The sequence below is a fragment of the Trichormus variabilis 0441 genome, assembly GCF_009856605.1.
Lineage (GTDB): Bacteria > Cyanobacteriota > Cyanobacteriia > Cyanobacteriales > Nostocaceae > Trichormus > Trichormus variabilis.
On the sequence record NZ_CP047242.1, the window covers coordinates 2,415,344 to 2,646,029 of the forward strand.

General features: G+C 41.5%; 187 protein-coding genes, 2 tRNA genes, 1 pseudogene and 1 CRISPR repeat array (1 of these 191 only partly in view). Of the genes and pseudogenes, 94 read left to right on the plus strand and 96 right to left on the minus strand.

The genetic code is table 11. The features are described 5' to 3' along the window. Window positions 1-11: 11 nt before the first annotated feature. Window positions 12-386 carry an SHOCT domain-containing protein gene (locus GSQ19_RS09885; RefSeq protein ID WP_011317783.1) on the plus strand — a complete coding sequence of 125 codons (375 nt, stop codon included), beginning with the start codon at window positions 12-14 and terminating at the stop codon, window positions 384-386. Window positions 387-493: 107 nt separating this feature from the next. Next, the gene (locus GSQ19_RS09890) at window positions 494-1,027 is read left to right on the plus strand and encodes a ComEA family DNA-binding protein (RefSeq protein WP_011317784.1); all 534 of its coding nucleotides are present in this window, start codon (window positions 494-496) and stop codon (window positions 1,025-1,027) included. Window positions 1,028-1,178: 151 nt separating this feature from the next. Here GSQ19_RS09890 and lepB read toward each other — a convergent pair whose 3' ends face one another. From lepB to GSQ19_RS09910, 4 genes are all read right to left on the minus strand, one after another. Further along, the gene (lepB, locus tag GSQ19_RS09895) at window positions 1,179-1,751 is read right to left on the minus strand and encodes a signal peptidase I (protein ID WP_011317785.1); all 573 of its coding nucleotides are present in this window, start codon (window positions 1,749-1,751) and stop codon (window positions 1,179-1,181) included. Between the two features lie 131 nt (window positions 1,752-1,882). Then, the gene (locus tag GSQ19_RS09900; protein ID WP_011317786.1) at window positions 1,883-2,500 is read right to left on the minus strand and encodes a hypothetical protein; all 618 of its coding nucleotides are present in this window, start codon (window positions 2,498-2,500) and stop codon (window positions 1,883-1,885) included. A gap of 45 nt (window positions 2,501-2,545) precedes the next feature. Next, a complete protein-coding gene (locus tag GSQ19_RS09905; protein ID WP_011317787.1) occupies window positions 2,546-3,574 on the minus strand; it encodes a glucokinase in 1,029 nt (342 codons plus the stop codon). 43 nt (window positions 3,575-3,617) lie between these two features. Further along, the gene (locus GSQ19_RS09910) at window positions 3,618-4,265 is read right to left on the minus strand and encodes a histidine phosphatase family protein (RefSeq protein WP_011317788.1); all 648 of its coding nucleotides are present in this window, start codon (window positions 4,263-4,265) and stop codon (window positions 3,618-3,620) included. A gap of 311 nt (window positions 4,266-4,576) precedes the next feature. Between GSQ19_RS09910 and GSQ19_RS09915 the strand changes: the two genes are divergently transcribed. The 3 genes from GSQ19_RS09915 to GSQ19_RS09925 all read left to right on the plus strand — a co-directional run bounded on the left by GSQ19_RS09915 (window position 4,577) and on the right by GSQ19_RS09925 (window position 8,619). Then, complete coding sequence (locus GSQ19_RS09915; RefSeq protein ID WP_011317789.1) at window positions 4,577-4,894, plus strand: hypothetical protein; 318 nt, start codon at window positions 4,577-4,579, stop codon at window positions 4,892-4,894. A gap of 138 nt (window positions 4,895-5,032) precedes the next feature. Next, window positions 5,033-6,760 carry a succinate dehydrogenase/fumarate reductase flavoprotein subunit gene (locus GSQ19_RS09920; protein ID WP_041456623.1) on the plus strand — a complete coding sequence of 576 codons (1,728 nt, stop codon included), beginning with the start codon at window positions 5,033-5,035 and terminating at the stop codon, window positions 6,758-6,760. 203 nt (window positions 6,761-6,963) lie between these two features. Continuing rightward, window positions 6,964-8,619 (plus strand): hypothetical protein, encoded by a 1,656-nt coding sequence (locus GSQ19_RS09925; RefSeq protein WP_011317791.1) that lies wholly within the window; start codon window positions 6,964-6,966, stop codon window positions 8,617-8,619. A gap of 492 nt (window positions 8,620-9,111) precedes the next feature. On the opposite strand, the gene nifV is transcribed toward GSQ19_RS09925, so the two are convergent. The 3 genes from nifV to GSQ19_RS09940 form a co-directional block, all read right to left on the minus strand. Beyond that, window positions 9,112-10,242: a homocitrate synthase gene (gene nifV, locus GSQ19_RS09930; protein ID WP_041456624.1), complete on the minus strand. Its 1,131-nt coding sequence runs from the start codon at window positions 10,240-10,242 to the stop codon at window positions 9,112-9,114. A 455-nt stretch (window positions 10,243-10,697) separates the two neighbouring features. Further along, window positions 10,698-11,114: a DNA polymerase gene (locus tag GSQ19_RS09935; RefSeq protein WP_011317793.1), complete on the minus strand. Its 417-nt coding sequence runs from the start codon at window positions 11,112-11,114 to the stop codon at window positions 10,698-10,700. Between the two features lie 62 nt (window positions 11,115-11,176). Then, entirely contained in the window at window positions 11,177-12,013 is an 837-nt protein-coding gene (locus GSQ19_RS09940; protein ID WP_011317794.1) for an FAD-binding domain-containing protein, read from the minus strand. Between the two features lie 220 nt (window positions 12,014-12,233). On the opposite strand from GSQ19_RS09940, the gene GSQ19_RS09945 reads away from it, so the two are divergent. The 3 genes from GSQ19_RS09945 (at window position 12,234) to GSQ19_RS09955 (ending at window position 15,341) form a co-directional block, all read left to right on the plus strand. Further along, a complete protein-coding gene (locus tag GSQ19_RS09945; RefSeq protein WP_011317795.1) occupies window positions 12,234-12,722 on the plus strand; it encodes a hypothetical protein in 489 nt (162 codons plus the stop codon). A 272-nt stretch (window positions 12,723-12,994) separates the two neighbouring features. After that, window positions 12,995-14,323, plus strand: a complete 1,329-nt coding sequence (locus tag GSQ19_RS09950; RefSeq protein ID WP_224311623.1) for an NAD(P)/FAD-dependent oxidoreductase — start codon at window positions 12,995-12,997, stop codon at window positions 14,321-14,323. Window positions 14,324-14,522: 199 nt separating this feature from the next. Next, window positions 14,523-15,341, plus strand: coding sequence for an SDR family NAD(P)-dependent oxidoreductase (locus tag GSQ19_RS09955; protein ID WP_197992837.1), 819 nt, complete (start codon window positions 14,523-14,525; stop codon window positions 15,339-15,341). Window positions 15,342-15,400: 59 nt separating this feature from the next. Here GSQ19_RS09955 and GSQ19_RS09960 read toward each other — a convergent pair whose 3' ends face one another. From GSQ19_RS09960 to folK, 6 genes are all read right to left on the minus strand, one after another. After that, on the minus strand, window positions 15,401-16,270 hold the full coding sequence (locus GSQ19_RS09960) for a DUF4435 domain-containing protein (protein ID WP_011317798.1): 870 nt from the start codon (window positions 16,268-16,270) through the stop codon (window positions 15,401-15,403). Further along, window positions 16,267-17,613 carry an AAA family ATPase gene (locus tag GSQ19_RS09965; protein ID WP_011317799.1) on the minus strand — a complete coding sequence of 449 codons (1,347 nt, stop codon included), beginning with the start codon at window positions 17,611-17,613 and terminating at the stop codon, window positions 16,267-16,269. The genes GSQ19_RS09960 and GSQ19_RS09965 overlap by 4 nt, the downstream gene beginning before the upstream one ends. Then, a complete protein-coding gene (locus tag GSQ19_RS09970) occupies window positions 17,603-17,830 on the minus strand; it encodes a DUF433 domain-containing protein (RefSeq protein WP_011317800.1) in 228 nt (75 codons plus the stop codon). Before GSQ19_RS09970 ends, GSQ19_RS09965 begins: the two co-directional genes overlap by 11 nt. Window positions 17,831-17,865: 35 nt before the next feature. Next, window positions 17,866-19,413 carry a bifunctional ADP-dependent NAD(P)H-hydrate dehydratase/NAD(P)H-hydrate epimerase gene (locus tag GSQ19_RS09975; RefSeq protein WP_011317801.1) on the minus strand — a complete coding sequence of 516 codons (1,548 nt, stop codon included), beginning with the start codon at window positions 19,411-19,413 and terminating at the stop codon, window positions 17,866-17,868. Between the two features lie 162 nt (window positions 19,414-19,575). Then, entirely contained in the window at window positions 19,576-20,124 is a 549-nt protein-coding gene (locus GSQ19_RS09980) for an NUDIX hydrolase (RefSeq protein WP_011317802.1), read from the minus strand. An 85-nt stretch (window positions 20,125-20,209) separates the two neighbouring features. Beyond that, a complete protein-coding gene (folK, locus tag GSQ19_RS09985) occupies window positions 20,210-20,731 on the minus strand; it encodes a 2-amino-4-hydroxy-6-hydroxymethyldihydropteridine diphosphokinase (protein WP_104010010.1) in 522 nt (173 codons plus the stop codon). 506 nt (window positions 20,732-21,237) lie between these two features. On the opposite strand from folK, the gene GSQ19_RS09990 reads away from it, so the two are divergent. The 3 genes from GSQ19_RS09990 (at window position 21,238) to GSQ19_RS10000 (ending at window position 26,543) form a co-directional block, all read left to right on the plus strand. After that, the gene (locus GSQ19_RS09990) at window positions 21,238-23,568 is read left to right on the plus strand and encodes a transglycosylase domain-containing protein (RefSeq protein WP_011317804.1); all 2,331 of its coding nucleotides are present in this window, start codon (window positions 21,238-21,240) and stop codon (window positions 23,566-23,568) included. A 271-nt stretch (window positions 23,569-23,839) separates the two neighbouring features. Further along, window positions 23,840-25,393 (plus strand): DEAD/DEAH box helicase family protein, encoded by a 1,554-nt coding sequence (locus tag GSQ19_RS09995; protein ID WP_011317805.1) that lies wholly within the window; start codon window positions 23,840-23,842, stop codon window positions 25,391-25,393. Further along, a complete protein-coding gene (locus GSQ19_RS10000; RefSeq protein ID WP_011317806.1) occupies window positions 25,323-26,543 on the plus strand; it encodes a DUF790 family protein in 1,221 nt (406 codons plus the stop codon). The genes GSQ19_RS09995 and GSQ19_RS10000 overlap by 71 nt, the downstream gene beginning before the upstream one ends. Window positions 26,544-27,038: 495 nt before the next feature. Here the strand turns inward: GSQ19_RS10000 and GSQ19_RS10005 are convergent, their stop codons facing one another. The 7 genes from GSQ19_RS10005 to GSQ19_RS10035 form a co-directional block, all read right to left on the minus strand. Beyond that, window positions 27,039-29,186, minus strand: a complete 2,148-nt coding sequence (locus GSQ19_RS10005; protein ID WP_199312888.1) for a pentapeptide repeat-containing protein — start codon at window positions 29,184-29,186, stop codon at window positions 27,039-27,041. A 60-nt stretch (window positions 29,187-29,246) separates the two neighbouring features. Continuing rightward, a complete protein-coding gene (locus tag GSQ19_RS10010; RefSeq protein WP_041456011.1) occupies window positions 29,247-30,254 on the minus strand; it encodes a zinc-dependent alcohol dehydrogenase family protein in 1,008 nt (335 codons plus the stop codon). 257 nt (window positions 30,255-30,511) lie between these two features. Then, on the minus strand, window positions 30,512-30,943 hold the full coding sequence (locus GSQ19_RS10015) for a DUF6006 family protein (RefSeq protein ID WP_011317809.1): 432 nt from the start codon (window positions 30,941-30,943) through the stop codon (window positions 30,512-30,514). A 562-nt stretch (window positions 30,944-31,505) separates the two neighbouring features. Then, window positions 31,506-32,609, minus strand: a complete 1,104-nt coding sequence (locus tag GSQ19_RS10020) for an AI-2E family transporter (RefSeq protein ID WP_011317810.1) — start codon at window positions 32,607-32,609, stop codon at window positions 31,506-31,508. 411 nt (window positions 32,610-33,020) lie between these two features. Further along, window positions 33,021-34,454: a bifunctional orotidine-5'-phosphate decarboxylase/orotate phosphoribosyltransferase gene (locus tag GSQ19_RS10025; protein ID WP_011317811.1), complete on the minus strand. Its 1,434-nt coding sequence runs from the start codon at window positions 34,452-34,454 to the stop codon at window positions 33,021-33,023. Between the two features lie 180 nt (window positions 34,455-34,634). Then, on the minus strand, window positions 34,635-35,357 hold the full coding sequence (locus GSQ19_RS10030; protein WP_011317812.1) for a molybdopterin-binding protein: 723 nt from the start codon (window positions 35,355-35,357) through the stop codon (window positions 34,635-34,637). Window positions 35,358-35,382: 25 nt separating this feature from the next. Continuing rightward, window positions 35,383-35,982 carry a cytochrome b/b6 domain-containing protein gene (locus GSQ19_RS10035; RefSeq protein ID WP_011317813.1) on the minus strand — a complete coding sequence of 200 codons (600 nt, stop codon included), beginning with the start codon at window positions 35,980-35,982 and terminating at the stop codon, window positions 35,383-35,385. A gap of 388 nt (window positions 35,983-36,370) precedes the next feature. On the opposite strand from GSQ19_RS10035, the gene GSQ19_RS10040 reads away from it, so the two are divergent. After that, window positions 36,371-38,098, plus strand: a complete 1,728-nt coding sequence (locus GSQ19_RS10040; protein ID WP_011317814.1) for a peptidoglycan-binding protein — start codon at window positions 36,371-36,373, stop codon at window positions 38,096-38,098. Between the two features lie 266 nt (window positions 38,099-38,364). Here GSQ19_RS10040 and GSQ19_RS10045 read toward each other — a convergent pair whose 3' ends face one another. The 5 genes from GSQ19_RS10045 to GSQ19_RS10065 form a co-directional block, all read right to left on the minus strand. Then, window positions 38,365-39,051 (minus strand): PHP domain-containing protein, encoded by a 687-nt coding sequence (locus tag GSQ19_RS10045; protein WP_011317815.1) that lies wholly within the window; start codon window positions 39,049-39,051, stop codon window positions 38,365-38,367. Window positions 39,052-39,634: 583 nt separating this feature from the next. After that, window positions 39,635-39,841, minus strand: a complete 207-nt coding sequence (locus tag GSQ19_RS10050; RefSeq protein ID WP_011317816.1) for a hypothetical protein — start codon at window positions 39,839-39,841, stop codon at window positions 39,635-39,637. Window positions 39,842-40,154: 313 nt separating this feature from the next. Next, window positions 40,155-40,757, minus strand: a complete 603-nt coding sequence (sodB, locus tag GSQ19_RS10055; protein WP_011317817.1) for a superoxide dismutase [Fe] — start codon at window positions 40,755-40,757, stop codon at window positions 40,155-40,157. A gap of 501 nt (window positions 40,758-41,258) precedes the next feature. Beyond that, the gene (locus tag GSQ19_RS10060) at window positions 41,259-42,863 is read right to left on the minus strand and encodes a bifunctional pantoate--beta-alanine ligase/(d)CMP kinase (RefSeq protein ID WP_011317818.1); all 1,605 of its coding nucleotides are present in this window, start codon (window positions 42,861-42,863) and stop codon (window positions 41,259-41,261) included. 162 nt (window positions 42,864-43,025) lie between these two features. Next, window positions 43,026-44,141, minus strand: coding sequence for a septal ring lytic transglycosylase RlpA family protein (locus tag GSQ19_RS10065; RefSeq protein WP_011317819.1), 1,116 nt, complete (start codon window positions 44,139-44,141; stop codon window positions 43,026-43,028). Between the two features lie 825 nt (window positions 44,142-44,966). On the opposite strand from GSQ19_RS10065, the gene glsA reads away from it, so the two are divergent. Beyond that, window positions 44,967-45,971 (plus strand): glutaminase A, encoded by a 1,005-nt coding sequence (gene glsA / locus GSQ19_RS10070; protein WP_011317820.1) that lies wholly within the window; start codon window positions 44,967-44,969, stop codon window positions 45,969-45,971. Window positions 45,972-45,999: 28 nt separating this feature from the next. Here the strand turns inward: glsA and mltA are convergent, their stop codons facing one another. The 4 genes from mltA to GSQ19_RS10090 all read right to left on the minus strand — a co-directional run bounded on the left by mltA (window position 46,000) and on the right by GSQ19_RS10090 (window position 50,330). Continuing rightward, complete coding sequence (mltA, locus tag GSQ19_RS10075; protein ID WP_011317821.1) at window positions 46,000-47,235, minus strand: murein transglycosylase A; 1,236 nt, start codon at window positions 47,233-47,235, stop codon at window positions 46,000-46,002. Continuing rightward, window positions 47,236-47,490, minus strand: coding sequence for a hypothetical protein (locus GSQ19_RS10080; protein WP_010997083.1), 255 nt, complete (start codon window positions 47,488-47,490; stop codon window positions 47,236-47,238). Window positions 47,491-47,778: 288 nt separating this feature from the next. After that, complete coding sequence (locus GSQ19_RS10085) at window positions 47,779-49,725, minus strand: APC family permease (protein WP_011317822.1); 1,947 nt, start codon at window positions 49,723-49,725, stop codon at window positions 47,779-47,781. Window positions 49,726-49,853: 128 nt separating this feature from the next. After that, a complete protein-coding gene (locus GSQ19_RS10090) occupies window positions 49,854-50,330 on the minus strand; it encodes a DUF4385 domain-containing protein (protein WP_011317823.1) in 477 nt (158 codons plus the stop codon). Window positions 50,331-50,406: 76 nt separating this feature from the next. Here GSQ19_RS10090 and GSQ19_RS10095 point away from each other — a divergent pair, with 76 nt between their 5' ends. The 4 genes from GSQ19_RS10095 (at window position 50,407) to rbp (ending at window position 53,070) form a co-directional block, all read left to right on the plus strand. After that, window positions 50,407-50,871: a VOC family protein gene (locus tag GSQ19_RS10095; RefSeq protein ID WP_011317824.1), complete on the plus strand. Its 465-nt coding sequence runs from the start codon at window positions 50,407-50,409 to the stop codon at window positions 50,869-50,871. 523 nt (window positions 50,872-51,394) lie between these two features. Next, the gene (locus GSQ19_RS10100) at window positions 51,395-51,763 is read left to right on the plus strand and encodes a Crp/Fnr family transcriptional regulator (protein ID WP_011317825.1); all 369 of its coding nucleotides are present in this window, start codon (window positions 51,395-51,397) and stop codon (window positions 51,761-51,763) included. 28 nt (window positions 51,764-51,791) lie between these two features. Further along, complete coding sequence (locus GSQ19_RS10105) at window positions 51,792-52,586, plus strand: carbonic anhydrase (RefSeq protein ID WP_011317826.1); 795 nt, start codon at window positions 51,792-51,794, stop codon at window positions 52,584-52,586. Between the two features lie 172 nt (window positions 52,587-52,758). Beyond that, window positions 52,759-53,070, plus strand: coding sequence for an RNA-binding regulator (gene rbp, locus GSQ19_RS10110; protein ID WP_010997079.1), 312 nt, complete (start codon window positions 52,759-52,761; stop codon window positions 53,068-53,070). Window positions 53,071-53,276: 206 nt separating this feature from the next. Here the strand turns inward: rbp and GSQ19_RS10115 are convergent, their stop codons facing one another. The 7 genes from GSQ19_RS10115 to GSQ19_RS10145 form a co-directional block, all read right to left on the minus strand. Beyond that, complete coding sequence (locus tag GSQ19_RS10115; RefSeq protein WP_242462739.1) at window positions 53,277-53,675, minus strand: PPC domain-containing protein; 399 nt, start codon at window positions 53,673-53,675, stop codon at window positions 53,277-53,279. A gap of 128 nt (window positions 53,676-53,803) precedes the next feature. After that, the gene (locus GSQ19_RS10120; protein ID WP_011317828.1) at window positions 53,804-54,493 is read right to left on the minus strand and encodes a ComF family protein; all 690 of its coding nucleotides are present in this window, start codon (window positions 54,491-54,493) and stop codon (window positions 53,804-53,806) included. Window positions 54,494-54,499: 6 nt separating this feature from the next. After that, on the minus strand, window positions 54,500-54,982 hold the full coding sequence (locus GSQ19_RS10125; protein WP_011317829.1) for a GNAT family N-acetyltransferase: 483 nt from the start codon (window positions 54,980-54,982) through the stop codon (window positions 54,500-54,502). A gap of 249 nt (window positions 54,983-55,231) precedes the next feature. Beyond that, the gene (locus GSQ19_RS10130; protein WP_011317830.1) at window positions 55,232-55,639 is read right to left on the minus strand and encodes a VOC family protein; all 408 of its coding nucleotides are present in this window, start codon (window positions 55,637-55,639) and stop codon (window positions 55,232-55,234) included. A gap of 17 nt (window positions 55,640-55,656) precedes the next feature. Next, complete coding sequence (locus tag GSQ19_RS10135; protein ID WP_011317831.1) at window positions 55,657-56,256, minus strand: MiaE family protein; 600 nt, start codon at window positions 56,254-56,256, stop codon at window positions 55,657-55,659. A 488-nt stretch (window positions 56,257-56,744) separates the two neighbouring features. Then, a complete protein-coding gene (locus tag GSQ19_RS10140; RefSeq protein WP_011317832.1) occupies window positions 56,745-57,461 on the minus strand; it encodes an SDR family oxidoreductase in 717 nt (238 codons plus the stop codon). A 476-nt stretch (window positions 57,462-57,937) separates the two neighbouring features. After that, window positions 57,938-58,024 (minus strand) — tRNA-Ser (locus GSQ19_RS10145). Window positions 58,025-58,130: 106 nt separating this feature from the next. On the opposite strand from GSQ19_RS10145, the gene GSQ19_RS10150 reads away from it, so the two are divergent. The 14 genes from GSQ19_RS10150 to moeB all read left to right on the plus strand — a co-directional run bounded on the left by GSQ19_RS10150 (window position 58,131) and on the right by moeB (window position 73,268). Further along, on the plus strand, window positions 58,131-58,499 hold the full coding sequence (locus tag GSQ19_RS10150; protein ID WP_011317833.1) for a 2Fe-2S iron-sulfur cluster-binding protein: 369 nt from the start codon (window positions 58,131-58,133) through the stop codon (window positions 58,497-58,499). Between the two features lie 235 nt (window positions 58,500-58,734). Further along, the gene (locus GSQ19_RS10155) at window positions 58,735-59,238 is read left to right on the plus strand and encodes a thermonuclease family protein (RefSeq protein WP_153228346.1); all 504 of its coding nucleotides are present in this window, start codon (window positions 58,735-58,737) and stop codon (window positions 59,236-59,238) included. Window positions 59,239-59,317: 79 nt separating this feature from the next. Continuing rightward, entirely contained in the window at window positions 59,318-60,130 is an 813-nt protein-coding gene (locus GSQ19_RS10160; RefSeq protein ID WP_011317835.1) for an inositol monophosphatase family protein, read from the plus strand. Between the two features lie 256 nt (window positions 60,131-60,386). Next, window positions 60,387-61,337 carry a J domain-containing protein gene (locus GSQ19_RS10165; protein WP_011317836.1) on the plus strand — a complete coding sequence of 317 codons (951 nt, stop codon included), beginning with the start codon at window positions 60,387-60,389 and terminating at the stop codon, window positions 61,335-61,337. Between the two features lie 184 nt (window positions 61,338-61,521). Beyond that, complete coding sequence (locus tag GSQ19_RS10170) at window positions 61,522-62,736, plus strand: ATP phosphoribosyltransferase regulatory subunit (RefSeq protein ID WP_011317837.1); 1,215 nt, start codon at window positions 61,522-61,524, stop codon at window positions 62,734-62,736. Between the two features lie 181 nt (window positions 62,737-62,917). Beyond that, window positions 62,918-63,142, plus strand: coding sequence for a ferredoxin family protein (locus tag GSQ19_RS10175; RefSeq protein ID WP_010997065.1), 225 nt, complete (start codon window positions 62,918-62,920; stop codon window positions 63,140-63,142). A gap of 241 nt (window positions 63,143-63,383) precedes the next feature. Next, entirely contained in the window at window positions 63,384-64,169 is a 786-nt protein-coding gene (locus GSQ19_RS10180) for a PEP-CTERM sorting domain-containing protein (RefSeq protein ID WP_011317838.1), read from the plus strand. 80 nt (window positions 64,170-64,249) lie between these two features. Further along, on the plus strand, window positions 64,250-64,993 hold the full coding sequence (locus tag GSQ19_RS10185) for an ABC transporter ATP-binding protein (protein WP_011317839.1): 744 nt from the start codon (window positions 64,250-64,252) through the stop codon (window positions 64,991-64,993). 76 nt (window positions 64,994-65,069) lie between these two features. Beyond that, on the plus strand, window positions 65,070-66,227 hold the full coding sequence (locus GSQ19_RS10190) for a transporter substrate-binding domain-containing protein (protein WP_011317840.1): 1,158 nt from the start codon (window positions 65,070-65,072) through the stop codon (window positions 66,225-66,227). 640 nt (window positions 66,228-66,867) lie between these two features. Then, on the plus strand, window positions 66,868-67,599 hold the full coding sequence (locus GSQ19_RS10195) for a carbonic anhydrase (protein ID WP_011317841.1): 732 nt from the start codon (window positions 66,868-66,870) through the stop codon (window positions 67,597-67,599). Between the two features lie 374 nt (window positions 67,600-67,973). Beyond that, window positions 67,974-68,708 (plus strand): carbonic anhydrase, encoded by a 735-nt coding sequence (locus tag GSQ19_RS10200; protein ID WP_011317842.1) that lies wholly within the window; start codon window positions 67,974-67,976, stop codon window positions 68,706-68,708. 395 nt (window positions 68,709-69,103) lie between these two features. Continuing rightward, on the plus strand, window positions 69,104-71,317 hold the full coding sequence (locus GSQ19_RS10205; RefSeq protein ID WP_011317843.1) for a heavy metal translocating P-type ATPase: 2,214 nt from the start codon (window positions 69,104-69,106) through the stop codon (window positions 71,315-71,317). 217 nt (window positions 71,318-71,534) lie between these two features. Further along, window positions 71,535-72,032: a M67 family metallopeptidase gene (locus tag GSQ19_RS10210; protein WP_011317844.1), complete on the plus strand. Its 498-nt coding sequence runs from the start codon at window positions 71,535-71,537 to the stop codon at window positions 72,030-72,032. A gap of 63 nt (window positions 72,033-72,095) precedes the next feature. Next, window positions 72,096-73,268, plus strand: coding sequence for a molybdopterin-synthase adenylyltransferase MoeB (gene moeB / locus GSQ19_RS10215; protein ID WP_011317845.1), 1,173 nt, complete (start codon window positions 72,096-72,098; stop codon window positions 73,266-73,268). A gap of 316 nt (window positions 73,269-73,584) precedes the next feature. On the opposite strand, the gene GSQ19_RS10220 is transcribed toward moeB, so the two are convergent. After that, window positions 73,585-75,240: an IS5-like element ISAva5 family transposase gene (locus tag GSQ19_RS10220; protein WP_041455935.1), complete on the minus strand. Its 1,656-nt coding sequence runs from the start codon at window positions 75,238-75,240 to the stop codon at window positions 73,585-73,587. Window positions 75,241-75,387: 147 nt separating this feature from the next. Then, on the minus strand, window positions 75,388-78,720 hold the full coding sequence (locus tag GSQ19_RS10225; protein WP_011317847.1) for a HEAT repeat domain-containing protein: 3,333 nt from the start codon (window positions 78,718-78,720) through the stop codon (window positions 75,388-75,390). A gap of 751 nt (window positions 78,721-79,471) precedes the next feature. On the opposite strand from GSQ19_RS10225, the gene GSQ19_RS10230 reads away from it, so the two are divergent. From GSQ19_RS10230 to GSQ19_RS10240, 3 genes are all read left to right on the plus strand, one after another. After that, window positions 79,472-81,127, plus strand: coding sequence for an IS5-like element ISAva5 family transposase (locus GSQ19_RS10230; RefSeq protein ID WP_041455935.1), 1,656 nt, complete (start codon window positions 79,472-79,474; stop codon window positions 81,125-81,127). 125 nt (window positions 81,128-81,252) lie between these two features. After that, window positions 81,253-81,822, plus strand: a complete 570-nt coding sequence (locus GSQ19_RS10235; protein WP_011317848.1) for a Uma2 family endonuclease — start codon at window positions 81,253-81,255, stop codon at window positions 81,820-81,822. A gap of 215 nt (window positions 81,823-82,037) precedes the next feature. Further along, complete coding sequence (locus GSQ19_RS10240) at window positions 82,038-83,210, plus strand: MFS transporter (protein WP_011317849.1); 1,173 nt, start codon at window positions 82,038-82,040, stop codon at window positions 83,208-83,210. 9 nt (window positions 83,211-83,219) lie between these two features. Here the strand turns inward: GSQ19_RS10240 and GSQ19_RS10245 are convergent, their stop codons facing one another. The 3 genes from GSQ19_RS10245 to GSQ19_RS10255 all read right to left on the minus strand — a co-directional run bounded on the left by GSQ19_RS10245 (window position 83,220) and on the right by GSQ19_RS10255 (window position 85,583). Further along, complete coding sequence (locus tag GSQ19_RS10245; protein ID WP_011317850.1) at window positions 83,220-84,038, minus strand: SDR family oxidoreductase; 819 nt, start codon at window positions 84,036-84,038, stop codon at window positions 83,220-83,222. Window positions 84,039-84,621: 583 nt separating this feature from the next. Beyond that, the gene (locus GSQ19_RS10250; protein ID WP_011317851.1) at window positions 84,622-85,032 is read right to left on the minus strand and encodes a HetP family heterocyst commitment protein; all 411 of its coding nucleotides are present in this window, start codon (window positions 85,030-85,032) and stop codon (window positions 84,622-84,624) included. Window positions 85,033-85,430: 398 nt separating this feature from the next. Then, the gene (locus GSQ19_RS10255; protein ID WP_153228503.1) at window positions 85,431-85,583 is read right to left on the minus strand and encodes a hypothetical protein; all 153 of its coding nucleotides are present in this window, start codon (window positions 85,581-85,583) and stop codon (window positions 85,431-85,433) included. Between the two features lie 557 nt (window positions 85,584-86,140). Here GSQ19_RS10255 and cdf31 point away from each other — a divergent pair. From cdf31 to GSQ19_RS10275, 4 genes are all read left to right on the plus strand, one after another. Next, window positions 86,141-87,043, plus strand: coding sequence for a CDF family zinc efflux transporter Cdf31 (gene cdf31 / locus GSQ19_RS10260; RefSeq protein ID WP_011317852.1), 903 nt, complete (start codon window positions 86,141-86,143; stop codon window positions 87,041-87,043). Between the two features lie 339 nt (window positions 87,044-87,382). Next, window positions 87,383-89,638: a sensor histidine kinase gene (locus GSQ19_RS10265; protein ID WP_011317853.1), complete on the plus strand. Its 2,256-nt coding sequence runs from the start codon at window positions 87,383-87,385 to the stop codon at window positions 89,636-89,638. A gap of 82 nt (window positions 89,639-89,720) precedes the next feature. Next, window positions 89,721-90,176, plus strand: a complete 456-nt coding sequence (locus GSQ19_RS10270; protein WP_011317854.1) for a response regulator — start codon at window positions 89,721-89,723, stop codon at window positions 90,174-90,176. Window positions 90,177-90,178: 2 nt separating this feature from the next. Continuing rightward, on the plus strand, window positions 90,179-92,119 hold the full coding sequence (locus GSQ19_RS10275; protein WP_011317855.1) for a hybrid sensor histidine kinase/response regulator: 1,941 nt from the start codon (window positions 90,179-90,181) through the stop codon (window positions 92,117-92,119). A 155-nt stretch (window positions 92,120-92,274) separates the two neighbouring features. Here the strand turns inward: GSQ19_RS10275 and GSQ19_RS10280 are convergent, their stop codons facing one another. Both GSQ19_RS10280 and hisF read right to left on the minus strand, forming a co-directional pair. Beyond that, a complete protein-coding gene (locus GSQ19_RS10280) occupies window positions 92,275-92,466 on the minus strand; it encodes a hypothetical protein (RefSeq protein WP_011317856.1) in 192 nt (63 codons plus the stop codon). Window positions 92,467-92,571: 105 nt separating this feature from the next. Continuing rightward, the gene (gene hisF, locus GSQ19_RS10285) at window positions 92,572-93,345 is read right to left on the minus strand and encodes an imidazole glycerol phosphate synthase subunit HisF (protein WP_011317857.1); all 774 of its coding nucleotides are present in this window, start codon (window positions 93,343-93,345) and stop codon (window positions 92,572-92,574) included. Between the two features lie 153 nt (window positions 93,346-93,498). Between hisF and ruvB the strand changes: the two genes are divergently transcribed. Then, window positions 93,499-94,599: a Holliday junction branch migration DNA helicase RuvB gene (ruvB, locus tag GSQ19_RS10290; protein ID WP_011317858.1), complete on the plus strand. Its 1,101-nt coding sequence runs from the start codon at window positions 93,499-93,501 to the stop codon at window positions 94,597-94,599. A gap of 56 nt (window positions 94,600-94,655) precedes the next feature. Here ruvB and GSQ19_RS29700 read toward each other — a convergent pair whose 3' ends face one another. Next, window positions 94,656-94,832, minus strand: a complete 177-nt coding sequence (locus tag GSQ19_RS29700) for a hypothetical protein (protein WP_162470532.1) — start codon at window positions 94,830-94,832, stop codon at window positions 94,656-94,658. Here GSQ19_RS29700 and GSQ19_RS10295 point away from each other — a divergent pair. Continuing rightward, on the plus strand, window positions 94,768-95,574 hold the full coding sequence (locus tag GSQ19_RS10295) for a tetratricopeptide repeat protein (RefSeq protein WP_041456630.1): 807 nt from the start codon (window positions 94,768-94,770) through the stop codon (window positions 95,572-95,574). The genes GSQ19_RS29700 and GSQ19_RS10295 overlap by 65 nt on opposite strands. Before the next feature lie 15 nt (window positions 95,575-95,589). Here the strand turns inward: GSQ19_RS10295 and GSQ19_RS10300 are convergent. Then, window positions 95,590-95,663, minus strand: a tRNA-Val gene (locus GSQ19_RS10300). A gap of 51 nt (window positions 95,664-95,714) precedes the next feature. Next, window positions 95,715-97,211 (minus strand): hypothetical protein, encoded by a 1,497-nt coding sequence (locus GSQ19_RS10305; RefSeq protein ID WP_011317860.1) that lies wholly within the window; start codon window positions 97,209-97,211, stop codon window positions 95,715-95,717. A 184-nt stretch (window positions 97,212-97,395) separates the two neighbouring features. Here GSQ19_RS10305 and GSQ19_RS10310 point away from each other — a divergent pair, with 184 nt between their 5' ends. Then, complete coding sequence (locus GSQ19_RS10310) at window positions 97,396-98,172, plus strand: SDR family NAD(P)-dependent oxidoreductase (RefSeq protein WP_011317861.1); 777 nt, start codon at window positions 97,396-97,398, stop codon at window positions 98,170-98,172. A gap of 235 nt (window positions 98,173-98,407) precedes the next feature. Here the strand turns inward: GSQ19_RS10310 and GSQ19_RS10315 are convergent, their stop codons facing one another. The 7 genes from GSQ19_RS10315 to GSQ19_RS10350 form a co-directional block, all read right to left on the minus strand. Continuing rightward, window positions 98,408-99,187: a photosystem II electron transport protein, Sll1252 family gene (locus GSQ19_RS10315; protein WP_011317862.1), complete on the minus strand. Its 780-nt coding sequence runs from the start codon at window positions 99,185-99,187 to the stop codon at window positions 98,408-98,410. 78 nt (window positions 99,188-99,265) lie between these two features. Further along, window positions 99,266-99,772 carry a hypothetical protein gene (locus GSQ19_RS10320; RefSeq protein ID WP_011317863.1) on the minus strand — a complete coding sequence of 169 codons (507 nt, stop codon included), beginning with the start codon at window positions 99,770-99,772 and terminating at the stop codon, window positions 99,266-99,268. A 260-nt stretch (window positions 99,773-100,032) separates the two neighbouring features. Next, window positions 100,033-100,410, minus strand: coding sequence for a hypothetical protein (locus tag GSQ19_RS10330; protein WP_011317864.1), 378 nt, complete (start codon window positions 100,408-100,410; stop codon window positions 100,033-100,035). Window positions 100,411-100,477: 67 nt separating this feature from the next. Further along, window positions 100,478-102,673, minus strand: coding sequence for a TolC family protein (locus GSQ19_RS10335; RefSeq protein ID WP_011317865.1), 2,196 nt, complete (start codon window positions 102,671-102,673; stop codon window positions 100,478-100,480). Window positions 102,674-102,777: 104 nt separating this feature from the next. Further along, complete coding sequence (kaiC, locus tag GSQ19_RS10340; protein WP_011317866.1) at window positions 102,778-104,337, minus strand: circadian clock protein KaiC; 1,560 nt, start codon at window positions 104,335-104,337, stop codon at window positions 102,778-102,780. A gap of 74 nt (window positions 104,338-104,411) precedes the next feature. Further along, window positions 104,412-104,738 carry a circadian clock protein KaiB gene (gene kaiB, locus GSQ19_RS10345; RefSeq protein ID WP_011317867.1) on the minus strand — a complete coding sequence of 109 codons (327 nt, stop codon included), beginning with the start codon at window positions 104,736-104,738 and terminating at the stop codon, window positions 104,412-104,414. A 105-nt stretch (window positions 104,739-104,843) separates the two neighbouring features. After that, the gene (locus tag GSQ19_RS10350; RefSeq protein ID WP_153228496.1) at window positions 104,844-105,152 is read right to left on the minus strand and encodes a circadian clock protein KaiA; all 309 of its coding nucleotides are present in this window, start codon (window positions 105,150-105,152) and stop codon (window positions 104,844-104,846) included. Between the two features lie 925 nt (window positions 105,153-106,077). On the opposite strand from GSQ19_RS10350, the gene GSQ19_RS10355 reads away from it, so the two are divergent. Beyond that, window positions 106,078-109,389, plus strand: coding sequence for a hybrid sensor histidine kinase/response regulator (locus GSQ19_RS10355; protein ID WP_041456631.1), 3,312 nt, complete (start codon window positions 106,078-106,080; stop codon window positions 109,387-109,389). Window positions 109,390-109,656: 267 nt separating this feature from the next. Beyond that, a CRISPR array of direct repeats spans window positions 109,657-112,283; the repeat unit is 37 nt; unit sequence GTTTTAATTAACAAAAATCCCTATCAGGGATTGAAAC. Between the two features lie 303 nt (window positions 112,284-112,586). Here GSQ19_RS10355 and GSQ19_RS10360 read toward each other — a convergent pair. From GSQ19_RS10360 to GSQ19_RS10385, 6 genes are all read right to left on the minus strand, one after another. Then, window positions 112,587-113,219: an exopolysaccharide biosynthesis protein gene (locus GSQ19_RS10360; RefSeq protein ID WP_011317870.1), complete on the minus strand. Its 633-nt coding sequence runs from the start codon at window positions 113,217-113,219 to the stop codon at window positions 112,587-112,589. Window positions 113,220-113,340: 121 nt separating this feature from the next. Beyond that, window positions 113,341-114,216, minus strand: coding sequence for a lipid kinase (locus GSQ19_RS10365; protein WP_011317871.1), 876 nt, complete (start codon window positions 114,214-114,216; stop codon window positions 113,341-113,343). A gap of 419 nt (window positions 114,217-114,635) precedes the next feature. Then, a complete protein-coding gene (locus GSQ19_RS10370) occupies window positions 114,636-115,502 on the minus strand; it encodes a nitrate ABC transporter ATP-binding protein (RefSeq protein WP_011317872.1) in 867 nt (288 codons plus the stop codon). Window positions 115,503-115,636: 134 nt separating this feature from the next. Continuing rightward, window positions 115,637-117,640, minus strand: a complete 2,004-nt coding sequence (locus tag GSQ19_RS10375) for an ABC transporter ATP-binding/substrate-binding protein (RefSeq protein WP_011317873.1) — start codon at window positions 117,638-117,640, stop codon at window positions 115,637-115,639. 81 nt (window positions 117,641-117,721) lie between these two features. Then, entirely contained in the window at window positions 117,722-118,561 is an 840-nt protein-coding gene (ntrB, locus tag GSQ19_RS10380; protein ID WP_011317874.1) for a nitrate ABC transporter permease, read from the minus strand. Window positions 118,562-118,674: 113 nt separating this feature from the next. After that, window positions 118,675-120,051, minus strand: coding sequence for a CmpA/NrtA family ABC transporter substrate-binding protein (locus tag GSQ19_RS10385; protein WP_011317875.1), 1,377 nt, complete (start codon window positions 120,049-120,051; stop codon window positions 118,675-118,677). Between the two features lie 579 nt (window positions 120,052-120,630). Between GSQ19_RS10385 and GSQ19_RS10390 the strand changes: the two genes are divergently transcribed. The 3 genes from GSQ19_RS10390 (at window position 120,631) to GSQ19_RS10400 (ending at window position 129,332) form a co-directional block, all read left to right on the plus strand. Next, on the plus strand, window positions 120,631-122,088 hold the full coding sequence (locus GSQ19_RS10390; protein ID WP_011317876.1) for a protein adenylyltransferase SelO: 1,458 nt from the start codon (window positions 120,631-120,633) through the stop codon (window positions 122,086-122,088). Window positions 122,089-122,880: 792 nt separating this feature from the next. Next, a complete protein-coding gene (locus GSQ19_RS10395; protein WP_011317877.1) occupies window positions 122,881-128,343 on the plus strand; it encodes a PAS domain S-box protein in 5,463 nt (1,820 codons plus the stop codon). Next, entirely contained in the window at window positions 128,340-129,332 is a 993-nt protein-coding gene (locus tag GSQ19_RS10400) for a response regulator (RefSeq protein ID WP_011317878.1), read from the plus strand. The genes GSQ19_RS10395 and GSQ19_RS10400 overlap by 4 nt, the downstream gene beginning before the upstream one ends. A 43-nt stretch (window positions 129,333-129,375) precedes the next feature. On the opposite strand, the gene GSQ19_RS10405 is transcribed toward GSQ19_RS10400, so the two are convergent. Next, window positions 129,376-130,380 carry a glycerate kinase gene (locus GSQ19_RS10405; protein WP_011317879.1) on the minus strand — a complete coding sequence of 335 codons (1,005 nt, stop codon included), beginning with the start codon at window positions 130,378-130,380 and terminating at the stop codon, window positions 129,376-129,378. A gap of 29 nt (window positions 130,381-130,409) precedes the next feature. After that, entirely contained in the window at window positions 130,410-130,742 is a 333-nt protein-coding gene (locus tag GSQ19_RS10410) for a DUF565 domain-containing protein (RefSeq protein WP_011317880.1), read from the minus strand. 777 nt (window positions 130,743-131,519) lie between these two features. Here GSQ19_RS10410 and GSQ19_RS10415 point away from each other — a divergent pair. The 5 genes from GSQ19_RS10415 to GSQ19_RS10435 all read left to right on the plus strand — a co-directional run bounded on the left by GSQ19_RS10415 (window position 131,520) and on the right by GSQ19_RS10435 (window position 137,553). Further along, window positions 131,520-132,131, plus strand: coding sequence for a hypothetical protein (locus tag GSQ19_RS10415; protein ID WP_011317881.1), 612 nt, complete (start codon window positions 131,520-131,522; stop codon window positions 132,129-132,131). A 418-nt stretch (window positions 132,132-132,549) separates the two neighbouring features. Further along, window positions 132,550-134,445: an ArnT family glycosyltransferase gene (locus GSQ19_RS10420; protein ID WP_011317882.1), complete on the plus strand. Its 1,896-nt coding sequence runs from the start codon at window positions 132,550-132,552 to the stop codon at window positions 134,443-134,445. 320 nt (window positions 134,446-134,765) lie between these two features. Then, the gene (locus GSQ19_RS10425) at window positions 134,766-136,070 is read left to right on the plus strand and encodes a hypothetical protein (protein ID WP_011317883.1); all 1,305 of its coding nucleotides are present in this window, start codon (window positions 134,766-134,768) and stop codon (window positions 136,068-136,070) included. 135 nt (window positions 136,071-136,205) lie between these two features. Further along, on the plus strand, window positions 136,206-136,895 hold the full coding sequence (locus tag GSQ19_RS10430) for a hypothetical protein (RefSeq protein ID WP_199312836.1): 690 nt from the start codon (window positions 136,206-136,208) through the stop codon (window positions 136,893-136,895). Between the two features lie 91 nt (window positions 136,896-136,986). Next, a complete protein-coding gene (locus tag GSQ19_RS10435) occupies window positions 136,987-137,553 on the plus strand; it encodes a YdcF family protein (protein WP_011317885.1) in 567 nt (188 codons plus the stop codon). 10 nt (window positions 137,554-137,563) lie between these two features. On the opposite strand, the gene GSQ19_RS10440 is transcribed toward GSQ19_RS10435, so the two are convergent. From GSQ19_RS10440 to GSQ19_RS10475, 9 genes and pseudogenes are all read right to left on the minus strand, one after another. Beyond that, window positions 137,564-138,631 carry a glycosyltransferase family 2 protein gene (locus GSQ19_RS10440; RefSeq protein ID WP_011317886.1) on the minus strand — a complete coding sequence of 356 codons (1,068 nt, stop codon included), beginning with the start codon at window positions 138,629-138,631 and terminating at the stop codon, window positions 137,564-137,566. Continuing rightward, on the minus strand, window positions 138,628-139,413 hold the full coding sequence (locus GSQ19_RS10445; RefSeq protein WP_011317887.1) for a glycosyltransferase family 2 protein: 786 nt from the start codon (window positions 139,411-139,413) through the stop codon (window positions 138,628-138,630). The genes GSQ19_RS10440 and GSQ19_RS10445 overlap by 4 nt, the downstream gene beginning before the upstream one ends. A gap of 60 nt (window positions 139,414-139,473) precedes the next feature. Then, entirely contained in the window at window positions 139,474-140,790 is a 1,317-nt protein-coding gene (locus tag GSQ19_RS10450) for a hypothetical protein (RefSeq protein ID WP_011317888.1), read from the minus strand. 4 nt (window positions 140,791-140,794) lie between these two features. Continuing rightward, entirely contained in the window at window positions 140,795-142,057 is a 1,263-nt protein-coding gene (locus tag GSQ19_RS10455; protein WP_011317889.1) for a glycosyltransferase family 4 protein, read from the minus strand. Between the two features lie 95 nt (window positions 142,058-142,152). After that, window positions 142,153-142,875 carry an FkbM family methyltransferase gene (locus GSQ19_RS29985; RefSeq protein ID WP_185479034.1) on the minus strand — a complete coding sequence of 241 codons (723 nt, stop codon included), beginning with the start codon at window positions 142,873-142,875 and terminating at the stop codon, window positions 142,153-142,155. 81 nt (window positions 142,876-142,956) lie between these two features. Beyond that, window positions 142,957-143,805, minus strand: a pseudogene (locus GSQ19_RS29990) (glycosyltransferase family 2 protein); the annotation flags it as partial. Window position 143,806: 1 nt separating this feature from the next. Beyond that, complete coding sequence (locus GSQ19_RS10465; RefSeq protein WP_011317891.1) at window positions 143,807-144,511, minus strand: FkbM family methyltransferase; 705 nt, start codon at window positions 144,509-144,511, stop codon at window positions 143,807-143,809. A 20-nt stretch (window positions 144,512-144,531) separates the two neighbouring features. Beyond that, window positions 144,532-145,854 (minus strand): flippase, encoded by a 1,323-nt coding sequence (locus tag GSQ19_RS10470; protein WP_011317892.1) that lies wholly within the window; start codon window positions 145,852-145,854, stop codon window positions 144,532-144,534. Window positions 145,855-146,248: 394 nt separating this feature from the next. Beyond that, window positions 146,249-148,459 (minus strand): GumC family protein, encoded by a 2,211-nt coding sequence (locus GSQ19_RS10475; protein ID WP_011317893.1) that lies wholly within the window; start codon window positions 148,457-148,459, stop codon window positions 146,249-146,251. A gap of 1,492 nt (window positions 148,460-149,951) precedes the next feature. Between GSQ19_RS10475 and GSQ19_RS10480 the strand changes: the two genes are divergently transcribed. From GSQ19_RS10480 to GSQ19_RS10490, 3 genes are all read left to right on the plus strand, one after another. After that, the gene (locus GSQ19_RS10480) at window positions 149,952-151,361 is read left to right on the plus strand and encodes a sugar transferase (RefSeq protein ID WP_011317894.1); all 1,410 of its coding nucleotides are present in this window, start codon (window positions 149,952-149,954) and stop codon (window positions 151,359-151,361) included. Further along, on the plus strand, window positions 151,358-152,368 hold the full coding sequence (gene galE / locus GSQ19_RS10485; protein WP_011317895.1) for a UDP-glucose 4-epimerase GalE: 1,011 nt from the start codon (window positions 151,358-151,360) through the stop codon (window positions 152,366-152,368). Before GSQ19_RS10480 ends, galE begins: the two co-directional genes overlap by 4 nt. 314 nt (window positions 152,369-152,682) lie before the next feature. Continuing rightward, window positions 152,683-153,792 (plus strand): metallophosphoesterase family protein, encoded by a 1,110-nt coding sequence (locus GSQ19_RS10490; protein WP_153228447.1) that lies wholly within the window; start codon window positions 152,683-152,685, stop codon window positions 153,790-153,792. Between the two features lie 94 nt (window positions 153,793-153,886). On the opposite strand, the gene GSQ19_RS10495 is transcribed toward GSQ19_RS10490, so the two are convergent. Beyond that, window positions 153,887-155,107: an FIST signal transduction protein gene (locus tag GSQ19_RS10495; protein WP_011317897.1), complete on the minus strand. Its 1,221-nt coding sequence runs from the start codon at window positions 155,105-155,107 to the stop codon at window positions 153,887-153,889. A 343-nt stretch (window positions 155,108-155,450) separates the two neighbouring features. Here GSQ19_RS10495 and GSQ19_RS10500 point away from each other — a divergent pair, with 343 nt between their 5' ends. The 5 genes from GSQ19_RS10500 to guaA all read left to right on the plus strand — a co-directional run bounded on the left by GSQ19_RS10500 (window position 155,451) and on the right by guaA (window position 160,062). After that, window positions 155,451-155,687, plus strand: coding sequence for a Calvin cycle protein CP12 (locus tag GSQ19_RS10500; RefSeq protein ID WP_011317898.1), 237 nt, complete (start codon window positions 155,451-155,453; stop codon window positions 155,685-155,687). Window positions 155,688-156,137: 450 nt separating this feature from the next. Continuing rightward, window positions 156,138-156,731: a DUF3177 family protein gene (locus GSQ19_RS10505; RefSeq protein WP_011317899.1), complete on the plus strand. Its 594-nt coding sequence runs from the start codon at window positions 156,138-156,140 to the stop codon at window positions 156,729-156,731. Between the two features lie 40 nt (window positions 156,732-156,771). Beyond that, window positions 156,772-157,068, plus strand: coding sequence for a DUF7734 family protein (locus GSQ19_RS10510; protein ID WP_011317900.1), 297 nt, complete (start codon window positions 156,772-156,774; stop codon window positions 157,066-157,068). Between the two features lie 29 nt (window positions 157,069-157,097). After that, window positions 157,098-158,210: a cobalt-precorrin-5B (C(1))-methyltransferase CbiD gene (gene cbiD, locus GSQ19_RS10515; protein ID WP_011317901.1), complete on the plus strand. Its 1,113-nt coding sequence runs from the start codon at window positions 157,098-157,100 to the stop codon at window positions 158,208-158,210. 229 nt (window positions 158,211-158,439) lie between these two features. Beyond that, window positions 158,440-160,062, plus strand: a complete 1,623-nt coding sequence (gene guaA, locus GSQ19_RS10520; protein WP_011317902.1) for a glutamine-hydrolyzing GMP synthase — start codon at window positions 158,440-158,442, stop codon at window positions 160,060-160,062. A gap of 179 nt (window positions 160,063-160,241) precedes the next feature. Here the strand turns inward: guaA and GSQ19_RS10525 are convergent, their stop codons facing one another. The 8 genes from GSQ19_RS10525 to GSQ19_RS10555 form a co-directional block, all read right to left on the minus strand. Continuing rightward, on the minus strand, window positions 160,242-160,928 hold the full coding sequence (locus GSQ19_RS10525; protein ID WP_011317903.1) for an alternative oxidase: 687 nt from the start codon (window positions 160,926-160,928) through the stop codon (window positions 160,242-160,244). 152 nt (window positions 160,929-161,080) lie between these two features. Continuing rightward, a complete protein-coding gene (locus GSQ19_RS10530; protein ID WP_011317904.1) occupies window positions 161,081-162,580 on the minus strand; it encodes an aromatic ring-hydroxylating dioxygenase subunit alpha in 1,500 nt (499 codons plus the stop codon). A 203-nt stretch (window positions 162,581-162,783) separates the two neighbouring features. After that, window positions 162,784-163,161, minus strand: coding sequence for a sulfite exporter TauE/SafE family protein (locus tag GSQ19_RS10535; RefSeq protein WP_011317905.1), 378 nt, complete (start codon window positions 163,159-163,161; stop codon window positions 162,784-162,786). A gap of 253 nt (window positions 163,162-163,414) precedes the next feature. Further along, entirely contained in the window at window positions 163,415-164,185 is a 771-nt protein-coding gene (locus GSQ19_RS10540) for a hypothetical protein (RefSeq protein WP_011317906.1), read from the minus strand. A 103-nt stretch (window positions 164,186-164,288) separates the two neighbouring features. After that, window positions 164,289-164,417 (minus strand): hypothetical protein, encoded by a 129-nt coding sequence (locus GSQ19_RS30530; protein ID WP_306660013.1) that lies wholly within the window; start codon window positions 164,415-164,417, stop codon window positions 164,289-164,291. A gap of 33 nt (window positions 164,418-164,450) precedes the next feature. Then, the gene (locus tag GSQ19_RS30535) at window positions 164,451-164,543 is read right to left on the minus strand and encodes a type II toxin-antitoxin system prevent-host-death family antitoxin (protein ID WP_306660012.1); all 93 of its coding nucleotides are present in this window, start codon (window positions 164,541-164,543) and stop codon (window positions 164,451-164,453) included. 96 nt (window positions 164,544-164,639) lie between these two features. Continuing rightward, window positions 164,640-165,818 (minus strand): M20 family metallopeptidase, encoded by a 1,179-nt coding sequence (locus GSQ19_RS10550; protein ID WP_011317907.1) that lies wholly within the window; start codon window positions 165,816-165,818, stop codon window positions 164,640-164,642. Window positions 165,819-165,997: 179 nt separating this feature from the next. Continuing rightward, window positions 165,998-166,591 carry a Uma2 family endonuclease gene (locus tag GSQ19_RS10555; protein ID WP_011317908.1) on the minus strand — a complete coding sequence of 198 codons (594 nt, stop codon included), beginning with the start codon at window positions 166,589-166,591 and terminating at the stop codon, window positions 165,998-166,000. 232 nt (window positions 166,592-166,823) lie between these two features. Here GSQ19_RS10555 and GSQ19_RS10560 point away from each other — a divergent pair, with 232 nt between their 5' ends. Continuing rightward, a complete protein-coding gene (locus tag GSQ19_RS10560) occupies window positions 166,824-168,413 on the plus strand; it encodes a B12-binding domain-containing radical SAM protein (protein WP_011317909.1) in 1,590 nt (529 codons plus the stop codon). A 23-nt stretch (window positions 168,414-168,436) separates the two neighbouring features. Here GSQ19_RS10560 and GSQ19_RS10565 read toward each other — a convergent pair whose 3' ends face one another. Together GSQ19_RS10565 and GSQ19_RS10570 are read right to left on the minus strand one after the other, a co-directional pair. Beyond that, complete coding sequence (locus GSQ19_RS10565) at window positions 168,437-168,643, minus strand: hypothetical protein (RefSeq protein WP_041456022.1); 207 nt, start codon at window positions 168,641-168,643, stop codon at window positions 168,437-168,439. Window positions 168,644-168,794: 151 nt separating this feature from the next. Then, the gene (locus GSQ19_RS10570) at window positions 168,795-169,418 is read right to left on the minus strand and encodes an FMN-dependent NADH-azoreductase (RefSeq protein ID WP_011317910.1); all 624 of its coding nucleotides are present in this window, start codon (window positions 169,416-169,418) and stop codon (window positions 168,795-168,797) included. A 230-nt stretch (window positions 169,419-169,648) separates the two neighbouring features. On the opposite strand from GSQ19_RS10570, the gene GSQ19_RS10575 reads away from it, so the two are divergent. Then, window positions 169,649-169,981 carry a winged helix-turn-helix transcriptional regulator gene (locus tag GSQ19_RS10575; RefSeq protein ID WP_011317911.1) on the plus strand — a complete coding sequence of 111 codons (333 nt, stop codon included), beginning with the start codon at window positions 169,649-169,651 and terminating at the stop codon, window positions 169,979-169,981. Between the two features lie 24 nt (window positions 169,982-170,005). Here GSQ19_RS10575 and GSQ19_RS10580 read toward each other — a convergent pair whose 3' ends face one another. The 3 genes from GSQ19_RS10580 to GSQ19_RS10590 are packed head-to-tail and all read right to left on the minus strand — an operon-like array spanning window position 170,006 to window position 171,621. Then, a complete protein-coding gene (locus GSQ19_RS10580) occupies window positions 170,006-170,386 on the minus strand; it encodes a salt stress protein, Slr1339 family (RefSeq protein ID WP_011317912.1) in 381 nt (126 codons plus the stop codon). 2 nt (window positions 170,387-170,388) lie between these two features. Then, window positions 170,389-170,994: a vWA domain-containing protein gene (locus tag GSQ19_RS10585; protein WP_011317913.1), complete on the minus strand. Its 606-nt coding sequence runs from the start codon at window positions 170,992-170,994 to the stop codon at window positions 170,389-170,391. 21 nt (window positions 170,995-171,015) lie between these two features. Continuing rightward, complete coding sequence (locus GSQ19_RS10590) at window positions 171,016-171,621, minus strand: vWA domain-containing protein (RefSeq protein ID WP_011317914.1); 606 nt, start codon at window positions 171,619-171,621, stop codon at window positions 171,016-171,018. A 191-nt stretch (window positions 171,622-171,812) separates the two neighbouring features. Here GSQ19_RS10590 and GSQ19_RS10595 point away from each other — a divergent pair, with 191 nt between their 5' ends. Next, window positions 171,813-172,490 carry a potassium channel family protein gene (locus tag GSQ19_RS10595; protein ID WP_011317915.1) on the plus strand — a complete coding sequence of 226 codons (678 nt, stop codon included), beginning with the start codon at window positions 171,813-171,815 and terminating at the stop codon, window positions 172,488-172,490. A gap of 4 nt (window positions 172,491-172,494) precedes the next feature. Continuing rightward, window positions 172,495-173,046, plus strand: coding sequence for a DUF3124 domain-containing protein (locus GSQ19_RS10600; protein WP_011317916.1), 552 nt, complete (start codon window positions 172,495-172,497; stop codon window positions 173,044-173,046). 3 nt (window positions 173,047-173,049) lie between these two features. On the opposite strand, the gene GSQ19_RS10605 is transcribed toward GSQ19_RS10600, so the two are convergent. Continuing rightward, window positions 173,050-174,603 carry a cation:proton antiporter gene (locus GSQ19_RS10605; RefSeq protein WP_011317917.1) on the minus strand — a complete coding sequence of 518 codons (1,554 nt, stop codon included), beginning with the start codon at window positions 174,601-174,603 and terminating at the stop codon, window positions 173,050-173,052. A gap of 183 nt (window positions 174,604-174,786) precedes the next feature. Here GSQ19_RS10605 and GSQ19_RS30250 point away from each other — a divergent pair, with 183 nt between their 5' ends. Beyond that, complete coding sequence (locus GSQ19_RS30250; protein ID WP_255449089.1) at window positions 174,787-174,918, plus strand: hypothetical protein; 132 nt, start codon at window positions 174,787-174,789, stop codon at window positions 174,916-174,918. Window positions 174,919-174,953: 35 nt separating this feature from the next. Further along, complete coding sequence (locus tag GSQ19_RS10610; protein WP_011317918.1) at window positions 174,954-176,435, plus strand: site-2 protease family protein; 1,482 nt, start codon at window positions 174,954-174,956, stop codon at window positions 176,433-176,435. Window positions 176,436-176,495: 60 nt separating this feature from the next. On the opposite strand, the gene GSQ19_RS10615 is transcribed toward GSQ19_RS10610, so the two are convergent. Next, complete coding sequence (locus GSQ19_RS10615) at window positions 176,496-177,380, minus strand: Rpn family recombination-promoting nuclease/putative transposase (protein WP_011317919.1); 885 nt, start codon at window positions 177,378-177,380, stop codon at window positions 176,496-176,498. Between the two features lie 122 nt (window positions 177,381-177,502). Then, the gene (locus tag GSQ19_RS10620) at window positions 177,503-178,753 is read right to left on the minus strand and encodes a glycoside hydrolase family 10-like protein (RefSeq protein WP_011317920.1); all 1,251 of its coding nucleotides are present in this window, start codon (window positions 178,751-178,753) and stop codon (window positions 177,503-177,505) included. A gap of 535 nt (window positions 178,754-179,288) precedes the next feature. Between GSQ19_RS10620 and GSQ19_RS10625 the strand changes: the two genes are divergently transcribed. The 5 genes from GSQ19_RS10625 to GSQ19_RS10645 all read left to right on the plus strand — a co-directional run bounded on the left by GSQ19_RS10625 (window position 179,289) and on the right by GSQ19_RS10645 (window position 184,640). Further along, window positions 179,289-179,786, plus strand: coding sequence for a hypothetical protein (locus tag GSQ19_RS10625; RefSeq protein ID WP_011317921.1), 498 nt, complete (start codon window positions 179,289-179,291; stop codon window positions 179,784-179,786). A gap of 587 nt (window positions 179,787-180,373) precedes the next feature. After that, window positions 180,374-182,185: a hypothetical protein gene (locus tag GSQ19_RS10630; RefSeq protein WP_011317922.1), complete on the plus strand. Its 1,812-nt coding sequence runs from the start codon at window positions 180,374-180,376 to the stop codon at window positions 182,183-182,185. A gap of 119 nt (window positions 182,186-182,304) precedes the next feature. Next, window positions 182,305-182,925 (plus strand): FeoB small GTPase domain-containing protein, encoded by a 621-nt coding sequence (locus GSQ19_RS10635; protein WP_011317923.1) that lies wholly within the window; start codon window positions 182,305-182,307, stop codon window positions 182,923-182,925. 25 nt (window positions 182,926-182,950) lie between these two features. Next, window positions 182,951-184,414, plus strand: a complete 1,464-nt coding sequence (locus GSQ19_RS10640; RefSeq protein ID WP_011317924.1) for a ferrous iron transporter B — start codon at window positions 182,951-182,953, stop codon at window positions 184,412-184,414. Between the two features lies 1 nt (window position 184,415). Further along, entirely contained in the window at window positions 184,416-184,640 is a 225-nt protein-coding gene (locus GSQ19_RS10645) for a FeoA family protein (protein WP_010996278.1), read from the plus strand. Here the strand turns inward: GSQ19_RS10645 and GSQ19_RS10650 are convergent, their stop codons facing one another. Next, the gene (locus GSQ19_RS10650) at window positions 184,641-185,633 is read right to left on the minus strand and encodes a methyltransferase domain-containing protein (protein WP_011317925.1); all 993 of its coding nucleotides are present in this window, start codon (window positions 185,631-185,633) and stop codon (window positions 184,641-184,643) included. 384 nt (window positions 185,634-186,017) lie between these two features. Between GSQ19_RS10650 and GSQ19_RS10655 the strand changes: the two genes are divergently transcribed. The 6 genes from GSQ19_RS10655 to GSQ19_RS10680 all read left to right on the plus strand — a co-directional run bounded on the left by GSQ19_RS10655 (window position 186,018) and on the right by GSQ19_RS10680 (window position 191,895). Further along, window positions 186,018-186,461 (plus strand): YidH family protein, encoded by a 444-nt coding sequence (locus GSQ19_RS10655; protein ID WP_011317926.1) that lies wholly within the window; start codon window positions 186,018-186,020, stop codon window positions 186,459-186,461. 424 nt (window positions 186,462-186,885) lie between these two features. Next, on the plus strand, window positions 186,886-190,458 hold the full coding sequence (nifJ, locus tag GSQ19_RS10660; protein ID WP_011317927.1) for a pyruvate:ferredoxin (flavodoxin) oxidoreductase: 3,573 nt from the start codon (window positions 186,886-186,888) through the stop codon (window positions 190,456-190,458). Between the two features lie 123 nt (window positions 190,459-190,581). Further along, on the plus strand, window positions 190,582-190,965 hold the full coding sequence (locus GSQ19_RS10665) for a papain fold toxin domain-containing protein (protein WP_011317928.1): 384 nt from the start codon (window positions 190,582-190,584) through the stop codon (window positions 190,963-190,965). A 14-nt stretch (window positions 190,966-190,979) separates the two neighbouring features. Beyond that, the gene (locus GSQ19_RS10670; RefSeq protein ID WP_011317929.1) at window positions 190,980-191,354 is read left to right on the plus strand and encodes a hypothetical protein; all 375 of its coding nucleotides are present in this window, start codon (window positions 190,980-190,982) and stop codon (window positions 191,352-191,354) included. Window positions 191,355-191,462: 108 nt separating this feature from the next. Further along, the gene (locus tag GSQ19_RS10675; RefSeq protein WP_011317930.1) at window positions 191,463-191,717 is read left to right on the plus strand and encodes a UPF0175 family protein; all 255 of its coding nucleotides are present in this window, start codon (window positions 191,463-191,465) and stop codon (window positions 191,715-191,717) included. Continuing rightward, window positions 191,707-191,895, plus strand: a complete 189-nt coding sequence (locus tag GSQ19_RS10680) for a PIN domain-containing protein (protein ID WP_224311940.1) — start codon at window positions 191,707-191,709, stop codon at window positions 191,893-191,895. The genes GSQ19_RS10675 and GSQ19_RS10680 overlap by 11 nt, the downstream gene beginning before the upstream one ends. Window positions 191,896-192,059: 164 nt before the next feature. On the opposite strand, the gene glgP is transcribed toward GSQ19_RS10680, so the two are convergent. Further along, a complete protein-coding gene (gene glgP, locus GSQ19_RS10685) occupies window positions 192,060-194,273 on the minus strand; it encodes an alpha-glucan family phosphorylase (RefSeq protein WP_011317931.1) in 2,214 nt (737 codons plus the stop codon). A gap of 545 nt (window positions 194,274-194,818) precedes the next feature. Here glgP and GSQ19_RS10690 point away from each other — a divergent pair. After that, window positions 194,819-195,235 carry a hypothetical protein gene (locus GSQ19_RS10690; RefSeq protein ID WP_011317932.1) on the plus strand — a complete coding sequence of 139 codons (417 nt, stop codon included), beginning with the start codon at window positions 194,819-194,821 and terminating at the stop codon, window positions 195,233-195,235. Window positions 195,236-195,425: 190 nt separating this feature from the next. On the opposite strand, the gene GSQ19_RS10695 is transcribed toward GSQ19_RS10690, so the two are convergent. Both GSQ19_RS10695 and fghA read right to left on the minus strand, forming a co-directional pair. Continuing rightward, entirely contained in the window at window positions 195,426-199,778 is a 4,353-nt protein-coding gene (locus GSQ19_RS10695) for an ATP-binding protein (RefSeq protein WP_412104734.1), read from the minus strand. Between the two features lie 342 nt (window positions 199,779-200,120). After that, window positions 200,121-200,957, minus strand: a complete 837-nt coding sequence (gene fghA / locus GSQ19_RS10700) for an S-formylglutathione hydrolase (protein ID WP_011317934.1) — start codon at window positions 200,955-200,957, stop codon at window positions 200,121-200,123. 174 nt (window positions 200,958-201,131) lie between these two features. On the opposite strand from fghA, the gene GSQ19_RS10705 reads away from it, so the two are divergent. Continuing rightward, on the plus strand, window positions 201,132-201,761 hold the full coding sequence (locus tag GSQ19_RS10705; protein WP_011317935.1) for a Uma2 family endonuclease: 630 nt from the start codon (window positions 201,132-201,134) through the stop codon (window positions 201,759-201,761). A 64-nt stretch (window positions 201,762-201,825) separates the two neighbouring features. On the opposite strand, the gene GSQ19_RS10710 is transcribed toward GSQ19_RS10705, so the two are convergent. After that, window positions 201,826-202,935: an S-(hydroxymethyl)glutathione dehydrogenase/class III alcohol dehydrogenase gene (locus GSQ19_RS10710; RefSeq protein ID WP_011317936.1), complete on the minus strand. Its 1,110-nt coding sequence runs from the start codon at window positions 202,933-202,935 to the stop codon at window positions 201,826-201,828. Window positions 202,936-203,213: 278 nt separating this feature from the next. Between GSQ19_RS10710 and GSQ19_RS10715 the strand changes: the two genes are divergently transcribed. Then, entirely contained in the window at window positions 203,214-204,497 is a 1,284-nt protein-coding gene (locus GSQ19_RS10715; protein WP_011317937.1) for a valine--pyruvate transaminase, read from the plus strand. 3 nt (window positions 204,498-204,500) lie between these two features. Continuing rightward, window positions 204,501-205,202 carry a ribosome maturation factor RimM gene (gene rimM / locus GSQ19_RS10720; RefSeq protein ID WP_011317938.1) on the plus strand — a complete coding sequence of 234 codons (702 nt, stop codon included), beginning with the start codon at window positions 204,501-204,503 and terminating at the stop codon, window positions 205,200-205,202. Window positions 205,203-205,312: 110 nt separating this feature from the next. On the opposite strand, the gene GSQ19_RS10725 is transcribed toward rimM, so the two are convergent. Then, the gene (locus GSQ19_RS10725) at window positions 205,313-205,966 is read right to left on the minus strand and encodes a TetR/AcrR family transcriptional regulator (RefSeq protein WP_011317940.1); all 654 of its coding nucleotides are present in this window, start codon (window positions 205,964-205,966) and stop codon (window positions 205,313-205,315) included. 100 nt (window positions 205,967-206,066) lie between these two features. Between GSQ19_RS10725 and GSQ19_RS10730 the strand changes: the two genes are divergently transcribed. The 5 genes from GSQ19_RS10730 (at window position 206,067) to GSQ19_RS10750 (ending at window position 215,265) form a co-directional block, all read left to right on the plus strand. After that, window positions 206,067-206,765 carry a Coq4 family protein gene (locus GSQ19_RS10730; RefSeq protein ID WP_011317941.1) on the plus strand — a complete coding sequence of 233 codons (699 nt, stop codon included), beginning with the start codon at window positions 206,067-206,069 and terminating at the stop codon, window positions 206,763-206,765. Between the two features lie 32 nt (window positions 206,766-206,797). Further along, a complete protein-coding gene (locus GSQ19_RS10735; RefSeq protein ID WP_011317942.1) occupies window positions 206,798-207,031 on the plus strand; it encodes a hypothetical protein in 234 nt (77 codons plus the stop codon). A 118-nt stretch (window positions 207,032-207,149) separates the two neighbouring features. Continuing rightward, window positions 207,150-209,564, plus strand: a complete 2,415-nt coding sequence (locus tag GSQ19_RS10740) for a GH116 family glycosyl hydrolase (protein ID WP_011317943.1) — start codon at window positions 207,150-207,152, stop codon at window positions 209,562-209,564. 1,062 nt (window positions 209,565-210,626) lie between these two features. Next, window positions 210,627-213,755 carry a cysteine peptidase family C39 domain-containing protein gene (locus tag GSQ19_RS10745; protein WP_011317944.1) on the plus strand — a complete coding sequence of 1,043 codons (3,129 nt, stop codon included), beginning with the start codon at window positions 210,627-210,629 and terminating at the stop codon, window positions 213,753-213,755. Between the two features lie 1,030 nt (window positions 213,756-214,785). Further along, complete coding sequence (locus GSQ19_RS10750; protein WP_011317945.1) at window positions 214,786-215,265, plus strand: HetP family heterocyst commitment protein; 480 nt, start codon at window positions 214,786-214,788, stop codon at window positions 215,263-215,265. 23 nt (window positions 215,266-215,288) lie between these two features. Here GSQ19_RS10750 and GSQ19_RS10755 read toward each other — a convergent pair whose 3' ends face one another. After that, on the minus strand, window positions 215,289-215,846 hold the full coding sequence (locus GSQ19_RS10755; RefSeq protein WP_011317946.1) for an HdeD family acid-resistance protein: 558 nt from the start codon (window positions 215,844-215,846) through the stop codon (window positions 215,289-215,291). A 109-nt stretch (window positions 215,847-215,955) separates the two neighbouring features. Next, window positions 215,956-217,050 (minus strand): AOC03_06830 family ribosome hibernation factor, encoded by a 1,095-nt coding sequence (locus GSQ19_RS10760; RefSeq protein WP_011317947.1) that lies wholly within the window; start codon window positions 217,048-217,050, stop codon window positions 215,956-215,958. 498 nt (window positions 217,051-217,548) lie between these two features. Here GSQ19_RS10760 and GSQ19_RS10765 point away from each other — a divergent pair, with 498 nt between their 5' ends. Continuing rightward, entirely contained in the window at window positions 217,549-218,187 is a 639-nt protein-coding gene (locus GSQ19_RS10765) for a hypothetical protein (RefSeq protein ID WP_011317948.1), read from the plus strand. 148 nt (window positions 218,188-218,335) lie between these two features. Here GSQ19_RS10765 and GSQ19_RS10770 read toward each other — a convergent pair whose 3' ends face one another. Beyond that, window positions 218,336-219,709 (minus strand): response regulator, encoded by a 1,374-nt coding sequence (locus tag GSQ19_RS10770; protein WP_011317949.1) that lies wholly within the window; start codon window positions 219,707-219,709, stop codon window positions 218,336-218,338. Window positions 219,710-220,314: 605 nt separating this feature from the next. Between GSQ19_RS10770 and GSQ19_RS10775 the strand changes: the two genes are divergently transcribed. From GSQ19_RS10775 to GSQ19_RS10815, 9 genes are all read left to right on the plus strand, one after another. After that, a complete protein-coding gene (locus GSQ19_RS10775) occupies window positions 220,315-220,989 on the plus strand; it encodes a vWA domain-containing protein (protein WP_011317950.1) in 675 nt (224 codons plus the stop codon). A gap of 42 nt (window positions 220,990-221,031) precedes the next feature. Beyond that, on the plus strand, window positions 221,032-221,814 hold the full coding sequence (locus GSQ19_RS10780; protein WP_011317951.1) for a PP2C family serine/threonine-protein phosphatase: 783 nt from the start codon (window positions 221,032-221,034) through the stop codon (window positions 221,812-221,814). Window positions 221,815-221,916: 102 nt separating this feature from the next. Next, complete coding sequence (locus GSQ19_RS10785; RefSeq protein ID WP_011317952.1) at window positions 221,917-224,115, plus strand: tetratricopeptide repeat protein; 2,199 nt, start codon at window positions 221,917-221,919, stop codon at window positions 224,113-224,115. Between the two features lie 561 nt (window positions 224,116-224,676). Further along, the gene (gene rfbF / locus GSQ19_RS10790; protein WP_011317953.1) at window positions 224,677-225,450 is read left to right on the plus strand and encodes a glucose-1-phosphate cytidylyltransferase; all 774 of its coding nucleotides are present in this window, start codon (window positions 224,677-224,679) and stop codon (window positions 225,448-225,450) included. A gap of 111 nt (window positions 225,451-225,561) precedes the next feature. Beyond that, complete coding sequence (gene lhgO, locus GSQ19_RS10795; RefSeq protein WP_011317954.1) at window positions 225,562-226,776, plus strand: L-2-hydroxyglutarate oxidase; 1,215 nt, start codon at window positions 225,562-225,564, stop codon at window positions 226,774-226,776. Window positions 226,777-226,851: 75 nt separating this feature from the next. Beyond that, window positions 226,852-227,880 carry an NAD-dependent epimerase/dehydratase family protein gene (locus tag GSQ19_RS10800; RefSeq protein ID WP_011317955.1) on the plus strand — a complete coding sequence of 343 codons (1,029 nt, stop codon included), beginning with the start codon at window positions 226,852-226,854 and terminating at the stop codon, window positions 227,878-227,880. Between the two features lie 227 nt (window positions 227,881-228,107). Then, a complete protein-coding gene (locus tag GSQ19_RS10805) occupies window positions 228,108-229,145 on the plus strand; it encodes a glycosyltransferase family 2 protein (RefSeq protein ID WP_011317956.1) in 1,038 nt (345 codons plus the stop codon). A gap of 14 nt (window positions 229,146-229,159) precedes the next feature. Beyond that, entirely contained in the window at window positions 229,160-230,002 is an 843-nt protein-coding gene (locus tag GSQ19_RS10810; RefSeq protein ID WP_011317957.1) for a phytanoyl-CoA dioxygenase family protein, read from the plus strand. Window positions 230,003-230,094: 92 nt separating this feature from the next. Next, window positions 230,095-230,686, plus strand: partial view of a glycosyltransferase family 2 protein gene (locus tag GSQ19_RS10815; RefSeq protein ID WP_011317958.1) — the 5' portion only. Its footprint extends 422 nt past the window's final position; the window shows 592 of its 1,014 coding nt (coding positions 1-592); the start codon lies at window positions 230,095-230,097; the stop codon falls past the right edge of the window.

Here is a 230,686-nt window from a genome sequence, read left to right on the forward strand (position 1 = left end):
TAATAGGGGATATGTTAACTAAGCGTAAAAGTCGAAGCATTGCCGCTATTTTAGCTTTTGCTGGGACAGTGAGCATCTCTGGATTACATAAGTTCTATCTAGGACAGCCACTTTGGGGGTTGTTGTATGTTTTACTTTCTTGGACACCTATTCCTAAGGTAGCTAGTGCTATTGAAGGGGTTTGGTATTTAGCCCAAGATGAAGAAGCTTTTGACAGAAATTTTAATTTGGGTAAACCCGCAGTCAAGCAATCCCCATATGTAGTCAATCAGGTGGGGGCGATCGCTGATGCCTTACGTGAATTAGATAACCTACGTCAAGATGGCTTGATTTCTGAGTACGAATTTGAACAAAAGCGCCGTCAGTTGCTAGATCAGATTTCTTGATGGGGATTGGGGATTGGAGATTGGGGATTGGGGATTGGGGACTAGGGATTTGGGAAGAATGACAACTGACAACTGACAACTGACAACTGACAACTGACAACCGGCTAATGACTAAATGGCTTCCTTGGAATTCTAAGTTACAAAAACTTCGTGCCAAGCTGCTCAATGACCCATACTATCGACTACAGTCTGGGGAAGAGATTCAGATTGCAGCAGAACTGGGAATTCGTATTGATACTAATCAAGCAACTGTTGATGACTGGTTGCGGCTACCGGGTTTGTCGATTCACCAAGCGCGATCGCTTGTGGAGCTTTCCCATTCTGGTGTTAAATTTTACTGTATTGAAGATATTGCTGCGGCTTTGGGGCTACCAGCACCAAGACTGGAACCGTTAAAGCCTTTATTGACTTTTAGTTATTATGATCATGAATCAATAGTTGGTTTTACGCAATTAGTTAATCCCAATACCGCCTCAGTTGAACAGTTAGTCCAAATACCATACATGGATATGTCTTTAGCCCAGGCTGTGGTAGAAAATCGAGCTTCGGCGGGAGCTTATCGTAATTTAGCTGATTTCCAACGAAGATTACAACTTCCTGGTGAGGCGATCGCCCAGTTAATGTATTTTCTGAGGTTTTAATTCTTTAGGACTTACGCACCCAGATTTTCTGTTGAGGCTGGGTGTAAGGGTATAGGGGTATAAGGGTTGCAAACATTTATACCCCTATACCCCTGTACTCATACACCCCTTTCCAAACCCTTGATTTTTTGTTTTCATGGGTAAGTCCTATTTAAATTATTCCTAAACGATCCAGGGGCCAAAAGCGAAATACTGCCCTACCAATAATATTCTCCTTGGGTAAAAAGCCCCAGTAGCGGGAGTCATTACTGTTGTTGCGGTTGTCTCCCATAACGAAGAACTGGTTATCTGGGACTTTGACTGGTGGAAATGGTTGATTAGGTGGTTCTGCAATGTAGTCTTCTGGTAATGCTTTGCCATTTAAGTAGACCTTGCCATTGTTAACGCTGATGATTTCTCCTGGTGTAGCAATCACACGTTTGATAAAAGCTTGATCTTTGGGGTATCCCCGGCGTTGTAGTTCTGCGGGTGGCTGAAAAACGACAATATCCCCAGTTGTTGGTTGTTGAAAATTGTAAGAGACTTTTTCCACTACTAGGCGATCGCCTTCATATAAAGTAGGAACCATTGATTCTGAAGGTATGTAGCGGGGTTCGGCGATGAATGTCCGAATTAATAGGGCTAAACATAAAGCGATCGCTATCAGCGTTAAATTTTCTTGCCAACCTCGCCATGCTTTCGATGGTGTAGAGGCTTGTTTCGTATCACTTTCCTGAGGATTCATAGAAGTTTTTGGCCAGTTGAATTAGGTAAAACAAATACTTTGATTATTCTATTAGGACTTATGCAGCCAAATTCTTTATTTTAGGAGTGTTTAAGGGTGTCAGGATTATATCCTCACACCCTGATCTTTTTTTACTTTTTCAGAACTAAGTGAAAAGAATTGAGATACCCCGTAATGGTTTTAGCTAAATTCTGCTGCTGTTTTTTAGTAGTTATAGCCATTACTTGATACAAGCGTCCTTCAGCTAAGTAAATTCTACTTCTGGTAATTTTGCCACCAGAATTAATGTACGCAATTTCCTTACCTGGATGACCATTAGAACTGCGAATATTGCGCTGATTCAACAAATTACTTTGGGTAGTCTTCAGCGCCATATCCCGAACGTTATTCAATATTTCTTGGGGGTCTGTTATTTTCCCATAACTATGGGGAAATTCATTGTATACCACTAAATAGGCTACTTCCTGTTTTGGTGGTTGGGCTAAAAATACCTCTAGGTTAATTTCCCCCATGTAAGTTTTTTGGGTTTGAGAATCCTGTTTAGGTATTCCTGGCATCAATACAGAAAAGCGTCCATCTGGGGCAGTAAATAACTTCCATTCTGATGGGACTGGTTGAGCAGGTTTCTTTTGAGACACTGCTGTTTTGGCAGGCACAGAAGTAGGTTGCGGCTGGCGTGCTTCTACAATCATGGAACCGCTAGAAACTAAGGTGGCGGCGATGAATGGTAAGACAAATTTTGGTGTCATGGTTTTAGCATTCGCAGATGCTGATATCACTGATGATGCTAGCTGTTATAACCTAGCAGCACACAAAGCAGCACCTATGAGTCCCACTTGTGGGTTAAGAATGATATGCACGGGTATTTCTTCTAGCAGAGGACGCATTCTGCCTTTTTGGCTGAAATTAAGCAAGAAATTGCTATTTTCAATCAATGGCAAGACTTTAGGCGCAATCCCACCCGCAATGTACAAACCGCCGTATGGTAGGAGTTTGAGGGCAAGATTTCCCGCTTCTGCGCCATAGGCATCAATAAATAATTGTAGGGTTTGTTCGGAAAGGCGATCGCTTCCTTGGACTGCGGCTTTACCAATAGCTGCACCAGGATCAACGGTTTTTTCAGCCTGTCCTGCTTGTTGTTCCCAAGTGCGGACAACTTGGGCAATTTCTGGGGATTCTATCGCTAATTTGCGGTCGCGTAAAAATTGATAAATGGCGACAACCCCCTGTCCAGAAACCACCCGTTCCACAGAAACACGCTGGATATCATGTTTATCCAGCAGATATTTCAATAACTGAAACTCTAACTCGTTGCGGGGGGCAAAGTCAGCGTGTCCACCTTCCGATGGGAAAACTTGATACTGGTTTCCCTGTTTAATTAAAAATCCTTGTCCTAATCCAGTACCAGCACCAATAATAGCAATAGGCGCTTCAGTTTGATGTTTACCAGCTTGTAAGGTGAACAAATCTTGTTTACTTAACCCAAAAATCCCATAGCCAACAGCAGCAAAATCATTAATGAGGGAAATGAAGGGGATACTTAATTCTTGTGCTAGCCGTTCAGTATCCAAAAACCAGACTAAGTTGGTCAGCTTGGCAGTATTATTCACCACTGGGCCGGCGATCGCAAAGCAAGCCTTTTCGGGATGACTAGGTATATTAGCCTTGACTAAAAATTGCTGCACCATCGGCACTAAATCGGGAAAATCCCCACTCTGGTAACTTTCCTCATAAATATTGTGCAGTTCCGACGAATTTGATACTTCTACCAATCGCAAAATAGTTTTCGTCCCGCCGATATCTCCTGCTAACAATAAGGTCATAAAAATTATCAGTAAATTTAGTTAGTGGTCAACAGTCAACAGCTTATGCAAATCGGATAACTTCTTCTACCTGAGTCAAATGAGAAGTGTCTCCTTTTAGTTCTAGCAACCAATCCGGGCCATAACGCACAACTTTGACTAAGGAACATAAGGAAGCTTTAACTTCAGTTTTGGCAATTTCTCCTACTAGCCCCATAGCCGCCCCCAGCACAGAAGCCCCATGTGCTACCAACAAAATATTATCTGGAAAACATTCAGTTACTAAACATCGGGCTGTTTGTCCCGAACGCGCCCTGACTTCTTCATGGGTTTCGGGATAGTTGGCTGCAATGCGTGCTGTGTAACCGAGATCAATTCGGGGAAATAATTCTGCTAAGGCTGGAGTTGATAGTTTTTCTGGTTCTTCAGTCATCCAAGCAGGATTAAGCCATTCACTCAAACCCGTTTCTAGATTTATGGGCAAATCCAAAACCTCTGCTACGGCGTTAGCTGTTTGTACTGTTCGCAGAAAAGGAGAAGCAAAAATATGAGTGATCTTTTCCTCTCGTAAACGTTGAGCAAGCTGTTTAGCTTGTACCATCCCATCATCAGACAAGGGTGGATCATAACGTCTTTCTGCGGTGAGAAACCAGTCGGGGTTAACAAAGTCGAGGCGGTTGGCGTGTCTTGCGATCCAGACTATTTGACTCATGGGTTTATTTATTCAGGCGAATTTTATTCGCTGCACACAAAAATAGACACCCATCAAGACGGGTGCAAAACCAATATATGACAAATTTTGTAATCTTTTGTAATGAGTCCTGAGCTAGTTGTCAGTTGTCAGTTGTGATTGGTCAATAGTTCATAGTATTCTTCTTTGCTCCTCTACTCCTCTGCTCCCCTGCTCCCCACTTAGATCATGTGAAGTGATATTACAAACCTTGGAAAAATATTGAGAAATTGTCTGCCTGTCAAACATGGTTTTAACGTAGAACCTATAGGAGAGACTTGAGGCAGAAATAAATGAGCAAAAATAATAATCAAAAATATCGTTTTATCTGTACTTTGACCTTTGGTGATATCTACGGTCAAATAATTGTCTGGTTAATTACTGTTACCCTCAGTTTGGCATCAGCTTTAGCACTAATGGGCGCGAGAAGACCAGTGTATGCTTTAGCAACCGTAGGTCTGGTCGTGCTTTTATCTTTACCTTTCTTGTTGTTTGCTTTTGTAACAACATTATTAAATCATATTGAAGTTATGGCGGTAGAACCAGGAACAAAGACCGAACCTATTCCTGGCAATGTTTCCCAACAACAACCTGTACAAGCCACAAGTTGATATTATTAACTAATGTTGAATTTTGAATTTTGTAAGTTCCCTGTCTACTGGCAGGGAATTTTTTTGTAAAAATGCAAAACTGCTGAGTGAATCACCTCTCTACAATAGAACAGCAGTCTTTTGCAGTCGATGGTTAATATGCTAGAGCATGATGTGATTATTGTCGGGGGTGGGCTGGCGGGATGTCGGGCGGCTGTGGAAATTGCCCGTACTGACCCTAGTTTAAATGTGGCGGTGGTTGCCAAAACTCACCCCATTCGTTCCCACTCTGTTGCAGCTCAAGGTGGTATGGCTGCATCACTGAAGAATGTCGATTCTTCTGATACTTGGGAAGCTCACGCTTTTGATACTGTCAAAGGTTCTGATTATTTAGCAGACCAAGATGCTGTGGCAATTCTGACTCAGGAAGCCCCAGATGTAGTGATAGACCTGGAACATATGGGGGTTTTGTTCTCACGTCTCCCTGATGGCCGCATTGCTCAACGGGCTTTTGGTGGACACTCCCACGATCGCACCTGTTACGCAGCTGATAAGACTGGTCACGCTATTCTACATGAGTTGGTAAATAATTTGCGGCGTTATGGTGTGCATATTTATCAAGAGTGGTACGTGATGCGCCTGATTTTAGAAGAAAATGAGGCGAAGGGTTTAGTCATGTACAGCCTGTTAGACGGGCATATTGAGGTTGTCCGGGCTAAGGCGGTGATGTTTGCCACCGGGGGTTATGGTCGCGTTTATAACACTACTTCTAACGATTATGCCTCTACTGGTGATGGCTTGGCGATGAGTGCGATCGCTGGGTTACCTCTGGAAGACATGGAGTTTGTCCAATTCCATCCCACGGGTTTGTATCCAGTTGGTGTCTTGATTTCCGAGGCTGTGCGGGGAGAAGGGGCGTATTTAATTAATAGTGAAGGCGATCGCTTTATGGCGACTTATGCACCCAGTCGTATGGAACTAGCACCCCGCGATATTACCTCACGGGCGATCGCTTATGAAATTCGGGCTGGACGTGGTGTCAATTTGGATGGCAGCCCTGGTGGCCCCTTTGTCTATCTGGATTTACGCCACATGGGCAAGGAAAAAATTATGAGTCGCGTCCCCTTCTGTTGGGAAGAAGCCCACCGCCTAGTCGGTGTGGATGCAGTCACTCAACCAATGCCAGTCCGGCCGACAATTCACTATTGTATGGGTGGTATCCCTGTAAATACCGATGGTAGAGTCCGCAGCAGTGGCGATGGCCTGGTTGAAGGGTTTTTTGCGGCTGGTGAAACATCTTGTGTATCTGTCCACGGGGCAAATCGTCTCGGTAGTAATTCTTTATTAGAATGTGTAGTTTATGGTAAACGAACTGGGGCGGCGATCGCTCAATATGTACAGAACCGTAAATTACCTGCCATAGATGAACAACGTTACGTCAAACAAGCCCAGCAAGAAATTCAAGCTTTACTGGAACAGCCAGGAGAGTATCGAATCAATCAAGTCCGTCAAGCTTTTCAAGACGCAATGACAGATTACTGTGGCGTTTTCCGCACTCAAGATTTAATGAGTCAAGGTTGGCAAAAAATCACAGAAATACAACAAAAATACAGTCAAATATACTTAGATGATAAAGGCAGTTGTTGGAATACTGAACTAGTAGAAGCTTTAGAGTTGCGGAGTTTAATGATAGTCGGACAGATGATTTTAGCCTCAGCTTTAAATCGTCAAGAAAGTCGTGGCGCACACTTCCGCGAAGATTACCCACAGCGAGATGATACCAAGTTCCTGCAACACACAATGGCTTACTATTCACCTGCGGGGATTGACATTCAATATCGCCCAGTGACAATTACCATGTTTCAGCCACAGGAGAGGAAGTATTAGATACATCTAGTAAATTGAGACGAGAAACGCAAAACTAATACGCTTCTCGTCCCACCCAATAAGCTTAATTTTCTAAGTATCTTTATGGATACATAGCAATAAAAAAACAAAAATTTATAAACTCGTGATGTATGATACTGGAAATAAATGCTTAAACAGTAAGTATTCAAGTTCCTATCATCATTATTCATCACATAACTATCATGTTTAAACTTAGCTCAGAGTTAAAGCATCTTAGTAAGATTACGCTTATAGGATACAGTCTGATATTTTTAGCGATCGCTGTAGGTTTTATCACCAGAATTATTGCCGTTTTTCAATATGTTTCATTTGATATCGGTCAAGATTCTGATCAAGTTAGAGATGCCTTTGCCGTTATTAATATGTGGAAAGGAGAATGGCCGACCCTCGGTCCTCAAGTCACTACTGTAGGTAGACATCATATCCTACCTCTTTATTATTATCTGTTCTTTCCATTTACGATTTTAGGAGCAGATCCAGTTTTTCAAGCATTACCGAACGCTTTATTTTCTTTTTTATCTATTCCCCTATTAATTTATTTAGTTTATCAATTGCTAGAAAATCTTCAAACACAAACGAGAATTTTCTTGAGTGGTTTAGCAGGCTTTTGGTATAGCACTCTTTATGGAGAAATATTTATCAGCAATTTTCAATGGAATCCTAGCTCAATTCCTTTTTTTCTACTGGCTTTTACATTACTGTATTATTGGCAAATGGAGGAAAAATTTTCTTTTTTAGTTCAGACTATACTATGGGCTGGGTATGGATTAGTTTTAGCAATATTAATTAGTTTACATTCTTCAACACTATTTATTATGCCAATAGTGTTTACCATTAGTTGCTTAATTTTTATATATAAAATTACGAAAAGAAAGCGTTACTCATTAATAAGCCTACCTATCATCAGCATTCTGTCGGCTATCCTCGCTTTATTTCCATATTGGGTCGGTGAATTTGGTCGTGGTTTTCGCAATACAAAAATTATTCTTAAAACTGTTATTGGGGCTAAATCATCATCAGACAATTCCGCGTTAATGAGTTTGGGTAAAAGACTGAGCAATATATTTATAAATTATTATAAATTATTACAAGAAGCCTATCTTTGGAATCCGTCATGGATTTATTTAGCCATATCGGTTGTTTTTCTATCTCTAGTTACATACTTAGGAATTACAAAATTTAAGGGAAACAAATATATTTGGTTGATTTGGTGTTCCACATGGGCTATTTATCTTTATGCTGCTTCAAATCTTGATTCAGAAATAACTGTTTTTCACTACAAGATACTTATTTTATTTGCGCCTATTGTTTTAACAATTACATCTCTTGCATATATTGATTTTTCTAACCGTGTAAAACGGATTTTTTATATATGTACTGGCATCATTATTTTCATATCGTGCTTTACTAATTTATTTTATGATTATCAGTTTATGCTAAGTAAATATGGTAATAATCGGGTAATAAACACAGCAGATATAACCCAAATAATCAATCAGTTACCGCCTCGTGCAGTTCTTTGCGACCCTAGAGTTAAAAACCGAAGAAAAGTTAATAACCAGTACAATTACATTGATACTAATATCACGCGGAAAAATATTGAAGTTGTAAATATTTGTACATCTGGTAATTATGTTATTCATCCCAAAAGATTACTTTTTATAGACGGTACTTTCCTGAATGATACAAATTATGAAAAACCATACTATGTAAAATTTACGCCATCAGATTTGCAGAAACTATGGCCAATCTTTAAAATTTCTGATAATGGGATAATTACCAGACCATCACAGCTTTTTTTAGAAACAGATACAGCCAGAGTTTATCTTTTAAATTAAATCAACGGTTGACGGTTGACAGACTTGAAAGCCCTCTGTTTTCCTCATCTAACGTGAACTCGACGAATTTAAAAAACCCCTCTCCAAACCTCTCACGCCAGTTGCTACCCTTCGGGAACGCTGCGCGAACAAGTCGGCAAAGCCGCCCAACGCACTGGCTCCCCTGCAAGAAGAGAGGCTTCAAAACCCTAATTTTTCGTTGAACTTTCAGGATATTTAAGCCCCTCTCCGCGTCGGAGCGAAAAGTCTGAGCGGAGGTTTCCTCCGATGGCTTCGCCAACGCTAAGAGCGAACAGAACTTTTCAAGAGAGAGGGGTTTGGGGAGAGGTCATCGAACTGACGTTAATCTATCTGGCTACGGCTATATCTATCCAGAAATAAAAAGTTTGTTAGGCAATTTGAATTAAAAATTAACGTGAGTCTTCAACAAGGGCGCACGTTAATTTTATTTATAGAGATTTATAGGGAAAGGCAGAGGACAAAGAACCTCATTCAACAGGCACGAAAATGTTGTTTTGTCTGCACTAAATGTAAAAGTTCTTGAGGTGTGAGGCTGCGTTTTTTTTCTACTGATTCTTGTCTAACTGCATCTAAGACAGATTGGGTTTCTTCGTGATTGAGAATAATGTCGTGTTGCTGCAAAATACTGGACAGTAAATGTCTACCAGAATGTTTACCCACAACTAAACGGCGCTCTCTCCCTACTTCTTCTGGTGCAAATGGTTCGTAGGTCTGGGGATTTTGCAGTACACCATGAGCATGAATCCCGGATTCGTGAGCAAAAGTATTTTCACCAACAATTGCTTTCCAAGGTGGTACAGGATGACCTGATGCTGATACTACGAGTTGAGATATTTCCAGTAAACGCCGCGTATCAATTCCTAAATCATGGTGATACAAGTGCTTGAGAGCCATAACCACCTCTTCTAAAGCAGCATTCCCAGCTCGTTCACCCAATCCATTCACAGTAGTATTTACCGATAAAGCGCCTGCTTTGATACCTGCGAGAGCGTTAGCTGTTGCCAAACCAAAATCATTGTGGGTGTGCATTTCTACAGGTATTGTCAAAGATGCCACCAATTGTTTTATTTTGGCGTGGGTAGTAAATGGGTCAAGAATACCTACTGTGTCACAAAAGCGAAACCGTGAGGCACCCCATTCTTGAGCAGCCAGTACTACATCAAGGAGGAAGCTTTCTTCGGCTCTTGATGAGTCTTCACCACCGATGGATACAAATAAACCTTGGTCAACAGCAAAGCTAATACTGTCGTGGAGTTTTTGTAAAACTACTTGCCATTGTCCGTGAAATTTGGCGGCGATTTGGATTGCAGAAACGGGAATAGAGATATGTACTCGCTGTAAACCACAAGCGATGGAAGCCTGAATATCAGAAATCACGGCGCGGTTCCAACCAAGTAGATTGGCGGACAAATTCAACTTCACAATATTAGCGATCGCCTCTTGTTCTGCTTTACCCATTGCGGGTATTCCCACTTCGATTTCATCCACACCGATCGCATCCAGAAATTTGGCGATCGCGATTTTTTCCTCTACGCTAAAAGCAACACCCGCCGCTTGCTCTCCATCGCGTAGTGTAGTGTCATTAATTAGAACTTTATTCATTTGCATAGTGTCTCCGAGGAAACAAAGGTAGATTCTTCGCCTACGTCTGGATAGTACCGTTTCTTAATGAAGATGCACTTTATTCTGTACTGTAGAGACGTTACATACAACGTCTCTACATCATTTATTTGGCGCAAATTCTGGAGAATTGGTATAAGTGCCAAGGTAATCTGACAAAGGATACTCTAAAAGTAAAGGAATTGCTAACCTACATTCAGCAAAAATTTTCAGTACTGCGACAAAACACTCAATTGTTTAAGCCACAGCATTTAGTACTACAAATTAGTCAATGATTTATACAAGCTCTGATTTTTGTGAATAGATGTATGTCTTAACATATCACTCCAATTCATTTATGCACACTGTGGACATAATCATTTGATTGGTGATTTTTGCTAGCTGATGAAACTCACTGTATCTTTGCGTCTCTGTGTGATACGAATTAATAAAATTAACTATTCAAATACATACTTTTCTGCTACTTTCCAATAGCGAGAGAATCGCTTTAAATCTATGTAACCGTCGTAGTCAAAAAACGGTTCTACTTCCCAAACCTCTAATTTTAAAGAACGCTCTATTTCATCACAGATATTATCGAATCTGGGGCTGGGACTATTGGCTGTCGCTACTAAATCAGCATGATGTTCTTTGGCAAAACCTATAATTTCTTGTGCCACATTACCACGGCGAATTTCCACAGGTAACTCTAGCAAGCATTCATAAATAAAAGTGATGCGTTTTAGGCTTAATTGCCATTCTTCTATTAAAGCATCGTCCCAAACCCAAATAGCCGGGGCATCCGGGTATTCTTGTAAGGCTGGGTTGAGGGGACTGAGACAATCACCATGTATCCACACAATTGGTTTATTCATATTAGAAATGGCGAGGATAAATTAGGAAATGGGCAAATGAATAAATGACTAATTATCAATAACTACTTTTTCTTCCCACGTTGCCAACTTTGACTGTTGGGTTGTCTGGTAAATTTTCCTTTGGGAAAAAGTTGCTGTTCTAATTCTTCGTAGCTACCTTCAAAATTGCAATGACCATATAAAGGGCATTTTTGACAATAAATACTTTTGGTATAGCGTTCTAGGTTCTCGCGGTTGAAAAAATATGGTTTTTGACTAAAGGTGCTGGCTACCCATTGCCAGGACATATTATTACTAGCAGGATCACCATCTAAGAGGTGTTCTAGGAACCATTTGGCTCCCTCTTGCCAGCGAATACGCCGCCAATGGACGATGTAGGCAGCTAGCCACATTCTCATATGGTTGTGTAAGTAGCCAGTTTCCCGTAATTCGCGGCTGAAGCTGTCGATACAAACTAATCCTGTTTTGCCTTCTTTGATATCCGTAGCTAAATCAGATGCGTATTCTGCGGGAGTGTAACCAGTCTTATATTCTTCCTGGTCTTCCCAGATACCATTGCCTAGCTTGACATACAATCGCTGCCAATAATCGCGCCAACCTAATTCATTAATGAGTTTTGTAGCATCATCAGAGTGTTTGACGTTATCTAATACATAATCTCGTATTTCTCTCAGGCTCAAAACTCCATAGCGGATGTAGGGTGAGAGTCTGGTTACATCACCAGTCAAAAAGTTACGTGTTTTTGCGTAGGTAGCAGGGTTAACTTTTTGTAGAGCTTTCTGGGCGGCTTGCCTTCCACCCTTGGTATCACTAATATTATCACTTCTTTCTGTGGCTTGGGGAAATTGTTCACGCAGGTAAGCTATTAATTCGTCTCGACTAGCAAATTCACGTAACATAAGCTGATTTAATATACATTAATACAGGTGGCAATATATAGCTAACGGGTTAGATAGTTCCTATACCCTTGTCCAAACCCTTGATTTTTCGTTTTCATAGCCATTCAGATATACCAGATAGCCTCCCAGAATTTTTAATCACTGCATAAAAAGTTGCGAACGGATCTAGTGAGTAAGTGAAGACGTTAATTACAAAAACTTACTGACGGAGTGAATCGATATGCAGGTCTCTACTAAATCTTTGACATTGGCAACTTTGGTAACAACAACTATTATTAGCAACATCTCATTTTTGAGTAGTAACAATCAAGTTTCGGCAAACGTTCCCATATTAAAACAAGGTAATCATCAAATTAATAAGGTGTTTAGTCCTGCACCTTCTATTGTAGGCAATTGGAAAGGATCAATAGGCAGCAAGGGTGATGATGTTAGAACAGTTGTAGAAATAGATGTTTCATCTCAACCTGGAGCTATTAAACAAGGAAGTTGGAAATTTTGGGGTTCTGATGTTAAGACCAACAAAGATATAGTTTTACAAAGTGGTACATTAGTCGCCACAGTTAACAATAATAATACGGTCACTTTATTATTCAAACAGGATGGCAAAAAATTCCTCACATTTAATACTCAGTTGAAAAATGTGAAACAGCTATCTGGTGAGTTAGTTGACAAAACTAATATTCAAATCTATTTGGAGAAAAATAAATAGGTATTGTGGGTTTCTGCAACGAGTCTCTTTGATTTGACGGGGTATAAGGATGTGATGGTTTTCAAAACTTACATCCTCATACCCTTTATTTTTATTTTTGGATGTAAATATTCTGTGAAGGAATCGAGAATATATACATCCTAGAGTGAACGATGAGAATGTTGGCTAGGGTGTGTTTTTTCTGACAACTTATTTATAATTGCTATATTATCAATTTATTACATTTTCTTAATATTCAATAGTTATTGCCAGCCAACTCAATCAAGAGGGGAATGATGAGGAATCGCCGCGTTGTTATTGTTGGTGCTGGATTTGGTGGTTTACAAGCTGCCCAATCTTTAGCTAATTCTGGTGCAGATGTATTACTAATCGATCGCCATAATTATCATACTTTTGTTCCGTTACTTTATCAGGTAGCCACCGGGCAAATAGAACCAGAATATATTGCTTACCCCATCCGGACGATTTTGCGTCGTTTCTCTTTTAACTATAGAAGGCAACATCAAAAGCCTCAAGTTCAGTTTCTCATGGCTGAGGTTGAGCAGATTGATTTTTCTGGGCAGATTGTCAAAACAGCTAAGGGTGCAATTGATTATGACTTTTTGGTGCTGGCGACTGGTAGTCGGACTCAGTTTTGGGGAGTTAGCGGCGCTGAAGAATACGCTTTTCCCATGAGAAGTTTAGAAGAAGCTGTTGCCCTACGCAATCATATTTTTTCCTGTTTTGAACAAGCTATTCAAGAATCTGATGCAGCAAAACGGCGACAATTACTAACTTTTACCATTGTAGGTGGTGGTGCAACTGGGGTGGAGATGGCCGGTGCTTTGGTAGAGATGCTGCGCGGCTGCTTGCGTCGGGATTATCCCACCATAGGTTTTGGGGAAGTGAAAATAATTCTAGTGCAATCGGGCGATCGCTTATTAGTGGAATTTCCCAAAAAGTTAGGAAACTACACTTACAAAAAATTGCATCAGCTAGGAGTTGAAGTTTATCTGCAAACGAGAGTCAGCCAACTTACACAAGGATTTGTCCACCTAGAAAACGCGGAAATTATTCCCTCCGCCAGCGTGATTTGGACTGCGGGTTTAGAAGCCAACCTCCCTGGAGTCTTAGAGGAGTTACCTGTGGCGCATAAGGGCAAAATTGTAGTTCATCCCACTTTACAAGCGTTGGAACATCCCAATGTATATGCAATTGGGGATTTGGCTTATGTGGAAAAGAACGGTAAGTCATTATCTGGAGTTGCACCGGAGGCGCTTCAGCAAGGTGTGGCGGTAGCACGCAATATTCAGCAGCAAATACGAGGAAAATCACCAAAGCCTTTTAACTATTTCAATAAAGGTAGATTGGCAATTATTGGCTGTTATTCGGGTGTGGGGAAAATTGGTGCGTTTGCTTTTACAGGTTTCTTGGCTTGGTTGATGTGGCTGGGAGTTCATCTAGTTTATCTTCCCGGCTACCGCAGTCGTTTGCTAGTGTTACTCACTTGGGTACATACTTATTTAGGGAGCGATCGCCACGTTCGTGTAATTTTGTCTAGTAAGACCATGAGTGTGCAGCATCGTCTAGCAGATTTGCCTTACCTCCAAGAATCTCGTTAATACCAATCTCTGCAATAGCATTTAAACGCCTATGGTGTACACCCATCTGTGTACTCGGATAAAAGGTGGCTTTGTGGCTCATCAATCAAGAAAATACACACATAGAAAGAGACATTAAAGACTCAGATGATATTTCATGGACTTGTATTCAAGCATTTTCAGGTGTTTCTGTATTGTAGAAGCTCAAGTCAACAGTTATATGACTAATACAGTAATTATCACAGGCGCATCTCAAGGTATTGGCAAAGCCACAGCATTATTATTTGCCCGTCAAAATTATAATGTTGTGCTGGCAGCTCGCCAACCTGATCGTTTAGAAGCGATCGCCACCGAGATACGGGAACTGGGACAAGAAGCGATCGCCATTCCTACCGATGTCAAAGATGCTACACAAGTTAATAACATGATACAAAAGGCGATCGCTCATTTTGGTCAAGTAGATGTATTAATTAATAATGCAGGTATCTTTTGCTTGGGTTCTGTAGAAAATTTCAGCTTAGAAGATCGGCATCAAATTATTGACACTAATTTGTGGGGTTATATTCATACCATTTATGCCATATTGCCCTATTTTCTCCAGCGTTGTGCAGGAACTATTGTGAATGTCAGTTCTATTGGTGGTTTAGAACCTATTCCTTACCATGTGCCTTACACAGCCAGCAAATACGCCATAACAGGGTTGACAAAATCCCTACACGCAGAATTATCACCTAAAGGCATTCACGTTAGCGGCATTTATCCCAGCTTCATCAGCACCCAACTTATGGAACGAGCAATTTTCCGTGGTAAAGATGAAGAAATAGCGCAAGCACGGACTGAATTAGTAGGTAAGGCGATTCAAATGCCTGTACTAGAAAAACCAGAAGATGTAGCCAAAGCAATTTGGAGTGCAGTCAAAAACAAGCGTTCTGATGTCGTCGTAGGTTCAGCTAACTTTTGGAAGGCGGCTTATCAATTGACTCCTAGTTTGATACAGTCTCTTGTCCGGCGCGTCTTTGGCATGGAAGAACGCAAATAAGTTGATGCTCATCATGCCTGGTTGTTATTTTGGTGTGGAAAAAATGCTGATAAAGACTGCTACTGCATAGTATTCCGTAAAATCTGAAATGGCTGATTTTTATTTTCCCATACACGAATATCTGAATATATTTGTGTCTCACGAAAATAAACATCTTCATAAGCCAGCCGCAAAATACGCTCAAGACTTTTTGGTTCAATGTCGCTAGGTTTGTTGCTTCCTAAAACTTTGCGTAAACTAAGAGACAGAATTTCTACTAAATCATGACCACAACATACTTGCCAGGGATCATAATTATTGCTTTTCTGGTTTAATAGTTTTTGTTGTAAGTCTTCATCCTTCAAAGAAAAAGCCTGAGATTTATTTTTTACTTCCTTAATCAATTTAAGTTCATCAATTAGCAGAGTTTGTTCATCAATAAATTTACTAAATGTAATCCCATCAAATGTTAAATTTAGTTCATTACTTAAAGAAATGAAAAGTAAATATCCTACTACAATAGCAGCTTCAAGTAATGCTAATCTGATATCTCGCCGAAACTGATTAATTTTCTCTTCAGAACCAAACTCAGCAATTAATTTATCTAATGCTGGTGATTTAATCAGCATAGTTTCTAAATCATGGGTGTCGGTGCGAATCAAATTAGGACTGCTATATGAGAAAGTTGTCAAACGCTCAAAATCTGCATCGACAATTGCTAACACTCCTGGAAAATCTGATTGTTCCAAAATTTTCAGCACTGCAATAACACGTTGCTTGCTAGAAGGCTTTCCCGAAACTGTATGTACTTGACAGGTTAATTTGTCAGTAAATCGCTCATAAAATATTTTATCAGAACCACCTTCTACTAGTAAAAAAGTGCCTGTATAAGTACTTCTTAGTAATCTTATTTTATTAGCATCGCGGTCAACAGAAAGAAAATCCCTCACTTTTCTGGCCTTTTTAATTCAACCGTCAAATCCCACCGATCTTGAATAATATCTGGCGAATGTGTAGCCATAAGAATATCTAAGTCTGCAAGCTTGGTGATTTCTTGCAAATCTTTTAAAAACTGAACTTGCCACCCCACATGAAGTGATATTTCTGGCTCATCAATTAAGACTAGAGAATTAGGTTGGACTTTAAATAATAGTTCATAAAGTAGGACTAATTCATGTTGTTCACCAGATGATAAATCTGTAGGTGAGAGATTTTTGGAATTAGATGACGATGAATTGTAAAGCGTCGTAAAAATAAAACCTTTTTCTTTACTAAAGTTTATTTCTTTATAAGAATAGGCAAATTTATTATTAATTATTTTTTTTAATAAATCTATTTTACTTGCTATATCATCAAAAACACTCAGTTTTTTTTCCACATCTTCAATATATACTGATAAAGCATTTTTAGTACTTTCATCTATATCTTGTGGCTGGATTTGAAATTCGGAATCTTCATCGTTATCTAAAAGTCCCACTTCTATCAGACGAGAGCGAGTTGCTTCAAGCTCATTTAAATTTTGACGCAGTTGGTTATCCGTTATATCTGCTGATGGCTGTTGCTTCACTACTCTAATAGGAAAAGTTCTATCAAGAGACTGAGATACTTTACCGTATTCCTGAAATTTATCCTGCATCAATTTAGCGAGTTCATCAGAATAAGCAGAAACTGTTGATATCATTGAATATTTGTTAGATGAACCATTAGGAGATAAGTTCAACAAGCGTTGTGATTCAATAAGTCGAATACGAATATATTTTTTTATATTTTCTAACCATTTAGGTTCTTCTTGAGATTTTAATTTTGGGTTTGGGGGAACATCTATTAAATTATATTTGACTCTTTCTAAAGAAGTAGTTCCTTCATTAGAAACCTGGAAAGTTCTTACCAATGCTTCTAGTTCTTCTATGTCAAACCGAGCGGAACGAAAAGTATTTACTGCTTTATAAGTATTATAAGGATACAATGGCTTCAAAGAGACAGAAACTGGCTTTGAATCGTTTTCATAAAACTTGAGAATAATATCACTGTCGTCTACATTCTCTAACTCTTTCGTATATTTTATTATTTCGATACTACTGTTATTATTAAATTCAAGCCTGAATATATTAAATGGAATATCGATTAATTCTGAATATCTAGAGTTAAAAAAACTATTTAAAATTCTTAATATCGCTGTTTTACCAAAACCATTTGGCCCATGAATAATAGTGATTCGCTCATCCATATTTAATGGAATCACATGATCAAAAATGCCAAACAAGCCACTGACGGAAATTTGCTTAATTCGCATACTCATCAAGTCCTTTAGACTCACTGTCAGCAAAAAATTCTAAACAAGCTTGAATGTCTTCTGCTGTTAATTCGGGAAAGTCTTCTAAAATGTCTGCATGGAACATACCAGCAGCCAACCACCCCAAAACATCGTACACTGTAATTCGCATTCGTCGAATACAGGGCTTACCACCTCTTTTATCTGGTTCAATAGCGATAATATTGCGATCGCTCATAGTCTTTTTAGTATTATTCTTAAGTCTAGAGCAGCCTAAGAGCGACCAACAATCACTTTCAACAAATACTGTGACAACGTAAATGCGTCCACGCCTAACTCTGTACGCTCACTGGCGGCTAAAATACCTGCTTGTCCGTGCCACCATGCAGCCGTAGCCACAATATCCTCTACAGGTATTGCTTTATTTACCGCTTGTGCCAACAATCCACCCAATAACCCCGTTAACACATCGCCACTACCACCACGAGCTAAAGCTGGTGTACTTTCAGGATTAATCCATACTGAACCTTGAGGATTGGCTATGGCAGTTCTCGCTCCTTTTAACAATACCACTGCACCGCTTTGGGCTGCTGCTTCCTGCACGGCTTTGACTCTATCGCCTTTAGCATCAGCAATATCAGGAAACAATCGGTGAAATTCGCCTGTATGGGGTGTGAGTACTGTTGCAGCTTGGCGCTGTTGTAATGTGAGGATTGTTCCCAACTGTGCCAAAATATTTAAACCATCAGCATCGAGAACTAAAGGGCGATCGCTTGCTAATACTTCCTGCACAATAGATATAGCATCTTTCGTTAAACCAGGGCCGCAGGCGATCGCACTAAAGGAACTTAAGTTAGTATTCTCTGGTAATTGTAGTTGAGCGATGGCTCCAGTTTCCGTCTCTGGACAACCAATCACTAAAGCTTCTGGCAAATGTGATACCAACAGCTGCTTGAGAGATTCGGGTACAGCAATTGATAACATCCCGACACCGCTACCCCTAGCACCCAAAGCCGTCAAAATTGCCCCACCTGCATAACGGCGAGAACCACAAATCAATAGTAAATGCCCTTCTTTATACTTGTGCGTCACTGGTGGACGAGGTAAAGGCAAAGTAGATAAGGCTGTTGTTGGTGTAATGCGTTTGACTTTGGGTACATCACCCAATACAGCTTGCACATCAGCCCAGGGAATATCAAAATCAATTAACTCAGCTTTGCCAATATAATCTAAAGCCTGATCCTGCAACAAACCTTGTTTCCATAAACCTAAGCACAAGGTATAGTTGGCGCGAATCGCCGTCCCTAAAACCTCGCCTGTATCAGTGTGCAAACCCGAAGGTAAATCAATACTGATAATTGGCTTGTTCCATTCATTCAACTGATTAATTACTGAAGCGATGGGATCAGTAATTTCTCTTTCTAAACCAAACCCAAACAACCCATCAACCAAAAAATCACAATCTGGTAATTGCTCAATTTCTTGATAACAAGGTATACCTAAACTCTGAGCGTATTGTAAATGTTGTGATGTTAACTCCTTCAGCTTATCAAAAGGCAAATAAATCCAAACATCATAACCCCTAAAATGCAGTTCCCTTGCCACAACCAACCCATCACCGCCGTTATGTCCTGGCCCTGTGAGGATTCCTACATGATTAGATGGTTCCCAAATCTCTTGAATGCGTTTGGCAATTAATCCCGCTACTTTTTCCATCAAAGCAGATACAGGCATTCCGGCTGCAAATATACGCGCTTCTATATCTCGCATTTGTGCAGCAGTAACTACAACTTGGGAAATGTGTTTGTTTCTATTGAGCATTTCACCCTGCTATTCATTATTTGACCTGTTTTTCGACAGTTGCAATAGCCCCAGCTTGCCAAAATTGATCGCTTCCACCAATAAGAATACAAATAATTTAGTAGGGGCGCACAAATAACTGTACGCCCCCACTAAAAATCTATCTATATCAGCCAGCCGACTTTAAACTAAAAACGGCCGTGCTAAGAAAAAGCTAGTAATTGACTTCGCGTCTATGGGTTCCCCGTCCAGAATGGCTCTTTCCAGTTCTTCTGGTGTTAACAGTACAGTCTCAATATCTTCGTCATCATCTTGTTTTGGCGGTGTATCGAGCTTTTCCAAATCTCGTGCCAGGAAAGCGTAGATAATTTCGTCGGAATAGCCGGGTGCGAGGAAAAATTCGCCTAATTTATCCCACTTTTGGGCGCTATAACCAGTCTCTTCTTCTATTTCGCGCTTGACTGTTGTTAAGGGATCTTCTGTCGTTTCTAAAGTTCCTGCGGGAAATTCGAGTATCCGTCCTTGCACAGCAAAACGATATTGGCGGACGAGTACAAGTTTACCTTCTGGCGTTACAGGCACAGCTAAAGCGCCGCCGGGGTGACGAATGCACTCCCATTCTCCTTCAGCTTTGTTAGGTAAACGCAAGCGATTAACTTCAAAATCAAACTTGCGCCCTTTATAGAACAAGCGCTGTTTTAATAGCTGTGGTAATTCTCTACCTAATGGCATAATTTAAGCTTGTTTTGTCTTAAATAGCACAGATAAACACTGGAATTGATTGTTCTATCAGCGTTTTCTGCTCTGGGTAATGATTTTAACTGCCCTTTAACAAATGTACATCAGAACAGTCTACCTTTTTTACCAGCTCTCTAATTACATATCCGGAAATTGGTTCTAACCAGTCGGGCGCAATCTCCGCTAGAGGTACTAAAACAAAGGCTCGCTCTTGCATTCGCGGATGGGGTATTTGGAGAGTTGGTGTATCAATAATTAAGTCATCATACAATAACAAATCCAAGTCTAGCGATCGCGGCCCCCAGCGTTCTTGACGCACCCGCCCAAATTTCTGTTCTATTGCTAGTAATGTTTCTAGCAATTCTAGCGGACTCATCTGTACTTGTAAGCTGATGCAACCATTGATGTAGTCTGGTTGTGGCGGCCCCACGGCTTTAGTTATATACCAACTGGATTTTGCTGTTAGTTGAATACCTGCAATCGCCGCTAACTCTGCTGTAGCAGCTTCTAATATTGCTAAAGAATCACCGATATTACTACCAAGAGCGATCGCACTTGCCTGTATCTTTGGTTTAAACTCTGCATCGTGCTTTGTGAATATTTCTGGGCTATTTTTTTTGTTCTCAACAGACAATATGATTTAATTTGTTGTTATTTTACAAACATTGATTACTTAAATACTATAGCACTCATGCCTATCTGACGATGGCTTCTAGCTAAAGATCCCCAACTTCTCTAAAAAATTGGGGATCATGTTGCTCAAAAATAATTGAAAACAGCTTCAAAGACTTAAAAACGGCTATTATATCAGGGTTTGACGTTATAAGAAAACAAAATTAATTAGGTCTTTATTAATTTCCTGAGGTAATTACAAGTTGAAATGTTGCTTGTTTAACATTTACTTTAAAAACATTTTTCTGTAGCAATGAATTCAGTTAATTGTTTATAGGATATTATACTAACACGAACGTCTTGCACGAAACTCTAATCTATCCCTTAAGAGTTAGTGCAGAATATTCTGCACCGAACTAATGTGGAGAAACTTAACCTCCAGGTTCAAGCAATCAGCAAATAAATTTGAGTGACTCTGACAAGGGGGAACCGCGCTTGCCACCTAGTAATCGTTACGAGCAAGAGGAAACCACAAACGAGAACTTACCGCCAACGCAGGTGGTAAGACAAAGAAAATTATTAAACCAGATAAGTGGTATAACATCTGGGATTGTTACTAGGTTTACAAGCCGTGAACGCCCAATTTATCGCCGTGTATGGTTTTGGGCGGGCTTAAGTGTAGGCGGTGGCATCATTGCCTTCAACTACTTATTAGGGGAAATTGATAAAACTTTACCTGATAAAGCGGAATTGCAAGCTGTCGTCCGTGAGCAAACAATTACCATCAAAGCTGTTGATGGCACTATATTACAACAGCAAGGCGAAGCAACCAGAGAAAAAGTCAATCTGGAGAAGATGCCTGAGATCCTCAAAAAAGCTTTTATTGCCTCCGAAGACAGCAGATTCAGTCAGCACCAAGGTATTGACCCCCAAGGGATTGTCAGAGCAGCCGTCAATAATTTGCGATCGCAAAATGTGGTAGAAGGTGGTAGCACGATTACTCAACAGTTATCACGGATTCTTTTCCTCAAACAAGAGCGTACAGTTTGGCGCAAACTCAAGGAAGTACGCCTTGCCCAAAAGCTAGAACAAGAATTAACCAAAGACCAGATTTTAGAGCGTTATTTAAATTTGGTATATTTAGGTGCAGGGGCTTACGGTGTAGCAGATGCAGCCTGGGTTTACTTTAGTAAACCAGTAGACCAACTTACCCTCCCGGAAGCGGCAACAATCGCGGGAATGCCCCCTGCACCGAGCTTATTTTCACCAGACAAAAACCCAGAAGCAGCCAAACAACGACGAAATTTGGTATTGCAACGGATGGAAAAAGAGGGCTTTATTACACCAGCCCAAAGGCAAGAAGCCACTCAAGCAGCAATTACCCTCAAACCTAGTTTACCCAAGCGGTTACAAGTAGAATCCCCCTACTTCACCAGCTATATTCAGCAAGAATTACCCAAGTATGTTTCCCCCCAAGTGTTAGCAAATGGGGGTTTAACTGTGGAAACTAGCTTAAACCCAACTTGGCAGCAAGCCGCAGAAGCAGCCGTTGCTAAAACTTTACGCAATCAAGGACGATGGCAAAACTTCAAACAAGCAGCTTTAGTCGCCATTGACCCCCGTAATGGGGAAATTAAGGCAATGGTTGGGGGTCAGGACTTTGGTAAAAACCAATTTAACCGTGTTACCCAAGCACAACGTCAGCCAGGTTCTACATTTAAAGGTTTTGTCTATGCGACTGCGATCGCCACTGGCAAAAACCCCTACGATACTTATGTAGATGCTCCCTTGGTAGTCGATGGTTACGAACCGAAAAACTACGGGGAAACCTTCCGAGGCACAATGAATATGCGCGATGCCCTCACCCGTTCGGTGAATGTGGTAGCGTTGAAAGTCATGCTAGATGTAGGATTTGAGCCAACAATTCAACTAGCCAAGAACATGGGGATTAAATCAAAACTCAATCCTCATTATTCTCTAGCCCTTGGTTCTAATGAAGTCAATCTCTTAGAGTTAACCAGTGCTTACGGCAGTTTTGCCACCCAAGGTTTACACTCGGAACCTCATGGCATCCGTCGTATCCTCAACCGCAAAGGCGAGGTCATCTGGTCAGCAAAATTTGACTCGAAGCGAGTGCTTGATCCTACTAGTGCCGCTATTATGACCTGGATGTTGCGTAACGTGGTCGAAGCAGGCACAGGTGCAGCCGCCCAACTGCCTAATAGACCCGTTGCTGGTAAGACAGGCACATCTGATGAAGCCCGCGATTTATGGTTTATTGGCTATATTCCCCAAGTAGTTACAGGGGTTTGGTTAGGTAACGATAATAATCGTCCTACTTATGGTAGTAGTGGCAGTGCTGCTTACACTTGGCATGAATTTATGGAAAAAGCTGTAGAGGGAATGCCAATAGCAAAATTTCCCGAAAGACCAAAACTGGAAGGTCGCAAAGGCAGTATTAAAGCAAAACCCATCAAAGCCAAACAAATTCTCAATCGTCCTCTGACACCTAATGAAGAATCAGTGCAAGAGACTGGTTCATCAACCAGACGCAGAAGACGCTCCCAACGATTAGAAGAAACCACTCCCACTGATTCACCTAGAAGACGTAGACGATATCGTAGCCAAGAATCAGTTTCTAGTGGTAGTGAAGAATCACCCCGTAGAAGACGGCGCAGAGCAGTTGTAGAATCAGATACTTCAGAACCAACCCGCAGGTCTCGACGGTCTTCATCCACAGTAGATAATAGTTCTGGCTCAGCAAGTTCTGCACCAACACCTTCCTGGCGGGAAAGACTTAGACCTAAGTCATCTTCTTCTAACTAACTTAGGTTTTTAGCTATTATGGCTGGGGACTGGGGACTGGGGACTGGGTGAAAAGTCTTGTTGTGTCTAGGTTGTATCATCTGTATGATGTCCTAACACTACTGGCGACAGCTATAATTAATGGGTTATTGGGCAAGGTTGATCAGACTTGTGTGTGTAGACGGTAGCCTAGCAGGGGAGGGGTTCTTCTTGGAACACGGAATTGGTATTCTAGTACCAGTTCCCATCACCCCTTATTCTGAAAGAGGTTCCCAAACTCCCCAATTTCCCAATGGCTCGTACTCCCACCTTAACCTACGATCGCGGTACACTAATTCTGCATCCACCACCACGGGGCAAAGCCTGGATGGATTATGCTACGTGGGATGATAGGGTAGAAAAATTTCGGATTCCGGCGATGAGATACCGCGCTGTGGTGGAAGCATTGCAAGCCGAAGATGTGTTTTTTGTCGATGAAGCCAAGCAATTTTACCCCATCGATTTGGTTCCCAGTTTAGAAATGGAACCCTATCCCCATCAGAGTGAGGCTCTAGCAGCTTGGAAACTGGCGGGAAGACAGGGGGTCGTGGTGCTACCCACGGCGGCGGGAAAGACTTATTTGGCGCAGTTGGCGATGCAGGCCACACCACGGACAACCTTAATTGTGGTGCCGACTTTAGATTTGATGCACCAATGGTATGCTCATTTGGTGGCGGCGTTCCCCGATGCTGAAGTGGGTTTACTAGGGGGTGGTTCACGGGACAAATCACCCATCTTGGTTGCAACTTACGATAGTGCAGCCATTCACGCCGAAGCCTTGGGGAATCAGTATGCTTTGATTGTGTTTGATGAGTGCCATCATTTACCTACAGATTTTAGCAAGGTGATTGCCGAATATGCGATCGCTCCCTACCGTCTGGGATTATCAGCCACCCCAGAACGCACCGATGGTAAACACGCCGATTTAAATATTCTCATTGGACAGGAAGTTTATCGCAAACGTGCTGAGGATTTGGCGGGGAAGGCGTTGGCTGAACACGAAATTGTGCAGATTAAAGTGAAGTTATCTCAGCAGGAACGGGAAAGATACAACAATTTAATTCAAATTCGCAACGATTTCTTACGCCAATCAAAGGTTTCTTTGGGTAGTATACAAGGCTGGCAGATGTTTGTGCAGATGAGTGCGCGATCGCAATCTGGACGTAGAGCCATGTTAGCCCACCGCGAAGCTAAAGAAATCGCCTTGGGGACTGATAGCAAGTTGAGAGTTTTAGCCAATTTACTCACCAAGCATTATCCAGAACGGGTGTTAATTTTCACAGCTGATAATGCTACCGTTTATAAAATATCTCAAGATTTACTGATTCCCGCCATCACTCATCAAACACCAGTCAAAGAACGCCACGAAATATTAACTAAATTTCGAGAAGGTGAATATAATACTTTAGTTGCTTCCCATGTATTGAATGAAGGTGTTGATGTGCCGGCTGCTTCTATCGCCATTATTTTATCTGGGACAGGCTCAACTAGAGAATATATTCAACGTTTAGGTAGGATTTTACGTAAGGGAAATATTCAAAATAAACAGGCGATTTTATATGAAGTGATAGCGGAAGATACCAGCGAGGAAAATACTTCTGCACGGCGACGAGGGGAAGAAAGACAAGGAAATTTGCAGGTTATTTATGGTAGTGGTAAGGGAACAACTGCTAAAGCTGCCGAGCAAATAGAAATTAATTATGTAGTCGATAATTCATCAGCCAACAACCAGGGAAATGCTACCAACGGAACTCCTAAGCCATCGCCTAAACGGCGAAGAAATAATACCAAAAAGACTGAAGATTGATCAGAAAACAATTGATTTAACCAATGAATTAATCAGTTGTTTTCAAGCAGCACAAGGTAAGACTCAAGGCTTTTTGGAAAATCAACTTTTGGATTTAGAAGGAGACGCTACAGATTATCGAGTTAAGCGGGGTTTAGCTTACATTATCAAAAGCAATTTCTGCACCTTTGAAGTAGTGAGTCCTCTAGAACCACCAATATTGAGAGAAAGAGTGTTTTCCTTGGCTGCGAAATCCGCACCTAGTCGGGAATCAACACAACTGACATTGAGCAAAATTGCTGATGAATTAACTCAAGAATTAGAACGGGAAATTTTACTAGAACAAGTCCGTGATGGACTTTATGCTGATTTGTCTGAAAATAAGATTTTGACAAACTTTGATGTTCCCACACCAGTAGATATATTAAATCGCTATAACTTGTCCCAGGTGCAGGGAATATTCTATAAAGCGAGTAAGTTAATTTTAAATGCTCATCGCAATGTTCCAGGGGAATATAAACTCTTATTCCGCTATCTCAAGCTATTTCAACTCATGGCTTACATTGAAGGTGATGCTGACCACGGGTTTACAATTACCGTTGACGGGCCGACCAGCTTATTTAATTCTAGTACACGCTATGGGTTAGCGATCGCCAAACTTATCCCCGCCTTACTTCATGTCACCAAATGGAGTCTAGCAGCCACATTACAAACCCGTGATGTCTACACAGATACATGGAAAACAGGCAGATTTACCCTTAATTCCGAATGCGGTTTAGTCTCTCATTACTCCAAAGGTAAACCCTACGATAGTATGCTAGAAGCATCCTTTGCTGATAAATGGGATGCCTTAAAAACAGCATGGGCATTAGAAAGAGAAGTAGATTTAATTCCCATTCCTGGGAGTGTGATGATTCCCGACTTTCGCTTAGTTCATCCTGATGGTAGAGAATTTTTATTAGAAATAGTTGGTTATTGGCGACCAGAATATTTACAAAAAAAGTTTTCTCAAGTCCGGCGTTCTGGTTGCGATAATTTAATCTTGGCAATCTCGGAAAGATTGAATTTGGAAAAAGCCGGAGTTAAGTTAGATAATGTGCCGGCAAAAATCATTTGGTTTAAAGATAAATTATTACCAAAATCTGTTTTAGCCGTGTTGGATGAAACCTAGTACTTAGACCATTTCTTGATAAAGATGCACTTTATTCTGTATTTTAGAGACGTTGCATAGATGTAACACCATTTCACTAAAATTCTGATACAAATCCGAACCCAGAAACCTCTGCAAAATATAGGTTTCTTAATTTTGAATTTTGAATTGGTATAAGGGTTTTGAAGCAGAGTTAGTATTATTTAACATGAGTTCGATAAATTTGGAAGAACCCCTCTCCAAACCTCTCTCCGACGCGGGGCTACTGTGTACACACAAATCCTCTGATCCCCCTAAATCCCCCTTAAAAAGGGGGACTTAAAGAAAAATTCCCCCTTTTTTAAGGGGGGCTAGGGGGGATCAAAATGCTACTAGGCAACTTTATCAGACTTGTGTGTACACCGTAGCGACGCGGGGAGAGGCTTAAAACCCTAATTATTTGGTACTCAGTTATAGATTTTCAGCCCCTTCCCTACAAGGGAAGGGGTTGGGGTTAGGTTCCGTCGAATTCACGTATTACTTAAGATAAATTAATAGATTCAACCCTGGGATAGTGCGGGATAGTGTCCACAGAACCAGGGTGATGTAGAGTACGCCTAAACTCCATTGATACCAAGCCAGGGTAGCGATAATTCCCGGTAAATGTTCGTCTCTGAGGCGAATATCGTTAAATCCCAACCTGACTAAATTATTGAGGCTAAAGTCATAATAATTGAGCCAGTTCCAATGGCGATCGCTTAATAATGGCATATATCTTTCCCGAAAGGTGGGATTTCGGGGAATGACTGGTAAACGTCCAATCAGTAACCGCAGTTGTCTAAAGGTTCCGTCTTCTGTGAAGTAAGAAACATTGATTAAATCGTGATAACGACCTTGTTGATAAAGGCGCATCAATAAAGTTACAGGTACGGGAACGATAATAATCAAAATACAGCCGAGTGTGAGCAAAGGCTGTTCCGCATTCTGAAAAATAGCTAATAAACTAAAAAACTCTAAACAGCTAAAACTAATCAGGACAGAAACGGTTTCGTAGTAGGTGGGAATAATTGGTACAGGACGCAGACGACGGGCGCGATCTACTAACCAAAAAACTAACCCAAAATAAGCGATCGCTACTCCCCCCACCCCAAACACTAACCAAAAGTTTGTACCGTAGCCACTCAACAACAGCAATACACTCAAAGCTAACCACAGCCAAGCTTCCAGCAACCAGCTTCCCAAGGAGAGAGGTTCCGCAACTACTAGGCGATCGCTCAGTTTATTGTATATTTCTAAATCGATGTCTGCTAAAGTCAATAACTCACTACTATTGCGAAATGCTTTGATTTGCCGACGTTGGTCAATGACATTTGCTTGTGTAGGAGAAAAACCCAACTTAACTAAATTTACTACAGAAGCACTATTAATATTTGTGCCGATTAAACGTTTACTTAACTCTTTGAGGCGTAATTGTTGTTTAGTATATTCTAATTGATTTGCATCAGCAACTTGCTGTTGCTGACGGAAATTCTGCCCCAAATTTCGCAAAACATTTTGATTACCTTGCAATGTGGGAATATCAAACATTTGCCCAATCTGCCCAGGATTACCTAAAATTTTGGCTTGATTAGAATTAAAAGTTAATCCAGGGACATTTAAAAATGATGATGATGAGAATATGGCATCACTAAAATCTGCTTGATTGAGAATACTTGCACCACGTAAATCTACAGGTTGATTAAATAATGCTTCTCGAAAAATGACTGCTTGCTCAAAAGTTGTTTCTACTAAAGATAGTGACTGATTAAAATTAGCTCTGGTAAATTGTGCTTGATTGGCAAACCTCACCCCAGAGAAATCGGCATTATCTTGCCACTGGACACCACTAAATTTAGCCAATTGCTTAAACTGGGCTTCATTGAAATTAACCACACTTTCAAAAGTGATTCTTTGAAAATTAGCCGTCTCCTGAAATTGAGTTTGTTTAAAATTAGCTTTGTCAAAGAAAACACTGTCTTGAAAATCGCTGGCTTGTCTAAAACTGGCATTATTAAAGTTTACCCCACGGCTAAATCTACTTTCATGCCAGTGAGTTGGCTGGAGAAAAGTAGCATTTTTAGCATTGACAGATTGCAGAAAAAACGTGTTGACAAAGGTGACTTCTCCGTTAAATCGGGTTTGTTCCAGAGTTAAAGCACCGCGAAAAACAGTCACATCACTTGATACTGTTGACTGAGTTCCTAGAAGCGATCGACAATCTTTAGAATTAGGTAAACTTGCAGCCAATGATTGCAAACAAACCAGGCGCAAGCGTTCCAATTGTTCTTGTTCAGTTTTGGTAAAAATAGGAGCGATCGCCTGAGCATACAAAGGTGTTCTTAAACCCAAATCACTACCCACAAAATCCCCTTGAATCAGAGAATAACTCAAGTCTAAACCTAAAGGTTTCGCACCAGTTTTTTGCAATTCTTTACGCAACAATTGATAAAATCCATCTCGAAACACGGAGTTTTCTGGACGCAAATCAATTACCAATTGCCGCAAATCTACAGTTAAATTTCCTTCCCGTAGAGTTGGTGCGCGTAATCGCTCTTGTAATAATTCCAGGGTTAATGGAGTGCGTTCTGGTTGTGTTGGTGCAGCCCAAACTGGCGAAGGGAGCAGTAATACTAACAACGCACACAAAATTATAAAAAATTTAGCTTTTCGCCAGCAAGTCAACAAATTATGCAATAGGATTCTCTATCATTCATCGCTAATCAGCAGAACAATTTTACCCGCAATACTGCCAGATTCAAGTAACTGATGAGCTTTAGCTGCATCTTGCAAAGGAAACTTATGACTAACGTGAATTTTTAACTTACCTTGATCAATCCAATCAGCACATTCTGTCAAAATTTCTGCCTGGTGTTGCTGGGCTTCTACTAAATTTAAAAACATCGGTGTCAGCATTAATTCCAAACCAATACGTAAATTGCGGTTTCTAGCAACTTTCCAAACTGTATTTGCATCTGGTTCCAAAATCGTCACAATATCGCCATAGATACGCACGGCGGGAAAGGTTTTGTGAAAAGTGTCGCCGCCAACAGTATCAAAAGCTAAATCTACACCTTCGCCGTTCGTCCAATTTAAAGCAGCTTGGGCAAAATCTGTATTTTTATAGAAAATCACATGATCCGCACCCAGTTGTTTTACAAAATGCGCCTTATCTTCCGAACCAACCGTAGTGGCGACAGTTGCACCTTTCAGTTTTGCTAATTGAATGGCTACATGACCCACACCACCCGCACCCGCATGAATTAAAACTTTCTCTCCAGGTTCTAATCTTCCCCGTTCATATAAAGCCTCCCAAGCGGTGATTAGTACCAACGGTGCGGCGGCGGCTTCAGCAAAGGTCAGAGAAGCTGGCTTACGGGCAACAAAACGTTCATCAACAACAGTATATTCAGCGTAATTGCCTTGATGTCCCCCTAAACCACCATTGCAAAAATACACTGCATCCCCCGCACCAAAACTCTGGACACCAGCGCCCACCGCTTCCACAATACCCGCACCATCACATCCTAAAATGGCAGGCATTTTCTCAGGGTAAAAAGTTCCACGCTTGCGTAGTTTAGTATCAATGGGGTTAATACCAGCAGCTACCAAACGAACTAAAAGTTCTGTACTACCCACAGGAAGACTAGGATTGGGTACTTCCTGCAATTGCAGTACTTCAGGATTCCCCTGTGTGGTCATGAGAACAGCTTTCACAATTGTTTCCTCCAGCCTGAAGTTAGATGCACACTTATACCAATTCAAAATTCCCTGCGGGAACGCCAAGGGCGAACAAAATTCAAAATCAATACAGAACAAGCGTTTGGGGCTATATATCTGTCCCCTTCTTTTTTCAAATTGGTATTAGATGCACACTTATTATAGGCAGTCCCCATGAAACAAGTTTCATAGTCATAGATGAAAGATATCTTTCCCCTACACCCTTACACCCTTACACCCTTACACCCCTAAACTCATCTGCGATTGCGACATTGTAGCGGATAACGATTACCCCGCCATGTTGTCCAACCATCTGCAATCTTAGTACGACTGTTGTATCTAAGATACCAATCATCTTGCTCTGCACCTAAATAGCGAATCCCTAAATCCTGTCTTTGTCTGCTGGAAAAACGTTTTCCTAAAGGAACCCACGCACTACCATTATCACTAAACCGTCCGATGAGACGGACACCAGAAGTAGTAGAGCAAATATTACCATCACAAGTAGTTTGTGGGTCATCTACTACTTTCCATTGCATTTGGGCTGGTCTACCGTCAATATTACAGTCCCATAAACCAAAGAACCACTCACCAGCAACTTGACTAGCTTGGGTATGACTAGATATTAATACCAAACTTGCAGGAGCGATCGCCAAGCCTAAAAGCCATTTTGTGATGCTTTTCATGATACTTCACCAATACCTAAAGTTAAGCTGTACTTTCCATTAACTCATATGTATTAGCGTTGCTGTTTATGCAGGTAATCGATTACCCAGCTACCACTAACAGCACTAAGTCATTCCCTCTCCTGTATATCAATAGGACTTACGCATGAAAACGAAAGATCAAGGGTGTGAGGGTATAGGGGTAACTTGAAACCCCTTACACCCCTATACCCTCACACCCTTACACCCAGTCTCAACAGACAACCTGTGTGCGTAAGTCTCATATCAAATAAAAAGCCCCCGGAAAATCCCAGGGGTGTTTAAGTATGCCATCAACTCTATTCCTAAATATAGAGAATGCCATTGACTGGACTTTAGCGCATCCGCATAAATGCAATAATTGCATAATTTTAATGCTTGTTTGGAAACTAAGTGGAATTTTGGTCAGAGAAAATGTATATTTACGATACTTTTGCGACCATTATGCAGCAGCAAATTGGGTGAAAACTCAAGAAAACGTGAATTAGGTGATCGCGGAACCCCTAGCTTTGCTAATCACCTATATAAAAATAGTTACATCACCTCATGATGACGTTGATTCTGGACTCAAGGCTTCTGTCGTGGTTTCTGTCGATAAAACATTCTCAATACCAGTAGTTAAGGATGGGAAACCATCGACTGCATCCTTGATTAAACCAGCAACAGGGACAGCAATCAGCAATCCTAGCAAACCGCCGATGTATGTTCCCACAAGCAAAGAAACTAACACCCAAATTGGTCGTAAGCCTGTAAAACTACCTAAAAGACGGGGTGCGATCGCCTGATCAATAATTTGGTCAATGACCACGGCTACTGCTAAAATCTTCAACGCTAACCAAAAGTCATGGGTAGCCACAATCAACGTAATCACAATCAAGCTAACAACATCACCGAAAGGAATTAAGCTTAAAAACCCAACTCCTAAGCCAAACAGTAACCCAAACTGCACTTGAAAAGCTAAAAACAAAAGAGTTTGAGAAGTTCCCATCAGTAAAGCTAAAGTCCCTTGTCCAATCAAATAATTTTGAAAGTTCTTCTGAATAGATTGGTTTAATTTTTGAGCCAAAGATATAGGTAACTTTTTAAATATTCCTTCCCAAATTCTTTGCCCATCTACTAGCAAGTAAAAAGTGATAACTACTGTAACTATAGCTTCAGAGATACTATCTACTGTTTCTACAATAATCTTAAAAGTTTGATTAGAAACAGACTCTAATTCATCAGGGATTTTATCAATAATTCGTGTTAATATTTGCCCTATATTCAACTTAAAATGTTGACCAACAGCCCAATCATTTAAGTTCTGTAGTTTTTCTTGGCTAGAATCAATCCATAGGGGTAAAACTTTGGCAATTTCATGAAATTGCTCTATTGCTATAGGTAATAAAGTGACACCTGAAGCAATTAAGATAATCACAGTCAGAACAAAAACTAATCCTACTGCATTACCACGTTTAATACCCCGTTTCTGAAGAGAAGAAACAGGGTAGTTTAAAACAAATGCCAGTAATATTGCCAGGACGAATATTGTTACTAACGGTTTAAAATACTGGAAAAATGCGAAAACTAACCAACCATTTAAACAAACTAGAGGAAACAGTAGGGTTATTATTAACCATTTAAGCAACTGATTGAGTGAAATATTCATATATAAATCAGATTTGATTTTTGAAAAATATAAGTATGTGTAGGGTGGGTAATGCCCACCCTATCTTATTTTTGTTGAGCATTGCTAAATACATTTTATAAATTAAGTATGAATCTTATAGTTAATGTCAGTTGTTTTTATAGGAATCCGATTTGATTTCTGTTGGCGTAGCCTGCGCTTGCGCATAAAATTCTCATTATCTGTAGGGTGGGCATTGCCCACAGGCTCATGGTTTTGGTGGGCAATGCCCACCCTACGTATATTTCAAAAATCAAGTATGAGTCCTATATATATAGTTAATTTCAGTTGTTTTTCTATCTACTTTAAATCCTTATCCTGGCATAACCTGCATTAAAAATTCTTGACCACTGACCACTGACTACTGACTACTAACAACTGACAAATTAAGTTTTATTCAGCAGTTAGAGCCAAAAACTGCTCATCATTTATCCGCCCTGCTTGGTGTAAAACACTAGTAATTTCCGAAATAGTTAAAACTGCATGACCCCGATAACCATTTGCTTGTAACTTATCTTTCACACCTTGCTCGTGGTCAATAAACACTACAATATCATGAACATTTAACCCTGCTGATTTTAACTTATCTGCTCCTTCCATCACACTCTTACCACTGATAAGAATATCATCAACTACAACCACTAATTCACCAGGATGAAAATTACCTTCTATTAACCTGCGAGTTCCGTGGGCTTTCACTTCTTTACGCGGAAAAATCATTGGACAATTGAGACGTAAAGCTAAACCGGTTGCTGTTGGTAAAGAACCATAAGGAATACCTGCCAATCTATCGAAAGTGAGATTTTTAACGATATTTTCATAGCCACTGAGGACTTGATTAAATACCTGAGGATTAGAAATAATTTTACGTAAGTCTATATAGTAAGGAAAAACTGCACCAGATGCTTGAACAAAATTGCCAAACATAATGCAATCAATATCGTATAGTTGCAAAATTAAATCATGTAAAGGGTGTTGATTAACAGTAGAAACATCAGGTAGCCATACAGAACAGCTAGAAACATCACGAACAGTTATATCCCTTACCTGATTAATTTCTGCACGTAGAGATTGAATCTCCTTCGATAAATTTGCACTGGCTAACATATCTTGGGGGACAGGAATTAACAAACCATTCCCATCAGTATCTAAACCAACTTCTAAAATGCGGTTTAAATTGCCTCCTTCAGCCCAAATACTGCGTGCCATAATTATTCTTTCCGGCGCAACTTGGCGAATTCTTGCCAAGACTTCAGCATTTGTAGTACCAACTTCTAGTCCTAATTGTTCTGGAGTCCCCCAATTTTTTGACTCTTGTACAACTTGTAAATAAAGGGGTGATTCTCTTGTCGGATATTGCTGTAAAGCCTCTGCGCCAGGGTTAGATGTAGAACATAGAATAAACACAGCCTTATCGGGATAAACTAAAAATGGAGCTACATGATCTTGTCCTGTATATGGGCTGAGAGTAATTGCATCTACTCCCCATTCAGTGAATACAGTTTTGGCAAAAATAGTACTTGTATTTAAATCGCTATGTTTAGCATCTAAAATTATGGGAATATGGCTAGGAATAGCGCCTAAGGTTTTCTGTAATAGTTCTAAGCCGGGAACACCCAAGGCTTCATAAAAACCTAATGTTGGCTTATAAGCACAAACAAAATCAGCAGTTTCAGCAATAATAAATTGCAACCAATTCCATAATCCATCTATGATATCTTCAGAGCTATAGCGTCCGGGCATCATTTCAGGATTTGGATCAAGTCCAACAAAAAGTAAACTTTGATTTTGTGATATCTTCTGATGTAGTTTGTCGGAAAAAATCATTTTATTTGTTAGGTAATAGGTAATATAGGAAACCGATTTAATTTCTGTTATCGTAGCCTGCAATTGTACATAACATTCTCAGTATCTGTAGGGTGGGCAATGCCCACCAAAACCATGAGCCTGTGGGCATTGCCCACCCTACCTAAATTTCAAAAATAAAGTATGAGTGCAATATACAATTTAAATTCCTGCAAACCATTCATAACCCTGGTCTTCCCAATAACCTTTAAATATTGATAAATGACTAGCCAGAGTAATCTGAGTTACCCATTTACTCTGCTTATAACCAAGTTTAATTGGTGCAGCCAAACGTAAAGGCGCACCATTATCAATGGGTAAAGATTCACCATTTTTTTCATAAGCTAATAGTGTTTGGGGGTGCAAAGCAGAAGCAATATCCCAACTTTCATAGTAACCATCGGCAGATTTGAAATAGACATACTGTACATTTTCTTTGGGTTGCGCGAGGGCAATAATTTCTCTTAGCTGTACACCACCCCACTGTACGATCGCCGCCCAACCTTCCACACAAATATGGCGTATAATCATGGAAGTCAAGGGCAAGTTTTGGATTTCTGCCATACTCATGTTTAAAGGATGATTAACTTCCCCGTCCACAATTAAACGATATTTATCGACATCAATAATCGGTGTAGAACGAAAGCTATTAACTATTAATGCTTCTGGTTGTATTTCATTTGGGGAAAATTCTGGTACTAATTTTTGAGGATTAAATATTAACTTTTCTAACTTTTGGTTCAATGGTTGAGAAACTGTACCCACCAAATCTTCTAAAGCTGGTGTACCACAGCCACCTAATAGCAGACTTACACTTGATATCCCAGAAAGATGCAAAAACTGTCGGCGCGTTAATTGTGGACGACGTATGTGAATTAAACCCATATTTTCAATACCAATTAATTAGACTTTACCAGAACATAGACTCTGTTAATTCCTCACCACCGGCTTTACGTCCTAAGAAAGAGTGAATTATGACAAATATAATTACCATAGGTACTGAGGCAAAATGAACGACTCGTAGACTTTGCCAATTACCAAACATATCGACAATCCAGGGAAATTGAGCGGGTTTATACATACCCATACCAGTCAGCAGAGCTAGCAGCAATATGGGAATTATCGATGTGTAGATAATGCGATGCCAGGCGTATATTAAACGTTTATTATTTTGGCTTTTTTGCAATGCTTTGATATCATTAGCACCGACAAATCGATGTCGCCAGCGTTGAGTAAATAATATATAAAATCCGTACCACAAAAGATTTAAAGAGAATAACCACATGGCAGCAAAATGCCAATGTCTACCTCCAGCTAACCACCCGCCTAAGGTAAATATTGGCGGAATGTGTAAGCCGGCGCGTCCACCAAAAACGGGATTGGCGTTGTAAATTTGCAGTCCACTGGTGAGCATGAGGAATAAGCTAACGATATTAACAGAGTGGAAAATCTTAGCACCTATAGCTTGGGTAGGTAATTTGCGTTTTTTGGGAGGAATTGTCACAGTCATAAATAATGAGAATAAAAAATCTATGCCCCACCAGGCTCTGGAAGCTGAAGATTCAGTTCATTATTCTGAAGCTATTGATTGACTAGAACTGACTGCAACTAATAGTGGCGATCGCACTCATCCTACTTATCCACAGCAATTTATACATAGCATATCAGCAAATTGGTCATCAGAAAGTCGGAGTTTTGTCAGTTTGGTAGGGTGCGTCAGTGTGAATAGTTTCTGAGTATGGTTAGGTTATGTCGAACTGACGCACCCTACGTTTTGGATATTTTTTATCCGGAAGCCCCAAATTGGTCATCAGAAAGTCGGAGTTTTGTCAGTACAATTAATACAATGAGTTATAATTTTTACTAAATTTACCAGAGTCTTAGTGATTCCCTGAATTATGGACACACTTGCTTATTTGCATTTGGCTGAGACTTATGAAACATCTACCACGGATGAATCTTCCCCGGAAATACCTTGGACAAAGAACCAGAGTGGCGCTTTAATGTTGGTGGCTTCTTTTGCAATGGGTTCTTTAAATTGGTGTCTTCCTGCTGCGGCTGCTTTAAAAAAAGGTCACAGAAATCCTCAGGTAGCATCGCTCCAGCAAAAGTTGCGAGCAAGCGGATATTTTTCGCAAGCCGCTACAGGATATTTTGGTTCTGTCACTGAAGCAGCTGTGAAGAGATTTCAAGAAGCTAATGGTTTAAAGGCTGATGGAATTGTTGGGGCAGCAACCTTGGCAGCTTTAGAATCTACTATGGGTGTATCAGAATCTAGTATCACCACTCCCCCAATAGCTGCGTCTAAATCTTCTCTCAAACGGGGTGATATTAGCGATAGGGTGATGTCTTTGCAAGAAAAACTACAAGCAGATGGATACTATCAAGGGGCGATTACTGGAAATTTTGACACTGCCACCCAAGCAGCTGTAATTCAATTCCAACAAGCTAATCGGCTCGTCGCTGATGGAATTGTCGGGCCAAAAACATCATCAGTTTTAGCGTCAAGTACCAGAAAATTAGCGGCTTCGTTACCTCAAAAAACTACCCTCGAACCTTTTTTAACAGAGCAGCCACAAAAGCCACAAAATCAGGTAAAGATAGCACCCCAATCAGCCGCACCTCCCAGTCCCTCACAAAAAATGCGGCTCATCAAAACTATTTCTGGGAAAATTTCCCCTAAATCAGTGGTTTATTCGGGTAATGGTTTATTCTTTGCCCAAAATATGATGTATAACCACACAATTACTGTATATGACCGCAACTATGAATTAGTTAAAGTTATCCCTGACGAAGTAGACTTATCTAAATATGGTCATTCTCGCTTCAAGGGTAAGTATAGAGGCGCTCCAGTTGAAGCTAGTTTTTCCCATAATGGCAAGTATGCTTGGATATCTAACTATCAAATGTACGGGCCTGGTTTTAATAACCCCGGTAGTGATAAATGTCATCCATCCCAAAAAACTGACAAGAGTTTTTTATATCGCATTAATACAGAAACCCTCAAGATAGACAGAGTTATTCCAGTTGGTTCTGTACCGAAATTTGTGGCTACTTCTACCGATGAAAACCTAATACTAGTAAGCAACTGGTGTTCTTGGGATTTGAGTGTGGTAGATATTAATCAAAATCAAGAAATCAAACGGATTAAATTAGGCCCTTATCCTCGCGGAATTGTTGTTGATGCAGCTTCTGAAACAGCCTACGTCGCTGTTATGGGGTCTTACAACATTGCTAAAGTTAACCTGAGGGATTTTTCTGTACAGTGGCTGCGAAACATTGGTAGTTCACCGCGTCACTTAAATATTGATCCTGAGGGTAAATATCTTTATGCTTCTTTAAATGGTGAAGGCAAAATTGCTAAAATCAGCTTGCCTCAAGGTAATTTAGTCAAGAAAATCGCTACAGGTAATGCTCCCCGTAGTATGGTTTTATCAGCTAATGGTCAAACACTTTATGTTGTGAACTACGGTGAAGATACAGTTAGCAAGGTTCGGACTAGTGACATGAAGGTATTACAAAAAGTCAAAGTTGAACCTGATCCTATCGGCATTACTTACGATCCACAAACTAGAGAAGTTTGGGTAGCTTGTTATTCGGGCAATATCATGATTTTTCAAGATTAGGAAGTTTGTCGTCCCTAAGATGCTATTTACAGCAACTTTTATCAGTATGAGGTACAGCGTGACGTAAATAAATCTACCAATGAAACGTTAACGCTGTATTAATTTGGAATTTTCTGATGCTTGCGTTTGCTGTCGAGTATTTGAGCAACGCGGTATCTTAGATATAGCGATCGCATTCATCAGTCACTTGAATATTCACCATCCCACTTGTGATTAGTCGCCCCTGGCTGTTGACACCAGGAGTTTTCTGCAAGCGGAACGCATCTTTATAACCGTTGGAGTAAGCTTAAACCGTGGGTATCAGTACCGCAAGTATTGAAAATGCCATACTCTTGGGCTAGATTTTGTATTTGCTCCGATTCAATCACACTGGGCTTCCAAGGGTTGGGGTTGTTGTAGGCGTAATATGTTTCTACACCATCAATCCCATATTCCGCCGCCGCCGGAATCAAATCAAAGTGAGATTTTCGATAACGTGCTGGATGCGCCAATACCGCTATCCCTCCGGCTGCATGAATAGCCTCAATTACGTTACCTGCTTGATATTCTCTATCGGTTGTTATCTTTCTTTGCAGATAAGGTTTCAGACTAGAATGTTCTGGCTGGAAAGCATAACCCAAAATGTGAACTTCTACATCCAACAAGTTGGCATTAATTTCTACACCACTCCACAGGTGAGGAGTTGTTACACCAGGATTGTTCCATTTCCAGTTTTCTAACCAAGCTTGCGCTGCTTCATACCCACCTACAGTATGATGATCAGTGATTGCAAAACCTTGTAGTCCAATAGCGATCGCCTGCTCCATCAACACACTTGGCTGTAATCTGCCATCCGAATAAACAGTGTGCATATGAAAGTTAAATAACTTCGGACAACTTTGAGCATCAATTGTCTGAAATACTTGCTTTAATAGTTCGGTGGAAGCAGATGTTCGAGCAAAATTTATAACCATAACCCCCTCTGAATAAAAATACTCGATTTCTCACAGACCAGCACACCACACTTAAATAAAAGAGAAATACTTAGCACGTTAGATTAGTGCCAATTAGCAGAAATTTTTCAATATGTTAAGACTACGTTAGCAAATCTCAATGCTTCTGGTCATGAGTATTTCCAATCGCCTTCATAAGTAGCAGTGACGAATATTGCTATCACCACTATTTGCGTACTTAGGTAAATATTCAGATAAATAATCGTTAAATAAGCTATTTTATAGAGCGATCGTAGCTTTTTCACACATGAGTTACTTTTGAAAACCGTATAAAATGCAACTCAATTTTTACTATATTTTCAATCTACAGAAAGCTGAAATATATTGTGATTCCTGGAGTAGTCAACAGCAAAAGTTTACTAAATTTATAGTAAGCACTTTAGTACTCAAACATTTAAGCACTAAAGTGCTTACTAATAACACGCTTATTTGTAAATACTCCCGTGGCAGAATACTAGTACAGCGTGATCAAACTCAAAAAACCATTCTTACTATCCTGCAAAACCTGAAAGGATATTTTCCTCTCCCTCACAGGGTTGACTCATCAAAAAACCTCATCTTCAACACCACGCCACCATTCACCCAAATTCATTAAATCTTGGTGAATATCTGCTAATTCCTCAGCATAGACATTTTCGGGAATAGTATCCCGGTGTTCTTGTAATTTTTTCAAGCGTAGTTGCACCAATAGCCAAGGTTTAGCAATGCTATCAGTGGATTCCATGTATTGAGCCAGTTGTTTACTATCCATATATTTCTGGTGTTGATTTTCCCACTACTTTTAGGATATGTAATACTAATTGAAAATTCAAAATCTACTCCTACAGAAAATACAGCAGCTTGCGAGTAAGTGAGGAACAGAAGACAAAAAATCAACTCAAGCATCCTAGTGTTTATCTCCTGCTTTGTCTGGGACACACTCTGCAAACTTCCTCCTGTAGGAACTAGCAAATAACTAGAGAGCAAAACAGCCACGATTCCATCGTGACTGCTTGTTTTGTTGAAGAAAAGATTAATTATTGCTGCTGGAGAAATTCACCAACAGCCCTCATGTTACTGGACAACTAAGCTTTAGCATAATTCGCAGCAGCAAAGTCCCAGTTAACCAAGTTATCTAAGTAGTTCTTGATAAAAGCTGGGCGAGCATTTCTGAAGTCGATGTAGTAAGCGTGTTCCCAAACATCCAAGGTTAAGAGTGCTTTTTGTCCATGAGCCAGGGGATTTTCGGCGTTTGGAGTTTTAGTGACTTTCAGTGTACCGTTATCATCAATTAGCCAAGCCCATCCGCTACCGAACTGAGTTGCAGCAGCGTTGGAAAATTCTTCTTTGAATTTGTCGAAGCTACCAAAGTCTTGGTTGATTTTGGCTGCAAATTCACCTGTAGGTGCGCCACCACCTGCGGGCTTTAAAGAATTCCAGAAGAAAGTGTGGTTCCACACTTGAGCAGCGTTGTTAAAGATTCCAGCTTTAGAGGGATCCTTAAAGGCAATTTGGATGACTTCTTCTAAGGACTTATCAGCCAATTCTGTACCATCGGTAAGCTTGTTCAGGTTATCTACATAAGCTTTGTGATGTTTGCCGTAGTGATACTCGAAGGTCTCACCTTTCATGCCATACTGCTCTAAAGCATTAAAGTCGTAGGGTAGTGGTTCCTGTACAAATGCCATTTTGTGAATTCCTCTCTTTAGCAGTTTCCATTTAAAAGCTATTGCAGCAGCCTGGGAAATTACAGGTTTGGTGCTGACTGGTTTTATATCCTTAAATCCTGGGATATAAAACTTAACATCGTCATTCTACTACCAAAGTGAAGATTCAGACAAAGTAGTTTTTTAATAAGTCAAAATCCGGTAAATCAAATTTCCGAAACTTCCATCTTTAGAAACAAGATGGAATAGTTTTCTCATCTATCTACAGTTAGATGAATGATATTTGAACTTTGCGCGTCTACGGAGGAAACTACGCTCTGACTTCCCGCGAAATTTATTTATGGAGAAGAAAAAAAGTGAAACAACATTAATTTCAGCCACCGGATTTATCCGTAGGGGATTTTGAATTCGGAGCAAAGCGACGTGACAGGGATAGCTTCCTAAAAAATAGGGAGTCAGTGTTGCAACACTGACTCCCTAATAAATTGAAAAAAATTCAGAACTAACAACAGTTGATAACGACTACCATTGAGACAAGCGTTGTTGGTAGTAATCAACAATTTGGCTAGCAACATCCGATATGCTGAGTCCATCTGTTTGCAGTTCAACTGCATCTGCTGCTTTTTGTAGAGGGGAAACTTTGCGAGTGCTATCTTTCCAATCGCGTTCAGCGATGTCTTTTTCTAGCTGTTCTAGACTTACTTCTGGTTGACCTTGTTTTTGAAAGTCTTGCTGGCGACGACGAGCGCGTTCACCCACAGAGGCGGTTAAAAAGATTTTTACTTCAGCGTCAGGAAATACGTGAGTACCAATATCTCTACCCTCTGCTACCAGTCCACCCCGTTTACCCCAGCGTTGTTGTTGCTTTACTAGGGCTTCACGTACAGCAGCTTGAGCAGCGATCGCCGATACTTGAGAAGTCACTTCAATCGTGCGAATATCCTGGGTAACATCAGTATCATTAATCCAAACACGCACCGGAGATTGTAAATCTTGGCTAGGAGTCAGCTCGATTTTACAGTTGTTAGCTAATTCAGCGATCGCACAATCATCGTCAATAGCAATACCCTGTTGTAGCACCAACCAAGTCACAGCACGATACATCGCTCCTGTATCTAGATACACTAAACCGAGTTTAGTTGCTACTTGACGAGCCACGGTGGATTTTCCCGCCCCGGCTGGCCCATCAATAGCGATGATAGGTTGGCGATCGCGCAAAATGGTATTGTCAATCAAACGTGTAGAGCCAAGACGAGCAGCGATCGCCAGCATTCCTTCCTCCTGAATTTTATCTAATGGCATTAACGTAGTCGGTTCAACCAATTCTATATATTCCACTAAAACACTACTAACCTTGGCTAATTCCTGCCGTACCACTTCTCGCAACCTACTGCTATAGCGGACACCTGCCTTAAATGCAGCCTCAGCTTGCAGCAAGCCACGATACAATACTGCTGCTTGCTGTTTTTCTGGAGCAGTTAAATACTGGTTGCGAGAGCTACAGGCTAAACCCGACGCTTCCCGCACAGTGGGACAAGCAACAATTTCTACAGGCAAATTTAAATCAGCCACCAGCCGTTTAATCACAGCTAACTGCTGACCATCTTTTTGACCGAAATAAGCTCGGTCAGGTTGTACCAAGTTCAAAAGCTTGGTCACAATCGTCGCCACACCCTGAAAGTGACCTAACCGAGAATGACCACACAAGCCAGATATCATAACAGATGGAGGGATTACTTGTGTAACTTGAGATTCTTGTATATTTTTCTGAGGTATGCCTAATTCTTCCGGAGAAGGGGCAAAAATCGCATCAACTCCCGCTTGCTCGCACAATTGTCGGTCTTGTTCTAAAGTGCGGGGATACCTTCCATAATCCTCATTTGGGCCAAATTGCAGAGGATTGATAAAAATACTCACAATTACAGTAGAGTTTTCGTGCCGCGCCCGTTCAATCAGGCTCAAATGGCCTTGATGTAAACTCCCCATTGTTGGCACCAAGCCAATTGCAGTCTGATACCAGCTAGTCATACTATCTAGTATCTGTTCTTCTGATGCTGTCAGCTGACTTTCCCAGCGACGTTTATTTAAATAGCAGCGTAAAGCCGCAACTGTTGTCAACAGGCGCACAAAAAAATACCCCTAGTTCCTCATTGAACCTCTCCCCCGTTAGTTTATATCTGAAATAGGGGTAAGAGATGAGTGAACTAGAGGAATTGGGGATTGGGTATGAAGAATTGGGTACTGGGTAGTGGGGGATGCTGGTCTCCTGCTTTTCCCAGTCTCTAATCCCTATCTTCCCAAAACTTCAATCCTTACTGGTGCAACACCACTACCGATCATTCCTAGCAGTCTGGCTGCACCTGTGGATAAATCAATCACTCGGCCACGAGTAAATGGCCCCCGGTCGTTGATACGCACCACTACAGAACGACCATTACGGGTATTGGTAACACGGACTCTTGTGCCGAAAGGTAAGCTACGATGAGCAGCCGTCATGGCTTCTGGATTAAATCTCTCACCAGTAGCGGTTGGTTTGCCAGCAAACCCATCTCCATGTCCATAAAAGGAAGCTATCCCTTGGAAACTAAGTCTGATACTGCTAGCAATTCGCTGCGGCAGATTTGCTATAGGGTTTGAGGAACGTTTTGGTGAGCGTGCTGGTAAATTAGCGATTTCTTTGAGAGGCGAAGCATTACCTAAAAGTCTCCGCAGACGATTAGTTGCTTGCAGCGCATCGTTAGCAAGATTGTTGGTGGAATCTGCTAGCCTTGTGTTTTGATTAATTTCCACCAATTCTTGATTATTGAATTTGATGGTATAACGCTCTAACTTTTGTTGATTGGAAGAACTTTTATTTTGAGATTGAGAGGCAACTAATGAAGAGTCTTCGCCCTTCCAACTTACGGTAATCTGGTCAGCTTTGACATTATTTCTGATGAGCTGGTTGATTTTTGCTGCTACTAAACTAGCTCTTTTAACTGGATCGTCATTTTGCGAACGGTTCTGGATTCTGGCATCCGCTAAATTCCCCAGACTTGCCACCTGAACTGATTTCTCAGTATTAAGGGCGTACGATTGCACGCCCTCAGTATCTCCAATTGCTCCTACTTTTGTCTCCACGCTGGCAACTGGGTTAGAACTTACAAAGGTGAGAACTGGAATTTTCCGAATAAATAGGGTTGCCGCCCTACGACCTCCAAGATTATGGGGATGAATGCTCGTAATCACAGCATCCGAGGTTCTTTTCCCTTCTGATGATTGAAACTCTCCTACCTTGACTACATCACTAGCTAGAATTTGCTCAGCTGGTGCTGTAGCTTTAGTAGTTTGAGTCCGACCGACTGCGGGCGTACCCAAAACAGTTACAGATAGGGCAACAATAGTCCACAAATGTCTTTGATTCATGCGTCCGATTTTTAAAGCGACTGTAGAACAGCAGTTTTGTTAACTCATAAGAATTTGCTTCACTTTTAGTGGCAACTCCTAAAAATGCAAACTCGTTCCGCTTTCACTTTCCGTTTTATAACTCGCATCAGACTAACATGAACTTCTGGCGTTGGGGATCAGGGTTTTATCGTAGGGATCGGCGCTTTTCCCAAATTTGTTTTCTGATAATAAGCTTGAAACCTTGTTCAAATGCGGATTTTGCCCATGTAGCGTTTTTTTCGATCTACCAAGGTTTTCTTAACAAAACTTAACAATTTCCTGGATAAAAATTGCCCTAGAAATTGCCATAGATGGAAGTAATATTCCTTAGGCGATAAGTCTTTTCTTATACTTATCAATTTATCTGATAGATATTATAACAATCAATTATATTACAAAAGAGTAATGTTAAACCTACTGAGCTAAATTATGTTTATATTCCCTTTATATTAGCTTACACCTGATATATGTCAACAGTTACAGAGATAAATATTTTAGGGACAAATACTCATGAGTATTTATCCTCAGTTAATTTTTATGATACATAGATATGTAATACTACTCTCAAATTAGTAAAAAAACGTGATGCCGATGACAATCGACCACAGTAAAGCTAAGTAAAAAAAACTGCTGACATTTGTAGCTTATTTATTTTTAAGTAAAACCTGAATTATATAGTGAGATAATGAAAAACTGGGCGTTAGTTTGGGTAGAGCAATTTATCAATGTATAAAATATAACTTTTACTCCAAAAGCCCCAAATTACTTAATAAAACGCAATTTTTGAGAGCAAGCTATTAGCTGATGAGCGATCAAGCCAATCAAGGAGATTTAGAAATACGTCCCTCTCCCCTATTAACGGTGATCAACGATTTGCATTCTAAATACAAGTCACTGAAAGAAGGGATAGTAGCGAACTACATACCAGAACTGGCCAAAGTCAACCCAGACCTGTTTAGTATTTCCATCGTTACAGTGGACGGTCAGGTTTATCAGGTAGGAGATTATCAACAACTATTTACTATCCAGTCTATTTCTAAAGTTTTCGCCTACGGACTAGCACTAGAAGATCATGGACGGGATTATGTGTTGACTAGAGTTGGTGTAGAACCAACGGGTGAAGCATTTAACTCCATTATTTTAGATGAGCAATCGAAGCGACCTTATAACCCAATGGTAAATGCTGGGGCGATCGCCACCACCAGTTTAATCAAAGGGGCTGGGGCAACGGAACGCCTCAATCGAGTACTGGAAATGTTTCGCCGATATATTGGTCATGATGTATTTGTTGATATTTCCGTATTTACCTCCGAACGCAGTACAGGACACCGTAATCGGGCGATGGCACATCTCATGCTCAACTTTGGCATGATAGATAGAAATCTAGAAGAAGCATTAGACCTATATTTTCAGCAATGTGCCGTGATGGTTAACTGTCACGACCTGGCCGTGATGGCCGCCACCTTGGCGAACAGGGGGGTGAACCCAGTCACAGGAGAACAAGCGGTAAATAGTAGATATATAAAAGATATCCTCAGCGTTATGTACACCTGTGGGATGTACAACTTTGCAGGAGAGTGGGCTTATAAAGTCGGTATTCCGGCAAAAAGCGGTGTTTGTGGGGGAATTATGGCAGTTGTCCCCAATCAGATGGGAATTGCCGTGTTTTCTCCACCTTTAGATATTCGAGGTAACAGTGTGCGAGGAGTGAAGGTGTGTGAAGAACTGTCTCAGCAGTTGGGCTTACATCTATTTGAATGTGTGAAAGTGGAGAATGGAAAATGGGGAGTAGGGAATTGTGAGTGTTGAGTTGTTCCCCTACTCCTTGTTTTCTGGTCTATTTCCTCAACAACAAATAATAGAGTGAACCATGACCACCTGTCACACCTGCGCGATCGCCTGCTTGTTTCCCTGTTCCCATGAAGTAATCTACTCTCCCTGGGCCTTTGATGGCATTACCAGTATCTTGATCTAATACATAGCGGCTGACAGTGCGATACTCCATTCTTCCACCATCATCTGAGGGAAAGGGAATAGAAGTATGAACAAGTGCCAGTGCGCCCGGAGGCATTAAAGATTTGTCGGTGGCAATAGAACGTTCTGCTGTTACTGGTACGTTTATACTACCAGTGGCTGGTCTACTACCAGTTTCTTGGAAGAAAACAAATCTTTCCCAACGTGGTAAGTAGTTATTTAACTCCTCTGGTTGTTGGCGGAAGAAACTGATCATTTTTGGTAGTGTCATCCCCGACAAGGGAAGTTTGCCATCTTTGGCCAGTTCTCGCCCAATACTAGTCCAAGGGTAATCGGTTCCACCTGCATAACCGATCGCAGTTCGTTGTCCATTAGTTAATTGAATTTGGGCAGAACCTTGAATTTGTACAAAGTACGCATCTAGGCGATCGCTAAACCAGAGCAATTCTGAACCACGCAATGGGCTATTATCTCCTTGTAAACCGTCTTCACCTTCCAGTTCTAATCTTGTTGGGTGTGGTTTAGACCATTGCTTGAAGTTAGATGGTAAGCGATATACAGGATATTTATATACAGAAGTTCTGACACGACTAGCTCTATAAACTGGTTGATAGTAGGAAGTAAACTTAACAGTACCCTTGCCGTCATTACCTACAGACTGGTAAAAAGCAAACTCTCGTCGCACCGCAGCTTGCAGTTGGGCTGGAGTTTTAGAATTGACAACTAGTTGACGGAAACGTAATAAACTCCGCCGTACCCGATCCAGCGTGATTCCTCTAACTGGATAATTCTGATAAATTCGTTTGGCGGTATTCGTTTGTAAGTAACGCAGACTATTGTCAATTGACGCTAATAGCGCTTTGCGGTCGCTTGTTCTACCTACACCAAAAATTTGCTCATCGAAACCCAAACAAGGATTTTGGGTAACACAATTGTTACCAATTTCTACAAGTTTCAGGGGAGTCCGAGTTACAGGCGAAGGTAGTTCAGGATTGCTAGGGAGTGGTGACGGGACATCAATCACCTGGGCTACTGCGATCGGATTTACCAAAGCAATTCCCAGACTCAAGGAAAACAAAGCAAGGGTTTTTCTCATCATTTAGTTGAATCTTTCAACACTAGAACTAAAAACAGGTTCTACTCGGATCGCTACAATCCGGGAAGGGCGTACAACCATATACTCCCCTTGAATATTCTTGATGGGTACGCTAATAAAGTCACTAGAACCAGATTTGGGTACTAGTTCGCCACTATACCATTTTTGGAATTCCTGAATAGTGGGAAACCGTACTTCTTCTCGATGACCACTTTCCAGCATCATGTGTACGGCGTATTCGTTTGGAGTTCTCGGCATAAGGTTGAATCCCTTAAAATATGTTCAACCTATTGTTAACCACGTTACACCAGAATGAAAAGGGTAAGCATACGGGAGCAAGATTTACTTTTCGGGGAGAGATGACAATTAGAAACTCATGACACATTACTCCTGATGGTTCTTCTCTTCCCGCCTATGACGGTTACTCAACTGGAGACGGTTCCCAGAAGTGGGAAATAGGGGTACAGGGGTTTAGTGATAACTCTTTCTTTCCCTTACACCCTCACACCCTCACACCCTCACACCCTCACACCCTCACACCCTCTTTTAACCCCCAACATGAATGGCTGGTCTTCTGTGTGGATTCTTTTCTGCACGGCGTAGAACTTCACGGGTGACTACAGCAATATCACCTTCACCAAACAGGATGAAACGTAGCAAATATTGGATGGGGTTTCCTTCTACCCAACCGAAATAAGCGTGAGGAATTTTATCTGTTTGGTCACGTATATATAGAAGTAGGGCTGCAATGGCGTTGGGTACGGCTGCACTCTCAGCTCGGAGGATGCGATAAGCTCCGACTTGCACGCCTTTTACTTTGATGACATCGGCAAAATCGGAAGCATCGGATACAATGATCTCTAAGAACAGGATGGGATCGGTGGGTGGAATGTGATTGTCTTCACGTACTTCTGTCTCTTTTAAAAAATACTCTTGTTCATCGCCATCATTCAATCGATTGGCAATCAGGCGGATTGCACCTTGACTTTCTTCAACAATAAATTGATGAGCCAGTTCGTCAACTTCGATTTGCTCTACTCGCAATTCTGTTGACCGCCAAACGCGGGAAACTAGGGAAGTAAAAATGATGGCGCTGATGAAGAAACCAGCGATTCTAATACCCTCCGGCCTTTCAATAATATTGACGATAGTCGTATATATAAATACTAAGGTGATGCTACCAAAGAGAAATTGACCTTTTGTGGATCTTTGACGGTGGGCGGATAGGGTGACAGCAAAGGCGGCTGAACTGATTAAAACTAACACACCTGTGGCGTAAGCTCCCCCTTGGGCTTCCACGTTGGCGCGGAAGATAATTGTGACGACAAAGGCGATCGCTGTATAGACTAAAACTAAAGGTCTTGCTGCTAATGCCCAATTGGGAGCCATACCGTAACGTGGCAAGTAGCGAGGCACAATATTGAGTAGTCCCGCCATTGCGGATGCACCTGCAAACCACAAAATGGAAATTGTGCTGAGGTCATAAATTGTGCCAAAGCTGTTACCTAAATATAGATGTGCCAGATAAGCTAAGGCGCGCCCATTAGCTTTGCCGCCTGTAGCAAATTCGGCTGCGGGAATCAACAAAGTTGTGACAAAGCTGCTGGTAAGCAAAAAGAAACTCATAATTACCGCCGCCGCCGTTAGTAACTTGCGAGTATTGCGAATACGTCCACTAGGGTGTTGGGGTGTATCACTGCTACTACCTTGTACCAGAGGCATAACGGTAACGCCAGTCTCAAAGCCTGATAAACCCAGTGCCAACCTGGGGAATAACAACATAGATAGGCCGATGACGACGAAAAAATTTGAGTGACGGGCAAAAATTGCCGTTTGCCAATTAGCGATCGCTGATGGGTAAATGAGAACTTGATACAAGCCAACGCCAATTACAATTAAATTTAACAGCAGATATACGCTTACCAAAACGACGGCAATACCGATTGCTTCTCGAAAACCTCTCAAAAAAACCGTCCCTAGTAATGCTACTAGTACAAGAGTGATGGGAATGCTTTGATTATGAAATAGATTTGGGACGAGGGGATTTTCGATGATATGGGCTGTAGCATCAGCAGCCGAGAGAGTAATCGTAATGATGAAGTCTGTCGCCACAAAACCGAGCAGGCACAATACGAGTAATTTGCCTTGCCACCAAGAAAGCAAATGCTCCAACATGGCAATAGATCCTTGTCCATGTGGACTTTTACTAGCAATGCGACGATAAATGGGCAATGCACCAAAAAGTGTTAGTAGAACTAAAATCAGCGTCGCTATCGGAGAAAGAGCGCCGGCTGCTAGTGCCGCAATACCTGGTTGATAACCAAGGGTAGAAAAATAATCTACGCCAGTCAAACACATGACCTGCCACCAGGAATGCTTGCGGTGGGCTTCTTCCTTACGGTAAGGGCCTTCTTTCTCTTGTCTATCTTCTTCCAGCAACCAGTCCATCAACTGTCTGCCGAGTCGTTGTGTAGAAGTAATTAGTTTAGCCATTAAACACAGTTTTGTTACAAAAATAAAGAATATTGTTTTCTTTGTGCCTCTGTATCTTTATTAGTAAAAAAAATTATTTTAAACCAAATTTTACAGAAATTATAATTGTGATACTTTTCAACAAAAAACTAAGTCATTTCGTACATTTTTTTATGTTTAGCTAAAAGCTGGAGATATTTATCATTTGTTTTTGCTGCTAGCCACTTAGTTTTAAATATTGCTGCTGATTCAGCTTTGAGGGGGTCTACATCATAGGGTAAAATTTCTCTCTTATCATGAGTTTTTTCTGAAGATTGCTGCTTATACTTCCTCCCACTTTTATGATTAGCATAACGGCGCGATCGCGTATATCCCATTTGCAAAAACTTTCTTGCCATGTCCGCACCAACAAAATCATCTTTGTCTAAATAATCAAGAAAAATTGCGTAGATTTTTTCACTCGATTCCCTAGCAATATTAGGTGTTTTAAATCGCCAGTAGGGAAGAATTTCTGATTTATATGGCTCAACTAAAAGTACACCCTGTTCACCTTTGCCAACTCGATAGAGTTCAGGATGTTGGCGAAAGTCGAGATTTTTATAGTCTAAAGAATAATCAAAAGCCATGATTGTTTTTTATCATGGATAATAAACTCTCAAAATATAGTTACACTTCCATCCATGTAGGGAAATTTCTACTGCTATGGTAACTACTCCTCAATCCCTAAACAGCTTACTTTCACCGGGTAATCTGCGGAGAGTGCATCACATTGCTCTCAATGTTAAAGATATGCAGGCTTCTCGCCATTTTTACGGTACTATCCTGGGATTACATGAACTCACAGGTGATGAAGTACCAGCCACTTTGGTGGAACTTGTCGCTAGTGGAAAAGTTGCTAACTTCGCCACCCCCGACGGTACAATTCTAGACTTATTCTGGACACCTGAATTAACACCACCAAACCCAGACCCAGAACAAAGTTTTACTAGAGCATACCATCTAGCATTTGATATTGATCCTGGGTTATTTGAGCAAGCCGTGGCAGTTGTGCGAGAAAATCAAATTGCGATCGCTCATGGCCCCGTCACTCGTCCTACTGGTAGAGGCGTTTACTTCTACGACCCCGACGGCTTCATGATTGAAATTCGCTGCGACCCACAGTCATAAACTAGCAAATAAAAAATATTAAAATCTAAAATTCATTGATGTTAGTAAAGGCGCAGAAGTCAGCCTAACTGTTAGATTGGGCTAACTTCTGCTACACTCCTTGCATATATAAAAAATAACAGCGTTTAAAGTCTTTTGACTGCCAAATTGCCACAAATCTGCTTCCGTACTTATCAAATTTAATACAGCAAAAACACTGAAGTTGGATACATTAGGACTTACGCATGAAAATGAAAGATCAAGGGTTTGAAGAAGGGTATAGGGGTATAAATCAATTCAAAATTCAAAATAGCCTGCGGCAAGGCTTACGCCAACAAAATTCAAAATAAATGTTTGAAACCCCTACACCCTTACACCCTTACACCCTTACACCCGGTCTCAACAGACAACTTGTGTGCGTAAGTCCTATACATATAAAAATATTCCGGGGCTGATGCTTCAAGGCAAAGTAGTATAATTTTCCCGGCTCTGATATTGCCTGTCCAAAGGCTGGAGCTAACAATAAAAATCTAGGTTTGTGCTTATGTTAAATCCTGTAGTGACGATCGCCATCTTTCAAAAGCAACCCAATCCTCAAGTATTTTCAGCAGGACAGGTCATCTTTGAAGAAGGACAAGCGGGTGATTATATGTACGGTATTGTAAAAGGAGCCGTTGATTTATTGATCAATGGTAAGGTTATAGAAACAATCGAGGCTGGGGAAATATTTGGTACAGGTATATTAGTAGGAGTTAATCATCGGAATTATACAGCGATCGCTCAAACTGATTGTCAACTAGCTTACTTAGATGAGAAAAGGTTCTTATTCGCTGTCCAAGAAACACCAATGTTTGCTCTCAATGTCCTGAGAAATTATTCAGAACGTCTCAGTCGTTTGCAGCGTTTAGTTTAATATCACAGTATGTTTCAACCGCAGGAAAATGAGTAGTACTTTACATCGAAGGCAACTACTGAAATTATTGGGTATGAGTGTCTTAGGAACCTCATTTTCCAGTTGTGTCACATCTCCAGCTAGGGCAACAACAGTCAACTGGGGATATATCGGCAAAGTAGGCCCAGAGCATTGGGGTGAGCTTTCCCCTGACTTTGCGCTTTGCCAAATAGGCAGAAAACAAACGCCGATTGATTTGCAGATTGCAGATGTGAAAGATGTCCACAGCAGCAGTCAAGATTTGTTAGTCGTCAATTATCAGCCAACGGCATTACACCTAATAAACAACGGTAAAACTGTCCAAGTCAACTATCCACCAGGCAGTTATCTTAAGTATGCTCACCAAAAATTTGAGCTACTTCAGTTCCATTTTCATCACTTCAGCGAACACCGAGTTGATGGAAAATTATATGATATGGAACTCCATTTAGTTCACCGGAGTAAATCTGGTGACTTAGCCGTTATGGGTATTTTCTTGCAAGCAGGAGCATTTAACCCCACGCTGCAAATTATCTGGGATGCCATACCTCAAAAGCAAGGAACAGAAAAGCAAATAGCGGATATAAATATAGATGTTTCCCAATTTCTCCCAGCACAACGCAGATTTTTTACGTATTCTGGCTCTCTCACAACCCCACCCTGTTCAGAAAATGTTCTCTGGTGCGTGATGGCGACACCTATCGAAGCCTCTCCTGCACAGATAGCTCAGTTTAGTCAAACGTTTCCCCAAAACGCACGTCCAGTCCAACCTCTCAACGATCGCCTAGTTATCGAAGCCATTTAAAATTTTTCTGTTAACTTCCCCTGATTTTGTGTTGCTATGTCATACTAAGAGATGAGAATTAATTCGGCGACCGCGTTTGTTTTGAGTATTGACAGGCTTTTCCCTTTTGGTATTTACAGACATTTCTCCGAAATCTCAATCCCTAGACACTTCTGATTTTGGAGACAATAATATGTCTATTTATGTTGGCAATCTTTCTTACGACGTTACAGAAGAAAGCTTGAACGCTGTATTTGCAGAATATGGTTCTGTAAAGCGGGTTCAGCTACCTGTAGACCGTGAAACCGGCCGTGTACGCGGCTTTGGATTCGTGGAAATGGGCAGTGATGCGGAAGAAACAGCAGCAATCGAAGCACTTGACGGTGCTGAGTGGATGGGACGCGACCTTAAAGTAAATAAGGCGAAACCCAGAGAAGACAGAGGCGGTTCTAGGGGTTCCTTTGGCGGCAATCGCAGCAACAACAACTTCCGTAACCGTTATTAAGAAAATATAGATTTGAACTGGAGAACTGGGAATGAAGAAGTAGTTATTTCTACTTCCTAACCCCCTAAAATTTTAATGCTCCTTTTGAACAGAACATATTACTAATATCGGCTCAAGCAAGAATGCTTGAGCCTTTTTGATGTAACATCTGCAATTAACACCTCATACCAATCTTTCTTAATTACAAATTAGTATGATTTTGCTATTTATTTCATTGGTTGCAACTTAGTCACCTTGAGTTTAAAAGGCCCAACCCCAGTTTCGCCAAAAGACCGAACACGAACAATAAAAGTCCCTGTTTCATTGATGCGGGTAAACAGCAGAGAATTACTAGTTCCATCGGGGCCATCATCATTTTCTGCTAGCGTTGAGCCATCGGGTGCTAGTAGTGTGATGATACTGTCAAAACTTTCTGAAGATAAGTCAACTGCTAGATTATCCCCCTTATTTAGCTTGACTGCATAGTCACGGGCAAATCCACCCTGACCAGTGGGAATGTCTTTATCTGAAAGCGAATCAGAAAGTTCTTTAAAATCAGTCAACATGATAGGACTGTACAACTTACTCTGAGCAAATGCTGCTGTTGTACTGATGGCAATTGCCATTAAGGTAGCGGGAAATATATTTATTCTTGTGAAATTTTTAGTCAGAAATTTACTGATCATTGTAAGTGATGTTCCCACAACAACTAGGTGGTTTGGTTAATTATAGATTTCTCAGAGATTGCTTGCCATTAATTTTTGATGTATCTATCTTTAACAGTACTGGCAGTAGCTGCTAACCCCAAGACAGTAATTTCATTTTGACGAAGTATCTGCACGGCAGATTTAACGGTAGCACCAGTTGTGTAAATATCATCTATTAACAATACTGGGGTTTTTGGGCAGCTATGGCGAAAATCTTGCCCAATCGCAAAAGCTTCAGCCAAGTTATTTTCTCGTTCAGATACTGATAAACCAAACTGCGCTGTTGTCTCGCGCACTCTCGCCAAACCATTTAGTTTCAATTTTAGTCCAGTTGTTTGGCAAAAGCTTTGGGCAATTAAGGCTGCTTGATTGTATCCTCTTTGTTTTTGCTTACTGGGGTGGAGTGGGATTGGTACAACTACAATTTGTGTTGTTTGATGAAGAGAATGTAACAACCAAGTTTCTCCTAGCCATTGTCCCAAAGGACGGGCAATTTGGGGTTGATTGTCGTACTTCATAAGTGCGATCGCTCGTTTGAGAGTACCACCATACAAGCCCCAGCTAAATACCGGTATTGGCTGTTTCCACAACCCATCAGGGTGTGTGTGACGGCATTTTTGTAACTGTTTGGTGCAGTTAGGACACAATTCAGTCGATGTGGGTCTTTGACACAGAGGACAGTTAGATTGCAAAAACAGGTCAAGCAGACCTTGAAAGCGTTGATTCCACGTTGGCATTTAAAGCTAGTTGAGGAATTTGACATAGACGCGATCGCATCGCGCTGTTTCCACTCCCGTGGCTGGTTGGTAGCCATGATTTTCATATAGCTTGACTGCTTCTACCAGAACACTGGCTGTTTCAATCCAAATTTCTTGAAAACCACGAGAGGCGATCGCTGCTTCTAACTGTTGTAACAAATATTTCCCCAATCCTAAACCCCTAACACTGGGTAACAGATACATTTTCCTGATTTCTACAGCCTTTTCCCCGCGATTTACAGGATAGTATGCCCCAGTACCTACTATTTGGCTTTGGTGTTCAATTACCCAAAACTCTCCTCCGGTTGCTAAGTAACATTCTTCTACTTGCAACACATCGCGGTCTGCACCTTTGGGTTCCCAACCTAAACCATATTCTGATAATACGTAACTGATGACTGCGGCAGCTTTAGTGCGATCGCCTTTTTGCCAGTTACGAATTAAGAAGTCTTGATAGTAGCTGTTCATTACCGTTTGTGGGTCAGGTTTTTACAGAAAAGTCTTCTGGATCTATTCCCAATTTACCCAGCATATAGCTTCTCCTGTTGATTCTAGCTCAGGTGACACTTGCAAAGCATGGATTTTATCTATGCAAGACAACAGTCGTTGCAGTTATGACGATAGAGGCGATCGGACTAATTCATCATATAAATCATAAATTATTAGCAATCACCTATTACCCATTACCCATCTTTAATTAATAACTAGCAAATAATGTTAATTAACATTGCTCATATTGCTAAAAATTTCAATTAAATTACCATCAGGATCGCGGAAATGTGCTGTTCTTAAACCCCATTCTGGACGGTCTAGAGGTTGAGTCACAATGATGGCGTTGTGGTCTTTGAGATGATAATAAAACTCATCTACGTTATCTACAGCGAAAACTAAAGCTACTTTGTTCTGACATTCAATCGCTGAAGGTTGATAAGCGCTGGGAACGGCTTCCGCCATTAACTCCTTTCTAAACAAAGCTAACTTGATATGGTCGCCGGTATGTAACTCAGCATAACCGCTATTTTCGTCACCCCAATCGATAAAGAATCCGAGTGCATCCCGATAGAACAAAAAACAATCTTTGTAGTTGGAGACAAGCAACCTGATATGTGTTAACTGTATCTGCATATTTATGAGTGATTATACTAACTATGAATTCTCGGTTCTGGGTGTAAATTTTCTAGTAACTCACTTTCAACAATAGCTAATTCATCGAGCCTTTGACTAACAATTTCCCGGTCAAAGTAAGTAGCCGCTAAAACCCAATATGTACCAAAGTGTCGCGCCTCTGAGGCCATCAAACCTTTATAAAACTTGGCTAGTTCTGGTTCGGGACAGTGTATCGCTAATAAGCCTAAGCGTTCGTGACTTCGTGCTTCGATTAAACCAGTCACAAGTAAGGAATCTAAAAAGCGTTCTGGTTCGTTGGTACGCGCAGCAGCTTTTAAGCCAGCGCCATAGGGAGGCGGGGGTAGGGGTGCTAGGGGTATATTGCGACGTTCTAGCCACTGATTTACCAGTTCAAAATGTTCTAGTTCTTCACGGGCGATCGCTGTTAATTCCCTTACCATTTTGGTATTGGATGGGTAGCGAAACATAAAATTTAACGCCACACCCGCCGCTTTGCGTTCGCAGTGGGAGTGGTCAAGCAATATGATATCTAAGTTAGCGATCGCTTGTTCTATCCAAGCCTCACTGGTAGTTTGCTTTAGTACATTGATTGTTGATAACACGGGGGTAAGCACAGGACGAAAAAACTATCAAAATTGTAACTCCAGCACATTGATTGTAATGTGAGTGGCTAGCTTTTCGGTTATGTGCGTCAAAAAAGTGCTGTTATAATTTTCCTCTAGCCCACATAAATAAATCACCAGGGCGGAGGAAAAAACCTAACTCTCTTCACAATCCTTGCTTTTAATCAGCTCAAACTGCACTTAGTTAGTCATAATTCCCAACACTCTGGTGTTGATTAAGCGGAAAATTCCGCAATTAGGGTAAAAGTAAAGGGCTTAGAAAGCATATAACAGCTATCTTAAAAGTATTGTATCAAGACACACATTTTTATTTAGTTTTTAGAGTCTCTCATAAGCATGATCACCACTGCATTAAGACTTACAGATAATTGGGGATTTATGGGATCAATCAATCATGCCAATAGATAAAATTATGGGAATTGCACAACCTAAAAATACTTAAATATATTTAATAATCATATTTAATTCCTCATATTTCATTACCAATCTATTGATTGGCGATCGCGGAAGAAACCACCAGATGCACCACCATCAGGAAGAGTTGCTAGCCAGACAATTGTATCAACTCCTTCTTCAGGGGTTCGTGGTGCATCTTGCCCACCCATATCAGTTTTAACCCAACCAGGACACACAGAATTAACTAAAATATTCGTCCCTTTTAATTCATTGGCAAAAATTCGCGTCAGTGCATTTAAGGCTGTTTTGGAAATGCGATATGTGGGTATACCTGAACCCATATCAGTTAACTGTCCAGCACCGGAAGAAACATTCACAATTCGACCATAGTTTTGTTCTTGCATTAAGGGTATTAATGCCTGAGTTACTCGCAAAACTCCATAAACATTTGTATCTATTGTTTGCTGTAAAGTCTCTATTTTTGTGTGAAAAATGCTGTTATTACCAGTTTGAGAATCAATATATATTGCTGCATTGTTAATTAAAATATCTACTTTGCCAAACTCCTGACGGATAAATTCGGTTAATTGCTGACTGCTTTTCTCACTTGTGACATCAAGAGGATAAGCAACCACATCTAAACCCTCAGCTTGTAATTTTCCCGCCGCAGTTTTCCCTTTAGCTTCGTCCCGACTAGTGAGAACTACCAGGTATCCCTTTTTAGCCAATTGGCGGGAGGCTTCAAATCCCAAACCACGGTTTCCGCCAGTAACTACAGCAATTTTTTTAGTTGTACTCATTGTATTTTTATTTTGAATTTTGAATTTTGTAGCTTTAGCCTTCCTTTGCTACGCAACGCTCGCGCGAACGGAACGCTACCGCGTTCGCCAAAGGCGTTCTCGCAGAGTACCCATAGGGCGGTCTACCCTTCGGGAACTCCGCAGGAGTACAATTAGTGGTGAGTACCCTGCGGGAAGGCTACGCCAACAAGCTCCCACTAATTGTCTTTAATTTTGAATTTTGCGAAAAGTTCTGTAGGCGGGTTTCCCGCCGTAGGAAACTTTTCAAGACGAATTTTGAATTTTGAATTGGAGCGTAAAGCCTGCGGCATAGCTTCGCTTAACGCGTAGCGTCTCGTAGAGAAGCGACTTGACCAATTACCAATCCCCAGCAAGCGGTTGTTTTAAATTAAATTTTAGTAATGTCTAAGAATCTATTTCACCCAACTATTGGTAGAGTTTGGGTGAAAACTATATATTTAAACTAGGCTGAGTAACGGAGAGATAGGGATTTGAACCCTAGAATACGTTTCCGCATTACAGCATTTCCAGTGCTGCGCCTTAAACCACTCGGCCATCTCTCCAGATGTCACGATTTACTATTGTACGCTGAAACTCTAAAAAATGCAAAGATAAAGAAAGAAATTTTTTAGAGCAATCTGAAAGTCCCAATCAAAATCCCGAATCAAGATGTCCGAGACACATACAGTTAAAGTACGCGATCGCGCCACTGGCAAACAGTATACCCTAAAAGTACCAGAAGACCGATACATCTTACACACGGCCGAACAACAAGGGGTGGAATTGCCATTTTCTTGTCGCAATGGGGCTTGCACCACTTGTGCTGTCAAGGTGGTATCTGGTGACATTTATCAACCAGAGGCAGTGGGACTATCCCTAGAGTTGCGTCGTCAAGGTTATGCTTTGTTATGCGTCAGTTATGCCCGTTCTGATTTGGAAGTAGAAACACAAGACGAAGATGAAGTGTATGAGCTTCAGTTTGGGCGCTATTTTGCCAAGGGAAGAGTGAAAGCCGGTTTACCCTTAGATGAAGATTAAAAGCAAGATGAAGAACCAGGGTGCAGAGGGCAGGGGGCAGGGGGCAGGAAGAGAAGTCGCAAGGAGGGTTTCCCTCCGGGCGAACTTCGGGGGCAGGGGGCAGGAAGAGAAGTCGCAAGGAGGGTTTCCCTCCGGGCGAACTTCGGGGGCAGGGGGCAGGGGGGAAAGCTTCCTTCTCTCCACCTGCACGCTACCCTGCTCCCCGCGCTTCCCCACCTGGGTGCAAAAACTTGCCATGTTTGCCTGTTTGTTACTGCTGGTGAGTTGTCAAGCCAAAAACCCTGCCACAACATCAACTCAGGTGAGGATCGCGCGGGTGGTGAGTGGCCAGACTCTGGAAGTTGTGGGTATGGCGGAACAACCAAATTTAATTTCTCAAGTGCGATTAATTGGCGTGGATGCACCAGATTTGCGCCAACGTCCTTGGGGCAATCAGTCTAAGGAATTTTTAGAAAAATCCATAGGCGATTTAGACAAACCTGTAATGTTGGAGTTTGATATTGAAGCCAAAGACACAATTGGTCGGACATTGGCTTACGTGTGGAAAGATGACAAGTTATTAAATGAACAAGTAGTTAAACAAGGGTATGCTTTGTTTGTAGAGCGATCGCCTAACCACAAATACGATCAGCGTCTAGAACGCGCCCAACAATGGGCAAGAATCATGGGTCAAGGTATTTGGAGTCCAGATAAACCCATGCGTCAAACACCTACTGAGTTTCGTCGCCTGAATCGCTAGAAATAGGAGGCTGGGGAGCAGGGAGCAGGGAGCAGGGGGAAAAGAAAAGTGTTGACTATTGACAACTGACTATTGACCAATGACTAATTTACAAATTTTTCTCGATATTGCGACAGAAGCCGCCTTGGCTGCGGGTGCGGTTTTACAGGGTTACTTGGGTAAGTTAGAAGATGCAGTTACAGAAAAAGGTCGTCCTGGTGATTTAGTTACCGCCGCCGATAAAGCCTCAGAAGCGGTAGTTTTAGAAATTATTCGTCGCCACTTTCCTCAACACTCCATTTTGGCTGAGGAATCGGGAAAGTTGGGAAATCAAGATAATGAATATCTTTGGGCGATCGATCCCTTAGATGGAACAACTAATTACGCCCACCAATACCCAGCTTTTTGTGTTTCTATTGGGCTACTAATTAACGGTGTACCTCAAGTTGGTGTGATTTACGACCCATTTCATGATGAGTTATTCCGGGGGGCTGCTGGTTTGGGTGCAACACGCGATCGCCGTCCTATCAAGGTTTCTGATACTTCAGAATTGAGTAAAAGCTTGTTGGTAACTGGATTTGCCTACGATCGCCGGGAAACACCAGATAATAACTATGCGGAATTTTGTCACCTCACTCATCTCACCCAAGGCGTAAGGCGTAGCGGTTCAGCAGCCTTAGATTTAGCCCATGTAGCTTGTGGGCGTGTGGACGGTTATTGGGAACGAGGAATATCACCTTGGGATATTGTTGCTGGGGTGATTCTATTACAGGAAGCGGGTGGCAAAGTTACTGCCTATGATGGTACTCCCTTAAAAATTGCCACTGGCAGAATTCTTGCAACCAATGGTTCTATTCATGACAATCTGAGTCGGGCATTAATGCAAGTGCCACCGCTATCGGCTTGGGAATAATTGGTAATTGGTAATTGCCGATGGCTACGGTTTAACTCACATCATTTATACGCAAAATTACTGAGGTAAATCTAAATTTTCTGTCCGTTATACCATGCCTCCTGGCTTCTGTATTCTACCTCCTGCCTCCTGACTCTTTAATAGATAAAGATTTACCAAAGAGTAGTAAATAATTTCTGTATACCACTGACGTTTACCCAATCAAGCGCAGTAAACTAGAAAAAATCTTACGCCTTCCTTGGTGCAAAACCGCTATATGTCTTTGAGAATAGATCGTGGATTATTTAAATATGATTTCATAGACCATCACGCAATCTTGTGTGTAGCTGTTGATGCGGATAATAAAGAAATCCGCAAGCGATATCTGACAATTGCTCGCCATTTACACCCTGATAGCAGTGCTATTGTCACCGACACAGAAAAAAAATTAGCTAGCGAATTATTATCAAAGTTGGTGAACCCAGCTTATGAGACTCTATCAGCAGAACGAACTCGTTCCGAACACATTATTGTTTTATCCCAAATAGGTAAGCGTTTATTACAGGAATCGGCTTCTATTGAACTGACTACTGATTTAGCTAAACAGTTAGCATCTGCCCCCAATTTTGATCTACTTTATAAAAGTGCGATCGCTAAAATGGGGGAAACTCAATATAAATCGCTAAAAGAATCAATTCCCATCATTTCCCAAATTAGCGAGTTGAATTTAGTTTACTTGATGCGGACTGCGGGGAAAGCTCTAGCCGCAGCAGCACCAGCCGCTAAATCCACAGTTAGTTCAACTCCCACTCAGCCAAGCAACACCTCTGCACCACCCCCACCAGAACCACCAAAAGAAGATGCGTCTATTGACCAGTATTTACGCCGCGCTCAAACTTTGATTGACAAGAACCAATTCCCCCCAGCTGAAGTAGAGTTGAAAGATGCGCTGAAGATAGCTCCTAAGAGTAGCCGTTGTCACAGCTTGCTGGCTTTTGTATATCTGAAGCAAAATAAGCTGAAAATGGCGAAAATTCATTTCGATAATGCCCTAAAATTAGACCCCAATGATCAAACAGCGTTGACATGGAAACCTAAAATAGATAAGGCTCTAGGTCAACAATCTGGTAGCTCTAATGTCAATGCACCTTCCAGTAATGGCGATAAACAGCCAGATAAATCTGGAGGTGGTTTGTTTGGTGGCTTGTTTGGTGGGAAGAAAAAATAGTCAGCGACTCACCCTAAGTGCGATTGCATAATGGGGGAAGTTTGCCCCTAACCTGCGGGATGGGACGATACACGAGCTGACATTGACGCGCTACTAGCAAATTCACTACCAACCACAAGGTGCTGAAGACAAATATTTCTAGCCGCGTTCCAATCAGCGTGGGGAATCACATAACGGAGGATGAATGGTGTATCAACCAGCAGCGGGAGCCAGGGATTTATTACCTTTAGATGTGGCTCAAAAACGCTGGATTGAAGATAAGTTACAACAAGTGTTTCACCGTTGGGGTTATCACAGAATCATAACCTCAACGCTGGAGCGCATGGATACCTTGATGGCGGGTGAAGCAATTCAACGTCAGATGGTGATTCAACTACAAAATTCTGAAGATGAAGAGTTGGGATTGCGTCCAGAGTTGACAGCTTCTATTGCTCGTGCTGTTGTTACACGCATGACAAATCTGCGTCATCCCCAGCGCCTTTATTACAATGCCAACGTCTTTCGTCGCATCTGGGAAAATAGGCACAATCGCCAGCAAGAGTTTTATCAAGCTGGTGTGGAATTGTTGGGTGTCGGTGGACTTTTGGCAAATGCGGAAGTGTTGCTGTTGGCGGGTAATTGTTTGACAGCACTGGGTTTACAAGATTGGCATTTAATTTTAGGTGAAGCGGGAATCACCCGATCGCTTTTAGATGCTTTTCCCATCAATTTACGTGCTAAAGTTCGTAGTGCGATCGCTCACCTTGACCGCATTACAATCGACACTCTCCCCTTAACTGACGAACTGCGCGAACGTGCCAGAATCATGCTGGATTTGCGAGGAAACAGCACCGATGTGTTGCAAAAAGTCAGTAGCCTCAATTTAGATGCAGAACAGCAAGAGGCGGTTAATAACCTCCAGTCTCTAGTAGAGTTATTAGAATCTGGGGGTAAATTTCCGATAATTCTCGACCTGAGTCTGATTCAAACCATAGACTACTACACTGGTATTGTCTTTGAGATTGTCAACAATACCGATTCACAAGCAAGGGTTTTAGGACGTGGTGGACGCTACGACCAGCTTTTAGGGTTGTATCATCCCCAAGGAGAAAATATTCCGGGGATTGGATTTGTCCTGAATATCGAAGACTTATACCAAGTTCTTTTAACTACACAGCAATTACCACAGGAAACCCCGGCTAGTGATTGGTTAGTCGTGCCAGAAAACCCAAAAGCCCATAGTGCGGCTTTTGCCCATGCTCAAAAACTACGTGAATCTCCTGATTTAGTTAGAGTAGAATTAGACTTGGGTGGCACAGATATACCAGCCATTCAACAATATGCCCGCGATCGCCGTATTGCTCAAATCGCTTGGATCAAGGCCGACGGATCACTAATAATTGAAAAGGTGAGTCAATAGTCCAGAGTCAATAGTCCAGAGTCAATAGTCCACAGCAATAATTGCAACCTAACTAATTGCTGTTGGCTGTGAGGCAGTCGCCGTCTTCTCTACGTTCGCAGAGCGTACCGAAGACAGACCCTTGACCAATGACCAATGACTAATGACTAATGACCAATGAAAAAGAGAGGGGATCGAGAATATGCCACACACTATTGTTACTGATGTTTGTGAAGGTGTTGCCGACTGCGTAGATGCTTGTCCAGTGGCTTGTATTCATGAAGGCCCTGGTAAAAATGTCAAGGGAACAGATTGGTACTGGATTGATTTTTCCACTTGTATTGATTGCGGTATCTGTCTACAAGTATGCCCTGTAGAAAAGGCCATCGTGCCAGAAGAAAGACCAGATTTGCAGAAAACTCCGTAATTTCGGTTATTTATTCAGGGAACATACTTAAGCAAACAGGCATCTTTCAAACTTGAAGGTTGCCTGTTTTTCTGTAAATGTACAGAATTCTAAATCAAATACCAAAACAATATGAAAGGTTGCTAAATTTATTGTGAAGATGAGAAGCCATCTAGCTACTCAATCCTCAGTATTCCCTAAACTATTCTTTCAGGCAGAGTTGTAGACATCCGTATCTATCAAGAAATGATAACGATAATTTATGAAAAGGCTCAGTATCTTACCTAGTGTTCATCTCTGCGTTTTCAGCTTGTCCTGTGTAGCTATTAACTTGCTGTCGTCACAAAGCGCCACAGCCGCTAGTTTTGATCTGAGTTTTACATCTTTAGCGGGAACAATTAATGTCAATCCATTAAATAAAGCTTCAACTAGTATATATAGAGCCGATCTTTCAATGGTTGGCTTTGATATTACAGCAATTAAACTCAGTGACATTATAGGTATATCCGCAGGTTCTCCTGGTAAATTTAGCGGTTTTGATTTGGATGCAATTAAAATCAGTGACAGGTTGATTACAAATGCTGAAGATGTCAAAACCCTTCCTGGGTTAGATGTGTTTGATTTTACTCCACCGCAAACCATTTTTTCCCCTGGAACTAAACGCGATCCTGGCAATTCAATTTATGCCCACTATTTTGCTGGTAACGATTTATTTGGTAGTAAAGACGGTGAAGTTGATAACAGTATTGCTACACTAGGTAGCTTTGATGCCAATGCCATAACTGATAATACAGCCAGGGGATTTCTCAGTTTAGGCGAAGGTGGGGAAATTTTATTTCAACTCACCCAAAAAGTCTCAACAGCTAACCCATTGTATATTTACATTGGAGAGGTAGGTAATAATGGTGAGCAGGTAAGAGGTCGAGTGACGGCTATTGGCACAATCAGTAGCGCAACTACTGTTCCTGAACCTGCTAGCTTAGGGGCTTTGTCTTTAATGGGACTCTACTTAACAAGATGTATTCGGAAAAAGAAGAAAATTGCCTAATTTCGGATAAATTATAATTGAGTTTTTGTAAAACATAGGTTGAATGCCTATGTTTTGTGATTTTCAGAATTAAGGATTTTATGTCAGGTTCAGCACAAAATTTTACGCCTCTGCTAGAAGTTGAAAACGTCCATGCAGGATACATCAAAGATGTAGACATATTGCAGGGGGTGAATTTTCGAGTTGAATCAGGGGAACTAGTGACAGTAATTGGCCCAAATGGTGCTGGTAAATCTACCTTAGCAAAAACTATTTTTGGACTTTTGACACCCCATACAGGCAAAATTACTTTTAAAGGTAAGAATATTGCTGGACTGAAATCGAATCAAATCGTCCGCTTGGGAATGTGTTATGTGCCGCAAATTGCCAATGTCTTTCCATCCCTGAGTGTGGAAGAAAATTTAGAGATGGGGGCGTTTATCCGCAATGATTCCCTGCAACCATTGAAAGAGAAAATATTTGCGATGTTTCCTAGATTAAGCGATCGCCGTCGTCAACGCGCAGGCACACTCTCCGGTGGAGAACGTCAGATGTTGGCAATGGGCAAAGCTTTAATGTTAGAACCTAGTTTGCTGGTGTTAGATGAACCATCTGCGGCCTTATCGCCAATTTTAGTAACACAAGTATTTGAGCAAGTTAAACAAATCAATCAAGAGGGAACAGCAATTATCCTAGTCGAACAAAATGCCCGTAAAGCTTTAGAAATGGCAGACCGTGGTTATGTACTAGAATCTGGACGTGATGCCATATCCGGCCCCGGACAAGAGTTATTAACTGATCCCAAAGTAGCTGAACTATACTTAGGTGCAGGGAAAAGGCATTAGGGAAATCTAAGTGGTATGTAATATTTGTCATGGATTGGGAATGATAGATATTGCATATAAATCTTAGAGAATACTTATGATAAGTGCGATCGCCCAAAAATTTTCTCAATTTCTGGCGGCTAGGAATATAAGACGTTTCCTGAAACTCCATATCTGGTTGGGAATGGTATGCGGAATTTTACTGTTGTTCCTGGTTGTTCATCCAGTGCAGTCCCAAGAACCTGACAATCAAAAATCCCTAGTCGTAGCTACTAGAGCTATTCCCCCCTTCGTATTTAATGATAATGGTGAACTATCAGGATTCAGTATTGACCTTTGGCGCAGTATTGCCAGCCAGATAGGTGCAGAGTCTAAATTCGTGGAATATCCGAATGTCGCTGATTTACTCTCATCTGTGCGGAATGGTAAAGCCAATGCAGGGATTGCAGCCATCTCAATTACAGCTGAACGTCAGCAACAATTTGACTTTTCCTTACCCATGTTTAGTGGGGGATTACAGATTTTGGTACGTAATCCCAAACTCAGTAATAGTGGCACACCTAATATTTTGTCACTCTTTTTCTCGACAACGATCTTACAAGTGCTTGGCTTGGCTTTGTTCCTTATTGTTATAGCAGCACACGTCATTTGGTTATCTGAGCGTCATCAAAAAGAAGGTATGATTTCCCCATCCTACTTTCCTGGGATTTTCAAAGCCTGTTGGTGGGCTGCTGCTACCTTAGCAACCCAAGCTGACGAAATGCCCAAAGGAGTCATCGGTCGCATATTAGCTATTATTTGGATGTTTATTGGTGTACTATTTGTCACTTACTTTACAGCAGCTGCTACCACCTCGCTAACTGTGCAACAGTTACAAGCAGATATCAACAGTGTAAGTGATCTACCAGGCAGGGTGGTGGCAACAACAACCGGCAGCACAGCTGCAACATACTTAAAACAGCAGAAAATTTCTGTCTTAGAAGTCCCCAAAATTGAGCAAGCTTACGATGCTTTAGAAACAAAAAAAGCTGAAGCTGTTGTTTTTGACTCTCCTGTACTTCTGTTCTATGCTGCTAATCAAGGTCAGGGAAAAGTAGAGGTTGTGGGCAGTGTCTTCCGCGAAGAAAACTACGGTATTGTTTTACCTAATAATAGCCCCTACCGTAAACCTATTAATAATGCCTTACTGAAACTCAAAGAAAATGGCACTTATCAATCATTGTATGATAAATGGTTTGGGGTCAAGAACAGTTGATCTGGGGTGTATATAATCTGGTAAGTGTTGGTTTTTCAAGAGTAATGACTATAGCAGTCCTAAATCATTCGTGAGAAACAAGATACCCGAATTCTACAAGAAGTCGGGTATCTTGATAAATCAATTAAAAATACCCTACGGGTACTCTGCGAGAACGCCTTTGGCGAACGCGGTAGCGTTCCGTTCGCGCGAGCGTTGCGTAGCAAAGGAAAGCTAAAGCTACAAAATACCCTTCTCCTGTCGGCGAAGCTACGCGAACGGGAAGGCTGCGCCAACAAAATAAAAAATAATCCACTCATTACTCATTAAATTTGCTTCACTGATGATGACACCCTACCCCTAAGAGGTTGTTTGAAAAGCATTATTTTAAACATCAAAATCTTAAGAACCTAACCCCCCTAGCCCCCCTTCCCTACAAGGGAATGGGGGTTTCAAAGCCTCTCTCCGCTTCGGGGAGAGGTTTGGAGAGGGGTCTTTATTATCATTCATAACTTTTCAAACATTCTCTAAAACACTAGTTTTAGAGTTTGACTATTAACTAATAATTAAATAACTCTTAAAGGGTGTGCAAAAGTACTCTTGCACCGTTGTTAAGTTTGGTATCTTTCTGATAACAGTCAAACTGTTGTTAGGTAAAGAAATGAGTCGAATCAATGGATTTATTGGCCGTCGTAATTTCTTAGGGTTAGCAGGCGCGGGAAGTTTGGTTGTTGCTGCTACTGCTTGTGCTGGTAGTTTGACTGTAGGTAAAGAAGAACCAGCTATTGCTGATGTCAAATCAATTAACCTGAATCCAGTAAATCCACAACAAGCTTTAAAATTTTTACTGGATGGTAATCAAAGATTTGTTAACAGAAAACCAAAGTATCCTCGTCAATCTCAGCAACGTTTACAATCAATTGCCAAAGCACAGTATCCCTTTGCCGCTATTTTAGGTTGTGCAGATTCGAGAGTCCCGGCGGAAATTGTTTTTGACCAAGGGCTGGGGGATTTATTCGTGGTGCGAGTAGCTGGTAATATTGCCAGTGATATGGCGATCGCTAGTTTGGAATATGCTACTTCTGTACTCGATACACGGTTGATTGTGGTTTTAGGGCATACAAAATGCGGTGCTGTAACTGCCAGCATGAAAAATGAACCGCTTCCAGGCAGAATTGGCTATTTGACGGAGAGTATTAGACCCGCTTTGGCAAAATTACCATCAACTTCCAAGGATGTTAATAAAGCAGCTGTGATTGCTAACATCCAGTACCAAACTGAAAAGCTGCAACAAAAATCAACTATTTTGGCACAGTTAATTAATAAAGGTACAGTCCAAATTATTGGTGCTGCTTACGATATTGATACCGGAATAGTCTCAGTAATTTCTTAATTCATCACCCCGTATTTGGTATTGAACTATCTAACTTTCAATACCAAAATATTTCCACTTTTTAGTTAATAATTTTATATTTTGGTCATTTCTTGTCCATCAATATGTATGTATAGCAGCGATCGCTAATCATAGATATAAGTCTGGCATAACGATAGTTTTATCAAATCATAAGATTATTCAATTGTTAGACCTGATTTTGGTATATTCCAAAGAATAACAAAGCTTTATATCACTAGGTTGCAATAATTCGTAACTTTTTTATTGCCCTGAAGATGCTGTCTTGATCAATTTGATAGGGTCTGAGGGTCTTTAGTCATGAGTTTTTCAAACAGCAATTTAGTGAGATTTTGCCAATTGAAATAAGGTGTATCATGAGTCGAATTAATGGATTTGCTGGGCGACGGAATTTTTTGAAACTAGCAGGTGTCGGCGGTGTAGGTATTGGTGCTAGTGCTGTTGGTAGTTTTCTTTGGCAAGGAGAACCTGCTGTTGCTCAACAACCATCCACTAATCCAGAGAAACCACAACCAGTTAATCCACAAGCTGCTTTAGCTAGATTACTAGAAGGAAACAAGCGGTTTGTAGATGGTAAACGCCTCAACCCTAATCAGTCAAGATTGCGTTTACAGGAAACTGCCGTTGCTCAATATCCATTTGCCGCTATACTTGGCTGTGCAGATTCGAGAGTACCTGCGGAAATTGTTTTTGATCAAGGATTAGGAGACTTATTCGTTGTCAGAGTTGCTGGTAATGTTGCCAGCCAAACTGCTATAGGTAGCCTAGAATTTGCTACAGCCGTATTAGGCGCACAACTAATTGTGGTTGTAGGTCATGCAAGATGTGGTGCAGTTATAGCCGCAACGAAAGGTGACCCTCTTCCTGGGAGAATTGGTGTGTTTGTGGAAGAAATTAAGCCGGCTGTAGAAAGGGTCAGAAATAAAACTGGCGATTTAGAGGAAAATTCTATTATTGCTAATGTCCAATATCAGGCAGAAAAGTTGGAAGAAAGTTCGACCATTTTGAGAGGTTTAATCAAAGAAGGTAAGCTCAAAATAGCTGGTGGTCGTTATGATTTAGCTAGCGGCAAAGTAACTTTATTAACCTAAATTAAGATTTCGGTTTTTAGAGGTTGTTTGAAAAGTGATTGGCTGTGATTTTAAGCACTCATTGATCCCCCTAACCCCCCTTAAAAAGGAGGGAAAATGAATCAAAGTCACCCTTTTTAAGGGGGATTTAGGGGGATATAAAATGTTTTGCTACCAAGCATAAGACTTTTCAAACATCCTCTTAAAGCTAATCTTTAAAAATAATTGCGTTGATTAGAGATTAATTGTCAAGGGTATTCAATATACTTATGTTCGCAGTTAGATTCCTCGCAAACACTTGATTTAACTATGGTAGGTCTAGTCTTGCTATGGCATAACTGTTTCGTGGGATATTGAAGTCATTACCAAGATAAATCCCACTCATTACGTCGCTACACCATCATGAGGGGGAAATCATGACGATCGCCACCAGGTCTGGTATTAGTAAGCAAGTGGCTCTAAAATCAAGTTTCATCACGGGAATTGACTATAGTGTAGTCCATAAAATTCCTGGCAGAATTAGATTTCGCGTTCCCCTGGTAGCCCATGACCTCTATTATGCTCAACGCCTGCAAGAATTACTAGAATCTGACAGTCACGTATTGGAAGTACGGGTTAATCCCTGGGCGGCTTCTGTTGCTATTAGATATGAACAATCTGCTAGCAACAATAGGCTAATGCAAGCTTATCTGGTAGGTTTACTGCATCAGGCTAAATTTAGTCAACAGTCAACAGTCAACAGTCAACAAGTCACAAAATCAAATGATGCTGGTGTAAAATTGCCAGCTTTGGCAACCATTTTAGCTTTATTGGGTTTGGGGTTTCCCATTCCCAGGGCGATAATTGCAGCGACAGTGGGGCTGGCAGCTTTACCTATAGCGAAACGTGCTTATGCTAGCATTACCCAAAAACGAAAATTAAATATAGATTGTTTAGATTTTATCGCGATCGCCTTAACTTCTGCCCAAGGAAACCTTTTAACACCAGCTTTGGTGATGACATTGCATGAAATTGGCGATATGATCCGCGATCGCACCGCCAGAGTTACGGAAAATCATGCTGCCGATTTACTGGCTTCTTTGGGGCATTACGCTTGGGTTGCACAACCAGATGGGCAGAAAAAACGCCTCCTTGCCACAGAGGTGCAACCACAAGATACAGTCATAGTTTATCCCGGTGAACAAATCCCCGTAGATGGGCAAATATTACGCGGTAAAGCTTTAATTGACCAACAAAAACTCACTGGTGAATCCATGCCAGTTTTACGTCAGGTGGGAGAAGCGGTTTATGCCTCCACCTTACTCAGGGAAGGAGAAATTTACATCCAAGCTGAACGTGTAGGTACAGCTACCCGCGCCGGTGCAAGTATCGAGTTAGTCCAACAAGCACCAGTTCACGATACACGCATGGGTAACTATGCGGCGGACATTGCCGACCAAGCCATATTACCATCTCTAATTTTTGCCGGACTGGTATTTGCAGCCACCCGTAACCCCGCCAGGGCTGCATCTATCCTCACCCTTGATTTTGTCACAGGTATCCGCGTCTCCCTACCAACGACTTTCCTCGCCGCCTTACACCACGCCACAAGACACGGTGTTCTCATCCGCAGTGGTCGCGCTTTGGAAAAATTGGCACAGGTAGATACATTAGTCTTTGATAAAACAGGCACATTAACCAAAGGTGATATCGAAGTTGTGGAAGTGGAAATCATCGCCGACAGAATCACCACCCACAGACTTATAGCCCTAGCCGCCGCCGCCGAACAACGCCTAACCCACCCAGTAGCGGAAGCGGTGGTACGTTATGCCGAGAAACAAGGTGTAGAAATTTTGCCCAGGCAAGAATTTGAGTACGAAATTGGTTTGGGTGTAAGAGCCGAAATTGACGGTGAACAAGTTATAGTAGGGAGCGATCGCTTTTTGCGTCAGTGTGGTATTCCCCTCGATTGTCTTTATGAGCCACATAGCTGCAATCATGCAGATTGTCCCAAGCACCTCAATTGTCGCATTTCTGCCCATGATTCTTTACTGTATGTGGCAGTAAATCAGGAGTTCCAAGGCGTAATCTATTACACCGACCCCCTGCGCCCAGAAAGTCCAGCCGTGATTGAGAAACTACAAACCGAATACGGCATGGAAATACATCTACTGACAGGGGATAATCAGCAAAGGGCTATGGCTGTTGCGGCGGAACTGCATCTTCCCCTATCTCAAGTCCATGCAGAAGCATTCCCCGCACAAAAAGCCGAAATTATCCAGAAATTACATGATTCAGGTAAAACTGTTGCCTTTACCGGCGATGGTTTAAATGATTCCATTGCCCTAGCTTATGCAGATGTCGCCATTTCCTTTGGTAGTGGTTCCGAAGTAGCCAGAGAAACAGCCGATGTTGTCCTGATGGATGATACCTTGACTAGTTTTGTGGAAGCAATAGCGATCGCTCGTCAAACCCAAGCAATAATTAAACAAAATATCAGTTTAGCCGTTGTTCCCAATTTAGCCGCTTTAGGACTAGCAACCACCGTAGGAATACATCCCCTAGCGGCAACTGTAGTTCATAATGGTTCAGCCATTGCAGCCGGGTTAAATGGTTTACGTCCCCTCATGCACAAAGACCCACCAAGATAGAAAGATGATACATTGCTATTCTTAAAACCCCTATGCGAGGAGAGAGGCTTTGATTCTTTCTCCCCTTCCCTTGTAGGGCAGGGGTCGGGGGTTAGGTTTCAGAGAAAGTTGCACATTGCATATCCTTATAAACTGATATAGTGTTTTTCTGCTTTAGTTAAAAACTGAAACATTCTCGTTGGGAACTGAAACATTCTCCTTTAGAACTAAAATCTTGATGAATCAACCAACTATCAAACTCTTACCACAACATCAGCAAACCATCCTCAGTCATGCTGAAAGCGTCTATCCGGAAGAGTGTTGTGGGTTGATTATGGGATACGTAGCCAATAAGGCGAAAATTGTAGTGGAAGTCATACCTACCGCTAACGCTTGGGAGACAGAAGCAGATAACTTTACCCAAGAAATAAACCAGACAAATATCACTTCCCCAGCCTCCACCTTAAAAAGAAGATATGCGATCGCACCTCAAGTTATGTTACAGGTACAAAGGCAAGCGCGGGATAAGTCACTCAATATTATTGGTATCTATCACTCTCACCCTGATCATCATGCCGTACCTTCAGAATGCGATCGCCTCTATGCTTGGCCTGGATACTCGTATATAATAGTTTCCGTCCAAAAAGGTATAGCCAGTGGCATCCTTAGTTGGAGCCTTGATGATCATCATCAGTTTCAATCAGAAATAATTGATAACATAACTTTAAATACTTAAGACTAAAGACCGACATCATTTTTCGATACAATCAGTAGTCCGCGCTTCCGCATTCAAACTCCTATGCTTAATCCCAACCTGGAAGATATCCAGTTAACTAAAGACGACTACGAACGCTACTCCCGCCACCTGATTTTGCCGGAGGTGGGAGTGGAAGGACAAAAACGGCTCAAAGCTGCCAGTGTACTGTGTATCGGTACAGGTGGACTGGGTTCACCACTACTGTTATATTTAGCTGCCGCCGGTATTGGACGCATCGGTATTGTCGATTTCGATGTGGTTGATACTTCCAACCTGCAACGCCAAGTCATCCACGGTACATCCTGGGTAGGTAAACCCAAAATTGAATCTGCAAAAAACCGCATACACGAGATTAACCCCTATTGTCAGGTTGACCTCTACGAAACTCGTCTCAGTTCCGAGAATGCCCTAGATATCATCAGACCTTACGATATTGTGGTGGATGGTACAGATAACTTTCCCACCAGATATCTAGTCAACGATGCTTGCGTATTATTGAACAAACCCAACGTCTACGGTTCCATTTTCCGCTTTGAAGGACAAGCCACAGTATTTAACTACGAAGGCGGGCCAAACTACCGCGACTTGTACCCAGAACCACCACCACCAGGACTAGTTCCCTCCTGTGCAGAAGGTGGGGTATTAGGGATTTTGCCAGGGATTATCGGCGTAATTCAAGCCACGGAAACAGTGAAAATTATTTTAGGTAACGGTAATACCCTCAGTGGTAGATTATTGCTGTACAACGCTTTAGATATGAAATTCCGCGAATTGAAGTTACGTCCCAACCCCATACGCCCAGTCATTGAAAAGCTGATAGACTACGAACAATTCTGCGGTATTCCTCAAGCCAAAGCAGCCGAGGCGCAAAAAATGCAAGAAATCCAAGAAATGACAGTTACCCAACTCAAGGAATTGCTGGATAGTGGGGCGAAGGATTTTGTCCTGCTAGATGTGCGTAACCCCAACGAATACGAAATCGCCAAGATTCCTGGTTCTGTATTAATACCTTTACCAGACATTGAAAATGGTAATGGTGTGGCTAAAGTCAAAGAAGCCCTCAACGGACACCGCTTGATTGCTCATTGTAAGATGGGTGGGCGATCGGCGAAAGCCTTAGCCATCCTCAAAGAATCGGGGATTGTGGGGACAAACGTCAAAGGCGGAATCACCGCTTGGAGTCGGGAAGTAGACCCATCAGTTCCTGAGTATTAAGACTAAATAGTTGTAATGTAGAGAAGAAGCAGGGGAAATTCAGAGTTGTGGATTTCCCCTTTTCTGTAATTTAAGATTGCATAATAGTGTCAATATTTGTTTGCTGGGATTGTTTTAACGTGAGTCCGATAAATTCGGAAGAACCCCTCTCCATAGCTTGCTTCCCGCAGGGTACCTCTCCCCGACGCGGGGAGAGGCTTAAAACCCTGATTATTTGGTACTCAGTTATAGATTTTCAGCCCCTTCCCTTGTAGGATACTGTTGGCGAATTGATAGAGGGCAAAACCAATCATCACAAAATAGAAAATCAGGAATACTATGAGGCAGTGGGAGCAATTCGAGCAAAGTGAGAAACGCGAGTCTGACTGCGTGGGACATGTTGCCACCAATCCCACATCCGACTGAAGTTGATAGCAGCAGCAGTAATGACATGCTGCAAGAGAGTTTTGGCAAGACCAATGTAGCGACAACGGCGTAATTGGTAGCGACCAGTAGCTTGGGAAATCAAGCCTTCAACGCCAGCACGTTGGTGATAAATTTGTTGAAAAGATTCAGTTTTTTGGCGAATGCGAGCATCATGTAATGCAAGATGTAGTTCCTGTGGTTTGAGGGTCAGAAGACGCGGTAGTTTTTTGGAGCGAGTGCATTTTGAGCGACTTGAACAAAGCGAACAATCGGATTTGTCAAATTGTATTTTGACTACTGGATTGTCATGGCTATCGACAGTTGTACGCCAGGACTTACTTTGTTTACCCATTGGGCAATCAACACGCATCAAATCCCAATGAATAGTGAAGCAATTTTGCTCAAAGCCGGATTGTGCTGTTGCTTGCCAACTAGTTCCGGGGGGAACTTTTCCTACTAAATCAACATGAAAATGGGATTGACTATCGACTAAGTTTTGAGCATTGACATAGCCAGTATCGACAACATGTTCTTGTGGCAAAAGATTGTTCTGGTTTAAACGAGAATGAATTACTGGTGTCATCTCAACATCCGCACTTGTGGCCACGGACGTTTCCACATTGATAATTAAGTTTGGCAGTATGGGGTGACAAATTTCTGTCAGATGCAGATTATAACCAGTCCAGTTGATTTCTCGCTTGCTGGAATTGCGTGCATCAACATCGTAAGGAGATTCAATCTGTAGTCTATTTGGTGGTAAGTTATCTTGTTCTCGCCAATAGACTTGTTGCAATTGAATATAGTATTGTTGCACCCAAACTATACGTAATGTTTCCACTGATGGAATCTGCCACAGCCAATTACAAGTTGAGTCTGCATACAAAGCGGATAGCAAATGATGACCATCCTCACCAATTTTTCGCCTCAATTTCTCACGTTCGGCTTTTGATTTGGGCAAGCGGTATTGCTCAAATCTCAGGGAGTAACGTTCAAACCAATCAACGTCAACTCTCGATTTGAGCCAATCAGGGGCAAAATAAGCCAAGTCATTTAAGGTATGACGTAAAGTTTCTCCCACTAATTCCAAACGATTTAACTGTCGTACTGCGGCTAATACGTGAGTTGAATCAGTTCTGACACGGCCGCGATTTTTGAGCCAACCTAGTTCTTGGAAACGAGCTAGCATTTGGTTGAGTAACTCTCGCTCTCGTCCTGCTTTGATTAATCGCTGACGAAATTCTGAAAGTACTGAATAATCAAACCCTGGGTCATTTAATTCCAACGATAGTGCGTATTTCCAATCAATATGACCCCTCACTGCATCCGCCGCTTGTCTATCCGTTAAACCTTCGATAAATTGCATTACTGTCACTAATGCCAGTTGTCCTGCTGATATTCCACTTTGACCACAATCTGCGCGGTAAAGTTTGACAAAATCCTCATCCTTATATAACACTCCTATTTCATCCCGCATCTTCATATATATGTTCCCTTTGGGAAATGAATTCCGGGCTACTTGCGCTGTTGTTTCAGGAATCTGCGACATATCACGCGGGTGCAGGGTCATAATCTTTGTAGATGCTACGCTCAATATACTTATTCTCTTTTTTCCACTGTTCCAAACTCTTGAGGGGCTTAACCCTTCAATAATTCGCCAACAGTATCCGACGAGGGGAGAGGTTTGGAGAGGGGTCATTTGTCATTGAGTTCCCAATTACCTTGTCCGTAATAACTGCACAAAGGTATTACTCACCGTATTGTCTTTAGTATCTGCGGCGTATTGAATCAACTTCTCCCGCAATTCCTTGGCTGCATCTATTGGCAGTAAGCTGGCTAAGAGGAAGTAAACACCACGAAAGCGGGGGTCACCCATTCTATCTACTAATAGTCTTTCCGCTTCATCACTGTCGCCGAGAAAGTTCTGCACTAGGAAGAAGTCCATGATTTTATCGTGGCGGAAATACCATTCTTTCTTGGCTTCCCCTTTATCATCTTGCCATTGACGGCTCACTACCATTTTATATTTCTCATCTTCCAAAGACATGACGACTTGATAAAATTCATCGGCGGGTAAGGCTTGTTTGTCGTCGATACGCATTTGGTAGACTGCGGCGGAGAATTTTCTTAAGGGAAATTCTTGGTTCCATTCCTTCAGGTATTCAGCCGCTATTAGGTTGTATTGCTGTTCTTGCAGGCGGAATAAGTTGGGATATTGACCTTGTGATAACATCAGGGCTACCACGGTTAAATCCATTGGGTTGGAAAGAATGCGCCTGGCTGCTTTTAATTCTTCCTCTGGTTGCTGGGTAGTGAGGACTTCTTTTAAATAATTAATGCAGGCTTGTTCGTAATCAGCACCTTGAATTTTGGCATCCTTGGGCAGTCGCGGTTCACGGGAGAGCAAAAACTCTTGAATTTGGTTGGGTTCTAAGGGTTGCAAGTGGTAGGTTTTGGCGGTTGAGGGTGGTGTCCACTCTAGGGGCTGGGTAGTCATGATAATGTTGCCCCGGAAATAGCTTTCCACAAACTGGCAGATTTTAGCTCTGGTATCGGCTGTGACTTCGTTGAGTCCGTCGATGCAGATATCTATTGCACCACTGTAAATGAGGTTTTTCAGGAAGTCGGCATCTTGGGCTTGGCCGTGTAGCTTGTCTTGGATGGCTTCAATTACGCCTTTATGGCATTTTTGGGCGGGGAGATAAACGACTATGCGCGGGGAGTTTTGCAACAGATGGCGGAGAAACATCGACTTACCTAAGCCGGAATCCCCTTCTAAGATAATTTGCCCTTTGATGCTGGGGAGGGCGGCGGTAACTGGGAAGATATCCCCTGTACCGGGAACTTTGACTCTGGATTCTGGGAAGTAGCCTTTGTCACTAAAGTTATCTAAGCCGGCATCGGCTAGGAGGGAGGGTTTGAAGGGTTCAAATAATTTACGGCGGAAGGGGGGAAACCAGGTGAGGAGAAAGCCGACGTAACCCACCCCTAAGATGCGGCGTACCCAAGGGTTCCAGAAGAAGATGGCTTGAATTTGGGGGAATTTGGGGTAGGCGAAGATGAGGGCAAGCCAGAAGGTAGCGTGTGTGAGGATGGTAATTCTGGCGTTGAAAAACCACTGCCAACCCTTGAGGTTGACTATGACTGATTGCAGTGAATCAGCTTCGTTGTAGCCAGCTTTTTTGAGGTTGTTGTAGTGAGTTTCTAATAGGAGAATATCTTGCGGTTGCCAAGGGGTTTTTCTGGCGACTAGGGCGATTTGTTTTGCTAAATCATCACGTATTCGTGCAAATTCTTGGCTGGGTTGCCAAATGTCGCGGAATAGTTCTAGTGTTTTGACAGCTTGAGAGTGTTCCAGCTTATCAGGAGTTGTTTTTGGTCTGCCTAGCCATGTCAGCAGGGTTTTGACTTTTTCATGGCCGCCACCCAGGAAATAAGTCCAAAATCGCCAAAATTCATAATTATTCTGACCATAATCAAAACTTCCCTGATTTGGTTCGTAGATATAATTCAAAACTACGACAACCTCTTCTAATTTAAGTTGTCTGATTTTTCCCAATGCCGATGCCGCATTTCCACGAACGTCGGCGGGAACGTTTTCATCCTTGAGGAAATTGAGGATGTCAGGGACATACTTGACTGCGGCTTCTCCCAAGTTGCCCAATGCCAATGCTGCATTTCTACGAAAGGAGGCTTCCACCTTTTCATCCTTGAGAAAATTGAGGATGTCAGGGACATACTTAGCTGCGGCTTCTCCCATACTGCCCAATGCCTCTGCCGCATTTCTACGAAAGATGGTGTCCACCTTTTCATCTTTGAGGATATTAGCGATGTCAGGGACATACTTAGCTGCGGTGTCTCCCAAGTTGCCCAATGCCGATACCGCACCATAATAACGAACGTTGTTGTCCAACTTTTCATCCTTGAGGATATTAGCGATGTCAGGGACATACTTGGCTGCGGTGTCTCCCAAGTTGCCCAATGCCTTTACCGCATCTGAACGAACGATAGTGTCTACTTTTTCATCCTTGAGGAAATAGAGGATGTCAGGGACATACTTAGCTGCGGCTTCTCCCATACTGCCCAATGCCTGTGCCGCACCTGAACGAACGGTGGCGGGAACCTTTTCATCCTTGAGGATATTAGCGATGTCAGGGACATACTTGGCTGCGGCTTCTCCCAAGTTGCCCAATGCCTGTGCCGCACTTCTACGAACATCGGCATCCACCTTTTCATCCTTGAGGATATTAGCGATATCAGGGACATACTTGGCTGCGGTGTTTCCCAATTTGCCCAATGCCTCTGCCGCACTACCACGAACGTTGGTGGGAACCTTTTCATCTTTGAGGATATTAGCGATGTCAGGGACATACTTGGCTGCTGCGTTTCCCAAGTTGCCCAATGCCGATGCCGCAAATAAACGAACGATGGTGTCTACTTTTTCATCTTTGAGGATATTAGCGATGTCAGGGACATACTTGGCTGCTGCGTTCCCCAAGTTGCCCAATGCCTTTGCCGCACCTGAACGATCATAGTCGGGAACCTTTTGATCCTTGAGGAAATAGAGGATGTCAGGGACATACTTGGCTACGGTGTCTCCCAAGTTGCCCAATGCCTCTGCCGCACTACCACGAACGTTGGTGGGAACTTTTTCATCCTTGAGGATATTAGCGATGTCAGGGACATACTTGGCTGCGGCTTCTCCCAAGTTGCCCAATGCCTCTGCCGCACTGCCACGAACGCCGGCGCTCACCTTTTCATCCTTGAGGATTTTGGCAGCTTTCTCGGCAATATCCTCTGGTTTCTTCACCAGGGATTTTAAATCTTTGAGATTATATTCACCTAATTGCTTGAAAGCATATCCCTTAACTTGGTCATGTCCATCATCAAGGGCAGCTACTATGCCGTTAATCTGCCACGCTTCCGGCTGGGGCTTGGGCTTTTCTTGGGCGTTCACCCAAGGTAGGCAGAGTAGGAAAGAAAGGATGAAGGCTAAAGAATAAAAAATGTAGCGAGAAGGCTGGCGATGATGGCGGAGAGTTGTGACCATGTTGGGGGCAAGGTGGCAGATTACACGCGCTTATGAGTAATATATCAGGCTTACTTAGAATAATTATGCCTACGGTGTGCATATATTTGAGTGCTAGGTGCAAAATGTGGTTTGATCCCCCTAAATCCACGCCACTTGCTACAAGTCGGCAAAGCCGCCCAACGCAGTGGCTCCCCTTAAAAAGGGGGACTTTAATTCTTGTTCCCCCCTTTTTTAAGGGGGGTTAGGGGGGATCAAAACGTTATGGTGCTAAGTTATTAGACTTGTGTATACACCGTAGCCTCTAACTACCCTACTCTTTACTCTCCCGCCAGTATTAAAAACTCACTCACGAGTATCAAATACTCTCCCGCCAGTATTAAAGACTCACTCACGAGTATTAAACACTCTCTCGCCAGTATTAAAGACTCTCCTGCCAGTATCAAAGACTCGTTCATGAGTATTAAAGACTCTCCCACCAGTGTCAAAGACTCGCTCACGAGTATCAAAGACTCTCCCACCAGTGTCAAAGACTCGCTCACGAGTATCAAAGACTCATTAACGAGATGTAAATACTCGCTCACGAGTATTAAATATTCCTCAACGTGATTTTATAAAGGCTCTCGCTTGTGTGCAGCAAGGCTTTGATCTCTCTCCAAACCTCTCTCCTACAAGGATACTGTTCCAAACTCTTGAGGGGTTAAGCCCCTCAAGAGTTTGGAACAGTGGAAAAAAGAGAATAAGTATATTGAGCGTAGCATCTACAAAGATTATGACCCTGCACCCGCGTGATATGTCGCAGATTCCTGAAACAACAGCGCAAGTAGCCCGGAATTCATTTCCCAAAGGGAACATATATATGAAGATGCGGGATGAAATAGGAGTGTTATATAAGGATGAGGATTTTGTCAAACTTTACCGCGCAGATTGTGGTCAAAGTGGAATATCAGCAGGACAACTGGCATTAGTGACAGTAATGCAATTTATCGAAGGTTTAACGGATAGACAAGCGGCGGATGCAGTGAGGGGTCATATTGATTGGAAATACGCACTATCGTTGGAATTAAATGACCCAGGGTTTGATTATTCAGTACTTTCAGAATTTCGTCAGCGATTAATCAAAGCAGGACGAGAGCGAGAGTTACTCAACCAAATGCTAGCTCGTTTCCAAGAACTAGGTTGGCTCAAAAATCGCGGCCGTGTCAGAACTGATTCAACTCACGTATTAGCCGCAGTACGACAGTTAAATCGTTTGGAATTAGTGGGAGAAACTTTACGTCATACCTTAAATGACTTGGCTTATTTTGCCCCTGATTGGCTCAAATCGAGAGTTGACGTTGATTGGTTTGAACGTTACTCCCTGAGATTTGAGCAATACCGCTTGCCCAAATCAAAAGCCGAACGTGAGAAATTGAGGCGAAAAATTGGTGAGGATGGTCATCATTTGCTATCCGCTTTGTATGCAGACTCAACTTGTAATTGGCTGTGGCAGATTCCATCAGTGGAAACATTACGTATAGTTTGGGTGCAACAATACTATATTCAATTGCAACAAGTCTATTGGCGAGAACAAGATAACTTACCACCAAATAGACTACAGATTGAATCTCCTTACGATGTTGATGCACGCAATTCCAGCAAGCGAGAAATCAACTGGACTGGTTATAATCTGCATCTGACAGAAATTTGTCACCCCATACTGCCAAACTTAATTATCAATGTGGAAACGTCCGTGGCCACAAGTGCGGATGTTGAGATGACACCAGTAATTCATTCTCGTTTAAACCAGAACAATCTTTTGCCACAAGAACATGTTGTCGATACTGGCTATGTCAATGCTCAAAACTTAGTCGATAGTCAATCCCATTTTCATGTTGATTTAGTAGGAAAAGTTCCCCCCGGAACTAGTTGGCAAGCAACAGCACAATCCGGCTTTGAGCAAAATTGCTTCACTATTCATTGGGATTTGATGCGTGTTGATTGCCCAATGGGTAAACAAAGTAAGTCCTGGCGTACAACTGTCGATAGCCATGACAATCCAGTAGTCAAAATACAATTTGACAAATCCGATTGTTCGCTTTGTTCAAGTCGCTCAAAATGCACTCGCTCCAAAAAACTACCGCGTCTTCTGACCCTCAAACCACAGGAACTACATCTTGCATTACATGATGCTCGCATTCGCCAAAAAACTGAATCTTTTCAACAAATTTATCACCAACGTGCTGGCGTTGAAGGCTTGATTTCCCAAGCTACTGGTCGCTACCAATTACGCCGTTGTCGCTACATTGGTCTTGCCAAAACTCTCTTGCAGCATGTCATTACTGCTGCTGCTATCAACTTCAGTCGGATGTGGGATTGGTGGCAACATGTCCCACGCAGTCAGACTCGCGTTTCTCACTTTGCTCGAATTGCTCCCACTGCCTCATAGTATTCCTGATTTTCTATTTTGTGATGATTGGTTTTGCCCTCTATCAATTCGCCAACAGTATCCTTGTAGTGAAGGGGTTGGGGTTAGGTTCCGTCGAATTCACGTTGTTTTAGGAGTAATTGCTGATGTCGTTATCAACTCCAGTATTTGCCAACAAAACACTAGAAGAGTTTCTGAAATTACCAGAAACTAAACCCGCCAGTGAATATATTGACGGTAAAATCTACCAAAAACTGATGCCTCAAGGAGAACATAGCACCTTACAAAGTAGTTTAGTAACAGCTATTAATGAAATTGCTAAACCACAAAAATTAGCTTACGCGTTTCCTGAGTTACGCTGCACATTTTCGGGAAATTCTATAGTTCCAGATATTGCTGTCTTTGAATGGTCGCGTATTCCTTTACTTCCTAATGGCAGAATTGCCAATAAATTTGAAATTTCCCCCGATTGGATTATTGAAATTCTTTCTCCAGAACAATCCCCTAATCGGGTTATCCGTAAAATAATGTTTTCTATGCAAAATGGTGCAAAGCTAGGTTGGTTTCTCGACCCTAATGATGAATCTATCATGGTTTTTCAACCCGATATATTGCCAGAAATCAAAGCAGGGAAAGAAATTTTACCTGTTATGAGTGTATTGGCGAATTGGCAATTAACTGTAGAAGATATTTTTAGTTGTTTGAATTTTAGTTGAAAAAACAAATAATGCAGATTTTGTAGGGGTTTACAGCGTAAATTCTTCTACAAAAATCCGATTTGATTTCTGTTCAATGAAAGGTGTTTTGGTTTCCTTATTCCTAACAACCTCACAAAATTAATGGGACATCATGAATATTAAATAATAAAAATTCAAAAGGAGACTCAGAGGGGGAAAAATAATGCAAGATTCACCCCTCTGTTGATTTCTCTATGAATGTATCAAAATCGCATATCCTATGGGTACAAGTTTGGGTATTGGCAGCACTACAGGGAGCAATCACCCTGGCTTGGATCATATATAATGCCTACGTACCCAAACTTCTAGTTCAGTTTGGTTTTCCCCCATCCTTGGCAGTGGGTTTGCTGGTGGTGGAAAATGCCTTGGCTGTGATTATGGAACCACTCATGGGTGGGCTTTCGGATCAAGCACAGCGTTGGGTGGGTAGTCGATTTTTGTTAATCTCCGCAGGGGTGATTCTCTCAGCGACACTATTAATTGCGATCCCCTGTATTGTTACTTTCGTTCCTCCTACCGTTGTCTGGCGATCGCTTTTACCAATAGTATTAGTAGCCTGGGCTTTGTCTATGACAGTGTTTCGCAGTCCAGCGATCGCTTTATTAGCCAAATACTCAATGCCTGCCGAGTTACCTTTAGCATTTAGTGTTGTCGTCTTGACAGGAGGCATAATTGGTGCATTTCGACCAATTGCCAATAAGTTTATCCTCAATTTAGGACCAATTTTTGCTTTTGCGATCGCCTCTTTCGTATTACTGGCGGTAACGGCTGCATTGCGCTTAGTCAACCCTCCTCATACACCCGTTACCAACCCAAGAGAAATTACACAGTTACCCAACAGAGAATTAAGTTTAATTTTAGGTACTGGTTTTGGTGTGGCCTGGGGTTCGCGGTTAGTCATGGATATTTTGGGAAAAATTCTCCCAGTCCAACTGCAAATCACCAATAATGATTGGTTGATGGTATGGGTGGGACTAGCGATCGCAGTTGCCAGCTTACCTGCGGCATGGTTCACTATGAAAGTAGGCGATCGTCAAGCCATGCTGATTGGTATTGGCCTAACTACTTTGTCACTACTAATTATGGTTTGCTTCAATATCCCAATTCCTTTTTTATTAACCCTAATTGTGGGATTTAGTGTCATTATCAACGGTACAATTCCGTTTTGTTTACGACTAGTGTCTCAACCTTGGGAAGGTTTGGGAATTGGGATGTATTTTGGTGGGTTTGCTTTAGCAATGAGTTTATTTGGAGCAATTTTCCCCCAACCCCAACAAATTACACCAGTTGTAGGTCTAATTGGGTTGATTTTAGCTTTTTTACTAGCTGGAGGATGTATTGCGGCTAGCGGCGAGACTAATCCTTAATTCAGCTTTTTATGTGGGTAATTGTGAGAAAAGTGTTTCCCAATCAATAGTAGGTGGTCTTGTTCCCTTATTGACCAGTTCAAAAACTTGTCCTTCACTAGCTGAATAAAAAATAGATTCCACACAAGCTGCGGCGACATCAATTCTACTAGCATCCCCAGCTAAGGTGTCACCTTTGCCAATAACTACATTGAGCTTACCCCCTGTGGTTGCTTTCAAGAGTGTATTCAGGTCATAGGAAGTATAAGGACCATCAATCAAGCGTCCTGGGCGAATGATGGTGTAAGGTAGCCCGGAATGAATAATCGCTTCCTCTCCCTTTTTTTTGGCATCCAGCACACCGAAAGCATTCAAAATATTAAAAGGCGGCTGATCCTTGCGGAGAATCCCCACGGAAGATACAAAGACAAACCTACTCAAATCTTTAGGTGCGGCGGCGACTAAGTTACTCACACCCTCTGCATCAACTTTTGCGGGAGTGTTTTTTGCTGTTGCTTCTCTATAGTCAGAATCTAGAAGAATTTTACCCCATTCAAAAAAGTTGGGTTCTGGATCAAATTCCCATCTAGCAGAGGGAAAGGCTGTAGTTCCAGTACAACATATAATGTGGGTGACATGATCAACTGCTGCTGGAAGTGTGTTGGGTTGGCGGATGTCGCCCACAAAAACCTCAACTTTTTCATTGAACAGCTGTTTAGCTTTTTCGGCGTTCCGTGTGAGGATACGCACCTTTGCACCCTTCTCCAATAGCTTACCAACTACAATTTGTCCTACTCCACCAGTTGCACCAACAACTAACACCAAATCTTCAGTTCTTCCAAAAGTCATAACTGTCCTAGAGATAGCCTATTTTTAATCTACTCAAAAATATTAGTATGCTGTTTGCTACCACAGGGGGATATCACAGACAAAAGCCCGGTGGTTACGTCCGGGCTTTTGTAAATGCAGTGGGGATATATTCCCCAAAGGTTTTGATATAGAAGTTCTGTATAATTCGCTGTACTGATAGGTAATACCACGGCATTTTTGGCAATTCCGGAAAAACAGCAGAAATTTTTTCTGGTTTCAACGAGAAATATACTGATAGTTTGAGGGCGTAAGATGGTGATAAGCAGAGATTTTGTTGTAATTTACCGCGTTTTTACTGATGAATTATTTATCTGGTAGCTGGCAAGAATGGTTGACTGTATCAGCATATTTGGGTTTGATGATTGTTGTCATGTGGTTTGTATTTACCACACAGAGGAGATAAAAAAGGGGTGTAAAGGTTTTAAACATTTATACCCCTATACCCATTCGGCTGAAACTCACAGCGTACTCCTCCAGGAGAAGCAAGCTAAAGGCAGCATCCCCCAGGGAAGCCTGGCCCCCTTACACCCAAACAACAGAGAACCTGGGTGAGTCCTGCTTTCTATTTATTCCTGCTATACATTACAGCTATTTTTGTTTCTAAGTACCCTGGGATATTTTTCACCTTATCTGGTTCGGAAGTGGTTAAGTAATCAGAAGCATTCGACTGGTTTAAACCCTGTGTAGAAACTTTATTAACTACGCTAGAGTTAGTTACGGAGGAATTGGTACTTATGGATTTTCCATTATTTAATGAAACAGGTATATTGGCAACTTGTCTATTGTCCTTCATGAGACGGCTATAAGTCCGTTGGGGAATAAAGTGGAGAGGATTGTACCCAACAAAACGTAAAATTAAAACACAAGCCCAAGAATATCTTCCATCAGTAATAGCTTCAATGACTTGATTCAACTGTTCAGTAGTAATTATTTTGTGAAACCGATTTTGGGAAGAATTTATGTGGTAGCTCATAATGTGTTGGAGATATTTATCTAAATATGAAAGTTATAGACTGATTACATCAGTGTTTAGCTGTTTAGGGAACACAAAAAATAAACTATCCGAAATTGATGGTTTGATAGGGTGCGCTATTATGAATAATTTCTGAGCATATTTAGGTGCTATCACATTGATGCACCATACATTTTGGATATGGTATTTTCATGGAAGCTGAATTAAATGAAAACTTTGCTGTCGGTCAGTTCACTTGCGATTAAGATAGCCTTCTTCGCTCCATCCATCTTGCTTTTTAAACCCAGTAGTTGAGTTAAGTAAAATTTTTCAACTATAAGAGTTTAGAAGCACTTACCATAATTTTTTAATCAAAAAATGCTTGTGATAACGATCAGGCCTAGTAATCGCAAAAATAGTTAGCAATTGCCCAAGAAAAGTTTTGCTGATTCGATGGTGTGTAATTTTGTCTGTTCTGGAATGCTGAAGATAGTAAATAAGTGATCAAGAGCATCACTTTGATGGTCCCATTGTTGAATTTTGCCGTTGGAAGATTGAAGACTTATTACCATTTCTTAACCCCAGATACTATTTTCACAGACAAAAAATTTATCGCAAAACAGTTACCTAAAATACAGAATACAATTTTCCTACGATTAATTCAGCCAATTTGGCATTTTTTTTGTCCATTTTCCCAGAAAAACGGAGAGTGGGGGAGATGAGGAAGGACTGTTGACTGTGAGACAGTAGCATTCTTCTCTACGTTCGCGGTAGCGTTGCGTAGCCAAGACAGACGCTGCGCGTTCAACGTCCGGTAGGGAAGACGCTTTGCGTTGTAGGCGGAATGCCGTTAGCGTAGTGGTAGGGACATTAGGAGCATCACTTGGAGGGTTGACTGTTTACTCTTAATGATAAAAATATGCTGTATTTTTTCAAGTAATCACTACTCTCTACCTATGTTATGACAGTTTTAAATTATAATTAATCTCAATAAAATAGATATTAAATTAACGGTAATAGAGATATGTAACTCTTACGGTGTAAGACTTTGATACATTTGATTGATGTTTAAATATCTACAATTAGAAGTAAACTTATAAGTCATAGAACTGGGTGTTTAAAAATATCTATGGCTTACGATAACCGTGCGGCAGTACGCAAAGTTTTACTGATTACCCTAGTGCTAAACTTGTTTGTGATGGGGTTAAAAGCATTTGTAGGGTATTTAACTGGTTCTCTCAGCTTGTTAGCCGATGCGTTGCATAGTGTCACAGATAGCGCCAACAATATTCTGGGATTATTTGCTAGTAACTTTTCTTCTCCATATCCCGATCGCGAACATCCTTACGGACACCACAAATTTGAAGCTGTAGGTGCTTTGGGAATCGCCGCATTTTTAGGAATAGCCTGCTTTGAAATTCTCCAAGGTGCGATTGAGCGCATTCTCAAGGGTGGCGCACCTGTAAGAATTTCGCCGCCTGAGTTGTGGTTGTTGCTGATTGTCTTGGGAGTAAATATTTTTGTGGCGTTCTATGAACGTAATGAGGGTAAGCGGGTAGGTAGTCAAATCTTAATTGCTGATGCGACCCATACTATGAGCGATGTGTGGGTAACAATCTCGGTAATATTTGGTTTGATTGGGGTTTGGCTTGGGTATCAATGGCTAGATATAGTGTTAGCTTTTCCGGTAGCTTTGTTGGTATTTTGGAGTGGTTGGTCAGTTTTAAAAGAGAATTTACCTTGGTTGGTGGATCAAATGGCGATCGCACCAGAAGCCATACACGCGATCGCCGTTGCTGTACCTGGGGTAATTAATTGTCACGATATCGCCTCACGGGGTGTCCTCGGTCGTCAAGTCTTCATGGAAATGCACTTAATAGTAGATGCGCCAGATGTGGAAACTGCTCATCGCATTACCGAAGAAGTCGAAAGACGGCTAGAAGAACGCTTCAGTCCAGTCAGGATTATCATTCACGTCGAACCACCAGCCTATGAGTCTGAGCAAATCAGTTTTGAAACTGGATCGAAATAGAGAATAGGGAAAAAAGGCTGTTGTCATCGCACCTAGCTACGAAAAAATCAAATAGGATGGCGATCGCTTTATTTGATTTAATACAACTACATCTTTATTTATACTTCCACAAACAAAGTCTTACTCCTATATTTAGCATTTTGAATTGAATATAAGCCTACTCATGTATGTAAGTAAAGATAATGAGTAAAGAGATGATTACTCATATCTGCACGAATTGTTATGCTGAGACAGTCAAGTATTTTTGATGAACAAGACTTCAGTATTGTTTGATGCTTCAAGAGAATTGTTACATCAAAAATCAGTCTTGCTACTGATTGTAATCTTAAGGATTGAGAAGTGAACATCAACGATATCACTATTCCCTTTCATGTAGACCTCAGTAACTGTAATAAAGAGCCAATTCATATTCCTGGGTTAATTCAACCTCATGGAGTACTTTTAGCATTACAAGAAATAGACTTAACGATTCTGCAAGTTAGTAATAATACATTCAATCTCTTAGGAAGACATCCTGAACAGTTACTCAATCAACATTTAAGTTGTTTACTAGAAGCAGAACAAATTAACTTATTACAGGATTGTTTGACGCAAGAAGATTTACAAATAATCAATCCCCTAGAATTTATTATAAAATCCCACAACCAAAGCATTAATTTCGATGTTATTGCCCATCGTTCTAATGGTTTGTTGATTTTAGAATTGGAAGCTAATTTATCAGACAAAAATTATTCATTTTTCCGATTTTATCACCTTGTAAAGCTAGCGATGCTAAAACTCCAAGGTGCGGCAACAACAACAGAAATCAGCCAGATATTAGCTCAAGAAGTCCGAAAGATTACTGGCTTTGACAGAGTGATGGTTTATCGCTTTGATGAACAGTGGAATGGTAAAGTTATTGCCGAAGTAAGACCAGAATATCTTACATCTTATTTAGGGTTACATTATCCAGCATCTGATATTCCCCAACAAGCTAGAAAACTCTATAGCCAAAACTGGCTGAGGCTGATCCCAGATGCTAAATATCAACCAGTACCAATTGTTCCTACTAATCATCCCCTTAATAACCAGCCTTTAGATTTAAGTCGCTCAGTTCTTCGTAGTGTTTCCCCACTACACATTGAATATATGCAGAATATGGGCGTGACAGCTTCTATGTCGATTTCAATCATGAAAAATCAGAAATTATGGGGACTCATTGCTTGCCATCATCAATCACCAAAATACATACCCTATGAAATACGGAGTGCCTGTGAATTTTTAGGACAAATGACTTCTGTAGAAATGAGTGCTAAGGAAGATAGTGAAGATACAGAAGACAAAATTCGAGTGAAGTCTGTGCATAGCAAATTAGTCCAATATATGTCGGCGGAAAATGACTTTATTAATGCCTTAATTGACCATCAGCCGAACATACTTGACCTGGTAAATGCACAAGGAGCAGCAGTTTGTTTTAACGGTAATTTTCGTACAGTCGGCCAAGTTCCGCCAATCCCAGATATTCAAGTTCTTGTGGAATGGATGAGTCAAAATATACATGAGGAGATTTTTGCCACAGATTCACTCGCAACAGTTTACCCAGATGCAGAAAAGTTGCGGGAAGTGGCTAGCGGCTTGATAGCACTTTCTATTTCTAGAAGTCAGAAAAACTATGTTTTATGGTTTCGTCCAGAGGTGGTAAGAACTGTAGATTGGGGAGGAAATCCTCATAAACCTGTAGAAGTTATAGCCAATGGTGGAATACGCTTATCACCTCGTAAGTCTTTTGAATTATGGAAAGAAACAGTACTTTTAAAATCACATCCGTGGAAATCTTATGAAGTGAATGCAGCACTAGAGTTAAGAAGCGCAATTATTGGTATAGTGTTGCAAAAAGCAGATGAACTAGCACAGCTAAATATTGAACTGAAACGCAGCAATCAGGAACTAGATGCTTTTGCTTATATCGCTTCTCACGACTTGAAAGAACCACTGCGGGGAATTCATAATTATTCCAACTTTTTAATGGAAGATTATGGCGAAATTATCGATGCACAAGGAAAGGAAAAGTTACTTACCCTGATTCGTCTCACCCAACGGATGGAAGATTTAATCGATTCGCTGCTGCATTTTTCCCGTTTGGGACGGGTTGATTTATCCATGCAGGACACCGACCTCAATGAAATTGTGCATCGCATTCTAGATATGTTAAGTGGGCGAATTGAGGAGACAGGGGTGGAAATTAGGATTGTACAATTACTGCCTGTAGTGTACTGCGATCGCATCCAAATCGGTGAAGTCTTCAGTAATCTCATTGCCAACTCCATCAAATACAACGACAAAGCCAACAAATGGATTGAAATTGGCTACATTGACAACCAACCTCTACCACCCACATTTTACGTGCGAGATAATGGCATTGGTATTCGAGAAAAACACTTTGAAGCCATTTTTCGTATCTTCAAACGACTACACAGCCCCAACAAATATGGTGGTGGTACAGGTGCAGGGCTGACCATAGCCAAAAAAATTGTCGAACGACATGGCGGTAAAATTTGGGTGGAGTCAACCTACGGCGAAGGTAGTACCTTCTATTTCACACTGCAAGGTGTGTAGAAACATAACCAATTTCAAATAGCCTACAACTAGGCTGCGCCAATAAAATTCAAAATTTAGAGAACTTTTAAGCACTCCCCAGATGATTGGTAGCAACACCCAACCTTTATTAGTAATTGAAGATAGCGACGAAGATTTTGAGGCTTTGCAGCGAGTCATGCAACGAGAAGTTGTCTTAAATCCTGTTTTTCGTTGCACTGATGGTGAAGATGCTTTAGATTTTCTCTACCATACAGGAGCTTATCTCGACCCAGCAACGGCTCCTTGTCCCTCGATTATTTTGCTTGATTTAAATTTACCGGGAACTGATGGGCGAGAAATATTAGCGCAAATTAAACAGGATCATAATCTCAAACATATTCCTGTGATTGTCCTCACAACTTCTTGTAATCCTAAAGATATTGAAATATGTTACCAATATTGCGCCGCTAGTTATATCCTTAAGCCTATAGATATTAACCGTTTAGTTAAAACTATTCAAAGCTTTTTAACTTATTGGTTAGATATTGTGATTCTTCCTGATGCTGTTAGCAATTAGTCATGGCACAACCGCTAACCGTTTTAATTATTGATGATTGTGCTGAAGATCGCCAAGTTTATCGCCGCTATCTCCAGCAAGACCAAGAGCATCACTATACAATTCTGGAACAAGAATCAGGAGAGGAGGCACTGGAATTATGTCGGCAGTTGCAACCTGATGTAATTTTATTAGACTTTTTACTGCCAGACCAAGATGGACTAGAACTTCTGGCTGAATTACAAAAGCTGCTGCAAGGAAGTATGCCAGCTATAGTCATGTTAACGGGTTACGGTAATGAAGCGATCGCCGTACAAGCAATGAAAAGTGGTGTTCATGACTATTTAGTGAAAGAACAAACGACAGCAGAACGTTTGCGTTCCACTCTTCACTCTGCAATTATCCAAACGCGATTACGCCAAGAACTTTCCCGGAGTCAGGAGCAATTACACGACAGCCAAAAATTTATTGAACGCATTGCAGAAACCACTCCGGGGATTTTGTACGTTCACGATTTAGTCGAAAAGCGGAATGTTTATATCAATGGTAAGGTTGGTAATTTATTAGGTCATACTCCCCAAACAATTCAAAATTTGGGAAAAGAATTTCTCATCACATTCATGCACCCTGAGGATTTAGTTCGGCTTCCGCAAGTATTTCAGCAGTTTGACTCAGCCAAAGATGGAGACATCATCGAACATGAGTATAGGATGCGACACGCTGATGGTGGATGGTGTTGGTTTTTTAGTCGTAATTCTGTGTTCATGAGAAACAGTGATGGTTCACCACGCCAAATAGTCGGTACAGCCTTTGATATCACCGCTCGTAAGCAAGCTGAAGAAGAACTACGCTCTAGCAATGAACGTTTCCGACTAGCTGCCGCCGCCGTGAATTCTCTCATTTATGAATGGGATATAAAAAAAGGTACGGTCACTAGGACGGAGGGATTGACCCGGATTTTAGGCTACTCTGTGGAGGAAGCCACCCCAAATATTGAATGGTGGCAAGAGCAAATTCATCCTGACGACCAGGACTTTTTGGTTGAGCAATTCCAAAATCCACCTGTTAATCAAACTCATTATACTTTTGAATATCGCATCCGACACAAAAACAATCAGTATTTATACGTATTAGATCAAGGGATAATCACCAGAGATGAAAATGGCCAGCCAGTGCGAGTAGTCGGTAGTGCAACCGATATTAGCGATCGCAAACTTGCGGAAGCAGAACGCGACCAACTATTGCAATTAGAAAAATTAGCCCGTGCGGAAGCAGAAGCCGCCAATCAAACGAAAGATGAGTTTGTGGCGATGGTATCTCATGATTTGCGATCGCCATTGAATGCAATTCTCGGCTGGTCACAATTGTTACGAACTCGCCAGCTTGATGAAAGCACATTTACCCGTGCGTTAGAAACCATTGAACGCAACGCACAATCACAGTCAAAACTTTTGGAGGACTTACTGGATATGTCTCGTATCCTCAGGGGTAAGTTACAGTTGGAGTTTTGCCTAGTGGAGTTACCTGCTATTATCGGCGTAGCAATTGAGACTGCTTATCCCTCAGCCAAAGCTAAAGATATTCATTTAAAGTCGGTGATAGATGAATCAATTCCACTGATTCCTGGTGATATCAATCGCTTGTTACAAGTTTTAGGCAATCTGCTTTCAAATGCGATTAAATTCACACCTCCAGAAGGACAGATCACAGTCCAACTATCATATACAGACTCTGAAGCTCACATCACAGTGATTGATACAGGTATTGGGATTAAGTCAGAATTTTTACCCTACGTTTTTGAGCGCTACCGTCAAGCGGACTGCCAACATAAACAACATGGTTTGGGTTTAGGGTTAGCGATCGCCCGTTATCTCATAGAATTACACGGCGGGGCGATTCATGTGAATAGCCTGGGTGAGGGACAAGGAACTACTTTCACTATTAAATTACCATTGCACCAATAATATTTGTAGAGGTTAGGAATGATAAAAGCTTCCTACTATTGTGCTGAGGCAGTGATTAGTTAGATTTTATTTGTCAGTCCCTCAATCCTCACAAGTTCCTCAAGTTTAACCAATATTATAAATAGGATTTCACTATACTTGCTCTTGGTTACTGATTACTTAACTTGTAACAGATAGCTCATACAATGCCCCATGAGAAAGTAGACTACTAACATAGCCGCAGCAGCCAGCGCCACTAATGTCCCTGCCAACATAAGAGAGAATTCCTTATTCTCCACAGCCTTCTCCATTAGGTGCAGCGACCATGCCACCAAGGCTACATCAAATAATAAAATAGGAATCAACATATTTTTTAATATTTATTAATACTTGTAAATCAATCTTAACATCCTTTTCGAGAACTGTACCCGACTTGTGCTAGACGTAATGTAAATTCCATGATGTCTTTAGAACTATGCGTATAAGCGGACTGGAACTTGGCAATCACGCAAATAATTCTTAATTTCAGCCACGCTGAGTTGACCGTAATGTAGCAGCGATGCCAATAAAGCAGCTTCCGCTTTCCCTTCAGTTAAAGCAGTGTATATATGTTCACAGTTACCCGCACCACCAGAAGCAATAACTGGTATTTCTACAGACTCAGCAATTGCCCGTGTTAACTCTAGATCGTAACCAGCTTGAGTACCATCAGCATCCATACTCGTTACCAAGAGTTCACCTGCACCGCGCTTTTCCACTTCTTTCGCCCATGATAAGGCATCCAAACCCGTGTTTTCTCTACCACCACGCACGTAAACATCCCAACCGGGATTACTGGGATCTACTCTGCGTCTAGCATCAATCGCTACAACGATGCACTGATTACCAAAGCGATCGCTCGCCCGATCAATCAATTCTGGGTCACGTACTGCCGCAGAGTTAATACTAACCTTGTCTGCCCCAGCGCGTAACAAAGCTTTAACATTTTCTAAGGATTGAATACCACCACCTACAGTCAGGGGAATAAAGACCTGCTCGGCAGTCCGGTAAACAACGTCAATGATCGTATCCCGGTCTTCATGAGTAGCCGTAATATCCAGAAACACTAACTCATCAGCCCCAGCATCGTTGTAAACCTTGGCCAGTTCTACCGGATCACCAGCATCCTTGAGATCAACAAAGTTAACTCCTTTAACTACCCGTCCCGCCTTCACATCTAAACAAGGTAAGATTCTTTTAGATAACATAATAATTTTTTACTCCTGGGTAATTGTCCGGAATTTAAATTTTAAATTGACCTGTGTATTTTCTCACCAAAATCTTCGCCACCATTTCTACTACCAGTATTACGGCGAAGAATTAACGCAAACAGTCCTAAACTTAGAGTTGCAAGCTGAATTATGGCGATCATCTCCTCAAAAAAACAGCCCCCAGAACCCAACGGACAGCCAAACAAGCGCCCGGAGTCAGCACCAGCCGCCCCTAAAGAGAAGGTTTTGCAACCTGAAGCTGCTATTGATGAGCAAGGTAAGCAAGAAGAAAGTATCAGACCACAAAAATTCGCCGACTACATCGGACAGAAAGACCTGAAAGACGTGCTGGACATTGCCATCAAAGCAGCCAAGTCGCGGGGTGAAGTTTTGGATCACTTGCTACTGTATGGCCCGCCAGGATTGGGTAAAACAACAATGGCAATGATATTAGCTTCGGAAATGGGAGTCAATTACAAAATCACTAGTGCGCCCGCCTTAGAACGTCCCAGAGATATTGTCGGGCTACTAGTGAACCTCAAACCCGGTGATATTTTATTTATTGATGAAATCCATCGACTTTCGCGGATGACCGAAGAAATTCTCTATCCGGCAATGGAAGATTACCGCTTAGATATCACCGTGGGTAAAGGTTCCAGCGCTCGGATTCGGAGTATACCTTTGTCTAAGTTTACCTTAGTGGGGGCAACAACCCGCGTAGGTGCCTTAACTTCACCACTGCGCGATCGCTTCGGCTTAATTCAAAAACTGCGCTTTTACGAAGTTGACGAACTCAGCCAAATAGTCCTGCGGAGCGCTCAGTTACTCCAAACCCAAGTTACCGACGACGGAGCCACAGAAATCGCCCGTCGTTCACGGGGAACACCACGTATCGCCAATCGCTTACTTAAACGTGTCCGCGATTATGCACAGGTAAAATCCTGCACAGAAGTTAGCCAAAATATTGCTGCCGAAGCACTACAGCTATTTCAAGTAGACCCATGCGGACTCGATTGGACAGACCGTCGAATGCTCAGTGTGATTATCGAGCAATTTAACGGTGGCCCCGTAGGTTTAGAAACAATTGCCGCCGCGACCGGAGAAGATACCCAAACAATAGAAGAAGTATACGAACCTTACCTGATGCAAATTGGCTATCTCAGTCGGACTCCCCGTGGTCGCACAGCCACCAAAGCCGCCTATAAACACATGGGATTTACGCCACCAAACGAGCAGCTATCTTTACTTTAATGATTGGTAATAGGTAATGGGTAAAGGGTAATCGGTAATTGGTCAATCGTTTTACACTACCCAATCCCCAATCCCCAGTCCCCAATCCCCAGTCCCCAGTCCCCAATCCCCAGTCCCCAGTCCCCAATCCCCAATCCCCAACCCCCTAGCCACAACTCAACCCAGATGATAATTAAGTTAATTAGTGTTGTTCTCAGCTTATTAGTTTTGTTTGGCTGGGGTACACCAGTCATGGCACAATCTCCGCAACCATCGATTACCCAGGAACAAATAGCACAAGGGGAGGAATGGAAAAATCAGGCATTTAAGGCCACAAATAAAGGTGATTTTGTCACCGCAGAAAAGTATTGGACAAAAATTATTGATAATTTCCCTACTAATGCTGGGGCTTGGAGTAATCGCGGCAATTCGCGGGTGAGTCAGAATAAGTTACAAGCAGCGCTGACAGATTTCAACAAAGCTATAGAATTAGCCCCGAATGTTACCGACCCGTATTTAAATCGGGGTACAGCATTAGAAGGCTTAGGGAAATGGTCTGAAGCGATCGCTGATTATAATCATGTCCTAGACCTCGACCCTAACGATGCAATGGCCTATAACAATCGGGGTAATGCTAAAGCAGGTTTAGGGAAATGGTCGGAAGCGATCGCAGATTACAAAAAATCCTTTGAAATTGCCCCAAACTTTGCCTTCGCCCGTGCCAACTACGCCATTGCCCTTTACGAAACTGGGCAAAAAGATGAGGCAATCCGGGAGATGCGTAATATTGTTCGTAAATACCCCAACTTCGCAGATGTCCGCGCCGCCCTAACAGCTATTTACTGGGTAAACGGACAACAAGGTGAAGCCGAAAGCAACTGGGTAGCGGCTTATGGTTTAGATACCCGATATAAAGATATGAACTGGGTAAAAAACATCCGTCGCTGGCCGCCTAGTATGGTGTCAGCCTTAGATAAGTTTTTGCAAATCAAGTAAGATATATTTACGGGATGGACGTAACTGGATTCGAACCAGTGACCTCTACGATGTCAACGTAGCGCTCTAACCAACTGAGCTATACGTCCTTAACCACACGATTTATAACAGTAACACACATTTTTCATAAAAGCAAAGTTTTATTGTTTCAGTCGCTTCTGTGCCAAAGCCATTAGTCTTTGCCCTTCCGGGTAGGCTGTTGTTCCAGGTTTGATAGTATTTAGCTGATTGATAATCCCTTGTATTTGACCTTGGAACTGTTGCGGGTCAGAGGGAGGAGCCGCAATCAAACTTTGAATTTGTTCATTAGCTTGTTTCAGTGATGACTGCGACTCAGTTTCAGCTTGCAGTCGAGTTTCGATAATTCCTAAGTTGGTTTGGTAATTTGCTAATAACTTCTGCGCTTCCACATAACCGGGTTCTTCTACGCGCACATTTTCTAATTGCTCAATTGCTGTTGACCACAGTTTAGCAATTTGCTTCCATTTTGTTTCTGTATGTGGTGGGTTTTGGGAGGCTTGAGCCGCAGCCAAGGCAAATTGTTTGGCACCTTCAATTAATTTGCCACTTTTAGGATCAACAATGCCCTGAATTTTGCCCTGGTAAATTGCCAATAACTTTTGTGCTTCCAAGTATCTAGGGTTTTCTAAGGGAACTTGGTTAATGCGGCTCATGGCTTGTTGCCATAGTTCCGAGGCTGTTTGCGGCTGTGTTTGCTTGATTTTCTCGGCGGCGAGATCAAATTCTTGAGCCGCGACAATGAAACTACCAATTCGAGCGTTTTCAAAATCCCGTGTGTAGGCTCTTAGCTTCGCTTTTGCGGTTTTTGCAGCTAATGTTTGTGCGGGAATTTCTTCTAACTGGTCGATTCCCGCTTGCCAAGAAGCGATCGCCTGTTCTCTATCTTTGCTATTAGCCGCTTGTTCATATTGTTTTTTCGCCAATTCTATGGCTAGTTCACCTTGATTAAGTGGTGTTAAAGCATTCTTGTCTTGAAAAACAACAGCACTAATTCGTGCAGTCCGTTGACGAGCTGCTTCAAACTCATCTAAAGTAAATCGCCAACTGCAACCAAACAAACTACAGTAAGCCTGGGGATAATATCCGAGAAACCAAACTGGTAGATTATCTAGATGTTTTTGTGCTTCTTGAACCTTTTTTGCACCCTCCTCAATATCAAATGAACTAGTAGCTTTATTAATTAACTGGTCAGCTTGCTCCAGATTTTGAATTACTCCCCGATAGTGATAATCCATACTCATATAGCTGGGTAACAGTAGGATTGGTACTGTTCTCGCCACAGGCCAGCGAATCATGGGATAAGGTAAATTCACTACCCAGACAATCCCCGCCGAACTACCCACGAGAATTACTGTCCATTTGATTTTGGTAAAAAGTCCAGGCGCTTGATTTGCTTTTGCAGCTTGCTTGAGGACTTTCTCATTAAATTGCGGATATATGTCCAAAAATATATCCCGTAACTCGTCTATCTGAGCAGGAGAGCCTGTTTCTAAACGCAATTTCTCTAATCGTTTAATTACTATTTCCCGTTCAATCTTACTAACTTGGTCATTACCACTACATTTTTCCACTTCTGCTAGCAATAGTTTCCAGGCTCTTTGATTGAGGCGATACATAGAGATAAAGTATAATCTATGATACTAGTATTCCCATCATCACCCAAAAAACTTAACTGGCAGAAATAAGACAGCGTGTCATCAGGTCAATAATCTACGGTACTGGATTTTTACAAATGACTAACGACCATAAGATATATTGTTAAAATTTATAAGTAGCATAAGAAAATACTTATTATCTCAAATGCCAACTGCTTTAATTACGGGTGCTTCTGGCGGTATAGGTAAAGCCTTTGCTCAAGAATTAGCGGCGCGTCAGACAAATCTTGTGCTTGTAGCGCGATCGCAAGATAAGTTACATCAATTAGCTCAAGAATTACAACAGCAGCACAAAATTCAAGTAGATGTAATCGCTAAAGACTTAACAGAAACAGATGCAGTCGCGGATGTATTTGATATCACCAAAAGCCAAGGACTGACAATTGATTGTTTAATTAACAATGCTGGGTTCGGCGATTATGGTGACTTTGCCGAAAGCGATCGCACAAGACAAATTAAAATTGTCCAGTTAAACGTTTTAGCATTGGTAGATTTAACCCATAGATTCTTGCCTTTAATGCGTCAAAGCCGTTCGGGAAGCATTATTAACGTCGCTTCTATTGCAGGCTTTCAACCGATACCTTATCTTTCCGTTTATGCCGCAAGTAAGGCTTTTATTGTGAGTTTTAGTGAAGCTTTATGGGCAGAAAATCGCCAATATGGTGTTCGTGTTTTAGTTACTTGTCCAGGGCCAACAGAAACTGACTTTTTTACTGAGGCTAATTTTCCCCAAGCTTTGGCGGAAACCACAAATAAGGTAATGAGTTCTGAAGAAGTTGTCTTGAAATCACTCAAAGCCTTGGAAAACTGGGAACCAACGGTAATTATCAGTGATACTAGTACCCAACTTAGAAGCAATGTGGCTCGACTTGTACCACGCAAAACTTTGCTTAGTCTTTTAGCTAAACACTTTAAAGCTTAGTTGTCAGATACTTCCAGATAAAACAATATCCAAAATGTAGAGTGCGTCAGGATGAATAATTTCTGAGTATAGTTAGGTTCTATCGCACTGACGCACCCTACTAAAATAAGCCTACCAAACTGAAAATGTCTTTAATTTTGAATTTTGCGGAAAGTTCTGTAGGCGGGTTTCCCGCCGTAGGAAACTTTTCAAGACGAATTTTGAATTTTGAATTGTTAATTTGTCAACTCTCAACTTACATATATCTAGTCAGTTGGACACGATAACGTTCTTTTTTCGTTACGGCAATTTCTCCAACTTCTAAGCGTCCTTTACCGCGAATAGCGATTAAGTCACCTGATTTTACTTGGGAACTGGCTTGGGTGACTTCTTTCCAATTGACACGGACATCACCGGAATCAATCAAGTCTACCATCTTACTGCGAGACATCCCAAAACCAGCAGAGGCGATCGCATCTAACCGCAAAGAAGCTTCTACTGTCGTCAATTCTTTCTTCTTCGGTTCCCGAACTTTTAATTCAGCTAGCTCAATGGGTTGGGTTTTCACAGGAACAGAACGCACCTGATTAAGATGAATTTGCAAAAATTCTGCTAACTCTGGAACTACAATGGCTTGCGCTCCCCGTTCACCCAAAACAATAATATCGCCAGTTTTCTCCCTGACAATCCCAGTTCCCAGCATTGCGCCTAAAAAATCGCGGTGAGTCGCCGAGTCAAATAGGAAATTACCTGCAATTTCTAGTACCACAAGGCTAACTTGAGATTGATCTAAGGGTAACTCAGCACGGGCGATCGCTAATCTTTGGCGTTCTGCTTGCGGATATCCACCCCAAGCCACCAACTGCACGTCTGTTAACCGACTAAACACCCGTTGAATCTCTGCCAACTCCGGCGGAGAAAAAAAATCTGTCACAACCACTTCCCAAGTCTTAATAGCTTGCTCTGCTTGGTCAATTACACGAGCTACACTATCTCGATTTTCAACACCCTTTAAAAGTTCTTCTCGTGGCAGCATTTTTATATAGTCGGTTGTCGGTTGTCAGTCGTTATCGTTCGATACTTACCTAATCCCCAATCCCCAATCCCCAACTCCTTACACAGGACTTGTATCAGCGTAACCTTGGATATTTTCTGGCTCAAACTGGCGCAATATTCGGGTTGCTTGGCGAGACAGTGTTTCCGAGCCTTGAACTACAATCAAGTATTTACCTGCATCTAAGCGATTACGGTAAGGTAAAGCATCACCACCACCAATAATTAAGCCTACTCCTCCGCCAACAACTACACTACCCATAGCACCACTAGCAGCGCCTAAAATACCGCCTACAACGTGATTACCAATTTCACCCGCCCAGGCGAAGGTATTCAAACCAGTGATGTAGCTAAAGGTAAAACCGGCAAAAAAGCCGAATGGTACTAACCAATATGCCATTAGCTTCACTTGCTTTTTAGCTTGGAGATTGGGATCAATCAAGCCAAACTCATCAGCAGTTTTATACCCTCTACCTAAGATAGTGCTATTAATACCTTCTCTTTCTAAGGCTAAGTAAGCAGCTTCTGCTTGGATGCGATCTGGTAATACGGCTACAAGGTAATTCATTGATAGAAAAATTTGTCTGATAAAAATTTTGCCCTAATTAACAGGGTATCAGTCATTGTTCCATCAATGCAGACAGTGAGGAAATGAGTCAGGGGAGCAGGGGAGGTAGGGGAACAGGGGAGGCAGGGGAGCAGGGAGCAGGGGAGCAGGGAGCAGGGGAGCAGGGAGCAGGGGAGCAGGGAGCAGGGGAGCAGGGAGCAGGGGAGAAAAATTTACCCAGTCCCCAGTCCCCAGTCCCCAATCCCCAATCCCCTACCTGCTCACTTAAGCGCATCTAAAGGCTCACAAAAGTCATTAACACCTTGCTTGAGAATATATATCAAAACTGGTGTTGCCAAAATATTCGGGAATGTGGGCATGGTTTTGAGATGAGCCATCATCTCGATAATTGAGCCGTTAAGCAAGGAACTACGGAATTCTGGCTCACAAATAACAGCACGCCACTTTCTTGCCAGAGCATCTAACCATTCGGCGTTAGCTCGTTCTGGTTCTTGTCCTGCTTTGATGGCTAGTGTCATCGCCGCATCTTCTAAATCTCCTTCGCAGTCCTCAATTAAGTCCAAAGCCTCCATTGCTCCCAGATCATCTGCCAATTGAGAGCGAAACAATGCTATTTCTTGTGATGTAACTGTTGTCATGAGTAAATAATCAGTAGTCCATAGTCCATAGTTTATAGGTTATGGTTAGTTGACGGTTGACTACCGACTACTGACTACTAATTAATGCTCTAGAAGTAACAGCACGTTGTAGTTCAGCTAAGGCACGATTGTAATCGAGAATTGCAGTGATTCTGTTACCCTCAGCCTGTGTTAAGTCGTTTTCTGAGTTAATCACATCTGTTTGAGTACCTACACCAGCTTGGAAACGCAACCGCGCTAGACGCAGTGCTTCTCTAGCCTGTTCTAGGGCAACATTGGCAGTTTGCACGTTTTCTAGGTTGGAGCGTTGGTTGGTAAAGGCCTGCTCTACTTGGAAGCGGACTTGGTCTCGCTGGCTAGCAAATCGAGTTTCGGCGATCGCAATATTAGCTCTAGCTTGGGATGCTCTGGCTCTAGCGGCTCCACCATCGTACAGATTTAAGGTTGCTCTCACCCCAACAGAATAACCGTCAGTCAGACCGACACCATCATCAAACTGATCCAGTAAGTTGTAGTTAGCAACGAAGCTGACTTGTGGCCCCAAGGTTGCTAATGCTTGCCGACGTTGTTGCTCGCTGATGTTTCTTTGTGCCAACTGCTGATGCAATTCGGGACGGTTTTGATAAGCGAGGATGATGCTTTGTTCTAGGGATTGGTTCCACAGCCCTGCTAATTGTACAGGGTCGGCAGCGCTGATATTTACCGCCTGAGGAATGCTTAACAGGGTTGCTAGTTGACGGCGAGTGGTTTGTTGCCGAGATAGGTTATTGGTTAGCTGTTGGGTGTTATTAGCTAAGTTTACTTGCGATCGCAGCACATCAAATCTAGTACCCACCCCAGCCCTTTCTAAGGCTTCCGCATCTCGCAAGCTAGCTTGGGCATTTTCTACCGCCGACCGAGCAATACGGACTTGTTCATCTGCCTGTTGCAAGTCGTAATATGCTCTAGTCACGCTCAAGCGAATTTCTTCTGACTGACGCTCTACATCCAATTCATTAAAACGTACTTGTTCCTCAGCTTCTTGAATAGCAGCTTTCCTTCTCCCAGAAGTATAAAGGTCGTAGGATAATTGTGCTTGGCTATTAAAGGCTGTACCAGGTTCATCGTTGTTGCCAACTCCCCCCTGTTTACTAATCAGTTCGTTCTGGAGTTGACCGCCGGCAGACTGACTGCGGGTAACATCACTACTGACAGATAAATTAGGTAATAAAGCTGCCTGTGCTTCTCGTAGCAGGGCTTGAGTGCGTTGCAGTTCCAACAGAGAAACTTGTAAATCCCGATTGCTCCGCCGTGCCAGTTCCAGCGCCTGAGTCAAGGTAATCGGCTGATTCTCCTTGAGTGTCACTTCTTCTGGTTTGGTGGGAAATTGCAGAGGATTGGCATTGGGAATCAGGTTTGGTGGCACTTCTACAGCACCTACAGGTGCTTGAGTCTCTACTGGCGCTGATTCCGTCTGGACAGGTGCAACTCTTGGTGACTGAGTATCTGCTGGTACTGATTCCGTCTGGACAGGAGTATCTGTCGGCGCTTGAATATCTACTATGGTTGATTCTTCCGGTACAGGAGCAGCAGTAGGGTCTTGTGTAGTATTACCCTGAGCTATCTGCTGTCCGGTTAGCTTGGTGAGTTGACAAGTTTGTGGTGAGCAACTGCTGATATTTAGGAGTTTTGCTGCGCCGACGTGATTTGCTGTTGCCTGTAAAACCATTGGTAACTGGGTTTGCAGTTTTTTCTGTGGCGCAGGATTTTGTATATAAGACGGAGAAAAAGTTTGTTGTCCAGCCAGCAGCGTAGTAGAGGTAGCAGAAGCTACTTTTGTTACTAACTTCGGTTTAGTAATCCCTGAGTTAATTTGTTTTTGTTGGCTGGGAAAACGCTTTTGTTTTAGCCTTTGAGAAAGAGTCAGTTTAGATTTGAGAGGGAAATTTTTAACTTCATCTTTTCGGGATTTTTGTTCTCTATCGATACCAGTATTTTCTGTCAAGATTACTGGGTGACTGTGACTACTGGAAAATTGTAAATTTGGTGTAGTCACACCAGAAGTGGGAATGATGTCTGGAAAAATCTGGACTGTAGCATTAGGCAGTTGTGTCTGATTTTTGTCTACTAGCAAAGTTTGACTATTTTGAGTAGTCACAACACTAGAAGAAGGCACAAGTTGTACACTACTTACTTTCATTGCTTCAGCCACAGCTGGCTGAGTCGTCAATACTGCTGCTGTTACACCAGGCAAGAAACTATAGAATAAGTGTTGTCCTTTCACCGCATCCCCTCACACGAAAATTGATCTGGCGGCAGAAAACTTTTCTTCACCACAGAATATAGCACGATACTAAATTTAAAGAGGAATATAGTACGATACCAAATTTAGGAATCGGAACCCTGTTTGTCTTCAAAACGTCGGACTATCCGAGAAAGTTCCGCTTTCTCGTCAATACTAACGCGGGTTGGAGAGCCACTGACAATTCTTTCGTAGTTACGGAAAGAATCTTGAATTTCTGGACCATCTGCCGTGATATTATATTCTCTAATTCCTTTGTCGTGCCAGGAACCTCTCATCTTAAATACGTTAATTGCCCTTGACATTTCCCCACGAATCTCTACGTACTGTAGCATTAAGATTGTGTCGGTAATTGTAGAGATGTGAGAGTCGGTTATGGAATGAGATCCCATAAATTGGTCAGTTGTGTTAGTAAAGAAGCCCGTAATTTCTTCTTGTTTGGCATAACCTGTGACACCAATAACAAACTGCCGGAAAGCATTATTACTTACACCTCTAGCTAGTGCTGATAGGGAATCAATAGCAATTCTTGCTGGTTTAAAATAGGCAATTTCGGACTTAATAATTTGCAGGTGGTCTTCTAACCCAGTTGATTCTGGGTAGGTACAAATAATCTTCAGTAAACCTTGGCTTTCTAATTCTTCAAAATCAATACCCCAAGAATAAGCATTCCGAGATAGTTGAGCGCGTGATTCTTCATAAGCGAATAATATCGCTCGCTCGTTGTTGACGCAGCCATTTTGTAAGAATTTACTCACTAACAGGGTTTTACCCGTACCGGTAGCCCCTGTGGCTAAAATGATTGAGTCTTTAAAGAACCCACCACCGCACATTCCATCTAGAGTTTTGACACCAGAAGAAACCCGGACATTAGAAGACCTTTGAGTCAAGCGCATTGCTCCTAATGGGAAAATGTTCACACCATCATTGGTAATTGTGAAAGGATACTCACCTTTCATGTGAGTTGTACCACGCAATTTCAATATTTCAATGGTGCGGCGGCGACGTTCTCCTTCTAAAACGTTACGGGCTATGACCACGTTATCGGATACAAATTCCTCTACACCAAAGGAGGCTACTGGCCCATATTCTTCGCTGCGTTCGGTGGTAATTATTGTAGTGACATTGAGTTGTTTGAGACGCGCTACTAGGCGAAAAATCTCTCGACGTACAACCCCCACTGCTTCATATTGCTGGAATACGGCGGTGATGGAGTCGATGGATACTCGTTTGGCCTTGTATTTACGAATTGCATATTGCAAGCGCTCAATTAATGCGGAAAGATCAAAGTTGCCAACGATATCTTGGCCTTCTGGGTCTGGAGATGCGTCCAGAATAAATAATTTACCCTCATTAATTAGGCGTTGTAAGTTCCAGCCAAAAATATGAGCATTTTTGATGATGTCGCTGGGCGATTCTTCAAAGGTGACAAATACACCTGGTTCATCAAAGAAGCTAATACCGTTAAAGAGAAACTGTAGAGATAATAAAGTTTTGCCTGTTCCAGAGGTTCCACTGACTAACGTAGTTCTACCAACAGGTAAGCCGCCATGACTAATATCGTCAAAGCCTTCAATCATTGTGCGAATTTTTTCTACACCATTACCAGATGTATTTTGTTGTTCCGGCTGCTCTTTCTCACTCATCGTTTGCTAATAATGGGGTGCTATCCCCAGTTTTTATATGACTAAAGTTGGTAAATTATTTTTAACACCAAAGATTAAAGACTACTTTGTGCTTCCCAATCTTCTTCTGTTAGTTCTTCATACAACAAATCTAAACCAATCAGAACTCTTTCACGGTCTGAAAGATCACCAATGATTTTGCGGACTGGTGGGGGTAAAATCTTTGATAATGTTGGGGTGGCTAATATTTTATCTTCTTCTGCTAATTGTGGATTCTTCAGCACATCAATTACTTTTAGGGCATAAATACCTTGAAACTCCTGTTCTAAAATATTTTTGAGTGTTTTTAACGCCCTGACTGAGTTCGGTGTATTGCCTGCTACGTAAAGCTTGAGGACGTATGTCTTTCTGGCTTTATTCATAAAGGTAGATGATAGAAGTAAGCATTTCAATATAAGGTATCTTCATGAATTTTGTAGTCAGTTATGTTTCTTTTTTGTGACTACTTATGGTGTAAGGAAATTCTATTATTTAAAGATTGCCCCTCTATAGGCTTCACAAAGATGAGCCAGGATATCTATCAGGGTGAGGCGATAATCCATTAAAGTTTCATCACCTCTGCCCTCTAGTCGTAGTTGTTTAGAAAATTCATCAATTAGTTCCATATGAATTTCAATAATTTCTGGCACAGGAATATTAGCACAAAATACTGCATTGATAAATTTATCAATTTTTTCTTTTAATGCTTTGTCTGTAGTAAAGTAACTTAAAAGAATCTGGCGATAATCTGATTTGAGTTGCTGCAATAATACTTGCTGATCAACTTCTTGAGTCATGTGCTGACAAACCTACTGTGCTTGTTGCTTTTGGCATACGAATAAGGAGATTTACTGAAAAGATTTCCGTTAGTCTCTGGTTTTAACCATCTCAGTAAGTGATAGGTTTTTGTACTGATGGCAGCAAATAGAGACGAGAGGGATGGGGAAATGTTTGTAGACCACCTTAAAATCCACGGCCATGTGCGTAATACTGCACCAGTAGCTAGTTTTAGTGGATGATCTAAATTTTCTTTAACATCTGGTGGAAGAACCAATATTAATAGTAGCATTTACATACTTGTGTATTTTGCAATTACTGTCATCCATAGAGGTATGAAAATTAGTGAGAATAATTGGTATTTTTTAAATTAGTAATCCCATTGTTAAAAGATAGCCTATGTCAAAACATAGAGTTATGGTCTTTTACTCATTTGTCTATCTGTAATAGTAAATAGGTAAAATGATTAAATTTTGTAAAGTTGCACATAGTCGAAAATACGTTAGCTAATTCATGATTTACAGATGTATATCTATCTGAATAGAGATTTCCTATTCTGCTCCTTGATAAGATACTTAAACGGAATTAAAGTATTGTCGCATTCTCAATCATTATAATTCCTCAAGGTTCTAAAGCGAATGTTTGGAGCCATAATTGTTCTAGCCGTCATTATCAACAAAAAATTGAAACATCTGTAGAAAACTGGCGTGCTGATCTTGCCAGAGTTCGGAGGAGCAAAGGAAAATGTCACCGCTCTGAAAGCTAGTGAATGCAAATAGCAGTGTTCGAGAGAACCAATCTATTGTTTCAATAGTGTTAAAGCTCTACCAAAATCTCTTATATGAGTCTTCTTGAAAGATATTGCCTCCGGCAGTAACACTATCTGCTCCAATGCTTATGGTGGAGCTAGAGGCTTTCAGAGGAAGAATGATCCCCCAAAGCCTTATGTCAATGCTACAGTATCCGCTTGATGAATTTCTAGCCAATGTAACCAGTTGCTTAGAAACAAGTACTCTGGCAATGGTGCTGGAGGTTTTTGAGCAACAGCAATGCGATCGCCTACCGCCCGCCTTTGGCGATCGCTTGGTGATAGTAAATGAGCAGCAATGCCCCGTTGGGTTGCTGCACTCTGGCCAGCTAGCACGGAAGTTGTTAGCAGCCACAGGTAATGAACTATTTTTAAACTTACAACAGCCACTGTCAACCTTTAGTCAAGCCTTAATTGAACCAATACAGATATTACCAGCCAGCCATAGTGTAGAGCAATTAGGCGTATTTTGGCGGTATCACCAAGCCCATAACTGGGAATATGTACTGGTTGATGAAGAAGGTAAATTCTTGGGGATTCTCGACAGTGTACGTTTATTGGCAGCATTGGCAAAAGAGCAAACAGCGAATCATTCTCATGCCCCTAACTCTACATATGCCCCTAACTCTACATATATAGATGGTGTCGAGGCTGATTTGAGGGGATCACCTATGGAGAGTGGAACGCCGACGCTACATTCATTGCAGGATGTCGCCCGTTCTCTGCGAGATACTTCACCAGCGTCTAGAGGTGACCAACTCCAACCATTGGTACAGTTATTAGAGCGTCTACCTTGGCCTCTCATGTTGCAAACCAGTGCAGGTGAAGTGTTAACACGAAATTTAGCTTGGTGGCAACAATTGGGAGCGTTGAAAGATCCAGAGGGTGTGCGTCAACAAGTGGAAGCCATTTTGGCAGCTACCAGGATTAAACAGCCAGAATATGTTGGTCAAAGAAGTACCACAGGTACAAATCATATTCAAGGCTATGAGCAAGTAGGAGAGGAGTTAGCCCAAATACCAGCCACAGGTTTGCTACCCCTGTCACCCTACGAACCAACAACCAGCGCCAAAACTAGCTCTAGTCGCTGCTTTTTAGATAGTCAAATGGGTACTTGTACCTGTGTGGTAGAAGTGCAGAACGGACAGGAGCGAGTTTGGCAGTTTGCCAAAATTCTGTTAGACAATACCGATTTAAAATTGCCCAACACCGATGATTTATGGCTGGTGTTGGCGACGGATGTCACAGAACAGCAGCAACTTTGTAAAGAACTTGCAGCTAAAAATGCTGATCTCATTCAGTTAAATCGCTTAAAAGATGAATTTTTAGCTTGTATTAGTCATGAGTTGAAAACACCCTTAACGGCAGTTTTAGGCTTATCGCGGTTGCTAGTAGACCAGCAGTTGGGGGAACTGAACGAACGCCAAGCCCGTTATGCGGGGCTAATTCACCAAAGTGGTCGCCACCTGATGAGCGTGGTAAATGACATTTTGGATTTAACTCGCATGGAAACAGGGCAAATGGAATTGACCCCAGTACCAGTGAGTATTCGGGCTGTGTGCGATCGCGCCCTTTCTGAAGCCAAAGCGATCCATAATCAAACTAGTAAAGGCAGCACCACAGAAGCCACTCGCCAATCTACGCCAGAATTTACACTTTCCATTGAACTGGACTTAGACCAGATAGTGGCTGATGAACTGCGTCTGCGGCAAATGCTAGTTCACCTGCTGTCTAACGCTTTCAAATTTACAGAAATATCCGGGGAAATTGGCTTAAGAGTCAGTCACTGGGAAGGATGGATTGCCTTTACAGTTTGGGATACAGGGATTGGTATTCCCGAACACCAACAACATTTAATTTTTCAAAAGTTCCAACAATTAGAAAATCCTCTGACTCGCCAATTTGAAGGTACAGGCTTAGGACTAGTCTTAACTAGGGCTTTAGCTCGTCTCCACGGCGGTGATGTCAGCTTTTTGTCGCGGGAAGGTAAAGGCAGTCAATTTACCTTGTTGTTACCACCTAGCCCACCCAGCAGTGGTTTTTCTGAGTCGGAAGTGGAAGTAGAAGATATGCCCACCTCCAACACCCGCAATCGGGTAACTAATACTGGACAAAATCATCCAGTTTCCTGTCAAAGATTAGTCCTAGTGGTGGAAGCTGTAGCCCGATATATAGAAGATTTAACCGACCAACTGAAAACTTTAGGCTATCGAGTAGTAATTGCTCGTTCAGGAACAGAAGCTGTCGAAAAAGCCAGGCGTTTACAACCAAAAGCCATCTTTTTAAATCCCCTGTTACCTTTGCTGTCTGGTTGGGATGTGCTGACTCTGCTGAAATCTGATAGCGCAACTCGTCATATTCCGGTAGTTGTGACCGCTACAGGGGCAGAAAAAGAAATAGCCTTTGCTAACCGCGCCGATGGTTTCCTCAGCTTGCCAGTAGAACAGCAATCCCTGACACCATTGTTAGATAAATTATGTGGCAAATCGACGGTGCAGTCACTAGGTTTAGGGATTAACGAAAGGAATCAATCAAAAAAGACTCTACGGATTCTGCGGTTAGTGGATGTGGAACTGGAGTCTATCAATCCCCATCCTTCACTACAAGAACACCGGGTGATTGAAGTGGATGATTTAGACCAAGCCGAACTTTTAGCCAGGGTTTGGCAGTTTGATGTCATTCTGTTGGATGTAGAAACTTCTCTAGCCAAAGCTTATTTACAACAGTTAACTCAGCATCCCCGCCTAGCCGCTTTACCTTTAGTCACTTGTGACGTGGAAACAACCTTGGCTGCTTCCCAAATCCCTGGTCTTTCGGTGTTTCCTTGTTTAACACCCCGTGTGAAAGATCAGGACAGCGAACTACGCAAAGGTAAAGTCGATCCCTTACTATCGGTGTTACAAATTGCCTCCGGTATCTGCTACCCACCAAGTATCTTTGTAGTAGACTTGACCATGTTAGAGGATTTACCACAAGCTAGACGCAAGCCAGTCAAGGGTTCTGGTACAGAGAGAAGAACTGTCAGCCGTGGAGAAGTTGCAGAACGGGGAACTGAATGGTTCCAAGCTTTAATTCAGTACTTACAAACAGCTGGCTTGAAAGCCACAATGGCGCGCTGTTGGGCAGAAGTTTTACAACAAATTGGCCATAATAGCGTCGATTTACTGCTGATTTGTCTAGGAGAATCAGCTATCCATCCAGAAGCCGTCAATGCTTTGAAAGCATTACAGGATTTACCCTGTAATTTGCCACCGATTTTAGTTATTGACCAACAATTAAGTCGCACTCAAGTTACTTCTCGCAGTAGACTGACTCATCATAAAAAGCAGGAGTCAGAATCCATCACAGATGTGGCAAAAGCGATCGCTACCCAAATTGTCCCACGTTCCATCTCAATGGAAGACCTGTTAACTCAAATTCATCAAACTTTGACTCTCAATGAACGCTAAGGAGTGGCGAGGATGAGCGTCAACCTCTAGGTGTTTTTTTCCCAGTACCAAATTTTACGGCTGAAATGCTTATGCTGTAAGGATTTGCATCTGTTTGGCTTCAGTACGAGGTTGACGCGATCGCTTGAATCTCTTACCAGGGTAGCTTTTTCGCTATTTTTTAAGCTGCTACTCTTGACAACTCAATGGCTGAAAAGCTACCTTAGGTTCAGATTGACGCAACCGCACCTTGAAAACTAAATATAGTAAGCCTTCTAGACCCCGGCTGTTTTAATTAACAAAAATCCCTATCAGGGATTGAAACTGGTTTTTCTCGCGTTATGAATGTTTTTGCTTTTGTTTTAATTAACAAAAATCCCTATCAGGGATTGAAACAACGTTATGCCACTTCAAGGCAATAGCTTCCGACGTTTTAATTAACAAAAATCCCTATCAGGGATTGAAACCTGCGGTCAATTGCCTTTGTGCATCAGTTTGAGTTTTAATTAACAAAAATCCCTATCAGGGATTGAAACCTAACATCGCCCTAGCTAAACCAATTAAATTCAAGTTTTAATTAACAAAAATCCCTATCAGGGATTGAAACTAAGGTTGAGCTAACTAATAAACCGCCGGAAGAAATAACGTTTTAATTAACAAAAATCCCTATCAGGGATTGAAACTAACTTATTTCTAACTAGTAACTGAAGTTGATAAGTTTTAATTAACAAAAATCCCTATCAGGGATTGAAACCAATAATTATTAGTATTATTTCCATTTTCCTCCTGTTTTAATTAACAAAAATCCCTATCAGGGATTGAAACCAGTACAAGATGCTAATACAATTACTATTCAAAAGTTTTAATTAACAAAAATCCCTATCAGGGATTGAAACAAGCGTAAATCCGTTTTTAGCAGGTACATCTGGGGCAACGGTTTTAATTAACAAAAATCCCTATCAGGGATTGAAACAGGAACAATTGTTCCTTAAGCCTATGCCATCAGGTTTTAATTAACAAAAATCCCTATCAGGGATTGAAACCGAATCCCATCCTCTCCGTTATTCCAGCGATTTTAAGTTTTAATTAACAAAAATCCCTATCAGGGATTGAAACCAAACCCTTGCTGTATATGACTTGATCCAGATGATCGTTTTAATTAACAAAAATCCCTATCAGGGATTGAAACCAATTAATTTGGAATGTTGAAAGCTTTCATGGCTTAGTTTTAATTAACAAAAATCCCTATCAGGGATTGAAACATGCTTAGTCTTCCGCTACATCACAGAAAGACTAGTTTTAATTAACAAAAATCCCTATCAGGGATTGAAACTTAGTTTTTTCTAGCTCTTGTTGTAGGAGTTGAATTTGGTTTTAATTAACAAAAATCCCTATCAGGGATTGAAACAGACTAGTCCCGGCAAAGTGGCGGAAACAGGAACGTTTTAATTAACAAAAATCCCTATCAGGGATTGAAACTGCGGCAACAGTACATAATGCTTTTCAACTTTCAAATGTTTTAATTAACAAAAATCCCTATCAGGGATTGAAACTCTTTGGCTTTTAATTCATCTGGTTCTGGTGTCGTTTTAATTAACAAAAATCCCTATCAGGGATTGAAACGAAGCATCTCACACCAGATGGCAAACTACAGCAACGTTTTAATTAACAAAAATCCCTATCAGGGATTGAAACACTAGTACACCCTGGGTGGCTAGAGACACGCTAAGAGTTTTAATTAACAAAAATCCCTATCAGGGATTGAAACAATTATTTTCTTGATTGGCTGCTGTATGGCTTTGGTTTTAATTAACAAAAATCCCTATCAGGGATTGAAACAAGTCGGTAGTGATTTTAAGAAAGTTATCCTCTGCGGGTTTTAATTAACAAAAATCCCTATCAGGGATTGAAACTTAGCTTAAGCCTATCCCTGACTATTCCCAGCACTTTATCAAGTTTTAATTAACAAAAATCCCTATCAGGGATTGAAACAGCAGATGACCACTCAGACCAAGGACGCGGAGAGGTTTTAATTAACAAAAATCCCTATCAGGGATTGAAACCAGGAATTGCAAAATCTTCAGGTTCATTAGTGAGTTTTAATTAACAAAAATCCCTATCAGGGATTGAAACCTATATAGTTGTTTTGGATCTAGGTCTAAAAGTAGTTTTAATTAACAAAAATCCCTATCAGGGATTGAAACTAGAAAAGCTTGGTCAATGTCTCAAGAACTTTGGGGTTTTAATTAACAAAAATCCCTATCAGGGATTGAAACCATTAAAATTCAAAAACTAGGTGCAGACGATCGCGTTTTAATTAACAAAAATCCCTATCAGGGATTGAAACCAGAAAAAAGATAGAAGCCGATTTGCGGGAAGACGTTTTAATTAACAAAAATCCCTATCAGGGATTGAAACCGCCTACGAGGGTACAGAGTTCGCCCCCATGAACGTTTTAATTAACAAAAATCCCTATCAGGGATTGAAACATCGCTTAATTGTTGCTGTACTAGTGATGCGGCTAGTTTTAATTAACAAAAATCCCTATCAGGGATTGAAACAGCGCCTCTGAGGTTAGCGCTTCTGAGGTTAGGTTTTAATTAACAAAAATCCCTATCAGGGATTGAAACCATTAAAATTCAAAAACTAGGTGCAGACGATCGCGTTTTAATTAACAAAAATCCCTATCAGGGATTGAAACCAGAAAAAAGATAGAAGCCGATTTGCGGGAAGACGTTTTAATTAACAAAAATCCCTATCAGGGATTGAAACCGCCTACGAGGGTACAGAGTTCGCCCCCATGAACGTTTTAATTAACAAAAATCCCTATCAGGGATTGAAACATCGCTTAATTGTTGCTGTACTAGTGATGCGGCTAGTTTTAATTAACAAAAATCCCTATCAGGGATTGAAATGGCGCAGCTAGGACACTTGATTCTTCCATTGCCTTGTTTTAGTGTTAGTTCGACGAAACCTAACCCCAACCCCTTCCCTACAAGGGAAGGGGCTAAAAATCCACAACCAAGTACCAAATAATCAGGGTTTTAAGCCTCTCCCCGCGTCGGGGAGAGGTTTGGAGAGGGGTTATTCCGAATTTATCAAACCCACGTTGTTTTAACTAACAAAAATCCCTATCAGGGACTGAACAAACTCTTAATATCACCTGTACCTACAGCCGCTTTACATAGAGTTTTAAAAAACAAACCCCGACTAATTATCTATTTAAAGATAGAGGGTAGAATACTAGGAGCCAACCATAAACCGTAACCAATAAATGCAAATACGGCTGTAATGACAGCAGTAACGACATAGCTGAGGCAAATTAGTAAACCATCAGATTCAATTGTGGCGATCGCTAATAATAAAATACCTACAGTAGGTATCGGGTTAGTTAAGGGAATTGGTGAGATGAGTAATATTGTCAACCAAGATATACAAAACCCATTGATACGCCAAGTTAAAGGGTTATCAGCAATTTTACTTAAGCGGGGACGGGCAATTTTCTCTACAATCTTGGTGACACGCCGCAGATTTTGAAGAAGAAACTGGGCAAAAGGACGGGGGAATTTATAATGAGCGATTTTTTTAGGTAGCCAAGGCGATCGCCTACCCAAAACCATCTGTACCGATAATATCAGACAAGCAGCACCAAAAGGCCCGGTTGCCCCTGGTGGCATAGGAAATAAGAAAGGCAAAACCAATAATGCAATTACCAAGCTAAAACCACGTTCTGAGGTTTCCGCCAAAATGTCGCCAAGTGTCAAATGCTGTTCGGCTAAACGTTGCAGCAATGACTTAATTTCTTGAGAAAAGCTTAAACGCACTTGGTGTGAATTGAGGTGAATTGCCACAATAATCCCACTTAATCTAAATAAAATAAATACAACATATCAATACAACTTACGCACCCAGATTTTCTGTTGAAACCGGGTGTCAGGGTGTAGGGGCGTAGGAGTCGCAAACATTTATACTTCACACTGGCGGAACTAAAACAGCTACAGCTTTAGGAATAACGCGAAATGTGGCGGGGGTATAGGTTGTGATTTCACCATCGGTATTGATAGCACGGGGTTTACGTGTATAAACTTCAAACTCCTGGCCGTTGAGGGCGCGGACGTTTTGTCGATGAATGTGTCGGCCATTTCGCATTGCAGGTAATAAGGGAATAATTTCCCACCAATGACTAATTTCTAGACTATAAAGGTCTAGTCTTTGGTCATCAATACTAGCGTCGGGAACTATAGCCATACCACCGCCGTAATAGCGGCCATTTCCGACAGCAATTTGTACAGTTTTGATACGAAAAACTCTGTCTTTAGAGTGAATCTCTGCACTAAAAGGACGAGATTCCCAAATAACTTGCATGGCTGTAACAGCATAAGCAAATATTCCCCAGCGACGTTTAAATTCTTTGGTCAGTCGGCGGGTAATTTTTACACTTAGTCCTAAACTAGCAACATTAAAAAAGTGTTTACCATTTACCCAACCTAAATCAATACGTCTTAATTCTCCTTCGGCAATTGTTCTACAAGCTTCGGGCAATGAGTTAGAAATTCCTAGTGTTCTAGCTAAGTCATTAGCAGTTCCTAGTGGTAAAATTCCTAAAGGTAATTGTGTTTCTACTAAAGCATCAACAACAGCATTTAATGTACCATCACCCCCTCCAACTATGACTAAATCGACTTGATATTTATACTTATGTATAACTTGAGAAAGGTGCTTAGGATGTTCTGTTGATTCTTCGATTAACTGAAAATTAAATTTCTTCAGATGATTAATTGCCTCCAATAGACGCGCTTGTCCTTGGCGGGCATGACGATTTACTAATAGCAGTGCGCGGAGGCTCATAATAATTGTAATTTGTAATACGTAATCCGTGGTTAAGATATAAGATTACTATTGAATTTGTGAATTATCCGTAGTAGGCATTGCCCACCAAAACCTGGACATATACAGATACTAACACCACGCCAGTTGCTACAACGCAGCAAACATCCGTAACGCAATGGTTCCCTGGCAGCAATTTTATTTTTACTTTATAAATAACCTCTAATAAGCAACTATATTTATCATAGTTAAAAAACATAAATATTGTCGCCATAAAATACTATAGATCCCCGACTTCTCAAAGAAGTCGGGGATCTAGTATCTCACAAATTATTGATGATTGCTATTTAAAAAAAAGGTAGAAGATAAGTGGTAAAATCGGGTGATGTTACCTTTTATCTTTTACCTAAGTGCTAACAGTCGTCATCTGGGGAACGTTGTTATCCCACATCATCATGGGCAAATCTATTAAAGAGAAAGTCTAGGGCGTAGTTACGCAGTTTATAGTATTCTGGATCTTCCATTATACGGGCGCGATCGCGTGGGCGAGAAAATGGAATTTCCAACACTTCACCGATTTTGGCGTGGGGGCCGTTGGTCATCATTACCAATTTGTCGGCTAAAAATAGCGCCTCATCGATGTCGTGGGTAATCATCAATACTGTGCAGCGATTATCACCCCAGATTTTCAACAATTCTTCTTGTAATTCCTCTTTGGTGATGGCATCTAGCGCCCCAAAAGGTTCGTCTAAAATCAGGACTTTGGGACGAATTGCCAAAGCACGGGCAATAGATACCCGTTGTCTCATACCCCCTGACATTTGCATGGGTTTTTTCTCCATCGCATCAGCCAGTCCCACCATTGCCAAATGTTCCCGGACAATTGCCCTTTTCTCTGGTTCTGGCTTGTTGGGGTAAACAGCATTCACCGCTAGATAGATATTTTCAAAAGCAGTCCGCCAAGGAAGGAGGGCATAGTTTTGAAACACCACCATTCTATCGGGGCCAGGTTGGGTGATGGGTTGACCTTCCAGTAAAACTTGCCCGGAGGTAGGAAAGTTAAAACCAGACACCATATTTAGTAGTGTGGATTTACCACAACCAGAGTGACCAATAACACAGAGAAATTCACCCTGTTCTACATTTAAGTTAACGCCATCAAGGACGGTGAAGGGGCCTTTCTTGGTGGGATAGACTTTACTAACGTCTTTAATTTCTAGGAAAGGTCTGTTGTTAGTCGCACTAACCGAGTGTCTTTCCTGTCTGCTTCTGGTGGTTTCGGTAACGCTTGAACTACGGTTTTGCATGGTGGTGAAGGGGGTATGATTTGGGGGAGTTTGGTAGGGTGCGTTAAGGACGTTAGTCCTAACGCACCATACTGGCTGTGATTTTGAATTTTGTAGCTTGCTTCTCCGATAGGAGTATTTTGAATTTTGAATCGTTAAGCTACTCTTCTGGTTGGCGAGTCTAAGATGACTTCCGCAATGGAGAAATCACGCTTAATGTGCAGGCTGTTGAGATAGGCTATGGGGTCGTCGGCGTTAAAGGGTGTGCCATCAAATAATTCGATGGGTTGGCGAGTGTAGCTGATGTCCAGACCTAATTCTCTGGCGGCGGTACTGAAAACGCGTACACGACAAACCCGTTCTACAACTTCTACCCAGTTTCTGGGGAAAGGCGTATCACCCCAGCGCGCCAACTGACTCATAATCCAGATTTGTTCGGTACGGCTGGGACGGTTGATGGCTGACTGGGCAAAAAACTGGTGGTGGGCGTAGTCTCGTAATGGGTGGTCTATATCACAGACAAGGCTATTTGGGTCTTCCAGTTGAATGTAATCTAAATCTGTGCTGACGTAATCTCTACCTGCCACAATTCTTCTGACTTCTTCGACATTTTCTGGTCGAGAACAATATTCACAGGCTTCCAGCAAAGCTTTAGTCAAGGCGATGTGGGTATTAGGATATTTTTCTGCCCAATCTTCCCGCACCCCAAGGACTTTGCCAGGGTGTCCCAACCACACTTCCAAGTCGGTAGCGATGGTAAAGCCGATATTTTCTACGGCGGCGCGGTAATTCCAAGGTTCACCCACGCAATAACCGTCAATACTTTTGTTTTGCAAGTCGGCTACCATCTGCGCTGGCGGGATGGTTCTCATATCCACATCTAAATCGGGGTCAATTCCACCAGCCGCTAACCAGTAACGTAGCAATAAATTGTGCATGGATGCGGGATGGACTACCCCCATGATGTGACGTTGGTCACGGGTACGCAAGAGGTAATTTTTGAAGTCCGATAAGCTGCGAACACCTTCATCATAAAAGCGTTTCGCCAAGGTGATGGCGTTACCGTTACGGGTCATGGTGAGGGCGGTAACCACAGGTAGGGGTTGGTTATCATGTCCACCCAAGGTTAACCACATGGGCATCCCGGAAGGCATTTGGGCAGCATCTATATAACCGCCTTTCATGCCATCCACAATACCCCGCCAGCTAGTTTCCCGCACTAAGTTGACTTCATCCAAACCATGCTTAGTAAAGAAACCTTTTTCTTTGGCTACAGCTAGAGGGGCGCAAGCTGTCAAAGGTAAGAAACCAATTTCTAGGTTAACTTTTTCTAACCCGTGACGAGCCACATCTGCGGTTTTCCGGGCGCGAATTTTCTTCACCCGCTTTTGTTGGTTGAGGAAGTAAATCATCTCACTCCGCAAACTGTAGTAGCTTGGGTGTTCTACTACTTCCATGCGTTTCCGGGGTCTGGGGATATCAACTTCTAGGATGTCACCAATTTTGGATTCGGGGCCGTTGGTCAGCATGACAATTCTGTCAGACAACAGCACGGCTTCATCTACGTCGTGAGTCACCATTACCGCCGTGACTTCATTTTCTTCGCAGATTTGCATTAACTGTTCTTGCAAATTCCCTCTGGTCAGAGCATCCAAAGCGCCAAAGGGTTCATCCAATAGTAATAGTTTAGGACGAATTGCCAAGGCACGGGCGATCGCTACCCGTTGTTTTTGTCCCCCAGACAACATCCCCGGTTGTTTATCGGCGTGGGGACGCAAACCCACCATATCTATATGTTTTTCTACAATTGATTTGCGTTCAGCTTCCGGCATTCCCTTCATGACTGAGTTGACAGCTAGGGCAATATTTTCTCTCACCGTCCGCCAAGGCAACAAAGAATAGTTTTGGAAAACCACCATCCGGTCTGGCCCTGGTCTGCTAATTCTTTGTCCTTCCAGGGTGACTATACCTTCAGTTGGCAAATCCAAACCAGCAATCATATTCAATAAAGTGGACTTACCGCAACCGGAGTGACCAATCAAAGAAACAAACTCACCTTTTCTAATTTGGAGGTCAATTCCTTTGAGGGCGATATATTTCCCACCACCGGTTAATTCAAATACCTTATCAATTTGGTCAACTGCAACAAATACGCTCATTTCCTTTGTTCCCCATGACTTTGTTCGCTTGGTCAATAGCCATTAACTAATGACTATTGACTAATGACTATTGACTAATGTCTATTTCTGTTCTGCTGGTAAGATTTTGTTTTGCAACCAAGCCATTAACTTATCGAGAATCAGACCAACAACACCGATGTAGACCAGGGCTAAAATTACTTCGCTGACGTTGTTGTTTTGATAAGCATCCCAGATGAAAAAGCCAATCCCAACGATACCGGACATAACGATTTCTGCGGCGATAATCGCTAACCAAGCTAAACCAATCGCTATTCTCAAGCCAGTGAAAATGTAGGGTAAAGCAGAGGGAATAAGGATGTTGGTGAAGTATTCTTTGCGGCTAAGTTGAAGAACTTTAGCAACGTTGTTGTAATCTTGGGGAATTTGAGTTACGCCTACTGCCGTGTTAATTAAGATAGGCCAAATGGCAGTGATGAAAATTACGAATAATGCTGCTGGTTCGTTTTGTCTTAAAGCTGCCAAGGAAATGGGAACCCAAGCCAAAGGTGGTACAGTCCGTAGTAATTGGAATATGGGGTCTAAAGCTTTAGACATGGTTTTATTAATGCCAATTAAAACCCCTAAGGCAACGCCAACAACGGCCGCTAAGCTATAGCTGATTGCTACCCGTTGGAGACTGGCTAAAATTTGCCAAAATAGACCTTTGTCTGTGCCACCTTTATCGTAAAAGGGATACAAAATGAGTATCCAGGTGTCTTGGATTACTTGTACAGGGCCTGGTAATGTAGCGCCAGGAGTCCACGAGAATAATTGCCAGATTACCAGAAAAATTACAATGGCGATCGCTGGCGGGAATAAATCAGGAAACTGCTTTTGTAAACTTGATAAGAAACTGTTATCAAATCTAGGATTTACTGGTCTTTTCTGTGCGACGGTCATGTTAATTTATGCTCCTCAGATGACGACTTATGGAAGGAAAACTTGACTCAAGAGTGTAGCGATTCTCTTGATTGATGACTGATGACTGATGACTGATGACTGTTAACTAATGACTAAACACTAACTTTCTTGATTTTCAGGCTCTTGAGATATTCGTCTGGCTTTTCGGGGTCAAATTTTGTGCCATCAAAGAATTCTTCAACACCGCGAGATGTACTTGTGGGAATATCAGCCGCAGCAATTCCCGCCTCTTTAGCCGCTTCTTTCCAAATATCTTCGCGGTTGACTTTATCGATTAATTCTTTGGCTTTAGCTGCACCATTAGCTAGGTAATCTTTGGGTAAGAATCCCCAACGTACATTTTCTGTGATGAACCACAAATCATGACTCTTGTAGGGATAAGAAACACTACCTTTTTCATCTTTCCAGTAGTAAGCCGCCATTGATTTATCATCAATTTTGCGACCATCACCCATATCATATTTGCCGACGTATGGGTCTGCCAGAATTTCTGGATTATTGAGGTTGAAATAATTTCTTCCAGCCAGAATTTGAGCTGCTTCTTTGCGGTTGTCAAAATTATCTAACCACTGTTGCGCCTCCATAATGCCTTTGAGTAACGCTTTGGTTGCTTTGGGGTATTTATCCACCCAATCAGCTCTCATTGCCAAGTATTCTTCTGGGTGATTTTTCCAAATCTCTGCGGTTAAGGCGGCCATGTAGCCAATTTTGTCGTTGACCAAGCGGAATGGCCAGGGGTCACCTGTGCTGAAAGCGTCCATTGTGCCGGTTTTCATGTTAGCTACAGTTTGCGCCGCCGGGACTGTCAGCAGTTTGACATCTGCATCTGGGTCAATACCGCCTGCGGCTAACCAGTAGCGAATCCATAAGTCTTGGTTGACGTGGGGGAAAGTGAAAGCGGCAGTGAAGGGTGTAGAAGACTTGAGTTGGCTAAATAAAGACTTAGCGCCTTCTAATTTTAAACTGATACCTTTACCTTGGTGCTTGTTAGCGATCGCAATTCCATTCCCATGTGTAATTAATTGACATAACACATACATGGGTATCTTTTGATTACCCTTAGTAATTAAACCTTCGGTAATCAAGTGTGGCATAGGCATTTGCCATTGACCGCCATCAATACCACCACCAGCCGAACCAATTTCTACGTTATCTCTAGCAGAACCCCAAGAAGCTTGTTTAGAAAGTTCTACATTAGTTAATCCATATTTAGCAAAGAAACCTTTTTCTTTGGCAATAATTAAAGGAGCCGATTCCACAATGGGAATATATCCCAACTTCACAGTAGTGACTTCTGGTGCTTGCTCTGCGCTAACATTAGCAGCAGGTTGAGCAGTTGGTGCAGATTGTGTTCCTCCGGTAGTCTCAGGCGGATTTCCCAAGCAACCTTTGAGGAACACTGCACCTGCCGAAGCTCCTGCTGTAACTATAAACTTGCGGCGAGAAAATTGATTAAAAAACTCTGTCATATATAGCCCCTTGAGTCGAATTTAAATTTTTGTAGACATGACAATTTATGCAGGCGAAACAGATGTTTCGTGCAATATACAAAAACTTTTTTCACCATACTGAGTAAAACGATCCCCTCTATTTCTATGCAGAAATAGATTGAATCACTACTGAGTAAATAAAAATAGCTAAATTACTTGGCTTTACTTGAGCTTTCCTTGCGGTCGCTCGCTGTATTGAAATTTAGTTTACAGGTTTTATTCTCAAAGTGGTTAACTTTGAACAGGTAATTATTAAATAAATATTAGATTGGTTATATAAGTAAAAATTTATCTTCGCAGACAAAAGTAGATATATTCATTCAATGTATCGATGTTTATCAATGATGAGCATTTATGAAGAAGGGGATTTACTCAATTGATCCATATATTGATGTAATTTTCTGGTAAAAACCTGGGGATTTATCAATACAAACTATTATCTAAAACTATAGATTGAGTATTTATGCTGGCTGAAATTGCCAAGTTTAGTTGGCGATTCACAAGAACTTAGCTAGGACGATAGTATTGAGGGAAGAATCAATTAAGCCTGGCTTATCAATGACTTTAGCGGAAACTTTCAATACCGAAAATCATCCCAATCCTTTGATTACCCTGAACTACGAACCAGCCTTAGAATCTTTGGGTAACGACTACTATGATGAAGTCACAGCCGCCGAATTTCCTCAACTCACCCTACGCTGGCGGAATGACGCGATACTACCAAGACTGGGACTAGACCCGCAAACAGTGACAGATGAAGATTTCATCACCGCTTTTGGTTTATTCCAAGGACGCAAGCCACTGTTAGCACTGCGTTACCACGGCTATCAATTCGGTGAGTATAACCCCAACTTGGGTGATGGTAGAGGTTTTTTGTATGGACAAGTTCGCGGTACTGATGGCGAACTGTATGACTTTGGGACAAAAGGTTCTGGAAGAACACCCTATTCTCGTGGTGGCGATGGAATGCTGACACTCAAAGGTGGTGTGAGAGAGGTTTTAGCCGCCGAAGCATTACACCAATTAGGAGTTAGAACCTCTCGCTGTCTCACCATGATAGAAACTGGTTTAGGTTTGTGGCGCGGTGATGAACCTTCACCCACCCGTTCATCGGTGATGGTGAGGATGAACAAGTCTCATATTCGTTTTGGGACTTTTGAGCGTCTGCACTATTTTCAACGCTCAGATTTAATTAAGAAACTCTTAGATCATGTAATTGAGCATTATTACCAACACCTAACCCATGAATCAGATAAGTATGCTTTATTTTATGCGGAATTAGTGAAACGGGTGGCAGAATTAGTCGCTCAATGGATGGCCGCAGGCTTTTGTCATGCAGTTCTCAACACTGACAATATGTCAATTACTGGGGAAAGCTTTGACTACGGGCCTTATGCGTTTATTCCTACTTATAATCCCTACTTTACAGCTGCATATTTTGATTATTACGGACGCTATTGTTACATCCAACAACCAAGTATTTGTCAGTGGAACCTGGAAATGCTGCAAGTCCCATTAAGAGCAGTTATTGATAAAGCTGATATGGAAGCTGGATTAGCCAAATTTAATGAGTATTGCCATGCAGAATATCACTCTTTGATGTTGAAAAAATTAGGCTTTGAGCAGTTAACCACCCCAGAAGCAGAAGAGCTTTTAAGCCTCACCCTCAAGTTTTTACAAGAGAGTCAAGTTGGCTATCACCAGTTTTTCTATGAGATGGCGCGTACATTTTCAGTTAAATGGAGAGATGAGCCAGGACTGGTATTAAGTGGTTCAGATATTGTTCCTCCATCAGGTACAGATGCAAACTTTGATAATTGGTGTGTGCTTTACCATAAAATTCTCAATAATTTCGACTATGAACAAGTGAAGATAATTGCTCAGAATCTTACTTACTACAATCCAAAAACTTCATTATTGAGACCCACCATCGAAGAAGCTTGGGAACCGATTGTTCAAGAAGATAATTGGCAACCTTTTTATGATTTAGTTAAGAGCATTCAATCAAGAGGCTAGTAACTAAGCAGAAAGTCTACAAGGCGGAATATCCTACGGGGAGGCTTACGCCGACCCAGGAAAGCAAGCTACAGAAATCAAAATTCATATAAAGTAAGCATTTTTTGTTGGTAGTTATTGATTATTTACTGGAAAAAGTTAGGTTTAAAACCGAGTAGCATTGTAGGCAAGACATCCTTTTTTCCAAGGTAGGCTTCGGCGTGAGCGCTCAGTCGAACGCTCACGCCGGACGAAATCGGAACGGTAGAAAACCAACACCGGTGCTTTCAAGTCGGGAACACGCACACGCCTCTGGCTCTAGGGTGTTGATTTTGTAACTTTTCAGGATTTAAAAATTAATGCACTAGCGTATTTTGTTTCCTTATGAAAACTAAAAAGACATAGAACTTTCACCCAGATTGTCTAACCAATATACCTGTCTTATTTTTAATAAAAAAAATAACTATATTTAACAGCAAATAACAGGTTAATAATCACATATTTAAGCTATTTTAGCTATGGTTTAAGTTAATAACTTTGATTGTGATTAGATATATAAATATTAAAGTTAAATTAATTTTTGTTGTGTAGTAAGCAAATATCAATTAATATCTCTTGCACAGTTTTTATAAAGAATTTACCATAAAAATTCTGCAATAAAAACTACTTAACTCAGGTGAGGATTTCCCACCTGATTTTTTCGAGAAATAATTTAAGTAAATGTCCTGCTATTATTAGTGTTTTTATTGACATACAAATGAAGACTAGTGTTAAGTAGTGTGACTTATATCAAATGTGCTGGAGGTGGAATAAGTGAATAGGCAGCACAAACATCACCGATGTAATCCAGTAAACTTTTTAAGCAAACAAAATTTGCTGCCGTTTTTGCTTGGTATTGTGATTTTATTGGTTGTGGTGATGCTGTGGCTAAGACTACAAGCCGAAGAAGAAATCAAAATTCAACAGTTGATCAAACAGCAAGCGATCGCCACCCAAACTGAATTAGTAACACAACTGAAGACTCGCATTCTGGCATTAAAACGTATAGGTAAACACTGGGAAATGCACGGCAGCATTCCCCAGGCACAATGGGAACTAGAAGCAAGAGCATATCTTGAAGATTACGGAGGTTATCAAGCCATCAAGCTGGTTGACCCATCATGGCAAGTACTGCGGTCTGTTTCTGTAGCAAAAAACAAAGCAGCCGAGAATTTAGAGATAATGCCAAAATTCCCACAATGTAAGGGAGCAACAGCACAGCCAAGCCATGAAACTACGCTAACTCATACAGTTAATCTCAACCAAGGCGATCGGGTATTTTTCGCTTGTGTACCTTTATGGATGGGAGATAAGTTTGGTGGTGCGGTCTTAGGAATTTTTCAGGTTAAACAGTTCTTTGAGTCAGTTTTACACATAGCACCAGGTTACAAGATTAGAGTATTTGATGGTCAAGAGTTGATCTATGGCCAAGATAGACAGTCCTCAACCCTACCATCTTGGCAACAGTCAGTAAACATCAACTTTGATGGGATGACTTGGCAATTGCAGATTTACCCAACCCCAGAACTATTAAAAGATTTATATTCACCTCTACCAACAGTTGTATTAGTAGCCGGAATTTTCAACGCTGGGGCAGTCACCCTACTAATTTATTTTGCTCAAGCCACCAAACTTAGTAACCATCAGATTGGCAGAATCAACCAAGAACTAGCTGACAGAATTGAAAAACAAACACAGGTAGAAATTGCCTTGCGTGCCAGTGAAAACCGTTTGCGAGAGTTATTAGAAACAGTCAGAGTTATACCTTGGGAAGTTGACTTAAAAACTCAGCATTTCACCTATGTTGGGCCGCAAGCAGAAACTTTACTGGCATACCCTATTGCTCAATGGTACGAGGAAAATTTCTGGGACAATCATCTACATCCCCATGACCGAGATTGGGCTGTGAGATTTTGCCAGGAAGCGGCCAACAAAGGGCAAAACCACGAGTTGGAATACCGAATGCTAGCTGCTGACGGCAGAGTTGTCTGGTTACGAGACGTTGTGAATGTAGTGGAAGTTGATGGAACTCCCGTAATGCTGCGGGGGTTCATGTTTGATATTACCGACCTCAAGCGAGTGGAAGAAACTTTGAGATTACGGGAGAGAGCATTAGCCGCCAGCAGTAATGGCATTGTTATTAGCGATGCTAAACTTCCCAATTATCCAGTAATATATGTGAACTCTGCCTTTGAGCAGATCACAGGTTACAAAGCTACAGAAATCGTCGGACGCAACTGTCGTTTTTTGCAAGGTAACGACACGACACAACCAGCAATCGAAGAGTTGAGGTCAGCACTCAAAGCAGGCAAAAATTGTAAGGTGATTCTGCGTAACTATCGCAAAGATGGCAGTTTGTTTTGGAATCAGTTGAGCGTCTCGCCCATTTATAACGATAATGGCCAGTTAAGTCACTTTATTGGGATTCAAACTGATATTAGCGATCGCCAACAAGCAGAAGCTTCTTTACGACGGCAAGCCCTCACCTTTGAAAATATTTACGATGGTGTGATTATCACCAACTTACAAGGGCAAATTCTGGACTGGAATCCTGCCGCAGAAAGGATGTTTGGTTATAGCAAAGACCATATTTGTGGACAAAGTATTAGTATTCTGCACAAGGTAGAAGAAGATGCAGCCTTAAACAGCGCCATTATTGCAGAAATCACCAAGCAGGGGCGCTGGTCAGGAGAAATTAACTTTGTGCGTCAGGATGGTAGTCAAGGAATTTGTGAAACAACCATCGTTGCCCTACAAGATGACCAGGGACAAACTGTCGCCACAATTAGCGTCAATCGTGACATTACTGAACGCAAGCACGCTGAATTATTGCTCAGGCGTAGCGAAGAACGTTTTCAAGCTTTCATGAATCATAGCCCCACACCTGCTTGGATTACGGATATAGATGGCACAATTGTTTATCTAAGCGAAACTTATCGGCGGACTTTTCAATTACCAACACAAGAACTCATTGGTACAAATATTTTTGATATTTATCCACCCGAATTGATTCAAACTTTCCGAGAAACTATCCAAATAGTTGCGCGTACCCATCAAGTTATGGAAACTGTAGAGTCTGTACCTTGTAGTGATGGCACAGTGCGAGATTTTTTGGTTTATAAATTTCCCATATCTAGTAAACCTGATGAGTGTTTAATTGGCGGTATTGCTATTGATATTACTGAACGCAAACAAGCCGAAGCAGCTCTGAGAAAAAGTGAAGAACGTTGGCAATTAGTCATTGAAGGTAATCAAGACGCTATTTGGGATTGGAATATTATCACCAATGAAACGTTTCGTTCTGCGCGGTGGGCAGAACTCATCAAAGAACAAAACTATCAACCCATAGCTGATCATGCAGATTGCATTAGCCGCATTCATCCTGATGATTATGAGCGGGTGATGGCAGTTAGACAAGATTGTCTTAGTCGGAAAATTCCTAATTATGTGGTGGAGTATCGTTTGCGTTGCAACGATGACAGCTATAAGTGGGTATTAGTTCATGCAACTGGTCAATGGGATGAGCGGGGTAATCCGGTGCGGATGGTTGGTTCTATCAAAGACATTACTGAACGCATAGAAGCGCAAGAAGCCTTACAAAGACAATTACACAGAACCCTATTACTAGAAAAAATTACCCAAAAAATTCGCCAAAGTCTCGATAGTAAAGAAATTTTTGAAACAGCTGCCACCCAAATTGGCCAAGCTTTAGCAGTCGATCGCTGCCTGATACATTCTTACATTAGTCATCATGACCCACATATTCCCTTAGTCGCTGAATATAACAACGTTCTCGATTACTGCTCAATGCAGAAATGGGAATTTACTACCACTGGGAATCGTCACATTTTACAAATGATGTCCCAGGATAAGGCGATCGCCTCTGCCAATGTCTACACCGATCCTTTACTACAAACAGCAGTACCTAGCTGCTGTGAAATTGGGGTCAAGTCCATGCTAGCTGTCCGCACTTCCTATCAAGGGGAGCCTAACGGAGCTATTTGTTTACATCAGTGTAAGTATTTTCGCCAGTGGACTCCTGAAGAAATTGAATTACTAGAAGCAGTGGCTGCTCAATTGGGCATAGCGTTAGCTCAAGCTCAGTTATTAGAGCAGGAAACCCGCCAACGGGAAGAACTCACTATCAAAAATTTTGCCTTAGAACAAGCAAAAAGGGCAGCAGAAGCCGCTAATCGGGCAAAAAGCGAATTTTTGGCTATGATGAGCCACGAAATCCGCACTCCTATGAATGCTGTGATCGGCATGACAGGATTACTCTTAGATACGGAATTAACTTCCCAACAACGCGACTTTGTGGAGACAGTTCTCACAAGTGGCGATGCTTTGTTGAGTATTATTAATGACATTCTGGATTTCTCCAAAATTGAATCTGGTAAGTTAGAACTGGAAGAACAACCTTTTGAGGTGAGGACTTGTGTAGAACAAGTCATCGACCTCTTAGCCGCTAAAGCTGCCCAAAAAGATATTGAACTCGCTTACCTGATTCATCCCCAGGTACCCATGCAAATCGCTGGAGATTTAACTCGCCTGCGGCAGATTTTGACGAATCTCCTCAATAATGCGATCAAATTTACCCCAGAAGGAGAAGTTGTAGTCTCTGTGCGTAGCCAGCCATCACCCAACCAAAAAACCAAGAACTGCTGCGAAATTATCTTTACCATCAAAGATACAGGTATTGGTATTGCCCCGGAAACAATGGATTTGTTATTTCAACCATTTGTCCAGGCTGATGCCTCGATGACAAGAAAATATGGGGGTACAGGACTAGGACTCGTTATCAGCAAAAGATTGGGTGAAATGATGGGCGGCTATCTTTGGGTAGAAAGTCGGGGGTGCGTTGGTGGAAACCCTCCCCCTGGATGGCAACGTAAAAACTCAATCTCATCTGCTTCTGTGGCTACAGGTTCCACCTTTTATTTTTCTATGACTGTGCCTGTGGTGGCTCATGCAGATTTAGAGACTTCCATCACTTCCCCAGTTCAACTGAGCGGTAAACGGTTATTAATTGTCGATGATAATCCAACAAATCGCCAGATTTTGAGATTACAAGCCGAACCTTGGCAGATGGAAACTTACACAGCCCCATCTGGTGCTGAAGCTTTAGCGCTGATAGACCAGGGAATGGCCTTTGATATTGCCATTTTGGATGTGCAGATGCCGGAAATGGACGGTCTGACACTGGCAAGGCAAATTCGTCAGCGTCCCAGTTATCAACACTTACCCTTGGTGATTTTAACTTCTTGGGGTCAACCAGATACTGACTTGAGTGATATCGAATTTGCAGCCTGTCTAAATAAACCAATTAAACAATCTCAACTTTTTGATGTCTTAGCTGCAAGTTTGGGCAATCAACCTATCCGTGCTAGTGTTGTTCCTGATCGTTCCGCTCAAGTCAATTCATGTCTGGCACAGCAGATACCTCTACGCATTTTGCTTGCAGAAGATATAGTGGTGAATCAGAAAGTGGCTCTGCTGATCCTGAAAAAATTGGGTTATCGGGCAGATGTAGTGGCTAATGGACTAGAAGTGCTGGAAGCTTTACAACGTCAGTCCTATGATGTAGTGCTGATGGATGTGAATATGCCAGAAATGGACGGGTTGAAAGCCAGCCAAATCATTTGTCAAACTTGGAGTCCTCGTTCTCGTCCATATATTATCGCTATGACCGCTAATGCTATGCGGGGCGATCGCGAAGCTTGCTTGGCGGCGGGAATGGATCACTACATTAGTAAGCCTTTACAACTTGAGGAGTTAGCCAAGGCACTGGGCAAATGTCACCCCTCAACTAGTTCTACAGAGAAAGCACTGGAGAAAACCAGTAGCCAAAATCAGACTTTTACAGATATTAGTGATTTAAAATTTGCCACAATAGATACAAAGATTTTACAAGCATTACGGGATATGTTAGGAGGAGATAAAGTAGCATTTGCCGAATTAATCAACTGTTACCTTACTGAATCCCCTAAATTGATTGAAAATTTAAATGTAGCTATTAATACGGAAGATACCCAAGGAATATGGAAGACAGCGCACAAATTTAAATCCAGTAGTGGCTCAGTTGGGGCGGTTTTTCTAGCACAACTTTGTAAATTGCTAGAAGCTAAGGGTCGCAATAACAATCTAGAGGGTTGTATAGAACTTGGCTCACAGTTATGTCAAGAGTATGAACTAGTCAAAACGGCTTTGTACAGAGAAGTGAACAAGGAGACACCATGAAAAATACAGTTCCAGAAAGCCCGTCCCTCATTCTCATTGTTGATGATGAACCGTTCATCCGAGCGCAGTTGCGGCTTTCTCTACAATGTGAAGGCTATCGCACAGCCGAGGCTGAAGATGGTAGAAAGGCTTTGACTATTTTTCAAGAACTGCAACCTGATATAGTACTGCTGGATGCGATTATGCCTGACCTGGACGGCTTTGAGTGTTGCACTCGTTTGCAGCTACTAGAAGATGGTAAATACACACCAGTCTTAATGATTACTGGACTAGAGGATCAAGAATCAGTTGATCGGGCATTTGAGGTGGGAGCAATTGATTATGTTACCAAACCTATTCACTGGCCAGTTTTGCGTCAACGGGTCAAACGTTTAATTCAGCAATCCCATCTCCAACAAAAGCTAGAAGCGGCTAACAGAGAATTGCAAAGGTTGGTGACGATTGATGAGTTAACTCAAGTAGCCAACCGCCGCAGATTTGAGGAATATTGCGCTCAAGAGTGGCAACGTATGGCGCGGGATCAACTACCCTTATCTCTGATTCTTTGTGATGTCGATTTTTTTAAAGCTTACAACGATACTTATGGTCATCGGGCGGGCGATCGCTGTTTACAATTGGTGGCAAAAGCTATTGAAAACTGCGTTAATCGACCGGCTGATGTAGTCGCTCGTTATGGGGGCGAAGAATTTGCTGTTATCCTACCCAGAACATATCCTGAGGGAGCTATTCATTTAGCTAACGCCATCTGCTCTGCTGTTCGAGAATTGCAAATTCCCCATCTGACTTCTCAAGCTAATACTTGTGTCACCATTAGTGCTGGGGTAGCTACAGAAATTCCTGTACCCAACTCTGATTTTCAAGAAATTATCGATGCTGCCGATCGCGCCTTATATCAAGCTAAAATGGCCGGACGCGATCGCTGTCAACAATATATTAAACAATCATCTTCTCCTGTTTATTTTTTAAATGCTCATCATCGACTGGCTTGAGTAAGAAGTTAGAGGTTAAGGCAGATATTTCCTCCATAACCAATTACCGATTCGGTTGATAAACTCGACCAAATGTATGATCAGGGTGAATCTCAACTACTAAATCGACTAGAGCAGCACATTGAGATAAGGGTTGAATAAATAATTCAGGATGTAGCGATCGCCAAAAATAATTGACAAACTCTTCTATCTGTGCATCTGACATTCCTGTTCTACCAGCAGCAATCATTTTTTGTTCAGCTTGTTTGCGCCATTCCAGAGAGCAACGGTAATCTGTGGGATATAACAAAATTAAACTGTCTAATTTCTCCCATAGTGGCAAATAATTATTTAACTGACGATTCATATCACGGGCAAAAGCCTGATCTTCATTAGTGAGAATCGGCGGTGGGGGGAAATTAAAGAGGCTGGGATCAATTGGGCGGACACCAACAAACCATCCCTCAAAAATTAAAATATCAACTCCTGTAATGACATCAGAATCAGTGCGATCGCCTGCACCAGAGTGAGCAGATTTATCAAAGCGGGGAACAATTACAGGACTTTTTCCTTGACGGATTTGTTCTAGAACATTCAAACCTAAATCGATATCATGGGTTCCTGGGGGGCCACGCCAAATTAAACGAGGGTCTTGCTGTAGTAAAGCTAGGCGATCGCTATAAGTTTTATATAAGTCATCTAGCGACAAACTTAAGGTACGATATCCCAACTGCTGGAGAATGATCTGAATCACTAGGGAAGTGGTAGTTTTACCAGTTCCTTGACTACCTAAAATTCCTTGGATAAAGGGGTGTTTTAACTTTTGATGTTGTGCGGCTATTTTCATTCCCAGTGGTAGCCATAAGTCCCACAAAACCGGGAACATTTTTTCTGGTGGTATTTTCAGATTATTTTGACAGAACTGATTAAAAGCTGGCAGCACCGCTTGTAAAAGAAGCGATCGCTCTCGGATCATTTCCTCTACGTTTGCCGGCGTGATCCCAAAAGCTTTAGCCCTCAATTCATCTGCTAAAGCTGCTGCTGCCGCTTCCTTCTGCCCGACTTGCATCACGTCGCCCAACTCCTCCCCACTTCTAACTATGATCCCAGCTTAAAGGCTTCAATAAACAGGCTATAGGTAAAGCCGACTTTGAGAAGATTGAGTGATTCTACTAAGAGCGATCGCCTAGCGAAAAAGCCCTGCATATAAAATATTCTGCTAGTAACCTCCGTCAGAAATACTAAAAATGCCGCGATCACAATATCTAGTTCTGACCTTTGACCTGCTGTGGTAGAGATTGCTGTACCCAGAAAAATGCCGAATAAAAAGCTAATCAATAGTAGCGACAACCGCCGCCAAGGATTTAAAAACCATTGCCCCAACTGCCTAGCAATGGTATCGAACAAGTTGTTAAGACGAGTGTTTTGCATCGGTGAGGTTTTTGGAAAATGATGGGCAGTCAGGAATGCTCCATCAAATTAGTTTGACACAAATTACCGGGATGCTATTGAAAATATCTAAGAAGATGTTTGAAAAGTATCATTGCTAACACCAAAATCTTAAAAACTTAACCCCCCTAGCCCCCTTCCCTACGAGGGAATGGGGGTTTCAAAGCCTCTCGACCTTTCGGGGAGAGGGTTGGAGAGGGGTTTCTAGTATACTTTTCGACTTTTCAAACACCCTCTAAGTATCTGTAGGGTGGGCAATGCCCAACCTTGTATATTTCTTGTATGGTTTGTTGACTACTGACGGTTAATAGTCAAAACGGAAAGATGTGCAAGTTAAAGCAAGGGCAGCTGATTAATTCACTGGAGAAATGTTACGAAATGTAAACATTTTTGGTTGATCAAGATCCAGTTTTGGGGGAAAATAGCCTGTGCTTCAAACTACTTATTTCCCAAAAATTATTATTGTCTCTATCAGTATAAATATATAATTAATGTACTTTAAGATACCCCTGGACTGGATATAATTATACTTCATTTCCAGTATAATCAAGCTTTTAGAGCCTTTCTTAGTTGAAAAATCAGGTAATTATTCATGCTTCCAGTTTTTAGAAAAACTGATACTTATGCTACATTCTTGAGCCAAATTCTACAGAAGTCCACACCCAGGAAGTAAGCAATTTTCCTTGATTATCTCTAGGGAGAATAGGCTACTATTTGGTCAAGCCTACAAAAATAATTATTTCTAAAATCAATATCAATATGAAATCTTCAGTGTATCGTAACGCTGTGGTGACAGCTTGCGCCTTGGGTCTACTGGGATTACTGGTAGGTTGCTGGGGAATGACAGTATCAATTGAAGCTACAAATCCAGATGTTCCTTCAAGTATATCTACTGATATAGAAGAGATGAAAACCAATTCGTCTTTGCCGAGTAATTCTACTGAAGTTGTAAATACAACAAATTCACCAACGAATTTAATCACGCAAAAGAGTGAGCCAACGAATTCCATCTTGGCTGCACGCCAATCATTACCCCGTGACACCAAGCATCTGGGGAAATTACGCATGAGTAATCAAACAGATCAACCTGTGCGATTGGCTTTATTAGCTCGCCAGTCAGCCAATAAAGGCTCAACTACCAAAGAAAGTGGTGTTCCTGCTCATTGGGATTTTGATCCCCAAGAAGGTAGTGCCAGAGGATTAATACTCTCTCTACCAAATGGAAGCATGAAACTGGAAAAAGGCGATATTTTAGTAGCCTTTGCCCAAGATGGTTCCCGACGCTACTGGGGTCCTTATGTTGTCGGAGAAACGCCTCAACCCACTTGGAATCCCCAAAGTCAAGAATGGGTTTTAGTTCTTAGTCAATAGTCATGGAGTTTTTTGTCAGTGGCCAGTGGCAACATAACTAATTAGGACTTACGTAGGGGTGTAAGGGTTTAGGGGTTTAGGGGTGTAAGGGTTTTAAACATTTATACCCTTCTCTAAACCCTTGATCTTGCGTTTTCATGGGTAAGTTCTACTAATAACCGACACGCACAACGCAATAAAAAAGTAGGAATATTCAAGAACAAAACATAGCCACTGAACGACTTATGATCAATGCAAGAAATAAAAAGTTAATAGCTTATACCAATTCTCTATGAAGTTGCGCCAAATAAATGATGTAGAGACGTTGCATCAACGTCTCTACAGTACAGAATAAAGTGCATCTTCATCAAGAAACGGTATTACAGCCAAAAAGCTATTAACTATTAACTACTGACCGTTGACTAATGACTATTGACTGATGAGGTTAAAATTGAGCGTTCTTGGCGCTGTTGAGCGGTGCTTCAATAATCTAGTAAAGCGTCCAGCCCTTGCTGTGACTGCCTCAATTCTGTGGTTGATTCTAATTGGTTGGATAGGCTATGGATGGAACTTAGGCAGTGTTGGCTTGGTTGACGAAACAGAGCCATTATTTGCTGAAGCTTCACGGCAAATGTTAGTTACGGGTGATTGGATCACGCCGTTTTTCAATGGTCAAACTCGTTTTGACAAACCTGCTTTAGTTTATTGGTGTCAAGCGATCGCCTATGCGGTGTTTGGTGTGAATGAGTGGGCAGTGCGTCTTCCCTCAGCGTTAGCAGCAATGGGAGCAGTGTCCCTAGCTTTTTATACAGTTCATTGGTCTATAACGAAAAAGGATGAGTTAGAACAAGTGACACTGCCAACTCGCCGCTACTTAACAGCTGGTGTAGCCGCAGGTGTCATGGCACTCAATGCACAAATGATTGTCTGGGGAAGAACTGGTGTCTCAGATATGCTCTTAACTGGGTGTATCGCCTCAGCTTTGTTATGCTTTTTCCTCGGATACGCGGCAATGGAGTCTGGAGAAAGACAGGAAGCAGGAGATGGGGGAATGCCGAACCCAAAGGGCAGGAGGAATAAGCGATCGCTATTCCCTAACAAGTGGTATTTGGCTTGTTATGTGCTAACTGCTGGGGCAATTTTGACTAAAGGCCCTGTGGGTATTGTTTTACCGGGGATCATTGTCTTGGTATTTTTGCTATATGTGGGGCAGTTGCGAACAGTACTGCGGGAAATGCGCCTCGTTTTAGGAACAGTTATTATCTTAGGTTTATCTGTTCCCTGGTATGCCTTGGTGATTTGGCGTAATGGTGAGAGTTATATCAACTCTTTTTTTGGATATCACAATGTGGAGCGTTTTACGGAAGTAGTTAATGGTCACTCGGCTCCTTGGTATTTTTACTTTGTGATAGTGACACTATTTTTCGCCCCATATTCGGTCTATTTACCTTTAGCACTTTTCAGACTGAAGTTTTGGCAGCGATCGCACTGGCAAAATCAAGAACGTTCTCAACAGTTGGGTTTATTTGCCTGTATTTGGTTTCTGAGCGTTTTTAGTTTCTTTACGATCGCTGTTACCAAACTGCCAAGCTACGTCTTACCTTTAATGCCGGCGGCCGCTATTTTAGTAGCATTGTTATGGAGTGATTTCTTCCCCAGTGGTGAACAAACAAACAAGATAGAGATTACTTATCCATCTTCTCTTTTACTAGCCAGTGGCTGGGTAAATGTTATATTTTTAACCATTGTGGCAGTAGCGTCGTTTCACACATATCATCTGTTGGGTAATGATGATGCAGCCCCCAACTTCCGCCAAAATTTACAAGATTCTGGATTACCGGCGATCGGCGGCTGGCTTTGGCTCGCCGGGGCAATTTTTGTTGCTGTTTTAATATTGCGTCGCTATTGGCATTCTATTATCGGCGTTAATATGCTCGGATTCGCGGCCTTTTTGCTAGTTGTCACCATGCCAGCTTTGTTTTTGATGGATCAAGAGCGTCAACTACCATTAAGAGACTTATCTGCTGTTGTAGCTCAAGTACAACAACCAAAAGAAGAAATAATGATGGTTGGTTTCAAAAAGCCAAGTGTAGTTTTTTATAGTCACAAACAGATAAATTTTGTCCAGACAACAGAAGAGGGTGTGGAATATATCCATAATTTAGCTAATCAAGCAGTTAAACCATCTTCCCTATTACTTGTGACTAACAAAAAAAACTTTTTCAAAATGGACTTACCGCCAGATAATTACGAAAATTTAGAAATTCAAGGTGCTTACCAATTGACTCGGATTAATTTCAAGAAGATGAAAACTGAAAAAGTTAAAATTTCCTGATTGGTAATCATTGAAAGCTTCATATCCCTAACTTTTCCAAAAAGTTAGGGATTTTTATATGAATTCTGTTTATTTGTGTTATAACCCTAAGTGTATTGCCCAAAGGATGTATGAAATGATGGCTTTTTGGGCAAAAATTGAGTTAGATCAGGTCACTACCTTAGAGCAAAAATGACTGCGTTCCACTACAGGCGATCGCAAGAATTTTGGCTCTATATAAATAAATTATATTTACGTAAGATCACTATTTTCAATTAATAGATTTTACGTATAAATTGCTGACATCTTTGCGTACAGTTTTTGACCGCAGGAAAATTTAGATGAATAAAATACAAACCAATATAAATACTGGTGATTTTACCTCTCCATTTATTGGTATTAACTATACTTTCTGGAACGTAGGGACAAGATTAATCTCTCTACTGCTCATGTTTACGGCTATTTCTCACAAATCAGCAGTCGCGGCAGATACTATTACCACGGAAGATCAACAGCCCGAATTGAGTACCTCTGCAAAAACTCAAGACTTGTTCACAGCATCTAAAGTTAATTCACAACCCGATATTAGCCTGAAGCAACGCTTGCTAGCACATCAAAAAAGTCGCCAGCTAGCTCAGTCTGAGACTATCAAGATTAATGATAGTTTTACTGCTAATGTCGCACCAGAAACCTTTAGTAATTCTTTTGCTGAAAATACGTTTTCCTCTATATCTCAAAATGCTTTAGTAACGGAGGATAACTCTCAGCAAGATTTATTTACTTCTTCAGTGAGTAATCCTGAATTAATCACAGAACAACAAGCTAACATATCCCAAAATCCACAACCACCAATCATTGCTCAAATAGACTCCTCAGAAACAGTGGGGGATACTTTTGGCGATACTAATAAGCTACGCCAAGAACTTTTAATTGAACCTATTGTTAAACCCAGAGAAGCTTCAAAAGCTTCTCCTGGTTCAACGGCTGGTACTCCTTCTGCCTATGGTGCAAGTTTCGGTCAGGCCTATATTGGTGGTGGTTTATTTTTTCCTCTAGAAGATAATAAAGATAGGGTAGATGGTTCTTTATCTGTTGGTTTTGGGTTAGGAGATTCTGCTAAATCTGTAGGGCTGGAAGTTAACGTCAATATTACTAGTGTGGGTGGTGGCGACACTTTTGATTTTGGTGATAGCGGTGGTGTAGGATTCAAACTACATAGGTATTTGGGTGACGGTACAGCAGTAGCTGTAGGGTGGTCAAATGCTATTAAATGGGGAGATGTAAGTAGCGCTAAAGATACCATCTATGGTGTAGTTACTAGGGCGTTTCCACTGCAACCCAAGAACCCAAATAATCAATTACCTTTGACTATTTCTGTCGGCCTTGGTAGTGGTGCTTTCCGTTCTAAAGGTGCAATAGATGCCAATGAAAATCCGGCAAATCTTTTTGCTAGTTTAGGTTTGAGAGTGATACCTCAAGTATCTTTAGTCAGTAGCTGGACTGGAAATCGTCTCAATATGGGTGCTTCTTTTGCCCCCTTCAAGAAGACACCTATAGTTATCAATGCTGTTTTCACAGATGTTACTAGTAACTTTAATAGTGGTCTGGGTTTTTCCCTGAGTGCTGGATACAGTTTTCGGTTCTAACTGCTGAGTTATAGCTGTCGCCAGTAGTTTTAGGACATCAATAGATGATACAACCTAGACACAACAAGACTTTTCACCCAGTCCCCAGTCCCTAGTCCCCAGCTATATCTTGAAATTTCATCAAAAGTAATAGCAATGAAGAAACAACAATTTTCTCTAAGTCTGGTTCTAACTTTGATTATCTCCGGTTATTTAGCGGGTGCGCCTATGAGAGTATATGCTGGTAGCGCTGGGATAACAGGCGGAAGTGAAGACTCTTCCTCATCATCCGGTGATAGTTTTAACCCAGCAGATTCTCAATCTTCTCCTGAACTTGCTCCCGGTGTGAATGTGGAAATTAGTGGTGATGGCAGTCTTAGCATATCAGCAGAAACTCAAAGTAGTTTAAATGCAGCGATCGCTAATATATTAAGCCAAACCCCAGCAGCAAATAGTGTAGCAGCAAATATCATAGCTATCTTGCAAGGAGGGGCAAATGCGTCCGCAGCAGCTAATCAGCTACAGTCTTCTCTAGTGAGTTTAGGAGTTCCCGGTTCTTCAGCACAGGCACTGGTAAGTGCTTTATTGGGTCTAGCTGGGAATAAATCGGCTTCTGCGTCGGGTTTTACCGTAGGCACTAAAGGTTTAATCACCAATTCAGTAATAGCCCAAAAAGAAGCTTCCCCAACTCTAAATATTAATAATTTGAATGCTGCTATTAATGCTTACAACAAAATTGTGATGGAAAGTAGTCCAGAGGTTCTTCAACAACTGGCAAAAGATGCGAATTTTCGGGAAATTGGTAATTTACTCAAGCAATTAAGGGCTGCTTTGAGTCAAAGTTAAGTGTAATGAAATTAAAGTTATCAGAGGTGCAATTGACAATCCTTTGGCTAAAGCCAGAGGATTATTGTTTTCAAAATCTAAATAGTATGAGATGAGACGTAAACTGAAATTAGTAAAGTTGATTTTAGCGATCGCCTTGATATTTACTAGTATCATTACTGTGAGGATTGCGATCGCTTTTCAACAATCCCCGGTTCCACAGGCTATTTTTGTGTTGGGCGGTGATGCTGAACGAATGAGGTTTGCAGCAAAATTTTGGCAATCTCACCAGAATTTAGATATTTGGATTTCTGACTTTGCTTGGAATTTAGACAATAATCGTCGGATATGTCTAAAGTTTGGTGTTCCTGAAGTAAAGTTGCATTTGGATGGGAGAGCAACGGATACTGTGACTAATTTTACAACTTTGGCTGGAGATTTTGTTGAGCAGAGGTTACAGCATATATATTTGATCACGTCAGATTATCACATGAGAAGAGCGCAGGCGATCGCAACTATCGTCTTGGGTAGCCAGGGGATTATGGTTACACCTGTGGCTGTAACGTCAAAAAATCAGCCATCAGAATCGTTGGTAAGAGTATTAAGAGACGGAGGGCGATCATTTTTGTGGATTGTGACTAGGCGGAGTGCTGCTAGATTTAACTCTCGTTTGAAATAATCTCTTTGATTTACCAACCTGTAACTTTTAGAAATCTACGCCTAAATAGCTGATATCCATAGCCAGAAAAGTGAGCAATTGGCATAGTTAGTAATGTAACTCCACAGAAAAACCACAGACTTATACAGGAAGGAATTTCATCTTCGCTACCGCGCCAGAGTTCTTTAGTAAATTCGTTACGGAATTTGAAAATTGTGCGTAAACTTTCCCCAAATGGAAAAAGTAAGCAACTCAGAATTAATACTTCTGTATGTAGAGATAACTGAGGAATGATGAAATCAATTAGCGATAAAAACAATGTAGCTGATATAAATAAAAATGGTAGCCTTCCTCTCAGTTGCAGTTGCTTTGTGTGTTTAATACTAGTTAAGTAACGTCCTCTTCCGTATTTGAAGTATTGAATACAAATAGATTTCCAGGTTTTTCTGGGATAGTACCATACACAAATATCTGAACTTATATATATAGCTTTTGGGTTTTTATTCAGTAATTTTTGATTTAATTCAGCATCTTGGTTAGTAATTTGTGAAATATCAAAACCAGAAGCGCCACGCAATTCTTTCGTCCAAAAACATCCTAAATAAACTGTATCAGCATATCCATTATAGTTAGGGTTTCTATATTTAGCTCCACCACTACCTAAAAAGCTTTTAGAAGCCAGTGCTACCCCAGCCTGAAAGGGAGTTTTAGCCACAAATCTTTGTGCGCCCCCCACGTTAAAGGCTTGAGATTCTAATAATGCTTCCACACATCTTTCTATATAATCTGGTGCATAATCAGAGTGAGCATCAGCCCTAAGAAATATATCACCAGTGCATTCTTGCAATATAAGATTTAGACCAGCCGATTGAATTTTCAACGAATTGTATAACAGCTTGACTCTAGAATCTTCTAATGACAATTTTTTGACAATATCCTGTGTCCCATCAGTGCTACCACCATCAGCCACAATTACTTCTATTAAGTTTGGATATTCAGTTGTCAAAAATCCCCTAATCAAATGTTCTATATTCCCAGCTTCGTTATAAGCTGGAATTGCTAAACTTAAGCTTGGATATTCTATATTTGCAATACTCATAAATATAGCTTTAATGGGATCATCAAGAAACGTTTCATTGCCTTAATAAAGCCAATAGTATCAATTTGTAAATTACGCTGATGAGTATACATAAAGTATTTTTTTCTAATATCGCTATGAGCTTTGTAAGCTTGAAATACTTTCATAGAAGATACACCTGTAGTTTCATAGTATGAAATCGGAAACCTTAGAAGGTGTGGTTCTTCTATTAAAGAAGCTCTAATGTTAAAGTCATAATCCATTCCTAGAGGAAGTAACTCATTATATAATCCCAACGTATCTAAAATTTCTTTAGTAAAAATAGTAGACTGATGGCACATAGGATTACCATACAAAAAAAACTCTTGCTTCCATTGAGTATATTGTTTGATATGCCTTCTTAAGTATCCTTTCCGGCTAACTGAGATAGTTTCACCAAATGCCCACAACCAGCTATTCTTAAAATAAGAATTAATAATATTTTCAATTACATATTTGTCAATAAATATATCTCCTGCATTTAAAAACACTACCAATTTTCCTGAAGCCTTACTTAATCCAATATTGAAAGCATTTGCAATACCAGAACCATTTTGCTGGTAGATTGTAATTTTTTTTGTATGATTAAATTTATTAATCGTATTTACAGTTTCATCGCAAGAATTACCATCAATAATAATGTGATTAATATTTTGATATGTTTGAGAGCTTACACTATACAATGTTTCAGTAATTCTTTGAACACAATTTTTTGTGATTGTAATAACATCAAATTGTAATTGTAATGATTCAAATTGATTCATGTTAACTTTTGCTTGTCGCCATAATATTATAAATAAATGATTAATGAAAATGTTTTGAAATCAGATATCATTTGCTATTTGATTTTTTAAATTAAAATCACTATAAGCTATTCCTAGTATTAAACCACATGATATCCAAAATAATCCTCCCGTTTTTGAAAGATTAAAGACTTCTTGTGAAACAGAAAAAACCATAAAAGACCAAAATAGACCTACAAAAATAGGGGTTAACTTTATGTTAGATTTTGATGTGTATTTTTTGGCAAACATGTACAACTTAAATAAAGCATTTAAATACAATAAAGTACCTATTAATCCACCGCTTACAATTGTATATACCAACTGACTATCAGCAGCATTTAACAACTGACCAAAAATTTCATAAATTCCACCTGATCCCAATCCGAATAATCCTAATAATGGAAATTGGTGAACAAACTCTAAATACATAGAAAGTACAGAAGACCAGTTAACAACTCTAGCCTCATCCTGTACTTGCCCTAAGTTTATATTTAAATATCTACTAGGTACTTGTGTTAGTAAAGATTCTAGTTTTAACCCAAAATCTCTAAACAAAAGCAATATTAGAAAAAATAATAATATACTAGTAACAATAGTTAGGGTAATATTTATATTCCTTTTATTGATTTTATTACTACTAATAATATTCTTGAATGTGTAAATCCCTACAACTAGTAAGTAGCTAAATAAAGCTAACCAAGCACTCCTTGATCCAGACAAAGCAGTAAATATAGCATTTATCGCAGAAAAGCATATCCATAAATAAATAGCTTTTAAATTTATTTTCGGCATCAAATATATAATTGTGCTACAAATAATAGTTGCAAAATAAAAGACTGCTCCAGTAAGAGCAGGACTAATTTCGTTTAAAATTCCCAACCCATAATAACCTGTAAAATTCAAAGTAACTGTTTGATATAATCCATGAAGAAAATTAGGAATAAAACAAATATAAATACTAATAAATACACGTTGATATCTTATGAAGTTCTTAGATTTGGAACCCAAAACAAAACACAAACCAAAGTAGATTAAATACTGAAAGTTTTTTACTAAAGGTAAAACCTTTTCTAGTATAGAAACGCTATTTAAACCTGAATAATGAGTAATAATTAGGACTATAAGATTAAATACATATAAATATACAAATGCAAGGATAACTTTTTTTATAGGATGAATACCAGAAATAAAGACAAATATAGTTATTAATGTAATCGGAAATAATATATCATCTATACGTATAAACTTTAATAATCCATTTTCGCTGAGTCTTGGTGATAAAATAACGCTTGAAGTGAGAAAAAATATCCAAAACCATAAAAAGTAATATTTTAAGGGTTGTTTTATAGCATCCATATTTTTAATTATTTATTTTTAATATATTTTGATATAAAGACAAGTAATTTTTCGCTTGTAATTCTAGTGTAAATTTTTCCTTGACTGTTGCACAAGAACTAGCACAAAGCTTTTGATGTCGCTCTTTATCTTCTATTACCCAAATAATTCCATTTGCCAAGTCATCAATATTGTAAGGCTGGCTTAAATAGCCGTTCTGTTTATGATTAATCATGTCAGGCATTCCCCCAATATCAAAAGCAACACAGGGCGTACCACAAGCAAGTGACTCCATAACCGTATTAGGCAAGTTATCTTGTATCGAAGGAGCAACAAAAACATCTGCTGCTGAATAAACTTGCGCTACTGTAGATTCATTATTTAAGCGGCCAAGATAGTGAGTATTAAAACCCAAGTTACTTATAGAATCTGACTTACTTGCACCGAATATAACAAGCTCACACTTATCATGCCAGTAAGTATGTTTTAATATTTCTAGTGCACATCTTAAAAAGTGAAACCCTTTACGTGTATTACTAGCAGCATTTTCAGCACCAAAGAGGATTAAGAGTTTGTCTTGAGGTAGATTGAATTTATCTCTTACCAAGTTTTTTTGATAAGGCTTGTAAACTTCTGTATCTAAACCATAGGGTATTACTTTGATATTGCAATCTTTAAATAGAGAACTGGATGCAGCGCATTTAGCTAACCAATGACTTGGAGTTACAACTGTACAGTTTAAATCAGCCCAAGCCTTAGCTTTGCGTTCCCATACCCAACTAGATAAATCTATATTGAATCTTTTTGGCATTTGTGGGCAGTTGCCACAGTTTTCTTTGTAAAGCTGACACTCTTGATTATAATGACATCCACCAGTAAAAGCCCACATATCATGTAGAGTCCAAACAAGCGGTTTATTTAATTTAGCTATTGTTTCTATATTTATAAGTCCTCCTGATATCCAATGAAGATGAATGATATCAGTATCTATTTTTATAATGCTAGTCGCTATAGAATCTGGAAGCCATTGCAAAGAGTATGAAGTTCTTCGACTCTTATCGATATGTCTAAAAAATAGTTTCGGTAACGAATCTAAATGGGGTTTAAGTTTGGGATATTTATGAACTATTTTGTTGCCTGTTGCAATAACAGATTTATCGTCACTAAATTTAATTTGTACAAGCATCTGGGAAGTTATGCCAATATTTTGTAGCCCATCGTGTAATCGATAGGTAGCTATTGCTGCTCCACCGCGATTATCGTAAGTGCTAAGATGTAAAATCTTCAATTATCAATCCCTTTTTATTATTAAAATACACCAATACATTTACTAGGCTTATTAATTTACTTAAATAATACACCCTTAATTAATCGGCTTTATTTTCATCTCTTAACAAATGTATAGTTACCATTACCTTGTGTACAAACTAAAGAAAAACCAGCATTGACTAATTTATTAATGGACTGCTTAATTCTTAGTTTGTAACTACTATCTAAGGGGTTAAAATATTCGTCGTATTCAACGCAAATAATTTTAATATCAAGCTCATCTTCAATTATTGAATTAATGACTTTATACTCAGCACCTTCAATATCTAATTTTAGTAGGTCAATTTTTTTGTGGTTATGCTCCTGCATAATTGTACTTAGCCTTTTGACCTTGGCTTCAAAATATTTTGATGTTCTCTGTAAATTGAGAAGAGAATGAGAAACATGATCAGAATTTTTTGGTGCATAGAATTTCAAAACATCATCCTTATCCCACACACCCACTTCATTGAAATGATATTTAGTATTATTAATGGTTACTTTTTTTACGTATTGGATTGCTCGTGGGGTCGGATCAAATCCCAGTATATTGCAACCAACTTTATCAATTAGAGACAGATCAAATGATATATCTTCTCCGCAACCTACGCAGTAAACAATAGAGCCTGAATCAAGTAAATTTTTCGGAATAACCCAACCGCCATATTTTGTGCCTAATTCAACTAAGTCATTGCGAGGAAAAATCTTTGTGAAAGTTATATTATCCCTACCAAGCGCCCTACAAATAAAATTAGAACTCTTTTTGATTCCTTTTAATATCAATTGCTTCAAAAACATAAATATTAAATAATAAACTCCTAAAATATCAGAATAAATATTTTTTATTTTTGTGTTAATCCTATTTATTAAAGGCGGACAGTATAAGGTTCTTTGGGTAAAATGATCAGATTCAATATCTTGAACTATAAATGGTGGATGCTTTAAAGGGAAATAAATTTCTTCAGTAGGTATTTTAGAAAAAATACTTACATCTTTTTTTGTATTTGTTGCCTCTCTAGCAAATCCGATATTAGATATTAAATTGATATTAGATAAAATACTCAGATGGTTTTGTGTCCAACAAGAAAATGTCCAACGATATGCCCAGCTATTTGTTTTATCATCATAAGTATCTTGGAAAATTTTAGTCCAATATTTAACAGCAATCTCATCTTTAAGAATATCTTTTAACCAGCCATTCTCTTTGATTAAAGGCCACAACTGCATATCATAGTCGAAATTTTGCCAAGCACGTCTCCAGCTTGCCCATCCCCAACAATGATTATATCGAGAGAAGTAGTAACTATAATGTGTTCTTTTGTGGCCAAACTGTACATTTTGTCCAGAAATAACCGCAATTCTATTATCTTCTCTATAACGCTCTAAAAGCTCCTCACAAAACTGAAAAAAACTTAGATTAGGAAGACAATCATCTTCCAAAATAATTGATTCTTCAACTGTATCAAAAACCCAATCTAGTCCACTCGAAACTCTTTTTTTACACCCCAAATTAACATCAGAATAATTTTTCAAAACCTCACACTCCCAATCCACGCCATTAATAATAGCTCTTGCAGCAGCACATTTTTCTTTTTCGCCAGGGCGATCGCTACGTGGCCCATCTGCGACAACCAAAAGCTTAGGAGGTTTAGCTTGACGGATAGCTTGAAATACCTTTTCTGTTGTATCAGGGCGATTAAATATTAAAAAAGTTACTGGTGTTTTCATACTACTGTATTTTATTAGCAGATTTTAATCTATAAAGATAATCATGATGAGAAAGCTGATCTATCAGATCATAATTAAAACTTAAATATAAATTTATTTCTTCAAAAAATCTTGCTTCCACAAGAATATATTTAGGTTGATACTTTACTAAATTTATACCTTTTAATACATCTAACTCATATCCCTCAACATCTAAAGATAAAAAATCTATTTGAGGTAATTCGGCAAATTTATCTAAAATAGATTCAAGTGTTTTTGCAGGAACTTGAATACCATAACTTTGCTGAATTTTCTGAAGTTCTAAGCCTCTTTGAATATGCTCATATTGACTTTCTTTATTTTTTAGCGAATTTTCAACTACTGACATAAGGTTTGCATAGTGCATTTGTACAAAACTATCTGGAAAATCAGGCGCAACTAAAGCACAGTTATATACAGATGAATTATTCCTGATCCTTTTACATTCTTTATACAAACTAGGAATACCTTCAACTAAAATTCCATGCCAACCCAAAAATTTTTCCAGGTAATAAGTATTGCTTTGTCTATAACCATCATTAGCACCAACTTCAATAAAAAAACCATTTCTGAAATTAAGATAATTTTCAAGTTTTTTATCTAAATTATTAAGCCCAGGTTTAGAATATTTAGAGTTTCCAAAAGATTCATAAATATTTCTGCGTAATTCATATAAATAATCTTTCATGAGATTAAACGATGTAATAACTATAAAAATAATAAAATTGATTGAAATTGAAGCCAGAAAATTTTGTGGCTTTTTGAGTGAAAAAGATTGGCTAGAAATGCGGCAATTACATAAGAAATTACAGTTGCGATCGCAGCACCAACTCCAGCATAGTGAGGAATTAACAATAGGTTTAACAAAATATTGGTAATTGCACCAATTAGTGTTCTGCGTAAAGAAAGGTGAGTTAAACCTTCTGCAACAAACCAAGAGGATGTAGCAACCCCCATAAATACAAACAAAGAAGCCCAGACATGAATTGCTAATACTGCTCCTGCTGCGGTATAGCCATTACCAAATAATAAGGTAACTATTGTTTCAGACATAAATGATATTGGTAAAGCAATTACAATTGAAATCAATACCAACCCTCGGAGTAGTTTTTTTATTCGTTGATAATAAAGTTCTTCACTTACTTCTTTAGCTGCAAAAATCGAAGGAGTAACTGAAGAAGCGATCGCCATTGGTATAAAGTACCAAACTTCGGAAATACGGGTTGCTGCTGAATAAAGACCTACGGCACTAGCATCAACCATTTCCCCCAACATAATCTGGTCGATTTTCATATAAATCATGATGCTTAAACCAGATAACATCAAAGGCCAGCTTTCCTTAAGAAAAGTCTTAGCAAGCGGAAGATTCCAACGCCATAACCATAGTGAATAACCTTTAGCTTTGTAAACGAGTATTAAACCTGCTGCACCCAATCCAATTTCTGCTAATCCAGCCCAAGCAAAGGCAAGTAATGGTGCCTGCATTTTAATCAAAGTAACTTTTAAGAGTACAATGATAATAAATGCGGTGTTTTTAGCAACTACAGTATATTTAGACTGCACTTGAGACTGAAACCAAATGTCAATCGTGTCAAAAGCAGAAAATATCCCTGCCGTTGCTAAAATTGCTACTATCCCAATAGTCAACTGGTCATTTTGACGCAATACAAAAATAGAGCTAACTGTTAACAATACGCATCCTATTCCACCAGCTAACTTGAGCAAAAAAGCTGTCCCTAAAATTTGGTATCTAGCTTCAGGTTCACGCACAATAGAACGTATGACCAAGTTATCTAGCCCTAGAGTTGTCAAAGGATTGAATAGTGCTACGAAAGCAGTGGCATAGTTAAAAAGACCAAATTGCTGCACTCCTAAATAACGAGCAATCCAAACACCTACAACTAACCCAAAACCCATACGAAGAATGCGATCAATGAATAACCAAGCTATATTTTGAATAACCGCTAACTTGTCAGAGCCAAACTTTTGACGAAATGAGAATAAAATCTGAGTTTTATATTTGTCTAGCATTTGACTCAAGGTTAAAAAGAGGACTCAATTTAGGTCATGATACCTTGTGTGGAAAAGTATATATTCTTTCCTTACTCAGAAAACAAGTCAAAATCAAGGCATCGCTATTATTTACATCAGTGTCAGAAGGCAGATATAAGCAACCTTAAACCATGGGATTTATTAAAAGTTTAATTATGTAAACTTAGCCTTTTCTTGGAGGATAAAATTCAATGGAGTTAATAAATTTGTAAGATGTTTTGCTACATTCAGCACGGAATATTTAGCATATTTGCTATGAGTCTATTCAATCTCTGAATTGAATTTATTAACTTTATATTGCGCCTATAACTTTAAACAAGCTAAATCTTTAATGCCTCAGAAAAAACACTAGTTTACCTAAATTATTCACTGCTTAAAGCAGCCTCAATCCAGTGATTTTACTTAAATTTGACTTAATCCTATCCTTTTTGCCAGAATTATTATCTCCAGTATTTTTATGGGAGTAGTAGTAACCGTAGTCATTACTATCAGTAGCTACACAATTCACCACCATTCCCAACACTGACACACGCGAATGCTCAATGAGTGTCTTTGTAGTCTTAGCCGCAGCAGAATTAAGCACACCAGGACGTGCAACCAATAACATTCCATCTGCCATTTTGCCTATGATCGAAGCATCCGCCAAAACACTTAAAGGTGGAGTGTCAATAATTACGTAGTCATAATCTTCAGCAGCTTGTTGGAGTAACCCATTCATACGTTGTGAGTCTAGTAGAGCCGCAGGGTTAGGCGGTATGGTACCAGAAGTAAGTAATTCTAGATTAATTACCACTTCCTTAGCAGCTTCGGCTAGGGTAGCCTGACCCACTAAAACATTGCTTAAACCCATCAAGTTAGGCTGTTGCCACATTTCATGTTGACGAGGGCGACGCATATCTGCATCAATCAATAATACTCGTCTTCCCATTTGGGCAGTCGCTACCGCCAAATTAGCAGCAATAAAAGACTTGCCTTCATTCATCACACAACTGCTAACCACAATTACCTTCAGTTTCTTATCAGAAAAGGAGAAGCCCAAATTGATTTGCAGCATTTCAAAGGCTGCATTAACTGAAGAGTAAGGGTTATTGAGTACGGGTAATTCGGTGATACTCTCACCACGAGCCAGTCTAGCTTTTTGGTCAAAAGCTGGAATTGTACCCAACAAAGGATAATCCAGCAACTGTTGAGCTTCTTCTTGTGTCCTCACAGACTTGTCTCCAGCCTCTAGCAACAAAGCTGCACCAATAGCTAAGAAGAAGCCTAAAAATCCCCCTAATGCCAAATTCAAGACAATCCGAGGAGAAACTGGTGTTTTGGGAAGTAAAGCTTCAGAAACAATCCTGGCATTACCCACATTCTGATTTTCCACCACCTCAACATCTTGCAATCGTTTTAGCATTTGTTCATAGGTTGTTTGGGCAATCTGTAGCTGTCGTTGTAACTGTAGTTGTTGTTGTTCCAACTTGGGTAAGACTCTCAGACGTGCTTGATAAAGTACAAATGCCTTCATCAACACACCAACTTGATTTTCTAATCCCAATCGTTCAACTTCCACCTGCACTAAATTAGCGGTTAGAGTCTGTTTGAGTTCCCCTATTTGTAAATCTTGCTCTGGAATCGGCTGCCAACTACCTAAAGTTTTGCTCACTCTTCCTTCTAGCTGCTCTTTGAGAGCTTGTTCTTTATTTAATAAATTAGCAATAACCGGGTGTTCCTCAGTAAATCGTGACCTCTCCACAGCTAACTGGTCTTGAACCTTTTGGTATTCTGATAGCACTTGTTGTACTGCATTGGATTGGCTTAAGCTGCTCAGTGCCATAGCTTGCTTTGTGTTCAATGCTAATTGATTTTGCAAAGCACCAGAACGAGTTCTAGCATCAACTAACTGTGCGCGCAGTTGAGTCACTTGGCCGGATAAATCATTCAGCCTTTTGACTCCTTGTATAGCTTCTTCTTGTAGGGAAACAACCTCGTATTTTTCTTTGAATCGACGTAGTGCTGCTTCTGCTTCTGTGACTTTCGCCTCGACTAGAGGTAATTGCTTGCTTAAAAATTCCCTTGCGGCTGTAGCTTCAGAACGATTATTGCGAACATTGTTCTCCAGATAAGTGTTCATCAATCTATTAATAATCGCTGTTGCTTCTTCAGGATTAGCACTACGATAGGTAAGTTGTAAGATATCAGTTCCTCGGACACTTTTTATTTTTAAGCTTCGTAGGAAATCATCTATTTCTAAAGGTTGTCCTTGTTCATCTTTAAGCTGCGACTCAGCAATGGTTTTTTGAATTATGGGGTTTGAGCGAATAATTTCTGCCTCAGTTTCCAAAGGGTTAGAAAGATTGGTCACCCCACTAAGTTGTCCCAATTGCTCACTTACACCTGTTAGGGAAGAAACGCCACTTTGCTTATTAAAGAGGAGTTTACCCTCTGCTTCATAGATTGGTTTTTGACTAAAAGTAAGCAACCCTGTGACTCCAAACACCGATCCCATAATCGTGGCTATCAGTAACCAACGTCTTTTTGCAATCAGCCAATACTGTTGGAAGTTAATCAGGTCTTGATCGTCTTGATGGGAAGGCATAGTTCAGATAATACCCTAAAGATTGACACTACTAAAAATTAGTTATTTCATTTATATTGATGTAGAGCAGTAATGCAGATGAACATAGGAAATATTCAACAGTTATCAGTTATAGAATTTCTAAATAAAGCGATTTGCAGTTGAGTCAAATACAGACCTAACCCCCAGCCTCTTCCCTACAAGGGAAGGGGAGTAAGAATCAAAGCCTCTCTCCTTGTAGGAGAAAGGTACTCTATGAGAAGAATTCAGAGTGTATTGCATACAAAGGAGAATCGCTATATTTTTGGAAATCCACGTAGGTCAGTACCTATCACAATAGGGGTATTGTAGGCATTGTTCACTCTAAAATTAGGGTTCGAGTGTACGGGCTTTTTTCAAGCATTATGCCAGGTTTCTCTATTGATTAAAGCTGTGAAACTGTAATCACTGTTCGCTGATTTAATTTCCTTAATAACTGCTACTGACTGGATGCAACCTGATTTAAATAATCAATAAAGATTTAATAAAAGATTATCAAGCTTTTTCCCCAGAATAGCCTACGTATTTTCACTGTTCTTTTTTCTGAGTCAATATCTATTTATCTGGTAAGTCAAAAAAGCAGTTTGTTTTGTCACACAGTTCAATGTAGCATCTTGATATCTGTTGGTATACGTTAGTTAAAGCATGATAAATCTCACTTTTGCCGAATTTTTACGTTTTTATGTTGTTTTGCTTGCTTACTGTGCCAAATACTAAGTTATATTTATTTTCTTATGGAAAATTTTAGCGATCGCGTAAGGCGCACATAACAGCAGAGTTTCGGTCACTGTATTGACAACAATACCCATTCGAGGAATATATGCTGTCAGTAATTGGCTAACTCTTTTACTAGCCTTTTATAAAGCGCTTCAATATATTCTAACTATCATTACAAAAGTTTTTGTCTATCGAATTTACATAGATTTTGTGTAAATTCGCTTTTATCTTGTGACTAACTCCACAGACGATAATTTTAAATGTAAGGTAGGCAACATCTAGGCATTGTGCTTAGATGACAGTCATTACACAACACAAGCTTATTTCAAAAACCAGATATTGTATATCTGTTATTTAAAAAATTGCAAATTTACAAAAATGAAAATTACTTGACATTAGAAATAGGGCAGTTTCGTATCTTTTTATTAAGTATTTTTTTTATAAATCTATTAAATATAAGTACCATTTTACGTAATATCCACATGGTTATATCACCATAAACAGGATTAAAAATAAATGGTTAGTAAATTACTCTCAAACACTCGTCTTTTTTTTTGAGTGACCATACGTTGCTTTTGTTATTGGGTATTAGGATTGCGCTTCTTAACATCAATGCTGAATATATTTTGTTGTGACAGATTTGCAAATATTTGAGATTTTTGCATCTACCGCTCAGAGTTCCAGAGTAATTACTTTTTATATCTCATCTTGTCAGTATCTTTTCTGTAATCTTGGAAATTTTTAGTAGCCGACATACATGGTTATTAGTATTATTGCTGGAAAAAAAATCAGCAATTCACATCAGACACGTAACATCCTCTGTGTATTGCTGCTGATAGGGGATATTTTGGGTTTGGTGTTGAGTTATTCCATCTGTTTATGGTTGCGATTGGGTAACAATCTGCATGGTTTTGACCCGTTAATTTATATCTTTTTCTTTCTAGTTCTCACAGGTTTGTATTTAGCAGATACCTACCATCCAGATAGGCAAATAGCAGGTTTACGCGCCCCATCCCGCATTCTGATTAGTAATTTTGTAGTTGGCGCTATTATTGCAGCACTCATTTACCTTACCAGTGCTTGGGGAACAGACTTGCTTTTGAAACGGGGAGTTTGGCTTCCTAGCTTAGGGCTATTTACTATCTGGGCTGTGGGATTAAGAATAGGGGCAGCAAACTGGGCAAAAGCCCAAGCTCAACACAGCCGTTGGTTAATTTTGGGCGCAGGTAAAAAAGCCATCCTCTTCGGCAAAACTTTTCTCGAACGTAGTTCGTTGGGGCGCTTGATTTTTCTCTCCACCGGAGAGCAGAACAGCAATGAGTTAACAGAAAATCATCAAGTTTCTGTAGGGAGTCTTAATGACTTACCTCAATGGAGCCAACAACATTGGTCAGGGGTAGTAGTGACGACTCCAACAGAGTTATCTGACGTACAAATGCAACAACTGATGCAGTTGCGTTTATCTGGTGTCTCCATCTACGGTCTTCCCGATGTTTGTGAAACCTTGTGGTATAAACTTCCCTCGTCTCTGCTTCAGGATAATTGGCTGGCTTTTGGTAATGGTTTTAATTTAACTGCTGACAGCATTAGTCAAAAGCTCAAGCGCTCAGTAGATATTATACTGACGTGCTGTTTATGTGCATTTTTATCTCCATTGATGTTGTTGGCAGCTTTAGCAATTAAGTTAGATAGCCCTGGCCCTGTGTTCTACTCTCAAATACGGACTGGACTAGAAGGTAAGCCTTTTAAAGTTTACAAATTTCGCTCCATGTATCAAGATGCCGAAAAACGTGGGGCGCAGTGGGCAGATGAACGAGACCCGCGAATTACCAGGGTAGGGCGTTGGTTACGCCTAACTAGAATTGATGAATTACCGCAGATATTAAACGTTATCTGGGGAGAAATGAGCCTCATTGGCCCTCGCCCAGAACGACCAGAATTTGATGTCAAACTGCGTCAAGAAATTCCCTATTATGATTTGCGTTATGTGGTCAAACCCGGTATTACAGGCTGGGCGCAGGTCATGTATCCCTACGGTGCATCAATAGAAGATGCTTACGAAAAGCTAGCTTATGACCTCTACTACATCAAGAATTACTCCCTAGCTTTAGATTTAGCGATCGCTCTTAAAACTATTCGAGTAGTATTACTAGGTAAAGGTAGATGAATCAAAAAGTTTTAGTTACCGGTGGTGCTGGCTACATTGGTTCTCATGTGGTGCGTCAGCTAGGTGAAGCAGGTTACGATGTTGTTGTGTATGACAACTGTTCTACTGGTTTACCCCAAGCCGTACTACATGGTGAGCTAATTATCGGCGATTTAAAAAATTCCGAATGTCTTTCCCAAGTATTTCATCAACATCAATTTGCGGCAGTTTTACACTTCGCGGCTAGTCTGAGCGTACCAGAATCTGTTGCCCGTCCCCTGGACTACTACGCTAACAACACACGCAACACCCTCAATTTACTTCGCTGTTGTCACGAAACTGGTGTTAACCAAATTATCTTTTCCAGCACAGCCGCAGTTTATGGACAACCGGAAACTGCCGTTGTCACCGAATCTACACCAACTGAACCGATTAATCCCTATGGACGCTCAAAACTTTCTTGTGAATGGTTGATTCGTGACCACGCCAAGGCTTCTGATCTACGCTATGTCATTCTACGTTACTTTAATGTTGCTGGAGCCGAGCCTGGTGGGCGATTGGGACAGATGTCAAAAGACGCATCCCATTTAATTCGTGTCACTTGTGATGCTGCACTTAAACGCAGACTGGGAGTAAAAATTTTTGGTACAGATTTTCCCACACCAGACGGAACGGCAATTAGAGACTACATTCATGTAGAAGACCTCGCAACAGCACATTTAGACGCTTTAGCTTATTTAGAGCAAGGTAATGCCAGCCAAATCCTTAACTGTGGTTATGGACAGGGCTATAGTGTTCGTCAAGTTATCGAGCGGGTTAAGGCAATTTCTGGCGTAGATTTTCCGGTGATAGAAGCGGAACGTCGTTCTGGTGATCCGGTTTGTGTGACAGCTTGTAGTGATAAAATCCGTCACGTACTAGGATGGCAACCTAAGTATGATGATATGAATCAGATAATTCATAGTACCCTCACCTGGGAAATAAGTAAACAAGAATTGTTCCTCAATTCATTAGCTGGAGTTGCATAATTAGGAATGCGTAATTAAGGAATCAAGACTTTTCGCTCATAACTCAATACTTGTTCATGCAGAAAGTCCATGTGATTACTAGGTAACGAAATCTTAGTTAAGAATTACAAATTGCGAATTATAAATTGATAGAAACCATAAGGGATCAAAATTAAACTTAGGACTTAAGCAAGAGACTCACTGCAAAAGCGATAATTATGTACGTGTGTACAAATATTAAGACAAGTAGTTCTTCAGCAGGTTAACGTAGCAAAGGTTATACTTTGTGGAAAAGACCTGCTTAAATTACTGTTTTTAATCACTTTTGGAAATCAATGGTGCTAAATTTTCGCTTTGCTGTAGTCAGCGACTTACACATCGCGCTTCCTCACACAATCTGGGATCATCCGAGCCGATTTCATTTGGTAGAAGTGGGTATTCCCGCTTTTGAAAACGCTATAAACCATTTAACAAAACTTAATTTAGATTTTCTTTTGCTCCCTGGAGATTTAACCCAGCACGGTGAACCAGAAAACCATAGATGGTTAGAGGAAAGATTATCTAAACTACCTTTTCCTACTTATGTTGTGCCTGGTAACCATGATGTTCCGGTAGTCATGGCTAATGAGCAATCGATCGCTTGTGCTGATTTTCCCCAGTATTATCGTCAGTTTGGTTATGACAATACTGATCAACTTTACTACACTCAACAATTATTACCTGGAGTGAGATTAATTGGTCTAAATTCTAACTTTTTTAATGAACAAGGCCAGCAAATGGGGCGTTTAGATGCCCAGCAATTTCAATGGTTAGAAGAAGTATTAGCCGCAGCAGTAGATGAACTGGTGTTAGTGATGGTGCATCACAATGTAGTTGAACATTTGCCCCATCAATCTCGCCACCCAATGGCATCTCGCTATATGTTGGAAAATGCACCAGAATTAGTGCGCCTATTGCAACGATATGGGGTCAAATTAGTATTTACTGGTCACTTACACGTCCAAGATGTTGCTTGTGCTGAAGGTGTATATGATATTACCACTGGTTCTTTAGTCAGCTATCCTCATCCCTACAGAGTTTTAGAGTTTCATCGTGATCAGCAGGGTCAGGAATGGTTGCAAATTCTCTCTCATCGGGTGGAATCAGTGCCTGAGTTCCCCAATTTACAACAATTATCACGAGATTGGATGGGCGATCGCTCTTTTCCTTTCTTAGTAAAACTACTTACTCTATCACCATTAAATTTACCATTAGCCCAGGCACAAGAACTAGCTCCCAGCTTACGGGACTTTTGGGCAACCATCGCCGATGGGGATGCAGTATTGGACTACCCCCAATTCCCGCAACAAGTACGCCGCTATATTCAAACCTATAGTGCGATCGCCCACACTGGTACCCCCACCATGATTGATAACAATAGTACCCTCTTGCTAGACAGGAAATAAACTAGGGATTGGGGATTGGGGACTGGGGACTGGGGGGAGAGTTACTTTGACTATTGACTGTTGACTATTGACTATACAAATTCTTTCTTGTCCCTTAATCTTCTACCGACAACTCTCGGCAAATCCCAAATACTGATGTATAACCGTGTAGAAAAGTTCTGCCGCCGACTGGGCCGATTTCACCACCGCAGAAAAAACCACCTACGGGGACATCTTGAATGTAACGTTTGAATAGCTCAGAATCAAAGTTAGGTTTGCCGTAGAGTCCTTCACCACGTCCTACACAAGAAAACATCAACGCACCAACAGCAGAGTTGTCAAATTCAGGTTTTGTTTGATACCGTTCTAACAGAAATTCTAATTCTTCGGCGGAGGCTTGGGAATCTCGCAAGTGGAATTGTAGGCGTTGACCGGGACGGACAAGATCACCGATAGCGATCGCACCTCCAGATGGATCTACACCCAAAATACTACGAATTAAAAAATCCCCTTGCTGCAAAGATAGCTTAAATTCATCCATTGCTACACCAACAAACAATGAATGCTGTGCCAAAGCTCGTTCTTTTTCACTCAAGCTAGCAATCAAATCTCGCAGCACCACTAACGGCACTTTCTCATCCAGTTCCAGAATAATATTGCGTTCAGCTTTAGTTACTTGTAATGGTTCACCAATCGGCCTGCATCCTTGCGCCACGATCGGTTCTAAAACAATATTGCCACTTAAAGCCAAGCCTACAGTACCCTCACGGTGGAGACTACCATTACAAAACAAAGCCAGACGACCACCCATTCCCCCGACGCTAGCTTGTCCACCTAAAATTACTGACCCTGGGTAAGCAAAATCTAGCCCTTGTAATAAATCGTTAATTCCTGAAGAGAAAGCACTAGACAGCAAAATAAAATGCGGCGTTGGCGATGGAGGCACACCAATCAAATTAATCCACGTATCTGGAGGACTATCTAAATCTGGTAACTCTTCCCCCAGAACATGAAAAACCTGTAAATTCACCCCTGGTAGGTGCGCCAAAGTTAAGCTGAGGGCGGCTTCTGCTTCCAATTCTTGGGTCTGTCCACTAGCAGCCGTGCCAATCACACCACCACCACTACAGCCAATCATCACTGGCACAGAAAGTTGTTCAGCCAGCAAGGGTAACACCCTAGAATACTCACTAGCAAAGGCAGAAGAAATGAACACTAACCCCAAATCCGCAGGAGCTGTTAAAGTCGAGACAGCCCGTTGTACTACATCTGTAACAGCTGCTTCTAGAGAAGGGCGAGTTGATAGGGCATTTGCCCACTGCATTCGGTCTGCCATGAATTTTGGGCTTCTTTTTCTGTTGTGGTTGGTCGTTGGCTGAGTTATCAGTGATGAGTAAGAGTATGACAAGTAATTTTTATTCTCTCACCCCGTGGGAAACTATCACCACATCTCCCTGATCTTCTTCATCTCCCCTACTTCCACATTTTATTTACTTCGTTACCATTTTCTAAAATCTTAAAATAAATGCTACAGTTGGCGGTAATTTTAATCGATACATCAAGCTACCCAACTAGCTGATGCAGCTCATTAGGTAGAATGGTGATTGATAGAACAAAAAAATAGCAACTTTTGCAACTTTTCTATACTGTTATTATCAACACACAACGAGACTAAAGCAATGACTGACACTCAAGCAAAAGACATTCAAGACCAAATCCAAGAAGAAGTAGAACAAGCGCGTGCCGTTTGCGATATCTCAGGTAGCAACTCAGCTGAGTGTGCTGCGGCTTGGGATGCAGTTGAAGAACTGCAAGCGGAAGCCTCCCACCAACGCCAAGACAAAAAGAAAAATTCTCTAGAACAGTACTGCGATGATAATCCAGATGCTGCTGAGTGCCGTGTTTACGATGAATAACAATTAAGTTTGTGAACTTTTTCGGCAGACAAGCAACCAGAATCCTTTGATTCAGTAGTTTTCACCTCTGTTCATGGGGCTTTTGCACCCCATCTCCTCGAAACTTACACAAGTTTAAGCTTGTTGAGCTAGTTGTTGATGAGATAGTTCTCAGAGCAATTTGCTACAGTAGGTGCAAAATATTGGCGATGAGATTCTGTCAGTTGCTTGTTTTTTTACACTCGGACATGGTGACAACAAAATCAACAAAAGTATTTCTAACAGGACTTAAGCAACTGGCACAATATTAGGGTGCGTCAGATGCAGAAAATCCTCTAATGTGTACGAAATTATTGGGGCTGACGCGCCCTACAGTTACTTTGACTATGACACTTGCTTAAGTCCTATCTAACTTAAAATATCCTTCACTCCTTATTCCTAGTCCCTATTCTTAAAAACTGACAGTTAACTATGCCAAATAACGTGTTGCGCCAGTTAGTCTGGATTGATTACCGACTAGCAGTATTATTTCTGATGATTGTGCCGATAGTTCTGTTAATTTGGGCTTATGCTCAACAAGCAGAAGCAATACAAAAGCTATTAATGATTTATTGGCGAGTTTCTAGCCTACTAGCCATCACCATTTACTTAATGATTGCCCAATATCCAGTTAGTTTTATCTCTGGGTTAATAGGACAAATCCTTATTCCGATTTCCCTGTGGTTTTGGGTCGATATCAACGATGAAATTGAGTATCAACCCAGTGGAGTGTTAAAACTCGCTTTTACTTCTTGGCGCTGGGCTGTGACCATTTATTCTATTTTGGGAACTATAGCCTTCGTACCTTTTTTGGGTTGTGCGTTTTCCAGTAATATTGGACAAAATCCCACTTGCAGCGTTTGGTTAGAAGCTCCCTTACTGTTTAAAGATTATTTTCACCACAATAGTAAACCCGGTTTCTTAGGCTTTTTAGGTATAGTTTGTCTAATTATTTATGTACTATATCTAAGCTACTTTGTCGTCGTGAAGCTGGGCAAGCAGGGACGCTCGGCTACACCACAGTAAACTGTCACTGCGCTTCGTTTCTCAATTTCCAGCTTTCAAAATGAATTCAATTGGCAAGCGGCTAGAACAATACACCAGCAAACGTCCACAAGAAGTTTTATTAGTAACGGTGGAAATCGCTGATGAACAAGATAAAATAGCCATCTTCAAAGGTTTTTCTAGTTCATTGATGCGTCCCACTGCATTTGATCCCGATGTCCCAGTGATTCCAGATGAGGCCAGAGTTATTAGTGTAGATCGCATAGCCAGCCCCTACAATCCAGAATCCCCCCGTTATATCCAACGTGATATCTCCTGGGAAGCGATGGAAAGTGTTCTCACAGAAGTGGGTGTTTAGGACAGAGGATAACTATTGACTAATGACTAATGCGTAGCGGATATACTTTACCTGTTTTTGCTTGTGCTGGTGCGATCGCTGCTTTACACTGGTTACGCCAGCGTCAGTCTCTACAAGTTGGGTTGGTAGATTTAATTGAGCCTGCACAAATGGCTGAAGTACCTATTGAGCAGGTGGCAGGATTATCAGAAAATATGGCCTTGGCAATTACCCGCAGTGATCCTGGTGATAATATTGACTTGACTAAAAACACCCCGATTTGGGCTGTGGTGGAATGGGGCCAAGGAGGGGGTGAACAGGTAACTATCAAGGGCGGGGAAGGGATTGGTAAGCAGGTTAATGCTGATAACCGTGCGGCTATCTATAGCTATGCTCAAAGATTGTTGCAAGCCAACTTAACTCGATTATTAGCCCCAGAGGAAAGCATTATCGTCACTATCATTTTACCGGAGGGGCGATCGCTCGCTGTTCGGACTTCTAATTCCGCCTTTGGGGTTGTCGAGGGATTATCCCTACTAGGAACCACAGGTATTTCTCAACCTTTGAGTTCACCAGATCAGTTAGACGCGTTTCGTAGCGAATTGCAACACAAAGCTAGTTTGTATGCAAGTCTGGTATTCTGCATTGGCGAGAATGGTTTAGATTTGGCGCGAAAAATCGGTATTAATGCTGAGAAATTAGTAAAAACTGCTAATTGGTTAGGGCCGATGTTGGTAGAAGCTGAGGCCTTGGGTGTTAAGGAAATCTTATTGTTTGGCTATCATGGCAAGTTGATGAAACTAGCCGGGGGCATTTTTCACACCCACCACCACTTGGCTGATGGACGACGGGAAGTTTTGGCAACACACTGTGCTTTGGGGGGTTTAAGTAAACAAGATATAGAAATAGTGTTTCACGCCCCAACGGCTGAAGCTGCACTCAAGCACTTAAAAGCGTTAGATAGTTCCACAGGTAGTGATTGGGTAAATCAAGTTTATAGTGCGATCGCCGAAACTATCGATTCTCGTTGCCAAGAATATATGCAAAGCCATAGCAGCAGAGGCACAGCAGCCACAATCTGCGGCTCAATTCTCTTTGACCGCGATCGCAAAATTATCGTGAAGAGCAAAACTGCTTGTAACTTAATGGGAAATTTATGTTAATTTATTATGAATAATCATAAATAATCCCAATAAATATCTTTTTCAGTAGTGGTCTTAGTTTAATTTATACAGTTTAATAAAATCCCTTAGTGGTAAAACAAACGTATTCTATCTAGCGTTTGTCACGGATTAACTCACCATTTATCAGTCTAAACAAGCTGAAAATGGTGTTTATGTTTCAGAACCCAAAACACCCATCTACTACCAGACTCACACTTTCGCCATTTATATGAATACAGCGGTGACTCTACTAACCGAACAAGCCCCTCAACCAATAGAAGAGTTTGGGCAGCTTGAGCGTCAAATCATTATCATATTAGACTTCGGCTCTCAGTATTCAGAACTGATTGCCCGGCGCATCCGCGAGACTCAAGTATACTCTGAAGTTTTGTCTTATCGCACCTCTGCTGAACATTTACGCCAACTAAATCCCAAGGGCATCATTCTTTCTGGTGGTCCCAGTTCAGTTTATAGCGATCGCGCTCCCCATTGTGACCCAGAAATTTGGAATTTGGGAGTTCCCATTTTGGGTGTCTGCTACGGAATGCAGCTGATGGTCAACCAACTCGGCGGCGAAGTAGCCAAAGCTGACCGGGGTGAGTATGGCAAAGCATCATTACATATTGATGATCCCACCGACCTACTGACCAACGTTGAAGATGGCACAACGATGTGGATGAGTCATGGTGATTCAGTCACAAAAATGCCCCCAGGGTTTGAAGTGCTGGCACATACAGATAATACTCCCTGTGCTGCTGTTGCTGACCACGACAAAAAGCTTTATGGCGTGCAGTTCCATCCAGAAGTAGTCCATTCCATCGGTGGTTTGGCATTAATCCGCAACTTTGTGTATCACATCTGCGAGTGTGAACCCACCTGGACAACAGCCGCTTTTGTGGAAGAAGCTATTCGGGAAGTTCGGGCTAAAGTTGGTGACAAGCGAGTACTATTGGCGCTTTCGGGAGGAGTCGATTCTTCTACACTGGCTTTCTTGATGCACAAAGCCATCGGCGACCAATTGACCTGTGTATTTATAGACCAAGGCTTTATGCGGAAGTATGAGCCAGAAAGGTTGGTGAAACTATTTCAAGAGCAGTTTCACATCCCTGTTGAATATGTTAACGCCCGCGATCGCTTCTTAGATATCATGGTTGGCGTGACAGACCCAGAAGAAAAACGTCGTCGCATTGGACATGAATTCATCCAGGTATTTGAAGAAACATCGAGAAATTTGGGACCCTTTGACTATCTAGCACAAGGGACTCTTTACCCAGATGTCATTGAATCAGCTGATACCAATGTTGACCCCCAAACCGGGGAACGGGTAGCAGTAAAAATCAAAAGCCATCACAACGTTGGTGGATTACCCAAAGACTTGAGATTTAAACTGGTTGAACCCCTGCGGAAACTATTTAAAGATGAAGTCCGTAAAGTAGGGCGGTCTGTTGGCTTACCAGAAGAGATTGTCCAACGCCAGCCATTTCCTGGCCCTGGTTTAGCTATTCGGATTTTAGGTGAAGTCACCGCCGACAGATTGAACATTCTGCGCGATGCTGATTTGATTGTGCGCCAAGAAATTAACCAACGTGGTTTATACAACGAATATTGGCAAGCATTCGCCGTCTTACTACCTATCCGTAGTGTGGGCGTAATGGGTGATCAACGCACCTATGCTTATCCTATAGTCTTACGCATTGTTAAAAGCGAAGATGGCATGACAGCAGATTGGGCGCGTGTACCTTACGATGTTTTAGAAGCAATTTCTAACCGCATTGTCAACGAGGTTAAAGGCGTTAATCGCGTAGTGTTTGATATTACCTCCAAGCCACCCGGAACCATCGAGTGGGAATAAGAGCAATTTTAGACCATTAGGTGGGGTGGGCATTGCCCACCTTATTTTTTGAGATTCCGGCTGATTCTGGCGATATATTCGTTTAGGCGGTAATAGGTAATAGCTAATGGGTAATTAGTTTTTACCATTACCAATTACCCATCACCCATTACCAATCCTTAAAACTATCTTAGTTATACTTAAGGATTCATCTCCGCACTTGTTAATACTACTGTCTTACCTTCTGAGTTATGAGGACTCTTGAGGGAGTATTGAGCATTAGTTTGTTGACAAGCCACCATCGTTTTGACGTGTTCCATCTCATCATCACGGATGGCGACAAACACATCATAAAGATTATCGATGTTGGGACGACGTTCCGAAGGAGAGTGCGCTGTTTGAAATTCATCAAACATATATAAGTCTCCGTCACGATAGTATATTTTTGCTACCTCAGGAGCTGGCTGGGTTTTTAACTCTGCTTCGTGAGTTGTCAGAAATTTGTCATAGCTGCTGTAAGCGTGTTGTTCCACCAGTTCCATAAAGTTATAGGCAGAACGGGGAGAGACAAAATATACCGCAATAATAATCCAGTAATAAATTAAAGCAGCTGTTTTAGCTAAAAAGCGATCGCCCCAAAAACCTGCACCTCCCAAAGATTCCATAATCAACAAGTGATGCAGCTCATTCCAAGATTCAGCAAAGTGAACTTTTAGCCAGTCTGCTTTACGCCACCATCCCAGGGTTTCGTAGAGGTGTAAAACCGACAGATAAGAAAAATAAGGTACTCGCGCCACGGTTTCTAGTACATAAAAGCGAGGATAGGGGCGATCGCGATAAACTGTATTAATGACAAATACTAAAATACCAACTAATAAGCGGATCATTCTGACTCTCCATCAAGTATCGACAGTGTGCTTTTTTTCACCGTTTAACCTGTTATAAACGGGAAAGTTGAGGAACTTGTGAGGATTGGAGGTAATGGTTAATTGGTAATTAGAAAAATTATGAGACTCTGACACAGACTCAGTAATTGTTCTTAATCATTACGAGCGTGTTCAAATTCGTATACATAAAATAGCCGACTAAATCTTTTGAGTTGATATCCAACTACCGCCAACAAAATAGCGCCGCCCAGTGCTAACCAAAATCCTACAGGAGGTAATGTGAATATAGATGCACCTAAAGCCGCTTGCATTGCCACCGTTCTTGCATCTAAAATCACAGCTAAAAACAAGCAGATAGCCGCAGATATATAAGCTAGTACAGTCAGACGATTGATGTTTTTTAGCGCATCTTGGCAAACTGTGCAATGTTGAGTGTGGGTTGTCCAGACATCAAATAGCTTCTGCTTGTCTTTTTCGGCTGGAGGTATATCGCTGCTATATCCTTCCGCCCAAGGTATACCACCACCAGCTCGGTTTTTCAACCACTGACGCAATGTAATCACCATCTTATCTTGAGGATTTGGTGTATATACAGCGTTCAGCCATTTACCGTTTTTTTTCTGGGCAATAATTTTTTCTTGGTAATGCAGAAATACCATATCTTGGTGCAGAAATAAGGATGCTAATACATGAACCAACCAAACAGGTAATGGTAGTCCAAAGAAAGATAATCCTTGGGGTTTCTTTCCTTGGGGATTTTTGACAAAAACTTGACAACCAATGTGGCGACACCAACCGGGACGAGTTGGCGTAGCATACAAAGCCAAAATTAACTGTCCGCCATCCTCAGAGGTAGAAACTATTCTCATGTGACAAGGTGGTTGAAAATCGTGAATTCCTTGTACTGTTTTGCCTTGTGTGGGCTGAATTTCAAAGGCAAACCCATCTTGGGTAGATATGGGGCGTACAGGAATCATATCGTAGAATTTGGCATCCTTGTAGCGATCGCCTATGATACCGTGATGGGAAACAGGTACATGAGCAGGGTCTGAGACATTTTCCATAAAGTAGTCCCACCCATAGGGCAAATCACGGAAATTCCAAGGTGATTTTATCACTTTACCTGAGTTATCTTCTAGTTCTGGAACAATTCGCGGTGTCTGCAATTGGCTTTCTACCTTGGCTTGTTCTCCTGCTTCCGCCCATACCCACAGTAACCCCTGGCGTTCCTGCGTCGGATAAACTACTGCACAGGATTTTTGACTTTCACAGTTCTTCGCCGCCGTTTTTTCATCTTTAGACTGGGGTATACTTACACAATTCCCTTGAGCATCAAAACGCCAAGCATGGTAAGCACATAAAAGTGTACCGTCTGCTTCGACTCGACCTTCTGAAAGTGGTGCAAGTCTATGGGGACAAAAATCTTCAAAGCAGCGCCATTGACTAGAACCATCCCGCCACAAAACAATATCTTTACCTAATAATTGCATAGCATGAGGACGGCTAGGATCAAGGAACTCTACCACAGCTAGCGGATACCATTGTTTTGTCCATTGGAAGGTATTTTCTTCTTTTGAGGATTGTTCGTTAGTTGCGTTGTCTAATAAATTTTCGTTTTGGGAGTTCCCTTGCAACCTGGTTTCAGTAGTCATGGTAGAGTTTTTGCCTATTGTGACGTATAAATTTAAGCGCACAGAAGCACGGGGTTTTAATCCTCTGCTGGAAGATGTCAGCTAAGAACTTAATTAAAGGCTGTACTTAGTGGATTTTATCTTAGGAATAGATTACCAATACTATTTCCTGAGAGATATTCCCAGTAATTTTACTTCACCTCATACTACATTTCTGCAATTATTTATATGCCCTCGGCTGGATTCGTAAATAAAACTTTGAGCGCGCTGATGATCATCAGAACAGCGAATATTTTACTTAAAGTTCCAGTTGGTAAATCTGTTCCTACTTTTGCACCTAACCAGCCACCTAAAATAAATCCTAAACAAATGAGTGCGGCTACTTTGATATCAACATATCCCTGTTTGTAGTAGACCCAAGCTGCTAATAAATCAATTGGTGGCACTAATAAGGCTAATGTAGTACCTTGCGCTTGCTGTTGGGAAAAACCTAAGAGAAAAATCAGCGCAGGTAAGATAATTATGCCGCCACCAATACCTGTCATACCACTAACAATTCCTGCCACTAATCCTAGAATTAAGCAAATTAAAATGCTATTCATGCTTATATTTATCCTCGATTTACGTTTAGTATATGCAATAGTATTATTTTAAATTGAGCAACTATTATACAGAATGTATCTGGCTACGGCTATAAGAACGATTGTTATACAATTATTACCTAATTTTTGAACTATAAGTAGAGTAGAAAGTGTCTAGCAAAAATCAAAAATGGTGGGCATTGCCCACCCTACATTTGGACTTTAATAGTAGGTCATTGTAAAGCCCAATTATTTGGGAAATATTCCCATGTTATTAAACTAGATAACTTGTATTTGGTACAATGGGAAAAAAGGCATACTCATACCAAGCAGTCCAGATAAAACTGCGAATCCAGCGATCGCGTTTTTCTTGGCTCAATTCATAAGCAAAGGTGCCACGAGATTCATCAATGGATGATAGGTGAGAGTTACAACCGCAACCATGCTGATAAGTAAAACCATACTTGGAGGCGATACTCTGCACCTTCATTTGCACGGCAAATACTTTACCAGCATGAAGGATGGCATCCCAAGAACGCTTGTGTTCAATATCCCGCTTATCAAATCTCAAGGCACGTTCCTCAAACACATGATCTCGGTAAATCGGTGCTAGATGCACATGATAAAAACTTGCTGGTAGTTCGTAACCAAATTCTTGGAATAGTTCTAAACCAATCCGCGCAACTTTCCCGTAATCAGCATCTTTCGATTCCACTTCCCGCAGAATTTCTTCAAAGTTGGGATAGTTATGAGTCATGAAATCATAACCATAGAACTCCAAAGTTTCTCGTCCTAGTTGTCCAAATAACTGACAAAATGATGACTTGAGGTGTGCTAACTCTGGACGTTCATTAAACAAATCAACGTCACCTTGTTCTAACTTGTATAAGAATAACTGCGCCATCTCCACATAAATTTGGGGATTGCAGAGTCCCACATTGGCTGTACCTTTAGCGATGTCTTGCCATACAAGAGGTAGTTGAGCAACAGGAACAGCGTTTTCTCCGGCAATGATGGCAATATTGGGGAATTCAAGAAGTTGCATTGGCAATTTCCGTAATAAATTTTTAGTTTATCCTTAGTTGTTATGTTGTGCGTAGGTTCAGCCCGCCTTAGACATCACCTTTATTCACAAATTTTGATACACTTCATTCATGAGGATGTTGAGCAATCACGGCTTCTAAAGTTGTAAAACCTGCGTTTTGTGTAATAGCTTCTCTCAACTGAGCCGAGTCTATGGCATCTTCTAGAGTTTCTAAGCGTTTTAAGTCATCCATTCCAATTATCGCTACAACTGGCTTACCGTGGCGTTATATCAAGATGCGCTCTTTTCCGTACTCTACCCGATTGATAATTTCTGGGAATTTGGCACGGGCTTCGGTAGCGCTAACAGGATTTATCATAATATTTTGCAAAGTGGTAATTTCAACAGAAGGAATTGAGCAAACAAAATGAATTCAGCCATGAGGACATCGCCCACGGCTGAACACATTGAGAAATCATCCCCGCAAATATTTGTAAGCAGCGTAAGCCATAGTTACCACACCTGTGACGATCGCAGATTCATCGACTTCAAATTCAGGGTGATGTAAGGGATGATTGATAATTCGCTCAGGGTAGCCTACACCTAAGCGAAACATAGAACCAGGAACGTGTTCTAAATATACAGAAAAATCTTCTGCACCCAAGGAAGGTTCAGGTAATACCTGGACGCGATCGCTTGTCCAAGCTTCTTCACCTGCTGATTGAAACAACTGGGTTAGACCATAGTCATTGTAGACACCGGGGACACCTTGGCGATAATTTACTTGATAACTTGCCCCGTAGGAATGGCAGACATTGGCAACAATTCTTTCAATCCAGTTGGGGAGTTGGGCGCGGGTTTCTGGGTGGAGCGATCGCACTGTTCCCAACAACTGTACTTTATCAGCAATCACATTCGGCGCTCTCCCACCAGTAATTTTCCCAATGGTCAACACCACCGGACGTAGGGGGTTCTGGGTGCGGCTAATGGCTTGTTGCAAACTAGTAATCACCTGGGAAGCGATCCAAATCGCATCAATCGCCTCATGGGGACGCGCACCATGTCCAGATTCACCAATAATCACAATTTCTAAATCATCCGCCGCCGCCGTTAAAGCCCCGTAACGCACCCCAATCGAGCCAGCCGGAATCGAAGGGAAAACATGAATACCTAAAATAGCGGAAACATCCTTGATTGCCCCATCTGCCACCATCCAGCTTGCACCTTGAGCAATTTCTTCCGCAGGTTGGAATAAAAACCGCACATTTCCACCCAACTCCTCTGTCATCTGGGACAGTACCATTGCCGCCCCTAAACCTACCGTAGTGTGGATATCATGACCGCAAGCGTGCATTACACCATCCGCCCTTGAGGCATATTCTAAACCAGTACGTTCCTGAATGGGCAAGGCATCCATATCTGTGCGAATTGCCAAGAAACTATGATTTTTCTCAGTAACTTGTAATTCACCAACTACACCAGTTTTACCAACACCTTCTTGTACACGCAGACCACTAGAAGATAAGACACCAGCCACAAAGGCAGCAGTTTGATATTCTTGACCGCTAAGTTCGGGATGAGAATGGATGTGACGGCGAATTTCAATGAGGCGAGGCGCTAGTTTTGTGGCTAAGTCTTTAATAAGGGTGAGCATTGCTTGATTTTCTTTGACAGGCTTTGTTCCATGATAGTTAGGGAATGGGGATTGGGGGTTGGGGATTGGGGACTGGGCATTTCTCCCCCTGCCCCCTGCTTCTTATCTCTCTCCCTTGCTCCCTGCTCCCTGCCTGCTTCTTGCGACCACCAGAAGGGTTTTTTGGTTTGAGTGATATTCTATGGATTGAGAATGAGAGCCAAATCCAAAATAAACCCAGGTAAGACATCTTCACCGGAAAGTTGGGGCGGTTGGTTAGCAGAAAAATTGATTGTTTCTACCTCAGCATCAGAGCGATAAATTTCTACTAAGGGTGTTTGTGGGTCAATGAGGAAACCCAAACGAGCGCCATTATCCCGATACTCCTGCATTTTGGCGCGCAATTTTTTTAAAGAGTCAGTTTCCGATCGCAGTTCAATCACAAAATCGGGACACAATGGCGGAAAGCGGCGCTTTTGTTCACTTGTCAACGCTTCCCAACGTTCTAATTTTACCCAAGCCGCGTCAGGAGAACGGAAAGCACCATTTGGTAAGCGAAATTCTGTTGATGAATCAAATACTTTACCCAATTTAGCTTGTCGATTCCATAAGTTTAAATCTGTTGTTAAATTAGCGTTTCTAATACCGCTTTCGCCGCCTGTTGGGGGCATAATGATTAATTCTCCTTCCGCCGTCAATTCAATTCGCCATTCGTCATTGGCTATGCACAGTTGATAAAACTGCTCATCCGTTAAACCTACGGCTGGTGGTACGTTGAGGGTGAGAGTTTCCATAGGTAATTTGCCAATCGGGTTTATTTTATTATGAGCGATCGCCTATGGTGGGTCACGGTTTATGGATAATTGAGGTAGCTAACTTAATTGTTTCCCTTCTTGTAATCTCTACCAACAGATAGGTGGCATGAATGAAGCTAGCGACTATCAAGTTAAGTATGAGTACTAACTAGAGTACATAAGTACTTTGCGTAAGTCCTACAGAGTAAACCAAACTTACATCCAGGCTTTGATGAAAGCACTACTGCTCTATCCTCGGTTCCCTCAGTCTTTTTGGTCTTATGACCGCTTTATCGAAATTGCTGGACTCAAAGCTCTCTTGCCCCCATTGGGAATTATTACAGTTGCAGCACTGCTACCCAAGAACTGGGAAATTAAATTTTGCGATCGCAACGTCAATCCGGAAACAGAAGCTGATTGGGAGTGGTGTGACCTCGTTATCCTTTCGGCAATGCTAGTGCAGAAACCAGATTTTCATGCCCTAATTCAAAAAGCAGTACGCTTAGGCAAAAAAGTAGCAGTCGGTGGCCCTTACCCAACATCAATACCACAAGATGCCTTGAACTCTGGAGCGCATTATTTGATTTTGGATGAGGGCGAGTTGACAGTTCCTCAGTTTCTGGAAGCCCTCAACCAAGGTCAAGAACAAGGAATCTTTCGCTCTCTAGAAAAACCTGATGTTAGCCAAAGCCCGATGCCCCGTTTTGACTTGCTACAACGGGATGCTTACTTGATGATGGCTATCCAGTTTTCTCGCGGTTGCCCCTTTAACTGCGAGTTTTGCGATATTATTACGCTCTACGGTCGCAAACCACGTACAAAAGAGCCTCAGCAAACTATAGCTGAGTTGGAGGCTCTTTATGATTTAGGCTGGCGAGGGTCACTGTTCATAGTTGATGACAACTTTATTGGCAATCAGCGTAACGTCAAACGCCTCCTGCGAGAGTTAATTCCTTGGATGAAGCAGCACAACTATCCCTTCACCTTCATCACAGAAGCTTCTGTGAATCTGGCCGAAGATGAAGAAATGCTGCAATTAATGAGTGAAGCAGGTTTTTATGCAGTTTTTCTTGGCATAGAAACTCCTGACCAAGATAGTTTGCAAGTCACACAAAAACTGCAAAACACTCGCAATCCACTTGTAGAAGCCTGTCGTAAGATCAATGAAGCAGGAATGCTGATTTATGCAGGGTTTATCCTTGGTTTTGATGGAGAACGCCCAGGAGCAGGAGAACGAATTCAAGCTTTTGTAGAACAAACGAGTATTCCTCAACCGATGTTGGGTATCCTTCAAGCTTTGCCCAATACTGCTTTGTGGACTCGTCTGCAAAAAGAGGAGCGTTTATTAGAGAATCAGGGTGTTGGTGGTACTGAAGTGGGAGACCAAAATACCTTAATGAATTTCATTCCCACCCGCTCCATCGATGCGATCGCTAGAGAGTATGTAGACGGCTTGTGGACATTATACGAACCCAGCAACTATCTCCGGCGATGTTTTCAGCAATGTCTGAGTATTGGCGTGCCTTCAAAGCGAAAGCAAACCATGCAATTTTCTCCAGGTAAGGGATTGCGGCTCGTTGCTCAGTTAATTTGGCATCAGGGCTTACGACGACCGGAAATTCGCTGGCAGTTTTGGCAACAACTCTGGACGATTCTGGTGAAAAAGCCTCAAGTTCTCAATATGTATTTAGGTCTATGCGCTGCGGGAGAACATTTTTGGGAGTACCGTACTTTAGCTAGGGAACGGATTACTCAACAATTAGGCTACGACCCCCTGAAAGTCTCTGTGTTACCTAAGCCAGAACTGATGCTGACCAAATAGAGTGGATTGGTTCTAGTGGTTCACTAACCCAAAATTGCCGTCTTTGCGTTTCTTCGGCAGAACGTAGCCACTTGAGTGTTATACCAATTCACAAAATATTTGAGACAGATGTAGGTTGGGTTGAGGAACGTAGGCGCAGCCTTCTCGTAGAGTAACCCAACACCAAAACCTCGATTTTGTTGGGTTTCACTGCGTTCTACCCAACCTACGTTGATACGCATCTGTTGCATTTTTTCAGGAAATGGTATTAATTATTAACATAAGTTGCTAGTTATCAAAACATGGATTTGTCATGAGTAATAGCTAGGAATTTTGCTCAATTACCGAATCCAGAGGCTATAGTTACATAACTAGCAACTTAGGTTAATGTCTCACTGATTGCTACCAGTTAGCCACAGCTTGAGCGATCGCATCCTTCGCATCTGCGAGAGATTTTTCACGAGCATCTTCGCCCATGTTCAAGGACTCAGCATGGATGAAGGTAACATCTGTTAGTCCCATGAACCCTAAGATAGCACGGAGATAAGGTTCTTGATAGTCATAGGCTGCATAGGGGGTTCCTGGTGGATAACTACCACCGCGCGAGGTAATAATGAGTACTTTTTTGCTGCTATCAACTAAACCTTTATAGCCATTTGCATCAACACTAAAGGTACGTCCTACACGGACTATTTGGTCGATATACGCCTTGAAAGTCGATGGTATATTTAAGTTATACATCGGCACACCAAAAACGAAGCGATCGGCGGCGAGAAATTCATCAATGAGGGTATCAGACAGCTCTATTGCTGCTTTCAATTCGGGAGTGTGGGAATCTGGTGAAGAAAACGCCGCCGCAATCCAGGGTTCATCTACATGGGGAACAGGATTGTGGCCTAAATCCCGGTAAGTTACGGTATCACCAGGATGGGTATCTTTCCAAGATGTTAGGAACTCGTAAGAGAGTTTACGGGAAATAGAGCGATCGCCGCGTGGGCTAGAATCAATGTGGAGGATATTTGCCATAAATAAAGTATTTATCGTTACGCAGAGAATAGTTGTCGGTACTGAGTGCTGAGTTGCAAGACTATTTACCAGGGAAATATCAACGACAAGTCAGAATGTACTGACTCATTACTCACCACTTATCAATACACTTGTCAAGTTTAAAGATACTTGCTGAATCGACTTTAAACTATGTAAAGTTGATATGAAAAGTACGCACTTAAAAGTAAGCTACTTACTTAAAAGTAACTATGAAAGCTGAAGCACAAAAAGATGAAAAGCTAACTTGTGAAGTGGAAACCACTTTGAAGGTAATTGGCGGACGCTGGAAGGTTTTAATTATCAGAGAATTAATGTTAGGTATCAAACGATTTGGGGAATTGCAGCGAGCCTTACCCGGAATTACACAAAAGATGCTTACCCAACAACTGCGAGAAATGGAAGACGACGGGATTATACATCGACAAGTTTATGCACAAATCCCCCCAAAGGTAGAATATTCTTTAACACCTTTGGGGGAAAGCTTACAGCCAATTCTCTATGCTATGCACGAATGGGGTGTGAAGCATTTAGCAAACAAATAATCACCAAAGCCAAAGTTATTTTCATTAGTTACTTTGCAAATATTCAATTGCTGCTTCTAATTTAGATGGGTAGCTTTCAGCAAATCTTTCAAACCAAAGTCCTTCTGGAGAAAAGGGATCTAGCTTTTCTAACCAATTTTGTGCTTGCTGTTTTAAAGCCTCTCGCTGTTTAGCTTTGATTTGTTCTTGTCGAAGTCTTTCTTGTTCTAGTTCTTGCTGTTTTCTCAGTTCCTCAGCTGCATCTTCAGCAGCAATGTCTGCTTGAACCTCTGCCAAAAGATTATCCATCATAGATGATGACTTAGGTTCAGAAGGACTGAAGGATTTGAATATATTTGGTTTTTGTGTTTGTTCGTTCTCGTATTCAGCTTTGATTTGAGATAACAGCTTGTCTAGAGCATCCATAGCTAATCTGTAATAGCATTGAGTAGGACTTCAGAAAGACTCAAATCTTCCATATCTTCCATTGTAATAGTGTCACAGATATCAAATTTAGCACCAGCACCTTGCAACTCATCATCTAAAACTTTGAGAAAGCGGGTTGCTTGAGCATCTGAGCCGACTTGAATGAAGGAAATGGCTAATTCTTCATCTTTATCCATGCGGCGGGAGGCTTCGATGATGACCCTCATCACGGCCTTGCGATCGTCTGGTTCACCATCAGTAACTACTAAAATTGTCTCACCATTGGGCTTAGTTTGACCAGCACCTTTGCGTTGGAAATAATCATCAGTTGCGTGTTTTAGCACGGCAGCTAAATCAGTAGTTCCTGAGGGGTCATTTTCTTGAAAAATTTGATTAACTTTGGCGGAAGTTACATTTTCATAGCGTTTAAATCTGCCAGAAAAGACATATACAGTAATGCCATCTGGATCAAATTGTTCGCATTTACTAGCTAACGCCAAGGTAGATTCTTGTGCAGTTACCCATCTATTTCTACCACCCTTTTGATCAGGGGTAGCCATACTACCGCTTTTATCGATAATGAGAGTGTAATCACGATTTTCTAACATGATATTTGGTTTCACTAGTTGCTAATCAGTAATTGCATTCATTAACACATCTGCGAGGCTCATATCTTCTAAATCTTCCAGGGTGATGGTATCGCAAATATCGAATTTAGCACCAACGCTTTGCAATTGATCGTCTAAAGCTTTGAGAAACTTAGTAGCTTGAGCATCTGAACCTACTTGAATGATGGAGATACCCAATTCTTCATCCCGTTCCATCTGGCGAGTCGCATGAATGATGGTTTCAAATACGGCTTTGCGATCATCAGGTTCGCCATCAGTAATTACTAAAATTGTTTCGCCATTGGGTTTAGTTTTACCCGCAGCCTTGCGTTGAAAATAGTTATTCAAGGCATCTTGCAGTACACCTGCTAAGTTCGTTGTTCCGGCAGGGTCATTTTCTAAAAATATCTGGGCGACTTTAGCTGAGGTAACATCATCATAACGTTTAAATCTGCCGGAAAATAAATAAACAGTAATACCATCTGGGTCAAACTGTTCGCACTTCCTGGCTAAAGCTAGGGTTGACTCTTGGGCTATCTCCCATCTGCTTCTACCACCAGCTTGATCAGGGGTAGACATACTACCGCTTTTGTCGATGATTAGTGTGTAGTCGCGATCGCTCATCATAATATTCCTTAAATTATTACCCTGCCGTTCTAGTCTAGTTCACACATCTCTGGTATAGGCAAAGACTTTAAGCTTTCGTATCAATCCTTGTGATCTTTTCATCCTTGGTGATGAAACTTGTGTTCAGACAACTGCCTGAGTAATCTGTCAATTACAGTGAAGTAAGAAGTCTGTGAATATCAGGAGTAGCCATGTATGTACTGATTGGCGGAGCCGGTTTAGTGGGGTTGAACCTGGCACAAAAACTGGTGGAACTGGGTCATACCGTTGCCATAATTGATATTGATCCTACCGCTTGCCGTTACGCTCGTGAACAAGTGGGAGCAATGGCTTTTGAAGGTAGTGCGGTGAGTACGGAAGTATTGTTAGAAGCGGGAATCCGTAAAGCTGACGCTTTGGCGGCTGTTCTCAGAAGTGATGCTTTAAATTTAGCAATGGTAACCCTGGCTAAACACTACGGTGTTTCTCATATTTTGTCACGGATGCGCCATTCCGATTTTGCTGAACCATTGCGCCTGGCGGGCGCTAACCATGTTATTAGTACGGTTGACCTTTCAGTTTCCACAATGGTGAATGCGATCGAGTTTCCACAAGTGGAATCAATGATGCACTTTGAGCAAGGACAGATTGAGGTTTTAAAAATTTCTATTCCCAACAGTTGTTATGTAGCCAATCGTAGCCTAGCCGAAATTGCTCAGGATTCTCGCTTTCCCACAGGTTCCCTCATTATTGGCTACCAACCCCACCCCCACGAAGATTTGGTAATTCCTAATGGTAGTACCGTACTAGAATCGGGTTCAACTATATTAATTGCAACCAAACCAGGTTCTCTGCATCAAGTGATTGACTTTATCGAAGGATGTAAATAGTTTGATGAAGTTTTGCCGACATTTTTGTTTAGCGATCATATTAATGCTTCTTGTGTCTTGTGAATCAACCAAGACGACCCCAAAGTCTTCAACAAAAAATACTTTGGCGACCCCATCCCAAAAGGTGGTGACTCTAGACAAAAATTTTCAGATAGCAATGGGACAAACCATCTATGTTCCTGTCTATTCCCATATTTATCATTACAATCGTCAGGAGGTTTTTAATTTAGCCGCTACACTCAGTATTCGCAACACAGACTTGTCAAAGCCAATCATTATCACTTCTGTGCGTTACTATGACTCCAATGGAAAATTAGTTAAGCAATATTTAGAAAATCCGATTCAAATTGATGCCCTGGCTTCTACTGATTTTTTCATCAATAAAAGTGATACCAGTGGAGGTTTAGGCGCAAACTTTATTGTCGAGTGGATAGCTGCAACAGCAGTCTCAGAACCGATAGTGGAAGCAATCATGATTGGTACTGACTTTCAGCAAGGAATTTCTTTTACTAGTCCTGGTAAAGTCATTAAAAGTCAAAATAAACCTGTGGAATAACTATTAATCATCGTCCAGTTGCAGCAACTTTTCATCAATAGTTTGTATCCGGTTCTGCCCAATATCTTGGGAGAGAATTCGTTTACGCATTGCTTCTGTGAGCGCGCCTTTTTCAGCTAGCAATAAACGCCGACGGATAGCATCCAGTTTGCCAAGTGCGCCACCTTTATGATCAAAATCATCTGAACGGCGATTATAGAACTCTCGTAAAGTTTTTTCTGCACCTGCTACTTGTACTTGGTAAGCTGAACGCATTTCCTCATATACAGCTTTTGGTAACACTCCCGTTTTCAGCAGGGTATCTAATTCGTCTTGTGCGGCTTTGGCTGTGATTAGTTGGGCTTGTAATTCTTCAACCTGTTGCTGTGAATGTGAAAATTTGGATAATTTTAAACGTTTGACTAACAATGGCAAGCTTAATCCCTGTCCCACCAAGGAAACGAGGACACAACCGAAGACTATAGTGATTAGACTTTCCCGTCCTGGCAGTGTGGTAGGTAGACTTAACGCCAAAGCCATTGACAGTGAACCTTTAATGTTGCCTAAAAACAGTAAGTGTTGCCAACGCAGTGGAATTGGTCTGTCAAACCAACGAACTCCTGCGAGTAAAGGATAGATTGTCAAAACTCGCCCGACTTGATAAGCCAAAACTGCCAGTAGAATTGCAGGCAAAGTTTGCCAAAGCGTTACTAGGTTGATTTCTACACCAATCAGTAGAAAAATAAAGGTGTTAGCAGTAAAACTGGCATATTCCCAAAAACTCAATAAGGTGATGCGACTGGAAGCAGAAGTATTCCCAGACAGCCCAAAATTTCCGAAAATTAAACCAGCGACAACTACAGCTACAGCACCGGATACGCCTAAAAATTGTCCAACCTGAAAAGTTCCTAAGGCAACTGCCACAGTCAGCAGCAGGCTGCTCAGGGGATCATCTAAACGGTTAAATACAGGTATGCTCAGGTAGCCTAAAACTAAGCCAACAAGGCAGCCACCCACGGAAATAAATAACAGTTGTTGGATTCCTTCTATTAACGTGAGCGAACCAGTCGAATATACTTGCAAAATCAGATTGAAGGAAACTAAGGCCGCAGCATCGTTGAATAAAGTTTCTCCTTCAACGATGGTAGAAAGGCGGGAAGGTACTGGTATTTCCTTAAATACGGCAATCATGGAAACTGTATCCGTGTTTGCCAGAATTACTCCTACAAGGAAAGCTGGTATCCAACTCAGTCCCAGCCCAAATTTTAACAAGATAGCGATAATAGCACTGGAAAGTATAGCCCCTGGCCCTGCCAGCAGGGCAATTGGTTTAAAGGTGCTACGTAAGCGACTGACATCGGTATTGATGCCGGCTTCAAAGATGAGAATTGGTAGGAAAAGATTTAAAACTAGTGCCGGGTCTAAACCAATTGGACGGGACAAGAGTTCAGTTATAGGTAAACCTGCTAATACTAATCCTGTGACATAAGGAACTCGCAATCGCCGAGATAGCAGCGCTACACCTGTGGCAACGAGTAGGAGAATAATGGAAATCTTGATTAACTCGGTAACATTCACGAAGATACGGAGAATTTATATGGTGTTCAATCAATCTTTTTAGGATACAGCCAGTTTGAAAACATCCCAAGGGATGAGACGTTTTCATGAGATTAACAATTTCTACTCTCTACTACTAAAAGATGGGAAGTTACACTTTTTTTCATTGGGGCAGGCAGGTCACAACCTTGTGGTAGAGTCGTGATGCGTAAAATCCCTGTCATTTATGCGGGGGATATAAGCGAAAGTGCCAAACACCGCTTGCTACAAGTCGGCATAGCCGCCCAACGCACTGGCTCATTTATGATTAGTAATGTATCTATAACACCGGCCTAATTCGGGCTTAGTCTTTCACAGCGAAGGGTTGGGAAATGTTTGCTTCCTCAGAGACTTCTATACTGGGAATAATTTTACTGGTAGCTTTCACCATTTTGGGTTGGGGCTTTTACCGCGCCAGACCTTTTGGTAAACTCGGAATCTTAGCCTGGTTGCAGTCGGTGGTATTAATGGCTCCTTGGCTGTTGTTTTTTGGTTTGTTTGCTGCCGGGATTTATATCAACATCGTTGGCATATTATTTTTGGTAGTGGGTTCTGCTGGATTGTACATCTACTTGGGTAGACAGTTGCGATCGCTTGGACAAGATGCCATCCTCAAGCAACGGGCAACGGAAAGGCTGGCAGCTGAATCTTCACCAGCGCCAGAAAATATCCCGCAACCAGTGGGGGTAGTTGTGGAAATCATGCCAATCCCCGAAGAAGACTTGAATGTGATTAAAGGCATTTTCGGGATTGATACCTTTTTTGCCACAGAAACGATCGCCTACCAAGAAGGTGCTATCTTCAAAGGTAATCTACGCGGCGAACCCCAAGAGGTTCACACTCGTCTGAGTAAGAGTTTGCAAGACAAGTTAGGTGACAAGTATCGCCTATTTTTAGTAGAAAACACAGACACTAAACCTGTGGTGATTGTGTTACCCAGCACTAATGATCCACGCCCGACCACATTACCACAGAAGGCGTTTGCTGCCATCTTAGCCATAGCAACTATCGGCACTAGTTTAGAAACTGCCGGATTACTCTTGAATTTTGATTTATTTTCCACTCCAGCCAGATTGCAAGAGGCTTTACCTATAGGGGTGGGGATATTTGCCATTTTAGTGGCTCATGAAATTGGGCATTGGTTAGTTGCTCGCCGTCATCAAGTCCGCCTGAGCTGGCCTTTCTTTTTGCCGGCTGTACAAATCGGATCTTTTGGGGCAATTACTCGCTTTGAGTCTTTGTTACCCAATCGCTCAGTATTATTCGATATTGCGGTGGCTGGGCCAATCGCTGGCGGGATTGTTTCTTTGCTTATGCTGATTGTAGGTTTGCTGCTATCCCACCAAGGCAGTTTATTTCAGTTACCCAATCAGTTTTTCCAAGGATCAATTTTGGTGGGTAGTCTAGCACGGGTTGTCCTCGGTTCGGCGTTGCAATCACCTTTAGTCAACGTCCACCCCTTGGTAATTATTGGTTGGCTAGGGTTAGTCATCACCGCTTTAAACTTAATGCCAGCCGGCTCCTTAGATGGTGGTCGGATTATTCAGGCAATTTACGGACGCAAAACCGCAGGCAGAGCAACATTTGCGACTTTAATTGTGTTGGCTTTGGTTTCTCTGGGTAATGCACTGGCGATGTATTGGGCGATCGTGATTTTGTTCTTACAACGGGATTTAGAACGTCCCAACTTGAATGAAATTAGCGAACCCGATGATGCTAGGGCGGCTTTATGCTTGCTTGTTTTGTTCTTGATGATTACTACCCTTTTACCTCTAACTCCTGCTTTAGCTGGGCGTTTGGGGATTGGTGGCTAGTTAATATCTGGCTGTATCCTCGACTTTTCTAAGTCGGGGATCTGAAAACTCAATTTCATCTTAAAGGGCTTCTAACCAAGCTTGTAAATTAGCCAAACTTGTAAAATCTAATAAAGCTTCGCTCAAATCTTCGAGAATCGGTAAAGGTAGAGTGGCAATGTGCGATCGCATTTCTTGAGAAATTTCTCCAAATCGCTTAGTTAGCAATCGAACCACTAAATTAGCCGCCTCTTGCTGTCTTCCTTCTTCACGTCCTTCTTCACGCCCTTCTTCACGCCCTTCTTCACGCCCTTCTTCTTTAATCTCTCTATAAACTCTCGTTTCTTTAAGTGTAATTCCTAACATTTCTTCTACCTCTGTTTTACTTAATTTTTCAAACTTGTACACCATTATCGTTGTGATCATCTCTATTATGGCGCGGTTTGATGGTTGAGATGCTTGCTGTTGACTCCTTGTTAATAAATACCTAGCTTCCGAGGGTGCTTGTTCTTCATCTATGGTAGTCAATACCATCAACGCTAACCATAAGGGTAAGGAACGAATATCCCCCAATTCATCTAAATAAACTCGATGAAATTGGCTGCTATTTAGTAATGCGCGGTAAGGATAAGTGTCACCTTGTTCAGTCTGGCGCGAAGGATAAATTATAACGATTTGCCAATCGCTAAATTTGAAACGGTTGCGGTAGAAATATAATGCGGATTCTGCAAATACTCTTTCATAAAGCTGTTCATCTTTTTGAAACTGTACCTCACAGAAATATACAACACCAGGATTTTCACTTTCAGGCGGTAAAAATACCCCATCGATTTCAAATTTCGGTTCTTTAACAGCTACAGAATCAAATCGATAAGCATCTGCATTTATGGGAGGGTTTGTCAATAATTCAAATAGTAAACTGGGAGATTGTTGAAATAATTTATAAAATATTGAATCTCGGCGCATGAAATAATTTGGCTGATTTTTCGTTGATGGTTAACAGTCTCTGATAAAACTGAAAAAAGAGCAATTTTTTGCAGCCCCATAAGCCACAGAAGACTTAAGGCTTCTGTGGCTTATGACTTTTACTATGGTTTCCAACCTGTGATCAGATTGGGATATTTGGCAGGTTGGGAGAATATTTGTTGGAAGCCAGCCTGGCGTTTTGCAGATGCTTCCTGGCTGAGATTCCATAGGGTTTCGTAGAAGAAGAAAGAAACGCCGGCAAAGTTGCGATCGCGTACTTTCTGCACTTGGGTTTGAATCTGTTGTATGGGTACGGAGCGATTTTTCAACCCAGATAAAATGCCGATACTCACAGGGATATGTGCTTTGGCTGTTTTGACTTCTGGATATTCTAATTCTTGAACAAAAACGTTTAAATCATCCCGGTAAATTTGCAATACCAGTTCTTCAATCAGTCCCATTCTTTCCCATTTCTGCCAATCTGCTAAAAAGTAATCATAGGAGAAACGCTGAGGATTAGGTGCAACGGAAACCAAGCAATCTTTTTTAGTGGCTTTAATTGCTTTAAATACTCTTTGCATGAAGTTGGTAATTTTACTGGCTCTCCAGCGTAGCCATTCCGGATCACGGGGGTTTTTGGAGGGGGCTTGACCACGGTGTTCTTTCTTGTATAAAGCTACTGTGTAGGCATCGTAGCCTAGTTCTGAAGGTAAGCCGAAATGATCGTCAAATTGAATACCATCGATGTCGTAGTTTCTTACAATTTCCACGATTAAATCTTGGATAAATTGTTGGACATCTGGGCGGAAGGGATTTAACCACACGCGATCGTGTATGCCTTCCTTGACTATGCGACTACCGTTGCTACGACTGGTTAACCATTGGGGACGGTTTTTGGCGAGGAGAGAATCGGCTGGAGCCATGAACCCAAATTCAAACCAGGGAATTACGGTTAATCCTTGTTTATGTCCTTCTGTGACGATTTCTTTGAGCATATCTCGCCCCTGTAATCCTGGGGTCGGGTCGATCGCTCGTCCAATAACTTTGGCTGCAACTTTGCTGGGGTAAAGTGTATGTCCCCAGTTCCACACTGCTGGATATACGGTATTGAAGTTGAGTTTATCTAGACTTTGTAAAGATGTTTTGAGGCGATCGCGTTCAAATAATACATCACTATCAATATTGGTTAACCATACCCCCCTCAATTCAGATGCTAATCCTGCACTAGGAGTAATTTGAGCCTTTAAGGGAAACGATAGCATCACCGTAGCCACAACACTCAAAACCATCATTAAGGCAAAGAAGACTTGCTTTCTAATTGCCGCAACATTAGGTAATAAAGATCCACTACACCACTTCACAAACACTTTCATAAATCGTTACAAACATCTGCTAAGAAAACATGAAGCATGACTGTAATAGTTAAGCAGAAGTTGCACCATTTTGTTAGCTTTTAGTGGTCAGAAGCCTTGCCATAAAAGGCTGACAAATTTGCTTTAAACTTAGCGAAACCACCTTTGGCATGGGATTTGTTAGCTCACAAATCTGGAAAATTTTCTCCTCTTATACCAAATTAATATAAAGCTGCGCCAAATAAATGATGTAGAGAAGTTGCATACAACGTCTCTACAGTACAGAACAAAGTGCATCTATGGCTACGCCAGACAAGCTACATCAAGAAACGGTATTACCTGTTTGTGAATCCTACATAATCTTTATATTCATTAGATAATTATGTAAATTTTTAACTAATTTTGGAAAAATAGTGTATCTTTATAGTGATTCTAAGTAATAATAACGAAAGCTAAGGATAAAAAATCAAATAGCTACTTACAAGAGGAATAATAGTATATTAAGTAACTTTAACACTGTGTTAAGCAACTTTAGAAACCACGGATAAGGTTGATAATGAACAGCTTAAGTAACTCGCAAGACCTATTGACAGACATGACAGCCGCCATGAAAAGATTAGAAAGGTCGCTGATGCTGTCTACTGGCGAGTTCTCACTAATCTTAGCTTGTGCCAACTCTGTGAAAAAACAGCAGCAAACCCTCAATTCCTTACAAGAATCTTCTTCAACCAACATTCAAGAGATTACCCTCTCACCAACAGACGAGACACTATACACAACCATTAAAACGAAATTGGGCAATACTCAACCCGAAGTTCTGATGATTCGTGGTTTAGAATCCGTAGAGGCCATTAACCAACTCATTCTCAGTACAAATATCATGCGAGATGAGTTTCGTAAAGACTTTCATTTCCCCTTGGTATTATGGGTAAATGATGAAATTCTTCAGAAATTAATCTGGTTAGCACCTGATTTAAAAAACTGGGCAGCTAATACCATTAAATTCGATGCGGGTCAAAATCCACTGATGGAAACTTCCGCCCTAACTGCTTAAGACTGGTGGTGATTGGGGACAAAAAAGTAAAAAGGTAAAAGATTTTTTCTTTTGACTTTTGCCTTGAACTGGGGATTGGGGATTAGGTAAATGTTTTATCTCCTCTACTCTCTTACTTTTTCCTGTTTTCTATAGGACTCATACTTTATTTTTGAAATATACGTAGGGGAGCCACTGCGTTGGACGGGTTTCCCGGCTTGGAGCAAGTGGCGTTGGGCAATGCCCACCGGCTCATGGTTTTGGTGGGCATTGCCCACCCTACAAATACTTACTTTTTCCTGTTTCCCATTTCTCTTGAAATACTTAGTAACAAAAAATCAATTAGGGCTTACGCACCCAGATTTCATTTTGAGTCCGAGTGTAAGTGTTTCAAACAATACCCCTACACCCTTACACCCATAAACCCTTGATATTGCGTTTTCATACGTAAGTCTGATTAATATAGAAGTGTCTATCTTCACATCTACATCAGAAGATATTTCATTTTGGGAATAATTACGGAATTGTTCTTACTGGTTACGTATTAATTGTTGAACATTGCAATACTGAACTCTAGACGCTGATGTCAGCGTTTTATCTTAGGAATTATGCTGCCAATTTATCGTTATACTAAACAGGCTCAAATTATTACTGCTTTAATTTTGACTGGCATTCTATCTGTTGGTAGTGGGTTGACACTGATAAAAAACGCCAGCGCTTCATCTATCGATTTTTTAGCCGAAACGCCAAATGAACGTCTCAAACAAAATGTTCGAGTGAACCGTTTACCGCGCCTTGTAGCTAATGCTGTGTTGCGGGATTTATCAAATAGAGAAGGAATTTCTTCCCTCTTTTTGAAAATCACTGATTATCGTCAACAAACTTGGCGTAATGGTTGTTTAGAACTACAGCGACCGGATGAACTCTGTTCTCAGGCTTTAGTTCCAGGTTGGCGAGTTGTAGTTTCTCGCGGTCAACAAAGTTGGATTTATCACACCAATCAAAATGGTTCTGTGGTCAGGCTAAATGAACGAGCTAACACAGGTAGATTACCTCAAAATGTGAGAAATGCTGTGTTAGCACAGGCGCGACAAATCTCAGGATTACCAACTAGGGCGTTGAGTATTGTGGAATTTCAGCCGACTAACTGGGTTGAAGGTTGTGAAGTCTCCACTTTCCCCAATCCTTGCGATCAAATTTTAGTCTCTGGTTGGCAAGTAACTGTAGGTGCGGGGAATCAACGTTGGGTATTTGTCAGTAATGAAAATGGTGATAGAGTCCGGTTAGCAACTGGAAGTAATCCAAGTGCAAATTTACCAACATCGATTATAGATGAAGTGTTAGCGGATGCTTCCAATCGCAGTAGAACCAAGATTGCAGTCAGTTCGAGAAATATTACCCAAGCAGAACGGGTGGTTTGGAGTAATGGTTGTCTAGATTTAGATGGGGGCGTTTGTACTTTCGCTCAGGTGCCTGGTTGGCGTGTTACAGTCACAATAGGCCGGGAAAGGTTTGTTTATCACACCGACAATAACTTTTTAGTCAAGTTCAATCGTGCGGCTAGCACAACTACTGGTAATGTTAACTCTGGGCAACCAATACCTATTTCTGAAAGTGAATTACCGCCACCTTTAGATAGGAATGTGGTCTTCCGCTCAATTGCGAGTGGTGGTTTTACTGGCAGAACCTACGAGACAATTTTGCTCAATGATGGGCGATTAATTCGTGTGCAGATTGGTGATGGGAATGGTTCTGAACGCAGTGTGCGCCGTCTGAGTCGCCAAGAATTACAGCAATTTCAGCAGTTGCTACAACGCTACAGAGGTGAATTTAATAATCTGCGCTACCCTGCGCCCAGAAGCAGTGCTGACTTTATCACTTACACTCTTACTAGCCAAGAGGGTACGGTCGAATACAATGATATTTCTGTAAATAGCGTACCGACAAATTTACAAGCTGTCATCACCGCATGGAATCAAATTAACGATACCCCAATCTCAGATGATGGTAATCTCAACCCTGTACCGATTCGTCCCAGTGAGTTACCACCACCTTTAGATCAAGGTGTAGTATTTCGAGAAATTTCTAGCGGTGGCTTTGCGGGTAGAACCTACGAAACAGTATTACGTGATGATGGTTTGTTAATCCGTGTGCGGATTGGTGATGCTAATGATTCTGAGCGGAGTGTGCGCCGTATTCCTGTGCAGCAAGTACGTCAATTTCAACGGTTGCTAGAACGTAGATCAGAGGAGTTCCAAAATATTAATTACCCAGCCCCTAGAGGTGCTGCTGATTTTATTACCTACACTCTGACCAGCGAAGACGGTACAGTACAGTACAACGATGTTTCTCAGAATAACTTGCCGCAGGATTTACAGGGAGTGGTGCAAGCTTGGAGGGATATTGTAGGGAATAGGTAATTGGTAATTGGTAATTGGTAATTGGTAATGGGTGTTTCTTGATATTAGGAGATTTCCTCACAAGTTCCTCATGTTTCTCGTTGAGAATAATTTGCAGTTAATCTCAGCGAGAAATTTTGATGGATTGTCACAAATGTAAATCTCAGGGTCAATCGTGTAAAAAGCGATCGCCTAAATTGCTATTTTCCCCCAAAAATCAGCAACCATTTACTCAGGATGTTTCCCACAATCCCCAAATTGCTTTGGTTGGAATGCCCAATGTTGGTAAGAGTGTGTTGTTCAATGCACTAACAGGAATTTATGTCACAGTTTCTAATTACCCCGGTACAACTGTAGAAGTAAGTCGTGGACTAGCGCAGATTGGGGAACAAAGCATCACAGTGATTGATACACCAGGAATGTATTCACTATTACCCATCAGTGAAGAAGAAAAAGTTGCCAGAGATTTATTGCTTTTAGAACCTGTAGCAGCTGTGGTTCATGTGGTAGATGCTAAAAACTTGGGAAGAATGCTGCCTTTAACTTTTCAACTGATAGAAGCTGGTCTGCCGATTTTACTCGCTGTCAACATGATGGATGAAGCCCATCGTTGGGGGTTGGATTTACGACCAGACTTGCTGGAGATGGAATTAGAAGTTCCAGTAGTTTGTATGGCGGCTGCTTTGAACCAAGGTATAGATGAACTGCGACATAGGATAGCCTCACTCCTGCCAGTTCAGGTTGCCATGATACCAGCGTGAGTATTTGAGATCAGGAGAAAAGGGCATGATTAGCCAAGTTATCTATCCAGAACCAATTGAAGCAGCAATCGCTCAACTAGAATCGTGGTGGCAGACATTGGGCAATCGCTATTTGTTTCATAATTACTCATTATCACCTCGTAGCCTGGCTTTATTGCTGTTACAGAAAGACCCAGGATTATGGCAAATATTACAACAAGACCAAGAACAGTGTCGTCATCTGGAAGTTTTGATTACTGTTACTCAAAATCAACTTCATCAGCCTTTAGGACTAGCGATCGCCAATACTCGTCAAAATCAGGCTCGGATAATAGAAAGAGCAGTTTTGCATGAAACTAGAGAAGCGCAATCGTCAATTACAGAAACACTCCACCAACTCACAGTCAACCCTATTACTGGCTTCCCTATTCTTGTGGTTATTCTTTACTACGGAGTTTACAAATTTGTCGGTGAATTTGGTGCAGGGGAACTGGTTGACCGCATCGAAAGCTTTTTTGAAACACAAATTAACCCATTAGTCAACCAAATCACGACGCAAATCATTCCCTGGCGACCAATTCAAGACTTGATTGCTCATGACTATGGCATTATCACCTTGGGAATCCGTTATGCTACGGCGATCGTTTTACCTGTAGTTGCCACTTACTTCTTGATGTTCTCGTTACTAGAAGATAGCGGCTATCTTCCACGTTTGTCTTTAATGCTGGATCGCTTATTCAAATCCGTTGGTTTATCGGGTCGTGCAGTCATTCCGATGGTGTTAGGCTTGGGGTGCGACACAATGGCAACAATAGTTACCCGTACCTTAGAAACCAGACGTGAACGATTAATTGCCACCTTTTTACTTTCCCTGGCCATACCTTGTGCTGCACAGTGGGGTGTGATTGTGGGACTACTAGCACAAAAACCAGCCGCCTTAATGTTTTGGGGAGGTTTTATCACCGCCATCTTCCTAATAGTTGGATATCTCACCGCCAGATTGTTACCTGGTACTTCCGGCAGGTTTTACATGGAAATTCCCCCTTTACGTCTGCCCAAATTACGGAATGTGTTCACTAAAACCTGGGTGCGGATGAAGTGGTATTTTCTGGAAGTATTACCCTTATTTATCTGGGCATCTGTGTTGATTTGGGTGGGACGTTTAACCGGATTATTTGACGTAATTATTCGCGCCATTGAACCTCTCACCTTGGCATTGGGAATGCCAAAACAAGCAGCGCCCATATTTCTCTACGGCTTCTTTCGCCGAGATTATGGTGCAGCCGGACTATTTGATTTGCAGCAACAGGGAAGTTTGACAGGTAATCAGTTAGTGATAGCTGCGATCGTTTTAACTTTGTTTTTACCCTGTATTGCCCAATTGCAAATGCTGATTAAGGAACGGGGAACTAAAACTACTTTGGCAATAGTACTGTTTATTTTTCCCTTTGCTTTCCTCATGGGATATGTCGTCAACTTCGGCTTAATATTATTCGGAGTGAACTTTTAATATGAACGCCTTATCAACAGTCAAAGTCGGTCAACCGCAAACGGTAGTAAGTTTACGAACTCAAGATCAAGCAGTACTACAAAAGCTGATGGCATTCGGGATTTTACCGGGGAGCAAGTTGGTGCTAGAGCAACGCTTTCCATCCTATATCATCATGGTTGGCAGAACCCGCACCGCCTTGGATCGAGAAACAGCACAGTGTATTTTTGTGGAATCTCGCAATTGATTACCTTTGAGCAACTTTGATCCCAGTTGTCTGTTCTGCTGGTGGTGTCACAGTGTTAGCTCGTAAAGCACGGAACATCCCAAATCTACAGAGTCCCATACCAAATGCTAGCCTCATCAGTAGTAGGGTGGGTACTTCTCGCAGAGATTTAATGAAACCAGATAGACCAAAACGCACTAATCCTTCTGGTCTAACTATTCCTTGCCAGATAGAATCCAGCCAAGAGGGGAGTGTTTGTTTTGTCCAGTCTGCCGTGATTACCTCCCCTTCTACTAATCCCGTCGCGGCCAAAAGCTCAGAAAAGCCTTCGATGCTGGAAAAAGCCGGGTGAGACCACTGATCTAGTAGTTGCTGCATTACTGGTTTCTCCCAAATATTTAGGGGTTTTTGGCGATCGTCTCGCTGATTCCAGTCGGCTAAAACCATGATTCCACCAGGCTTTAGCACCCGCATCAATTCTTTGGCAAAAATGGCTTTATCTGGCATATGTGGGCCAGCTTCAATTGACCAAACTACATCAAAACTACCATCTGGGGAAGAAAGCGCCATCGCATCATCCACCAAAAACTGTGCATTCAGTTCCTGAGGTGTTAATTCTTGGGCGCGTTGGACTTGTTGGGGGCTGATGGTGATACCTGTAACGGCAAATCCATAATCCCGTGCCAAAATGCGACTACTTCCCCCAATTCCACAACCAACATCTAACAGGGTAGTACCAGGGGGTAATTTATCCAAACCACCCCAACGCACCATTTCATGGACAAAATCAGATTTAGCTGCCAGAAAATCTTTCCTTTGCGGTGGCGAACCATAATGACCTAAATGGATGTGTTCGCCCCAGTAAAACTCTAAAATACCGTCTTCAGTCCACTGGTCGTAGGAATTGGCTACGGAGTTAGATGATTGATAACGTCTAGCAGTAATGAGATATAACGCAATACCTGCTGCCAGTAGTGTTAGGAAAAATACCAGTGTAGAAAACAACCAATTCATGAAAATAGAGCCTTAATGAGCCTTAATATTTATATACAATCTTATCCCATTGCTTTCTTCGGAGAGTTTAAGCCTACCTCATTACTTATAACTGTATGTAGTATGTAGGGTGGGCAATGCCCACCATATCCGGGTTTTGGTGGGCATTGCCTACCCTACAGATACTTAGGAACACCAAAAAATCAATTATCTGGTCTGGTATGGTGCGTCAGTATGAATAATTTCTGAGTATAGTTAGGTTCTATCGCACTGACGCACCCTACATTTGGATATTTTTACTGGAAATCCTTACGTTAATTATTACTAGCGAATGATAGAGAAAATAGCTTTTGCTGATAATATTTCAGTTTTGGTATTCCTCTAAGCCAAAGAACCAATTACTTTATGAATAAGCTGCCGAAAATAGACCGTCAGCGAGAGCATCAAGCGAATGAACGTACTTTTTTAGCTTGGTTACGCACTTCTATCGCCTTGATTGGTTTTGGTTTTGCTATTGCGAGATTTGGGTTATTTTTGCGTCAGCTTGATACGGCAATTTCACAAAAGGAAACTTATGTCCATCCTCTATTTAACTCAGAGAATTTAGGGATTACTTTAGTACTTGTGGGAATTTTGGCGATCGCTCTAGCTGCATGGCGTTATAATCAGGTATTCTGGCAAATAGAACGAGGTGACTATCGACCCAATCGATTTGCAGTATGGTTGATGACTGGAGTCGTGATAATTTTGGGGTTTTTAAGTATTCCTTTACTCTTGTTACGGGAACAATCTATACCGCGACCATCTTCTATTTTCAAGCAGCCAAAATCGGAAAATGTTCGTCAATAGTCAATAGTCAATAGTCTACAGTTAAAAGATAGTGGAAATCATCCCGAACCTCTACCCCAGAAAATGCAATTAATTAACTAAAAAGCTGATTAATTGGGTAACTCACTAAAAGAGTACATCTTTAATAGGTGGCATATATATAAAGTATTGCGGATGAGATACTGACCTATGGAATATTTGTAGAAAGTCGAATCAGTAGCCGCAAGCCGCATATAAATACTTATTTTGATAATGATATCACTTCCTGTTGCATACTGATAATATCTGTGAAATAGGTAATTGGTAATGGTAAATAACAATTACCTATTAGTTATTACCTATTACCATTCATTAAATACATTTAATTCCCTGGTTCTGGCTATTTCTCATTCTTCTATCTCTACATTCTGAAAGTGCAGTTTAGGGCTAGGACAAGGATAAAATTATGAGCCAAACTTTTGCAACTATTGACGGCAATGAAGCTGTTGCCCGTGTTGCTTATAAACTGAATGAAGTAATTGCTATCTATCCCATCACCCCCTCTTCAGCAATGGGTGAATGGGCTGATGCTTGGATGGCGGAAGGTCGTCCTAACTTATGGGGTACGGTTCCCAGTGTGGTACAGATGCAAAGCGAAGGCGGGGCGGCTGGTGCGGTGCATGGGGCTTTGCAAACGGGTTCCTTGAGTACTACCTTCACTGCATCTCAAGGGCTATTGTTGATGATTCCCAATCTCTACAAAATTGGGGGTGAACTGACTAGTATGGTGGTTCACGTTGCGGCGCGCTCCTTGGCTACCCACGCCCTATCAATTTTTGGCGACCATAGTGATGTGATGGCGGCGCGTGGTACGGGGTTTGCGATGCTGTGTTCGGCTTCGGTGCAGGAAAGTCACGATTTCGCTTTAATCGCCCATGCGGCTACTTTAGATACAAGGGTTTCATTTTTGCATTTCTTTGATGGCTTCCGTACCTCCCATGAAGTGCAGAAAGTGGAACTTTTATCAGATGATGATGTGCGATCGCTCATTAATGAAGATAAAATATTTGCACACCGCGCCCGCGCCCTCACTCCAGATAGTCCTTTGTTGCGGGGTACAGCCCAAAATCCTGATGTGTTTTTCCAAGCCCGTGAAGGTGCAAACCCTTACTACAACGCTTGTCCGGAAATTGTCCAAGGGATTATGGATAAATTCGGCGAACGGACGGGGAGATATTATCAAATATATGAATACCACGGCGCGAGTGATGCCGATCGCGTAATTATTCTCATGGGTTCCGGCTGTGAAACAGTACATGAGACAGTAGATTACCTCAACGCCCGTGGTGAAAAGGTAGGCGTTCTCAAAGTCCGACTATTTCGCCCCTGGGATGTAGAGAGATTTATTCAGGCTTTACCCGATAGTGTACAGGCGATAGCTGTCCTCGACCGCACCAAGGAACCGGGAAGCGCGGGAGAGCCTTTGTATCAAGATGTAGTTACAGCGATTCATGAAGGATGGGGTGTAGGGGGGAAGTTACCTACGGTTGTGGGTGGAAGGTATGGGCTTTCGTCGAAGGAATTTACACCGGCGATGGTGAAGGCTGTGTTTGATAATTTGGCACAAGCTACGCCGAAGAATCACTTTACTATCGGGATTAATGATGATGTAACGCATACATCCCTGGAATATGACCCCAGTTTCTCTACTGAACCGGATAACGTTGTCCGGGCGATGTTCTACGGGTTGGGTTCCGATGGTACAGTAGGGGCGAATAAAAACTCAATTAAGATTATTGGGGAAGGGACGGACAACTACGCCCAAGGGTATTTTGTCTACGACTCCAAAAAATCCGGCTCCATGACCGTTTCTCACCTGCGCTTCGGTTCTCAACCCATTCGTTCCACTTACTTGATTGACCAAGCCAACTTTATTGGTTGTCATCACTGGGGCTTTTTGGAACGCATCGAAGTTTTAAAAGCTGCTGCACAAGGGGCGACTATATTGTTAAATAGTCCTTATGATGCGGGTGCTGTTTGGGAAAATTTACCCCTGAAAGTACAGCAGCAAATTCTGGACAAGCAACTCAAACTTTACGTCATCAACGCCAATCAAGTCGCCCGTGACAGTGGAATGGGTGGACGCATTAACACCATTATGCAGGTGTGCTTTTTTGCTTTGGCGGGGGTCTTGCCAGAAGCGCAAGCGATCGCCAAAATAAAACAAGCGATAGAAAAGACTTATGGTAAGAAAGGGGTGGAAGTTGTCCGGATGAATCTGCAAGCGGTAGACCAGACCCTAGAAAATTTACATGAAGTGAAAATTCCCATTGAGGAAAAAGGGAAATGGATAGATGAAGAAGCACTCCTATCTAACCAAAGTCCCTTTCCCACCAGCGCGCCCAAGTTTGTCCGGGACATTCTGGGAAAAATCATGGTGTGGCAAGGTGATGACTTACCTGTAAGTACACTACCACCTGATGGGACATTTCCCACAGGTACGGCTAAATGGGAGAAGCGCAACGTCGCGCAAGAAATTCCGGTGTGGGACACGGATGTCTGCGTGCAATGTAGTAAGTGTGTGATGGTTTGTCCCCATGCGGCGATTCGCGCTAAGGTTTATCAGCCGGGTGAGTTAGAGAATGCACCACCTACTTTTAAGTCAGTGGATGCTAAAGATAGAGACTTTGCTAACCAAAAATTCACTATCCAAGTGGCTCCAGAAGACTGTACAGGCTGCGCTATCTGTGTAAATGTCTGCCCAGCCAAAAATAAATCCGAGCCATCCCTGAAGGCGATTAACATGGCAAATCAGCTACCTTTAAGGGAACAAGAAAGGGATAATTGGGATTTCTTCTTGAATTTACCCAATCCTGACCGACGCAAGTTAAAACTCAACCAGATTCGCCAACAACAACTGCAAGAACCTCTATTTGAATTTTCCGGTGCTTGCGCTGGTTGTGGTGAGACACCTTATGTAAAACTATTAACACAATTATTTGGCGATCGCGCAGTTATTGCCAACGCCACTGGTTGTTCTTCCATTTACGGCGGAAACCTCCCCACCACCCCCTGGACGAAAAACAACGAAGGACGAGGCCCGGCTTGGTCTAATAGTTTATTTGAAGATAACGCCGAGTTTGGTTTTGGTTATCGTCTCTCTTTAGATAAACAAGGGGAATTTGCGGCGGAACTTTTGCAACAGTTCAGCGCAGAAGTGGGAGATAATCTAGTTCAGTCCATCCTCAATGCAGAACAGAAAACTGAGGCTGATATCTGGGAACAACGCGAAAGAATAGCGTTGTTAAAGCAACAGTTAGAGGGAATCCAGACTTTTGACCCCAGCATCAAATCCAAAATCCAAAATCTCAAATCCTTAGCAGATTACCTAGTGAAGAAAAGCGTCTGGATTATCGGCGGTGATGGTTGGGCGTATGATATTGACTTTGGCGGTATCGACCATATATTAGCTAGTGGTCGCAATGTAAATATTTTGGTGATGGATACAGAAGTGTATTCTAACACCGGGGGTCAATCTTCCAAAGCTACCCCTAAAGCAGCCGTCGCTAAGTTCGCCGCCAGTGGTAAGCCTGCACAAAAGAAAGATATGGGCTTAATGGCGATGAATTACGGTAACGTATATGTAGCGAGTGTGGCATTAGGGGCAAAAGATGACCAAACACTCAAGGCATTTTTGGAAGCAGAAGCCTTTGACGGCCCATCAATAATTATTGCCTACAGCCATTGCATCGCCCACGGCATCAACATGACCACGGGGATGAACCAGCAAAAAGCCCTGGTAGAATCAGGACGCTGGTTATTGTATCGTTATAATCCACTGTTGCAACAACAGGGCAAAAATCCCTTACAGTTAGATATGCGATCGCCTACTCAATCAGTAGAGCAATCAATGTATCAAGAAAACCGCTTCAAAATGCTGACGAAAAGTAAGCCAGAATTAGCTAAACAACTGCTAGAACAAGCACAAGCAGAAGTTGATGCGCGTTGGCAAATGTATCAATATTTGGCAAATAGGTAATGGGTAATGGGTAATGGGTTGTTATTGCCTATTACCTATTAATATTTTTGTCAGACTCTAGACTTGTAAAATGCTTGGATGCGAAATGTGTATTAAAATGCCAATATTGCATTTTTACTGGAGTTGCATTTCATTTCTCTTAATCCCGACCAACTGCGTCAAATTTATACTATTGCCAGCAGCTATGACAACTTTCAATGTGTAGAATGTAGTCAAGCCATTAAAGACTACTTAATTTCCGAAAGAATCTCTGGCAAGCTGATTAAGTTATACACAGGAGCATCCACAGGAGCAAACAGCTTTATTTATGATGAAGCATTTCCTGAAGAAGCTATCTCTACTAATGGTCGTCATCAAGGTATTGCCGTTATTATTAATGGTATAGAAACGGTCTTTGATAATCACCACCCCGCAGGAATTTCCAGAGATGAATGGATGGCAAATTTCTTGTTTCAGGGCTTAGTACATTTTGGTCAGCAATTTCAAATTACAGAAATTGAATTTTAAGGATATTGAGAGATATGTTAGACGTAAAAAATGAATATCTTTATCATTTATTAGAAAGAATTAAGCAAAGACCAGGAATGTATATAGGACATTGTTCTATCACTAGATTAAATATGTTATTGGTCGGTTATAGTCAAGCGAGAATGGAATTAGGATTACCGCGTACAAAACAAGAAAAAAATTTTGACAATTTTCAAGAATGGATACAGATTAAATTTAATATTAATACCAGTCAAAGTTGGGATAGTATTATCCTCGCAAATTCTACTGATGAAAAAGATGCTTTTTATAAATTTTTTCAACTATTTGAACAATTCCTTCATGGAGTGACAAACACTGCAAATTTAGAATTAACCACCAAAAGCAATCCAGATTATTCAAACATTTAACGATGATTACTTTTCCCAGCATCGACGAGAGGCTTAAAACCCAAGCTATTGTAAGTCTTTAAAATTGCTCTATAGTCAAAATATAAAACAAGTATAAATTATAATTTTATGCGAACTGTAGCAATTCAATTACCAGAAACAGTATTTTCAGCACTCCGCAAAAACCCTGAAGAATTAGTTCAAGAAATGCGAATTGCGGTAGCAGTTAAATGGTATGAATTGGGTGAAATATCACAAGCTAAAGCAGCAGAAATTTCTGGATTGACTCGTACTGAATTTATCAATGCTTTAGCACGCTATCAAGTGGATTTTATGCAATATACGGCTCAAGAATTAGCAGAGGAACTGATGAATGCCGATTAGTCGCGTCATTATTAACTCTTCACCTTTAATTGTTCTTTTAAAAAGTCAACAAGCTCAATTAATCCCACAATTATTTGCAGAAATTTTAGTACCATCAGGTGTTATTGAAGAAATTACAACGAAAAATGACACCCCATCAAAATTATTGCCATACGCAACTGGCATATTTTTCCTGTAGGGTGTGTGACGCACCGAGAAGACTTGAACCTAGTCATGAGACTTATAGCGTCACGCACCAACCACCAAGTGTGACACTTGCGTAAGTCCTGAATTATCAATAATTACCAAAAAAAGGGGTAGTATATCTACCCCTCTACCGAACCAGGAAACTTAGATTATTAGCTACAGCAGAACTTTAGCTAAAATTGGTGGTACAACAGTAGAGATTTCTGGTACATACACTTGTGTAACGTAGTCAGCAATCATTCTGTCTGTATTAAATAATGGTGCATTGGTTTTGATGGATGCTTTCATGACTTGCACCCAACGATGGGGAATCCCGTTGGCATCTTGGTCGTAGTATAGAGGTACAATTTCCTCTTCTAGCAACTTATACAGGGATTGGGAATCAATGCGGTCTTGTAATTCTTGGTCGCTGGTGTGAGCATCTTCACCAATCGCCCAACCATTTAAGCCTTTACCATTTGCGTCGGCTTGATAACCTTCACACCACCAACCGTCAAGGACGCTGCAATTAATCCCACCGTTAAAGCAGACTTTCTGTCCACTTGTTCCCGATGCTTCTAGAGGACGACGGGGATTGTTTAACCACACATCCACGCCTTGGACTAATTTCTGCCCGGTGTAAATGTCGTAATCTTCAATAAAGGCGACGCGGTTAATAATGCCTGAATTATGACACCATTCCATCAAGCGTTGGATAATCCGCTTACCTTCTTCATCTGCTGGGTGGGCTTTGCCGGCGAATACTATCTGCACTGGACGTTCAGCGTTGCTAAAAATGCGTAATGCTCGTTCTGCGTCACGTAAAATTAAATCGCCACGTTTGTAAGGGCTGAAGCGTCTAGCAAAACCAATTGTCAAGATTTTGGGATCAAGTAGACTATCACTGGCTTGAATTAGTCTGTGGTCTTCACCCCGATGTTCCCGTGACTTTCTGACTTTATAACGGGTATATGCGACTAATCTTTCTTTGAGGATGAGATGGCGTGACCATAATTCCTCATTGGGGATATCGTCAACTTTTGCCCACGTTTGGGGATCAATGGCGCGAGTTCTCCAGTCCGCACCTAAGTATTGATTATATAAGTCGGCTAATAAGGGTGCTGTCCAAGTGGGTGCGTGTACACCATTGGTAATGTAACCAATGGGGACTTTCTCTTCTGTGCGTTGGGGATAAAGGACAGTCCACATCTTGCGGGATACTTGACCATGTAGTTCACTCACACCGTTACAAGCGCGAGACATCCGCAGGGCTAAAACGGTCATACCGAAGGGTTCCCAAGGGTCACCTAATCGCCGTGCGCCTAAAGCTAAGAATTGTTCGCGGGAGAGGCGTAATTGTGTCCAGTAGTGGGCAAAGAAGGAGTCTATTAAATCCGGGGAGAAGACATCATGACCGGCGGGAACTGGTGTATGGGTGGTGAAGACGCAACTATTCCGCACACTGGCTTCAATGTCGTAGAAGGATTTACCTGTGCGTTCGATTTCCAGACGGGCAATTTCTAGGGTACAGAAAGCGGCGTGACCTTCGTTGAGGTGATAGACAGAAGGTTTGATTCCCAAGGCTTGCAACGCCCGGACACCGCCAATCCCCAGGACGACTTCTTGGGCGATGCGGGTTTCTGTATTCCCACCATACAAATGTCCTGTTAACCAACGGTCAATGGGATCATTGTCATGGCGATCGCTATCGAGTAAATATAAACTTACCCTACCTACTTGCACTCGCCAGATTTGCACTGTTACCTGGCGCTGGCGAATCTCCAATTGAATTGTTAGTGGTTCCCCATGCTCATTTTTAATCAACTCAATGGGCATCCGGTGGAAGGAATTATCCACATAATAATCTTCTTGCCAACCTTGACGGCTCAAGCGTTGACGAAAATAACCTTGGCGATACAGCAAGCCAATACCCACCAACGGTACACCCAAATCCGATGACGATTTTAGGTGATCCCCAGCCAAAATCCCCAAACCACCAGAGTAAATTGGCAGAGATTCATGAATACCAAATTCGGCACAAAAATAAGCAACGGGGTTTTCGTGGGAAACTTGGGGGGCGATTCTACTCACCCAAGTATCTTTCTGGTTGATATATTGGTCAAACTCCTGCGCCAAGGCAGAAACTTGCTTGAGATAAAACGGGTCTTCAGCTAACTGGGTGAGGCGTTCGTAACTGACTGACTCTAAAATTGCCACTGGGTTATGTCCGCAGCGTTCCCACTCTTGGGGATCAATGGCTTGAAATAATGCTAGGCGATCGCCGCTCCAACTCCACCAATAGTTGTAAGCTAAATCTGCTAATCGCTTTAGGGAAAAAGGTAGCTTTTCGCTTAAATGTAAGGCTGCTGTATTTGCACTGCTCTGAGACATAAAATTCTACGCTTTGGAAATTACGTGTGAGATACTTACGGTTATCAAAGAAATACTTTCTTGCTGTATGGTTGACAACACAGCATTAGTAAACGTCTTATTTTTTCTCGATTTCACTCATCATCTACCCCCAGCCAACGCCATTCAGGTTGATTTGTGTTGAGTTTCAAGTAGTTAACTAACACCTGAATTAGGGGGATTTTTTTGACATCAAAACTTACCTAAAATTAGTGATGTTTATTCTTTATATCTTGTAGAGACTACCATTATTTATGAGAATTTTTGATGTTGTTTTATATCGATACCACGCACTAAATTTTAATTTATTTATTCTTTTGTAAAAAAATATTTAAATATATAACAATATAGTGTTGCCAAGCAAAACCTTATTAGCAAAATTGTATTAGAGGCAAAAAAATTCTCTGCATCCAAGAAGACCTTTTCAGCTAGTGAAGATTAATCGGTTTGATGGAAAGCCATGTGGAATCTGTTTTGCGTAAATTGACTGGGCTTGGAGAACTTACAAACAATAACTCTAGACTCATATGATCAATCGCATTACCTCTGTTTTTCTTGTTGGTTTGATAGCATCCGCTTCAGCTTTGGCTATTTCCCCCAAGGCTGACGCGAACACACCAGCATTTTCTATTTTTGAGCTAGGTAGACAAGATAATCGTCGCTATAACCGAGATAACGACCGTCGTGAAGACTGGGATAATATCCGCTATGACCGCGACAATGACCGTCGCTATCGAGATAATGACCGTCGCCACCGGAATAATCACCGTCGTAACGACTGGGATAACAACCGTCGTTGGGACAACAACCGTCGCTGGGACAACAACCGTCGCTGGGATAACAACCGTCGCTGGGATAACAACCGTCGCTGGGATAACAACCGTCGTGATGATTGGAATAATAACCGTCGTGATGACTGGAATCGTAACTGGTTTGGTTACTAATCCCTCCGCTTTCAGTATATTAGGCTCGGTTGTAGCTTAATTGAGCATTAATGTCCCAAAGTTTTTAAAATTTGGGACATTCCCATTCACTAATAAGCGCAAAGACAAAATTATTTGTAGGATGAGTAGAGCGATAGCGTTACCCATCATCTTGTATAATTTTGGGTTCTGTTCTCCACCCAAGCTACATTTAAATTTTTATATCAATTAAGTTAACGATCGCCCTAATTAAATTGTCTGGGTCTACTGGCTTAGAAATATGCCTTTGAAACCCCACTTTTAATGCCCGCTTTTCGTCTATTTCCCCAGCATAGGCTGTTAGGGCGATCGCCGGAATCTTTCCGCCCTGATCTGGTGGCAAGGCTCTGATCTGCCGCATCAACATATAGCCGTCCATGTCTGGCATCCCGATATCACTCAGGAGGATATCGGGTGGGGATTGGGTAAAGACTTGCAATGCTTCAAGCGCGGAAACTGCTGTGATTACCCTTGCCCCTGCTTGTTCCAAGAGAAAAGCCACAAATTCGCGTGTATCGGTATCATCATCTACTACTAAAACTTGGATACCATGTAAACCCAGGGATAGTTCTAACAATGGAGAATCTGGATTGACAGTCAGCTGAGTAGGTAAGAGTGGCAACTTCAGGGTGAATGTAGCTCCCATACCTTCACCCTGACTCTCTGCGTGAATAGTGCCACCATGTAGCTCAACTAAATGACGCACGATCGCCAAACCCAATCCTAGCCCACCAAATTTCCGAGTAGTGGCGCTATCTGCTTGGCGAAAATAATCAAACACATAAGGTATAAAATCGGGAGAAATACCTTTACCAGTATCACTAACGCTAATTTGAGCTTGATTACCAACTTGTTCTAAGCGTATCTCCACCAAACCACCTGTGGGTGTAAACTTAACAGCATTAGAGAGCAAGTTCCACATCACTTGCTGTAAGCGGGTTGAGTCGCCAGAAACTAGTCCTATTTCCCCATCAAGATTGACTTCAATACGAATGGAATTAGCTTCTGCTGCCAGTCGTACAGTTTCGATCGCCCCTTTAATCACTGATGCTAAATTAATCGGGCTGCTTGTTAGGCTGAGTTTCCCCTGTAGAATCCGCGAGATATCTAAGAGGTCTTCAATCAATTCGACTTGCAGCTTGGCATTACGCTCGATGATATTCACAGCTTGTTTGGCTTTTGCTTCGTCTAGCTTGCCATTTTGCAACAGTCTTGACCAACCCAGAATCGGGTTGAGGGGCGATCGCAATTCGTGGGACAGCACGGCTAAAAATTCATCTTTAATCCGGTTTGCCGCTTCGGCTTCTTCTCGTGAGGCTTCGGCTGCCGACCGTGCTTGTTTTTCAGCTTCGTATAACCTGACATTTTCCACGGACACAGAAGCCATTTGTGCTAACTGCACCAGGACTGCTTCGTCTGCGGCAGTAAATTCACCGTCATATTTGTCTGAAAGCTGAATCAAGCCAATGTTTTGCCCGTTCCGCCCTACCAGGGGAGCCGCCAGCCAGCCACGCAGAGGGGGATGGTTTTTTGCCTCTTTGCCAAAGCCTCGCCACTGTGGATGTGCCTCTAGTTCGGCTTGCGTCATCCGCATTGGGCGATTGAGATGGCCGACACAGCCATAGATACCTGATCTATCTGGCTTTACATCATAATTTTGCCACTGAGTATACTTATCAGATAAGAAAATGGCGCTAATTGCCTGTGACCAGTTCTGGCCGATGGTCATACTCGTAACAGATTGGTGAGAACCAATGATTGATGCTGCCTGATCTGTAATCACCTGCAAAACTTGCTCTACGGAAAGGGCAGAGTTAATTGCCAGTGCGGCTCTAGTCAATCCCTGCAATTGGTTAATGTAGTGGCGTTCAAGGGCTAGCAGTTGTTCGCGTTCCAGTTCAGCTTGTTTGCGTTCGGTGATATCAGCAGCAAAAACCGTCAGTCCATCAGGCGAAGGATAAACCCGGTGTTCATACCAACGATTCCAGGTGACATAAAGATACTCAAACTGGACTGATGTTTGTTCATTAAACGCTCGTTGAAATTGAAGATCAATATCAGTGCCAATAGTATCTGCAAATAAATCCCAAATGCTGTGATTGAGAATATCCTCGCGTTCCATGCTAATTATCTTGCACAAGCGATCGTTGACATAGGTAAATCGCCAGTCGCGATCGAGGACATAAAAGCCATCATTAATACTTGACAAGATAGTTTCCACATTCTGCTTTGCTGTTTCTGCTTCTTGTCGCAAGGTCTGCTGCTGCTCCATAGCATCTCGCCGTAATTGCGCCAGCTTTAATGTTGCTTCAACTCGCGCTAATAGTTCACGGGCAGAAAACGGCTTAATCAGATAATCATCGGCTCCAGCTTCTAATCCTTCCACTTTTGCCTCTTCTCCGGCTCTGGCAGAAAGCAAAATGATGGGAATTTCACGGGTGCGATTGTTACTCCGCAAGGCACTGAGCAGACCAAAGCCATCCAGACGGGGCATCATCACATCCGTTAGCACCAAATCCGGTAGATGATCAGCCAACGCCTCTAATGCCGCCAGACCGTCGGTGGCAGTCTCTACCACATAATGTCTACTCAGCAATCGCTTCACATATTCCCGCATATCGGCGTTGTCATCGACCAGAAGAATACGGGCAGAGGAAGATAGGTTATGGGTGAGCGGTGATAAATATGATGCCTCACTATTCTTTATTGCTGGTAACAAGCTTAAAGCTTCTTCAATGTAAGGAGCCGCACCTAATGCAGTAGAAACTAAGGTTCGTGTTGCCTGAATTCGTTCAGGTGGTAAGTGGGCTATTCCCATCGGCACGGTGATAGTAAAGGTAGTGCCTAGACCTTCAAGGCTATCAACTTGCACCTGACCACCATGCAGGCGCACTAACTCCTGTACTAATGCTAGTCCAATTCCTGAACCTTCTTGGGTTCTGCCCCGCGCTCCCTCGACGCGGTGAAACCGCTCAAACAAGTGGGGTAATTCTGCTTGAGGAATTCCAATCCCTGTATCAGTGACTGTGATTTCTACTTGGTGCTGTACCTGCCGCAGGGTAAGGGCGATCGCTCCGGAAAAGGTGAATTTAAAGGCATTCGAGAGGAGATTGAGGATAATCTTCTCCCACATTTGGCGATCAACATAGACTAATTCTGGCAGTGGTTCACAGGTGACACTAAACTGTAAGCCTGCTTGCTCGATCGCCGAGCGAAAGATACTGGCTAATTCGGCGGTGAAAGTGGATAAGTCTGTGGGTTCATAAACCGCTTGCACTCGTCCGGCTTCAATACGAGAAAAATCTAGTAATGTATTTACCAACTTCAACAGGCGTAAGCCATTGCGATGGATCAAGGTCATTTCCTGTCGTTGCTCTTGTGACAGATCATCTGCTGTCAATAGCTCTTCTAACGGACTCAACATTAAAGTCAAGGGAGTCCGAAATTCGTGGGAAACATTGCTAAAGAAAGTGGTTTTGGCGCGATCGAGTTCTGCTAACTTTTCGGCGCGTTTGCGTTCTTCCTCATAGGCTTGAGCATTGCCAATACTGGCAGCAATTTGCGCCGAAACTAAATTTAGAAATCCTTGATAGTTATCATCAAACAGGCGAAATGGGTTTAAAGCCGCCACTAATACCCCAGCTTTGCCCATGCGTCCCGATGGTGCGATGGGTACTACAGCCGCCTGATGGGGTGGTCTATTCCAGGCTCCCGTTGGCAGATCAGGGAATTGTAATTGTAAATCAGAGATCAGATAGGGTTTATGAGTTGTTAACACCTCTGCAAAGCGCCAAAAAGAATTTTCTTCTAGGGCAACTGTTTCAGGAACAGCTTGGTGTCCTCGCTCAATTCCGCAAGTTCCGGCTAAAGTCACACACTGCTGCTTTGGATCAACCAGATAAATCATCGCAAAGGGCAGATCGTAGGGGTTAGTTGCCAGACATTTGGTGCTGAAAATGCAGGCTTCATCAAATGTTTGAGCGTCTGCCGTTTTGGCTGCCAGATCCTTTAACAGTGCCAATTGGCGCTCTCCAATAATGCGGGATGTATCTTCTGTATTGGCGCAGATAATACCACCGATGCCGCCATCATCATTGGGAACAGGACTATAGGAAAAAGTGTAGTAGGTTTCCTCTGGGTAGCCATTACGTTCCATAATCAGCAGCAAGGCTTCATCGTAAGTACCCTGATTTTGAAAGAGCGCTGTTTCTGCACGAGGCCCCACTTGATCCCAAATTTCTTGCCAGACGACGGCAGCTCTTTGACCTAGAGCCTCTGGATGTTTACCGCCGAGAATCGCTCTATAGGCATCGTTGTAGAGGTTGATTAGGTTGTTTCCCCACCAAACAAACATAGCTTGGCGACAAGTCAACATAATGCGTACGGCTGTTTTCAAGCTCTGTGACCAAGTTTCCACCGCACCGAGAGACGTTTGCGACCAGTCGCGCGATCGCATCAGTGCTGCCATTTCGCTGTCACCGATAAAGAGATTTTCAGAGGTATTAGAGTTGATCTCATGGGTCACAGTTACAGCTCCCGAATAAAGTGCAAAGCATCGGTTAAGCCAGAGCTATTGTCTTTTTAGTCGTAGCTATCACAAGAAAACCGATGTAGAATATAACACCATATAAGCGCTGTATAAATTGTCTGCCATGAGCCTAGAGTGATTAATCTAGCTGTAGAGTTAAATTTTCTGATTAATCCTAAGGATTTTTTCTTCTATATGACATAAATCAACAAAAGTGGGATGAATTGGCGGTAAGAGATTGGCTCTCAGCTACGCTCTTGCGGTTACGCCATCGCCCAACTGAAGGATTTTTTCAACACATATATTCTAAAACTTCTCCAAGGCGATGCCTACAGCAGGCTAAGCCAACGCATGATGGCGGATATGATCTTCTATAAAACTAGCAATAAAATAATAACTGTGGTCATAGCCTGTTTGATAACGTAAGTTAAGCGGTTGGTTAACTGCTTTACAAGCTTGGGCGAATACATCTGTTAACAATTGTTCAGTTAAAAATTTATCAGATGTACCTTGGTCTATGAGAATTTGGCTGTGATATCCCAACTGTTTGACTAATTCACTAGCATCATAAGCCCGCCAACTTGCTTGATTATTGCCCAGATAACGACTAAAAGCCTTTTGACCCCACGGACAGCCTATAGGTGCAACAATCGGTGCAAAAGCCGACACAGATTTGAAAATATGGGGATTACGCAAAGCACAGACCAGCGCCCCATGTCCACCCATTGAGTGACCAAAAATCCCTTGTTTTTCTGCTTGTATAGGGAAATTAGCCGCAATCAAAGCAGGTAATTCTTGCACAATATAACTATACATTTGGTAGTGCGATCGCCAAGGTTCTTCCGTCGCATCCACATAAAAACCCGCACCTGTACCAAAATCCCACTCGTCATCCTCACCAGCAATCCCAGTATTGCGGGGGCTAGTATCCGGCGCAACCAAAATTAATCCGTACTCAGCCGCGTAACGTTGCGCCCCAGATTTAGCCATAAAATTCTCTTCTGTACAAGTCAACCCAGAGAGAAAATAGAGGATCGGTAGAGGTTTTTCGGCTGCTTGCGGTGGCTGATAAACAGCAAAACGCATTTCCCCGTTACAAGTAAAAGACGGATGAGAATAAAAGCCGAGTTTACCGCCAAAGCTTTGATATTCGGAGATCAGTTTGAGATTATTCATCTACTTAATTAAATTATCTGTTGTAGGTATACCCGGATAGAAGCGATCGCTCATCGTTGAAAGTTCCGTGGGAAGAGGGTGGTTTAGGGTTGGAAAATATTTATCAATCATCATTGATAAAATGAAGTAGGTTGACACTCCTCAGCCTAATACTCACTGATGCTGCGAGGAAATATGCTGTTAACTGAACTTCGTGCTGATCGGGTAGTTCTCCATAATATTAGTTGGCAACAATTTGAGAATTTATTAGTAAATTTAGGTGAAAGTAGAGCAGCTAGAATTGCTTACGATGATGGCACTTTAGAGATTATGACCCCATTACCAGAACACGAATATTATAAAGAAATAATTGGTGACATTATCAAAGATACGGCTGAAGTTTTAGAGTTAGATTATGAATGTTATGGTTCAACCACCTGGAAACGAGAATTAAAAAAGGCTGGGATAGAATCTGACAATTGCTTTTATTTCCAAAATGAAGCCTTAATTAGAGGTAAGCTCAAGTTTGATTTAAATCAAGACCCACCTCCAGATTTAGCTTTAGAAATTGATGTTACGAGTAAATCATTAGATAGATTTCCTCTCTATGTTCGGTTAGGTGTGCCTGAAATCTGGTGTTATGATGCTGGAGACATCAAAATTTACCAATTGCAAGGTGAGAAATATATCCAAACCGAAACAAGTTTAGTATTTCCTAATTTAAATATTCAAGAAATTCCATCACTAATTGAAAGATACCGCATGGCGGGAAGGCGGGTTTTTCGACAAGTAATTAGGGAATGGGTACGAGGACAGATGGGGTAAGGCGATCGCACCTGCCTCTATATAATCAAGTTGGGTATTACCCACTCTGATTACAATCTAACTATTAAAACGTCACCACACTGCGAATTGATTCACCTCTGTGCATCAAATCCATAGCATCATTAATTTTTTCAATCGGCATCACATGAGTAATTAAATCATCAATATTTATCTTTCCATCCATATACCAATCAACAATTTTCGGCACATCTGTGCGCCCTCTCGCACCACCGAAGGCTGAACCTTTCCACACACGCCCAGTCACTAATTGAAAGGGACGAGTACTAATTTCTTGTCCTGCACCAGCAACACCAATAATGACACTCACACCCCAACCTTTGTGACAGCATTCTAATGCTTGACGCATCACTTTGACATTACCAATACATTCAAAACTGTAATCAGCGCCGCCTTTAGTTAAATCCACCAAATAAGCAACCAAGTCACCTTCTACTTCCTGGGGATTCACAAAATGTGTCATCCCAAATTTCTCAGCTAAAGCCCGTTTACTGGGATTAATATCTACGCCGACAATCATATTAGCTCCCACCATCCGCGCCCCTTGGATGACGTTTAAACCAATACCCCCCAAGCCAAAAACTACGACATTCGCCCCTGCTTCCACTTTGGCTGTATAAATTACTGCACCGATACCTGTCGTTACACCACAGCCAATGTAACAAACCTTGTCAAATGGTGCATCTTCCCGAATCTTGGCTACAGCAATTTCTGGTAGGACTGTGTAGTTAGCAAACGTAGATGTACCCATATAATGATGAATCATCTGCCCATTGAGACTAAAACGACTAGTCCCATCGGGCATCACACCACGTCCTTGAGTACCACGAATGGCTTGACACAGATTAGTCTTAAAGCTTAAACAATAGGCACATTGGCGACATTCTGGGGTGTAGAGAGGAATCACATGATCCCCTGGTTTGACACTGGTAACACCAGCGCCCACATCTACTACTACCCCCGCGCCTTCATGTCCTAAAATGGCGGGGAACAAACCTTCGGGATCATTTCCTGAAAGGGTGTAAGCATCGGTATGGCAAACGCCACTGGCTTTAACTTCAACCAATACTTCCCCAGCTTTTGGCCCCTCTAGTTGAACGGTTTCAATTGTCAACGGCTTACCCGCGCCGTAAGCTATTGCTGCTTTCACTTCCACGAGTTAGCCCTCCTCATCAATTCAAAATTCAAAAAAAGCCCTTACCTGCAAGTATCTTACCTGCAACCCTGAAAAATGGAAAATGATGGGGTGAGCAAGATTCTATCAAATGGTAGTTGCAGAAAATTTACATAACTTTTTTGTAAACTAACTAAAATTGCATTTTCGGCTGAGATTGGTACATTAGTTACAGGCGGCAAGCCTAGAAAATGATATCGGTCTGCTTCACTAGACCCATATTTTTGTCAACCCTTCAATTATCTTTACTGTTAAAGCTTATGAACCCTGCCCTAACTAAAATTGGCGATCAAATGTCCAACCTGACTGGTGTACGAGCGATTATGAAGGACATTATCGAAACGTTGAAGTCTGGTGGAGGGCAGGATTTAATTAATTTAAGTGCAGGCAACCCGTTGATTTTGCCAGAGGTAGAACAATTATGGCGGGACTGCACAGCAGAACTCTTAGCAAGTCAAGAATATGGTGAAGTCGTTTGTCGTTACGGTTCTAGTCAAGGCTATGCGCCATTAATTGAGGCAGTTGTCAAAGATTTTAACCGTCGTTATGGTTTGAATTTAACCGATCGCAATGTCTTAATCACTCCAGGCAGTCAAACTCTCTACTTTTATGCTGCCAATGTTTTCGGCGGTTACACTGGCAACGGCGACCTCAAGCAAATTGTTTTACCCCTGAGTCCCGATTACACTGGCTATGGTGGTATTTGTCTAGTTCCCGAAGCTTTAGTTGCTTACAAACCATCTCTAGATATTGATGCAGCAGCACACAGCTTTAAATATCGCCCCGATTTTAGCCAGGTATCTATTTCCGAAAGCACTGGCTGCGTTATCTTCTCCCGCCCCTGTAACCCTACGGGTAATGTTCTCACCGATGACGAAGTGAGAAAAATTGCTGCCCTCGCCGCACCTTATAATGTGCCAGTGCTAATTGACTCAGCTTACGCTCCCCCATTCCCAGCGTTGAATTTCACAGATATGTCCCTGATTTTTGGGGAAAATATTCTTCATTGCACCAGCTTATCGAAAGCAGGTTTACCAGGGGAAAGAATTGGCATCGCCATTGGAAATGAAAGGTTAATTCAAGTCCTAGAATCTTTCCAGACTAATGCTAGTTTACATTCCTCACGCTACGGGCAGGCGATCGCAGCCCGTGCCATTAACTCTGGTGCATTGGCGCAAATCGCAGAACAAGTTATCCGTCCTTTCTATCAAAACAAATTCGCCATCGTCGAGAACGCTTTAGAAGCAGCCATGCCTAAAGAATTACCTTGGTTCCTCCATCGCGGTGAAGGTGCTATCTTTAGTTGGCTATGGTTACAAGATTTGCCCATCACCGATTGGGAACTGTACCAAGAACTGAAGAAAGTGGGAGTAATTGTCGTCCCTGGTAGTACATTCTTCCCTGGCTTAAAAGAAGAATGGGCGCACAAACACCAATGTGTCCGCATCAGCTTGACTGGTAGCGATACAGAAATCGCCCTTGGTATGCAGCGCCTAGCAAAAGCAGTCGAGCAAGTTTACCAGCGTACACCTGTTAGTGCCTAAGTCATGAAGCGTAAACAAGATAGTAAAGGGGCAGGGAGCAGGGGGCAGGGGGCAGGTGAGAAGAAGCAGGGGGCAGGGGGCAGGGGGCAGGGGGAAAAGAAACAGAAGAAGTCCCCAGTCCCCAGTCCCCAGTCCCCAGTCCCCGATCCTGACGAATGGCTACAAATTGGTAAAATCGTTTCCGCGCAAGGCTTATCTGGGGAAGTGCGAGTCTATCCTGACTCTGACTTTCCCGAACGCTTTGAAGTGCCGGGAACCCGATGGTTATTACGTCCGGGGCAAACGGAACCACAACCTATAGAATTGCTGCATGGTCGTTATCTGGAGAACAAAAACTTATATGTCCTCCAGTTAGCTGGTGTAGAAAATCGCACCCAGTCGGAAGAATTACGGGGTTGTATGTTGTTTGTGCCAGCGAGCGATCGCCCAGAACTAGGCGAAGATGAATATCATGTGGTCGATTTAATCGGCATGGAAGTATTCTTACAAACCTCCGGAGATTTGGTAGGGACTGTAGTTGATGTCATCCCGGCTGGCAATGATTTACTAGAAGTGAGCCTGCATGAGCCAGTTCCTAGCGACAAAAAACCAAAAACTGTGCTGATTCCCTTTGTCAAGGCGATCGCACCAGTAGTAGATTTAGAAACCCGCCGCATCGAAATTACTCCCCCGCCTGGGTTGTTGGAGTTAGGAAGCGGAGTGTGAGAGGAGGCAGGGGGGCAGGGAGCAGGGGGAGCAGGGGAGGTAGGGGGAGAAATACCCAACCCCAGTCCCCAGTCCCCAATCCCCAATCCCCAGTCCCTAGTCCCCAATCCCTAGTCCCTTACCTGATTACCTAAATAATTATTGAGATAACCCAACATTAATATTTTCGTTTCTGCTAACAGCAATTGACGCTTTGCGGGAGTCTGACTGGTAGCCAGCCATAGAAGATCACTTACTACTTTCACTACTACTAAGGCGATCGCTTGGCATTTTTCTGCATCTAGTTTGGGGTTGAGTTTAGCAAAGAAAGCAGCCAGTTCATCTACAATTCGATATTCATAGTTATCCATTGCTTCAATTGCTGAATATGTCATCAGGTTGAGCAATTGCTCATACACAGCACGATACCCCGGATGGCTGTTCATAAAATGATCGAACGCATCGATTACCCGATCAACATACGCTGCAACAGGTAATGTCTCTGCTTCTTTGGTGTGCAGTTGGGCAAACAGCTGATATTCCTGTTGAAAATATCGCACGGCTAAGGCTTTGAGAATGGATTCTTTATCGGGGAAGAACTGATACAAGGAACCAACAGGAACTTTAGCACGAGATGCGATCGCTCTTGTTGTTGTCTGCTCATATCCCAGCTCAATAAATAGTTCTTCGGCTGCACTCAGAATGTAATTAACTCGCTCCTGACTCCTCGCCTGCTGGGGTTGGCGGCGCATCTTGGAATTACTGGGAGAATTATTCGCTGTCATCAATCTAATTTCGCCCTTGACAAAACATGAACATTGTTCGTATATTTTAAATATGAATAATGTTCATATTTAATCAATTTTATTACTAGTAGCTCTTGCCATGCAAACGATAAATACTCACCCAGTTCAGCCGTTAAAACTCGACTCTGAAGTACAACGGCAGATGAATTTCCAGTTTTTGACGGCGATGAAAGCTTTTTTCACGTTACTGACAACAGAAGACAACATAGATGCGGTAGATGAACTTAGTAGCATCTTAATTCACAGCCGGGCCTTTGAATTGGCGGCGGAAAGTATGCAGACTGATCCTGACGTAGCGCATTTGATCAAAGAGCGATATTATGCGCCAGTCCACGACTTAGAACGGCTATTGCAATATCCGGAGGATTCTTTAGGTTATCTCTATGCCTCGACTCTCAAAGAATCTGGCTTTGAACGCATAGATCCTGAAATTATTGTCAATTCAGATACCGCTTACATTGAGCATCGCTGGCAGCAAACCCATGATATTTGGCATCTTGTTACGGGATTCAGCGCTAGTGGCATTGACGAAATTGGATTACAAGCCTTTTATCTAGCACAATTCCGTTTACCCTTAGCCAGTATGTTAATTGCCAATGCCTTGATGAGCGCCACCTTACTCGCTCCAGAAGACTTACCTCAGCTTCTCCAGACTATTGAACGAGGTTGGACAATGGGTTTAAAAGCCAAACCTTTATTCGCGCAAAAGTGGGAAGAAGCTTGGGAAAAACCTTTATCCCAGTGGCGGGATGAATTAAATATTCAAGCTTTTAATTAGATGGTGAAGGCAGGAGGGAAGAAGTTTAGAATATGAGTCGTGAAAATCAGAACAATAACAAACAATCTTCCTGTATCTGGTTTCGTCTCATCCGTAATACCTACCCTTGGTTATCATTACTCATACAAACTAGGCGAGTAATATTTTCCTGCGGTAATCATCAGATACGGGAACAAGTTCGTTTTTGGCAACTTTTTTATCGGTTGGACTTTGCCAGTCTCCTAGCGATCGCTATAGAATTAACCCAACCAGAATATTGGGCGTAAAAACATCACGTAAACCTTTGAGTTCCCAATCCCCAGTCCCCAATCCCCAAACACTTGAGAAAAATTACACATCGCGTTAAGCTTCCTTAGCGTAACTGCATACTTTTAACACCAGTTAATGACAAATCAATTCTCCCCGCAAATTCCCTCCTCTACTTGGAATCGTCCTATTGGCTTGGGTTGGGATAAACCTTATACTGTCCGCTATGCGAGTAATATTGATGATGGGCCTTGGCATGGGATGCCATTGGGTGGCTTTGGTGCTGGTTGCATTGGTCGTTCTTCGCGGGGAGACTTTAACCTATGGCATATTGACGGTGGTGAGCATATTTTCCAAAATTTTCCTGCCTGTCAATTTAGTGTATTTGAATCAAATGGCACTTCTTCCCAAGCTTATGCTTTATCTACCCAACCAACAGATGACGGAAGCTTGAAAAGTTGGCAGTGGTATCCAGCCTCAACCGCAACGCAAACCACCGGGACATATCACGCCTTGTATCCGCGTAGTTGGTTTGTGTATGAGAATGTGTTTCAGGCAGAGTTAACTTGTGAGCAGTTTTCCCCTATCTGGGCAAATAATTATCAAGAAACTAGTTACCCTGTAGCGGTATTTGTTTGGCAAGCTCATAACCCCACAAATGCGCCTATTACACTCAGTATTATGCTGACTTGGCAAAATATGGTGGGTTGGTTTACTAATGCGCTCAAATCTCCTGATGTGCGAGTGCGGGACGATGGTAGTCCAGTGTATGAGTATCAGCCGCGCTTGGGGGAAAGTGGGGGAAATTATAACTATTTAGATGAGAGTCCCCAACATCTTGGTTGCTTTTTGGGGCGGGTGGGGATGGCTGAACCTTTACAGGAAGGAGAGGGGAGTTGGTGCATTGTCACTCGGAAACATCCCCAAGTAGAGATTTTTCATCATACAAGATGGAATCCTGTCGGGACGGGTGAGGAAGTATGGCAGAGTTTTGCGGCGGATGGTTCCTTAGCTAACTATATAGATACTTCACCTGTGTCGGAGAATGAACAGTTAGGAGCTGCGATCGCTGTCCGTTTCACTCTGCAACCAGGAGAAACCCTAGAAATCCCCTTTGTGGTGAGTTGGGATTTACCTGTGACAGAGTTTGCGGCCGGTGTGAATTACTATCGCAGATATACAGACTTTTTTGGTAAAAGTGGTAATCATGCTTGGGCGATCGCAACTATTGCTCTAGAACAGTATCAAACTTGGCAACAACAAATCCAAGCTTGGCAAGACCCGATACTGAACCGGGACGATTTGCCCGACTGGTTCAAAATGGCGCTGTTTAATGAGCTTTATGACCTCACTAGTGGGGGGACTCTCTGGAGTGCAGCGACACCAAGCGATCCCATCGGTCAGTTTGCGGTGCTGGAGTGCTTAGATTACCGATGGTATGAAAGTTTGGATGTGCGGCTGTATGGTTCTTTTGGGTTGTTGCAACTGTTCCCAGAACTAGAAAAGGCTGTAATGCGGGCTTTTGCGCGGGCTATTCCCCAAGGAGATGATACCCCCCGTGTGATTGGTTATTACTACACCATTGGGGCAGAAAGTCCCATTGCTGTGCGTAAAACTCCAGGCGCAACACCCCACGATTTAGGCGCACCCAATGAACACGTCTGGGAGAAAACTAATTACACCAGCTATCAAGATTGCAATTTGTGGAAGGATTTAGGCTGTGATTTTGTCTTGCAAGTGTATCGGGATTTTCTCCTGACTGGTGCGGATGATGTCCAGTTCTTAAGGGATTGCTGGGATGCAATTGTAGAAACCCTGGATTATGTGAAAACCTTTGATTTAGATGGGGATGGGATTCCCGAAAATTCCGGCGCGCCTGACCAAACCTTTGATGATTGGCGTTTGCAAGGAGTTAGCGCCTATTGTGGTGGCTTGTGGATGGCTGCATTGGCAGCAGCGATCGCTATCAGTGACATCTTATTACAAAATCACCAAGATTCGGAAACTAAGGAAAAGCTGCTTCTACAAAAATCCACCTATGAAACTTGGTTAACGAAGTCCCTACCTATTTATCAAGAAAAACTTTGGAATGGTAAATATTATCGATTAGATAGTGAAAGCGGTTCCGATGTTGTTATGGCAGATCAATTGTGTGGACAGTTCTACGCTAATTTACTAGAGTTACCGGATATTGTACCAAGCGATCGCGCTATTTCTGCACTCCAAACTGTTTATGATGCTTGCTTCCTCAAGTTTTACGATGGTCAATTTGGTGCAGCTAATGGAGTACGTCCCGATGGTTCACCAGAAAACCCGAAAGCTACCCACCCCTTAGAAGTGTGGACAGGAATTAACTTTGGGTTGGCAGCTTTTCTAGTACAAATGGGGATGAAAGACGAAGGTTTCAGGTTGACACAAGCGGTAGTAGCGCAAATCTATAATAATGGCTTACAATTCCGCACACCCGAAGCCATCACCGCCGCCGGTACTTTCCGCGCTAGTACCTATCTCCGCGCTATGGCGATTTGGGCAATATATTTGGTGATTGGTTAGCAAGCTAGTGCGCGTCCAAATTGCATAACTAACGCGATGTGCGACTTATTCTTAAAACCCCTCTCCAACCTCTCCCCTGCAAGGAGAGAGGCTTTAATTATTACTCCCCTTCCCTTGTAGGGAAGGGGTTGGGGGTTAGGTCTGAGAGAAAGTTGCACACGGCGTTAACTACTAATAAGGGCTGTTAACAGTTGACAGTTAACAGCCTTCACGATGGATTTTGCAACTTAAAAGCAGAATAGCTCATTACATCAATCCCATAAAAATATAAAATTTTCCTTAAGTTTCTCATGGCAATAATGGAAAAAACTGGCCATTCTGATGAATAAATCCTGTTTTTTCCAAAAAAATTACAGCTTTTTCCGCTTGATTTATCTATATTTCCAAGTTTTCGTACATCGGTGAGGGGTGACAACTATCTTGCCAATATTATCGTTTTTGTTAGGTTGCTATGGGAAAAAATCTGTAACATGAGATACACAATAGCATTTATATTTGCCTTAGTATCTCTCTCTTGGGTGGGATTCGACATCCAATTTAAAAACCAGTGTTAACAATTTTCGGGTTTATTTTCCGGGAGTTTAATCAACCAAGGGAAAATGTAACTAATGTTTGAATATCTTTGGACACACACAGATTAAAACCAATTTTTACAGATGTCGATGTTACTCTCGTTCTTTAACAGTATTACTAAATTAAAATGGCATTAAATTTATGTTCATAGAGAACCTTTTGCAAATAAAAAAATAATTTTCCTGATTTTTTAAGAAAATTACTGTTGTAATAAATTAAAGGTGATTTAACAAACTATAGATAGTTATTTAAATTAACTATCTACTTTTACCATTAAGTGAACTTACTCATGAATAATCAACATCAATTAAAAATAAAGTTCATGAATACTGGTTAAAGATTCAGTTAAATTTGAGAAAATACAGGAATAAGTTTTCATCCAAATACGATTTTTTTAGCAGATACATTAGCAATCAATCAAAATGCTGATGTTAGATTTATTTGCCGAGAACTAAGCCAAGAGTTTACACACTAAACAGAAATTAAACTATGAATCCCTCTTCGTCGTTAAGAGTTCAGGGAGGGCTGCAAAAAGATCCCAGTGATCAGCTATCTCCCACTCCAGAAGTGGCTATCCTCAATCTTTTGAGGTTAGTTGCAGGGGATACGAGTCTAGTTTCAGAGTTGAGCCAAAACTGGGTAGTTCGTGAGTTTCAACTAGGTGATGAACTGGCAAATTATGTTGTAGATGCAGCAACTACAGATAGTAGTAATGTTATTTACTTAGTTTGTCAAGGCAGAGTTCGTTTATTAGGGTTTAATCAAACTCTGGGGCGAGAAGTTTCCACTCAATTGGTGTCGGCTGAACAAACTTTTGGGGCAGATCATTTCTTTTGTCAGCAAACATTACCATATCGAGCGATCGCCGCTAGTGATGGCTTTGTTCTTTCTACGACAATTGCTGAATTAAAACCTTGGTTACAGGCTATCCCCCAACTCAAAAATTACTTGCAGCGCTTAACCAGTGAACGCCAAACACTGATATTTTTTAAAATTTATACTAAATTACATTCTCTCAAGAGTAAAAAACTCCAAGAATTACTACCTTATTTAATCGCTAAACACATCCCGAACGGCACAACCTTATCAGAAGCAACTCCACCGGAAAAAGGACGTTTTTGGCTAGGGAGTGGTCAAGTACAATCAATATCAATAGCAAGTTTTTTGCCAGTGGTGGGGGATAGTTGGGGATATCCCGAATCCACCTTACCAGATGGAACAGCGCAGACAGATTTGCTAGTTTACCAACTGTCTGTGGAAAATTGGGATTTGGCAAGAGCGATCGCTCCCGATTACTTTACTGAAAGCTATCAACCAATAGAACCACCTGTAGAGGTGGTTAATGTTATCCCGACTGATAGTAAACCACAAATAGCTTTACCCAAGTTGCAGAATTTACGATCGCCTACAGCGCCAGCCACATCCGACATCGAAGATATCGACTTTCCCCAAGGAGTCAAACAACACAAATCACGGTCGTCCTACTCCTACCCATTTATTCAACAACAAAGTTCATCAGACTGTGGTGCAGCTTGTTTGGCGATGATTAGCCAATATTGGGGTAAGCGCTTAAGTCTGTATAGTTTGAGGAATTTAGCCCAGGTAGACCGTACTGGCGCATCTCTTGAAGGTTTGACAGTAGCAGCCCAAACCTTGGGTTATGATGTGCTAGCAGTGCGGGGAAGCTTGCAGAAATTAGAGTGGCACTATAACCCTTGGGTTGCCCACTGGCAAGGAAATCACTATGTAGTAGTGTGGCAGATTAAAGGCGATCGCATCCTGATTTCTGACCCGGCTGTAGGTAGGAAATGGCTGTCACGTCCGCAATTTGAAACGAGTTGGACAGGCTACGCCCTATTATTAGACCCCACAGAACGTTTTCAAGCCCTCAAAAGTGAAAAATTTTCTCTTGGTCGCTATGGGCAAACATTGTGGAATTATCGGACAGTACTTAGGCAAATAATTCTGGCCTCCTTATTGGTACAAGTTTTTGGATTGGCAACTCCCCTGTTTACTCAGGTGATTCTCGACCAAGTCATGCCTATCAAAAACTTGCCGAATTTGCATATATTTGCGTTCAGCTTTTTATGTTTGGGTATCTGGCGGACTGTGTTAACGACACAACACCAACACTTACTAGATTATTTTGCTAACCGCATAGATTTAAACTTGATTGGCAACTTTATTAACTATACGTTGCAGTTACCCTTACAATTTTTCGCCTCCCGCCAGGTAGACGACATTATTAGCCGCGTTCAAGAAAACCGGAAAATTCAACTGTTTATTAGCCGTAGGGCAATTGCGGCGGCGGTAGATATGTTGATGGTGGTGACTTATCTGGGGTTGATGACCTATTACAGTTGGCAACTCACTCTTTTAGTTTTGAGTTGGATCATCCCCGTAGTGATTTTAACTGTAGTTGCCAGCCCCTATCTCAAGCAAGCATCAAGAGAAATTTCTCAGGAATCCGCCAGACAACACTCCTCAATGGTAGAGATGATGACTGGGGTAGCGACAGTCAAAACAGCCACCGCCGAACGTCCTTTGCAGAAGTATTGGGAAGAACGGTTTTTAAAAATGTTAAAGGCGCGGTTGCGGGGACAAAAGTTAGCCCATCGTTTACAAGTGACGCGGACGTTAATTAATCACGTTGGTAGCACCCTGGTTTTATGGTTTGGGGCTACTTTGGTGATGGGTGGGAAAATGTCCTTGGGACAGTTTGTGGCTTTCAATATGCTGACTGGAAATGTGACTCATCCAGTTTTGTCATTAGTTGGGTTATGGGATGAGTTTCAAGAAATCTTGATTTCCGTGGAACGACTCAATGATGTTTATGCGGCTGTCCCAGAAGCCAGTTCTCAAACAACTTTACTTGTGATGCCGCCAATTCGGGGCGAAGTACGATTTGAGAATGTATCGTTTCGTTATAACTCGTTTCAAGAACGCAACGCCTTACAAAATATCTCTTTTGGAGTCAAACCCCAACAAACTATCGGTATTATTGGCCAAAGTGGTTCGGGTAAAAGTACTTTAGCCAATTTATTAGCGGGTTTATATCGCCCTGATACAGGCAGAATTTTGATTGATGGACATGATATGGCTGGGGTGTCGCCCCAATCCTGGCGGACTCAGGTGGGGTTAGTAGCACAAGACAGTTTTCTCTTTTCGGGAACGATTTTAGAAAACATTACTTTGCACGATCAAGAACTGAGTTTAATCCAAGCGATCGCCGCCGCCAAGTTATCCGGCGCACACGATTTTATCCAAGCCTTACCTCTGGGTTACGATACCCCAGTGGGAGAACGAGGTTTCATGCTTTCTGGGGGACAAAGGCAAAAAATTGCGATCGCCCGTGCTTTGGTGAGAAATCCCAAAATTTTGATTTTAGATGAAGCCACTAGCGGTTTAGATGCAGAATCAGAACGCCGCTTTCAACAGAATTTAACCCAGATTAGTCAAGAACGCACTACTTTTATAGTTTCTCACCGTCTTTCCACTGTGCGCTATGCTGACCATATTTTTGTCATAGACCAAGGAATGGTGATTGAACATGGCACTCATCAAGAACTAATGGCGATCGCTGGTCTTTATCACCACTTAGCTCAACTGCAACTATAGTTGTTTCGTCAGTTGTCAATAGTTTTATTTTCCCCATGCCACAGGGTCTTACATTTGTAAGCACCTATCAATGTATCTTGCCTATTCTTTTTTCAAATTGGTATGACTCATATAAAGAATACTACCTTTTACTGCCATATCATAAAATCGCAAAAGTGACAAAAGTGCTGGTAACGGTTTCCTAATTTTGTAAAAAAACCTTGACACTTTTATAGAAAATTTTCCGGATGTATAGTTGCAACAATATTATCTACATCATAAATCTAGTGCAAATTTATATCCGTATACCATTGGTCAGCAACCATTAGCATTTATATATCAATGTGAAAATTTTACTGAACTTTTATCAGCTAATTTTTCACGTTAAATAATTGCTTATCAACCTATTTAGTGGTAAATTCTCTTAGTAGGTTTAAAGTCTCAAACGCACAGTAGGCGAGGGGTCTAACCCCTCATTACCTAGTAAAAAATGCTCAAAATCCCTATCGATATAGCGTATAACTCAACATTAAAAATATTCAGTAAAATTGAGTAATAAAATTCTGATAACGGGTGACATTCATGAAAAAAGATAGTATAAATACTAATATGACTCTGAATAGAGTATGGAGAAGCAATGATAATGTTAAAGATTAAAATACATACAGAAACTCTACTGCTTCGCCTATACTTAAGTAAGTGAAAATTTAATAAATTAATCAGGGATAAAAATTACAAAACTTGTTGGGTGAATAACAGTAATTTTTATTTACGTAGGGGTATAAACAGACATTTGATTGTCATCACACTAAACAATAAGGGGCAGTTGAGAGATGAAGCTAAAACGTGATTATACTGATAGGAATTTAGCTTTAAAAATCCCACTACTTAATAGTAATAATGTCGCTTTATTATCTAATAACCCAGCAAAGATATTTACAAGTATCAAAACGCCCACGGAATAATTACCAAGTTCGTCATTCAACATAACTACTAAGGTTTATTAATTCACGCAATCGCTGAGATACTTTCATCCAAAACAACAACAAACATGAACCAAAATACTACAGGCATAACCAACTACAACAAAGCTATCAATCCTCAACAATTTGACAAAGTGGTTGAAGCAATTCTGGCTGGTAAATACTCTTGGGCTTGTGTTCTCATGCTGCGCTTTGCTGGGTACAATCCCATGCACTACATTCCCTACCGCACATATAACCGCTTACTCAAAGAAAACTCCGAAGCTAGCAAAGTACAGCAACCGCAACACGATAATCTAAAAAACAGTCAAGTAGCTGCTGTTTCTAGGTCTAATACTAATATGCCGTCCAGTTGCTTAAGTAAAATTAAAGACTTAGCTTATCTGGAGGTGGTGGGCAAGCAAACAACAGAAATTCATGGTGGTAATTTAGATCAGTGGTTAACAGAACAAGTTCATGAGTTTCAAGATATGTACTTGGAACCACAAGCAATATCCAATCAAGACATTACCTTCAAACTATCTGACCTAGATTTTATTCATAATTGAAGAAAATCTCCCCCAAGCCACGACTAACTAGCAAGTGTCCGCCGAGCAGTCAGGGCAGAGGCTAACAAAGAGATGCCGCTCATGAGCAGGCTAATACCGACGTATAGACCCATCAGCCAGATAGCACTGAAGGGCCAGCGATTCAGCACCATGATACCCAAAATTAGAGTAACGACTCCGTTTAACGCCACCAGCCAAGACATCCTGTGTCCTGCTCGGTGGGTAAACGCCATAATGATGGTAAAAATACCCTCAACAACAAATAAAATACCAAAAGCTAAGGTCAACGCTAGTAGCGCGAATTTCAGATTCAACAGAATGTAAATACCTGCAATAGTGTAAAAAATACCCACGATCAAATTCAGCCAGAACCCTCTTACTGGTTTTGATGGAAACGACTCAACAATCATCACAACGCCACTAATCAGGGTAATCCAACCAATGAGGGATGTAAAAAATGCTGAGGCTATGCCAGGCATTAGAATCGCTAGAACACCTAAAATAATCAGACCAACGCTTAGAGCAATTACCCATCCAGTCGATTTTTGGATATCTACTTCAGATTGAAAATCACTAGTCATAAGACTCACCTCGTTTTTTCACAACGTATTTAGCTTGTAACTGAGATTGAAACAGCCAGCCTCAAGCTAGGAAACGCGGGAGGTTGAGTCTAACTGTAGAAATTTGACATCAATACCGAAAAATCAATGCAATTCGCTGATAAATGGATAGTACTTCATCATCCACAATGGCAACCTTTCCCCCCTTAGCCAAGACAACTTCGATAATTTCATCGACAGCATCATCCATCACATCTGTCCCGCCTGGTTGATCCACTAACTCAAACCTGCCGTCTTCAGTTAATATCGCTGGTACATGGTAGTTTTTTTCAACTAAAAGCAATTTCCCCCGACCTTCGTGTGCTAATCGCCACACTTCCCCAATTGTAGAAACGACGCTTTGAGTACCCATCGCGTCGTCTAATGCCTGAAGTGCCTCAGCTTGTTGCGCCTCCTGAACGGACTGCATAATTGACCACACCTGAGGAGTCAATTCGTGAATAGTCGCTCTATCAAAATTGCCTCTCAAAGTTCCAGCGTAAGCGTAGCCCCTCGGAGACATCGCTTGAGTATTTTGAGAAACTTCTTGGAAGAAAGATATTTGCCGCTCAACCCCTCCCACAATCAACGGTAGTGAGTCATTCTCATAGAGCGTCAATGCACTGTTTACCTGCTGAAAAAATCTGCGATACCTATCGTCTCGATAGCTAGAATCAGTCTCATAGGGAAGCGGGGTGGTGGCTCCAGGGCCTGTCATTTGCATGGGGAAGTTTTCATCGTTAACCTCCTCAAGGGTTTCTCCTGTCCCAGCTAACAAGCGGGTGGATGCCTGACTCAACAGCAAAACCCAATAACGATGCTCCCGATGCCTTCCATAGACCAAATCTCGTGTTGCAAAGGTTTGATCAATCACAACCCTTGCAGGTACAGGAAAAGGCAGGTAATAAAGCTTGGCAAAGTCATGGCTGACATATAGTGCCAACCCATCTAGGGTGTGGGGGTAGTCAATCTCGCTCACCAGAGTTTCGAGCTGCTTTAACAATGGTTCTAACTGGCGGCTAGTAAATTCTTTGTCAAGCCGCTTTGTTGCCTCACTTACCAGATTTTTCACCAGAATGGGATCTTGTTTGTTATCGGGTGATGTGCGATGAGTCGGCAATAGGATAGAAAGTGCTGGAACCTTAGTCAAAGACTGCAACTGCTTGAGATCCTGATGAGTGATCATGGATATCTCTTCTCAATTTTTAGTAGTGGTTCAACTGCTTCAAATGTTAAAGACAGTACCACTCGTCATTCCTCTACCCAAAATAGGAGATTGCATCCACAGTTTTATTGACAAGTAATTAGCGATCGCATCTGTACGACTATACTAGGACACCTCAGTGTAGTGAAGAAATGCCAAGATAAAGTAGGCGGATTCTCAAGGAAGCTCCGCCTATCACAACAAACAACAACACTATGAACTAATTCATCATGGCAGTGATTGGGCGTACTTTAAAATACTTTTTGTATAAAGTGCATTGAAGTTATGAACAAACTGCATAAACAATAAGATAGGTAAGAGCTTACCCTGTAAACACCACAGATAACTGCTACCCTCTGTGCATCTCCCCCCGGTTCAATAGTTGTGCGCGCTCTACTCAAGTCGTTTATTTAGCGGAAATATTCTCTTGGGGATTGAATCTATCTATGTAACCAAAACTAAACACATGAGTTCACAGAAATGAAAGTAGCGTATAAACCAGTATTAAATGCCATCATCATGGGTTTGGTCATAGTAGGAGCAACATCTGACAAACCTGGACTGGCTTCTTCTGTAACCCTGGAAGAAGGGGCTAAATTAGAAATACCTACACCGACAATTGTGTCACAAAGCCAAGGAGTGTATCGGAGCGATCGCTTTCTGTTTCGGTTTACCTATTCCTCCAAAGATTTTGTCATAGATAATGATATCTCTACACCTTCAAATGGTATTGATGCTCCTGTAGAAGCTCTTGACATATGGACTAAACAGCACGCTCAGGAAATTCGCGCCGGAGCCTATGAAGGTGGTACCGAATACCCTGCTAATGTCAGCATTAGAGTTTACAACAACACAAAAAAATTATCCTTACAGCAATGGGTTAAACAGAGTAATCAATTTACCATGAGCCGCGATTTCAAAATTGCCAGAATTGCTGGTAAAACTGGAATCAAATTTCAGTCTAGTGGCTTATATGAAAGCGAAAGTGTTGTCTTTATGAACCCTAAAGATACTCAGATTATAGTTGTATCATTATCGAAAAATAGTACTAATGATGATGCAGTTTATCGCAGAGCTTACCAACAAATTGTTAACTCTTTCATTTTTGTTAACAGATAGAAAACTTTACTAATTAACAATTCCTATATATAAGTAGGACGACTTGCAAAAAACAACCTAAGTTCGTAGTCAGGACTTTAGTTCTGGTTTGAGAACTTTAGTTCTCACTACAAACATTTAATTATTTACCCTGTTCTACCTAAACTAATTAAGCTAAGTGCATAAACACAATCTTTAATAATTCTGCACGGGTAAAAGGTTTAGTGAGATATCCAGATGCACCAGCTAATCTAGCCCTTACTTTATCAACTAATCCTTTATAACTCGTCACGAATATAATCGGCGTATTTTTGAACATAGAATTATTGCGGATAATCTTACACAATTCATAACCATCAATACCAGCCATATTCAGATCCAGTAAAATCAAGTCTGGTTTGTGTCTGATAATTGACATAGCAGCCTTGAGCGGATCATTGATAGTGATTACCGTGAAATTTTCACTTTCTAAAAAATAGCTAATTTCCTTGAGAATTGTTGGACTATCATCTACAGAAACGATTTTATAAACTTGTCGAGTAGTTCTGGTAGCAGGCGTTACTCTTTCCGGAATAGAATTTGTGGTATTTGATAATGTTAGTTCCTGATGGCTTGCTTTGGCAGGAGTATAACCTTGTGGTAATCGCACCACAGGAGCTAAATTATCTACTGCAAGAATTGGGGTGATTGGTGTAGCATTACTACTGAGTTCTACAACTGTATCTACTAATTTCCTACTCAGGAATGCAGTTGTGTATTTAGGAGTTAATGTTGATTCTGCTAGAATTTTGGGTAATTGATCAAATGGTGGATCTGGTTCATGTAATATAATCTCTCCGGTGAGGATGTAAGGATATAAATTTTGAGCCAACTGGATTTCATCTTGATTCATAATTATAGCTAGATGGCGCAAGCTGAAACCCTTCATCCAATAAGTCAGTTTTGGTTGCAGTTCTGGAGAATTCTTACTGTTAATCAACAGATAGGGACGTTGATAGGGTGATGTGATTTTCGGTAAGTAAGATTGCCAATTTTGTAATCTGATTTGACACCGTTCCATTACTTTGGCTGCATCAAGTCGGCAAATTCCCGATACTTTCTCCAGTGAATTACTTAACTCATAATTGCCATTTTTGATTAACAGAAATGATTCAATTACATCCTTAACTAATTCTTGAATTAGCATCGTGGCCTGTGCAGTATCTAAATATTCTTGCTCGACAAGCCAATGAACAGCCTGGTAATCAGGGGGCTGAATAGTATCGCTGGAATTTTGCCCTTCGGCTTCAAACAGCAAGCGTAACTGTACCCGAATTTCATTCGTCACTTGAGGAAATTGTTGACTGAGGCGGCGCAAATGGCGTTCTAATCTATCGAATGGTTCTACAGAATGAGTAGCATAGGTGATTGTTCCATCCTCTAAGTAAATTGACCAAGTGACTGAGTTGCTAAAAGCTTTTAAACAAGTGGTGTCAAAACAACTAGATAAATGTCTTAACAAACCCTGAGGACTTAGTGCTGTAAATGTGCCGTGATAGTTCATATTGTTAATTACTTTTGTCAAAAGATACAGGATTTATGTCCGGATTTGGAGCTTTTACTATGAGATATTCATGATATTTGGATATTTTTTTAGGTTTTTCTGGAGTGAAGACAGACAAATCTTTTACTAACTAGAAACTTTAGGCACTCAAGAGGATGTAAACTTGCAAACTATGTACTGAAGTCTTATTCTTTTAACAATTTTCACATTCAAGTTTCCTTCGTCACATTAGGTATTTTATTCATGGTGATTAATTTAATTAGCAATTTATTTTCTATATAGAAAACCAAAAATTCCACACAAAATCTTTAAAAATTTATGTAGGCAAAATCAAACTATTTATTATATTCTGTGGTTGCTCTATATAAATTTTGATAGATGGATTAATGTCTCGAATGGAAACCGATGATTTATTTTTGACTCTACATTTTGATTAAGATTTCCTTAAATCTGTAGAGCTTTCGGTGAGAAGGATCTTTATTAATGAAGATTAAACCAGCTACCGCCAAACATCTACCTGTGGTCTTGTCGGCTTCGGCTGTGGAAACTATATACTTTGAAAAAAGGAAAATAGAGCTTTGGACTATAACATAACACAAAACGTTATGAATGATACTTTGACCCTAGATGAAGTAGTAGAGTTTGCTGAGAACCCAGAACCACGCTGTCCTTGCGTGTTGTTGCTCGATACATCTGGCTCCATGCAAGGTGCTGCTATAGAAGCTCTAAATCAGGGCTTGCTCAGTTTGAAAGATGAGCTGATGAAAAATTCCATAGCAGCCAGACGGGTAGAAATTGCGATCATTACTTTTGATAGTCATATCAATGTAATACAAGACTTTGTAACTGCCGATCAATTTAACCCACCAATTCTGACAGCGCAAGGATTAACCAGTATGGGGGCTGGTATTCACAAAGCGTTGGACATGGTACAAGAGCGCAAATCGTTGTATCGTGCCAATGGTGTTGCTTATTATCGTCCTTGGGTGTTTATGATTACTGATGGTGAACCACAAGGTGAACTAGATCATTTAGTAGAACAAGCAGCGTTGCGTTTACAAGGTGATGAGGTCAATAAACGTGTGGCATTTTTCAGCGTAGGTGTGGAAAATGCGAACATGACAAGGCTGAACCAAATAGCTGTCAGAACGCCTCTGAAACTCAAAGGACTGAACTTTATTGAAATGTTTGTTTGGCTATCGGCTAGTATGTCGGCAGTTTCTCATTCGCAAATTGATGAGCAGGTAGCGCTACCGCCGATTGGCTGGGGATCTATCTAATAGGAGTTGCACCTTACACAGCTAGCTGACACAACAAACTATATGAAAACATCAAAACAGAACCCTCATTGGCAGGTAGTCGCCGCTTCTGTCTGTGGAACAAGCCACATGAAAACTAAGCAGTTGTGTCAGGATGCTCACCACTGGCAATTATTGCCGGGGAATGTTTTGGTGGCGGCGGCCGCAGATGGGGCGGGTTCTGCAAGTCAAGGGAAAGTTGGCGCGATGGTGGCGGTAGAAACAGCGATTGAGAGTTTATCGCTGAAAGATATTACCAGAGATTCCCTGGCTGATGATGAAACTGTGCGATCGCTCTTAACTGAGGCTTTGCTGGCTGCGAAGAAAGCTGTGGAAGATGAAGCAGCAGCTTGTCAAAAACAGCCTCAGGATTTAGCGACTACCTTAATTATTGCGATCGCCTCACCAGAAATGGTAGCAGCTGCACAAATCGGTGATGGGATGGCAGTAGCTAAGGATCATTTGGGCAACTTACTGGCACTAACCATCCCAGACAACGGCGAATACATTAACGAGACAACTTTTTTAACGTCACCAGGTGCGTTAGAAACGGCACAGATGCGATTATGGCGCGAAACCATCGTCAACATCGGACTCCTCACCGATGGGCTGCAAATGCTGGCTTTAAATATGGTTGTTAGTGAACCTCACAAACCCTTCTTTTTTCCGTTATTCGACTTTGTAAAAAACGCCGAAGATCAAGCAGAAGCAAAAGAGCAGCTAGTCAAGTTTCTAGGCTCTGAGCGAATTACACAACGTACTGACGATGATTTAACGCTGATTATAGGAGCCTTTAATCATTTGTAAAGGTGTGTCAGTGGTCAGTTGTCAATAGTGTTCTTCTCTCCCTGCCCCCTGCTCCCTGCCCCCTGCCCCTGCCCTTCTTATACCCTTAACCGTAACTTAATCATGAAGGTACTACGTTATCTTCCTCAGGAAGAGATTATCAGCCTCAGCGTGAGTTTGGGGCGTGGCGGTGAAGCGTGCATTTATGCTGTACCGTCGGCGGGTGATTGTGTGGCAAAGATTTATCACAAGCCGACAGTTGCCCACGCCAGCAAACTCCGGGCGATGCTGGCTAACCCGCCGGAAAATCCTACGGCTAGTTTGGGTCATATTTCCATTGCTTGGCCGCAAGAATTATTATGGGGAGCAGATGAAAGCGAACGCGTCATTGGCTTTTTGATGCCGCGTATTCGGGGGATGCGTCCTATCATCGACTTTTACAACCCCCGGACTCGCCGTCAACACTGTCCTTTATTTAATTATCAGTACCTACTGCGGACAGCGCGGAATTTGGCGGCGGCTTTTGCGGCTTTACATAATAGCGGCTATTCTGTAGGCGATGTCAACGAATCGAACATTTTGGTAAGTGACACAGCCCTGGTTACCTTGGTAGATACGGATTCTTTCCAAGTATGTGACCCTGATAATGATCTTGTTTATCGTTGCCCGGTAGGGAAACCAGAGTTTACCCCACCAGAACTACAGAATAAAATCTTTGCTCATCACGATCGCCAAGCTACTCATGATTTATTTGGTTTAGGGGTGCTAATCTTCCAACTGCTGATGGAAGGTACGCACCCCTTTTCTGGCATTTATCAAGGCATTCCTGAACCACCACCTTATGAAGCCAGAATTGCGTCGGGACATTTCACTTATAGTAAGAAACGGCAAGTACCTTACCTACCTACTCCTATCGCCCCGCCTTGGGAAATTCTCCACCCCAGCTTACAAGCGCTGTTTATTCGTTGTTTTGAGGATGGTCACAACGAACCCCAACTGCGCCCTAATGCCCAAGCTTGGCTATCGGCTATAGCTGAGGCTGAAGATTCCCTGACTACCTGTACAGTTAATTCTCAACATCACTACAGCAATCACCTGCACAGTTGCCCTTGGTGCGAACGTGCTTTACGCTTGGGTGGTCGTGACCCGTTTCCTTCGGTGCAAGCGATTGAAAATAGAGAACATCTCCGTCCCCGCATCCCCACCAAGAGACGCTACGGCCACGGCAATCAGCCTGTTAACTTGCCGCAGCCAGTGATGCCGATGTACCAAAGCAACTGGCACTCACCCACCCCCAGTTTTTCACCTTACCGCAATCGCTGGAAAGGGAAGTTTTATCCGGTAGTTTTTTGTTTGTTGGGTTTTGGGGTTTTGGGATACTTGGATGTGGTGACAAAGTTCACCAGTCCTTTGGTATCGCGCAATAATTATGCTCAACAAGCGCTGATGCCTAAACAAGCTAATAGTAATACCGCCCTGAGTTTTGCAGAGTATTATCAACAGGGTCATGCTGCTTACCAAGTGCGTGATTATAAACAGGCAGTAGATAACTTCACCCATGCCATTCAGCAGGAACCAACAAACGCCAAAGCTTTGGTGAACCGAGGTAATGCGCGTTATAACCTGAAAGACTATGAAGGTGCTTTAGCCGATTACACTGTAGCTTTGCAAATTAATCCCAATGAAATCAAAGCTTTTGTGAATCGGGGTAACTCCCGCTTGATGCTGGCTGAATATAGTAATGATCCTGACCAACAGTATAGATTAGCGATCGCCGACTTTAATCACGCCCTGAAACTCAACGAGAAGGAAGCCGAAGCTTATATCCGCCGGGGAATTGTCCGGTCACAAATGGCTAAATATAGCAGCGATACCATTAAAGATTACCAAGAAGCGATCGCCGATTTTGACCAAGCCCTGAAACTTAACCCCGCTAAAACCGAAGCTTACTTTCAGCGTGCTTCTGTCCGCTATCTCATTGCCCAATATACAGGTGATTCGACCAAGGAATATGATCAGGCGATCGCAGATTTTGATCAAGCATTAAAAATTAACGACAAACTAGCCAAAGTGTATCTCAAACGTGGTATGGTGCGCTACGAATTAGCACAAATTACTAGTAATAAATCTGATGCCAATAATGCCAAAGCTCTTGCAGATTTACAGCTAGCCGCCAAACTTTCTTTAGAACAAGAAGATACGGAAAGTTATCAACAAGCACTCAGCAGTATCTGTATCATTGAGGAAAGCAAATGTAATGCTTTATTCCAAAGCTCTACAATGCGAGGATATGCCAGCACCGACTTGACAGCAAAACAGTAATTAATTGTTAGTTGTCAGTTGTCAGTTGTCAGGTGTTAATAATCAATCATTTACATCGTCATTCGATTTATACCAATTGGCAAAAGAATGGGACAAATGAACCATCTGTAGAGACGCGATTCATCGCGTCTTCTTCACCCAAGGATGTGTTGCAATCATTAATTGAATTGGTATTAATTTTTGTTGGCTTAGTTTGTGCCTACACTGAAAAAATCAAGTGTATATAGGGTGTGTTATCACTTAGGGTAACGCACCCTACGTGTATTGTAAAATTCCAGGCAATGTTCAATATTTCATCGTTCATAATTTATCCCAAAACCTTTTATTCTTCACCACTGACAACTGACCACTAACAACGGACAACTAATAATTAATTCATTCACTAAGCTTTCATATCTAAAAGATTTATATTTACTTATTCTTTATACAAAGGCTCAGAAAAACAGTTAGATTATGTACGGAGAAAAATAAAAGAGAAGTAAATTTTTCTCCCATCCATGTGCATCCTCTTCATCCCGATATTCAAAAATTAATCTAACTGCAAATCCCCAAGGTAATTGTATGAAAGCGGTGATTTTGGCTGGAGGGCTTGGTACACGCCTCAGTGAAGAAACCAGTATCAAGCCTAAGCCGATGGTAGAAATTGGTGGTAAGCCAATTCTTTGGCACATCATGAAAACTTATTCTGCCCACGGCATTAATGATTTTATTATTTGTTGTGGTTACAAAGGTTACGTGATTAAGGAGTATTTTGCTAACTACTTCTTACATATGTCTGATGTAACTTTTGATATGCGTTTTAACCAAATGAATGTCCATTCTGGTTACGCTGAACCTTGGCGTGTCACATTGGTAAACACAGGTGATCATACTATGACTGGTGGACGCTTAAAGCGTGTCCGCGAACATCTGGGTAATGATACTTTTTGTTTTACCTATGGTGACGGTGTATGTGATATTAATATCACCGAATTAATTAAGTTTCATCAAGAACAAAAGAGTTTAGCAACCCTGACAGCAGTCCAACCAGCAGGGCGTTTCGGCGCAATTTCTCTGGGATACGAACAAACTAAAATAACTAGTTTCCGGGAAAAGCCCGAAGGTGATGGTGCTTGGATTAACGGTGGTTATTTTATCTTAGAACCAGAAGTTATAGATTTAATTGCTGATGATGCTACCGTTTGGGAGAAAGAACCACTAGAAAAGTTAGCAGATATGGAAGAATTATCTGCTTTTAAACACAGTGGTTTTTGGCAACCAATGGATACATTGCGCGATAAAAACTATCTAGAGGAGTTATGGAAGAATAACCAAGCTCCTTGGAAGGTTTGGTAATTAAAAGTACACGGAATTCAAAAAAATATTTTGGCATTTTGTCCCTTCTAATTTTGACTTCCGTTGTAAGGTATTGTTGACTGATTTAGTGTAATTTTTGCAGTAATAACAATGTACGATTTTACCATTGTTGGTGGGGGCATAGTTGGGTTATCCACAGGGATGGCTTTAGGTAAGCGTTATCCCCAAGCAAGAATTTTAGTATTAGAAAAAGAAAGCCAGTGGGCATTTCACCAAACTGGTAATAATAGTGGTGTAATTCACTCTGGAATTTATTACAAGCCTGGTAGTTTTAAAGCTAAATTTTGCCGTGATGGTAGAGACTCAATGGTAAAGTTTTGCCAGGAGTATGGCATCGACCATGAGGTTTGTGGCAAGGTAATTGTAGCGACAAATGGGCAGGAGTTACCACGCCTAGAAAACCTTTACCAACGCGGCTTAGAAAATGGCATAGAAGTTCAAAAAATTAGCCCCGAAGAAGTTAAGGAAATTGAACCTCACGTTAAATGTGTAGCGGGGATTCGGGTATTTTCAACTGGCATTGTAAATTATAAGCAAGTTTGCCTAAAATACGTCGAATTGATTCAACAACAAGGCGGAGATTTAAGGCTTAATACCAAAGTTTTGAAAATTTGCCCCAGTGGTAAAAATCACGTACTGGAAACCAATAAAGGCAATTTTGAAACCAGATTTGTGATCAATTGTGCCGGATTGCACAGCGATCGCATCGCTAAGTTAGGTGGAGTACAACCAAGCGCAAAAATTGTCCCCTTCCGGGGAGAATATTACGAACTCACCCCCGAAAAACGGTATTTGGTCAAAACACTCATTTACCCGGTTCCTAACCCCGAATTTCCCTTCCTCGGTGTCCATTTCACGCGGATGATTGACGGAAGTGTCCACGCTGGGCCGAATGCAGTGTTGAGTCTGAAGCGCGAAGGGTACAAAAAAACCGACTTTGACCTGAGAGACTTTGCGGAAGTCATGACCTACCCTGGTTTCTGGAAACTTGCAGGCAAACACGCCGACGAAGGTATCCAAGAAATCATTCGTTCCTTCAGCAAAGCCGCTTTCACCAGAAGTTTGCAAAATCTGATTCCCGAAGTCCAAGCGGAGGATTTAGTCCCCACCCATGCAGGGGTACGCGCCCAAGCTTTGATGGATGATGGCAAACTTGTAGACGACTTCTACATCGTTCCTGGTGAAAACTCCATTCATGTTTGCAATGCACCTTCACCAGCCGCGACTTCTTCCTTAGAAATTGGCAAAGCGATCGCTGCACAAATCCCCCAGCAATCACACCTTGAGAATGCGGTGATTGCATAGATAGTTAGGCAGGGGTAGGGGTCACTACTCAACCCTCCCCACTCTCCATTAACCAATATAGAGAATTTGACACAAATGAAAATTTTAGTAACCGGAACCGAAGGATATTTAGGTTGTTTATTGCCTTCTTTGTTAATTGGCAAAGGACATGAAGTAATTGGTGTAGATACTGGTTACTACAAAGTAGGCTGGCTATACAACGGTACTCCAATAACAGCGAAAACCCTCAATAAAGATATCCGCCACATCACCCCCGAAGACTTAGAAGGTGTAGAAGCGATCGTTCACATGGCGGAACTTTCCAACGACCCCACCGGACAATTAGCACCAAATATCACCTACGACATCAATCATATAGGTTCAGTCCGTTTGGCTAACCTAGCGAAAACAATGGGCGTACGGCGCTTCGTCTATATGTCTTCTTGTAGTGTGTATGGTGTTGCTACTGAAGGTGATGTCACAGAAGCATCCCCAGTTAACCCCCAAACAGCCTACGCAGAATGCAAAACCCTTGTAGAAAGAGATGTCACACTTTTAGCCGATGATGACTTCTCCCCTACCTTTATGCGTAACGCTACTGCTTTTGGTGCTTCTCCCAGAATGCGCTTTGATATTGTGTTGAACAACTTAGCAGGTTTGGCTTGGACTACCAAAGAAATCAAAATGATTAGTGATGGTACTCCTTGGCGGCCATTAGTCCATGCACTAGATATCTGCAAAGCCATAGTTTGTGCTTTAGAAGCGCCTCGTGATATTGTTCACAACCAAGTCTTTAACGTTGGCGATACTACAAACAACTACCGCGTCAAAGAAATTGCCCAAATCATCGCCGATACTTTCCCAGGATGTAAATTGTCCTTCGGTGATAATGGTGCAGATAATCGCAGTTACCGCGTATCTTTTGAGAAAATCAACACTGTTTTACCAGGATTTAAGTGTGATTGGGATGCACAAAAAGGCGCTAGACAATTATTTGATTTGTTCAGTCAAATAGATATGACTGAAGACACCTTCTTGTTTAGAGGCTTTACACGCTTGAAGCAGCTAGAATACCTCATCCGGACTGAACAAATTAACCAAGATTTCTTCTGGAATGTTAAGTAACACCTAAAAGTGCTTGGTCATTAGAGATTTGTAGTAAGGGCTTAAACCCTCGAATTTTCAATCAAGTAGGGCTAGAGCTTTTACTACTAATCTATCAAAATTCATGAGATGCGCTACAGGCTGATTTGAGATTAACTCCTTAACCGCAGCTTCTATCACAAAAATATCATTTTTAGCATTTTCTATTCTTATCCAAGTATCAGTCTCTCGGATTCTTATTCTTGATTATGAGCAAATTATTAACAATTGCCATTCCTACTTATAATCGTGCTAAGCTGCTTGACCAACAGTTAGCATGGCTGGCAAATGCTATCAAGGGATTTGAAGAATATTGTGAGATATTAGTTTCTGATAATTGTTCTACTGATAATACTCAAGGCATTATCCAAAAATGGCAGCATCAACTAAATAACGTCACCTTTAAGTCTAACAAACATTCAAAAAATTTAGGCGTAATGAAAAACATTATGTACTGCCTAAGTTCTGCGGAAACACAATATGTTTGGACAATTGGCGATGATGATCCTATACAAGATAGGGCTATTGCCTATGTCATCAATAAGATCAAACAGCATCAAAATTTAGGATTAATCTTTCTCAACTTTTCTGGTCGCAATAAAATTACTAATCAACCAGTATTCCCACCAACAATTATTGGGAATCGTTGGTTTGATGCTGATTGTGAAGATGGGTGTAGAGATAGTAAAGAAGTTTTTGAACATTGTTTTGCTAAAAGTGTAGGTGCAGTTATCTTCCTGAGTGCTAGCATCTATCGTACTGATTTGGTTAAGCAAGCTCTACAAAATTGGCCAGATGCAGCCAATAATTGGATATCTTTAGCATATCTGGCTGGTTATTGTGCTGCTAACGGTAATGTAATTGTCACAAAAGAAAATTTCTTAGAGTGTATTGTTGGTGTGAGCTATTGGCAGAAAGAGCCGAAATCAGCATTATTAATGCAATACAAACACATCCCCGAAGTGATTTTAAAACTTCGAGAAATTGGATATTCTAACCAATTTTGTCGGCAGATGCTTTTGCATAATTCTAAAGAAGTAGACTTGAAAGTTTTCTTGGGTGCTTTAAGAAGATGGCCAATATCTGCTGTTAAAACAGTTATCCCCTTTGTGGCTTTAGTGAGTTTGTCTGCTTTTGAAATGATGCCTTTTAAAGAGATAAGGGTTGCTGAAAATAGTGAGCCAATATCTCAACAATCCTCGGCAAACAACGATAGAAAATCACTCCAAAAATTACTGAATAAATAAAATTAGGTGTTTGTATGCTCAACACAATTAAAAACAAACTCTCTGCAATACATTCTGATTTTGCCTGCGAAGTAGAACGCTGGCAACATATAAAGAATTTACCATCTCTAGAAAAACGCGATCGCATCATTCTAGATACACTGAAAAAAGAGGGTGTTTATGTCACGACACTTGCAGATTTAGGTTTAAGCTCAACTCAAAATTTGCTCCAGGCTGCTAAACATCAATTGTCCCAGATGCAAAATGCTAACAACGAACATCTAGAACAAAAGTGGCCGCAAATTTATACAGTTACGGGTTTACCAGAGTTTTATACCTGGGGAACAGAGCAAAGACTACTAAGCATAATCGAAAATTATATTGGTCTTCCTATTAAATTTCACGGTGTACATTTACGTAAAGATTTTCCTAGCAATAATCAATTTGGAACTTTGCTATGGCATAGTGATGCAGAAGATCGTCGTCTGATTAAAGTTTTTGTGTACTTAAATGATGTGGAAGAAAAGACAGGACCATTCCAATACATTCCTCGTTCATTAACTCCCACATTTAGTTGGAATTATTTTCAACTTTACTACAAACTTTGGCAGTCAAGCTATATGGGTATCGACGATGAACAGGTCAAAGCAGTCATTCCCAAATCAGCTTGGAAATCATGTCCTGGTCCAGCAGGTACGGTCATTTTTGTAGATACCAAAAATACTTTACATCATGGGACAGTGCGGACGGAAGATCGCTCAACCCTCTTCTTTTGTTATACGGCCAATCCCCCAGAAAGACCAGACCTTTGTACACAATACTGGGATGATACTTATATTAGGGCTGACTTACTAGAATTAGAGAAAAATTCTGTCTAGTTTGATTTTTTGGTGTCAAGAATATCTTCATATTTGCGAAATAAATATACCTATTTCGGAAATTCACCACCAAGCATCATCTTCGTTTAATCATGAATAAATTACTCACTATTGCTCTCCCCACATATAATCGAGCTAAATTACTTGACCAACAATTAGCATGGCTAGCTAAAGCCATCAAAGGTTTTGAATCTGAATGTGAAATCATTATTTCTGATAATTGTTCAGAAGATAATACCCAAGAAATCGTGAAAAAATGGCAGATGGCTTTGCCTGAAACAGCTTTTCACTCTAACAGAAATAGTCAAAATCTGGGAGTGATGAGAAACATCGCTTATTGCCTTAATGCTGCAACCAGCCAATATGTTTGGACAATCAGTGATGATGATAAAATCGAGGACACAACGATTTCTTATCTCATCAACACATTAAAGACATCAGTTAATTTAGGACTGCTGATTTTAAATTTTTCTTGTCGCCATGAAGTAACAGGTGAGTTATTGTACGAACGCTGTTATCAGATTGAAGATGAAATTGTTGAGACTGATGGTAGGGCAGTTTTTGAACGTTGTATCCAAGAAAGTCGCTCTGGGGTACAACTAATGTCAGCCCAAGTATATAGAACAGATTTAGCACAACGTGCGTTAAAAACTTGGTCTGATGGGGTAAATAACTTAGATTATC

Bases quoted from the DNA above. Each gene is read 5' to 3' on its own strand.
- GSQ19_RS09885 (WP_011317783.1), top strand. From the start codon at position 12: ATGTTAACTAAGCGTAAAAGTCGAAGCATTGCCGCTATTTTAGCTTTT.
- GSQ19_RS09890 (WP_011317784.1), top strand. From the start codon at position 494: ATGACTAAATGGCTTCCTTGGAATTCTAAGTTACAAAAACTTCGTGCC.
- lepB (WP_011317785.1), bottom strand. From the start codon at position 1,751: ATGAATCCTCAGGAAAGTGATACGAAACAAGCCTCTACACCATCGAAA.
- GSQ19_RS09900 (WP_011317786.1), bottom strand. From the start codon at position 2,500: ATGACACCAAAATTTGTCTTACCATTCATCGCCGCCACCTTAGTTTCT.
- GSQ19_RS09905 (WP_011317787.1), bottom strand. From the start codon at position 3,574: ATGACCTTATTGTTAGCAGGAGATATCGGCGGGACGAAAACTATTTTG.
- GSQ19_RS09910 (WP_011317788.1), bottom strand. From the start codon at position 4,265: ATGAGTCAAATAGTCTGGATCGCAAGACACGCCAACCGCCTCGACTTT.
- GSQ19_RS09915 (WP_011317789.1), top strand. From the start codon at position 4,577: ATGAGCAAAAATAATAATCAAAAATATCGTTTTATCTGTACTTTGACC.
- GSQ19_RS09920 (WP_041456623.1), top strand. From the start codon at position 5,033: ATGCTAGAGCATGATGTGATTATTGTCGGGGGTGGGCTGGCGGGATGT.
- GSQ19_RS09925 (WP_011317791.1), top strand. From the start codon at position 6,964: ATGTTTAAACTTAGCTCAGAGTTAAAGCATCTTAGTAAGATTACGCTT.
- nifV (WP_041456624.1), bottom strand. From the start codon at position 10,242: ATGAATAAAGTTCTAATTAATGACACTACACTACGCGATGGAGAGCAA.
- GSQ19_RS09935 (WP_011317793.1), bottom strand. From the start codon at position 11,114: ATGAATAAACCAATTGTGTGGATACATGGTGATTGTCTCAGTCCCCTC.
- GSQ19_RS09940 (WP_011317794.1), bottom strand. From the start codon at position 12,013: ATGTTACGTGAATTTGCTAGTCGAGACGAATTAATAGCTTACCTGCGT.
- GSQ19_RS09945 (WP_011317795.1), top strand. From the start codon at position 12,234: ATGCAGGTCTCTACTAAATCTTTGACATTGGCAACTTTGGTAACAACA.
- GSQ19_RS09950 (WP_224311623.1), top strand. From the start codon at position 12,995: ATGATGAGGAATCGCCGCGTTGTTATTGTTGGTGCTGGATTTGGTGGT.
- GSQ19_RS09955 (WP_197992837.1), top strand. From the start codon at position 14,523: ATGACTAATACAGTAATTATCACAGGCGCATCTCAAGGTATTGGCAAA.
- GSQ19_RS09965 (WP_011317799.1), bottom strand. From the start codon at position 17,613: ATGCGAATTAAGCAAATTTCCGTCAGTGGCTTGTTTGGCATTTTTGAT.
- GSQ19_RS09970 (WP_011317800.1), bottom strand. From the start codon at position 17,830: ATGAGCGATCGCAATATTATCGCTATTGAACCAGATAAAAGAGGTGGT.
- GSQ19_RS09975 (WP_011317801.1), bottom strand. From the start codon at position 19,413: ATGCTCAATAGAAACAAACACATTTCCCAAGTTGTAGTTACTGCTGCA.
- GSQ19_RS09980 (WP_011317802.1), bottom strand. From the start codon at position 20,124: ATGCCATTAGGTAGAGAATTACCACAGCTATTAAAACAGCGCTTGTTC.
- GSQ19_RS09995 (WP_011317805.1), top strand. From the start codon at position 23,840: ATGGCTCGTACTCCCACCTTAACCTACGATCGCGGTACACTAATTCTG.
- GSQ19_RS10000 (WP_011317806.1), top strand. From the start codon at position 25,323: ATGCTACCAACGGAACTCCTAAGCCATCGCCTAAACGGCGAAGAAATA.
- GSQ19_RS10015 (WP_011317809.1), bottom strand. From the start codon at position 30,943: ATGAAAAGCATCACAAAATGGCTTTTAGGCTTGGCGATCGCTCCTGCA.
- GSQ19_RS10020 (WP_011317810.1), bottom strand. From the start codon at position 32,609: ATGAATATTTCACTCAATCAGTTGCTTAAATGGTTAATAATAACCCTA.
- GSQ19_RS10025 (WP_011317811.1), bottom strand. From the start codon at position 34,454: ATGATTTTTTCCGACAAACTACATCAGAAGATATCACAAAATCAAAGT.
- GSQ19_RS10030 (WP_011317812.1), bottom strand. From the start codon at position 35,357: ATGGGTTTAATTCACATACGTCGTCCACAATTAACGCGCCGACAGTTT.
- GSQ19_RS10035 (WP_011317813.1), bottom strand. From the start codon at position 35,982: ATGACTGTGACAATTCCTCCCAAAAAACGCAAATTACCTACCCAAGCT.
- GSQ19_RS10040 (WP_011317814.1), top strand. From the start codon at position 36,371: ATGGACACACTTGCTTATTTGCATTTGGCTGAGACTTATGAAACATCT.
- GSQ19_RS10045 (WP_011317815.1), bottom strand. From the start codon at position 39,051: ATGGTTATAAATTTTGCTCGAACATCTGCTTCCACCGAACTATTAAAG.
- GSQ19_RS10050 (WP_011317816.1), bottom strand. From the start codon at position 39,841: ATGGATAGTAAACAACTGGCTCAATACATGGAATCCACTGATAGCATT.
- sodB (WP_011317817.1), bottom strand. From the start codon at position 40,757: ATGGCATTTGTACAGGAACCACTACCCTACGACTTTAATGCTTTAGAG.
- GSQ19_RS10065 (WP_011317819.1), bottom strand. From the start codon at position 44,141: ATGAATCAAAGACATTTGTGGACTATTGTTGCCCTATCTGTAACTGTT.
- glsA (WP_011317820.1), top strand. From the start codon at position 44,967: ATGAGCGATCAAGCCAATCAAGGAGATTTAGAAATACGTCCCTCTCCC.
- mltA (WP_011317821.1), bottom strand. From the start codon at position 47,235: ATGATGAGAAAAACCCTTGCTTTGTTTTCCTTGAGTCTGGGAATTGCT.
- GSQ19_RS10080 (WP_010997083.1), bottom strand. From the start codon at position 47,490: ATGCCGAGAACTCCAAACGAATACGCCGTACACATGATGCTGGAAAGT.
- GSQ19_RS10085 (WP_011317822.1), bottom strand. From the start codon at position 49,725: ATGGCTAAACTAATTACTTCTACACAACGACTCGGCAGACAGTTGATG.
- GSQ19_RS10090 (WP_011317823.1), bottom strand. From the start codon at position 50,330: ATGGCTTTTGATTATTCTTTAGACTATAAAAATCTCGACTTTCGCCAA.
- GSQ19_RS10095 (WP_011317824.1), top strand. From the start codon at position 50,407: ATGGTAACTACTCCTCAATCCCTAAACAGCTTACTTTCACCGGGTAAT.
- GSQ19_RS10100 (WP_011317825.1), top strand. From the start codon at position 51,395: ATGTTAAATCCTGTAGTGACGATCGCCATCTTTCAAAAGCAACCCAAT.
- GSQ19_RS10105 (WP_011317826.1), top strand. From the start codon at position 51,792: ATGAGTAGTACTTTACATCGAAGGCAACTACTGAAATTATTGGGTATG.
- rbp (WP_010997079.1), top strand. From the start codon at position 52,759: ATGTCTATTTATGTTGGCAATCTTTCTTACGACGTTACAGAAGAAAGC.
- GSQ19_RS10115 (WP_242462739.1), bottom strand. From the start codon at position 53,675: ATGGCAATTGCCATCAGTACAACAGCAGCATTTGCTCAGAGTAAGTTG.
- GSQ19_RS10120 (WP_011317828.1), bottom strand. From the start codon at position 54,493: ATGCCAACGTGGAATCAACGCTTTCAAGGTCTGCTTGACCTGTTTTTG.
- GSQ19_RS10125 (WP_011317829.1), bottom strand. From the start codon at position 54,982: ATGAACAGCTACTATCAAGACTTCTTAATTCGTAACTGGCAAAAAGGC.
- GSQ19_RS10130 (WP_011317830.1), bottom strand. From the start codon at position 55,639: ATGCAGATACAGTTAACACATATCAGGTTGCTTGTCTCCAACTACAAA.
- GSQ19_RS10140 (WP_011317832.1), bottom strand. From the start codon at position 57,461: ATGAGTACAACTAAAAAAATTGCTGTAGTTACTGGCGGAAACCGTGGT.
- GSQ19_RS10150 (WP_011317833.1), top strand. From the start codon at position 58,131: ATGTCCGAGACACATACAGTTAAAGTACGCGATCGCGCCACTGGCAAA.
- GSQ19_RS10155 (WP_153228346.1), top strand. From the start codon at position 58,735: ATGTTTGCCTGTTTGTTACTGCTGGTGAGTTGTCAAGCCAAAAACCCT.
- GSQ19_RS10160 (WP_011317835.1), top strand. From the start codon at position 59,318: ATGACTAATTTACAAATTTTTCTCGATATTGCGACAGAAGCCGCCTTG.
- GSQ19_RS10165 (WP_011317836.1), top strand. From the start codon at position 60,387: ATGTCTTTGAGAATAGATCGTGGATTATTTAAATATGATTTCATAGAC.
- GSQ19_RS10170 (WP_011317837.1), top strand. From the start codon at position 61,522: ATGGTGTATCAACCAGCAGCGGGAGCCAGGGATTTATTACCTTTAGAT.
- GSQ19_RS10175 (WP_010997065.1), top strand. From the start codon at position 62,918: ATGCCACACACTATTGTTACTGATGTTTGTGAAGGTGTTGCCGACTGC.
- GSQ19_RS10180 (WP_011317838.1), top strand. From the start codon at position 63,384: ATGAAAAGGCTCAGTATCTTACCTAGTGTTCATCTCTGCGTTTTCAGC.
- GSQ19_RS10185 (WP_011317839.1), top strand. From the start codon at position 64,250: ATGTCAGGTTCAGCACAAAATTTTACGCCTCTGCTAGAAGTTGAAAAC.
- GSQ19_RS10190 (WP_011317840.1), top strand. From the start codon at position 65,070: ATGATAAGTGCGATCGCCCAAAAATTTTCTCAATTTCTGGCGGCTAGG.
- GSQ19_RS10195 (WP_011317841.1), top strand. From the start codon at position 66,868: ATGAGTCGAATCAATGGATTTATTGGCCGTCGTAATTTCTTAGGGTTA.
- GSQ19_RS10200 (WP_011317842.1), top strand. From the start codon at position 67,974: ATGAGTCGAATTAATGGATTTGCTGGGCGACGGAATTTTTTGAAACTA.
- GSQ19_RS10205 (WP_011317843.1), top strand. From the start codon at position 69,104: ATGACGATCGCCACCAGGTCTGGTATTAGTAAGCAAGTGGCTCTAAAA.
- GSQ19_RS10210 (WP_011317844.1), top strand. From the start codon at position 71,535: ATGAATCAACCAACTATCAAACTCTTACCACAACATCAGCAAACCATC.
- moeB (WP_011317845.1), top strand. From the start codon at position 72,096: ATGCTTAATCCCAACCTGGAAGATATCCAGTTAACTAAAGACGACTAC.
- GSQ19_RS10220 (WP_041455935.1), bottom strand. From the start codon at position 75,240: ATGACCCTGCACCCGCGTGATATGTCGCAGATTCCTGAAACAACAGCG.
- GSQ19_RS10225 (WP_011317847.1), bottom strand. From the start codon at position 78,720: ATGGTCACAACTCTCCGCCATCATCGCCAGCCTTCTCGCTACATTTTT.
- GSQ19_RS10230 (WP_041455935.1), top strand. From the start codon at position 79,472: ATGACCCTGCACCCGCGTGATATGTCGCAGATTCCTGAAACAACAGCG.
- GSQ19_RS10235 (WP_011317848.1), top strand. From the start codon at position 81,253: ATGTCGTTATCAACTCCAGTATTTGCCAACAAAACACTAGAAGAGTTT.
- GSQ19_RS10240 (WP_011317849.1), top strand. From the start codon at position 82,038: ATGAATGTATCAAAATCGCATATCCTATGGGTACAAGTTTGGGTATTG.
- GSQ19_RS10245 (WP_011317850.1), bottom strand. From the start codon at position 84,038: ATGACTTTTGGAAGAACTGAAGATTTGGTGTTAGTTGTTGGTGCAACT.
- GSQ19_RS10250 (WP_011317851.1), bottom strand. From the start codon at position 85,032: ATGAGCTACCACATAAATTCTTCCCAAAATCGGTTTCACAAAATAATT.
- GSQ19_RS10255 (WP_153228503.1), bottom strand. From the start codon at position 85,583: ATGGTAATAAGTCTTCAATCTTCCAACGGCAAAATTCAACAATGGGAC.
- cdf31 (WP_011317852.1), top strand. From the start codon at position 86,141: ATGGCTTACGATAACCGTGCGGCAGTACGCAAAGTTTTACTGATTACC.
- GSQ19_RS10270 (WP_011317854.1), top strand. From the start codon at position 89,721: ATGATTGGTAGCAACACCCAACCTTTATTAGTAATTGAAGATAGCGAC.
- GSQ19_RS10275 (WP_011317855.1), top strand. From the start codon at position 90,179: ATGGCACAACCGCTAACCGTTTTAATTATTGATGATTGTGCTGAAGAT.
- GSQ19_RS10280 (WP_011317856.1), bottom strand. From the start codon at position 92,466: ATGTTGATTCCTATTTTATTATTTGATGTAGCCTTGGTGGCATGGTCG.
- hisF (WP_011317857.1), bottom strand. From the start codon at position 93,345: ATGTTATCTAAAAGAATCTTACCTTGTTTAGATGTGAAGGCGGGACGG.
- ruvB (WP_011317858.1), top strand. From the start codon at position 93,499: ATGGCGATCATCTCCTCAAAAAAACAGCCCCCAGAACCCAACGGACAG.
- GSQ19_RS29700 (WP_162470532.1), bottom strand. From the start codon at position 94,832: ATGACTGGTGTACCCCAGCCAAACAAAACTAATAAGCTGAGAACAACA.
- GSQ19_RS10305 (WP_011317860.1), bottom strand. From the start codon at position 97,211: ATGTATCGCCTCAATCAAAGAGCCTGGAAACTATTGCTAGCAGAAGTG.
- GSQ19_RS10310 (WP_011317861.1), top strand. From the start codon at position 97,396: ATGCCAACTGCTTTAATTACGGGTGCTTCTGGCGGTATAGGTAAAGCC.
- GSQ19_RS10315 (WP_011317862.1), bottom strand. From the start codon at position 99,187: ATGCTGCCACGAGAAGAACTTTTAAAGGGTGTTGAAAATCGAGATAGT.
- GSQ19_RS10320 (WP_011317863.1), bottom strand. From the start codon at position 99,772: ATGAATTACCTTGTAGCCGTATTACCAGATCGCATCCAAGCAGAAGCT.
- GSQ19_RS10330 (WP_011317864.1), bottom strand. From the start codon at position 100,410: ATGACAACAGTTACATCACAAGAAATAGCATTGTTTCGCTCTCAATTG.
- kaiC (WP_011317866.1), bottom strand. From the start codon at position 104,337: ATGAGTGAGAAAGAGCAGCCGGAACAACAAAATACATCTGGTAATGGT.
- kaiB (WP_011317867.1), bottom strand. From the start codon at position 104,738: ATGAATAAAGCCAGAAAGACATACGTCCTCAAGCTTTACGTAGCAGGC.
- GSQ19_RS10350 (WP_153228496.1), bottom strand. From the start codon at position 105,152: ATGACTCAAGAAGTTGATCAGCAAGTATTATTGCAGCAACTCAAATCA.
- GSQ19_RS10355 (WP_041456631.1), top strand. From the start codon at position 106,078: ATGTCAATGCTACAGTATCCGCTTGATGAATTTCTAGCCAATGTAACC.
- GSQ19_RS10365 (WP_011317871.1), bottom strand. From the start codon at position 114,216: ATGAGCCTCCGCGCACTGCTATTAGTAAATCGTCATGCCCGCCAAGGA.
- GSQ19_RS10370 (WP_011317872.1), bottom strand. From the start codon at position 115,502: ATGCAAAACCGTAGTTCAAGCGTTACCGAAACCACCAGAAGCAGACAG.
- GSQ19_RS10375 (WP_011317873.1), bottom strand. From the start codon at position 117,640: ATGAGCGTATTTGTTGCAGTTGACCAAATTGATAAGGTATTTGAATTA.
- ntrB (WP_011317874.1), bottom strand. From the start codon at position 118,561: ATGACCGTCGCACAGAAAAGACCAGTAAATCCTAGATTTGATAACAGT.
- GSQ19_RS10385 (WP_011317875.1), bottom strand. From the start codon at position 120,051: ATGACAGAGTTTTTTAATCAATTTTCTCGCCGCAAGTTTATAGTTACA.
- GSQ19_RS10390 (WP_011317876.1), top strand. From the start codon at position 120,631: ATGACTTTAGCGGAAACTTTCAATACCGAAAATCATCCCAATCCTTTG.
- GSQ19_RS10400 (WP_011317878.1), top strand. From the start codon at position 128,340: ATGAAAAATACAGTTCCAGAAAGCCCGTCCCTCATTCTCATTGTTGAT.
- GSQ19_RS10405 (WP_011317879.1), bottom strand. From the start codon at position 130,380: ATGCAAGTCGGGCAGAAGGAAGCGGCAGCAGCAGCTTTAGCAGATGAA.
- GSQ19_RS10410 (WP_011317880.1), bottom strand. From the start codon at position 130,742: ATGCAAAACACTCGTCTTAACAACTTGTTCGATACCATTGCTAGGCAG.
- GSQ19_RS10415 (WP_011317881.1), top strand. From the start codon at position 131,520: ATGAAATCTTCAGTGTATCGTAACGCTGTGGTGACAGCTTGCGCCTTG.
- GSQ19_RS10420 (WP_011317882.1), top strand. From the start codon at position 132,550: ATGAGGTTAAAATTGAGCGTTCTTGGCGCTGTTGAGCGGTGCTTCAAT.
- GSQ19_RS10425 (WP_011317883.1), top strand. From the start codon at position 134,766: ATGAATAAAATACAAACCAATATAAATACTGGTGATTTTACCTCTCCA.
- GSQ19_RS10430 (WP_199312836.1), top strand. From the start codon at position 136,206: ATGAAGAAACAACAATTTTCTCTAAGTCTGGTTCTAACTTTGATTATC.
- GSQ19_RS10435 (WP_011317885.1), top strand. From the start codon at position 136,987: ATGAGACGTAAACTGAAATTAGTAAAGTTGATTTTAGCGATCGCCTTG.
- GSQ19_RS10440 (WP_011317886.1), bottom strand. From the start codon at position 138,631: ATGAGTATTGCAAATATAGAATATCCAAGCTTAAGTTTAGCAATTCCA.
- GSQ19_RS10445 (WP_011317887.1), bottom strand. From the start codon at position 139,413: ATGAATCAATTTGAATCATTACAATTACAATTTGATGTTATTACAATC.
- GSQ19_RS10450 (WP_011317888.1), bottom strand. From the start codon at position 140,790: ATGGATGCTATAAAACAACCCTTAAAATATTACTTTTTATGGTTTTGG.
- GSQ19_RS29985 (WP_185479034.1), bottom strand. From the start codon at position 142,875: ATGTTTTTGAAGCAATTGATATTAAAAGGAATCAAAAAGAGTTCTAAT.
- GSQ19_RS10465 (WP_011317891.1), bottom strand. From the start codon at position 144,511: ATGAAAGATTATTTATATGAATTACGCAGAAATATTTATGAATCTTTT.
- GSQ19_RS10470 (WP_011317892.1), bottom strand. From the start codon at position 145,854: ATGCTAGACAAATATAAAACTCAGATTTTATTCTCATTTCGTCAAAAG.
- GSQ19_RS10475 (WP_011317893.1), bottom strand. From the start codon at position 148,459: ATGCCTTCCCATCAAGACGATCAAGACCTGATTAACTTCCAACAGTAT.
- GSQ19_RS10480 (WP_011317894.1), top strand. From the start codon at position 149,952: ATGGTTATTAGTATTATTGCTGGAAAAAAAATCAGCAATTCACATCAG.
- galE (WP_011317895.1), top strand. From the start codon at position 151,358: ATGAATCAAAAAGTTTTAGTTACCGGTGGTGCTGGCTACATTGGTTCT.
- GSQ19_RS10490 (WP_153228447.1), top strand. From the start codon at position 152,683: ATGGTGCTAAATTTTCGCTTTGCTGTAGTCAGCGACTTACACATCGCG.
- GSQ19_RS10495 (WP_011317897.1), bottom strand. From the start codon at position 155,107: ATGGCAGACCGAATGCAGTGGGCAAATGCCCTATCAACTCGCCCTTCT.
- GSQ19_RS10500 (WP_011317898.1), top strand. From the start codon at position 155,451: ATGACTGACACTCAAGCAAAAGACATTCAAGACCAAATCCAAGAAGAA.
- GSQ19_RS10505 (WP_011317899.1), top strand. From the start codon at position 156,138: ATGCCAAATAACGTGTTGCGCCAGTTAGTCTGGATTGATTACCGACTA.
- GSQ19_RS10510 (WP_011317900.1), top strand. From the start codon at position 156,772: ATGAATTCAATTGGCAAGCGGCTAGAACAATACACCAGCAAACGTCCA.
- cbiD (WP_011317901.1), top strand. From the start codon at position 157,098: ATGCGTAGCGGATATACTTTACCTGTTTTTGCTTGTGCTGGTGCGATC.
- guaA (WP_011317902.1), top strand. From the start codon at position 158,440: ATGAATACAGCGGTGACTCTACTAACCGAACAAGCCCCTCAACCAATA.
- GSQ19_RS10525 (WP_011317903.1), bottom strand. From the start codon at position 160,928: ATGATCCGCTTATTAGTTGGTATTTTAGTATTTGTCATTAATACAGTT.
- GSQ19_RS10530 (WP_011317904.1), bottom strand. From the start codon at position 162,580: ATGACTACTGAAACCAGGTTGCAAGGGAACTCCCAAAACGAAAATTTA.
- GSQ19_RS10535 (WP_011317905.1), bottom strand. From the start codon at position 163,161: ATGAATAGCATTTTAATTTGCTTAATTCTAGGATTAGTGGCAGGAATT.
- GSQ19_RS10540 (WP_011317906.1), bottom strand. From the start codon at position 164,185: ATGCAACTTCTTGAATTCCCCAATATTGCCATCATTGCCGGAGAAAAC.
- GSQ19_RS30530 (WP_306660013.1), bottom strand. From the start codon at position 164,417: ATGGATGACTTAAAACGCTTAGAAACTCTAGAAGATGCCATAGACTCG.
- GSQ19_RS30535 (WP_306660012.1), bottom strand. From the start codon at position 164,543: ATGATAAATCCTGTTAGCGCTACCGAAGCCCGTGCCAAATTCCCAGAA.
- GSQ19_RS10550 (WP_011317907.1), bottom strand. From the start codon at position 165,818: ATGCTCACCCTTATTAAAGACTTAGCCACAAAACTAGCGCCTCGCCTC.
- GSQ19_RS10555 (WP_011317908.1), bottom strand. From the start codon at position 166,591: ATGGAAACTCTCACCCTCAACGTACCACCAGCCGTAGGTTTAACGGAT.
- GSQ19_RS10560 (WP_011317909.1), top strand. From the start codon at position 166,824: ATGAAAGCACTACTGCTCTATCCTCGGTTCCCTCAGTCTTTTTGGTCT.
- GSQ19_RS10565 (WP_041456022.1), bottom strand. From the start codon at position 168,643: ATGCAACAGATGCGTATCAACGTAGGTTGGGTAGAACGCAGTGAAACC.
- GSQ19_RS10570 (WP_011317910.1), bottom strand. From the start codon at position 169,418: ATGGCAAATATCCTCCACATTGATTCTAGCCCACGCGGCGATCGCTCT.
- GSQ19_RS10575 (WP_011317911.1), top strand. From the start codon at position 169,649: ATGAAAGCTGAAGCACAAAAAGATGAAAAGCTAACTTGTGAAGTGGAA.
- GSQ19_RS10580 (WP_011317912.1), bottom strand. From the start codon at position 170,386: ATGGATGCTCTAGACAAGCTGTTATCTCAAATCAAAGCTGAATACGAG.
- GSQ19_RS10585 (WP_011317913.1), bottom strand. From the start codon at position 170,994: ATGTTAGAAAATCGTGATTACACTCTCATTATCGATAAAAGCGGTAGT.
- GSQ19_RS10590 (WP_011317914.1), bottom strand. From the start codon at position 171,621: ATGATGAGCGATCGCGACTACACACTAATCATCGACAAAAGCGGTAGT.
- GSQ19_RS10595 (WP_011317915.1), top strand. From the start codon at position 171,813: ATGTATGTACTGATTGGCGGAGCCGGTTTAGTGGGGTTGAACCTGGCA.
- GSQ19_RS10600 (WP_011317916.1), top strand. From the start codon at position 172,495: ATGAAGTTTTGCCGACATTTTTGTTTAGCGATCATATTAATGCTTCTT.
- GSQ19_RS30250 (WP_255449089.1), top strand. From the start codon at position 174,787: ATGCGTAAAATCCCTGTCATTTATGCGGGGGATATAAGCGAAAGTGCC.
- GSQ19_RS10610 (WP_011317918.1), top strand. From the start codon at position 174,954: ATGTTTGCTTCCTCAGAGACTTCTATACTGGGAATAATTTTACTGGTA.
- GSQ19_RS10615 (WP_011317919.1), bottom strand. From the start codon at position 177,380: ATGCGCCGAGATTCAATATTTTATAAATTATTTCAACAATCTCCCAGT.
- GSQ19_RS10620 (WP_011317920.1), bottom strand. From the start codon at position 178,753: ATGAAAGTGTTTGTGAAGTGGTGTAGTGGATCTTTATTACCTAATGTT.
- GSQ19_RS10625 (WP_011317921.1), top strand. From the start codon at position 179,289: ATGAACAGCTTAAGTAACTCGCAAGACCTATTGACAGACATGACAGCC.
- GSQ19_RS10630 (WP_011317922.1), top strand. From the start codon at position 180,374: ATGCTGCCAATTTATCGTTATACTAAACAGGCTCAAATTATTACTGCT.
- GSQ19_RS10635 (WP_011317923.1), top strand. From the start codon at position 182,305: ATGGATTGTCACAAATGTAAATCTCAGGGTCAATCGTGTAAAAAGCGA.
- GSQ19_RS10640 (WP_011317924.1), top strand. From the start codon at position 182,951: ATGATTAGCCAAGTTATCTATCCAGAACCAATTGAAGCAGCAATCGCT.
- GSQ19_RS10645 (WP_010996278.1), top strand. From the start codon at position 184,416: ATGAACGCCTTATCAACAGTCAAAGTCGGTCAACCGCAAACGGTAGTA.
- GSQ19_RS10650 (WP_011317925.1), bottom strand. From the start codon at position 185,633: ATGAATTGGTTGTTTTCTACACTGGTATTTTTCCTAACACTACTGGCA.
- GSQ19_RS10655 (WP_011317926.1), top strand. From the start codon at position 186,018: ATGAATAAGCTGCCGAAAATAGACCGTCAGCGAGAGCATCAAGCGAAT.
- nifJ (WP_011317927.1), top strand. From the start codon at position 186,886: ATGAGCCAAACTTTTGCAACTATTGACGGCAATGAAGCTGTTGCCCGT.
- GSQ19_RS10670 (WP_011317929.1), top strand. From the start codon at position 190,980: ATGTTAGACGTAAAAAATGAATATCTTTATCATTTATTAGAAAGAATT.
- GSQ19_RS10675 (WP_011317930.1), top strand. From the start codon at position 191,463: ATGCGAACTGTAGCAATTCAATTACCAGAAACAGTATTTTCAGCACTC.
- GSQ19_RS10680 (WP_224311940.1), top strand. From the start codon at position 191,707: ATGCCGATTAGTCGCGTCATTATTAACTCTTCACCTTTAATTGTTCTT.
- glgP (WP_011317931.1), bottom strand. From the start codon at position 194,273: ATGTCTCAGAGCAGTGCAAATACAGCAGCCTTACATTTAAGCGAAAAG.
- GSQ19_RS10690 (WP_011317932.1), top strand. From the start codon at position 194,819: ATGATCAATCGCATTACCTCTGTTTTTCTTGTTGGTTTGATAGCATCC.
- fghA (WP_011317934.1), bottom strand. From the start codon at position 200,957: ATGAATAATCTCAAACTGATCTCCGAATATCAAAGCTTTGGCGGTAAA.
- GSQ19_RS10705 (WP_011317935.1), top strand. From the start codon at position 201,132: ATGCTGTTAACTGAACTTCGTGCTGATCGGGTAGTTCTCCATAATATT.
- GSQ19_RS10715 (WP_011317937.1), top strand. From the start codon at position 203,214: ATGAACCCTGCCCTAACTAAAATTGGCGATCAAATGTCCAACCTGACT.
- rimM (WP_011317938.1), top strand. From the start codon at position 204,501: ATGAAGCGTAAACAAGATAGTAAAGGGGCAGGGAGCAGGGGGCAGGGG.
- GSQ19_RS10725 (WP_011317940.1), bottom strand. From the start codon at position 205,966: ATGACAGCGAATAATTCTCCCAGTAATTCCAAGATGCGCCGCCAACCC.
- GSQ19_RS10730 (WP_011317941.1), top strand. From the start codon at position 206,067: ATGCAAACGATAAATACTCACCCAGTTCAGCCGTTAAAACTCGACTCT.
- GSQ19_RS10735 (WP_011317942.1), top strand. From the start codon at position 206,798: ATGAGTCGTGAAAATCAGAACAATAACAAACAATCTTCCTGTATCTGG.
- GSQ19_RS10740 (WP_011317943.1), top strand. From the start codon at position 207,150: ATGACAAATCAATTCTCCCCGCAAATTCCCTCCTCTACTTGGAATCGT.
- GSQ19_RS10745 (WP_011317944.1), top strand. From the start codon at position 210,627: ATGAATCCCTCTTCGTCGTTAAGAGTTCAGGGAGGGCTGCAAAAAGAT.
- GSQ19_RS10750 (WP_011317945.1), top strand. From the start codon at position 214,786: ATGAACCAAAATACTACAGGCATAACCAACTACAACAAAGCTATCAAT.
- GSQ19_RS10755 (WP_011317946.1), bottom strand. From the start codon at position 215,846: ATGACTAGTGATTTTCAATCTGAAGTAGATATCCAAAAATCGACTGGA.
- GSQ19_RS10760 (WP_011317947.1), bottom strand. From the start codon at position 217,050: ATGATCACTCATCAGGATCTCAAGCAGTTGCAGTCTTTGACTAAGGTT.
- GSQ19_RS10765 (WP_011317948.1), top strand. From the start codon at position 217,549: ATGAAAGTAGCGTATAAACCAGTATTAAATGCCATCATCATGGGTTTG.
- GSQ19_RS10770 (WP_011317949.1), bottom strand. From the start codon at position 219,709: ATGAACTATCACGGCACATTTACAGCACTAAGTCCTCAGGGTTTGTTA.
- GSQ19_RS10775 (WP_011317950.1), top strand. From the start codon at position 220,315: ATGAATGATACTTTGACCCTAGATGAAGTAGTAGAGTTTGCTGAGAAC.
- GSQ19_RS10780 (WP_011317951.1), top strand. From the start codon at position 221,032: ATGAAAACATCAAAACAGAACCCTCATTGGCAGGTAGTCGCCGCTTCT.
- GSQ19_RS10785 (WP_011317952.1), top strand. From the start codon at position 221,917: ATGAAGGTACTACGTTATCTTCCTCAGGAAGAGATTATCAGCCTCAGC.
- rfbF (WP_011317953.1), top strand. From the start codon at position 224,677: ATGAAAGCGGTGATTTTGGCTGGAGGGCTTGGTACACGCCTCAGTGAA.
- lhgO (WP_011317954.1), top strand. From the start codon at position 225,562: ATGTACGATTTTACCATTGTTGGTGGGGGCATAGTTGGGTTATCCACA.
- GSQ19_RS10800 (WP_011317955.1), top strand. From the start codon at position 226,852: ATGAAAATTTTAGTAACCGGAACCGAAGGATATTTAGGTTGTTTATTG.
- GSQ19_RS10805 (WP_011317956.1), top strand. From the start codon at position 228,108: ATGAGCAAATTATTAACAATTGCCATTCCTACTTATAATCGTGCTAAG.
- GSQ19_RS10810 (WP_011317957.1), top strand. From the start codon at position 229,160: ATGCTCAACACAATTAAAAACAAACTCTCTGCAATACATTCTGATTTT.